The following is a 222435-nucleotide window of genomic DNA, read 5'->3' as shown; positions in this document are numbered from 1 at the left end:
TGCAGGTCATGGCGCGGACCTTCCGCTGGACGCTGGGCCAGTCCGTCACCTATTTCGACAACGACTTTGCCGGGCGGCTGGCGCAGAAGAAGAACCAGGTCGCCAATTCCATGACGGAAATCGTGGTGGAAACGGTGAACGCGGTGACCTTCGGGCTGTCGACCGTGATCTCCACCGGCTTCCTCGTCGGCGGCATCAGCCTGTGGATGGTGGCCGCGCTGGCGGGCTGGTTCGTGGCTTACGCGCTGTTCCTGAAGCTTATGCTGCCGGTCGTGCGCGGACGCGCCGCGGCGCGGGCCGAGGCGCGTTCGATGGTCACCGGGCAGGTGGTCGACTCGATCACCAACATCAAGACGGTGAAGCTGTTCGCCGGGGACAGCCACGAGGACGGCAAGGCGCTGCATTCGATGGAATCGCTGCGTCAGACCTGGCTGCGCTTCGGCGAGGCACAGACCTTCTTCCGCCTCGGGCTGATCTTCATCGCCGGTTTCCTGCCGGTGCTGCTGGTCGGCCTGTCGGTTGCGTTGATGGGCAACGGCGTGACCCCGGGCGACGTGGCCGCCGTCGGCGCGCTGTCGATCCGTCTCAGCCAGATGACCGGCTGGATCAGCTACACGCTCATGGTGATCTCCTCCCATATCGGCGAGGTCGAGGACGGCATGCGCACCCTCGCCCCCGCCCAGCGGATCGAAGACGCGCCCGCTGCCGTGCCGCTGCACGTCTCGCAGGGCGAGATCCACTTCGACCACGTCAGCTTTGCCTACGGGCGTCGCGAGGGCGGCGTGCAGGACGTCGACATCACCATCGCCCCGGGCGAGAAGGTCGGCATCGTCGGCGCTTCGGGCGCGGGGAAATCGACCCTGATGTCGCTGATCCTGCGCCTGTACGACACCGAGGGCGGCGCCGTCCTGATCGACGGCCAGAACGTGGCGACGGTCACACAGCAAAGCCTGCGTCGCCAGATCGGCATGGTCACGCAGGAAACCGCCATGTTCAACCGCACCGCGCTGGACAACATTCGCTACGGGCGCCCCGACGCGACGGAGGCCGAGGTCATCGCCGCCGCCGAGAAGGCCGAGGCGCACGAGTTCATCCTTGAGCTGCGCGACCACATGGGACGACAGGGCTACGGCGCCTTCTTGGGCGAACGCGGTGTGAAGCTCTCCGGCGGTCAGCGCCAGCGCATCGCGCTCGCCCGGGCCATCCTGAAGGACGCGCCGATCCTGATCCTGGACGAGGCGACCTCTGCCCTCGACTCCGAGGTCGAGGCCTCCATTCAGGAGGCACTCGACCGCGTGATGGAGGGCAAGACCGTCATGGCCATCGCCCACCGGCTGTCCACGATCAGCAGCATGGACCGCATCATTGTGCTGGATCAGGGTCGAATCGCCGAACAGGGCAGCCATGACGACCTGCTTGCCCAGAACGGCCTATACGCGCGGTTCTGGGAACGCCAGTCCGGCGGGTTCATCGGGAGCGGCTCGCAGGAGGCCGCCGAATGATGCGGCGCCTGCTGCCAGACATAGACACCTTCGCGGCGGCGGACGGCCCCCCGCCGCGCGGGATGTGGGCCTTTGCGCGATGGGCCCTGCGCGGCACCGAGCGCGCCATCGGCGTGACCTTCTTCGTCACCTTTCTTGCCGGGGCCTCCGAACTGGTGGCCGCGCGCTTCACCGGCTGGGTGATCGACAGCGCCGGATCGGCGGGCGCGGGCGCCTTCTGGGACACCTACTGGCCGCTCATTCTTTTCGGGATCGCGTTCTTCATGATCCTGCGTCCCATCCTGTTTGTCTTCGACGCCGCCGTGTCGGGCGTGCTGCTTGGTCCGAACCTCTTCCCGCTCGTGCTGTTCAGGTTGAATCGTTACACATTGGGCCACTCCATGGCCTTCTTCGAGAACGACTTTGCTGGGCGCATCAGTCAGAAGGCGCTGCAGGTCGCCCGCGCGCTGACCGACCTCGTGATCGAGGTCTCGGACGTCATCGTCTTCTCCCTCGCCATGTTCCTCGGTTCCTTCATCCTTCTGGGATCGGTCGACTGGCGGCTGCTGACCGTCTTCGCGGTCTGGGCCGTGCTTTATGCCGCGACGCTTCGGTACTTCATCCCCCGGGTGCAGCGCCGGTCCGCCAGCCGGGCCGGCGCCCGCACGCAGGTCACCGGGCAGATCGTCGACACGCTGTCCAACATCTCGACCGTCAAGCTGTTCGCCCGCGACCGGGACGAGGACCGTGCCACGCAGGACGCGCTCGAAACCCTGCGGCAGCGGTCGCTGGAGTTCGGCGAACTGTCCGCCGTCTTCCGCATGGTTCTGATGACGCTGGGCGGCATCCTGCCCGTCGCATCCATCCTCGGCGCGCTCTACCTCTACAGCGTTGGCACGGCCACGACAGGCGACATCGCCATGACGGCGCTTATCACCACGCGTCTTTCGATGCTGACCAACCGGCTGGGCCGCGTGGCGATCACCATCTTCACCCAGGTCGGAGAGATCGAGGACGGCATCGGCACGCTGACGCCGGCACATGGGATCACCGACCGCCCGGGCGCCGGGACCGTCGCGCCGCGCGGGCCGCTGCACTTCGACCGCGTGGGTTTTGCCTACGGCGGTGAAAGCGCCGCGCTCGACAGCTTCGACCTGACCATTGCCGAGGGCGAAAAGATCGCGCTGGTCGGTGCCTCCGGGGCCGGAAAATCCACCGCCGTCTCGTTGCTTCTGCGGCTTCATGACGTGGAACAGGGTCGAATCCTTCTGGGCGGCACCGACATTCGCGACCTGACCCAGATCGCCCTGCGCAACGCCATTGCCGTGGTCCGTCAGGACACCTCGATGTTTAACCGCTCCGCCATGGAGAACATCCGTTACGGCCGCCCCGACGCCACGGACGAGGAGGTCTTCGAAGCCGCCCGCCGCGCCTCCGCGCATGAGTTCATCCTCGGGCTGACGGACTTGAAAGGTCGGTCCGGCTACGAGGCCCGGCTGGGCGAGCGGGGCGTGAAACTGTCCGGCGGCCAGCGTCAGCGCATCGCTCTGGCCCGTGCCATCCTGAAAGACGCACCGGTGCTGGTTCTGGACGAGGCGACCTCCGCCCTCGATTCCGAGGTCGAGGCCGAGATCCAGCAGGCGCTGGACGAGGTCATGCGCGGCAAGACCGTGCTGGCCATCGCGCACCGCCTGTCGACCATCGCCCAGATGGACCGGATCGTGGTCATGGATCAGGGCCGCATCGTCGAGCAGGGCACCCACGATCAGCTGCTGGCGCAGGACGGTCTTTACGCGCGCTACTGGGCGCGGCAGTCCGGCGGATTCATCGGGGCCGAGGCGGCAGAGTAGGGCCCTTTACCCCGCCAGCGACCGTGGCGTAAGGAAGACGCCGTTTCGTAACAATCGTGCAAGACAGAAGCAGGGGGTGGTTCGCCATGACCGAAGACATGCGTGTGACGGTGGAGCGCCTCGGGCACCACGGCGACGGGATCGCAGCCGGTCCGGTCTACGTGCGCGGCGCGCTGCCCGGCGAGGTGGTCGAGGGCGCGGTGACCAGCGGTGTCATGCTGTCCCCCCGGATCGTGACTCCCGTGCCGGAGCGCGTCTCGCCGCCCTGCCGCCACGCGAAGGCCTGCGGCGGCTGCCAGTTGCAGCATGCCGCCGATCCCTTTGTCGAAGGCTGGAAGGTCGACGTGGTGGCACGCGCCTTGGCCGCGCAGGGGATCGAGACGGAGATGCGACCCATCGTGACGTCCCCGCCTCGGTCGCGGCGGCGCGCGGGGTTTTCGGCCCGGCGGACGAAGAAGGGCGCATTGGCCGGGTTCCATGCCAAGGGGTCGGATGTGGTGATCGCCGTCCCGGACTGCCAGCTTGTCCGCCCGGCGCTGGCGGCGGCCCTGCCGATGGTCGAGGAACTGGCGGTAGCCGGCACCTCCCGCAAGAGCGAGCTGTCGGTGCAGGTGACGGAAACGCTGGGCGGGCTGGACGTGGTTGTGACCGGCGGCAAGCCGGTGGACGATGCCTTCCGGGTGACGCTGGCCGGGCTTGCGCAAAAGCATGACGTGGCGCGGCTGGCTTGGGACGACGAGGTGCTGACCCTGCGTCCGCCCTCGCATCGCTTCGGCGATGCCGAGGTCGTGCCGCCGCCGGGGGCTTTCCTCCAGGCCACGGCAGAGGGCGAGGCTGCGCTGCTGGCCGGTGTGCAGGAAGCGCTTGAGGGCTGTTCCCACATGGCCGACCTCTTTGCGGGCTGCGGGACATTTGCGCTGCCTTTGGCCTCTCGCGGGAAGGTCCATGCGGCGGAGGGTGACGCCGCCATGGCGCGTGCGCTCGACAAGGGGTGGCGGCAGGGCAAGGGTCTGCGCCACGTCACGCACGAGACCCGCGACCTGTTCCGCAACCCGCTGTTGCCGGACGAGCTGTCGCGATTCGACGGTGTGGTGATCGACCCGCCCCGGGCCGGGGCAGAGGCGCAGGTGGCAGAGCTGGCAAGCGCCCGTGTGCCGCGAATCGCCTACGTGTCGTGCAACCCGGTCAGCTACGCCCGGGACGCCGCCCGGCTGATCGCGGCGGGCTACACGCTCGACTGGGTGCAGGTTGTGGACCAGTTCCGCTGGTCGACTCACGTGGAGCTTGTTTCGCAGGTCACGCTGGCGAAATCGTGAGATGTTCCGGCGTGGCGAATTGGTGTATGGTCGCAAAAAATGTTCAGGGGCAGTGAACAATGCGATTTCTGAAACTCGGCCTTCTGTTGCTGGCCGTTCTGGGCGTCTCGGCGTGTTCCAGCAAGTTCTACACGTACCGTGGTCCGGAAGTGACCCAGGTCGTGGTGAACAAGGGGGAGCGTCGCCTTCACCTGTTGCACCATGACAAGGTGCTGAAGTCCTACAACGTGGGGCTGGGATTTGCGCCTCAGGGGCACAAATTCATCGAGGGTGACGGCAAGACGCCGGAAGGCAACTACTTCATCGACCGCCGCAATCCGAACAGCAAATTCTACCTGTCCATCGGCATCAGTTATCCGAATCCGGTGGACCGGATGACCGCGCAGGAGCTTGGCAAAAGTCCGGGGGGCGACATCTTCATCCACGGGCAGGGGCCGAACTATCGCAAGGGCAGCCCGCGCGACTGGACCGCCGGGTGCATCGCCGTGACCGACAAGCAGATGCGCGACATCTATGCCATGGTGCAAGACGGCACACCGATCCAGATCAATCCCTGAACGTAAAAACGCCGGGCCATTGCGGTCCGGCGTTAACTGTTTGTAAAGATTGGAGGTTTCGCCGCGAAACCTCAGGTCTGCATACCGGGGGTCGCGCCCATGCCGGATGCGCCGGTCACGAGGCACCACCAGATCTTGCCGTTGCTCTCCTGATGCCAGGCAAAGCCCATCTCGGTCGCGGAGGAGTCGAGGATGACGTTGCGGGTCGGCGTCTCTTCCATCCAGGCGGACAGCGTTTCCAACTCGGTCTCGTAGGTTTCGGAGATCGCCTCGCCCACGAGGCGGCCGGTGTAGCCCACGCGCTGCACCCGGTCGATCGGCGACGAACCGTCGGAGCCGAAATGCCACGGACGATTCTGGACCGACATGTCGCGGGCGTGGGTGGCGGCAGCGGCCTGCAGCTTGCTGTCGAGTGTCAGGGTCGGGGCCCCGGACGCCTGACGCAACGAGTTGACCGCATCCAGCATCCGGTATTCGATCTGGCCGCGCTGTCCGGGGCCGATCCGGTAGACGCGCGGAAGCGGTCTGCCGTCCGGTCCGACCCCGCCGCCACCGCTCGGAGCGGGCGACGTGGTGCAGGCTGCAAGCGCTGCAAGGCTGGACAGGGTCAGGAAGGCGCGACGGTTCATAAGGACTGCTCTCGCATTTAAGGCGTTTCGACTGCCTTACCGCGCCGCGCGTTGCGGATCAAACGCACATCGGCGTGAAGCTGCGTGATGACAAGCCTTTGAATTGCGACTGAGGCATTCAAGCCATATTATGCGTGTCAGGCAGGACATCCCCTGATCAGGAGCTAGAAACATGGCTGATACGCCACGCTTTACCATTGGCCGCCGTGCATTTCTTGCCGCGACCGCCGCTACCCTCGCGACCCCGGCACTGGCACAGGTGAACGGAGCAGGCACGACCGAGATCGAGCGCGAGCTGAATTCCTCGGTACGCCGCAACATCTCCAGTTTCCGGACACTGAACTGGCAGCCCTATTTCTCGAACCTGACCAAGGGTGCGATTCTGGTCGATATCTCATCGCGCGCGCTGCACTACTGGGAGGAAAACGGGCAGTATCACCTGTACCCCTGCTCGGTCCCGCTGACCGAAGACCTGACACGCCGCGGCCGCACCTCCATCGTGCTGAAAGATCCCAATCCGGACTGGCGTCCGACCCCGTCGATGAAGGTCCGCAACCCGGAGTGGCCGGACTACGTCGGTCCCGGCCCGGACAACCCGCTTGGCACCCGCGCGATGCACCTGGGCTGGCAATATTACCGCATCCACGGGACGCACGACACGCGGAAGATCGGCCGCCGGTCCTCGAACGGCTGCATCGGCCTTTATAACGAGCATATCGAAGCCCTGTATGATATGGCGTCTGTGGGCACTCAGGTGTTGCTAATTTGACGACACTTGGGCGAGCGGCGAATTTCGCGCGTTAAGAAGCAATTGCAAAGCCTTCGAAATGCTGCTTAGAACGAGTCACGAGGTAAGTCTTGGGTGCCTGTCGTATGGACCGCTATGGTCGCGGCAGGCGAATATCTGGAGGATAACATGAAGAAACTCGCACTCGCCGCCGCATTTGCAGCTGCTGCAACTTCCGCAATGGCCGGTTCCTACGCAAAGGACGACGTGGTCATGGAAGTCGAGCCGGTTGTTGTTGTTGAAGAGACCCAGGCGTCTTCTTCTTCCGCAGCTCTGCTGATCCCGCTGCTGCTGATCGCAATCGTTGCGGCTGCTGCTGCTGACTAATCGTCAGTCGCACCCGCAACCGTGCGGGTCTTGAGAATAGAAAAGGCGGTGCGACGGCACCGCCTTTTTCATTTTCCGCTCAAGGTCTGGCAGGTCCCGAGCGCGTATCCCCAAGACCTGCCCCTTGACCTGATCGGCGATCAGTCGACCCAGCCGGACAGGTTTTCGCCGATCACCGTGCTGAGCGCGTCGATATGGGCGTCGTCGTCGTTGAGGCAGGGGATGTAGGTAAAGCTCTCGCCGCCGGCGTGTTCGAAGCTTTCCTTGATCTCCTCGTTGATCTCTTCCAGCGTCTCGATGCAGTCGGCCGAGAAGGCCGGTGCGCAGACGGCGATGCGTTTCACGCCGTCTTCCTTCGCCAGCCGGGCGACCTCTTCGACGGTGTAGGGACGCAGCCATTCCTCGGGGCCGAACTGGCTCTGGAAGGTGGTCTTGATCTGCGAATCGTCCCATCCGAGACGCTCTTTCAGCAGCCGCGTCGTCTTCTGGCACTGGCAGTGATAGGGGTCGCCTTCCACCAGGTAGCGTTGCGGCAGACCGTGATAGGAACAAATCAGAAGGTCCGGCTTCTGCTCTGCCGCGGCATAGGCGCGTTCGACAGATTGGGCCAGTGCCTCCACGTATTTCGGATGTGCGAAATAGGGATCGACGATGCGCGCGGTGGGCTGCCATTTCTCCGCCATGAGCGCGCGGAAGAACTGGTCGTTCGCGGTGCCGGAGGTCGCGCCGGCGTACTGCGGGTAGAGCGGGAAGAACAGGATCTTGTGGCAGCCCTTTTCCACCAGCTCGCGCACCTTCGACTGCGTCGATGGGTTGCCGTAGCGCATGCAGAAGGCGACCTCGACCTGATCTCCGTATTGCTCTGCCATGCGGGCGGCGATCTTGGCGGTCTTGGCCTTGGTGATGGTCATCAGCGGAGACTCGTTCGCCTCGTTGTTCCAGATCGACCGATAGGCGGCGCCGGATGTGAAAGGCCGTTTCGACAGGATGACCAGTTGCAGAAGCGGCTGCCATTTCCACGGCGCATAGTCGATCACGCGGCGGTCGGACAGGAATTCACTGAGATAGCGCCGCATGGACCAGTAATCGTGCCCGTCCGGCGTGCCCAGGTTGGCCAGCAGAACCCCGACCTTGCCGGTGGTCACCTTCGGGTGGTCAGAGGGGGCGTGCGTGGGTCGCGTCCCGGTCGTCGTGCCATCCAGCATCGGTCTTGTCCCCTTCTTGGAATGTGTCGCCAGCTAGGTATCGTGTCATGCTGACAGGTCAATCTTTCAACGGTGTTTCCTGCGTGCCCAGTGCGTCGGCCAGACGCTTTGCCGCACTGCCGGGGCGGAGGGGCTGCGGCTGGCTTGCGTCGGGCGCCCAGCCGGTCAGGGTCAGGATCTCGAAGGTGGCGCGGACGCGGCCGTCCTCGGCCGGGTAGCTTTCGGCGTAGATCTCGGCCGCGCGCAGAAGGACGCGGCGGCGGGTGAAGCGCCTGATCCGCGCGTCGAGTGCGTTGCCCTCGCCCATGGCCCGGAGCTCCTGCATCAGGTGCAGCGCGCTGCGGTAACTGACGTCGAGAGGCGCGCTGTCGGCCACCGGCAGGGCCAGGCCGGCACGCTGCATGAGCGCACCCAGGTCGCGGATCTCGGCCATGGGCAGGACGCGGGGCGAAAGACCGCCGGTGATCTCGGCCTCCGCCTGCCCGAGCGCGGCGCGCAGTTCGTGGAGCGTCTGGCCCCCGAACGCGAGCACCAGCGCAAGACCGTCGGGTTTCAGCGCGTGCCTGACCTGGATGAGCTGGCCCACCGGGTCGTCGGCCCAGTGCAGGCAAAGCGCGTGGATCACGAGGTCATGAGCGCCCGGCGTCAGATCGAGGAGTTCGGTGTCCCTGACGATGCGCGCTCCGGGGAAGGTCTGTTGCCAGATGGCGGGAAAGGGCGTCACCACGGCGGGGGCGGTAAACGCCCTTTTAACCATGGCCAGCCGATCCTCCGCCTCATCCCGCGCGATTTCGTGCAGGAACAGCGCCTTGGTGTCGGCGCGTCGGCGGTTGCGGGTCAGGGCGGCCCGGTCGGTCAGGCGGGGAGGGTTGTCCATATGAGAGCAGATAATTTCTGGGCCGCGCGGATGCAAACCCTCGTACAGCTTGTTTACCCGCCGCGATGCCTGTCGTGCGGCGGTCTGGTGGAGACCGACTTTGGCCTGTGCGGCGCCTGCTGGCGCGAAACGCGGTTCATCACCGGGCTGGCCTGCGACGTGTGCGGTGCGCCGCTGCCGGGGGAATCCGGGACAGTGGAGCATTGCGACGACTGCCTGACGCTGGCGCGGCCTTGGGTCGGCGGGCGCGCGGCGCTGGTCTATGCGGACGTGGGGCGGCGGCTTGTGCTGGCGCTGAAGCACGGCGACCGGCAGGACATCGCGGCGCCCGCGGCGGAGTGGATGGCGCGGGTCAGCCGCGACATGGTGACGCCCGGGACGCTGGCGGTGCCCGTGCCGCTGCACCTTAATCGCCATCTGGCGCGGCGGTACAACCAGTCGGCGCTGCTGGCCCGGTCGCTTGCGCGCACGTTGGGGATCGACTGGTGCCCCGACGCGCTGGAGCGGCGGCAGGCCACGCCGCTGCTGGACGGAAAGACACGCGCGCAGCGGTTCGAGGTATTGTCGGGACGAATCGCGGCACGCGCCGGGCGGGCGGGGCTGATGGCGGGCCGCAGGGTGCTGTTAGTGGACGACGTGATGACCACGGGGGCGACGCTTGCTGCCTGTGCCGAGGCCTGCTTGTCCGCTGGCGCACAGCAGGTCTGCGTCTCCGTTCTGGCGCGTGTCGTCAAAGACCCTTAAGTTTCCGCTAAAGGTCGATGGACCGAAAGGAAAAGCGCCATGCAAAACGTCGAGATCTACTCCTCCCCGCTGTGCGGCTACTGCCACGCGGCCAAGCGGCTTCTGACATCGAAGGGAGTCGCGTTCCACGAGATAAACGTGCTGGAAGAACCCGCGCGGCGGTCCGAGATGATGGACCGTGCCCACGGCCGCCATACCGTGCCGCAGATCTTTGTCGGTGACACCCATGTCGGCGGCTACGACGACCTCGCGGCGCTGGAGCGGGAGGGCAAGCTCGACCCGTTGCTGGCAGGCTGATGCGGGTTGCCCTGCTGCAGATGACCTCCTCCGACGATCCGGAGCAGAACCTCGCGACCATGCGCGCGATGCTGAAGGAGGCGAAGGCGGACGGCGCAGAGATCGCGCTGACCCCGGAGGTCTGCAATTGCGTGTCGATGGACCGGGCGCACCAGAAAGAGGTCCTGCGGCACGAGACCGGGGACCGGGTGCTGTCCGGGCTGTGCGCGCAGGCCGCGGCCAGCGGCCTGTGGGTGCTGGCCGGGTCGCTGGCGCTGAAGGCCGAGCCGCCGGAAGAGCGCTTCGTCAACCGGTCGATCCTGATCGACCCCTCGGGCGGCATCGTGGCGCGTTACGACAAGATGCACATGTTCGACGTGCAGGTGTCGGAGACGGAAACCTACGCCGAATCGTCGGGCTATGCGCCGGGCGCGTGCGCGGTGGTTGCGCAGACCGATGTCGGCGCCATCGGCATGACGGTGTGCTACGACGTCCGGTTTGCCTACCTGTACCGGGCGCTGGCACAGGCGGGCGCGGAGATCCTGACCGTCCCGGCGGCCTTTTCGCCGGGCACCGGGCCGGCGCACTGGAAACCGCTGTTGCAGGCCCGCGCGATCGAGACCGGCTGTTTCGTGCTTGCCCCGGCGCAGTGCGGCACGCATGCGGCGCGCAGCGGGCGGGCGCGGAAGACCTGGGGGCATTCGCTGGTGGTGTCGCCGTGGGGTGAGGTGATCCTCGACGCCGGTACGACGCCCGGCGTGTACGTGGTCGACATCGACCTGTCGGAGGTCGCGGAGGCGCGGCGCAAGGTCCCGGCGCTGACCCACGACAGGGTATTCTCGGGCCCGGAGACATGAGCGACGGCAGCGGGCTTGCGATTTCGCTGTTCAGCGAGCTGCTTGTCGCGGACCAGTTGTTGCGGGCGCGGCTGACCAAGGTGCTGCCGAACCGGATGGAGATCTCGCACTTTTCGGTGCTGAACCAGCTTGCGCGCGGCGGCGAGAAAAGCCCGGCGCAACTGGCCCGGTCGTTCCATGTGACGCGCGGCGCGATGACCAACACCCTGTCGAAGCTGGAAATCGCCGGGTATGTGCACATCCGTCCCGACTGGGACGACGCGCGGCGCAAGATGGTGTCGATCTCGCCCGCCGGACGGTCGGCCCGCGATGCGGCGCTGGCGGCGATCACGCCGCTGATCGACGAGGTGATGACCGACCTGGGCGACGACAAGGTGCGCGCCGCGATCCCCGTGTTGCGGGAACTGCGCGGCAAGCTCGAGGGCTAGGACCGGTGGCCAGCGCCGGATGGGGGCGCTGCCCCCGCCGCTCCTGCGGAGCCGCTCCCCCGAGGTATTTTCGCCAAGATGAAGGGCGGAGGCCGGGTCCGGTTCAGGAGGCGGGGGCGAGGGCCGCGGTCACGTAGTTGACCGAGAGGTCGCGATCGGAGATCGACCAGCGCCAGGACACCGGATTGAAGACGTAGCCCTTGCGGTCGACAGGGTCGAGGCCGGCGCGGCGCATGAGGTCGTAGAGTTCGTCGGGCGTGATGAACTTCGACCATTCGTGGGTGCCCTTCGGCAGCCAGCGCATGACGTATTCCGCGCCGACGATGGCCATGGCGAAGCTTTTCGGATTGCGGTTGATGGTCGAGCAGAGGTGCAGGCCACCGGGTTTCAGGAGCTGGCGGCAGGCGGTCAGGTAGACGAGGGGGTCGGCCACGTGTTCGACGACCTCCATGTTCAGCACGACGTCGAAGCGCTCTCCCGCTGCGGCGAGATCCTCGGCCGTGGTGTGGCGGTAGTCGATGGCGAGGCCGGACTGCGCCGCGTGCGCTTCGGCCACGGGGATGTTGCGGGCGGCGGCGTCGACGCCCACGACCTCGGCGCCCAGGCGGGCCATCGGTTCGCACAGGAGTCCGCCGCCGCAGCCGATGTCGAGGATGCGCAGGCCGGTGAAGGGCTTTTCGGTGCCGAGCCGGCGGTCGAACTCTCCGGCGATCTGGGTCGTGATGTAGTCGAGCCGGACGGGGTTCATCATGTGCAGAGGTTTGAACTTGCCGTTCGGATCCCACCATTCGGCGGCCATTGCCTCGAATTTTGCGATCTCCGATGCGTCGACGGTGGTCGTCATGACATTCCCCATGGTCTTTCCCTATGCTTGGCCAATATAGGTAGGACATGGACAAAATCCCGGGCCAAAAGCGCGCAGCGCAGTATCTTTACCCTCCGGTTGATCCGTTCGACCAGCGGACGCTCGATACGGGCGACGGACATCAGATCTATGTGGAGCAGTGCGGCAACCCCGAAGGCGTGCCGGTGGTGGTGTTGCACGGCGGGCCGGGGGGCGGATGCAGCCCGGCGATGCGGCGTTACTTCGATCCGCAGGTCTATCGTGTCGTTCTGTTCGACCAGCGCGGTTGCGGGCGGTCGAAGCCGCACGCCAGCGTGGTGAACAACACGACATGGCACCTTGTGTCCGACATCGAGATGATCCGCGACACGCTGGGCATCGACCGCTGGGCGGTGTTCGGCGGCAGCTGGGGCGCGACGCTGGCCCTGGTCTACGGCATCAGCCACCCCGACCGGGTCAGCCATCTTGTGCTGCGCGGCGTCTTCATGATGACCAAGGCGGAGCTGGAGTGGTTCTATGGCGGCGGCGCGGGCCAGTTCTGGCCGGAGCCCTGGGCGCGGTTCACGCACCTGATCCCCGAGGACGAGCGCGGCGACATGATCGGCGCTTACGCCAAGCGGCTGTTCTGTGGAGATCTGCCGACCGAGACCCGCCATGCGCAGGCCTGGTGCGCCTGGGAGAACGCCCTGGCCACGGTCTATTCCAATGGTAACGGAGGCGAGTCCCCCGGCCATTATGCCCGCGCCTTCGCCCGGTTGGAGAACCACTATTTCGCCAATGACGGCTTTCTTGAGCATGACGGCTGGATCCTGGCCAACATCGACCGGCTGAAGGGCACGCCGGGGGTGATCGTGCAGGGGCGTTACGACATGATCTGCCCGCCGCGCCGCGCTTGGGAACTGGCTCAGGCCTGGCCCGAAGCGGATCTGCGGATGGTTCGGAATGCCGGTCATGCCTTGTCGGAACCGGGTATCAGCGCGGAATTGGTCAGGGCGATGGATGAGATTTCCCGACAAGAGGGTTTACATACAATGAACCGCCGTTAATGTTGACTCATCAGTCAATAAAAAAAGAACCACAGGGAACGTGAATCCGGTCCTAAAAATCATCCTTCAGCGTCTGGCTCTTGGCATCCTGACCCTGTTCATCGTGTCCATCGTGATATTCGCGGCGGTCAACATGCTGCCGGGTGACTTTGCCCAGGCCATCCTTGGTCAGGGGGCCACGCCGGAAGCGGTTGAGTCGATCCGGAGGGATCTCGGGCTCGATCAGTCGCCGGTGGTGCGGTACTTCCAGTGGTTGTTCGATGCGCTGAGAGGGGACCTTGGCAATTCCTTCGCTCAGGCGAACTTCTCGTCCTTCGTGGGATCGGACAGCGGCGTCAGAACCACGGTCGCCGCGCAGATTGCGCCGCGCTTTGCCAACACCATGTTCCTTGCGGGCGTCACGGCGGCGATCGCGGTTCCCTTCGCGGTGACGCTGGGCGTGCTCGCGGCGCTTTACCGGAACTCCGTCTTCGACAAGACGGCGAACATCGCGTCGCTGACTTCCGTTTCGTCGCCGGAGTTCTTCCTGGCCTACCTGCTGATCCTCTTCCTTGCGGTGCTGAACCCGATCCTGCCGAGCCTGTCGAACATCTACGAAGGCATGAGCTTTGGCGAACGGCTGGAAAAGACGTTGCTGCCGGCGCTGACGCTGACGCTGGTGGTGACGGCTCAGATGATGCGGATGACCCGCGCGGCGATCATCAACCTGCTGGCGTCGCCCTATATCGAGATGGCCCGCCTGAAGGGGATCAAGCCGATGCGGGTGATCGTCCGCCACGCGCTGCCCAACGCGCTGGCGCCGATCATCAATGTCATTGCCCTGAACCTCGCCTACCTGATCACCGGCGTCGTGGTGGTCGAGGTGGTCTTTGTCTATCCGGGCATCGGGCAGCTGTTTGTCGACAGCGTCAAGATCCGTGACATACCTGTGGTGCAGGCCTGCTGCCTGATCTTCGCCGGCGCCTATATCCTGCTGAACCTGACGGCGGACATCATGTCGATCCTGACCAACCCGCGCCTGAGGCATCCCAAATGAGCATCTGGATCAAGGTCCTCATCGCGCTTGCCATCGTGGCGGCGGCTGGCTGGCTTTTCCGTTTTGCCGGGCAGAAGGCGACCGGCAACAAGCCCTACTTCCGCGACATGAACTACGCCGTGGCATTCGGTTACGCCCTTGGCGTTGCGGTGATCCTTGGCGGGGTTTGGCTGTATCTTCAGCCCGCGGCGAACGAGGCAGGGGCGCCGGTGGCGTCTGTCCTGTATTTCCGCTGGACGGTGCATGGCGTGGCCGTCGCTGCTGCGGCGGCCTTTGTCTTTCGCCTCTTCGGGCGGTACGTGGGGACGTCCGGCACGCGGAGGATGTTCCAGAACATGCCGCTGACCGCGGCCTTCGGCATCCTCGTGATCCTGATCTACGCCTTCCTCGCGATCTTTGCCGGTGTGCTTGCCCCGCATGGGCAGGAGCAGGTCTTTGGACAGGCCAACATCGTTCCGGGCGGCAACCCGGCGGTGGGCGGCAACCCCGATTTCCCGCTGGGCACCGACCAGATCGGCCGCGATATCCTGTCCCGTCTGATCTACGGCGCGCAAAACACGGTCGGTATCGCCTTTGCCACGACGGTCCTGGCTTTCCTGCTGGGCGGTACGCTGGGGTTCCTGGCGGCCACTCTGCAGGGCTGGATGGACCAGTTGCTGAGCCGGGGTGTCGACGTGCTGATGGCGATCCCGTCGCTGATCTTCTCGTTGCTGCTGATAACCGTGGCCAGCGCCTGGGTGTCCGGCACGGGTCTGACGATTGCCATGGTGCTGATCATCGCGGTCATCGATTCGACGCGGGTGTTTCGCCTGGCGCGGGCCGTGGGGATGAACATCGTCGTCATGGACTACATCGAGGCGGCCAAACTGCGGGGTGAGGGGCTGTTGTACCTCATCTTCCGCGAGATCCTGCCCAACGCCACCGCGCCGCTGCTGGCGGAGTTCGGGCTGCGGTTCTGTTTTGTCTTCCTGACGATTTCCGCCCTGTCGTTCCTTGGCCTCGGCATCCAGCCGCCGCTGGCCGACTGGGGAACGATGGTGAAGGACCTGTCGGCCTTCATCAACTACGCGGGCTTCGCGCCCCAGATCGCCGCCGCGCCGCTGCTGTCCGCGGGCGCCATCGCCCTGTTGACCGTCGCGGTGAACTTTGTCGTGGACTGGATGCTGCACCGAAGCTCGGGCCTGAAGGAGTAAGCAATGTCCGATCTGCTTGTCGAAATGCGCGATGTGCGGATCGAGGGGCGATCCGACGATACCTGGAACCCGATCATCAAGGGCGTGGATCTGACCCTGAAGAAGGGCGAGGTGCTGGGGTTGATCGGCGAGTCCGGGGCGGGCAAGTCGACGCTCGGCCTGGCTGCCATGGGCTTCTGCCGGGATGGCGTGCGGATTTCCGGCGGTTCGGTGACCTTCGACGGGATCGACCTGCTGGCGGCGAGCGCCGAGACCAAGCGCCAGTTGCTGGGGAAGCGTATCGCCTACGTTGCGCAGTCTGCGGCGGCCTCGTTCAACCCCGCTCACAAGCTGATCGACCAGCACACCGAGGCGCCGGTGCAGCATGGCGTGTCGTCCAAGGCCGAAAGCGCCGAAGACGGGGTGGAGCTGTACCGCCGGCTGCGCCTGCCCAACCCGGAGGAGATCGGCTTTCGCTATCCGCACCAGGTGTCCGGTGGGCAGTTGCAGCGGGCGATGACGGCGATGGCCATGGCCTGTCGGCCCGATCTCATCATTTTCGACGAGCCGACGACGGCGCTGGACGTGACGACGCAGATCGAGGTGCTCGCCTCCATCCGCGATATCGTCGAACAGTTCGACACGGCGGCGATCTACATCACGCACGATCTGGCGGTGGTGGCGCAGATGGCGGACCGGATCAAGGTGCTGCTCAAGGGCGACGAGGTCGAAGAGGCCGAAACGCGCGAGATGCTGTCCCATCCGCAGGAAGACTACACCAAGAGCCTCTGGGCCGTGCGGGAGTTCGTGCGTCCGGCCAAACCCGCGCCCGCGCTGGACGCCACGCCGGTGATTTCCGTGCAGGGGGTGACGGCGGCCTACGGAGAAATCGACGTGCTGCACGACGTCAGTTTCGATATCCACGCAGGCCGGACGGTGGCGGTTGTCGGCGAAAGCGGATCGGGCAAATCGACCACGGCGCGCTGCATCACCGGGCTGCTTCCGCCGCGCATCGGACGGATCGAGCTGGACGGAGAGGCGCTGCCCCTCGATTACCGCAAACGGTCGCGCCACCAGTTGCGGCAGATCCAGATGATCTATCAGATGGCGGACACGGCGCTGAACCCGCGCCAGACCATCGGCGAAATCATAGGCCGCCCGGTGGAATTCTACATGGGCCTGCGCGGGCGGGCAAAGCGCGACCGCGTGGCGGATTTGCTGGAGCAGATCGAACTGCCCGCTAAGCAATACCTCCACCGGCTGCCCTCGGAACTGTCCGGCGGCCAGAAACAGCGGATCGGCATCGCCCGCGCGCTGGCCGCCGAGCCGAAATTCATCATCTGCGACGAGGTCACGAGCGCGCTCGATCAGCTTGTGGCAGAGGGCATCCTGCGTCTGCTGGCGCGGTTGCAGGACGAGCTGGGCCTGTCCTACATGTTCATCACCCACGACCTTGCGACGGTGCGGTCGATCGCCGACGAGGTGGTCGTGATGAAGGATGGCCAGGTGGTCGAACAGGGCGCCAAGGCCGGGATGTTCAAGCCGCCTCATCACCCCTACACCGACCTGCTGCTTTCCTCGGTGCCGGAGATGGACCCCGACTGGCTGACGAACCTGCTGACGGAACGCGGGCTGGACAACATCGGCGACGCCGCCGTGAACAAGATGGACTGACGGAAGACGGGCATCGCTCGCGGTAATTTGCGTTTAAACTGCATCGAGAATCGTTAAGTTCCCAAAGGCCTCCGGGTCGTGGGCAAGATAAAAACAGGGAGACACGACAATGACACGTATCAGCCGACGCGGACTACTGACCACGGGTGCCGCCGCCGGTGTGCTGGCGGCCTCCGGCCTGCCGCTGCGCGCCCAGGCCAAGAAGGGTGGCCGACTGAAGGCCGGCCTGTCCGGGGCCAACACATCCGACAACTGGGACGGGCGGACACACTCCGACCTGTTCATGATCGCCTCCGCGCAGGGTGCGGTGTTCGACAGCCTGACCGAGATCGCGCCGGACGGCTCCTTGCGCGGCGAGCTGGCGACCGACTGGGAAGCGACCCCGGACGCGAAGACCTGGACGTTCAACCTGCGCCCGGGCGTGACCTTCCATAACGGCAAGTCCTTCGGCGCGGACGACGTGATCGAATCGCTGCAGATGCACATCGCGGAAGGTGCGAAATCCGCCGCGAAGCCCATCGTCGAACCGATCGTAGAAATGAAGAAGACCGGCGATTTGCAGGTGCAGTTGACGCTGGCCGAAGGCAACGCCGACCTGCCTTACCTGCTGTCCGACTACCACATCCTGATTTACCCGGCAGGCATGATCGAAGAGGCCATCGCCAAGGGCATCGGCACCGGCCTTTATCAGGTGCAGGCGTTCGAGCCGGGCGTGCGCTTTGTCGGCACACGTTATCCGGATCACTACAAGGGTGACGAGGCGGGCTTCTTCGACGAGATCGAGTATATCGCGATCAACGACAACACCGCCCGCATGAACGCCCTGATGACCGGTCAGGTGGACGCGATCAACCGGATCGACTTCAAGACGGAGGCGCTGCTGAAGGCGAACCCGATGATCCGCATCCAGGAAGTGACGGGCAACCAGCACTATATCTTCCCGATGCTGACCGATGTCGCGCCGTATGACAACGTCAACGTCCGCAAGGCGCTGAAGCACGGCATCAATCGTCAGGAAATGGTCGACAAGATCCTGCTGGGCCACGGCCAGGTCGGCAACGACAGCCCCATCGGTCCCGCCAACCAGTACTATCTGGAGATGGAGCAGCTTTCCTACGATCCCGACAAGGCGAAGTTCTACCTCAAGGAAGCCGGGATGGATTCCCTCGACATCAACCTGTCGGCGTCCTCTGCGGCGTTCGAAGGTGCGGTAGACGCGGCGCAGTTGTTCCAGGCTTCGGCCAAGCCGGGCGGGATCAACATCAACGTGGTGCAGGAGCCGGCGGATGGCTACTGGTCGAACGTCTGGCTGAAGAAGCCGTTCTGCGCCTCGTACTGGTCGGGCCGTGCGACGGAAGACTGGATGTTCTCGACCGCCTACGCGGAAGGTGCGCCCTGGAACGACAGCCAGTGGGGCTCGAACGACAGTGCCCGTTTCCAGGAACTACTGGTAGACGCGCGTGCCGAACTGGATTCGTCAAAACGCCGCGAGATGTACGGCGAGATGCAGATGATCCTTCGCGACGAGGGCGGCGTTCTGGTGCCGATGTTTGCCAACTACGTTCAGGCGATCTCCAACAAGGTTGCGAGCCCCGAGAAGGTCGGCAACCTTTGGCAGATGGACAACGCCCGCATGGCGGAGCGGTGGTGGATGGCCTGAGCCGCCGCCAGACCCGACTGCTTTTCGAAACGCCCCGCACATGCTGCGGGGCGTTTTCGTTTGGGGGCAGGTGGCGTTGAACGCCACCCTACGGCGTGTTTCGCGGGATGGAGACGGCTGGCACTGTCCGGTCGTCGGACGCCTCCGGCGGAGGTATTTCGGCCAAGATGAAGGACCGGGACGCGCTTGTCCCGCCGCTTCCTTCCTTTGGTGCCGGTTCAGTGCGGTTGCCCGCGCGGGCTGCCGTGGGCGCTGGTGAATTCGCCAAAGTGAACGGACGGGTTGGACAGCGTGCTGCGCGACGTGTCGGCGCGTACTGCCGTGTCGGTTACTGGTCGGCTGGCGGGTCTTCGGGCGTGGGCGCGCCGTCTTCGGTCCCGGCGGCATCGGGGGCCGGTGTGGTGGTGCTGTTCCGGGTAAGCGCGCCGCCGATCCATTCGCCGGTGGCCTGTTCGCCGGTGGCGTAGCGCATGGTGCCTTCGCCCTCGCGCTTGCCATTGCGGAAGGCGCCTTCGTACACGTCGCCGTTGGCGTAGGTGGCCACGCCCTCGCCGTTGATCTCGCCGTTGGCCCAGGCGCCGACGTAGCGGAAGCCGGTGGGCATGGTGATCGTGCCCTGGCCGTGGCGCAGACCGTCGCGGAACTGCCCTTCGTAGACCGTGCCGTCGGGATAGGTGGCGGTGCCCGCACCGTGACGTTCGCCATCCTGCCATTCGCCTTCGTAGCGGTAGCCGTCGGGGTAGGTCATGATGCCGAAGCCGTCGTTACGGGCGTTCACGAAATCGCCTTCGTAGCGCAGGCCGTTGGGATACGTGGCGATGCCTTTGCCGTCGATCACGCCATCGATCCAGGTGCCTTCGTAGGTGGCGCCGTCGGGATAGGTGATCTTTCCGGTGCCGTTCGCCAGATCGCCCGTGAATTCCCCTTCGTAGACGGAGCCGTCGGGGTAGGTGACCTTGCCCTGCCCCTCGATCTGGCCGGCGATCCAGTTGCCCTCGTAGCGGTAGCCGTCCTTGCCGACGAAAGTGCCGGTGCCATGGCGTTGGTCGTTGTTGAATTCGCCGTCGTAGACGTCGCCAGACACGTAGGTGACCTTGCCCTGACCTTCGCGGCGGCCGTCGACCAGCGCGCCTTCGTAGATGTCGCCGTTGGGCTGGGTCAGCTTGCCGTTGCCGTCGATCTGGCCGTCGCGCCACGTGCCTTCGTAGATCAGGCCGTCGGGCATCTCGAGCTTGCCCACGCCGTCGCGTTCGCCATTGGCGACGCGGCCTTCGTAGACCGAGCCGTCGGGGTACGTGATCTTGGCCGTGCCCTCCTTGACGCCGTTGACCCATTGGCCGTCGTAGACGTAGCCGTTGGGCGCGGTCATCACGCCCTTGCCGTGGTGCAGGGCATTGCGGAAGGCGCCTTCGTAGCGGACGCCGTTTGCATAGGTCGCCACGCCCTGGCCGGTGATCTTGCCGTCGAGCCACGAGCCTTCGTAGGTGCCGCCGTCCGCGAAGGTGATCTTGCCCATGCCTTCGGGTTTGCCCTTGGCGAACTGGCCTTCGTAGACCGACCCGTTGGGGAAGCGGGCCACGCCTTCGCCGCGGATCTCTCCCTCGACCCATTCGCCGGTGTATTCATAGCCGTTCGGCAGGCGGTAGGTGCCGCGCCCGTGTTGGAGACCGTCGAGAAAGGTGCCCTCGTACACGCCGCCGTCGTCGTATTCCTTCGTCACCACGTCCTGCTGCGACATGGCGGCGGAACCCAGTGCGAGCGCGCCCAGAACAGACAGAATGCGAACGGTTTTCATGGCTTTGCCGCCCCCTCGCAGCGGATGATTGAGGTCCTCCGAGTGGTAAAGGACGCAATGCCTCGGGGCAATGTCTTTTGCCATGGTGCGCTTTTCACCACCGCATCCTGCCGCTATGTGGAGGACGACGACGAAAGGACGCGCGATGACCGACCGGTTCCGCCTGACGATGGCTCAGCTCAATCCCACGGTGGGGGATCTTGCCGGAAATGCCGCCAAGGCGCGGGCCGCGTGGGAGGAGGGACGCGCGCAGGGCGCCGACCTCGTGGCGCTGCCCGAGATGTTCATCACCGGCTACCAGGCGCAGGACCTGATCGTGAAGCCGGCCTTCGTCAACGCCGCTGTGCGCGAGATCGAGGCGCTGGCAAAGGCCTGTGCGGACGGCCCTGCGCTGGCCATCGGCGGACCCTGCCCCGAGGGCGCGAAGCTGCACAATTCGTACTACGTCTTGCAGGGCGGCAAGGTTGCCGCGGTGACGCACAAGTATTTCCTGCCCAACTTCAACGTCTTCGACGAGGTGCGGCTGTTTTCGCGCGATCAGTTGCAGGGACCGGTCAGCATCAATGGCGTGCGCGTCGGCATGCCGGTCTGCGAAGATGCGTGGTATCCGGACGTCGTGGAGGCGATGGAAGAATCCGGGGCGGAGATCCTCGTCGTGCCGAACGGGTCGCCCTACTTCCGCAACAAGTATGAAACCCGGCTGAACAAGATGATCGCACGGGTGGTCGAATCCGGCCTGCCGCTGGCCTACCTGAACATGGTGGGCGGGCAGGATGACCAGGTGTTCGATGGCGGTTCCTTCGTGATGAACCCGCGCGCGCGGCTTGCCGTGCAGCTCCCGGTCTTCGAAGAGGTCACGACCACCGTCGATTTCGTCCGTGGCGACGAGGGCTGGACGGCCGAGGAAGGCACCTTTGTCACGCATCCCGATGCGTGGGAACAGGACTACAACGTCATGGTCCTGGCCCTGCGCGACTATTGCCGCAAGACGGGTTTCGGCAAGGTTCTTCTGGGCATGTCGGGCGGGGTGGATTCCGCGCTGGTTGCGACCATCGCAGTAGACGCACTTGGAGCGGAGAACGTGCGTTGCGTGATGCTGCCATCCGAATACACCTCCGAGCATTCGCTGGAAGACGCCAAGGCCTGTGCCAATGCGCTGGGGTGCCGATACGATTTCGTGCCGATCGGCAAGGGGCGCGATGCCATCACCGAAACGCTGGCGCCGCTGTTCGAGGGCACCCAGCCCGACCTGGCCGAAGAAAACATCCAGTCCCGCCTGCGCGGCCTCCTGCTGATGGCTCTGTCGAACAAGTTCGGGGAAATGCTGCTGACCACCGGCAACAAGTCCGAGGTCGCCGTGGGCTATGCCACGATCTACGGCGATATGGCGGGCGGCTATAACCCGATCAAGGATCTCTACAAGACCCGCGTGTTCGAGACCTGCCGCTGGCGGAACGCCAACCATCGCGGTTGGATGAAGGGGCCGGAGGGCGAGGTCATCCCGGAACGGATCATCACGAAGCCGCCGTCTGCAGAACTGCGCGCCGATCAGAAGGACAGCGACTCGCTTCCCGATTACCCGGTGCTGGACGCGATTCTGGATATTCTCGTGGATCAGGACGGCGCGGTGTCGGATTGCGTGGCGGCGGGCTACAGCCGAGAGGACGCCATGCGGGTCCAGCATCTGCTCTACATCAGCGAATACAAGCGCTTCCAGTCGGCGCCCGGCGCGCGTCTGACCAATCGGGCATTCTGGCTGGACCGGCGATATCCCATCGTGAATCGCTGGCGGGACGAAGGTTAAGACGGAGCTTCGGCAAGAGCGCGCGCCGCAGGCGGACCGCGCATGAAAAAGGGACCCACGATGGGGCCCCTTTCTCTTTCAATGGAACTGGATCAGTCCCAGAAACCTTCGTCGACGTCTTCACGTGCTTCGAGGTCTTCCTCGTTCAGGCGGGTGACGATGGCATAGCTCTTGTCGTCGACCGGCACCAGTTTCACTTCGGTCAGCTCAAGCAGGACGTGCTTGTCACCGATGTCGAGGAAGCCGCCGACTTCGGCCACGACGCCGATCATCTTGCCGCTGGAGTCCAGAACGATGTCTTCGATCTCGCCGATGTCGTTCCAGTCGGAGCCGACTTCGGTGTATTCCATGTCCCAGGCCGAGCCTTCGTCCATGGCTTCGTTCATGGTGTAGATGTCACCGCCGGTGATGTCGCGGCTGCGGATCAGCTTCGCGCCGGAGTCCATGGTGGACTCGGTGGCGTCGGTTGCATCGGTCGTCTGCGTCATGGTCGACTGATCGGTCATCTTCGCGGCGTCGCCTTCTGCATTGGCATGGCTTTCGGCGAAAGCGCCGGTGGCTGCCACGGTCAGGGCGAGTGCGGATGCGTAAAATGTCTTCATGGTGTTGCTCCCATTGTCTTGCTTCTGGGGGGACAACGGCTTCTATCGCGACTCGTTCCACATTGTTTTCAAAGATATTTTTTTGAAATTAAGGAACCATTCCCGAATAAAGTGCAAGAGACGCCGTGGTTTCCCTACTCCCACCAGGGATCGACGACAGCGATATCCTCGTCCGACCAGCCGAAGTGATGGGCGATCTCGTGGACGACGACATGGGTGATGAGATCGGTCAGATCGACCTGCCGTTCGCGCCACTCCTGAAGTATCGGTTTGCGAAAAAGCCAGACGGTGTCGGGATAGGGGGAGGGGAAGGTGACGGATTTCTCGGTCAGCGGGATGCCCTCGTACAGACCGGTCAGTTCGAGCGGATTGGCGATACCCATCTCGTCCAGGATACGACGCGGCGCCCAATCCTCGACCCGCAGCACCACGTCCGCCGTGCCGGCACGGAATGGCTCCGGCAGATCGTCGAGCGCGGCGCGGGCAATGTCGTAGAACGTGTCGGGGTCGGTGCGGGTCATGGCCTGCAGATAGGCATCCGCGCGTCAGAGCACCAGCGCATAGACCGAGAGCGCCTCGTAAATCGCGCCGTCGCGGTTCAGATGTGACCGGAACAGCCCGAACGAGGTTGCGACGACAGGACCGATAGAGGCACCCGCCAGCACCGACAGTGCGCCCGAGGCATCCGCGCCGCCCTTCAGCCGCGCGAGCGTCACGTGGGGGCGGAAGCGCCGCCGCTCGACCCGCACACCGGCGCTGCGCAGGCGGGAACGGACCCGGTCGAACATCTCGGTCAGCGCCTTGCCGCCGTCCGCCTCCAGCCCCACCGCCTGGCCGCTCTTGCCACCGAACAGCGCCGCACCGGAGAGGGTCAGGGGCACCGCCGGGGCGCGCAGGGTCGACAGCGCGTCATGCAGCGCCTCGACCGCTTCGTCGGGTTGATCGCCGAGGAAGGCGAGCGTCAGGTGCAGGTTCTCTTCGGGAACGGGGCGTCCGACCGGCAGGCGTTCCTGCAGCGCGGTCAGGGGACCGCGTGCATCCGGTGGCAGGGAAAGGGCGATGAACAGGCGCATGACGCCCTAACTGCCACGTCGAACTCCGTAAGGCCATATTGCCGAATGGAAACGCTGCGTCCGTCAAAACCGGGTCAGGCTCGTCCGGGGCAGGAGCAGTTCGTAGTCCCCGGGCAGGCACAACTGGGTTCCGGGGCTCATGACCGCCGCCGCGGCTGCCGCGGCCCCGCGACGAAGCGCCTCCGGTGCCGGGTGTCCCTGCGCGAGCGCCATGGTGAACCCGCCCACAAAGCTGTCCCCCGCGCCGATGGCCGAGACGACCACGTCGTTGGCGGCGGAGGTGTGCCATAGGCCATCCGGTCCGGCCATCACCGACCCGTCCTTGCCGCGCGCGATGATGACGATCTCAGCCACGCCCCGTTTGCGCAGGTCCTCGGCGAAGCCGACGCTCTCGGCGCGTGTCTCCAGCCCCTGACCGGAGAGGGCCTTGGCCTCTGCGCTGTCCATGCGCAGGACGTAAGGTGCGGGCTGCGGCGCGGTCGCCTGATGTTCGAGATGTTCGCCCGAAGTGTCGAGGATCACCCGGCGTGTGCCCAGATGGATGCAGGCCCGGGTGACAAAGCCGGGCGCGGCGCCGGGCGGCATGCTGCCGGACAGCACCACGAAGGCGTCCGGTTCGCACTGGGCGTCGATGGTGTCGAGCATGGCGTCCAGCTGCGCGGTGCTCCACGCCGGTCCCGGCAGAACGAAGCGGTACTGGTCGCTGCTGGTGGCGTCGGTTACGGCAAAGCTTTGCCGCGTTTCGCCCGGGCCTTCGATCCGCAATACATCGAGATGGCGGGCGTGCAGTTCACGCTCAAGCGCCGCGCCCGTCGGACCGCTCAGCGCCACCAAGGCACGTGCCTTGCCGCCAAGCTGGGTGATGGCGCGCGCCACGTTGACGCCTCCGCCGCCGGGTTCGACCGTGGGTTCGGTGCAGCGCAGCTTGAGCCCGGGTTTGACAGTGAGCGCCGAGGTGGCGAGGTCGAGTGCAGGATTGAGCGTAACGGTCAGGACTTGGGACATGGACAGCCTTTCATTTGCCGCCACCATGCCGCGCCACGTCCGGGGGCGCAAAGCGGAAATATCCCGGCTCAGACTGCCATATCTAGACAAAATGCCCTTTGTGTGAAAACACCGCGCCTCGTCAGGAGGCACCCATCATGACCGTTACCCGTTTCGCACCCTCGCCCACCGGTTACATCCACGTCGGCAACCTGCGCACCGCCCTGTTCAACTTTCTGATCGCCCGGAAGAGCGGCGGAACCTTCGTCCTGCGGATCGACGATACCGATCCGGAGCGGTCGAAGGAGGCCTATGTCGACGCGCTGAAACAGGATCTCGAATGGCTGGGGATCACCTGGGACCGGATCGAACGGCAGTCGCTGCGGCTGGACCGCTACGCCGAGGCCGCCGATAAACTACGCGAAATGGGCCGCTTCTACGAGGCATGGGAAACGCCGACCGAACTGGACCTGAAGCGCAAGAAGCAGCTCAACATGGGCAAGCCGCCGGTCTATGACCGGGCGGCCTTGGCGCTGTCCGACGACGAAAAGGCGAAGCTGCGGGCGGAGCGCGGTGACGGCGTCTGGCGCTTCAAGCTGAACCAGGAACGGATCGAATGGGAAGACGGCATCCTTGGCCCGATTTCCATCGACGCGGCATCGGTGTCCGACCCGGTGCTGATCCGCGCGGACGGGCAGGTGCTCTACACCATCGCGTCGGTTGTGGACGACATTGAGATGGGCATCACCCACGTCGTGCGTGGCAACGACCACGTCACCAACACCGCGACGCAGATCCAGATCATCGAGGCCCTGGGCGGCACGCCCCCGGCCTTTGCGCACCATTCGCTGCTGACCGGGCCGCAGGGCGAGGCGCTGTCAAAACGACTGGGCACGCTGGCGCTGCGCGACCTGCGCGAGGCGGGCGTGGAACCGGAGGCGCTGCTGTCCCTGATGGCGCGGCTCGGCTCGTCGCAGCCGGTGGAGCTGCGGATGTCGATGGACGAGATCGCGGAGGGGTTCGACCTGTCGCAGTTCGGCTCGGCGCCGACGAAATTCGACGTCGAGGACCTGTACCCGCTGACGGCGAAGAAGATGCACGCGCTGCCCTACGAGGCCGTCGCCGACGAAGTGCGTGCGCTGGGTGTGCCGGACGACAAGGCACAGTTGTTCTGGCAGGTCGTGCGCGAGAACATCACCACCCGCAAGGACATGCCGGGTTGGTGGGCGCTGTTCCGCGACGGCGCCACGCCGCTGGTTGCCGACGAGGACAAGGACTTTGTCGCCGAAGCCTTCGGCATTCTGGGCGAACCGCCCTACGGCCCCGACACCTGGAGCCAGTGGACCGGTGCCGTGAAGGAGGCCACCGGCCGCAAGGGCAAGGGCCTGTTCATGCCGCTGCGCAAGGCCGTGACGGGGCTGGAGCGGGGGCCGGAAATGGCCGACGTGATGCAACTTTTGCAGAAGCGCCCCGGCTAAGACTTTCGGATCACTTTCTCCGCCGCGGGGCCTGTAAGTCCCTGCGGCGGCTATGCTACGTTTCCTATCGGAAACGCCCGAGTCCCGCGGGACTCCGGCGTCGCGACATATGGGGCGGGCGCAGAAAGCGCGCTGTCCCGCAAGACGCGGATGGAGACAACGCATGACTTACGATCCGATCGACTACCTGCCTTACGACTTCGCCAACCGGCGCCACATCGGTCCTTCGCCGGACGAGATGGCGCAGATGTTCTCGGCCCTTGGCGTCGACGATCTCGACCAGCTCATCGCCGAGACGGTGCCCGAAGACATCCGCTGGGATGGCGAACTGGACTTTGGCAAGGCTCTGTCGGAACGCGAGTTGATCCATCGGATGCATTCGGTGGCCCAGAAGAACAAGGTGCTGACCTCGCTGATCGGTCAGGGCTACCACGGCACGATCACGCCCCCGGCGATCCAGCGCAACATCCTCGAAAACCCGGCGTGGTACACCGCCTACACGCCCTACCAGCCGGAGATTTCGCAAGGCCGGCTTGAGGCGCTTCTGAACTTCCAGACGATGATCTGCGATCTGACCGGGCTGGAGATCGCCAATGCCTCGCTTCTGGACGAGGCAACCGCCTGCGCCGAAGCGATGACCATGGCGCAGCGCGTGGCAAAGTCGAAGGTGCAAGCCTTCTTCGTCGACGAGAACTGCCACCCGCAGAACATTGCGGTGATGAAGACCCGGGCAGAGCCGCTGGGGATCGAGATCGTCGTCGGCGCGCCGGACGATCTGGAGGCGGAGAAGGTCTTTGGCGCGATCTTCCAGTACCCCGGCACCTTCGGCCACGTGCGCGACCTGAGCGACCAGATGGCCGCCCTGCACGCGGCGAAGGCCGTGGGCATCGTCAGCGCCGATCCGATGGCGCTGTGCCTGCTGAAGGAACCCGGGGCCATGGGCGCGGATATCGCGGTCGGCTCTACCCAGCGGTTCGGCGTGCCGGTGGGCTACGGTGGCCCGCACGCCGCCTACATGGCCTGCAAGGACGAGATGAAGCGCGCGATGCCCGGGCGGATCGTCGGGGTGTCGGTGGACAGCCACGGCAACCGCGCCTACCGCCTGTCGCTGCAAACCCGCGAACAGCACATCCGCCGCGAAAAGGCGACGTCGAACGTCTGCACCGCGCAGGCGCTTCTGGCGGTCATGGCCTCGTTCTATGCCGTCTTCCACGGGCCGAAGGGTCTGCGCGCCATCGCCCAGCGGATCCACCGAAAAACCGTGCGGATGGTCAAGGGGCTGGAGGCGGCAGGCTTCAAGGTGGAGCCGGACGTCTACTTCGACACGGTGACGGTGGACGTGGGCCTCTTGCAGCGCGGTGTCCTGCAGGCAGCGGTCCAGCAGGGCCTGAACCTGCGCCGCGTCGGCAAGACCAAGGTGGGCATCACGCTGGACGAACGCACCCGTCCGCAGACGATCGAGGCGGTCTGGCGCGCCTTCGGCCTTGTCCGCAAAGACGACCCCGCAGAGTCGGAATACCGGCTGCCCGAGAACCTGGTGCGCACCTCGTCCTACCTGCAGCACGACGTGTTCCACATGAACCGGGCAGAGACCGAGATGATGCGCTACATGCGCCGTCTTGCCGACCGTGACCTCGCGCTCGACCGGGCGATGATCCCGCTGGGGTCCTGCACCATGAAACTGAACGCCGCTGTCGAGATGATGCCGGTGTCGTGGCGCGAATTCTCGATGATCCATCCCTATGCGCCGAAGGATCAGGCGGCGGGGTATTCCGAACTGATCGGCGACCTCAGCGACAAGCTGTGCCAGATCACCGGCTACGACGCGATCTCGATGCAGCCGAACTCTGGCGCGCAGGGCGAATACGCGGGTCTTCTGACGATCCGTGACTGGCAACGCGCGCGCGGCGAGGGGCAGCGCAACGTCTGTCTGATCCCGGTCAACGCGCATGGGACAAACCCGGCCTCGGCCCAGATGGTCGGCTGGAAGGTCGTGGCAGTGAAGTGCGACGCCAAGGGCTCCATCGATCTCGACGATTTCCGCGCGAAGGCCGAAAAGCACTCGGACGCGCTGGCGGCCTGCATGATCACCTATCCCTCCACCCACGGCGTGTTCGAACGCACCGTAAAGGAGGTCTGCGCGATCACCCATGAGCACGGCGGGCAGGTCTACATCGACGGGGCCAACATGAACGCCATGGTCGGCCTGTCGCGGCCCGGCGATCTGGGCGGCGACGTGAGCCACCTGAACCTGCACAAGACCTTTTGCATTCCGCACGGCGGCGGCGGTCCCGGCATGGGTCCGATCGGCGTGAAGGCGCATCTTGCACCGCACCTGCCGGGCAATCCGAACGGTGGTGACGGCGCCGTCAGCGCGGCGGCTTTCGGATCGCCGTCGCTGTTGCCGATCTCCTGGGCGTATTGCCTGATGATGGGCGGCAAGGGGCTGACGCAGGCGACGCGCGTGGCGATCCTGAACGCCAACTACATCGCCAAGCGGCTGGATGGCGCCTTCGACGTGCTCTACCGCGGCGACAAGGGTTGGGTCGCGCACGAGTGCATCCTCGACGTGCGCCCGTTCGAAAAGAGCGCAGGCGTCACGGTGGAGGACATCGCCAAGCGCCTGGTCGACGCCGGGTTCCACGCCCCAACGATGAGCTGGCCGGTGGCCGGAACACTGATGGTCGAACCGACGGAGTCGGAGACCAAGGCCGAACTCGACCGCTTCTGCGATGCGATGCTGGCGATCCGCGACGAGATCCGCGCCATCGAGGAGGACGAGATCGACCGGGACACGAACCCGCTTAAGATGGCGCCGCACACGATGGAGGACCTCGTTCGCGAGTGGGACCGCCCTTACACGCGCGAACAGGGCTGTTTCCCGCCGGGGGCCTTCCGGGTCGACAAGTACTGGCCACCGGTCAATCGCGTCGACAACGTCTATGGCGACCGTCACCTGATCTGCACCTGCCCGCCGATGGACGAGATCGCCGAGGCGGCGGAGTAGGCCGCAGGAAAACGACCGCCCGGCGCAGGCGTGGCTTTACGCGCCGGGTCCGGTCGGATCACAGTGAGACATGGGAATCGGCCGGGTCGGGATCACATCCCGGCCCGGTTCTTCGATGGAGGGGTGTCAGCTTGAAAGTCGGGTTCATCGGTCTGGGCAACGTCGGCGGCAAGCTGGCGGGCAGCCTTCTGCGCAACGGCATCGACCTTATGGTGCACGATCTGGACGCGGCCCTTGTCGAGGGGTTCGTGGCACGCGGGGCGACCGCCAGCGAGGACCCCGGCGCGATGATGCGCGCCTGCCAAGTGGTCATCACCTGCCTGCCCTCGCCCGCTGCGTCCGACGCCGTTGTAACGCAAATGATCCCGCACATGGGGCCGGGCAAGACGTGGATGGAGATGTCGACCACCGACGCGGACGAGGTCATCCGCCTCGGCGCGCAGGTCGCGACCACCGGCGGGCTTGCGGTGGAATGCCCTGTCTCGGGCGGCTGCCACCGGGCCGACACGGGCAACATCTCGATCTTCGCGGGGGGAGAGCGGGCGGGGGTGGAGCATGTCCTGCCGCTGCTCAGGCACCTCGGGCGACGCATCCTGCACACCGGGCCGCTGGGATCGGCGTCGAAGCTGAAGGTGATGACCAACTATCTGGCGACTGTGAACCTCCTGTCGCTGTGCGAGGCGCTGACAACGATGAAGGCGGCTGGGATCGACCTTGCCACGACCTACGAGGCCATCCGCATCAGTTCCGGCACGTCCTTCGTGCACGAGACCGAAAGCCAGTTGATCCTGTCGGGATCGCGCGATGTGAACTTCACCATGGACCTTGTGCAGAAGGACATCGGCCTGTTCCAGAAGCTTGCCGACCAGGGCGGTGTACCGCTGGAGATCTCGCCGCTCATCATCGACATTATGTCCGACGGGCAGCGGCGCTATGGAATACGGGCGCAGTCCGACCGTATCATCGAACGGCTGGAAGAGGCGACGGGTCTCAGCATCCTTGCCGACGGTTTCCCGACCGAACTTGTGGACACGGAACCGGAGGAACCGGGCTACGAGGTCACGCGCGGCTAGGCGATGCGCCGGCGGTCCTGTCGGGCGCGTCGCCTGCCAGCCAGCGCGCCGCAAGCGCCAGATCGGCGAGAAACCGGGCCGTTTCTTCAGCGCGCAGCCTCTCGTCGGGCAGGCGCAGGATGTAGCTGGGATGCACGGTGACGAGGATCGGGGTGTCTTCCGGTGTATGCTCGAACCGGCCCCGGCGCTTCAGCAGCCCTTCGCGCGATCCGGTCAGGCTTTGCAGCGCGGTGCCGCCCATGACCACGATCAGCCGCGGCGCGACACGCTGGATTTCCAGGTCGAGCCACCACTTGCAGTGCGCGATCTCGTCCCTGTCCGGATTCTGGTGCAGCCGCCGCTTGCCGCGCGGCCTGAACTTGAAGTGTTTCACCGCATTGGTGACGAACGCCTCTTGGCGCCGGATGCCGTTCACCTGAAGCGCCTTGTCGAACATCTGCCCCGCAGGCCCAGTGAAAGGACGCCCTGTCAGGTCCTCCGTGTCGCCGGGCTGTTCGCCGACGAACATCAGTGCGGCATCCTCCGGCCCCTCGCCTGCGACCGGTTGCGTCGCACTTTCCCACAAGGGGCAGCGGCGGCAGCTCTTCAGCGCGGTCAGAAACGCATCCTGGGTGTCGAGCTTCGCCGCCTGTTCGGCGCGCAACCGGTCGAGGATCGGGGCAGCGCGCGCGGGGGCAAGGGTCGGTGCGTCGGCCGCCATCGCGGTCGCGCGCGCATCGGCCTGCGCCAGAAGCTCGGGGATCAGCTGCGCCTCCGGCATGTTCTTCCAGTACTTCTTTGGCATCTCGGCCTGCATCGCCTTCGGCTTTACCCTTGCCGGGTTGAAGATCGACCGGAAGTAGGTCCGCCAAAGCTCCTCCGTCGCGTCCTCGGGGAAGGGCGGCTTCGGCGCGCCTTCGGCAAAGGTCAGGTCGCCGTCGAAATGCGCGGTCAGATCCGGCGTGTAGATCGACCAGTCCATGTCACCGAACCGCTTCGCAAAAAACGGCGCCGTGGGTTCGAGGATGAAATGTGTCGGTTCGAACCAGGCGGCAAAGGCGCGGCGGTTGGCACGCGGATCACCGACCTCGCGGAAACGCACGAAAGCGGTCATCTTGTGCTTGTCGCGCGATACCTCTTTCGCCATGGCGTTCAGCCGCCCGACACGCGGATCGGCGCGATCCTCCAGCAGGCGCTTGTCGTTCTGAAGGGCGTGCAGCATGGCATAGAGCCGCGCGAACCGCTGGGGATCGCGGTGCCAGACGGCCAGCTTCGCCAGCGGCAGGAAAGCTGTCGGCACAGTGATCTGGCCTTTGGCTTCGGGCAAAGGGCTGTCGCCACCGAACAGGTCGTCCGCCTGCGCCCCATGCGACCACAGGATGTCCTCCGGCGGGAGACCGCCAGACAGCAACGCGCGGGCGGCTGCGCGCCATGCGTCGAAAGTCCCGATGCGGGGCAGGACGACACTGTGCATCTCAGAACAGCGAAAGCTGCGTGGGCGGCGGCATGAACCGGGCCCGCAGGTCTTCGGTGTCGGTCAGGGCGCGCGGCGTCCAGTCCAATGCATGGATGAACGGCCGGGCGTTCTTCAGGTTGGCGCCCATGCGCCTGAGGTCGTCGTAGCGCAGCGTCCGGTGGCGGCGCGTGTTCAGGATGCGGCCCACGGTCTTCGTTCCGAAACCGGGCACCCGCAGCAGCATTTCGCGCGGGGCACGGTTGACGTCCACCGGAAAGCTATCGCGGTTGGCCAGCGCCCAGGCCAGCTTCGGGTCGATCTGCAGGTCGAGGTTGCCGTCCACCCGGTTGGCGGTGATCTCGGCCACGTCGAAGCCATAGAACCGCATGAGCCAGTCGGCCTGGTACAGCCGATGCTCCCGGATCAGCGGCGGCTTGATGAGCGGCAGCTTCGCGGCGGCGTCGGGGATCGGCGAAAAGGCCGAATAATAGACACGTTTCAGCCGGTAGGAACTGTAAAGCCGGATGGAGCTTTGCAGGATCGTCGCATCGCTGGCGCCGTCCGCGCCGACGATCATCTGCGTCGATTGGCCGGCAGGCGCGAACTTCGGAGCGCGGCGCCCGGTGTGCGTCCGCTCCTTCGCGGCCTCCTTCAGCACGCGTACGTCGGCCATGGCGCGCCGGATCTGATCGGGGTCCTTCTCCGGCGCATAGTCCTTCACCGCGTTGTCCGTCGGCAGCTCGACGTTGATCGACAGGCGGTCCGCATGGCGCCCGGCCTCCTCGATCAGCTTCGGATCGGCGTCGGGGATTGTCTTGAGATGGATGTAGCCGCGGAAATGGTGGTCCATTCGCAGACCACGCGCGATGCGGATCATGTTGGCCATGGTGTCGTCAGGCGACCTTATGATGCCCGACGACAGGAACAGCCCCTCAATGTAATTGCGGCGGTAGAACTCGAGCGTCAGGTGGATGACCTCCTCGGGCGAAAAGCGCGCCCGTTCGACGTTGCTGCTGACCCGGTTCACGCAGTACGCGCAGTCGTAGACGCAGAAGTTGGTCATCAGAATCTTGAGCAGGCTGATGCAGCGTCCGTCGGGCGCATAGGCGTGGCAGATGCCGGACCCGGTTGTACTGCCGATCCCCTTGCCGTCGCGGGAATCGCGCTTCTGCCCCCCGCTGGACGCGCAGGAGGCATCGTATTTCGCGGCGTCCGACAGGATCGCCAGTTTCTGCTCAAGCGTTTTTCCAGCCATGATGTTCATCATATGTTTTCAAACAAATGAGAACAAGATGAGAGCATTCACGCCTGCGTCAGGCGAACCGGCGCTGACGCTTCATCAGCTACCGTCGACCGGATCCAGGAGGAAGTCGAAGAGGTCCCGCACCCGGCCCCATGTCGCCGCATCGCTGGCCGCAAGGAAATAGCCGGATGTCATGTCGGCGCGGTACTCGGACCCGTCCAGCATTGCAACATGCGCACCCGCCTGCTTCATGACGATGGCGCCCGGCGGCTGGTCCCACGCCGTCAGTTTCGAGAACAGGACGAAATCGGCGTATCCCTGAGCGACCATGCGCGCCTCATGGCATGCGCACCGCAGGGAGTTCACCCGGGCAAAGCGGGTCATCGCCGCCGCCATCTGACCGCGTTTCTCGGAAGGGATCAGAAACAATGGCACAAAACCGACAAGCTCCTCGATGGGCCCGCCGTCAGACGTCGTCACCTCGCGCCGCAAACCGCGCGGCATCTGCAAGATCGCGGGGTTCTCAGAATCGGCCAGGATGACATCGTTGACCACCGGATCGTACAGCAGACCGAAGACGGGCACCCCGAACCGCAGCGCCGACAACATCACCCCGAACAGCGGCAGCCCCTTGGCATAGTTCCATGTGCCGTCCACGGGATCGATGGTAAAGCACAGTTCCGCATCCCCGATCCGGTCGAGGATCTCCGGATGCGCCGACGCATGTTCCTCACCCACCACCAGCGCATGCGGAAACATGCCCTGCAACCCGCGCGCGATCATCTCTTCCGCAGCCTTGTCGGCCTCCGTCACAAGGTCCTGCGCCCCGGTTTTCTCGGCCACCTGATGCGCAGAAAGCCTGCGAAACCGTGGCATGATCTCTGTCCGCGCGGCACGGCGGATCAGGTTGATGATCTGGGAACGCTGCGCCGGCGTGAACGGCGCGGTGATGGGCATCGGAAGCGTGTCGGTCATTTCAACATCTCTTTCTGCGGTCGCAATCAGACCTGCCAGCCCCTGTCGCGGTGTTCAAGTGCACGAAGCGCTGCGGGCCTGCTTCATCTTGGCCAAAATACCTCGGGGGCGCTCCGGAGGAGCGGGGGCAGAGCCCCCATGCGCGGGCACGGCCCGTGCGGGCCGGCCCGGCGCAGCCGGGGCGATCCTCATTCGCTGGCCCGGAGCACTGCGGCCGGGCGCACCGACAACGGCCTCCAGGCAAAGATCAACCCGGCCACCAGCGTCGCCAAGACACCCCCTGCCACAACGGCCAGCGCGTTTGGCCAGACCACTGCGAAATCGGCCTCCATCACGAAGGTCATGATCGCCCAGCCGCCCAGGATGCCGGCCGCCAAGGCCACCAGCCCCGCGGCCCCGCCCAGCAGTGCCGAGCGCAGGGCAAAGCTCTGCAGGATCCGCCGACGCGAGGCACCCAACGTCTTCAGCACGGCGCTCTCGTAGGTCCGCGCCGTCTCACCCGCCGCTGCCGCGCCGATCAGCACGAGGAAACCGGTCAGCAGCGTCGCCGCCGCGCCCCAGCGGATCGCCGCGCCGATGCTCTCCAGCAGCTCCGTCACGCGTGCGATGGCGTCCCGGATCCGGATCGCGGTGATGTTGGGGTACGCGTCTGCCACGTCGCGCAGGATCGCCGCCTCGGCGTCTTCCTCGGCATAGACAGTGGAGATGAAGGTGTGCGGCGCGCCTTCCACCGCAGCCGGGTTCATCGTCAGGACAAAGCCGATCCCGGCAGTGGAAAAGTCGACCTCCCGGAACGAGGTGATCGTCGCGTCGATGTCGCGCCCGAGGATGTTGATGGTGATGGCGTCGCCAAGCTTCAGCCCGATTTCCTCGGCCTCCTCGGCGGCAAAGCTGACTTGCGGCGGCCCGCTGTAGTCCTCTGGCCACCAGGTCCCGGCGGTGACGGTGGTGCGGGAATCCGGTTGTGCGGCATAGGTGATGCCCCGGTCGCCGCGCACCACCCAATGACCTCCGGCGACTTCACGCGCGGGACGGCCGTTGATCCTGGTGATGACGCCGCGCATCATCGGCGCGCCGTCGACGCGGCTGACCGCCGGGTCGTTCTCCACACGCTCCAGGAAGCCGGGCATCTGGTCCTTCTGGATGTCGACGAAGAAGTAGGACGGCGCGCGGTCCGGCAGCTCGCGCTGGATCGCGGTGCGCAGATTGCCGTCGATCTGCCCGATGGCTGCCAGGACGGCCAGCCCCAGACCAAGTGACAGCACCACGGCGGATGCGCTTTCCCGTGGTCCGCCGATGCTGCCCAGTGCCCACCGCAGGGCCGGGCGGCCCCGTGCGGCGCGTGTGCTGCCCCGTGCCGCGGCACGGATCAGCAGCGCCGCACCGGACAGCAGGATCAGCGACCCGAGAATACCGCCCGCTGTCCAGAGCGTCAGCTCCGGACTGCCGGAAAACAGCGCCGCCGCCAGCACGAGCACCGCCAGCAGAAGGACGGTGGCGATCACGTAGCGGCGTGCGGGAAAGACGCGTGCGCTGCCCAGAGCGTCGCGGAACAGCGTCGCGGCGCGCACCTCCTCGGCTCGGGCCAGCGGCCAGAGCGTGAAGAGCGCGGCGGTCAGGACGCCGTACAGGGCGGCCTCCAGCAGCGGGGCAGGGTAGAGCGTGAACACCGTGGGGATCGGCAGCGCGTCCTGAATGATCGGGGCGAACAACAAAGGCACGGCGGCGCCGAGGACAAGTCCCATGGCGATACCCAGCAGGGCCAGTGCGCCGATCTGCAGGAAATAGGTCAAAAAGATCGTCTGCCGGGTCGCTCCCAGCGTCCTTAGTGTCGCGATGACCGAAGTCTTTTGCGCCAGGTAGGCCCGCACCGCCGCAGAGACCCCGATGCCGCCCACCGCCAGGCCCGACAGGCCGACCAGCACGAGGAACCGCCCCAGCCTGTCGATGAAACGGGCCACGCCGGGCGCCCCTCTGCGGGCATCCCGCCACCGCATGCCGTTCTCTTCGAACCGTCCCAGCGCGTCGGCGGCGACCACGTCGAGGTCGGCCTCGTCGGGCAGATCCAGCCTGTACTCGGTCTCGTAGAGCGAACCCGGCGCCAGCAATCCGCTGCCTTCGAGGTCACTGGTCGCGACGATGGTCCGGGGGCCGAGGCCAAAGCCGTCGCCCGCGTCGTCCGGTTCCGTCACGATGGTGGCGCGCAGAGTGAATACGCCGTCGCCCAGCCGGAAGGTGTCGCCAGGCGCCAGCCCCAGACGGTCGGCCAGCACGCGCGCCATGACGCCGCCCCGGTCGGCCAGCGCTTCGCTCACGGGCATTGCGGGGTCCAGCACCAGTTCGCCGAGCAGCGGATAGGCGTCGTCCACCGATTTCACCTGCGTCAGGGCGCGGTCAGTGCCGTCCTCGCGGGGCACGGTGGCCATGGAGCGGAAGTCGGTCACCTCCGACACGCGGTCGGCGACGCTGTCCATCCACGCCAGTTCCTCGTCGGTGGCGAAGCGGTAGGTCAGCTTCACCTGCGCATCGCCACCCAGAAGGATCGCCCCCTGGTCGGTCAGCCCGGCCTCGATAGCGGACCGGACAGAGCCGACACCCGAGATGGCCGCCACCCCCAGCGCGAGGCAGGCGAGGAAGATGCGGAAGCCCGACAACCCGCCGCGCAGTTCCCGACGGGCAAAGCGGGCGGCTGTGCGCAGGCTCATTCCGCGGCCCTCGCCGCCTGGTCGGGGTCGATGTGGCCATCGCGCAGGTGGATCGTCCGGTCGCAGAGCGCGGCAAGCTCGGGCGCGTGGGTGACAAGCACCAGCGTCGCTCCGTGTTCGCGCGACAGGCCGAACAGCAGGTCCGTGATCGCTTGCCCGTTCGCGCCGTCGAGGTTGCCGGTGGGTTCGTCTGCCAGAAGGATGCGCGGTTCCGGCGCCAACGCGCGGGCCAGCGCCACCCGCTGCTGTTCACCGCCGGACATCTGCGCGGGGTAGTGATCGGCCCGGTGGCCGAGGCCGACCTTGTCCAGCATCTCTGCCGCCTTCTCGAAAGCGGCCCGGTTGCCGGCCAGTTCCAGCGGCGTCGCGACGTTTTCAAGCGCGGTCATCGTGGGGATCAGGTGGAAGCGCTGAAAGACCACGCCAAGGTTGCCCTGACGAAAACGGGCAAGCTGATCCTCGTCCATTTGGGTCAGGTCTTGTCCCAGCGCCATCACGGTGCCGGAGGTCGCCTGCTCCAGCCCACCCATGATCATCAGCAAAGAGGACTTGCCGGACCCGGACGGCCCTACGAGGCCGAGTGTCTCACCCTCCGGTATGTCGAGCGTGATGCCATGCAGGATTTCGACCATCCCGGCATTGCCCCTGAGGCTCAGGGTGACATCTTGGAGGGAGAGAACGGGTGATGACATAAGGAGCGCTCCACGATGTTTCCGAAAGTGACATATGGTGTCTTGTGTGGGTGCAGCAAGGTTGCGGTCCTTGCCCTCTGGGCCGGCGGACAGCCTGTTTCGGCCGCCGCCGAGACGATTCACCTGCTGGCGTTGGGCGACAGCCTTACGCAGGGGTATGGGCTGATAGAAGAAGACGGCTTTGTCCCGCAACTGCGCGAATGGCTGACAGAGCACGGCCACGACGTGCGTGTGGTCAACGGGGGCGTGTCCGGCGACACCTCGGCCGGGGGGCTGTCCCGGGTCGAATGGTCCCTGACGCCGGAGATCGAGGGCATGATCGTGACCTTCGGCGGCAATGACCTTTTGCGCGGCATAGACCCTGCCGTGACTCGCGCGAATGTGAAGGGCATTCTGGACGTGGCAGAGGAAAACGACGTCGAAGTGCTGCTGATCGGCATGCAGGCGCCGGGCAATTACGGGGCGGCCTACAAGGAAGATTTCGACTCTCTCTACCCCGAGCTGGCGGAGGAATACGGGACGCTTTACCTCGACAGTTTCTTTGCCGGGCTGATGGAAGACGGAAATGTGCCGGAGGACCGGTCTGCCGTCATGCAGGCGGACGGCATTCACCCGAACGCGGATGGCGTCAAACGCATCGTCAGTGTGGTCGGCCCCAAGGTCGAGGAGTTGATCGCACGGATCGGGTCGTGACCCTGCGCCGGGTCGTCAGAAGAATGATGATTCGTGATCGTGGTTGTCGTCGCTCAGGATGACCGGAGAGAGCAGCACCATGGTTGCGATCAACGAAGACACGACATGAACCGACATTGCCGTCAGCAAAGACATGTCGGTCAGTGCAAACGCCATGGCGGCGAACACTACGCTGAACAGACTTCCTGTGATGAGAGCAATGACTGCCATGGTATCTCCGCTTTTGGCTCAAGTTAGACCTTGAGGCATTAATAAGTTCTTAAAAAATTTGGGCGTTTTGGTGGCGCGCACATGTTTTTTTCACCCACCGCGGAGGGCCCGCCATGCGAAACCCGGCATCCTTAAAGCCATGGCGCGCATGATCTCTCCGTACTCGGTTTCGCCCGCAAGCAGCCTCAGGTACTCTCGCCGCAGGCTGCGCGACCGGCGGAAACCGGAGATGAAGGCAGGCCTCAGCCTTTCCCGGAACATGAGCTGACGAAGGACCCGGGCCTGCCGCAGCCCGGTGTGGAGCGGTCGCAAGGACTGGCGATAGTGCGCCAGCGCCTTGTCCGGCTGCCCCGACGACAACGCGCGCACCACTGCCAGTCCGGCCAACTCTCCACTGTGCAGCGCGTGGCCGATGCCTTCTCCGGTGATCGGATCGACAAGTCCGGCGGCGTCGCCGGCCAGTAGGATGCGGCCTGCGCCCGGTGTCTTGCGGAAATCCCCGAACGGCAGGAACTGGCCCTTCACTGGCAGGCCGTCGGCGATCCCGAGCGATTCGAGATAGCCGCGCAGCGCCGCCTTCATGTCCGCGTTGCGCGCCATGATTCCGCCCACGCCGACCGTGGTGCCGCCGGTTTTCGGAAACTGCCAGCCATACCCCCAGTCTGCGGCCCCGAAGTCGATACGCAGCGGCACATCCGCCGCGTTTCCGGGCTGCTCGACTTCCAGCGCAAACCCGATGCGCTCCCGGTCGAAGGCCGCCCCGAAAAGCAGCCGGGCGATGGGGCTGTTGACGCCGTCCGCCGCGACGATCAACGGGGCGGTGAGCCTGACGCCGGGCAGGTCGACGGCCGGCCCCGCGGGGTCGAGTCTACCCGTCCGTCCCGTGAAGTCGCCCGCCCCGGCAGACAGGGCATCGGCGACGAGCGTGGCGTCAAAATCGCGGCGCATGATCAGGTGGATCGGGGGCGCCTTCTCCCCGCCGCCCAGATCCTCGCCGAAAGCGAAAAAGCGAAAGCGGTCGCGGCAGGTCAGGGGGATGTCCGGCAAAGCGCGGTCGAAAATGCGGGCGTAGTGCCGGACAGCGCGCCCAGTCAGACCTCCGCCGCACAGCTTGTCCCTCGGAAACCGTTGCTTGTCGACCAGCGCAACCGCGAGACCGGCCTTGGCGGCGGTCCTCGCACAAGCGGCGCCGGACGGGCCGGCGCCGATAACGATCAGGTCGACTGTTTGGGTGGTCAAAGAACGGTGACTTTGGTGCCGACATTCACGCGCGGATAAAGGTCCATCACGTGTTCGTTGATCATACGCACGCAGCCGTTGGAGACCGAACGCCCGATGGATTCCGGCGAGGTCGTGCCGTGGATCGCGTTGTACGTGTAGCGACCGTCGCGGTACAGGTAGAGTGCCCGTGCGCCCAGCGGATTGCCCGGACCGCCCGGCTGGACATAGTCGTTGCCCTTGAACTTGCCGTAGCTGCCCGGATCGCGTTCGATCATCGCGTCGGTCGGGCGCCAAGTCGGCCATTCCTTCTTCGACCCGACGTAGAACTCACCGGAAATCGCCTGACCCGCCTTGCCGAAACCCACGCCATAACGCATCGCCGCACCGGGCTGGTCGATGTAGTACAGGAAGTGCGCAGCCGGCAGGATCAGGATCTGCCCCGGAGCGAGGTCCTTTCGGATGCCGACGCGCTGCGGACGCAGAGTCGGATCGAGCTGGAACGCAAGCGCGGGGCTTGCAACGGTCGCAGCCACGGCGGCGACAAAGGAACGGCGGGTGATCATGGCGGTACTCACTTTTCGGGAGACCTGATTGATGTGGCCAAAAGGGTGAGGAAAATCAATCCCGGGCCAGCGAAGGCAGTGGTCACTTGGCTGTGCGTCACGCGGAAACCGTGGCTTTGCGGCCACAGCTTCGCTCACTCCCTGGGAACATCCGCGTTCCGCCCGGCCAGGATGACGCTGATCAGATAGGCGGTCTCAGGCTCCATCCCGGCCATGATCGCCGCCGCCGAATCGGGACGCATCCGGGACAGGAATCCGGCGGCGAACTGCGGATCCATCTGCTGGAAGAGCGCGGCCGCCTGCTTCGGCTTCATCTTGGCGTAGACATCCGTGAGTTGGGTCAGGTCGTCCTCTGCCGCGGTGCGGGCAAGGGTCAGCGTCTCCCTGAGCCGTTCTTCCGCGTCGACCAGCGCGGTCATCCTGCGCTCGATCTCCTGCTCGGCGACGGAGAGCGCCTGCATCCGAACATCTATCGCCTCTTCCCGCTTGCGGACCCGCGCCTCCCGCGCCTTCAGGGCATTGATCAGCGGCAGGATGTCGGATTCGGCCATGGGCGGGGCCTGGTCCGTTTCGTGACGTGTGTCAGCCGCGACCTGCGTGCCGTGCTCGGCTTCGGCTTCATGCTGGACCGGGGCGGCCTCTTCACGGGCCAGGGCCTGGCTCGCACCGGCGCCGACACGCACGACGGCCGAGGCGAGAAGCAGCGCGCCGATGGCCGCGAGCGCCCCTTTTTGCTTGCGGCGCGGACGCTTCGGTTTGGCGGGCGCGGTTTTTGCGTTGGTTTTCTGCTTGGACATGGTGGGCCCTCAGTTGCGCGGATGGCGGACAAAGACCGGCTCTGCCGATTCCTTCGTTGGCGCGCTGTTCTGCGGCAGGTCGTGCATCGAGGCGACCAGCAGTTCCAGCCGTCGGGCAACGTCCTCTGCCCGCTCTGTCAGTTCCTGAAGCGAGCGGGACGATTCCCCTGCACTTCCACGCGCCACATCCAGCGTCTTCGTGAGGTCGTCGACCTGTGCGGACAGCACGGCCACGGCCCCGCCCACGCCGTTTTCGAGATCGGTGAATTTCGTCAGCCGCCGGGCAAGGATGAAACAGTAGAAACCCGCGCCAAGTGCTCCGGCCACCAACAGGATGTCGGCAATCATATCCATATTCTCAATCCTTCAGTTCAGCACGAATTCGAGGACAAGCAGATCGCGGATCCTGTCCTCTCCGGCGACAAGCCGCACCCGGCGGAGCATCTGCCCCCGGAGCCGGACAAGCGCGCCGGGCGCTTCGATATCGCGCGCTTCCAACGCGCGAAGATAGCTGTTCAGGACGTCCTGCACCCGGGGCAGGATCACTTCCACATCGGCGGCATATTGCTCCGGCACCTCCAGAGATGCGCGGAACCGAAGGTGCTGTGAATGGCCGCCCGGGCCGAGGGACACCATGACCTGCGGCACCTCTATGAAAGAGACCTTCGGCAAAGCGGGGGTTTCGACGTGTTCCTGGTCTTCGGCATGGTCAGCGCCCGCAGCCGCGTCTTCGGCATGCGCATCCGAACCGCCGCCAAGAAGGCCCGACTGGACGGCAAAAAAACCCCCGCCAGCCCCCGCAAGGGCAAGCACGACCCCGATGATCATCGGCAGTTTCGACGGCTTCTTCTCTTCCTGGCCGTCCTCGTCGACGGTGGCGTCAGACATGCCAAACCTCTTTTTCGCTACACCGCGTTTATAGGCTGAAAGGGGCTAACTGATTGTTAAGTCGAATGGGTCAAAACTCGGCGCAACCGAACAGAAGGTTTGGATGGAGGCTAGGTTGAACCAGATTTTGAACAGTTGGGGTGCTCTCGGCGGGCGCCAGCGCATGGTGGTCCTCGGGGCGACGTTGGCGATGGTTCTTGCGGTGTGGGGGCTTGCCAGGCTGGCATCGGCGCCAAGCTATTCGCTGCTTTACGCGGGGCTCGAAAACGGTGCCGCGGGCGACGTCGTGAAGGCGCTCGAGGCCCGTGGCGTGCAGTACGACATTCGCGGTGGTGCCATCTTCGTCCCCGATTCGGATCGAGACGGGCTTCGCCTGACCTTGGCGAGCGAGGGGCTGCCGGCGAACGGGGGGCAGGGGTACGAACTGCTCGACGGGTTGTCGGGCTTCGGCACCACCAGCCAGATGTTCGACGCGGCCTATTGGCGCGCGAAGGAAGGGGAACTGGCGCGGACCATCGTCTCCAACCCCCAGATTGCGTCTGCGCGGGTGCATATCGCCAACAGTTCCGCCAACCCTTTCCAGCGCGACGTGACGCCGACGGCCTCGATTTCCGTCACCACGACGGGCGGAACGCTATCGGCTCAGCAAGCGCGGGCGCTGAAGTACCTCGTGGCCTCTGCCGTCCCGGGCCTTGAACCGGAGGGCGTTGCCGTCATCGACGGGAAAGGCGGCCTGATCGGGGCGGAGGCAGAGCATGGCGCGGGTCCCACGGCCGACGACAAGGCCGCCCTGCTGCGCGACCGCGTGCAACGTTTGATGGAGGCGCGCGTCGGCGTCGGCAATGCTGTGGTCGAGGTCAGTGTCGACACTGTCACCGAAAGCGAACTGATCCGCTCGCGCAGCTTCGATCCGGAGGGACGGGTCGTGATCTCCACCGATACGGAGGAAAGCACCGACCGTTCGGAAAATCAGGGCGGCGGCAACGTGACCGTGGCCTCCAACCTGCCGGATGGCAACGCGGGCGGTGGCGACACCTCTTCGTCGCAGAAGGCCGAAACACGGGAACGCGTGAACTTCGAGGTGTCGGAGACAACGCGCGAGATCACCCGCGTTCCAGGCGCGATCAAGCGGTTGACCGTCGCGGTGCTTGTCAACGGCACTTACACGGAGGACGGCAACGGCAACCAGACCTTCGAACCGCTGCCCGAAGACGAACTGCAGGCGCTGCGCGACCTCGTGGCCTCTGCCGTCGGATACGACGAGGAGCGCGGAGATCAGATCACGCTGAAGTCCCTGTCGTTCGAACGTCCCGAAGGGTTGGGCACTGGCCCGCTCGAACCCGGTCTCTTTACCGGCGTGATCGACACGATGCGGCTGATCCAGATGGGCGTGCTGGCGCTGGTCGCCCTTGTGCTCGGCCTGTTCGTCGTCCGTCCGGTGCTGGCACGCGGCGCTGGTGGCGAAGCCGGGATGGCCGGCGCTCTTCCTGCACCGGGTGAAGGCGATGCCGGGCCTGCGCTTGACGGCGAGATCGAGCCGCTCGGCGGTTTCGGCGATCTGCCGGTCATGGGCGACGGACCGGACTTCAGCGGCCTCGGCATGGTCGATTTCGACTCTCCGCCGGACGAGGACCCGGTCGACCGCCTCCGCAACCTCATCCAGGAGCGCAAGACCGAAACGGTCGAGATCCTGCGCAGCTGGCTTGAAGAGGACCGGGAGCGTGCAAGTTGACCGCCCTTCAGGAACTTCTGGAGGACTTCGGCACCCGCGCGTCGCACGTCGGGTTGCCGGGTCCGGTCGAACCGCAGGTCAGCGAAGCCGAGCTGGCGGGCCAGAAGCTCGAGTCCTTCGAGAAGGGATATCGGGCCGGCTGGGACGACGCGGTCAAGGCGCATACGGAAGATCGCGACCGGATCTCCAGCACGTTCGGGCAGCACCTTCAGGACCTGTCCTTCACCTACAACGAAGCCTACGGCCACATGATCGCCGAACTTACGCCGCTGCTGGAAGAGATGGTCACCGCCCTACTGCCGCAAATCGCGAAGGAAACCCTCGGGCGGCACATTTCCGAAACCCTCGGCCGCATGGCGTCGGAGATCGGGATGGCAGAAGTGGAGGTCGCCGTGGCCCCGGAAAAGGTCGCTTCGGTCGAGCCGATGCTGGCGCAGGACTTCAACTTCCCGGTGCGGATCGTGGCGGATGACACACTCGGTGAGGAACAGGCCGACATCCGTTTCGGCCAGCACGAACGGCAAATCGACCTGGGCGACCTGATCACCTCGGTTGCAGAGGCGGTACAGGGCTTCGCCCACGACAAGCAAAGGAAACTGAGCCATGGATAACGCCCAGACATCCGGACGGGAGGCGGGCGCAACGCCGTTCACCTCCGTTCCGATCGAAATCACAGTGTCGGTCGGCAAGGCACGCCCGCTGGTCCGGGAACTGTTGCAGCTGAACGAGGGCTCGGTTCTGGCGCTGGACAAGCAACTGGACGACCCGGTGGAATTGTATGTCGGCGAAAAGCTGATCGGTATCGGTGTGCTGGAGGTGGTCGAGGGGGACGGACAGGGCCAGCTTGCCGTCCGGCTGACCGAAGTGGTCGACCTGCAGACACCGGCCTGATCCATGTGGACCCGCACGGCCAGAACGGCCCTGATCGCGGTGGCGGCGCTGGTCGCGCTCAGCCTGCCCGCGGCGGCACAGGACATCTCGATCGACCTTGGCGGCGGATCGGTCACCGCGACCTCCGTGCAACTGATCCTGCTGATCACGCTGCTCAGCCTCGCGCCGGGGATCGCGATCATGGTGACCTGCTTTCCGTTCATGGTCACCGTGCTCGCAATCCTGCGGCAGGCCGTCGGATTGCAGCAATCCCCGCCCAACATGCTGATCGTCAGCCTCGCGCTGTTCCTGACCTATTTCGTGATGGAGCCGGTCTTCACCGAGGCGTGGGATACCGGCGTGCAGCCGCTGATCGAAGAGCAGATCGAGGTCGAAGAGGCGGCGATCCGGACGCTTGCGCCGTTCCGGGACTTCATGGCCGGGCGGACCGACCCCGACACCTACCGGGCGATGGCCGACCTGCGCCCCGACGCGCGGGAGACGGTGCTGGCACCGGAGGCGCCGCTCTCCGTGCTCGTGCCCAGCTTCATGCTGTCCGAAGTGGCCCGGGCCTTCCAGGTCGGTTTCCTCATCTTTCTGCCGTTCCTGATCATCGACCTCGTAGTCGCTGCCGTGCTCATGTCGATGGGCATGATGATGGTGCCGCCCGCAATCGTGTCCCTGCCGTTCAAGCTGGCCTTCTTCGTCGTTGCCGACGGGTGGAGCCTTTTGGCAGGCAGCCTCGTGCGCGGGTATTTCTGAAGGCCTGCGTCATCGCGTGACCGGTCTTGCCGGGCGGAACCGCTTGTAGGGTGGGGCTTCGCGCCACCCTCGTTGCGTATTCGTCTGCGCCATGGACATGACAACGCGCCGTCCGGCCACGGGGCCGCCAGGCAAAGCTGTCAGGACAAACCTTCCAACGGGTGGTCGTCCTCGTCGGCGTGCAGATGCCGCTCGCCCCGGGTCCGGGCCAGCGCGATTTGCTTCTGCCGTTCGCGGAACCGGGCCTTGTCCTCGCCGGAAGTCTCGTCCACGCACAAATGGCAAGAGACGCCATGCTCGTATTCGGGCCGCGCGCGGTCTTCGGGCAGGATCGGGCGGCGGCAGGCGTGGCATAGCACGTGCGGACCTTCCTTCAGCCCGTGTTCCACCGAAACCCGCCCATCGAAGACGAAGCAGGCGCCGTCCCACGTGCTTTGTGCCTCCGGGACGTCCTCAAGGTATTTCAGGATGCCGCCTTTCAGGTGGTAAACGTCTTCCACACCCTGCCCCAGCAGGAAGTTCGTCGATTTCTCGCAGCGGATGCCGCCGGTGCAGAACATGGCGATCCGCTTGTTGTGGAAGCGGTGCTTGTTCTTCTCCCACCATTCCGGGAACTCGCGAAAGGTCGCGGTTTCGGGATCGACCGCGCCCTCGAAGGTGCCGATGGCGATCTCGTAGTCGTTGCGGGTGTCGATCACCGCCACGTCCGGAGACCGGATCAGGTCATTCCAGTCCGCCGGTTCGACATAGTGGCCCACCCGCGCCTTCGGATCGACGTCCGGCTGGCCCATGGTGACGATCTCCTTCTTCAGCCGCACCTTCATGCGGGCGAAGGGCCGTTCCGCCGCGGTCGACAGCTTCCATTCCAGATCGGCGCAACCGGGCAGTTTGAGGATGTGCGCCAGCACGGCATCTATCCCGGAGCGCGGTCCGGCGACGGTGCCGTTGATCCCCTCGCGCGCCAGAAGCAGCGTGCCGGTGACGTGCTCGGCACGGCAGAGGTCCAGAAGCGGCCCGCGCAGGGCGGCGGGATCGTCGAAGCGGGTGAAGTGGTACAGGGCGCAAACGGTGAACATGGGTCTCAGGTACGTTCCGGGCGGGTTTCAGGCAATCGGCTAATCTGCCGCAATGGCAAGACCGTGAACCACGGCGGTAAAGACTTCGGTGTCCACGGGTTCGGCATCGGGCAGCGCACGCACCATCGCGCCGCGGACTGCGCCCAACAGACTGGAGCCACCGACAAACACCACTTTGTCGACGGAGGCAGGCGCCGCGCCTGCCTCTGACAGGGTCAGCAGGGCCTGGGCCGAGATCTGGTCCGCAAACTCCGCCAAGGTCCGGTTCATCGCGTCCTGCGCCAGCGCCACGCCAAGCCCGCGTTCCACCTCGCGCAGGTCGATGCGGCCTTCGGGCGCAGCGTTGGCCGCGATCTTCCCGGCCTCGACGGCATAGGCCACATCGTGGCCCAGGTGGCTTTCCAGCACCTCGGCCAATCGCTCGAAGGGCTCCGGATCGGGAGCGAGGCGGATCCAGCGTTGCACTTCCCGCAACAGAGCGGAGTCATAGACGAAGGGGATTTTCTCCCACGAGGCGAGATCGTGGAACAATGCCTTTGGCGCCGCATGCGTGCGGGAGCCGAGTTCCGCCCCGATCTCTGCCTCGTAGCCGAAAAGCGGCATCGCATAGGCAAGGCTTAGCGCCTTGTCGAAGTCGGTGCCGCCCAGCCGGATACCGGTGGACGCCAGCACCTGCATGGTGTCGCCCGTGCGGTCGCAAAGCGTGAAGTCCGATGTCCCGCCGCCGATGTCGACGATCAACAGGCGGCCTTCGGCATCCGCGGCCAGCGCCGCCGCCTCCGGTTCCGGCAGGAAATCCACGGCCTTGAACCCGGCCATCATGTAGGCCTCCGTCAGGTCTTCCAGGGCGGCTGCGTTGCGCTCTTCGGAGGCGGAGTGGAACCTTACAGGGCGACCCGACAGAGCGGTGTCGAAGGTCAGGCCGGTGTGCGCCTCGGCGCGGGTGCGGATTTCCGTCAGGAAGCGGGCGATGACCTCGATCAGGGTGATGCGCTCGTTCAAAAGACGGCGCGGTTCACGGGCCAACGGCGTGCCGAGGATCGACTTAAGCGCGCGCATGAAGCGGCCTTCCGCGCCTTCGCGCATCGCCCGCGCGGCGGCGGACCCATAGGTGTAGCGGCGTTCCGCGAAATCCACGAAGACCGCGGTTGGCAGCGTCTGTGCGCCCTGCTCCAGCGGGATCACATAGGGTTTGTCCCCGGCCATCGTGCCGGCGGCGGTGTTCGACGTACCGAAGTCCAGTCCGAGCCGGGCCATGAGAATCCTCCGCGTTGAAAGGCGTGCGGCATAGCGCCGTCAAGCGGGCATGGCAATTCCCATTGGGGCACCCTAGGGTAGAATCCGGTAGCCAGACGGAGAGACAGGCCATGCACGCGCTGATCGTGATAGACGTCCAGAACGATTTCTGCCCCGGCGGTGCGCTCGCAGTCGCGCAGGGTGACGAGATCGTCCAGCCGATCAACGCGCTCATGGCGGAATTCGACGCTGTCGTCCTGACGCAGGACTGGCATCCGGCAGGGCATTCCTCGTTTGCCTCGGCGCACGAGGGCAAAGCGCCGTTCGAGATGATCGACATGCCCTACGGGCCGCAGGTTCTTTGGCCCGACCACTGCATCCAGGCCTCGCCGGGCGCGAATTTCCACATGGAGCTTGAGACGGACCGCGCCGATCTGATCATCCGAAAGGGCTTCCGTTCCGCCATCGACAGCTATTCCGCCTTTTTCGAGAACGACCACACCACACCGACCGGACTGGAGGGCTACCTGCGTACCCGTGGGATCGACAGGCTGACGCTGGTCGGCCTCGCGACCGATTTCTGCGTGAACTACTCTGCCGTGGATGCCGCCAGACTGGGCTTCTCGGTTGCGGTGCGCGAAGATCTGTGTCGCGCCATCGACCTCGACGGTTCGTTGAAGGCGGCGCGGGAGAGTATGATGCAGGCAGGCGTGACGCTGGAGTGACGCTTCACGCAACAGCGTTTTGCCATGAAATCGAGGCTTTCTATGGTTGGCACATTGTTAAGTTCTTCGAAATAGTTTCGCCGCGAAAGTGAGATCACGAAATGCCAGAGGCCGAGAAAGTCGCCATAGCCGCCAGGGCCAAGTTCGAAGCGCGTTACGGTGAGGCATCGCTTCTGACGCGTTACGCCCGGGCGCGGGTCAGGCAGTTCTTGCTGCGGCAGGTGCCCACCGTGGTCGGGACTGTGGCGGTCTGGTACATCGTTTCGCCGCTCGCCGCGCTGTACTGTTTCTTCATCACCATCGCAGGCGAGACGCTGGACACACTGGTCCTGCGCCGGACGCCGTCCCGGTTGGAGGCCGGCAAACCCGTCTGGCGTGAAAAGCGCCTGACGGCCTTTTCGGCCGGGGTGCAGTCGGCCACCATCGCCTCCTGCGTGCTGGTGCTTCTGGCCTATGCGCCGACGGACGAGGCGGCTCTGATCGCGCTGTGCTTCCTCATGGCCGCCGCGGTGAACGCCGGGTACGTGATGACGCACCACCCGCTGGCAAGCTGGGCGAAGATGGGGGTGCTGTCGCTTTGCATCCCGATCTATTTGGTTACGGACACGCTGACCGCGGGCGCCTTTGGGCTGCGCCAGTTCATTCACCTGCTCGAGGTGATCATGCTGTTCTACCTGACCTTCGCCTTCGTGTCCTTCTCGGTGCGCAGTTGGCGCCGGCGGCTGAGCAACGAGTACATGCTGATGGAAAGCGCCGCGCGACAGGACGCGACCAACGCCGAGCTTTTGGCCGCACAGCGGCAGGCGGAACAGGCGGCACAGGCGAAAAGCGCCTTTCTGGCCACCATGAGCCACGAGATCCGCACGCCCCTGAACGCCGTGATCGGGATGAGCGACCTTCTGGCCGCCAATGACCTGGATGCGAAAAGCGCCGAGTACGTGCGCACCATTCGCGGTGCGTCCACGTCACTGCTCCAGGTGATCAACGACGTGCTCGATTTCTCGCGGCTCGACGCGGACCAGATGAGTTTCGAGTCGCTCCCCTTCGCGCCATCCGAGAGCATCGCAGCCGCGGCGCGCCTGCTTACGCCGCTCGCATCGGAAAAGGGGCTGCCCATCGTCCTGGCGGATGACGGCTCCTTGCCGCTGCGGGCCAGCGCCGACGAGGGTCGGTTGCGTCAGATCCTCGTGAACCTGATCGGCAATGCCATCAAGTTCACCGCCGCGGGCGAGATCCGGGTCACGGCGCGGGCGGAACCGGAAGGCGACGGCTGGCGGCTTGTCGTCCTGGTCAGCGATACCGGGATCGGGGTGCCGCCCAATCGGGCGGAAGCGATCTTTGAGGTCTTCCAGCAGGCGGACGCGGCGACCACGCGGCGGTATGGCGGCACGGGGCTTGGCCTGCCGATCAGCAGAGCGCTGGCGCAACGGCTGGGGGGCGACCTGCGGCTGGTGCCGGCTCAGCGTGGCGTCGGCGCCTCATTCGAACTGACGGTGCACCTTGACAGGGCCGCCGCGGAAACCCCCTCGGTCGCGGCCGGTCTGCAATCCGTCCCGCAGGGCATCACGCGTCCGCTGGTCGTGCTTCTGGCCGACGACAACGAAACCAACCGGATGCTGGTGGAACAGTTCCTCAAGAAGCAGCCGGTGACATTGCACGAGGCCAAGAACGGTCGAGAGGCTGTCGATATCGCGCGCCGCGTACATCCCGACGTGATCCTGATGGACATGGCCATGCCGGAACTCGACGGTCTGGAAGCCAGCCGTCAGATCCGCGGCCTCGACATGCCGCAACCGCAGATCTTTGCCCTGACCGCGAACGCCTTTGCCTCGGACAGGGCGGACTGCGAGGCGGCGGGCATGAACGACTTCCTGACGAAACCGATCCGCAAGTCGGTGCTGATCGCTGCACTGGCCGATGCGGCCCGCCAGGAGAAACCCCGTTCACAACCCGGCGACGATGCCATATCACGGCAGGGTGAACCGGGAGGGTCGGAAGCGTGGACATCGCCACAAGAGTCTGGAACCACAAGTGGAAAATCGATCCGATCGTCAGGTCGCTGATCGACACGGACTTCTACAAGCTTCTGATGTGCCAGTCGGTCTTTCGCAACCGGCCGGACACCAACGTCACCTTCAGCCTGATCAACCGGACGAAGGACGTACCGCTTGCCCGGCTGATCGACGAAGGGGAACTGCGCGAACAGCTCGACCATATCCGGTCGCTGTCGCTGACGCGCGGCGAAAGCACCTGGCTGCGTGGCAACACCTTTTACGGCAAGCGCCAGATGTTCCGCTCCGACTTCATGGAGTGGTTCGAAAACCTGAAACTGCCGCCCTACCATCTCGAACGGGTGGGCGATCAGTACGAGCTGACCTTCGAAGGCCGCTGGCCCGAGGTCATGCTGTGGGAGATCCCGGCGCTGGCCGTACTGATGGAACTGCGCGGTCGTGCGGTGCTGCACGACATGGGCCGGTTCGAGCTGCAGGTTCTCTATGCCCGGGCGATGACGAAGCTCTGGCAAAAGGTCGAACGTCTGCGCGAAGTGCCCGGCATCCGCATTGCCGATTTCGGCACGCGGCGGCGGCACAGCTTTTTGTGGCAGGACTGGTGCGTGCAGGCGATGCTTGAGGGCCTTGGTCCGAACTTCACCGGCACGTCCAACTGCCTGATCGCCAAGAACCGCGACCTGGAGGCGATCGGCACGAACGCCCATGAGCTGCCGATGGTCTACGCGGCGCTGGCGAAGAACGACGCGGAACTGGCACAGGCCCCCTACGATGTCCTCGCGGACTGGCACGAGGAGCACGACGGCAACCTGCGGATCATCCTGCCCGACACATACGGCACGGAGGGGTTCCTCAAGCGCGCGCCGGATTGGCTGGCGGGCTGGACCGGCATCCGCATCGACAGCGGCGATCCGGCGACAGGGGCCGAGGTGGCGATCCGCTGGTGGAAGGACCGGGGCGAGGACCCGCGGGACAAGCTGGTGATCTTCTCCGATGGGCTGGATGAGGACCGGATCATCGATCTGTACCGCCAGTTCAACGGCCGTGTGCGCGTGTCCTTCGGCTGGGGCACGCTGTTGACCAACGACTTCCGCGGGCTGGCGCCCGGAGATCGGCTGGCACCGTTCAGCCTTGTCTGCAAAGCGGTGTCGGCGGACGGCAATCCGACGGTGAAGCTGTCGGACAACCCGAAGAAGGCGATGGGCCCGGCGGAGGAGATCGCCCGCTACAAGCGCGTGTTCGACGTGGGCCGGCAGGAGGCCATGGACGTCGTGGTGTGACCGGACGGGGCCGGCGCTGTTTGCCTGTCGGCAAAGGCGCCCCGCCCACCGTCCCATCTGGCGGCGCGGAACCCGACGCTTGCGCACATGCCACGCCGGTCTGCCTTGCTGAACAAACACTTTTCTTGACCGGTCGACGCGGGTAAGGCTGCCGCGGCGAAGGAGAGCACCATGGCAACGATAGATCCGCAGCCCGGTATCATGGACATTGCGCTGTACGAAGGCGGCAAGGCGAAGGTGGACGGCATCACCAACGTCGTCAAACTGAGTTCCAACGAGAATCCCTTCGGCCCGAGCCCGGCGGTTCAGGACGCTGTGGTCCGATCCGTGCACGAGCTGCATCGCTACCCGTCGACCGACCATGCCTCGCTGCGGTCCGCGATCGGCGAAGTGCACGGCGTCGATCCGGAACGAGTCATTTGTGGCGTAGGCTCCGACGAGATCATCCACTTCCTGTGCCAGGCCTACGCCGGGCCGGGGACGGAGGTGCTGCACACCGTGCACGGCTTTGGCATGTACCGCATCAGCGCGCTGGCCGCAGGGGCGAGCCCGGTGGAGGTGCCCGAACGCGACCGCGTGACCGATGTGGACGCCATCCTCGACGGTTGCTCCGAACGCACACGTCTGGTGTTCATCGCCAATCCGAACAACCCGACCGGCACGATGATCGGCCTGGCCGAGATCGAACGGCTGGCCGAGGGCCTGCCCGATCAGTGTCTGCTGGTGCTCGACGGCGCCTATGCCGATTACGTCGAAGGCTATGACGGCGGCGCGCGTCTGGTGGAGCAGCGCGAGAACGTGGTGATGACGCGGACCTTCTCGAAGCTCTATGGATTGGGCGGAATGCGGGTCGGCTGGGGCTACGCGCCCAAGGCCGTGATCGACGTGCTGAACCGCGTGCGCGGGCCGTTCAACCTGTCGAACACCGCGCTGGCCGCCGCCGAGGCCGCCGTGCGCGACACGACCTGGGCCGAGAAGTGCCGCAATGACAACACCCGCCTGCGGATGATCCTGTCCGAGGCGCTGGCGGAACATGGCGTGCCGTCCGACACCTCGACCGCGAACTTCGTGCTGGCACGTTTCGCCGACAAGGAGGAGGCCGACGCCTGCGATCTTTACCTGCAGTCGCAGGGGCTGATCGTGCGCAAAGTGGGGGGCTACAAGCTGCCGAACTGCCTGCGGATCACTGTCGGTGACGAACCCTCTGTGCGGCGCGTGGCTTTCTGCATCGGTCAGTTCAAGGCTGGCGCGCGATGAGCGAGCACTACGGCAAGGTCGCCCTGATCGGCCTGGGGCTGATCGCAAGTTCGATGGCTTGGGCGATGAAACGCGCCGGGATGGCGACCGAGATCCGGGGCTATGCCAGGTCCGCCGAAACACGCGAAACGGCGCGGCGACTGGGGTTCTGCGATGTCATCTGCGACAGCGCAGAAGACGCCGTTGCCGATGCCGACCTTGTCGTGCTGGCGACGCCGGTGGGTGTGATGGGGCGTGTGGCAGAAACCATCGCACCCCATCTGAAACCCGGCGCGACCGTGACGGACGTGGGGTCTGTAAAACGGACCGTGATCGAGGAGGTCTCTCCTTATCTGCCTGAGACCGTTCACTTTGTTCCCGCTCACCCGATGGCCGGGACGGAGCATTCCGGTCCGGACGCGGGCTTTGCCAGCCTGTTTGACAATCGGTGGTGCCTGATCGTACCGGTGGAAAACGCGCCCGAAGACGCGGTCGCCCGGCTGGAACGGTACTGGCAGGCGCTTGGCGCAAACACCGAACGCATGGACCCCGAACATCACGATCTCGTCTGCGCGGTGGTCAGTCATATCCCGCACCTGATCGCCTACACGATGGTCGGTGTGGCCGACGATCTGAGCCGCGTCTCGGACCAGGAAGTCATCAAGTTCTCTGCCGCCGGTTTCCGGGATTTCACGCGGATCGCCGCCTCGGACCCGACCATGTGGCGCGATGTTTTCCTGACCAACAAGGGTGCGACGCTGGAGATCCTCGGGCGCTTTACCGAAGAGCTCTTTGCGTTGCAGCGAGCGATCCGGACCGGCGACGGTGAGCAGCTTCATGCCTATTTCACCCGCACCCGGGCCATACGGCGTGGCATTCTGCAGGCGGGTCAGGATACTGATAAGCCTGACTTTGGCCGGATCGAGGTTAAACGTTGAAGGGCATCTTAGTTCTGTTCGTTCTTCTCGGGCTCGCCGGATGCGGCGGTGGCCGGGTCGATCGCGGGCTGGACAAGGCGGCGACCGCGGCGCGGGCAGCCTTTGCCGCGATGGGGATCGAAGGCGACACTGTCTGTGGCGACCCGGCCCTGATTGGCGAGAAGATCGGCGCGGTCAAAGGCAATGGTGCCTGCGGGATCGACAACGCGATCCTGTTGCGCGGTGTCGACGGCGTTGCGCTGAGCACGCCCGCGACGATCCAATGCTCGACCGCCAAGGCCTTGAAGACATGGATGAACTCGGGCGCGCGCAAGGCCGTGGGCAAGCGCGGTGGCGGGGTCGCCGAACTGAAGGTCGCGGCGTCATACGCCTGCCGGACGCGCAATCACCAGCGTGGTGCGAAGCTGTCGGAGCATTCCAAGGGCAACGCCATCGACATCGCGGCGGTGCGTCTGCGGGACGGGACGGAGATTTCCGTGCTGCATCACTGGGGCCACGGCAAGGACGGCGCCATGCTGGAGCAGATGCACTCTGCGGCCTGCGGTCCGTTCGGTACGGTGCTGGGCCCGAGGTCGGACCGTTTCCACAAGGATCACTTCCATTTCGACGTCGCCGATTACCGCGGCGGACCTTATTGCAAGTAAACCGTTGCTGACCGGAATGCCGGGTTAACGCTCCGCACCTTGTGGTTGGCTGCGCGGACGCTGACCATATCGGGTCGCCGGCGGGGTGGTTCGACGGGAAGGTTAACCGATCTTCAGACCTCAGACGCAGGCGTTAATGTGCGAACCGGCCGGTTTGACCCCGATTCCCGGCCGGTTGTTAACACCTTTGCGGTTGTTGGTTGGCGAAAATGCATGACGTTGCGGCCATATCGGTTAACGCGGCGATGGGTCGGGGGAATGAGGCGGTCCTGCCACATTCTGCCTTATTTCACGGACGCGAATCGAACCCGGCCTGGACGCAACCCTTGTGCGCACAACCATAACAGGTTGTTCGCGCAACCAATCCGACTTCCCTGGGGTCATCTCGCCCCCTCAACGGGTTGATTGAAGTCACATGGGGGACGGTGATCCCAACGCATAGGGTATTGTTTCAAATATGTTTTCAAACGGTCAAATATGACATTTGACGGTTGCGGATTGCCCCGATTTCGCCCAGCTTTGGTTTTGTCGGTGGGGGCCGACTGACCACGGAGCTGCATCACATGCGCGCACTGACGATCGCCCTTGCCCTGTTTTTCATGGCAAACCCTGCGCATGCGGACATTGGCTGGAAGGTCGACCGGTTCGGTCCGGGATCGGTTATGGTGATGAAGGACCGTAGCGGCGCGACGACCCACGTCTCGCGCGGCACCGATGGCAACCTCCACGTCTTCGATGTCTATGACGGTCGCGGTGCTTCGGCGGAGTTTGTCGGCCGTTACAAGACGACAGCGCGCGGCGATGTGGTGGAGACCGTGGCCTTCGACGGGGCCGTGACCCGCTTTGTCCCGAACCGTTGCAACCGCACGGAAGGCACCTGCCGCTTTACCGTGATCCATCCCGATGGCTTTGCGGAACCGCGCACCCGTGTGACCCGCGCCACCCGAGGCGGGCTGCGCTACCAGGAGTTCGGGCTGGACGGGCTGATTGCGGAAGGTGTGCTGACCCTGGACGGCAACGGCGCCGCAAAGGGTGGCTGGACCGCCGACGCGCCCAACGAAGAGCGCAAGTTGCGTACCAAACGCGTGCTGGTCGCGCTGAAATAGACCGGCGTTTTCTCTCTCTCTCTCTCTCTCTCTTTTGCAAAACCTGCGCCCCGCCCGGATTGTCGGGCGGGGCTTTCCAGTCCCGGAGCCGAGTGGGCGTTTCGGGCGATCCCAAGGACGCGCTGGCGCGCGGCAGGATCAGCCCCTGCCCTGTCGGGCAGCGGCGGTTTTCAGGTATTTGGACCAAGATGAAGGCATGGCGCCGCGCCGGTCCCCCGGCGTGGATCACGCGGGGCGCGCACCGGCGGTTTCCTGGCCCCGCTCAGCCCTCGCCACCCATCAGGGCCGCGAGGAGCGCCTTAGCGTCCTGTCCGGACCAGTCGGCGTCGCCGGTCAGGCGGGCGACCTCCCGGCCTTCGGGATCGAGGACAACCGTGACCGGCAGCCCGAGCACGCCCATCTGGCGGGCCAGCATGGACTGCGGATCGCGGTGGAGGGGCAGGTTGGTGACGCCGATCTCTTCGAAGAAGCCTTCGATCTTGGCGGGGGGATTGCGCGAGGTGGCGATGGTCACGACCTCGAAATTCTCGCCGCCGAGGTCCGACTGGAGTTGGCTCAGCATCGGCATCTCGTGCCGGCAGGGGGCGCACCAGGTGGCCCAGAAGTTCACCAGAACCCATTTGCCCTGCCAGTCGGCGAGATTCAGCGGCGCTTCGTCGAAGGTCATGAAGTCGACGGTGCCGGCGTCCTTCGGGCTGTCGTGGAAGACCATCTTCTTCATGTCTCCGCTGGCGGCGGCCTTTGCGGCGTCGACGTCGGCCAGCGACGGATTTGCCAGCGCCGTGAGGGCGGTATAGAGAGCCGCGAGAGCGAAACGTTTCATAGATCCTCCGAAAGGCATGTCATGTCGGACAAGACCTCGAACCAGATGTGGGGCGGCCGCTTTGCCGCCGGGCCGGATGCCATCATGGAGGCGATCAACGCCTCCATCGGATTCGACCAGCGGCTTGCGGCGCAGGATGTCGCCGGTTCGAGGGCCCATGCCGCCATGTTGGCCGCGCAGGGCATCATAAGTGATAGCGATGCCGAGGCGATCCGGGAAGGATTGCTCACGGTTTTGTCAGAGATCGAGTCCGGGCGTTTCGTTTTTTCCACCGCGCTGGAGGACATCCACATGAACGTGGAAGCGCGGTTGAAGGAGATCGTCGGCGAACCCGCCGGACGGTTGCACACCGCGCGGTCGCGCAACGACCAGGTGGCGGTGGATTTCCGGTTGTGGGTGCGCGACCAGCTCGATGCGGCGGAGAGCGGTTTGCTGGCGTTGATGAAGGCGCTGCTGGGGCAGGCGGAGGCCGGGGCCGACTGGGTCATGCCGGGATTCACCCACCTGCAGACGGCGCAGCCGGTGACATGGGGCCATCACATGATGGCCTACGTGGAAATGTTCGGGCGGGATCTGAGCCGTGTCCGCGATGCGCGGGCGCGGATGAACGAGTCGCCCCTGGGCGCGGCGGCGCTGGCGGGAACCGGCTTCCCCATCGACCGGCACGCGACGGCGGAGGCGCTGGGCTTCGACCGTCCGATGGCCAATTCGCTGGATGCGGTGAGCGCGCGGGATTTTGCGCTGGAGTTTCTCTCGGTGGCGTCGATCTCGGCCATGCACCTGTCGCGCTTTGCCGAGGAGCTGGTGATCTGGTCGTCGGCGCAGTTCCGGTTCGTGACATTGTCGGACCGGTTCTCGACCGGGTCGTCGATCATGCCGCAGAAGAAGAACCCCGATGCCGCCGAGCTGATCCGTGCGAAGATCGGGCGGATCTTCGGGGCGAACGTGGCTTTGATGATGGTGATGAAGGGGCTGCCGCTGGCCTATTCCAAGGACATGCAGGAGGACAAGGAGCAGGTCTTCGACGCGGCCGACAACTGGATGCTGGCTTTGGCGGCGATGGAGGGGATGGTCCGCGACATGAGCGCGAACGTGCCGGCGCTTGAGGCGGCGGCGTCCTCGGGGTTTTCCACGGCGACGGATCTTGCCGACTGGCTGGTGCGCGAGACCGGGTTGCCGTTCCGCGAGGCGCATCACGTCACAGGCACGCTTGTGGCGCAGGCCGAGGCGCGGGGCTGCGATCTGCCGGACCTGTCGCTGGAGGAGATGCAGGCGGTGCATGGCAGGATCGACGCATCGGTGTACGATGTGCTGGGCGTGCACAATTCGGTCCGGTCGCGGATGAGCTTTGGCGGGACCGCGCCGGAGCAGGTGCGTGCACAGGTGGCGGCTTGGAAGGAGCGTCTGGCATGAAGGTTCGGGTGATGCTGGTGGTGGCGCTGGTGGCGCTTGCGGGATGTGGCGCCGATGGCGATCCGATTCCGCCGGAAAAGGATGAGCCGGCGGGTCCGGGGCTGCGGTTCCAGGTCAACGGCAAGGTCGAGATGGGGATCGCCGGCTGATGCTGCGTGTGCTCTGGCTTCTGCTGGCCGTCTGGGGTGCGGTGCATCCGATGTACTGGTTCGTCAGTTTCCTTTCCGCCAACGGCTGGGACGTGGGGCTGATGATCGACGCGTGGTTCGTGAACGCATCGACCACGGCCCTGACCTGGGACCTGACGATTTCGGCGGTGGTGCTGACGGTCTGGGTGCTGGCGGAAGTCTCGGTACGGCGCAACTGGGAGGCGCTGCTTGCCATCCCGGCGACCTTCCTGATCGGTGTGAGCTGCGGCTTTCCCCTGTACCTGTGGTTCCGGTCGCGGCCCGTGGTCTGAGGGGCAATGTGCGCGCTGGCGCGCGCGCCCGTTGTCTCGTCGGCGGCCTGCGGCCTTCTCCTCGGGTGGCCTCCGGCGGAGGTATTTGGGCCAAGATGAAGCGGGCGGGGTGCGCAGGCGGGCCGGGGCCGTGCGCCCGCGGCACGAGGGGGCTGGTTCCTTGTCGCGGGCTGCGCTAAAGCGGCCCCGTTTGCATGGAGGGCGGCGCCTTGGATCATTTCCTGTATCGTGACGGTCAGTTGTTTGCCGAGGACGTGTCCGTGGCGGAGATCGCGCGGGCGGTCGAGACGCCGTTCTACCTGTATTCGCATGCCACTTTGGTGCGGCACTTCCGGCTGTTCGACGAGGCGCTGGCCTGGGGTCCGCACATGGTGTGTTACGCCGTGAAGGCGGCGTCCAACCAGGCGATCCTGACGGCGCTGGCTGCCGAAGGGGCGGGCATGGACGTGGTGTCGGGCGGGGAATACGCGCGGGCGAAGGCCGCCGGTGTGCCGGGCGCGCGGATCGTGTTTTCCGGCGTGGGCAAGACGCGGTCGGAGATCCGCGCGGCGCTGGACGGCGGCATCCGTCAGTTCAACGTCGAGAGCGAGCCCGAGATGCAGGTGATTTCGGAGGTTGCGACGTCGATGGGCGTGGTCGCTCCGATCGCGGTGCGGGTGAACCCTGACGTCGATGCGAAAACCCATGCCAAGATCGCCACCGGCAAGAGCGAGAACAAGTTCGGCATTCCCATTGCCCGGGCGAGGGAGGTCTATGCCGAGGCGGCGGCGCTGCCGGGGCTGAAGGTGGTCGGCATCGACGTGCATATCGGGTCGCAGCTGACGCAGCTCGAACCCTTCGAGATGGCCTATCGCAAGGTTGCGGAACTGACGGAGGTGCTGCGCGCCGAGGGGCATGCCATCGAGCGGCTGGATCTTGGCGGCGGGCTGGGTATTCCCTACGCGCGGTCGAACGAGGCGCCGCCCCTGCCCACGGACTACGGTGCGATGGTTCAGCGCACGGTCGGGCATCTCGGGGTCGAGGTGGAGATCGAGCCGGGCCGGCTGATCGCCGGGAACGCGGGCATTCTCGTCAGCCGGGTGATCTATGTGAAGAACGGCGAGGGGCGGGATTTCCTGATCCTCGACGCGGCGATGAACGACCTGATCCGGCCTGCCATGTACGACGCGTATCACGATATCGTACCCGTTGCTGAGGCGGAGCCGGGGATCGAGCAGGTGGCCTACGACGTGGTCGGCCCGGTCTGCGAGACGGGCGACACTTTTGCCAAGGGGCGGGTGATGCCGCCGCTGGCCGCGGGAGACCTCGTGGCGTTCCGTTCTGCCGGGGCCTATGGGGCGGTGATGTCGAGCGAGTACAACACACGCCCGCTGGTGCCCGAAATCATGGCAAAGAACGATCAATTCGCTGTCATCCGCGCGCGGCCGAGCTTTGACGACATGATAAATCGCGATACTGTTCCTGAATGGTTGTGAGCTATCCTGCGCGCAGCCGACCCTTTGGAGGCGCGTTATGGCTCGACCTGAACCGCAACACACCCCCGTCACAGGACTGATCCGCTGGCCTTTGCGCCTGACCCGACTGGGGATGGTGGCGGAGGCGATCACCCGTGCGTTCTGGCCGCTGTGGTCCGTTGTCTTCGTTGCGCTGGCCCTGCTGATGCTGGGCCTGCAGGACGAGGTTGCGACGGAATGGGTCTGGGCCGCCGGGGCGGCGCTGGCGCTTGGCGGCATTGCGGCGCTGGTGTTCGGTATCCGCCGGATGCGCTGGCCGTCCGAGGGGGCCGCGCTGCTCAGGCTGGACCGGACGCTGAAGGGCAATCCGATTCAGGCCTCGCTCGACCGGCAGGCGGTGGGGGCGGGCGACGATGCCTCGCTGGCGGTCTGGCGTGCGCACCAGGCGCGGATGCGGGCGCGGCTGGCGGAGGCGCGGGCGGTGGAGCCCGACTTGCGCGTGTCGCGGGCCGACCCGTTTGCCCTGCGCTACGTGGCGCTGTTGTTCCTGTCGGTGGCCTTGCTGTTCGGCTCATTCGGCCGGGTGCAGTCGGTCACCAACATGGGGATCGGCAACGGCACGGCGATGCAGGGTCCGGCGTGGGAGGGCTGGATGCAGCCGCCCGCGTACACGCGCCTGCCCTCGGTCTATCTCAACGACATCACCGCCCCGGAGATCCAGGCACCTGAGGGGGCGATGATCACGCTGCGGATGTACGGCGAGGTCGGGTCCCTGACGGTCGAGGAGACGGTGTCCGGCCGCACCCTGACCGACGAGGAGGCGCAGGATACGGCGCAGGATTTCGAGGTCGCCATGTCCGGGCGCGTGGCGCTGGACGGGCCCGGAGGGCGCGAATGGCAGGTGGCGATGATCCCCGATGCCGGGCCAGCCGTGCGGCGCGACGGCGACATCGAGGTGAGTTACGAGGGTGAGGCGCAGATCCCCTTCACCGCCGAGGACGATCATGGCGTGATGATGGGGCGCGCGCGGATCGTGCTGGACCTGGCGGCAGTCGACCGGCGCTATGGCCGGGCGATCGAGCCGGAGGCGCGCGAACAGATCGAAGTGCCTCTGCCGATGCCGGTGGCGGGCGACCGGACGTCCTTTACCGAACCGCTGGTGGCGAACTTCTCGCTGCATCCGTGGGCGAACCTGCCGGTGAAACTGGAGCTGGAGGTCGAGGACGCGCGCGGTCAGACGGCCCTGTCGGAGCCCGAGGCGATCACCCTGCCGGGGCGGCGCTTCTTCGACCCGGTCGCGGCGGCGCTGATCGAGGAGCGGCAGGCGCTGCTTTGGAACCGCGAGAACGCAGGTTACACGGCGCAGATCCTGCGGGCGGTCCTGAACCGCCCCGACGATCTGTTCCGCAAGCAGGAGCAGGCCGAACAGCTGAAGCAGATCCTGAGCCGGATCGAGGCGCAGGCGAAGACCGGCATGACCGACGAGGCGCAGGAAGAGATCACGCAGGCGCTTTGGGATCTGGCGATCGAGCTGGAGGAAGGCGACCTGGAGGATGCGCGGCAGCGCATGCAGCGGGCGCAGGAGCGGCTGGAAGAGGCGATGAAGAACGGCGCCTCGGACCAGGAGATCGCGGAGCTGATGCAGGAGTTGCGGGAGGCGACCCGCGACTACATGCGGCAATTGGCGCAGCAGCAGGCGCGCGAAGGGAACCAGAACCAGCAGCCCATGGATCCGTCGCAGATGATGGAAATGACGCAGGACGACATCCAGCGCATGATGGACCGGATCCAGGAGTTGATGGAGGAAGGCCGGATGGCCGAGGCGCAGGAAGCCATGCGTCAGCTTCAGGAAATGCTGGAAAACATGCAGATGACCCAAGGCCAGGGGCAGGGTCAATCGCCGGGCGAGCAGGCCATGGAGGGCCTGTCGGAGACGCTGCGCGACCAGCAGGAACTGTCGGACGAGGCATTCCGCGAGCTGAACCAGGGCCAGCAGGGTCAGCAAGGCCAGCAGCAGGGTGAACAGGGCCAAGGCCAACAAGGTCAGGGTCAGCCCGGGCAGCAGCAAGGGCAGGGCCAGGGACAGCAGCAGGGTGAGAACGGTCAGGGAGGCCAATCGCTGGAAGAGGGCCTCGCGGAGCGGCAGCGCGCCCTGCGCGACGAGTTGAACCGCCAGCGGTCGAACCTGCCGGGGCAGGGCTCGGAAGCGGGAGAAGAGGCCGGGCGCGCGCTGGAGCGGGCCGAAGGTGCCATGGACGGAGCGGAACGCGCCCTGCGCGAGGGCGAGTTGGGCGAGGCCATCGACCAGCAGAGTCAGGCGATGGAAGCGCTGCGCGAAGGTTTGCGGAGCCTTGGCGAGGCCATGGCGGAACAGCAGAACCAGCGGTCCGGCGAACAGGGCTTTGCCGAGGGCGGCGACCCGCAGGAACAGCAGGACCCGCTTGGGCGGAACTCCGGCACGACGGGGCGGGTCGGCACCGACGAGGGACTGTTGCAGGGCGAGGACGTGTATCGCCGCGCCGAGGAACTGCTGGGCGAGTTGCGCAAGCGGTCGGGCGAGACAGAGCGTCCGCAGGTGGAGCGCGACTACCTCGAACGGCTGCTGGACCGCTTCTGACCCTTTGCGACCAAGCGGTGCGCGCTGCCTGTCTCGTCGGCGGCCTTCGGCCGTCTCCTCGGGGTGTCGCGGGCGAAAGGCCGCGCGCCGGTGCGATGCCGTCAGGTTTCGGGATCGACCTTGCCGCGCATGGCCTTCACGTCGCCGCGTTGCTTCTTGGCGGCGAGGCGGCGCTTCTTGCTGCCCAGCGTGGGTTTCGTCGGGATGCGGCGTTTCGGCTTGCGCGTCGCTTCGAGGATCAGCTCGGACAGGCGGTCGCGGGCGATTTCACGGTTGCGGGCCTGGCTGCGGGTTTCGTCCACCTGCAGCACGACGGCGCCTTCCTTTGTCCAGCGACGGCCGGCGATACGACGCAGGCGCGCCTTCACCGGGCCGGGGAGGTTGGGCGAGCGGTCGGCCTCGAACCGCAATTCGACGGCGGTCGAGACCTTGTTGACGTTCTGGCCGCCGGGGCCGGAGGAGCGGATGAACTGTTCGGTCAGTTCCCAGTCCTCGATGGTGATCTGTTCGGTGATGCGCAGCATGGCAGGGAGCATAGGGCAGAGGTGACAATCTAAAAGGGCCGCCTGCGTTAAGGCGACCCTTCGAGAATTACGGAGGCGGGGCCGGTTAGGCTTTGCCAACTCGGGGAAAAGTTACCCCAGGGATTGCCCTAGGTTGCCTTTCCTCGAACTGTTCCGACACCTCTCTCCAATGCTTCTCTAGACACTGGATCACCTCCTTTCAGCTGTTTCAAACGCTTGCTCAGGCGTGGTGCGGTTCAGGCTCTGCTCGTCCGCCTCACGCAAGATGATGGTGGCATGGGATATCCTCACCACAAAGTCTTTTTTGCAATCGCGGTGCATTTTTGGTGACCGTGCTGCATCACGCAGCACGGCGCCTTTATGCGCAGGGTCTTCCGGGGTGGGTGTCAGGCGGGTTGCATGACCCGGGTGACGATCATGCGGAAGGGGATCAGCGCGATCAGCGCGAGGGTCAGCTTGACCAGCCAGTCGGCCACGGCGAGCGACACCCAGAGCGGCACGATGGGACCTGCGCCCAGAAGCGGCAGCGTCTCGTTCGCCCAGGCCACGTCGTTGGCCGGATCGATGAAGGTGAGGGCGCCGGAGAAGGCGACGGTGAAGAAGATCGCCGTGTCGAGCGAAGAGCCGACAAGCGTGGACGCCAGCGGGGCGCGCCACCAGCGGCCTTCGCGCAGGCGGTCGAAGATCGCCACGTCCATGAGTTGCGCGGTCAGGAAGGCGAGGCCGGAGGCAATCGCGATCCGCAGCGTCACCGCCGGGTAGGTGTAGCCGTCGCCCTGCAGCATGACCTGCGTGCCGATCAGCGAGCAGATCACGCCGACGACGAAGCCTGCGAAGACGACCTTGCGGGCGGGTCCCGCGCCGTAGATGCGGTTCATCAGGTCGGTGACGAGAAAGGCCAGCGGATAGGTGAAGGCGCCCCAGGTCAGCCACTGGCCGAACAGGAACTGGACGAGGATGTTGGAGGCCAGCACGATGGCGGCCATGGCAAGGATGCCGGGAAGGTACGCGCGGTTCATTGTGATACCCGTTTTTGACAAGGTTGCGGGGACTTGTTCCGGTCAGCGCCGGACCGGGGGCGTATAGGCCCGCGCGCTGCGTCTGGCAAGGGAAAAGCCGGGGTTCAGTCGGTGACCCGGTACTCCACGAACTCGGTGCGCTGGAAGCTGTTGAAGTTGTTGTCGGAGACCATCGTCAGCCGGATTGCGCCGGTCTTGTCGCGCCAGGCGGAGATGCCTTCGAGATTGCCGTGCACCAGCGCGTGCGTGGCCAGGATGGTTTCGTCGTGGGTCACGCGGTCGCCCTGCAGGGTCAGCCGCCGCACGCGGGACCGGAAGGCGATGCCGGTGAATTCTCGTTCGAGGAGGTAAAGCGCGCCGTCCGGCCCAAAGTCCGCGCCCACCGGAAGGAAGTTGCCCCGGCGAAGGACGGAGAACGGCTGGCTCCATTTCCCGGTTTGCGGGTCGTAGCGGAAGACGGGAAAGGGACGGGTGAGTTGCCCGGAGCGTTCGGGCAGGGTGTAAAGCCGGCCCTTGTCGTCGATCGCCAGCGCCTCGAACCCGGAGTTGTTCTGCATTTTCGGGAATGTCGTAGGGTCCGAAAGGCTGTAGGTCGGCCCGTCGGGGGGAAAGGCCCAGACGCGATGCTTCCCCTCGAACGAAACGAAGGCGGTTCCGTCGGGCCCTTCTGCGAGCCCCTCGGAATCGGCCATCGCGTAGATCACGGCCTCTCCGTCCGGGTCGCGCAGCGCCTGTGCCGAACTGACCGAGGCCCCGACCAGACGTCCGTCCGCTTGCCGCCGGAAGGTGCCGTGCAGGATCATGCCTCGGTCGGTGATCGTTGTGAAGGCGGCGCCATCGTCGGACACTTCAAGACCGGAAAAGCCGCCCTGATGATGCTCTCGCTCATGCCAGAGCAGGCTTCCGATGTATTTCATGCGCGGCGTGGGGGTTGCCGCCATTGCCCAGCCGATGGCCAGCGCAAGGCCCGCCGCCACGGTCAGGCCGCGCAGGAATGTCATACGCATGGCAGGCCTTGTCAGTTGGAGGCGAGCACGGCGGCGCAGGCGTTGGGCAGGTCGCCCAGCGTCAGTTCACGCTTCGGCGGGGCGGGCTTTGCGTTCGGGTCCGGCGGCGGCGGGTTGAGGATGTTGTTCACCCACTGCTGCGCGTCGGCGCAGCCGTCGCCCGGCGGCGGCGCGGCCTGATCCACGCAGCCCACGGCGCCCTTCGGGCAGCTGAGCCGGACGTGGAAGTGGTAGTGATGTCCCCACCACGGACGGATCTTGCGCAGCCAGGCCCGGTCGCCCTTTTCATCGTTGCACATCTTCACCTTGGCGCCGGGGAAGACGAAGATCCGCGCCACGCGGGGATCGGAGGCCGCAGCCTTGATGATTTCGTGGTGCGCCCTGGTCCAGTTGTTGTTGGTGTAGGCGCCGGAGGAGCGGCGGAGCGATATCGAGGAGATGTTTTCCCGTGCGCGTTCGGAGAGGTTCAGGTCGTCGGCGGGCAGCATCCAGATGTCGGCGTCCAGTCCGATCTGGTGGCTGGCGTGGCCGGTCAGCATCGGGCCGCCGCGCGGCTGGCTCATGTCGCCGATGTAGAGGCCCTTCCAGCCGGGTTGCTGCGCCGCCTTCTTCGACAGGTCCTGAATGTAGTCGACCAGCTCGGGGTGGCCCCAGTTGCGATTGCGGCTGAGGCGCATCGCCTGCCATGTCGGCCCGGTTTCCGGAAGCTGCGCGCCACCGGCGAGGCAGCCCTTCGCGTAGGACCCATAGGGAGCGGACGACTGCTCCGAGGCGTCGCGCTTGGCGCCGAATAGCTGCTTTGCCTGCTTCGAGGACAGCACGGGATCGACCGCGACCTGCGGCAAAGGTTCGCCAGAGATATCGCGGGGTGTCGGGTTGCCACAGGCGGCCAGCGCCAGCAGACCGAGCATCAGGGTCTTGCGGATCATGTCACTGCTACTCCCTCCGGGGCTGGTTTCAGGGGGTGTCGCCTTCCGGTTTCACCCAGACTAACAGAGCCAGTCCCAGAAGAAAGAGGAAGATCACCGGCAGAAACCCGAGTTGATTGGATTGCGTCCAAAGTGTGCTGACCGTGATCAGCGCGGGGGCAAGGAAAGCGGTGGCCTTGCCGGTCAGCGCGAAGAGGCCGAACGCCTCGGCGGGGCGGGCGGGATCGGTATGGCGCACCATGAGCGAGCGCGAGGCGGAATAGAGCGCGCCGCCTGCCCCGCCGATCACCGCCCCGCAGATGAAGAAGACCACATCCGGCACGGCGCTGCCGGGGGGCAGCGGGATCATGAAGAGGTGGTCGCGCGACATGCCGACGATGATCGTGCAGACGACGATCAGCGACCAGATGCACCAGCGGATCACCGGCTTCGGGCCGACGCGCTCGTCGGCGATGCCGCCCAGCCAGCTGATGACGGCGGCGGCGATTGCGGCGATTATGCCGAAGACGCCGATCTGGATGATCGACCAGTCGAGCACGAGCGTCGCGTAGATCCCGCCATAACTGTATAGCGCGGTCAACGCGTCCCGGTAGAACATCGAACTGACGAGGAAACTGGCGCAGGAGCGTCGGCGGGAGATGTTGACGATGCTTCTTTTCAGGTCCTTCAGCATGAGGCCCACGGTGGCGTCCGGGTTCTTCGGCACGCGCGGTTCGCGGTTCCAGATGAAGTAGGGGATCATGAACAGGCCGAACCACAGCGCGATGAACGGGCCGGTGAAACGAGTGCCCTCGCGCCACTCGGGATCGAGGCCGAAGGCGGGGGCGAGTCCGATCAGGGTCTTGCCGCTGTCGTTTTCGGCAAAGAACAGCAGGACGATGAACAAGGACGCCACGCCGCCCCAGTAGCCGAAGGCGGTGGCCGTGCCGGAGATCCGCCCGATCTGCTGCGGTGTGCCGAGCGAAGGCAGCAGCGCGTTGTTGAGGTTGAAGGCGGATTCGGAGGCGATGAAGCCGATCCAGAAGGCGGTAAGCGCGAAGATAAGCCCGCCGCCGTCCGGCATCAGGATCCACAGCATGGAGGCCATGACCACGGCCAGCGTGGTGAAGCCGTAGATCCACGGCATCTTGCGCCCCGAGGTGTCGGCCCAGGCGCCGAGGACCGGGGCGGAGATGGCGATGACCAGCCCGGCCATGGTCTGGGCGGAGGACCAGAGCCCCTGCGCCGAGGCGCGCGCGGCCTGATCCTCGAATCCTTGCGCCATGTACCAGCCTGCGGCGACCGTCGCGAAATAGGGGGCGAAGACGAAGGTGAGGCCGAGCGTCGCGTAGGGTTGCTGCGCCCAGTCGAAGAACATCCAGCCCCAGATGCGTTTCCTGCTGATGGTGTCCTGCATCGCCGTCTCCCCGCTTTGGCGCGATAGAACCCGGGGGCGGGGGGCGTGGCAAGACCCGAGCGGGGGAGGCGGAGTGAAACTCCGCCCTACGCGGGCACGGTCCTGTGTGGCGGCCAGGGGCGCATGTCCTCGGCCTCGATCCACCGGGCGACCCAGTCGGGCAGGACGGGCGCTTCGGACATGTCGACACCGATGGCCGTCGCCACGCGATCGGTCGTGACGATGCCGTTGCGGTCGGTCAGGGCGGTGCGGACCACAAGCTGCGAGGTGCATTCGTCGCGCGCGTTCCACATGCTTTGTTCGATGTAGGTGAAGCGGCGGTCCCAGCCCAGAACGCGGGTCTGCATCTCGATCCGGTCGAAGCCGCGTACGCGCCGGCGATACCGCACGACCGATCCGGCGACCGTCAGGCCCCATCTTTCGCGCTTGAGCACGTCGAGCAGCCCCATGCGTTCGGCCATGGGTATGCGCCCGAGATCGTAGAGCGTCAGGGTGCGGCCGTTGTTCAGCTCGTTCCACATGTCGAGATCCCACGGCATGCAGAGGTGGTGCGAGATGTGGGTGTCGAAAAAGCCCATGCGCGGCGCCCTGCGCGCGCGGGCCATGTCCTTGAAGAGGCGGATGAAGGGATACATGGCGGTCCTGTCGTTTTCAGGACCGGGTTTGGGCGCAACGCGGCACCAGCGTCAACCAAGACCTCGCGGCACACTTGCCCTCTGCGGCCTGCGTGCTTAGGTGACCCGCAACCCGAGCGTTCGAGAGGCCCACAGATGACATCTCTTTTCCAGATCCTGCTGCTGATCATCGGCATCGTGAAGTTCATCATCATCGCCCATGTCATCATGAGCTGGCTGATCAACTTCCAGATCCTGAACCTGCGGCAGCCGCTGGTGGCGTCGATCTGGGACGGGCTTAACCGCCTGCTGGAGCCGGTCTACGGCCGCATCCGGTCGTTCCTGCCGCAGATGGGCGGGCTGGACCTTGCCCCGCTGATCGCCTTCGTGGCGGTGATCGCCATCGAGATCATCCTGCGCAACAACGCCGCCGCCTTCTTCTGAGGTCGGGTTGGAGGGGCGCTGCCCCTCGGCCTGCGGCCTCACCCCGAGGTATTTGCCGCCAAGCTGAAGGTCGGGGCGATCCGGGCTTGATTCATCGAATCTTAGTATGAGAGTGTCGGAACTAGAGCAGATATAGACAATTCCGACAGGCTGGCCCATGCCCCGCGACACCGACGGCCCCTCCGTTCAGGGGCTTTTGAAGGACATTTTCGGCTTTGACGCCTTTCGCCCCGGACAGGGCGAGATCGTGGAGGCCGTTGCGGCGGGCGAGAACGTGCTGGCCATCATGCCGACGGGTGGCGGCAAGTCGCTGTGTTTCCAGTTGCCTGCGCTGGTGCGGCCCGGGGTGACGGTGGTGATCTCTCCGCTGATTGCGCTGATGCGGGACCAGGTGCGCGGTTTGCGGGAGGCCGGTGTTGCCGCCGGAGCGCTGACCTCGGGCAACACGCAGGACGAGACCGATGCGGTCTGGGACATGCTGCATGCCGGCGAACTGAAGCTATTGTACCTGGCGCCGGAGCGGCTGGCGAGCGCGGGCACACAGCGCATGCTGGCTCAGGCGGGCGTGTCGCTGATCGCCGTGGACGAGGCGCATTGCGTCAGCCAGTGGGGCCACGATTTCCGTCCCGACTACCTGCGGATCGGCGAATTGCGGCGCGCCCTTGGCGTGCCGCTGGCGGCGTTCACCGCGACGGCGGATGTCGAGACGCAGGAGGAGATGGTGAGCCGCCTGTTCGACGGCGCCGCGCCCAGGACCTTCCTGCGCGGTTTCGACCGGCCGAACATTCATCTGGCCTTCCAGCCTAAGGACGGGCCGCGGGCGCAGGTTCTGGCGTTCGGGGGCGCGCGGCGCGGGCAGTCGGGCATCGTCTACTGCGGGACGCGGGCCAAGACCGAGGGCATCGCCCGGGCGCTGCGCGAGGACGGCCATTCGGCCTGTCACTACCACGGCGGCATGGAGGCGGACGACCGACGCCATGTGGAGGAGCGCTTTGCCCGGGAGGACGGGTTGATCGTCTGCGCGACGGTGGCTTTCGGGATGGGTGTCGACAAGCCGGATATCCGTTGGGTGGCGCATGCGGATCTGCCGAAATCGATAGAGTCCTATTATCAGGAGATCGGGCGTGCCGGACGGGATGGGGCGCCGGCGGAGACGATGACGCTGTACGGGCCGGAGGACATCCGGCTGCGGCGCACGCAGATCGACGAGGGCATGGCCCCGCCGGAGCGGCGCGCGGCGGACCACGGGAGGCTGAACGCGCTTCTGGGGCTGGCGGAGGCGCTGGGGTGCCGGCGGCAGGCGCTGCTGGCGTATTTCGGCGAAACGGCCGAGCCTTGCGGCAACTGCGATCTGTGCGACACGCCGCCCGAGGTCTTCGACGGGACGGAGGCGGTGCGCAAAGCGCTGTCCGCCGCGCTCAGGACGCAGGAGAGTTTCGGCGCGGGGCACCTGATCGACATCCTGACGGGCCGCGACACCGACAAGGTCACGCAGCGCGGTCATGACAAGCTGCCGACCTTCGGCGTCGGCAAGGACCTGTCCAAAGGTCAGTGGCAAGCGGTGTTCCGGCAGATGATGGGCCGCGACCTGATCCGCCCGGATGCGGAGCGGCACGGCGCGCTGGTGATGACCGACCGGGCCTTGCCGATCCTGCGCGGCGAGGAGCGGGTTTCCCTGCGCAAGGACGTGCTGAGCAAGGCGGCGGACCGGCGTCCGGCGGTGAAGGCGCTGGTGTCTGAGGAACACGCGCCGATGTTCTCGGCGCTGAAGGCGAAGCGGACGGCTCTGGCGCGCGAGGCACAGGTGCCGCCCTACATGATCTTCCCGGACCGGACCCTGATCGAGATGGCGGAGAACCGGCCCGCCACGCTGGACCAGATGGCGGCGATCAACGGGGTTGGCGCGAAGAAGCTGGAGAGCTATGGGCGCGCCTTTCTTGAGGTGCTGACCGGTGCCGCCGAGGAGGTGCACCCCGTGCGATTGCGGGTTGCGGCGCGCGGGGCGGGGTCGGTCTACGATGCGCTGCTGGAATGCCAGGCGCGGCTGGTGCGGGGAGAGGACGGAACGGAGAAACCGCTGTCCTGCACGGCGTCGTCGCTTGCGAAACTGGCGGAGGCGCGTCCCGACAGCGAGGCCGGGATCGAACGTCTTCTGGGCGACAAGCGAGCGGAACGGTTCGGCGCCGCGTTTCTGGACGTGTTGCGCGCCGTGGACTAAGTGGCGATCCGGACGGCGACCTGGGGGATTTGACATGCTTGTGACGATATCACCGGCCAAGCGGCTGGACTGGACGGAGCGCTCGGTCGCGATGACCGAACCGAAGTTCGAGGCGGACGCGCAGCGGCTGGCGAAGACCGCGCGCAACCTGACGCTGCGCGATCTCAAGGGGTTGATGGACCTGTCGGACGACCTTGCGAAGCTGAACCGGGACCGGTTCCGCGCGTTCACCGACACGCCCGGGCCGGAAGATCTGAGGCCCGCCGCCCTCGCCTTTGCCGGCGATACCTACATGGGGCTGGAGGCCGGATCGCTCGATCCAGAGGAACTGGACTGGGCGCAGGACCACTTGCGGATCCTGTCCGGCCTTTACGGGGTGTTGCGGCCGCTCGACGGGATACAGGCCTACCGGCTGGAAATGGGATCGCGACTGAAGACGCGGCGCGGATCGAACCTTTACGATTACTGGCGGGACCAGATTGCGAAGAACCTGCGCGCCGAAGCCGAGGCGCTGGGCACCGACACGCTGGTGAATTGTGCCAGCCAGGAGTATTTCGGCGCGGTGCCGGAGAAGGCGCTTGGGCTGCGGGTCGTCACGCCGCAGTTCATGGAGATGAAGCCCGGCGGCCCGAAGATCGTCAGCTTCTTCGCCAAGCGGGCGCGGGGCGCCATGGCGCGTTTCATCGTCCAGCGGCGGCTGACCGATCCGGCGGGAATCGTCGATTTCGACCTTGGCGGCTATCGCTTCAGGCCAGACATGTCGGAACAGGACCGCCCGGTGTTCGTGCGCAGCGAAGACGCGGCAGCGGCCTGAACTGCCTGCCTACTCCGCCGCGTCGCGTGTGGCGCGGCGCGGCGCATAGGTGTCGATCATCGCGGCCAGTTCGGACTTGCGGAGCGGTTTGGTGAGGTAGTCCGTCAGCCCGGCCTCCAGGATGCTTTCCCGGTCGCCGTCCATGGCGTGGGCGGTGACGGCGACGATGGGCACAGGGGGGGCGCCGTCCTCCAGCCTGCGGATTTCGCGGGTGGCCTGCTTGCCGTCCATCCGGGGCATGGAAATGTCCATGAAGATCAGGTCGGGTCGCTGGTCGCGGAAGGCATCGACGGCCTCCACCCCGTTGTTGGCGAAGCGGAGGGCGACCGGGAAGTCCTTTGTCATCTTGCGCATGACAAGCTGGTTGGTCTTGTTGTCCTCCGCGACCAGAATGTCGAGCAGCGGCGGGGCGACCGTTTCTTGCTCGACCCGGAGCGGCGAGGCCGGGCGCGCGGACCGGGGCGGCATCTGGTGCACCTTTTCCAGCGCGTCGAAAAGCGCGCGGCGTGGCACGGGTCTTTGCAGGACGGCGAGGACGCTGTCGGCGATGCCTTCGGGCAGGTGGCTGGGGTGGTCGGCAAACAGGATCACCGGCAGGCCCGGGTGTCCGCGCTGAAGCTGCCGGGCCAGTTCGGCGCCGGTCATGTCGGGCAGATCGTTTTCCGCCATCAACAGGTCATGTGCGTCCGAAAATGCGTCGATCGCCTCGGACCCTGTGGTGCAGTAGGTGATTTCGAGCCCCAGCATGGCCAGTTGCTTGGTCAGGATGGAGCGGTTGGGGCCGTGGTCGTCCACCACCAGGATGCGTTTCAGGTGGCGGGGCAGTTGCGCCGTCTCGTAGGCCGGGTGTTCGTCGGTCCTGAGCATGATGCGCAGGCCGAAGAAGCTGCCCCGGCCCGGCTCGGACTCCACCCAGACCTCTCCGCCCATCAGCTCGACCAGGCGGCGGGTGATGGCCAGCCCCAGCCCGGTGCCTTCGAATTTGCGGTTACGCTCGTCCTCGACCTGGTTGAATTCGCCAAAGACGTGCTCGACCTTGTCGGCGGGGATGCCGATGCCGGTGTCCTCCACCGTGATGTGGACCGCGGTGCTTCCCCCGTCCTCCATCACGCCGACGACGCGGACCAGAACGTAGCCCTGTACGGTGAACTTTACCGCGTTGCCCACGAGGTTGGTGAGGATTTGCCGGACGCGGCCCGGGTCGCCGACGAAATGTGTGGGCAGGAACATGTCGTAGTCGACGAGCAGCGTGATGTCCTTGTCGCGCGCCGTGGGCTGGAGCAGCATCACGACATCGTGGATCGCACGCTCCAGATCGAATGGTTCGGGGTTCAGCACCAGCTTTTCGGCCTCGATCTTCGAATAGTCGAGGATGTCGTTGATGATGACCAGCAGTGCCTCTCCGGAGGAGCGGATGGTATCGGCGTAAAGCTTCTGCTCGTCGTTGAGTTCGGTTTCACGCAGGAGGTCGGCCATGCCGACGACGCCGTTCATCGGGGTCCTGATCTCGTGGCTCATGTTGGCGAGAAAGGCGGACTTGGCGCGATTGGCGGCCTCTGCCCGGATCGTCGCCTCTTTCAGGCGCTGCTGGTCTTCCTTGATCTGGGTGATGTCGACGCGCAGGCCGACGCGCCCGCCATCGGTGGTTTCCCGTTCGTAGATGCGGAGCCAGCGCCCGTCGTCCAGTTGCTGCTCATGTTCCAGCTCGGCGAAGCGGTGTTTGGTCAACCGGTCTTCCAGCCACTCCTCCTCCCGTCCGACCGCTTCGGCGTACTGGCCGTTTTTCAGACCGTAGCGCAGGATATCCTCGAAGGTGGTGCCGGGGACCATCGCGGGGGCGCTGGCCTTGTAGTAGTCGCGGTAGGGCTGGTTGCACATCAGCAGCCGGTCCTCGGCATCGTAGATCACGAAACCGTCTGGCAGTTCCTCAACCGCGGACCACATGCGCATCAGGTCGGTGATGTCGACCGTCAGAGAGACGATGCCGCCGTCGGGAAGGTGCCGTTCCCGGACCTTCACGAAACGCCCGTTCCACAGCCTGAGCGTCGTGTTCGGGATCGGGTCCTGTTCCCACCGGGCCAGCATCCTCAACTGCCAGCCTTTCGGGTCCTCGCCCTGCAGGTCGATCAGCCCTTCTTCGGCGAAGGTGGCCAGAATATCGGGATAGGGCACGCCCGGCGCGATGTGGTCGAGACCTTCGAAAACGGAGAGGTAGGCCGGGTTTGCCAGCTCAAGCCGCCGCTCTTCGTCGAACATCGCAAAGCCGTCGCGAATCGTCTCCATCGCGGACCAGAGCTGTTCGGTGACGACCTCGATCTTTTCCGTGGCCTGACCCAGCTCCTGCACCACGCGCTTGTGCTGGCTGCGGACCTCTGCCACCTCGTGCCGGGTTTCGCGGATTTCGTGGCTGAGCTTGAGGGCATGATCGCCAAGGCGCTTGTTCGCTTCGAACAGCTCCTTCTGTTTCAGCTCGAGCAGGCGTTCCGCGGCCAGACGCGCGCGCCTTTCTTCGGCCAGACGATCCGCCAGATCCATCCGTTGCCCTCCAGGTCCGCGGGCACTCTTGCCCGGTGGTGGTGAAGATCGGCTTAAGGCCATTGTGCCACGCGAGGGTGCGGGAAACCGGACCTGCAGAATCCTTGCCCCGCCCCCTGCGGCATGGCAGTCTGAATCCATTGAGACGAAAGGAGCTTTTGATGCGTCGTTTTGCTCTTGCCCTGATTCTGGGCATCTTCGCGGCACCCATGGTCCATGCCCAGGACGCGGTGCCCGACCGGCGTTTCGTCGTTTCCCGCGATATGGATTTCGCCGGGTCCGACCTTCAATCGCTCTTCGATACGACGCTGGATGCCTGTCAGAGGGTCTGTCTCAATACCGAAGGCTGCCGGGCCTTTACCTTCAACACGCGCAACAATTCCTGTTTCCCGAAGTCGGGCGTGACGAACACGTCGCCCTACGACGGCGCCATCTCGGCCCGGCTGGTCGAGGCCGACCCGGCAGTGCTGGAGCGTGGGCGCGCACGTTTCGGCGACCTGACCTTCCTGAGGCCGGCCGATTTCGCGCAGGCCCGCAACGAGGCAGAGGCGCTGGCCGTCCGCCACGGCGGCGGCAAGTACACGGTCGAGCAGCTTCTGGACGCCGCGCAAAGCTCGCGCACGGCGGGCAACCTGCGGGACGCGGTCCACTGGACGGGCGCCGCGCTGGCGCAGACCGATACGGCGGAGCTTTGGCTGCAGTACGGGCGTCTGTCGAACGACCTGGCGGCCACGCTGAACGGGTCCGACGAACGGCGCTACCGCACACGTGCCTGGCTGGCGGCGATCAACGCCTATCTGCGGGCAGAGGACGCGCCGCAGCAGATCGATGCGGCGAAGGACCTTGCCGCCCGCCTGGAACAGCAGAACCGCGGGCGCGACATGATCCCGGCGCTGCGTCTTGCGGAGCGGCTGGGTGCCGGGCCCGAGGTGACGGAGCTGCTGGATGTGGCCATCGGCAAGTACGGCTTCCGCATTGTCGAACACACAGTGGATTCCGACAGCGCCCAGCCCCGCATCTGCGCAGAGTTCAACCGGCCGCTGAAGCGCGCGGGTGTCGACTATTCCAACTACGTCCGCCTCGCCGATCCGCGTCTGGCGGTGACCGCCGACGACAGCCGGGTCTGCGTGACGGGGGTGGAGCACGGGTCGCGCCACACGGTGACCTTCCGCGCCGGGCTGCCCTCCGACGATGGCGAAGAGCTGGTGCGCGACGTTCCGATCACCGCCTACGTGCGCGACCGCTCGCCTGCCGTGACGTTCCCGGGCCGGTCCTACGTGCTGCCGCGCACCGCCGACGCGGGCCTGCCGGTGGAGACTGTGAACACCTCGGAACTCAAGCTGACGCTGCGCCGCGTGTCCGACCGCAACCTGATCCGTGCGATCCAGAACGATTATTTCGGGCAACCGCTGGGCCAGTACGACGAGGATTACTTTGCCCGAGAACTGGCAGAGGAGATCTGGACCGGCACCGGCGAGGTCCAGAACGAACTGAACCGTGACATGGTCACCCGTCTGCCGATGGGCGACGCCGTGGGCGATCTGCCCGCCGGGATCTACGCGCTGACCGCGCAGGTCCCCAGCGACATCGACGGCGAGGCCCGGGCGACGCAGTGGTTCCTGCTGTCCGACATCGGCCTGACGACGATGCAGGGCAACGACGGGCTGACGGTCTTTGCCCGCGACCTTGCCAACGCGGAGCCCATCGAAGGGCTGGAGGTCACGCTTCTGGCCCGCGCCAACCGCCCGCTGGAGGTCGCCACCACCGATGCAGAGGGCGTCGCACGCTTTGCGCCGGGGCTGCTGCGCGGCACGGACGGCTCTGCCCCGGCGTTGGTCATGGCGCAGCGCGACGAGGAGGACCTTGCCTTCCTGTCGCTGACCGACCCGGCGTTCGACCTGTCCGACCGCGGTGTCGAGGGGCGTGCCCCCGCCGGGCCGATCGACGCTTTCCTTGCGACCGACCGTGGCGCCTATCGCGCGGGCGAGGTCATCCATGTCACCACGCTGGTCCGCGATCCGGAGGCGCAGGCGCTGCCGGATGTGCCGCTGACCGCCGTGCTGCTGCGGCCCGACGGGGTGGAATATTCGCGCCACGTTTCGGACGGCGTCGGCGCGGGCGGGCACGTCTTCCGTCTGCCGCTGGCCGATGCCGTGCCGCGCGGCACCTGGCGGATCGAGGTCTTTGCCGACCCCGAGGGTGAGGCTCTGACATCCGAGACCGTGCTGGTCGAGGACTTCGTGCCGGAACGCATCGACTTTGATCTGGCGCTGCCGGAGGGGCCGATCAATCCGCTGTCGCCGCCCACGCTGTCGGTGGACGCGCGCTACCTGTTCGGGGCGCCCGGCGCCGACCTGCCCATCGAGGGCGAGCTGCGGCTGGCCACGCGCACCACGCTCGACGCCTTCCCGGGCTACCGGTTCGGGCGTCACGACGACGAGGCCGAGTACCGGACTGACAGTTTCCCGGCGGACCTGACGACCGACGGCGCGGGCAAGGCCGAACTGGCGCTGCCGCTGCCGGACATGGACCCGATGGGTCGCCCCATGGAGGCGCGTGTCACCCTGCGCATGTCCGAGATGTCGGGCCGTCCGGTGGAACGCCGCATCACGCGCCCGGTGGCTCCACCGACCGCGATGATCGGCATCAAGCCTACTGCGGAGGACTTCCCCGAGAACGCAGAGGCGAGGTTCCAGGTGATCGCGCTTGGCCCCGACCTTGAGCGGATGGAGATGGCCGTGTCGTGGACCGTCAACCGCGTCCGCACCCGCTATCAATGGTATCAGCAGTACGGATCCTGGTACTGGGAGCCGATGACCACGCGCACCACGGTCGCGCGCGGCGAGGGCCGCCTTGGCGCCGACCCGCTGGAGATCGCGGCGGACGTGAAATGGGGCCAGTACGAGGTGGTGGTAGAGCGCACGGATGGCGCCTATCTTGCCGCCTCCATGGGCTTTTCGGCGGGCTGGTACGCGCCCGCCAGCGCCGACGACACGCCGGACATGCTGGAAATGTCGCTGGACAGCGAAGCCTACCGGGAGGGCGAGACGGCGCAGCTGCGCATGGTCCCGCGCTACGCGGGCAAGGCGGTTGTGACAGTACTGTCGGATCGCGTCATCTCGATGCAGGAGGTCGAGGTCACGGAGGGCGAGAACCTGCTCGACCTGCCGGTAACGGAGGAATGGGGCGCGGGCGTCTATGTCACGGCGCAGGTGATCCGGCCGATGGACGTGGCGGCGGGGCAGAATCCGGCGCGGGCGCTTGGGCTGACCCATGCAGCCGTCGATCCGGGCGATATGAAGCTGGCGGTTTCCGTCGATGCCCCCGACGAAATCGCGCCGCGCGGGCCGCTGTCGGCCACGGTGAACATCGCCAATGTCGCAGACGGGGAAACGGCCTATGTCACGGTCGCTGCCGTCGACGTGGGTATCCTGAACCTGACCGCCTTCGACACGCCGGACCCGGCGGGCTACTACTTTGGCCAGCGCCGTCTGGGCGTCGAGATCCGCGATATCTATGGTCGGCTGATCGACGGGCTGGACGGGGCCATGGGCACCGTGCGCTCCGGCGGTGACGGCGCGGCGGGCATGGACCTGCAATCGCCGCCGCCGACAGAGGAACTGGTGGCCTTCTTCTCTGGCCCCGTCACGGTTCAGGACGGCAAGGCCGAGGTGTCCTTCGACATTCCCGACTTCAACGGCACTGTGCGGCTCATGGCGGTCGCATGGTCGGCCAGCGGTGTCGGCAGCGCGGAAAAGGACGTGTTCGTGCGCGATCCGGTGGTTGTCTCTGCCGCGATGCCGCGCTTCCTGACCCCCGGCGACGAGACTCGGCTGGCGCTTGAGTTCACCCATACGCGCGGTGCTGCGGGCGAGATGCCGCTGGAGATCACGGCCGGCGACGGCCTGACACTCGGCCCGGTCGCCACGACGATCACTCTGGCGGAGGGCGGCAAGACGACCTTCGAGGCGGCGCTGGGGGCGGTCGACGTGGGCGACCAGAAGATCACCGTCGCGCTGACCACGCCGGAGGGCGCGGTGCTGACCAAGACTCTGACGCTGGGGGTGCGGGCGAACGACCCCGCCGTGGGCGCAACACGACGTTTCCAGCTTGCCGCCGGGCAGACCTTCACGCTGGATCGCGAGATCTTCGCCAACCTTCGGCCGGAGAAGGCCTCGGCCCTGGTGTCCGCCGGTCCGCTGGCACGGTTCGATGCGCCGGGGCTTCTGGCTTCGCTCGACCAGTATCCCTACGGCTGCACCGAGCAGGTGACCTCCAAGGCGCTGCCTCTGCTCTACATGTCGTCGATTGCAGAGCCGCTGGGTCTGGGCAGCAAGGACCGTATCGACCTGCGAATCCAGCAGTCGATCACGCGGGTCCTGACGCGGCAGGCGCCGAACGGGGCGTTCGGTCTGTGGGGCGCGTATTCCGGTGACGAATGGCTGAACGCCTATGTGACCGACTTCCTCAGCCGGGCGCGGGCGGCGGGCTACACCGTGCCGGACATTGCCTTCCGCAACGCGCTGGACAACCTGAAGAACGAGATCGCCTATGCGGCGGATTTCGACGACGGGGGCGAGGACATCGCCTATGCCCTGATGGTGCTGGCGCGTGAGGGCGAGGCGGCCATGGGCGACCTGCGTTACTACGCCGACGAACGCGCCGACAACTTCGCCACGCCGCTGGCACAGGCCCAGCTTGGCGCGGCGCTGGCGGCCTACGGCGACCAGCCTCGTGCGGATTCAATGTTCTCGAAGGCGGCGGCACGGATCGCCTCCCAGCCGCCGGTCGAGGGGCAGGTGTATCGTGCCGACTATGGTTCGCGGCTGCGGGACACGGCGGGCGTGCTGTCGCTGGCGGTGGAGGCGCGGTCCGACAGCATCGACACAGGCGCCCTGACGACACGCATCGCGTCCTACGATAGGCCCATGTCCACGCAGGAACAGGCCTGGGCGCTGCTCGCGGCGCATGCCATGGTGCAGGACCCGACGGTTTCCGGCCTTGAGCTCGACGGCGCGCCGCTGGCAGGGCCGTTTGTGCGCCGGATCGCCGCGCAGGGCATGCAGCCGACCACGCTGAGGAATACCTCTGACACCCCGACCGACGTGACGCTCACGACACTGGGCGTGCCCGAAGGTGCGACGGAGGCGTCGGGCTACGGTTATACCATCGAGCGGGCCTATTTCACCATGGACGGTGACCCGGTGGGCGACATCGCGGTCGGCGACCGCATGGTGGCCGTGGTCACGGTGCGCCCTGCCGAGGACACGCGCGCACGGCTCATCATCGACGATCCGCTGCCTGCCGGGCTTGAAATCGACAACCCGTCGCTGATCCGTTCCGGCGATGTGCGCGGGCTCGACTGGCTGGAGACCTCGGACACGGAGTTCAGCGAGTTCCGGGCCGACCGCTTCATCGCTGCTGTCGACCAGCGCGACGAATCGCCGATCCGGCTGGCGTACATCCTGCGGGCGGTGTCGCCGGGGACGTTCCATCAGCCCGCCGCGCTGGTGGAGGACATGTATCGCCCCGAATACCGGGCGACGACGTCCTCCGGCAGCGTGTCGGTGGCCGAATGACCGGCACGACGGTCGCCACCGCCCATTGGCGTGCACTCGACCGGGAGGGCGAGGACAAGTGCCGCCTCGCCCGGCTGGACAGCGGCTGGATGCTGGTGGGCCATGCCCGGTTCCGGGACGGCACCGGCTGGGCCGCGCTGGATTACGTCGTGCGCATGGGCGAGGACTGGCGCACCCGCTCCGCCGACATCACAGGTGCCTATGCCGGCGACACCGTGGCGTGGAAGCTGCTGCGCAAGGATGGCGTCTGGAGCTTCAACGGAGAGGTGCAGGCGGGGCTGGACGGGGCCGAGGACGTGGACCTCAGCTTTACCCCCGCGACAAACCTGATGCCGCTGCGCCGTCTGCCGGAGGTGGGGCGCATCGACGTGACCGCCGCCTGGCTTCGGCTGCCAGGGCCGAACCTTGGCCCGCTGACGCAAAGCTACACGCGGGAACGCGGACATCTTGTGCGCTATACGGCACAGGAGACGGAGTACGAGACGCAGTTGCAGGTCGATGAGTACGGCTTCGTGACGCTGTATCCCGGCCTCTGGGAGCGCGAGGAAAATGCCTGAACGGCGCGGTCTCAGACGCCTGTCCGCTCTGGTCGTGGCGCTCTGGTGTGTGGGTTTTGCGGGCGACCGGCTGTCGGACTGGATCAACGCGACCGAAATCCCGCTGCTGGTGCACGCCACCTCGCCCGAGGTGCGCGACAGGAACGGAGACCTGCTGCGCGCCTACACCATCGACGACGGACGGTGGCGGATGACCGTCACGCCGGACCAGGTCGATCCGCTGTTCTACCGGATGTTGATCGCCTACGAGGACAAACGGTTCTTCACGCACAACGGTGTCGATCTGCAAGCGGCGGCGCGGGCCGTGGCGCAGGGGCTGCGGCACGGGCGCGTGGTCTCCGGTGCCTCGACCCTGACAATGCAGGTGGCCCGCCTTTTGGAGGACGGCACCACCGGCCAGTGGCAAGGCAAGGTGCGGCAGATGCGTCTGGCGCTGGCTTTGGAGAAGCGGCTGACCAAGGACGAGATCCTTGCGCTTTATACCCTGCTCGCGCCCTATGGCGGCAACGTCGAAGGGCTGCGCGCGGCGTCTCTGATCTGGCTCGGCAAGGAGCCGCGCCGCCTGACGCCCGCAGAGGCTGCGCTGCTGGTCGCCCTGCCGCAGGCCCCCGAAAGCCGCAGGCCCGACCGCCATCCCGAAGCCGCCCGCGAAGCGCGCAACCGTGTCATGGTTCGCATGGCGGAAGCCGGTGTGATCCCGATGTCGGCGGCACGGTCCGATGCGCTGGACCCGTCGCCCAGGGGCCGTTTCCCGATGCCGCAGCTTGCGCCGCACATGGCCGACCGCGCCGTGGCAGAGGCGCCGGGGCGCCACGATCTGACGCTGGATGCCGACCTGCAGCGCAGCCTCGAAGACCTCGCGCGGCGTCACATGGCCCGGCTCGATCCACGCCTGTCCATGGCCATCGTGCTGGCGGATCACGAAAGCGGCGAGGTTCTGGCCTCTGTCGGGTCGCCCGACTACGCGGGCACGCTGAACCAGGGTTTCGTCGATATGACGACGGCGCAGCGTTCGCCCGGCTCGACGTTGAAGCCGCTGGTCTACGCGCTGGCGTTCGACCGCGGGCTGGCGCATCCGGAGACGCTGATCCTCGACACGCCGGTGCATTTCGGCACCTACGCGCCGCAGAACTTCGACGGAGAATACCGGGGCGAACTGACGGTACGGCGCGCGCTGCAACTGTCGCTGAACATCCCCGTGGTCCGGCTGACAGAGGCCCTGGGACCGGCCCACCTTATGGCGGCGCTGCAGGGCGCGGGGCTGAAACCGGCGTTGCAGGGCGGCACGCCGGGACTGGCTCTGTCCTTGGGCGGGGTCGGTCTGACGCTGGAGGAAATGGTCCAGCTGTACGCCGCGCTGGCCCACGGCGGAGAAGCGCGCCCGCTGCGCTGGAAAGCGTCGACAGCGGAAGAGGCCACGCCCCGCAGGCTGGTTTCGCGCGCGTCGGCCTGGCAGGTGGGACACATCCTTGCCGGGATCACGCCGCCCTCCGCCGCCGGGCCGAAGGGGCGGATCGCGTGGAAGACCGGCACGTCCTACGGGCACCGGGACGCCTGGGCACTGGGTTGGGACGGGCGCTATATCGCCGGTGTCTGGATCGGGCGGCCGGACGGTACGCCGGTGCCCGGCGCATTTGGTGCCGGACTGGCGGCCCCCGTACTGTTCGAGGCGCTGGGACGGGTCAGTGCGCGCCCTGTTCCGCTGCCCGCGCCGCCGCCCGAGACGCTGATGATCTCGAACGCACAACTGCCCGCGAACCTGCAGCGTTTCGGTCCGAGGGCGGAAACCGTCGCACTGCAGGTGACCTTCCCGCCCGACGGTGCGACGCTGGCGGTATCCCCATCCGGCGTGCCGCTCAAGCTGCGCGGCGGCACCCCACCCTACACGGTGCTGGCCGATGGTGCGGTGCTGGCGACGGGCCTTCGTCGGCCGGAACTGCTTGCACCGATCTCAGGCCCGGGCTTCACCACGCTGTCGGTGATCGATGCGCGCGGGCAGTCCGGGCGGACGACGATCGAACTTCGCTGAGGCGCTTTGCGCTTTGCGAGGGCATCAATCGCCCTTGTTCCCGGCCTTCACGCTGATGAACCACGTCAGCGCCGCGATCACGGCGGCGATGCCCACGCCCAGACCCATCAGGTCGCGCGCGCCGTCCCACGCCACGGCCTGACCGAGGAAAACCACCGCAAGCACCACGATCACCACCGACAGAAGCTTGTTCTTCAGGTCGTCCAGCGTGCGGATTTTCAGCCACTCCGGCAGGCGCACGTCGGTGTTGATGAACAGCGAATACAGCCCGACGGAGATGATGTAGAACACTGTCCCCATGAGAAAGAGGTCGATGATCTCGATGAATTCCAGCGCCATCTCCTTGGCGCCCTTGCGGGTGACCTCGGCCTTCTCGATCAGTGAGATCACCAGCTTGCCGCCTTCCAGAAAGCCGTAGACCAGCAGGCAGACGGCGGCGACAAGCGCGCCCACGACCGCGATCATCACGAGATACCGGGCATTTCCGAGCACTGGCTTCATGAATGCGCTCCTCGCCGATGTAGGGTGGAGTTTCACTCCACCCCCTTCTTGTTTCAGATCCGCTCGATGGCGAGGGCGATACCCTGTCCGCCGCCGATGCACATGGTGATCAGCGCCTTTGAGCCGCCGATGCGCTCCAGTTCATAAAGCGCCTTCACCGTGATGATCGCGCCCGTCGCGCCGACCGGGTGGCCAAGGGCGATGGCGCCGCCGTTGGGGTTCACTTTCGCCGGGTCGAGGCCGAGGCTCTTGTTCACCGCAAGCGCCTGCGCCGCGAAGGCCTCGTTCGACTCGATCACGTCGAAGTCGTCCGCCGTCTGGCCGGTGCGCTTCAGCAGCGCCTCGACTGCGGGGACGGGACCGATGCCCATGACCTCCGGACGGACACCGGCGTGGGCGTAGCCCAGCACGCGCGCCCTGGGCTTTAGCCCGGCCTTCTCGGCTGCGTCGGCACGGGCCACGACCAGCGCCGCCGCGCCGTCGTTGATGCCCGAGGCGTTGCCCGCCGTCACTGAACCGTCCTTCTTGAATGCCGGGCGCAGTCCTGCCAGCACCTCAAGGCTGGTGGCCTTCGGGTGTTCGTCGGTCGCGAAGCTGACCGTGTCGCGCTTGACCTTCACCTCGACCGGTACGATCTGGCTGTCGAAATACCCGGCCTCGATGGCGGCGGCGGCACGCTTCTGGCTTTCGAAGGCGAAGGCGTCCTGCTCCTCCCGGCTGACGGAATGCTCGGCCGAGACGTTTTCGGCCGTGACGCCCATGTGCCCGGTCCCGAAGGGGCAGTTCAGCGCGCCCAGCATCATGTCGAGCGTGCGGATGTCGCCCATCTTTGCGCCCCAGCGCTGGTCCGGCACGATGTAGGGCGACCGCGACATCGCCTCTGCACCGCCGACAAGGGCGAAGTCCGCGTCGTCCAGCGCCAGCGACTGTACTCCGGACACGATGGCCTGCGCGCCCGAGCCGCACAGGCGGTTCACGTTCATCGCCGGCACGGTGTCCGGGATGCCCGCCTGCATCGCCGCGACGCGGCTGAGGTACATGTCGCGGGGTTCGGTGTTGATGACGTGGCCGAACACGACGGTGCCGATCTGGCCACCTTCGACGCCGGCGCGGTCCAGCGCCGCCTTGGCGACCGCCGTGGCGGTGTCGATCGGGGCGACGCCCGACAGGCTGCCGCCGAAGGTGCCGATAGCGGTGCGCGCACCACCAAGGATAACGATGTCTTCCATGATAATCTCCCCTCTGCTTTTGCGACTATGCGCAGCCCGGGGGGAGGATGTCAGCCGCGACGTTTCGTCGTTCCGGATTTCCCTAGTGACGCCGATGGTTCACGGGCGGGGAGGGGGGCATGGCTGTCGTCTTTCCCCTGATCAGCCGCGCCAGTTCCTGCCAGATCGAGCGCCGTCCCGATGAGGAAAGGCCGCGGGGCGCCACACTCGGACCGTTGCCCGCCACGTCGCGGCGGGCTGGTCCGGACTGTGGCGCCGGGTGCCGGTTGTTTCTGAAATCGTCGAAGCGGGGCATGCCCCATAGATGGAGCAGTGCTTCTTAAAGTCACGTTAGTCCGCGCCGGCCATCAGGGTCTTGTCCGCCGCTTCCGGCCTGTCATTCAGCACGCGCACTTCCCGCTGTGGGAACGGGATCGAGATTCCGTTCTCCTGGAAGGCGTCCCAGAGAGCGAGATATACATTGCCCCGGATGTTGGTCAGGCCCCCCGTGGGGTCGGTGATCCAGAAGCGCAGGATGAAATCGACGGACGAATCGCCAAACCCCACGACATGGCAGACCGGCGGCTTGAATGTCAGCACGCGTTCCACGCCCTTGGCCGCCTCGATCGCGATCTTGCGGACCTTGTGCGGGTCGTCGTGGTAGGATGTGCCGAAGTAGATATCCAGTCGGACAAAGTCGTTGGAATGCGACCAGTTCACCACCTGACCGGTGATGAGGTCCTCGTTCGGGATCAGGTATTCCTTTCCGTCCCGCGTGACGACGCTGACATACCGCGCGCCCAGCGACTCGATCCAGCCGAACGTTTCGCCCAGGCTGATGACGTCGCCCGGCTTGATCGACTTGTCGAGCAGGATGATGATCCCCGACACGAGATTCGAGACCACCTTTTGCAGGCCGAAGCCCAGGCCCACGCCGATGGCGCCGGACAGCACCGCAAGACCGGTCAGATCGACGCCCACCGATTTCAGCGCGATGAAGAACGCGGACCCGAACAGAACCACCTGAAGGACCTTCACCGCCAGCACCTGCATGGAGGGGCTGATGTCCTTGTTGCGCTGGATCGAGGCCGCCGAGGCCCCGGTCATCATGCGCGCCAGCGCAAGCATGATGGCCATGACGACGATGGCTTTCAGGATCAGCCAGACCGACAGCCGGGTCTCGCCGATGGTCACAGCCAAGGATTCCAGCGTCGCTTGCGTCTCGTCCGTCCAGCCCAGGATCGACAGCGTTGCCCAGGTCCAGGCGCCATAGCGCACCACGACGCCCAGCGCGGGGTTGGCGATCATGCGCGTTGCGAAGGCGATGAAGAGCCATGCGGTCGACAGGTTCGCAACGACCCGCAGCAGCACCGTGCGCGAGTTCCACGTGAGCTCCTTCATCACGAGGTAGACGACCCATATCATCGCCACGAAGAGGATCATCCGCATCCGGCGCTGGACGATCAGGCCGATGCGCAAGCGCCACTTCGGCCAGTTGTCCCGGGCTCTGAGCCATTCCGCGTATCGTGGCTGAAGCGCTGCACGCAACGTCCAGGCCAGCAGGAAAAGGCCGACCACGATGGCGATCTGGTAGATGGTCCATGGACGCATCGCTTCTCGCATCAGCATCGCGCCTTCGGACGACAGGAACTCCCAGAACCCGCGAATGGCTTCGGGGTCGATGGGCAGTGTCTCTTGTGGGTCCATTCGGGCCTTCCGTCCTCTGCGTCCGAACCTGGGAGCTCAGTCTATTGCAACGGGGCCATCGCGCAAGCCTGCGGGTGATCGGCCGAAATGCGGTGAACCCTTGATAGACTCGGTCGCAGGCTGTATCTCCCGGCCATGGCAAGACTGCTCAACCTCGGAGACCGCGCCCGTCTGCGCGAACGTTTCTTCGGCGCGACCCACACGGTGCTCGCCCGCCTATCCGTGTGATCCTGCGCGTGGCACCGCCCGCGCATCTGCCATCCTGTTACACCCATGCATCATCACGGGAGAGGACCTATGTCCCCCAAGACACTCTATGACAAGATCTGGGATGCCCATGTCGTCAGCGAAGACGCCGATGGCACCTGCCTCCTTTATATCGACCGCCACCTCGTGCACGAGGTCACCTCGCCGCAGGCTTTCGAAGGCCTGCGCATGGCGAACCGCACTGTGCGGGCGCCCGACAAGACCATCGCCGTGCCGGACCACAACGTGCCGACGACCGCCGGACGCGAAGACCCGAAGAACATGACCGAGGACAGCGCCATCCAAGTGGCCGCGCTGGACAAGAACGCGAAGGACTTCGGCATCCACTACTATCCGGTAAGCGATATCCGTCAGGGCATCGTACACATCGTCGGCCCGGAAAACGGCTGGACGCTGCCGGGCATGACCGTGGTCTGCGGTGACAGCCACACCGCGACCCATGGTGCATTCGGCGCGCTGGCGCATGGCATCGGCACGTCCGAGGTGGAGCACGTGCTGGCCACCCAGACGCTGATCCAGAAGAAGTCCAAGAACATGAAGGTCGAGATCACCGGCAAGCTGCGCCCGGGTGTGACCGCGAAGGACATCACACTGTCCGTCATCGGCGCCACCGGCACAGCGGGCGGCACGGGCTACGTGATCGAGTACTGTGGCGAGGCGATCCGCGACCTGTCCATGGAAGGCCGCATGACCGTCTGCAACATGGCCATCGAGGGCGGCGCCCGCGCCGGACTGATCGCGCCGGACGAGAAGACCTTCGAATACGTGAAGGGCCGTGCCCACGCGCCAAAGGGCGCCCAGTACGAAGCCGCGCTGAACTGGTGGAAGACGCTTTATTCCGACGACGACGCCCATTGGGACAAGGTCGTGACGATCAAGGGCGAGGAAATCGAACCGGTCGTGACCTGGGGCACCTCGCCCGAGGACGTGCTGCCGATTTCCGCCGTCGTGCCCGCGCCCGAGGACTTCAAGGGCGGCAAGGTCGAGGCGGCCAAGCGCGCCATCGAGTACATGGGCCTGACACCGGGGCAGAAGCTGACCGACATTGAAATCGACACCGTCTTCATCGGCTCCTGCACCAATGGCCGTATCGAAGACCTGCGCGCCGCCGCGCAGATCGTCGATGGCAAGAAGATCAAGGTCGGCCGCGCAATGGTCGTTCCGGGGTCGGGCCTCGTGCGGGCGCAGGCCGAGGAAGAGGGGCTGGACAAGATCTTTACCGATGCCGGTTTCGAATGGCGCCTTGCGGGCTGCTCCATGTGCTTGGCGATGAACCCCGATCAGCTGTCCGAAGGGGAGCGTTGCGCGTCCACCTCGAACCGCAACTTCGAGGGCCGTCAGGGCTACAAGGGCCGCACCCACCTCGTGTCGCCCGCCATGGCCGCCGCCGCCGCGCTCACCGGTCGCCTGACCGACGTGCGCGAAATGATGACCGAAGACGCATAAGGACGCCGGATATGGAAAAGTTCGAAAAACTCACCGGGATCGCGGCGCCCATGCCGCTGGTCAATATCGACACTGACATGATCATCCCGAAGGTCTTCCTGAAGACGATCAAGCGGTCCGGCCTTGGCGTGAACCTCTTCGATGAGATGCGCTATGACCGGCAGGGCAACGAGATCCCCGATTTCGTGCTGAACCAGCCGCAGTACCGCGAGGCGGAGATCCTCGTCGCGGGCGACAACTTCGGCTGCGGGTCTTCGCGCGAACATGCGCCTTGGGCGCTGAAGGACTTCGGCATCAAGTCGGTCATCTCGACCTCCTTCGCCGACATCTTCTACAACAACTGCTTCAAGAACGGCATCCTGCCCATCGTGCTGCCGCAAGAAGCCGTCGATGTGCTGATGAAGGATGCCGAAAAGGGCTCCAACGCGCGGATGATTGTCGACCTGGAAAACCAGACCGTGTCGTCCTCGGAAGGAGAGACCTTCTCGTTCGAGATCGACTCCTTCAAGAAGCACTGCCTGCTGGAAGGTCTCGACGACATCGGCCTGTCGCTTGAGAAGGCCCCGGCCATCGACAGCTTCGAGTCGAAGATGGCGCAGGAACGTCCCTGGGTCTGACACCCATTTCCGAGGGCCCGCCCCACCGGCGGGCCCTTTTTGCCGCTTTCGGTCCCGGGGCCTTGCCACGGGACGTTGAAGGCCCCGTTGCCCCCAACATAATCCGCGCGCTTTCGGCGCTGTCCTCTCTCGTTCCGATCGTCGGAGGGGGGGCTTGTCACGCTTGCGGTATCGACCACCGTGCCGCAGGTCCGCTCGGGATTTGTGGTTGCGCGGAGTGGCGTTCATGAATCTGCGTCCTCGGCGTGACCGGAGTTTGGCACGTGAGATGAGATCACGGCGCTGAAAGGCGTGACGCGCGGCAATCAAGCACCTGAAATACAATGGAACTCAACTTTGATGCGGCGGGTGCCAAACGCCACATGCCTGAAGTTGTTTCGTCATGCGCGGACGGCGAACCGCAACATGTTGTGTCGCTCGCAGCGGTGCCGCCGGAATGCGCGAAAATTGATGCAATCCGGCACCAGTGGATCGGCGAAACAGACTGAAAATGCTCCAAAGTTTTCCACAGGTCTTGAGGCCTTTGGGCAAAAAGGGCAAAACTTGGGCAACAATGAGGCAGTCCGCCACAATCGGCGGAATCGGGATGGAACGAGGGCGCGGCCATGGATCGCACCCGTCCGGAACGAAAGGGCAGGTCTTTGATTTCACGACTGGCAACGGCCGCCGTGCGCGCAATTCTCGTGGCATTGCTCATTGTCTTGCCGGCGATGATGCTGCCGCAGATAAGCCCCGATACCACGCAGATCGTTGCTCTGCTGGCCCTTGTCGCGGCCATGCTGACCTTCGTCGAATACGTATCGGCCTACCCCTCGCTGATCGAGTTCCGCGATGCGCCGCCGTTCAACCGCACCCGATTCCTCGCGCTGTTCTTCCTGGTCGTTCTGATGACCCTGATCGTTCGCGGGGCCGAGGCGCCGACGCCCATGACCGGCCCGCTGCGCGGCATTGGCCACGACATCGGCGTCGCCATGGACTTTCCCTTCTCGCCGGTGCGCCTGATGGTGCTTGCCGCGCCCACCGAGGCGTCCGAACCGGCACGCGATCTGATCCGCAGTCTTGCCGGGCTGTCCTACCTGATCTCGATCGGCACGCTAGTGATCTTCGTGGCGCTTGTGCGTCTTCTGGACTGGCCGCTGCGCAAGGGCGCGTTCAATTTCTTCGTCAACCTGCCGCTGTTCGACCCGACCACCGGCGGCGACGTGTTGCTGCGCCTGAAGCGGGACAGCCATATTAACGTGGCCTTAGGGTTTCTGCTGCCATTCCTGTTCCCGGCGCTCATGAAACTGGCCTCGCTTTGGGGTTTCGCGCCGGACATCATGAAGTCGCAACACCTGATCTGGACGATGGTGGCATGGTCCTTTCTTCCGGCAAGCCTGATCATGCGCGGAGTCGCCTTGATGCGGATCGCCGACCTGATCGAAGAGAAGCGCCGCCGCGCCTATGCGCAGGCCGAACTGCAACTGGCCTGACGGCGCCCCTGACACGCGGTCCGAAGCTGGGTGCGCGGCTTGTCCCTGGCCTTGCCGCCTTTGTCGTTCCGTTCCTGCTGGTCTTGTCCTTCGCCATCGCGGCCCGGGCCGAAGGGCTTCGTGTCGCGACCTGGCACGGCGATTTCAGCCGGAAGGGGCCGGGGCTGCTGTTGCAGGACATCGTCGCGGGCGAGGTGGGCCTTGGTCCGATCCTCGATGCCGCGCCCGACATTCTTGTGCTGACGGACATGGACTACGACGGGGGTCTGTTGGCGCTGTCCGCCCTGCGCGATGCGTTGCGCGGTGGTGGGCTCGACCTGCCGCATGGGCTGGCCGTACGGCCGAACACCGGACGTCCCACCGGGCTGGACCTGGATGGCGACGGTCGGCTGGGCGGACCGCGCGATGCGCTGGGGTTCGGGTATTTCAACGGGCAGGGTGGCATGGCGGTGCTGTCCCGGTTTCCGCTGGAGATGGAACGCGACCTGTCGGATCTTCTGTGGAAGGACGCGCCGGAGAGCCTGATTGCCGACGACGATCCGGGGCGCGACATCCAGCGACTGTCGACCGCGGGGCATTGGCAGGTGGGTGTGGACACGCCTTGGGGCCGCATGAGCTTGCTGACGCTGGCCGCGACCCCGCCGGTGTTCGATGGCCCCGAGGACCGCAACGGTCGGCGCAACCTCGATGAGGCGGTGCTTTGGCTGCACGTCCTTGACGGCAGGCTGGGCGCCGTGCCGCAAGTGCCCGTGATCCTGATCGGCAACCTCAACGTCGATGCGGAGCGGGGCGACGGGCTTCGCGATGCGGCGCGGCGGGTGCTGGCCCACCCGCGCCTTCAGGACCCGATGCCCGGAACGGACACGGTGCGCTGGGACGCCACTGGGCCGATGCGCGTGTCCTATGTGCTGCCCGACACCCGCTTCATCGTCAGCGGCGCCGGGATCACTGGGCCTGTGCCCGAGGCGGGCCCGCATGGGCTGATCTGGGTCGATCTGGCAGGTCCGCGATGACCGGTGCAACGGCCCGTGCGATGGCGTCGTCGAGCGGCGTCTCCCGGAAGTCCGGCAGAACGGCGTCGAAGCTGTCGCGCGTCAGCCGGTGGGGCTTCGACCAGAGATAGCGCATCTCCAGCAGGTGCGCGGCCATACGCCATACGGGACGTGCCAGCATGAGCGGCAGCCAGGACATGCGGCGGACCTTCACCGGGCGGTCGAGGACACGGGCGCAGGCGCGGGCGAGGTCCCGGCCGGTCAGCGTGTAGCCGGGGAAGTTGACGTCGCACACGCGGGGCAGGTTCTTGCGGCGGTCGGCCAGCATCACCGAGGCACGGGCCACGTCGGGCAGGAAGGCCCAGGCGTGGTCGGCATCCGGATCGCCGGGCCATGTCAGCACGCCCCGCCGCAGGGGCGGAGCGATCTGTTTGTCGAACCAGTTGCCGGAGGCCTCGGTGTCAAGGAAGTCGCCCGCCCGCAGGATGATGACCCGAACGCCGGACGCTCGCAGGGCCTCCTCCATCTCGATACGCACCCGGCCAAGCGTGTTGGTGGCGGCATGGGGGACGTCCGGGCCGAAGTCTGACGGGGCGTCGGCGCCGAAGACGTAGACGTTGCCTGGCAGGAGGATCGTCGCGCCCGATGCCCTGGCCGCGGCGATCACCTGGGTTGTCTGGCCGGGGAGTTCGGCGATCCAGTCCGTGTAGGCGGGGTTCCAGCCGTGAACGATCACGTCCATGCCCCTTGCCGCTTGCATCAGGTCATCCGTCCTGCGGTCGAACAGGCTGACCCGCCAGCCTGCATTCCAGAAGGCTTCTGCCGCGTTGCGTCCGAAACGACCCGTGGCGCCAAGGATAAGGACGTTTCCCGTCATGTTCTCTCTCCTGCATCCGTTTGGCGGCATGATGAGCTATTCAATACCCTGCCGGAATTGCCGGTTTTCGCAGGATGTGTATTCATTGATGAATGGATGCATTTGACAAACTCGACTGGTCGCTTGTGCAGACCTTCCTTGCCGTCGGAGAAAGCGGTTCCCTTTCCGAAGCCGCGCGGCGGCTGAAGATCTCGCAGCCGACGGCGGGCCGGCAGGTGAAGCAGATGGAAGAGGCGCTGGACGTCACGCTTTTCCACCGGCAGGCGCGCGGGCTATGCCTGACCGAAGCCGGTACGGCACTTATGCCCCACGCCCGGACCATGGCGGAGTCGCTGAACGCGCTCAGCCTTGCCGCCGCCGGTCGGTCCGAGAAACTGTCGGGCCCGGTCAGGATCACCGCCAGCGTCTTTACCTCGCAGGTGCATTTGCCGCCGATCATCGCCCGGCTGCGTCAGGAAGAGCCGGAGATCAGCATCGACCTCGTGCCGACGGACCGGTCGGAGAACCTGCTGTATCGCGAGGCCGACATCGCCGTGCGCATGTTCCAGACGGAACAGCTCGACATCGTGACGAAGTACATCGGCGAGATCGAGCTGGGCCTCTACGCGTCGAAGGACTATATCGCGCGCCGCGGCCGGCTGACGGATATGGCAGGCTTTTTCGATCATGACGTGGTGGGTTACGACCGCTCGGACCTGATCCTGAAAGGCATGCGCAACTTCGGACTGGAGGTGCAAAGGGACTGGTTCGCCACGCGCACCGATCACCAGACCGTCTACTGGGAACTTGTACGCGCGGGCTGCGGGATCGGCTTTGCTCAGTGCCTGTTCGCCGACGCCGACCCGAAGGTCGAGCGGCTGCTGCCCGACATCCCCATGCCGACGCTTCCTGTCTGGCTTGCCGCGCATGAGGCGATGCGCAACACGCCCCGTATCAGGCGGGTCTGGGATGCGCTGGCCGAAGGTCTGAAGCCCTGCGTTTCTTGACGTTTCGTCGCCCAGCCGATAGGCGACAACGCAATCACGAACAAAGGACAGCCTTCCATGAGCAATCCCTCGCTTCTCATCCTGCCCGGTGACGGGATCGGCCCCGAAGTCATGGCCGAAGTGCGCAAGGTCATCGACTGGTACGGTGCCAAGCGCGACCTTGCTTTCGACGTGTCCGAGGACCTCGTGGGCGGTGCGGCCTACGATGCGCACGGCACGCCGCTGGCCGATGAGACCATGGCCAAGGCGCAAGAGGTCGACGCGGTCCTGCTGGGCGCCGTCGGTGGGCCGAAGTACGACGTTCTGGACTTCTCGGTGAAGCCCGAGCGCGGCCTTCTGCGCCTGCGCAAGGAGATGGACCTGTACGCCAACCTGCGCCCGGCCCAGTGCTTTGACGCGCTGGCGGATTTCTCTTCGCTGAAGACCGACGTGGTTGCCGGCCTCGACATCATGATCGTGCGCGAGCTGACCTCAGGCATCTATTTCGGTGAGCCGCGCGGCATCATCGAGGAAGGCAACGAGCGCGTGGGCATCAACACCCAGCGTTACACCGAGTCCGAGATCGACCGGGTAGCACGCTCGGCCTTCGAGCTGGCGATGCGCCGCGACAAGAAGCTGTGCTCGATGGAGAAGGCCAACGTCATGGAATCCGGCGTCCTGTGGCGCGAAGTCGTGACCGAGGTGGCGAAGGATTATCCGGAGGTCGAGCTGTCGCACATGTACGCCGATGCGGGCGCCATGCAGCTGACCCGCTGGCCCAAGCAGTTCGACGTGATCGTCACCGACAACCTGTTCGGCGACCTGCTGTCCGACCTTGCCGCGATGCTGACGGGATCGCTGGGCATGCTGCCCTCCGCGTCGCTCGGGGCGCCGATGTCGAACGGCCGTCCGAAGGCGCTGTACGAGCCCGTGCACGGCTCTGCGCCCGACATTGCCGGTCAGGGCAAGGCCAATCCGATCGCCTGCATCCTCAGCTTCGCCATGGCGCTGCGCTACTCGTTCGACCAGGGCGACGAGGCCACCCGTCTGGAGCAGGCCGTGGAAAAGGTTCTGGCCGACGGCCTGCGTACCGCCGACCTTCTTGGCGAAGAGGGCAAGGCGCCGGTCTCCACCTCCGAGATGGGCGACGCCATCGTGGCGGCGCTTGACGCCAGCCTCTGAACATACGTCTTGCTTCCAGCGAACGGGGCGGTGCCAAACGGCGCCGCCTTTTTCTTTTCTCCCGCAATTTTTCCCGGCACCGCTGGCGTCGATCTGCCCGCAAACGCGGGTTTCGCGGGTCAGGGACACCGTCTTGCGGGGTGCGAACGAAGGGCGCATCGGTGAAGTTGCGTGCAAAGAGTGAATTTAATGGATTTTGGCGGGCCGGGTGATCTTGCATCCGCGCAAAGGCTGCGCTTAGCGTTGATCCAAACCAAACACAGGCCTCCCGACATGTCACCCAATGCAAAAGGCGCGCTTTTTGCGCTGACCGCTTTCGGTATTTTCGCGACGCACGATGTGATCATCAAATACCTCGGCGCAAGCTATTCGCCGTTCCAGGTGATCTTCTTTTCGACGCTGATGTCGTTCCCGCTGGTCAGCTTCATGCTGATGCGCGATCCGCTGCCCGGCACGCTGCGTCCGGTCCACCCGTGGTGGACCGCGATCCGGACCGCCGCCGCCATGCTGAACGGGATGTGCGCGTTCTACGCCTTCTCTGTCCTGCCGCTGGCGCAGACCTACGCGATCCTCTTTGCCACGCCACTGCTGATCACGCTGCTTTCCATTCCGCTCTTGGGGGAAAGTGTCGGCTGGCGGCGGGGGCTTGCGGTTTGCGTCGGTCTTCTTGGCGTCCTCGTGGTGCTGCGCCCCGGATCGACACCGATGTCGATGGGCCACCTGGCCGGCATGGGATCGGCGATCTTCGGCGCGCTGGCGTCGATCATCGTGCGCAAGATCGGCAATGACGAACGGTCTGTCGTGCTGCTCCTCTACCCAATGGCGGCGAATTACATTGTTGTCGGTGCGCTGATGATCGCCGTCTACAAACCCATGCCGATTCTCGACGTGGGCGCGGCGGCGTTGATCTCGGCCATGGGATTCGTCGCGGGCCTCTTCCTGATCGCCGCCTACAAGGCCGGCGAGGCCACCATCGTCGCACCGATGCAGTACTCGCAGATCCTGTGGGCCACGGCCTATGGCTACCTCCTGTTCGACGAAGGGGTGGACCGCTACACGGTCATCGGTGCGGGCATCATCATCGCGTCGGGCATCTATATCGTGCTGAGGGAAAGCGCGAAGAGCGGTTCTCAGACACCTGTGCTGAGGACGAAGGCCCGCGGGTACGGGTCGTCGTTCCGCATCTCGCCCTTCCTGCGCAATGCGCGCAAACGGACAGACACGGTAATCCCGGGCGAGTGACGAGGGTCGTGCAAAAGACCGCAAATGGTCTCTTGCCAAAGGCGCGCGGGCGATATATCCCGCGCTCCACGGTCGGAGCGTAGCTCAGCCTGGTAGAGCACTGTCTTCGGGAGGCAGGGGCCGGAGGTTCGAATCCTCTCGCTCCGACCATTTATCAGGAATTCGGATAGTTTCAGGCAGCGCCCTTTCGGGGCGCTATCCTTCCTGTTCTGCCAAGACCTCCTTCTTCAGCAGGGTCCCGGTTTCCATAGCGCGCACGCGTGGAGTGTGTGGGCGAACGCCTTGCGCCAGCAGTTGAAGATGCCTCCCTCTCCATGACGTTTGAGCGGTGCCAACTTCTCCGACGTCGTCGGTTAGGGTAATGCGCGACGTCAGGTGCGCTTGACCTTTGGGCACCGGGTTTGTCGCAGGTGCCGGCGAGAGCCGCGCGGGATGGTGGAGACAGAAAAGCCGCCAGACGACGATGCGTCCGGCGGCTTTGTAGGATGCCGTGCCCGAGGTAAGTAAGCCCGGCGCCCGATTACAGGACGATCAGTCGGCGAGCATGTCGTCGACGATACGGCGGGCGTCGTCCTTCGACTTGCCGTACTTCTGCTGAAGCTGACCTTCGAGCTGTTCGCGGTCACCGCGTGCCTGCTCAAGCTCATCGTCGGTGATCTCGCCGTACTTCTCGCGCATCATGCCTTTGATTTCAGTCCATTTACCTTCGATACGATCGCGATCCATGTTCGCCTCCTGATCGTTAAAACAATTTGGGTGAAGACACCTGAGTTAGTCGTTCTTGGCGACTTCTTCTTCCGGCGGGGTCACCTCGACCTTCGGAACGGTGACGGTCACTTCTTCTTCGGTGACAGCGACGTCGCCGACCTCGGCGTCGAATTCGGGCATCTGGCCGCCTTCAACGTTCACTTCAGGTAGCTGGGCTTCCTGGGTCTGGTCGATGTCGATCATGTAGATGCCGAAGGCGATTGCGATGACAGCAACGACTGCGGCAAGAATTGCTCCGGTACGCATGACTTTTCTCCTTATAGATCAGGAAGATGCTCCTTCCCGTGTTCTGAGGAGAGAACTCGCCCGCGGCTACAATGGTTCCCACAAAGTCAATGCGTCGGAAGTTTTTCGCCACCTTGCAAACGTGGCCCTCGTGCGCCGAGGGAAGGGGTCAGCGAACGGTGAGGCGTTTCGGCTCTCCACGCGCCGGGCCGATAGTGTCCGCCTTGACCGCGCCGCGTTGGCCCATGGGGCGATCGGGCCCGACCGTTGTGTCGTGGCGCGTCTGCGCTTCCAGCTCTGCATCGACCGCGGCACCGAGGAGCACGATGTAAGCCGTAAGCCAGAGCCACGTCAGAAGCACGATGACACCGCCGAGCGCGCCGAAGGTTTCGTTGTACGTGCCGAAAGAGGCGACGTAGCGGCTGAACCCGATGCTGCCGATCACCCAAAGCGCGCAGGCCAGAAGGGCGCCGGGCGTCAACCAGCGCCAGCGGGCATAGCGGCGGGACGGACCGACGCGGAACACGAAAGCGATCCCGAAGGCGCCGACGATGAACAGGACGGGCCAGCGGAGATAAAGCACAAGGTCTGTGACCCAGGTCCGGTTGGATATGAAGGAGGCTGCGGCTGGCATGGCCGCGACGATGGCAATGGCGATCACCAGCCCGATGATCAGCCCCAGTGTAAGCGCGATGTTCAGCAGGCGCAGCTTGATGAATCCGCGACGTTCCTTTTCGCCGTAGATGACGTTCAGGCCGATGATGAAGTTCTGTGTCGCGCGCGACGCCGAGAAGAGCGCAAGCCCGATGGACAGGAGCACGGCCCACCCGAGGCTGCTGCTGCTGGTCGTGACCACTTCGCGCAACTGGCCGAGCATGATCTCTTCGGCGGCAGTGGGCACCACGTCCGCCAGGGCATCCGAGGTCTCTACCATGAAGCTGGGGTCGGTGAACAATCCGGCCAGAGCGACCGCTGCGGTGATGCCGGGAAAAAGCGACAGAAGCGCATAGAAGGCGATGCCTGCCGCAAGAAGGCCGAGGTTGTCGTCGTTCTGAACGCGCCAGACGCGGACACCGACGTCGAGAAGGCCCTTGAAGGGGATCTGTGTCGGTCGTCTTGCCGATCGGCCTCGGTTCATGTGGCTCTCCGCGCGGTGGTGTTGGCTGCAACGCCTTTAAGGATAGGGCAAACCGAACCGAACGCGAGTCGAACCGTCACACGATGTTCTCGGTGACACCCGGAAGCTGCCATTCCAGCTCTTTTTCATTGTCGGCATCGTAGGGCACAAGAAACCCTGAGCGGTGTTCCGGCATGCGAACCGCGTTGCGCGCAATCTCGGCCCGCCACCAGCCTTGCAGGGTTTCCGCTGCGCGCGCCTCATCGGGCAGGTCGCACCACCACCAGTGATCGATCAGCTTCCGGCGCAGCATGGCGACACGATCTGGCCGCGTGCTTTCCACCGCGACCTCGGTGTCCCAGCGCATGGAACGGCCGTTGAGGTTGGCGGAGCCGACGATGCCATAGTCGTCGTCGCGCACGAGGACCTTGTTGTGCACGTGGATCAACGGCGACCCGGCAAGCGTGTCGCGTTCGTCCCGGTCGGCCATGACCGGGCGCACGGGGACGGCAAAGGTGATGCGTTTGCCGAAGGCCTCGACAAGCTCTTTCACAGCGTGCCGCTGCAAGGCCATGCCGAAGCGCGCGTCGAGCCCGTCGTGATCGTCGAAGGCGACTTCCTCCGGCAGGCCGGGCAGGACCACGACGCAGGTCAGGTCCTTGTTGTTCACGGCGGCGGCGGCCAGCGCATCGGATATGACGCCGGACCGCAGGAACTGCGTTTCCAGATAAACGAGGTGGCGCGCGTTCCGAAAAGCGGCAAGGTGCGCTTCCTCGATCTCCGACAGGACGGTGCGCGGCGACAGGAAGGGAAGCTGGAATTTTCGGGGCGCCGACATGGTCCGCTTCAGAAGCGGCAGGTGCGAGGGCTCGGCCTTGCCCGCGCAGACGTCCTCGAACTCGAGCAGGTGCTGGCGGGCTTCGGCAGCTTCGGGGCCGCGCAGGACAAGTTGCACGTCCGACCAGGTCTCGGATGCGTCCCGTTCGTGTTCCTGGGAATCGTAGCGCCGTTCGTTCAGATCCAGCCCGCCGACGTAAAGAACCTCACCGTCGATCACCGCCAGCTTCTGGTGGTGCGAAACGGTGTGCATTTCAGGCAGGCTGCCGTTGTCGAGTCCCACGGCCTGACGCTGGCGCCGGATGCCCCGGATTTGCTTGAGCGCCCGCAGCCGGTGAGGCAGCACGGCGGGCAGCAACGCGAGCCACGGGAGCAGGCCCGGCTGGGCGGGATGCAGAGCGGCGCGGACCTTGACCCGTCCAAAAGGCGCACCCGCGATCTCCTCCAGCGCCTTGCCCTGACGGACGGTGCGCCAAGCCAGTTCGTGCAGCGGTGTCGCCATGTCCGCGTCGAAGTCGCTGATGACAAGCCGGAACGAGACGCCCCGGCGCACTGCATGCGCCAACAGGTCGAACCAGTCGTCACCGATCTCGCGCGCCTCCGGGCTGCGCAGCTTTGTGCACATGTCGAAGATCCTGAAGCCCGCGACGATGTCGGTCTTCGCAGCAAGCACGGCCCGTTCGAAAACGGGCCACGCCTCGTCCGCCGTGACGAGAACGTTGAAATCCGGGGTGGCTTCAGGCTGCATCGCCGGCTCGTTTTTGCGGTGTGAAGTCGCGCCGGATAAAGGTGATGTGCATGCCGAAACGACCGGGCTTCTGGAGCTTGTCGAGTTCGCCGTTCAGCTGGCGAATGAAGGCCGTCATCAAACGGTTGCCGAGGCCGTCGTTTTGATGCTCGGCGATCACCTCGGGGTCGGTATCCTCGGCGACAGAGTTTTCGATCTTCAGTTTGACCATGCCATCTTTGGTTTCGGCCAAGGAGATCAGGATTTCGTTCTGGCCGTCGGTGCTGGTTCCCACGTACTTGTAGGCGTTGGTCAGCGCCTCCGTCACCAGCATGGACAGCGGCACGGCCTGGTCAGGGAAAAGCGGAAAGCTCTCGATTTCGACGCGCAGGTCTATTTGTCCGTCTTTGGACAGCGACGAAACGTCTTCGACCACGGTCCGGACCAGATCGCCGGAATCGACGGTCGTCATGTTCGGAGTGGTGTACAACGTACGGTGCAACATCGCGAGCCCGCGCACCCGGCGCTGCAACCCGGCCAGCATGTGCCGTGCCTCGGCAGAGCGCGCACTGCGCGATTGCATGTTCATGATCGAGGCGATGAGCTGCAGGTTGTTCTTCACCCTGTGGTGAACCTCTTTCAACAGGACTTCCTTGTCCCGCAGATCGCGTTCCTGTCGCAGTTCTGCTTCCGAGATGATCAATGCCATACGGTTAAACGCGCGTTGGGCCTCTTCGAGTTCCTCCGGAGGGTTCGCCAATTCGAGATAACTGTCGCGCCGCTCGCCCAGTGCGAACTTGCGCATGGCGGACCGAAGCTGCCGCACGTGACGCACCACCATGCGCTGCAGACCGAAGAAGGCAACGATGATGCCCGTCACCCACATCAGGGCGGGGAACGTCACGGCTGTCAGCGCGCGCGGACCCGTGCCACCGGTATCGGCCACCGACATTGGCCAGCTGCCCACAAGAACAAGCGTGTCGTCGATCATCGGGGCCACTGCGAAGAATCTTTCTTCGCCACTTCCCGACGGAGCGCGGAATGCAAGGCCAATCCGGTCGTGCAGGCCGCTTAGGGGAATGTCGCGGGGCAGGAATCCGGGCGCGGCCTCTACACCGCTGGTCGATGACACGACGTCGCCGTCCAGGTTGATCGACGCAAGCTTCAGCTCCTGGTTGGGCAGGGTGCTTTCCAGCAGCGCGTTCGCGACCGAGTGCGGAATCGAAATGGTGAGCCAGCCCATGTGAAGCTGCCCTTCCATCACAGGATGCGATGCGATCACGACGGACTGTTTCGTCACGGCGCCGGAACGTCTCATGCGCACCGCCGGGCCGCCAAGCCGTTCGAGCGTATCGGTGCCCGCGAAATCGCGAACCTCGCCGTTGGAACTGCAGTCCATGCGTCCCGACGCCTGAATGTAACTGGCAAAGATGTAGAGCTGCTGCGACTCGATGAAATCGGACAGGATCTGCTGGCATTCCCCAGCATCGACCAGCGGAACAGCCGAAGCGAGACCCTGCGCGGCACCGAGTGCTTGCTGGATCAGTTCGCGCTCACCTGTGGCGGCGGCAACGGTTTCGGACAACAAGGCAGCGCGGGTAAGCGCCTGCGCCTCCTCCACCACGACATGCGTCTGATACACCGAGATGAGACCCAGTGGCAGCATGGCCAGGGACATCAGAAACGCTATGCGCGCGCCGAGGCTCCTCGACCATGCCTTGAACATGCCCAAAAGCAGCTCCTTGCGTTGCTTTTCAGACCGCGTGCGGCTGCGATGAAACGATCCCAGTCGTGACGCTGTCTGTCAGCTCCAGATTTTCCTCGTCACCAAGCCCCATGAGCTCGGCCAGTCTAGCGCGGGCCCTGTTGACGCGGCTCTTTACCGTACCTACAGCAACCCCGCACGTTTCTGCAGCCTCCTCGTAGGAAAAACCTTCAGCGCCGACAAGGACCAGGGCCTCTCTTTGTTCGTCGGACAGAAGGGCGAATGCAGTGTTGAAGTCGCGCATCTGCAATCGGCCGTCGTGGTCGGGCTTTTGTGACAGGCTGGCGGCGAAGACGCCGTCCGGGTCACCTACCTCACGTCGGGCCTTTCGGTGATGCGAATAGTATGTGTTCCTCAGAATGGTGAAGAGCCAGGCACGCAAGTTGGTGCCACGCTCGAAAGTCTCGATCTTGCTCCACGCCTTCACAAGAGAGTCCTGCACCATGTCATCGGCAAGCGCCGAGTTTCCGGTCAGACTCATCGCGAAGGCGCGCATCGCGCCGAGATGCTCGACAAGCTCGTCGCGGGGATCACGACTGGGCATTGTCACCTCTGTTGCTGGCGGGCTTGTCGGAAGATTCCGCTGCACGGAGCTTATCAAGAAGGTCGGTGAACCTATCGGGCACCTCCTCCTTGGTCATATCTCCATATGCCCGCTTCAGGTTTTCATCAATTTCTCGCTGCACTCTTGAAGATTTCCGTTCCTGATTCATGTCGGGATGCGTACACAGTTTTTTTGTCGATGGCAGGAACGTAACCCGGTTTGCGGCGTTTGGTTCCCAGGATGACGAAAAAAAATGGATGGAATTTCGGACGATGACCACTTCGCAACCTTCGGACCTGACAAGTGTGATCGGCAGCAACCTTCCTTTCCTGCGCCGTTACGCGCGGGCGCTGACGGGCTCTCAGGAAAAGGGGGACAACTACGCGGCCGCAACTCTGGAGGCTATCCTCAGCGATTTCGACGGCTTCGACCGGTCGATTTCGCCGAAAGTGGCGCTGTTCAAAGTGTTCCAGACGATCTGGAACAGCACGGGTGGTGCACTGTCGGACGGGGACTCCGGTCTTGCCGCAAAGGCGCAGAAGCACCTTTCGCGGCTGACGCGTGACACGCGCGAGGCGCTGCTGCTGCACACCATCGAGGAAATGGATTTCGTCGAGGTGGGTGAGGTTCTCAACACGACGCCGGAAGAAGCCAAGGAACTGGTGGATATCGCCTACAGCGAGATGGCGAAGTCGGTTTCCGGCAAGATCATGATCATCGAGGACGAGGCGATCATCGCCATGGACCTCGAAAGCATCGTGGGCGACATGGGCCACATGGTGACCGGCATCGCCAAGACCGAGACGGAGGCCCTGAAACTCTTCGGAGAAGAGCAGCCGGACCTGATCCTGTCGGATATCCAACTGGCAGACCTGTCCAGCGGCATCGACGCGGTCAACAAGATCCTGGGCGAGAACGCATCGATCCCGGTGATCTTCATCACGGCCTTCCCTGAACGTCTGCTGACCGGCGAAAGCCCGGAACCGGCGTTCCTGATCGCAAAGCCCTACACGGAGGAACAGGTGCGCTCAGCCGTAAGCCAGGCAATGTTCTTCTCGTCGACGGAAACACTGCAGGTCTGAGATGGCCTGCGCGAACAGGCACGGCGGGTAGCCGTGCCTGTTCGCCGCTCAAATCACTCAGAACTCCAGACGTTCGAGCGGCAGGGTCAGCCTGTGCGCGAACTGATCTTCCGACACTTCGGTCGTGAGCGCGCCGTTCAGTTGACCCTCTATCGAAATCTTCAAGAGCTGCGATCCGAAACCGCCGCCACCGATGGCAGTGTCGGTCCAGACGTGGCCGGTTTCCAGCCAGTCCAGAACCAGATTGTCCTCGTCCGCCAGCCAGCGCAGGTCCAGACGCCCGTCGTCCACCGAAAGGGCGCCGTATTTGGCCGAATTGGTCGCAAGTTCATGCACCGCAAGCGTTACATAGGTGACGGCCTTCGGACCGATGGTCGTCGCATCGCCCGTCAGCGTAATCTTCGCGTCCGACGTGTGAGGCGCCAGGACCTTTGAAAGCAGTTCGCCGACGTGCGCGCGTTCGCCGTCCCCGGTCTTCGTTGCCTCGACCACCGGAACGATCATTTCGTGGGCGACGCTCAGGGCGTCGACACGGGCAATGACGCTGTCGGCCAGTTCGCGGGCCGTATCCCATCGCCGCCGCTCCAGCCTCACCATGCTGGATACCAGCGAGAAGAGGTTCTTGATGCGGTGGCTCATTTCCTGAAGGAGGATCTCACGCTCGTTCCCGGTCTGGCGCAGTGTCAGCTCCGATTCGAGCATGGCGACCAGGTCTTCGAGCGCGGCGAGGTCCTCGGCCGTCCATTCGCGCGGACTGCTGTCAATGACACAGAACGAGCCCAGGACTTCACCTGATGGCGAATGGACTGGCACGCCGAGGTAGGCCACAACATTCAGATCTTCGACCGCGGCATTCTGCGACAGGATCGGATCCTCCCGGCTGTCACGCACCACGAGCGGTTTGTCGGATGTCACGACGTACTGGCAGAACGAATGCGTCAAAGGTGTTCCGCGCTCTTCGGCGTGTTTGCCGCTGAGGCCGCATTGCGCCTTGAAGAACTGACGTTCTGTGTCGACGTAGGACACGAGGCTTACGGGGGCTTTCAGGATGCGGCTGGCCAGGCGCACGCAACGTTCATGGGCCTCATCGCTGTCGGGGGTCATGACGTCGGTCATCACAAGCGCATCCAGCCGACGGGAATCGGCCAGCTTCTCGGCGTGGGCCGCCTCTGTCGTGGTGACTGCGCTGGTGAAGTCGGAAGTCAGTTTCTTGTCCATGCGGTAGCGCGGCCCTCGGGGAGAAATTTCATCGGACCCATCTAGCAAATTTCCGACCATGCACAAATCGATTTGATGAGCCTCGCGAGGGGCGCCGGGAGAAAAGCGAAGTTTGCTGGCCATGCAAGCTTCGGTAACCACTGAAATGCAGGCAGGGAGTGGCTGAAACGTAATCAGCCCGGGGCGTGCCCGGGCTGATTACTGTCGTTGATGAATTTTGCGTCGAGTTACGGCGTGCGACCGCGAAGTGCACGGGCGACCATTGCCACCACGAACAGGATCAGGAAGATCACGAAGAGGACCTGTGCGATCCCGGCAGACGCCGATGCGATGCCACCGAAACCAAAGACGCCGGCGATGATCGCAACAACAAAAAAGAGCAGAGCCCAGTACAGCATTTTGATACTCCTTTGATGTGCTTGGTTCTGTGTTGGAAACTCGGGTGGATGAAAAAGGTTCCGCAAAAGCACTCAGGAACCTTTACACGTGCAACGCGTTTGTCTGCCGAAAGGAGCTTCAACCATGGCTAACACAGCACCGCATACTGCTTCGACCGATCTCCCGAACGGCTCGGCCAAGGAGAAGGAATTCGATAAGGCACAGAAACACGCGAAGGACGCAGCGCGTCACGCTCGGGCTTCTGTGGAAGAGGCCTATGCAGAGGCGCGCGACACCGCGTCCGACGCATATGAACGTGCCCGCGCCGAGGGCCGTCACGCCTACGAGACCGCGCAGCTGCGCGGGCGAGAGGCTGTCGAAGAAGGCCGTCTGGCACTTGCAGAGCGTCACGGGCAGATCGAGGCCTACGTCCGCAGCAACCCCACTACCGCACTTCTTGGTGCGGCAGGTGTTGGGCTTGTGTTGGGCATGATCCTCAAGTCGCGTCGCTGACGCATTCGCTGCGGCGGGTACGCGGATGCGCGCCCGCCGCTGTGTCGAAAATAATACCATTTATAGAATTTCAGGGGCCGCAATGTCATCACAGCCAAAACAGCTTCGATCACGTACATCGCCCGGCCCATCTGTGGCCGGCGCGCGCGTGTCCGGACGCATGTATGAACATGGGCTGTCGGACTTTCGGAACCGGGTTTCCAACCATCCGGCGTTGAACGCCGCACAGGGTGCAAGCCAGATCACCCCCAACGCGTCGACCCGCATGACCGGAGCTGTTCAATGAGCGAACGGGAAACCGGAATTGGCCAGATTCCCTCCTACATTTCAGCGGCGCTTCAGGAAATACGCGCCTTGATCCATGTGGAGGCGGAGCTCGCCAAGGCGGAAATCAGTCACAATGTCAGCAAGATGGGGGGAGGGATCGGCTTTCTCGTGGGGGCCGCGATCCTCGCCCTTGTAGCCCTCATGACGCTGGCGGCTGCGGCGACCATCGCGCTTTATGAAGCAGGCGTGCCCTTGCTCGGGTCCGTTCTGTCCGTTGGCCTCGTGCTGCTTGTTCTGGCTATCATCGTCGGCCTCGTCGGCAAGCGGCGGGTCAACCCCGGGTCCATCGTGCCCACGCGCACACTCAACAACATCCGCGCCGATCTGGACGCGGCAGGGGAGTACCGCAATGCGCCGTCGGATTGAGGAACTGGAAAGGGAGGCCGCACAGCATCGCGCCAACCTCGCCGAGGCGATGAACGGTCTTCGTGAATCCGCCAAACTGCCGAGCCTGACAGGTCCCGAAGGCATTTTGACGTCGGACGAAGGTGCGGGTGTCGCGGCCAGTGCTCTGGAGACGGCAAAACGTTACCCTTGGGCCGCCGCGCTGATTGGCGCCGGCCTTGCGTACAAGCTGATGCCAAGTGGCAAGGACGATGACGACGAGGAGATCCCCGGCGGCATCAGCGCGGAATACCTGCGCTTGTCCCTGTATGACGGTCTTGACCACCTCGATCCTCAGGCGCGCCGTCGCGTTGTCGCGAAACGGCTTGATGCCATCGCGCTCCAGGAAGAGATCGAGGCGTCCCGCCCGCAGAAGAGTTCCGCCCGCAAGCTGGCGGGCTTCCCGAAACACCACCCGCTGGTTTCCGCCGTGGCTGTCGCCGGTCTAAGTGCCGCTTTGAGCTATTTCATGTCCGAACAGGCGGGTGAAAGCGACCCGGAAGCGCAAGAAGATGCGCCGACACCTGCGGATGAAGCAAACGTGGCCGCTGCGTCTGAACCTGAGAACACTTTCCATCAGGAACCGGCACCACAACACCCCTCGTATCCGGAGCGAATCTGAAAATGGACTTCAGCTGGTCCCGCGGGCAAGCCAAGGTGATCGTCACCTCTCTGGCGATCATCGCGACTGTCGCGCTTGTCGCCGGACTCAAGTCCGCCAGCGACTTCGCTGCGCCCGTGGCCCTTGGCCTGGTGGTCGGGGTCGTGCTGGCGCCGGTCGTCAACCGGCTCAGCCGCTTCGGTGTGCCGCGCTCGCTGAGCGCCTCTCTGGCGCTTGTGATTGCGGTGGCTTTGCTGATCCTTCTGGTCTCGGCCCTCGGTCCGGTGCTGTCCGGGCTGGCAGAGCAGATGCCGAAGATCCAGCGGGAGGTCCGCGAGTGGCTGGACGAGGCGGTGCGCGTCGTACGCGGCGTCGACAGCATCGGTCGCGAAATAGAGGAAACCCTGTCCGAAGGCGGCGAGGAAGCGGTCAAGCAGGCCATGCCAAGCCTTGTCGATGCGCTGTGGATGGCGCCGAACTTTGCCGCGCAGTCGCTGGTCTTTCTGGGGACTTTGTTTTTCTTCGTGCTGACCGGAGAGGACATCTACAATGCCCTTCCGCACAGGGCAGGCTCGCTGAAGCTGGCCGACAAGGCTGTTTCGCATTACTTCATCACGGTTACGGCGATCAACGCCTGTTTAGGGCTGGCGGTGTTCGGTGCGATGGCTTTGCTTGGCCTGCCCAACGCGATGCTCTGGGGCGGGGCGGCGTTCCTGCTGAACTTCGTGCTCTATCTCGGACCGATCGTGATGCTGATCTCGCTTCTGATCGCGGGAGTCATGAACTTCTCCGGCGCCTCGATCCTTCTGCCCATGCTGGCCTACCTGGGACTGAACATGACAGAGGCGCAGTTCGTGACGCCCTCTCTGGTCGGACAACAGCTGCGTCTGAATCCTTTGGTGGTGTTCCTGTCCATCCTCTTCGGTCTGTGGCTTTGGGGGCCGATCGGGGGGGTGGTTTCGCTGCCGGTCTTGGTCTGGGCGATGACCCTGATGGGCAAAATGTCCGCCACGTCGGACAAGGCGAAGGTGTTTAACAGCGCGTGACGTCGGTTGCCGCTGGAACCTTATCGCTGCGAAGCGCGTTGCCCTTACGAAAACAAGCGACGACGCAGAAAACCCGAGGGACGATGACCGACAGCTTTGCCAGCCTGCCGCACCGCACGACGCGTGACGGTGTCGAACGCAAGACTGGCGTCGAAGTCGAGTTTTCCGGGCTTGGCGAGATACGGGTCGGCGCAATCGTTGCAGATTTCCTGGGCGGCACCGCAACCGAGCCGCACTTTCACGAATTGACGGTCGAAGATACCGAACTGGGCGACATTCGCGTGGAGCTGGATATTTCCCTGCGCAAGAAGGACATACCGCTTCTTGAGCAGGGACTGAGCATGGCAAAGGCCGTCGTTCCGGTCGAAATCATCACCGAACCGCTGACTCACGAAGAGGTCATCCGCCTGGGATCTCTTCTGGACGAGTTGCGGCTCAATGGGGCGAAAGGGTCCCGCGCGGGTGTATTTCTTGGCTTCGGCGTTCACCTCAACCCCGAGGTGGTGGCTGCCGACGATCCGCATACCCTGAACACCATCGTCGCCTTCGGCCTGCTGGAGCCCTGGCTGCGCAGGGCTGAAGACCTCGACATGACGCGGCGTCTTATGCCGTTCATCGAAACCTGGCCGCATGGTTTCGTCACGCAACTGGTAAACGGCCAGTTCTCCACGCTGACGGACCTGATGACAATCGCGTCTCGGCACATCTCGTCTCGTAACCACGGTCTCGATCTGATGCCACTGTTTGCGCACCACGACCGCGCGCTTTTCGACCGGATCTTCCCGGCGCAAAGCAAGCTGTCGGCGCGCCCGACATTCCATTTCCGTCTGCCCGATTGCCGGATCGACGAAGAAGAGTGGTCGCTGGCGCGGCCGTGGAACCTGTGGGCGCGGGTAGAACGTGTCGCCGATGACGCCCATATGCTCGAAACCCTTCGGCGGGCGTGGCTTGAGCACAACCATTATCTTCCCGGTGCGGAGGGTCGCTGGGCAGAGCGCGTGGCGAAACTGTTTCAAAGCAAAGACATCTCGGAACCGGAGGCCGTGCAATGACCCCTCCCCTGATCGGTGTGACCACGTCTTCGCGCTCGGGCTGGCGGATCTATCCGCTTGTGAACCTCAACCTGTGGTTGGCGGGCGCCCGCGGTGTGCGCTGGGGGGCTGGCCGTCCTTCCGACCTCGCCGCGGTCGATGGTGTGATCATCGGCGGGGGGGACGACATCGCGCCGGAGCTCTACGGTGGCAAGATCGGAGTTTCCGCCCGTCTGGACCGTGAACGCGACCGCTTCGAAGCCGAGATCGCCGCGCGCGCGATGGAGGACAACATCCCTGTCCTCGGCATCTGCCGCGGGGCGCAAATGCTGAACGTCGCGCTTGGCGGCACGCTGGATCAGCACGCGTGGGAGACCTTCAGCGAAGCCCCCATGATCAAGACGATCCTGCCCAAGCGCGAAGTCTGCGTCGTGCCCGATACGCAGCTTGCGTGTTACGTGGGTGAGCCGCCGATGAAGGTAAATGCCCTTCACACGCAGGCCGTGGACAAGCTGGGGCGCGGGTTGCGCGTCAGTGCCCGCGACACCGCCGGAATGGTGCAGGCCATCGAGCGGGAAAGCGATCCTTTTGCGCTCGGCGTCCAGTGGCACCCCGAGCACCTTTTCTATGCACACAGACAACGCGCGATCTTTCGCGCACTCGTTTCCGCCGCACGGGCCTATTCCGAGCGGCGCAGCCAGACCCACGCCGTCCTGAACGAAGCCGCCTGACATTTGGCGTGATGGGGTCAAGAAGGGTCGGGACAGGACGCCCGGCCCTTTTCCTTTTCCGGCAGGGAGCCCGAGGCCGGATGTCGGCGGTGGGTTGACATCCGCGAAGCGCGACACGACCTCAGCAGGGACCGGTCGCATCCTGGGTCTGTCATGCCGGCAGCGCGCCCTGTGGCGCCGAAGGGCATGGAAATTCCACCCGAATCCTGTATACAGGCCGCTTGTTATCCGAAGGACGCCTCTCATGTCTGACGCACCCATCACCCAGGATCTCGTGACGATCCCGCGCAAGCTGCCGGAAGGCGGCAAGATCAATCTGGTCGGTCTGACCCGGGCCGGGCTGCGCGATGCGCTTCTGGCCATGGGCACGCCGGAAAAGCAGGTCAAGATGCGGGTCAATCAGGTCTGGCAATGGGTCTATTTCTGGGGCGTCCGCGACTTCGACTCGATGACCAACCTTGCGAAGGACTATCGCGCGAAACTGGATGCAACCTTCGAGATCGCATTGCCGGAAATCGTGTCCAAGCAGGTCTCGGCCGACGGGACGCGCAAGTACCTTGTCCGGATCGCGGGCGGCCATGAGGTCGAGACGGTCTACATCCCGGAGGAAGACCGCGGCACCCTGTGCGTTTCCTCGCAGGTGGGCTGCACCCTGACCTGTTCGTTCTGCCACACCGGCACGCAGAAACTGGTCCGCAACCTGACCGCAGGGGAGATTGTCGGCCAGATCATGCTGGCGCGCGACGATCTTGGCGAATGGCCGGAACCGGGCACCGGCACAGGCGAGCAGGGGCCGCGCCTTCTGTCCAACATTGTTCTGATGGGCATGGGCGAGCCTCTGTACAACTTCGACAACGTGCGCGACGCGATGAAGATCGCGATGGACCACGAGGGTCTGTCCATGTCGCGCCGCCGGATCACGTTGTCGACCTCGGGCGTCGTGCCGGAGATCGCGAAATGCGCCGAGGAAATCGGCTGCCTGATGGCGGTCTCCTTCCACGCCACGACCGACGAGGTCCGCAACAAGCTGGTGCCGATCAACAAGCGTTGGAACATCGCGACGTTGCTGGACGCGCTGCGGGAATACCCGCGGCTGTCGAACTCGGAACGCATCACCTTCGAATACGTGATGCTGAAAGACGTGAACGACAGTGACGAGGACGCGCGGCGGCTGGTCCGGCTGATCGCGGGCATCCCGGCGAAGATCAACTTGATCCCGTTCAACGAATGGCCCGGGTCGCCCTACGAACGGTCGGACTGGTCCCGGATCGAACGCTTTGCCGACATCGTGTACAAGGCCGGGTACGCCTCACCGATCCGCACACCGCGCGGAGAGGACATCATGGCCGCCTGCGGGCAGCTCAAGTCCGCCACCGAACGCTCCCGAAAGTCCCGAAAAGAGATCGAGGCTGAGGTCCGCTCCGGCTGAGGTTCGTCGTCTTGGCGAAAGCGGAAAGCGGGTCTTGACCCTCCCCTTACTGGAACCCCTATGTGACCGGTCAGGAGGCGCAACCCATGACCGATTTGCGATTCGAAGTCACGAAACTCAACTGTGGTGGGTGCGCCGGGCGCGCCGAACGCGCACTCGCGGGCGCGGACGGTGTAGACAGCGCCTCCGTCAACCTTGCGAACAAGACAGCACAGGTCAGCGGCAGCGCAGGGGCGGCCACGCTGCAGGCGGCATTGAAGGCAGCAGGCTATCCGGCCGCCGAAAGCCACACGCGCCTCGCCATCGAGGGCATGTCCTGTGCTTCCTGTGCCGCGCGTGTCGAAAAGGCGTTGGCCGGTCAGCCGGGTGTGCTGCGCGCATCCGTGAACCTCGCCAGCGAAACCGCCGAGGTCGTCAGCCTGACCGGTTCGACCGATGCCTCTGCGCTGGCGCAACTTGTCACACACGCCGGATATCCGGCCAAGCCGTTGCAGGACGCGGAAGCGACCGAAGATCGCCAGCAGGTCGAGCAGGCCCGGCTTAAGCGTGACCTGACCGTTGCCGCCGCTTTGACCCTGCCGGTCTTCATCGGCGAGATGGGGGGCCACCTGTTCCCTCCGTTTCACCACTGGCTGACCATGACGCTCGGCCAGTCGACGTGGTGGACGATCCAGTTCCTCCTGACGACTGCCGTCCTGATCGGGCCCGGCCGCCGATTCTATCGCATCGGTCTGCCGCTGCTGGTCAAGGGCGCACCGGACATGAACACGCTCGTCGCTCTCGGGACGCTGGCGGCGTGGGTGTATTCGACTGTCGCGCTCATGGCGCCGGGGCTGCTGCCGGACACCGCGCGCGCCGTCTATTTCGAGGCCGCCGCCGTCATCGTCACGCTGATCCTGCTGGGGCGCTTCCTCGAAGCGCGGGCGAAAGGGCGGGCCGGCGCTGCGATCCGTCATCTCGTCGGCCTGCGGCCCGCGATGGCCATGGTAGACCGTGACGGCACGGTGACTGAAACCGCCATCGAGGACATTGAGAAAGGCGATTTGCTGCTTGCCCGCCCGGGAGAGCGCATCGCCGTGGACGGGATCGTCCTGACCGGGCGGTCCTTCGTCGATGAAGCCATGCTGACCGGCGAACCTGCTCCGGTGGAAAAGGCCGAAGGCGCGGGCGTGACCGGCGGCACGGTGAATGGCAACGGCACGCTGCGTTACCGGGCGGAGGCTGTCGGCAAGGACACCGTCCTGTCCCGCATCGTCGCGCTGGTCGAAGAGGCGCAGGGCGCCAAGCTCCCGATCCAGGCACTCGCCGACAAGGTGGTGTTGTGGTTCGTGCCCGCCGTTCTGGCGCTGGCCGCTCTGACCACGCTGGTCTGGCTGATCTTCGGTCCGGGCCTGACCTTCGCGCTGGTGGCGGGCGTGTCCGTGCTCATCATCGCCTGCCCCTGTGCCATGGGATTGGCGACGCCCGTGTCGATCATGGTCGGGACGGGGCGCGCCGCCGAACTGGGCGTGCTGTTCCGCAAGGGCGATGCGCTGCAACGGCTCGACACCGTGAAGTTGGTGGCCTTCGACAAGACCGGCACCCTGACGGAGGGACGTCCCGAGCTGAGCCACGCCATGGCCGCGCCGGGTTTCGACGTGGATGAGGTGCTGCGTCTTGCGGCCTCGGCAGAGCAGGGGTCCGAGCATCCCATCGCCCAGGCCCTGATGCGCGCCGCCCCCGATGCGCCGCAGCCCGAGGAGGTGACCGCGCTGCCGGGCCTTGGGCTGGAGGCCACTGTGGAAAGCCGTGCCATCCTCGTCGGTGCCCCGCGCCTGATGACGGCGCGCGGGATCGACACGGCGCCGGTTGCCGATGCGCTGGATCGGACCGCGCAGGCGGCAGAGACGCCGGTGCTCGTTGCGGTCGACGGGCAGATCGCTGCCGTTTTCGGTGTGGCCGACCGCCTTAAACCCGACGCCCGCGCTGCTGTTGCCGCGCTTAAGGCGGAAGGGCTGGAGGTCGCGCTGATTTCCGGCGATGCGCGCCCGGTGGCAGAGGCCATCGCCCGTGACCTCGGCATCGCGCACGTCACGGCAGAGGTCCTGCCGGAGGGCAAGCTGGACGCGCTGCGCGACCTGCAGCAAAGCTTCGGCGCGGTGGCCTTCGTCGGTGACGGCATCAACGACGCCCCCGCGCTGGCTGCGGCAGAGGTTGGGCTGGCCATTGGCACGGGCACGGATGTGGCCATCGAAAGTGCCGACGTTGTCATGGCGTCGGGCCGGGTGTCCGGGGTTGTGACCGCGCACCACGTCAGCCGCCATGTCATGCGCAACATCCGCCAGAACCTGTTCTGGGCCTTCGGATACAACGTCGTGCTGATCCCGGTCGCTGCCGGAGTGTTCTACCCGCTGACCGGTTTGATGCTTTCGCCGATGCTCGCGGCGGGGGCCATGGCGCTGTCGTCGGTGTTCGTCCTGACGAACGCCCTCCGGCTGCGCGGATTGGGGGCGGGGCTTTCCGGCACGGATCGGCCAGACGTGCCCCGTCAGCCGGATAGGCCGGCGGCGCTGAACGCGGGAGAGTAGCTCGGATCGTCAGGCCATCGCTTCGGCGGTCTCCACCGAGATCGGCAGCGCCTCGGGGGTCATCAGCTTGCCGATCCGCTCCCGGAACAGGTCCCAATTCTGGAGCATGTTCGAAACGGCGGCCTCGGGGTCCTGCGCCTCGATCGCGGCTGTCAGGGCGGCGTGGTATTGCGACACCTTTCTGACCTGCTTCTTCTCCTTTTTCTTGACCGGCTGGAAAAAGCCTTGGGTCAGGCGTGTGTGGTCGATCAGCAGGCGCCGTAGCGCGGGCATCAGGTAAGGGTTCGCGGCCATGCAGGCGATCTGTGTGTGGAAGCTGTGATTGGACAGCGCGGCTGCCGCTGCATCGCCTTCGTCCGTCGCGGCGGCAAAGGCGGCCTGCGCGTCGCGCAGCGCGGGAAGCGCGGCGTCTTCGCGGTTCTCGGCGGCCTGACGGGCCATCGTCGCCAGAAGCAGCGGACCGGTCTGCAGAAGGCAACGCAGCGCCGCAAGGTCCATGGCGGCCACCCGGGCGCCCCGATTGTGTTCCAATCGCAGGTAGCCCTCTCCTGCCAGCACCTGAAAGACCTCGCGCAGGGGCGTTCGCGACAACCCGTAACCGGCGGCCACCTGCGTTTCGTCGAGCTCGGCACCGGGCGGGAGGTCCAGCTTCAGAATTCGCATCCTGAGGTCGTCGAGACATGCGGTCTTTTTATTGACGGTCATCACTGTCCTCCCCGGATGTGTACTACATGTGTACGCGCGCGGCGCGCTTTCCGTCAAACACGCCCGTATCCCCGGGTCAGTGACGGTGACCGGCGTGGCTGTGTTTGCGCGCATTGGCGGCTTCGATTTCAAGCTCTCCGGTGTATGGCGGAGTGGCTGGCAGGGCCGGGGCGACGAACAGTTTCATCATGCGCGCAGGGACTCCACGATCGGACGGGCTAGAACGATCACAGCCGGGATGAGCGACAGGATCGACGTGGCCGACAGGAAGGCCAACGCCAGCGTGATCTCGGGCCAGCCGATTGCGGCGGTCACGAGAATGTCGGTGCGTGCGGTCACGATTTGGGACAGGACCGACGCGGCTCCCAGACCAAAGACCAGTCCCAGGACGGTGCCCGCCATCAACAACGCCACACCGTAGCCCCAGACGACGGCCATGACGAACCGGCGCGGCGCGCCAAGCGCGCGCAGCATCGCGAGTTGTCGTTGGAACAGGCGCGACAGGATGAAGAGGCCCAGCAGAACGGAAGCAGCGACAAGGACCTGAGTCACCACGGATATGACGGACATGGCCTGCCGGATGTCGCCCATGACGCGGTAGAGCGTCGACAGAACGGTGCCTGGGAAGAAGGCCATCATCTCACCCTTGCGCGTAAACTCGGAACGCAGCACGTAGTTGGCCCATAGTTCCTTGGCGCGGACGATCACGGCGGGCGTGCCGGGGAAAAGGGCCGGGTCGAAGGGGGGGCCGATGCGGTCGCCATCGTCGAAGGCGTGCCCGTTGGCGAGGCCGTGCACCTCCCAGACGGTTTCGACCGGGATAAGCACGGCGCGGTCCCAGGGGGAGCCCGTTCGCGGCAGAAGGCCGACCACCTCGATCTCGAATCCCTCGTGCGCTTCTTCGTCGGCCGAGGGGCCATGTCCGTGTTGCGGCGTAAAGCGGTCGCCGACCTTCAGTCCGGCAGCGGCGCCTGCCACGGCCTCTCCGCTTTGCTGGAACAGGCGGCCCTGGACCCGGTCGTCGGACAGGTAGGTGACGAAATCGGCGATGGTCCCGACCACCGGTGCGCCTTTGTAGCTGTCTCCGAAGGCGATGGGAGCGGCGATTTCCACCTGCGGGTTGTTGGCGATCAGGTCATAGGCGGCCCCGTCCAGAAGCGGCACGTCGCTGGCCTGCAGGTAGACGGCGGCCATCATCATCGTCAGTTCGGACCCGGGCGCGCTGACGACCATGTCGAACTTCGACGCCGCCCGTGCGGTGCCGATCCGCAGCCCGCGTTCCTGTGCAATGAGGCCGATGCCCATACCGACAGACGTGGCGATCAGCAGCACGAACAGCAGGTTCGCCCAGCGGAATCGCCAGAGCAGGGCGCGGATCAGCGGGTACGGACGGAAGCCACGCAGCAGCAGACCCCCGATCACCACAAGCGGCAGAAGCAGGGCGACAGCCACGGCAATGTCCTGCACCGTCACTGGCAGGGTGTCCCATAGGTCCTTCATCCGGTCACCTGTCCGTCTTCCACGTTCACGACGCGGTCCATCGCGTCCAGCAGGTGCAGGTCGTGACTGACCACCACCAGCGTCTTGCCTCCGTCGCGGCACAGGCCGACCAGGTCGGCCACCAGACGGTCGGCGGCGGTCCGGTCCAGCGCGGCGGTCGGTTCGTCGGCAAGGATCACCTGCGGATCGGAGGCCAACGCCCGTGCCACCGCGACCCGCTGCCGTTCCCCGCCTGAGAAGCTCTCGACCGTGCGCGCACCCTCAGCCACGGCCAGCCGGGACAGCCGGTCCTTGGCGCGGGACAGGATACCCGCACGGCTGGCGGCGGGCGCGAATTGCGCGGTCAGTGCGGCATTGGCCTCTGCCGAAAGCTCCTCGAACAGCAGGAAGTCCTGGAAGATCATGCCCATCTGCGCGGCGCGGAATGCGGCCCGAAGGTCGGGCGACAGGCTGGCGATGTCGGTCTCGCCCCACTGGACGCGGCCCCTGGCATCCAGAAGCCCGCTCAGCGCGTTCAGCAGTGTCGATTTCCCGGCACCCGACGGTCCGCGCACGCCCAGAAGGCCGCCGGCGGGCAGGTCTAGCGCGGGCAGAGACAACAGTATGCGCCCCCTCCGCGAAACGACGGTCAGGTCCCGGACGTGCAAAGCGAGACCCATGTCAGGCGCGCTCGTAAGTGGCGTTCAGCAGGCGGGCCATGCTCAGGAAGCCGGTGTCGGGGTCCTTGTAGGCCCCGAGGGTCAGGTCGCCGCTCACGGCAAGCTTCACGTTGAAGGGCTCTACGTCGACGATCCGCTTCGAGTAGATCGCAAGGATATCGTCGGGCCACTCGGCCTCTGTCTCGCAGAAGGGGCAGACGGCCATGGGGCGTTTCGTCAGCACGAAGAAGCGCGATTCGGCCTTCAGTGGCGGGGCCATGAACCCCTCGAACAGGATGCGCTGGCCGGTGGCGTTCCGGGCAAACGGTGAGAAATCGCCGTTCTTTTCGTAGAGTTCCCGGATCTTGGCAGGCCCGTCGGCGGCCCGGGCGAGCGTCGGTAAAAGGAACGGCGCGGCGAGAACGGTGGTCAGGGCGGTGCGGCGGTCCATGGTCCGTCTCCTTGGTCTGATCTGTCTTTGGTGTCCCACATGTCATGTCGGACGAACAGGGCCGCCCCGGCATGGGGCGGCCCGAACTCAGCCTTTACGGCCGATTATTGCGCGTCCACCGCGTGCTTCATCACGTGGAAGATTACGTTCTGCTCGATTGTGGAGTCGAACAGATGCGACCACGGACCTTTGGCATAGACCGACACGTCCTCGCCGGAGTGGGTTTCGGACGACATCGGGATCAGCGCCTGCTGGACGTAGTCGATATCGGTGGCTTCTTCCTGAGTCAGGTCGTTGCGCGAACCGGTCCAGTCGTTGCTGCCGTCGGTCGGCTCCTTCAGCACGGAACCGGCACCGTTGAGGTAGCCGATTACGGTGTAGGGCTTGCCATCGGCGGCGGTCAGCGGAGTACCGTCGTTGGCTTCGCCGTCCTTGGAAACGCCCATGCACAGGCCAAGGATGTCGGAGCCGCGCCCACAATAGCCGTTGAACGCGATGGCGTGTTCGTGGTCGGCGGTGACGATGATCAGCGTGTCGGCGTCATCGGTCATCTCGTCGGCCAGAGCCACGGCCTCGGCAAAGGCCACACCGTCCGACAGGGTGCGGTAGGCGTTGCCGTCGTGGTTGGCGTGGTCGACGCGGCCTGCCTCGACCTCCATGTAAAAACCGTTCTCGTTCTGCGACAGGAACTCGATGGTCTTGCGGGTCATGTCGGCCAGCGAGGGTTCATCCTCGTCGGCGCGGTCGGCCTCGTATTCCATGTGGCTGTCGTTGAACAGGGCGAGGATCGGCGCGTCCATCGTCAGCGACTCGAAACCGGCGGTGTCCTCGGCGAACTGGGCGCCCAGGCCAGTGGCACGTTCGATCAGGTTCACGCCGTCGGTGCGGCGGCCCTTGGACTGGCCGTTGCTTTCGCCTTCCGGCAGGAAGAAGCGGCCGCCGCCGCCCATGGCTGCGTCGATGACGCCCGCTTCCATCTGGTCGATAAGCTGTGTCGCGATGTCCTTCGAACCCTCGCAGTCACCCTCTATCGCGCCTTCCCAGTTGCGGTTGGCGGTCTTGGCATAGACGGCCGCCGGGGTGGCATGGGTGATGCGCGCGGTCGAGACGATGCCCACGGACTTGTCCATGCCCGAGACGATCTCGGCGAAGGTGGTCAGGCGGTTGCCTTCCTCGGTGGCGCAATCGCCATGGACCCCGTTCTCACCGAGGTTGATGAGGTTGAAGCGCTGCTTGACGCCGGTGTTCATCGCACCGGCAGTGGGCGCGGAGTCCGGCGTCTGGGCGTTGATGTTGTACGTCTTGACCAGCGCCGAGGACCAGTCCGTCGTCTCGTAGGGCAGGACGTTCTCTTCGCCCAGCAAGCCTTTCTGCTGCCCGTCGAACAGGCGCACGGCGTAGTTTGTGCCGACACCGTTGCCATCCGCGACGAAGACGATGACGTTCTTGGCCCGGCCGGTGTTCGGCTGACGGGCGAGCATTGCTTCGATGTGCGACTGACCGGCGGCGTACCAGTCGGAACCGGCTTGCGGCAGGTCCATGCCATGGCTTTCGGCAAAGGCAGAGGTGGCGGCCAGAATGGCTGCCATCGACACGAGGGTCTTTTTCATCGGGGTGCTCCCAGTTGGCGAATTACAGCCTGCCGATAGAGCCGCTAGGTCTCGGCAGTGTGACACCCTCGTAACGAGTTCATGAAACACGAACATTTCACAGTCCTGCCCGATACTTGACGTATTGGACTGCGAAAAAACGATCAGAGCCGTTCCAACCAATGTGCGCATGTTATCTTATCGCACGATTGGTATGTTATTCAGTAACGTCGCGCTGTCAACCGAAAATTCTTGCCGGAAATGCGCGAGTTAGCGGAAAACTGCGTCGAAGGCGGTGACGATCTCTGCCCCGCGCTTGCCGATGTCGTCAGAGGTCCGTCCGGGTTTGAAAAGCTGGGACCCGATGCCGAAGCCGGACACACCGGCCGCATGCCAGTCCGCGAAGTCTTCCGGCCCGACGCCGCCCACGGCAAACGTCGCGGTTCCCGCAGGCAACACCGCCTTCAACGCGGACAGTCCGTCCGGACCCAGTTTGGACGCAGGAAAGAACTTCAGCCCGTCGGCGCCGTTGCGCAGGGCGGTGAAGGCCTCCGTCGCGGTGAAGACGCCGGGGTAGGACGCCATCCCCGCCTGTTTGGTCGCAACGATCACGCGCGGGTTGCAGTCGGGAGAGACGACCATGCGCGCGCCGATGTCTTTCAGACGTAGAACGTCGGCGGGGTCCAATACGGTGCCCGCGCCGATCACCGCCCGATCCCCTGCACAGCGCACCATCCGCGCGATGCTGTCGAACGGCTCCGGCGAATTGAGGGGCACCTCGATGCGGGTGATCCCGGCGGCAATCAGAGCTTCGGTCACGGGTTCCGCTTCGGACGGCGTGAGGCCCCGGAGAATGGCGATGATGTTCCGCATCAGGCGGTCCTTCTGCTGTAAGCGGCGGTCAGACCGGTCAGCGTCACGCCCTCGACCGATACGGTCCGGACCATGGCAGACTGCGCGGCAAGCGCGGTACGATAGATTTCTGCCAGCGCGCTTTCGCCCAGTATGACGACTTCCTGCCCCAGCCAGTAGGGGCGGGCGCCAGCCAGTTCGAGACCGATCAACAGGCCGGACAGGCGCGCGCGCGCGGCTCCGGGCGCATCGCCCGACAGAAGGCTTCCGGCGCGGATGGCAAAGAGGTCCGCGGCGACTGTGGCAGGCCGGCCCATCGCATCGTTGACGGCTTCGAGGAAGGTGCCCTGCTCCCATCCGTCACTGACGGAGAAGCGCAGCACCGATTGCGTCGACAGCAGATCGAAGAGTTCGCCGGACATGAAAGTCCGGAACGAAACGACCTCTGCCGCGCTGACATGCACCCATTTGGTATGTGTGCCGGGCAGGCAGAGGACGCCGTCGAATCCGGGTTCTGCGGCCAGGAAGCCACCGATCTGGGTCTCTTCTCCGCGCATGACGTCGGGAGGGCTGGATTGGCTAAGCCCCGGCAGGATGCGCACGCGCAGGCGGGGATCGGAGGTGGGGACAGGGATGCCTTCGGATGGGATCGCGCAGGGCACTGCCGCATAGGGCGCTTCCTTCCAGCCCTGACGTGCGCCAGCCATCCCGCAGATGACGACATCGGTCGGACCCGTCAGCTCGTCGCCCAGAAGCTCCAGCAGAACGGCCTCGTAGCCGTCCGGAGTAAGCTTCGACATGCCGCGCGGATCGTCGATCCGGCGCAAGGGAGTGTCGCCCCGCATGATCCAGAGGCGCAGGTGCGACGTGCCCCAGTCGGCGGCAATCCAGTCCGGAACGCTCATGTCAGGCGTGTCAGGACTTGCAGCGTGTTTCGGCGTCCTCGACTGCGGCGGTGAAGCCCAGCAGGGAGAAGGTGTCCTTTGTCGTGGTCCCGCGCGAGGACACGGCGGTCAGCACGGCGTTGGAGCCGCGCTTCATCGCTGTCACAATCTTGGCGTCGTCCTGCGGCGTGGCCGGCCATGCCCATTCGCCCTCGGTGTACATTTCGAGTTCGGTGCCATCGACGGTGACGTTCACGGTGGAGCCCTGCGCAAACGGATAACCGCCGGTAAAGGCCACCTGGCCGTTGACGCCTGCTTCGGGACGGAAAAACACCATCAGCAGGATTTCGCCTCGGGTCACGGCAACCACGCGGCCGTCCTTCGTGTTCACGCTTTCCTTGTAGGTGGTCACGGCCCAGCATTCGCGCGGGTTTTGACCCTCGAACACCGACCAGTCGGTCATAGCGTCGACCCGGTTCGTGCTGCTTTCCTGCGCCTGTGCAAAGGTCGCACCCAACATCATCGCCACGGCGCCAACCATGCGACCAAGAGTAGAATTCATTCCTGCAGCCTCCAGCTGTCCATGCCTCTGACCGTCCGCGTGCCCGGCCCTGTCCCGACCTTTGCGGTCCGCGGAGGTGTTTTCTCTCGACGGCGGGACTTTAGCCTGAAAGAAGCGAAATGCGAAAGCCCCGTTGGCAGAAAGTCGCTCAGGCGGAAGGAGGTCGGTATGGCATCTCGGATCATGGTGGAAGTCTGGCGCGGTCCGCTGGCCGAAAGCCTGCACGCAGGCCACGCAGTGATCTGCGACGGAAATGGCGAGATCGTGGAGGCCTGGGGCGATCCCGAGGCCGTGATCCTGCCGCGCAGCTCGGCGAAGATGATCCAGGCCCTGCCGCTTGTCGCCTCGGGCGCGGCGGATGCATTTTCCTTGTCTACCGAACGGCTTGCGCTGTCCTGTGCGTCCCACGAAGGGGCGCCCGTTCACAATGCCGCGGTGCGCGAATGGCTGGCGGATATCGGCCGGTCGGAAAGTGACCTGATCTGCGGGCCGCAGCCGTCCCGCGACAAGGCGCTGAAGCTCGGCATGATCCGCGATCACGAAGAGCCGGGCCGGGTTCTCAACAACTGTTCGGGGAAGCACACGGGTTTCTTGACGCTGACCCGTCATCTTGGCGCCGGGGCGGATTATTGCGACCCCGACCACCCGGTGCAGCGGGCGTGCCGCTCGGCCTTTGAGGAGGTCACCGGTCTCGAGTCTCCCGGCTTCGGAATCGACGGCTGTTCCGCGCCGAACTTCGCGACCACCATGTCGGGCATGGCGCGGGCGATGGCGTTCTACGCGACAGCCGGCCAGCGGGGCGACCTGCTGTCACGATCCGCGGTGCGGTTGGTGGAGGCGATGATTGCCCACCCGCTGCTTGTTGCGGGCGAAGGGCGGGCCTGCACGCTGCTGATGCAGGCCGCCAATGAGCCGGTGGCGATCAAGACCGGTGCCGAGGGCTACTTCATCGCCATCCTGCCGGAACGCGGCCTCGGCATCTCGCTCAAGATCGCGGACGGGGCCACGCGGGCATCCGAATGCGCCATGGCCGCGATATTGGTCCGCTTGGGCGTCCTGGAGGCAGAGCATCCGGACGTGAAACACTTCCTCAACCCCGAGATCCGTAACTGGGACGGGCGTGTTACCGGTTCGGTCCGCCCCGCGCCCGGGGTCTTCTAGCGATCAGGCAAAGTCGGATCGGGCATACCCCTGCAGGAACAGCAGCGCCGTCAGGTCGCCGTGATTGACCCGCAAGTCGCACTGCGCCTGCACGCTGGGTTTGGCGTGCAGGGCGACGCCCATACCCGCGCGGTTGAGCATCCCGAGGTCGTTGGCGCCGTCACCTACCGCAATGACATCGGCCTCCGTGATGCCAAGCCGTGCGGTGATCTGCTCCAACGCCTCGATCTTGGCCTCCCGCCCGAGGATCGGGCGCCCGACCTCGCCGGTCAGCTCTCCGTCTGCGATCAACAGGCTGTTGGCCCGGTTCTCGTCGAAGCCCAGCAGTGCGGAGACACGCGCGGTGAAGGCAGTGAATCCGCCCGACACCAGCGACGCATGTGCGCCCGCGGCGTGCATCGTGTCGATCAGGGACTTGCCGCCAGGCATCAGCGTGATGCGTTCGGCGACGACCTTGTCGATGACGCTTTCCGGCAGCCCCTTCAGCAGAGCGACACGTTCGATCAGCGCGCCTTCGAAATCCAGTTCGCCGTTCATCGCCCGCGCGGTGATGTCCTTTACATGCGCACCGACGCCGGCCTCTTCGGCCAGCTCGTCGATGCACTCCTGCTGGATCATCGTGCTGTCCATGTCGGCCAGCAGCATCTTTTTCCGCCGGTTGGCTTCGGGAACAAGGTTCAGGTCCGCTTGTGCCGCGATGCTGTCGCGCACCTCGTCGAAGTTGCCGGGTTTCACACCCAGCGGGAATTCGGCGGCTTCGTCCGGCGCAAGCCACGTCGCGGTGCCGCCCCCGAAGGCGTTGCGCAGGCTGTCCACAAGGGCCGCGTCCAGCGCACCCGGTTTCGCGATGAGCGAGGCGATAAGCATGATGGTCCCCCGACAAGGAATGTCGCGCGCTTTAAGCACGCCGGGGCGGGAAGGACCAGACGCCCGGACGGTGTCAGCCTTTGGACTTCACCGCCTGCAAGAGCATTTCCATTGCCATGCGGGCACCCCGCGAGTCGTGAAAGGCGATGCCCGCGCCGCTGTTCTCCCACAGGGCACGTGCGTCCTCGCTGCTTGCGAGCATGTCTTCCAGAAGGCCGCGAAGGGCGGGACGATCCTCAGGCGCCACGCCGGAGACCGCTTCGTCCACCGCGTCCTCGAAACGCTCGAACCGGTCGAAGATCTGGTGTGACAGCGCCTTTCCGACCTGAGACCAGATCGCGGACCGTGCCGGGGTCATCTCCATCGGAGGGCTCCGGCGACCGATCTGCTGTCGCCTGCAAAAGGCGCGACATACGGTAGGGCGGGGCTATCCGCCGCCGCCTTTCCCATATGCACGGCCTCAGGAAATGAATTTCTTGTAGGCCGCTTCATCCATCATGTCCTCCAGCTCGGAGAGGTCCTCGACCTTGAGCTTGAAGAACCAGGCGTCCCCCTCGGGGTCCTCGTTCACCTTGCCCGGATCCTCGACGATCGCCTCGTTGACCTCGACGATCTCTCCGTCCAGCGGCGCCAGGATGTCCGACGCGGCTTTTACGGATTCGATGACTACCACCTCGTCGTCCTTCGAAACCTCGCGTCCGACTTCGGGCAGTTCGACAAAGACCACGTCGCCCAGTTGTTCGGCGGCGTGTGCCGTGATGCCGACGACAACGAGGTCGCCTTCGACTTCGAGCCATTCATGCTCTTCGGTGAATTTCATATATCGTCTCCTGTCCGTTCACCGTTTGAATCCTGCCGGAACGAAAGGCAGCGCCGTGACGTCCACCGCCATCCGCTTGCCCCGTACCTCGCCCCACAGCCGCGTTCCTTCGCCTGCAAAGTCCGCCGCGACGTAGCCCATTGCCACCGGCCCGCCAACCGTCGGACCGAACCCGCCGGAGGTCACGTCGCCGACCTGCGCGCCGCCATTTTCCGAGTCGAAAAGCGGCACGCCCGCCCGCATCGGCGCCCGGCCTTCCGGCCGCAGACCGACACGCTTGCGCTTCGCACCGTCGGCAAGCTGGCCAAGCACATAGTCCGCCCCCTCGAATCCGCCTTCGGTCTTGCGGCGCTTGCCCATGGCCCATGTCAGCCCGGCCTCGACGGGCGTTGTCGTCTCGTCGATGTCCTGACCATAAAGGCACAGACCGGCCTCCAGCCGCAACGAATCCCGCGCGCCAAGCCCGATGGGTTCCACCCGCGCGTCCTGCAGCAGCGTCTTCACGAAGGCCTCTGCCGATTGATTGGGCAGGGAAATCTCGAAGCCGTCCTCGCCGGTGTAGCCAGAGCGGGAGATCCAGCACTCTGCACCGCCCAAGGGCAGCGTTACCACGTCCATGAATTTCATGTCGCGCACGGCGGGGTGGTGTTCGGCCAGAACGTCCTCTGCCTGCGGCCCCTGCAGCGCGATCAGCGCACGGTTCTCCAGCAACTTCACGCGGACGCCTTCCGGTTCCAGCGCGGCCCGCATCAGGGTGAGGTCGGTGTCCTTGCAGGCGGCGTTGACCACCACGAACAGGTGGTCCTCGCGTCGCGCGATCATCAGGTCATCGACGATGCCGCCGTCGGCATTGGTGAAATAGCCGTACTTCTGCCGGCCCTCGGGCAGGCCCGCGATGTCGACCGGCACGATCTTTTCCAGCGCCTCGTCCAGCCCGGGTCCGCGCAGAACGACCTGGCCCATGTGCGACACGTCGAACAGGCCGGCGGCGGCGCGGGTATGCAGGTGTTCCTTCATCACGCCAAGGCCGTATTGCACCGGCATCTCGTAGCCGGCGAAAGGCACCATCTTGGCGCCGAGCGAACGGTGCAGCCCGTTCAGCGCGGTTTCCTTCAGGCCGTCCTCGTCGTCTTCGTGTTCGTGGCTATGGTCGTGATCGTGGGCCATGCGCGCTCCTCTAGGTCATTCCCGGGGCCGCATCGCGCCGGGACAGGTCTGGCGCGCCCCTCGGCACGCCGCGTCTGCCCCCTCTGTCCCGTCGCCTGAGATCGTTATCCCTTCGGCGGACGCGTGGCGCGTCACTCTCCAGAGTCTTCGTTCTCCCGACGGTCCTTGGGCCTGAGCGTTTCCGGGGCGGTTGCGCCTTCGGCACCGGCGGTTGCCGGTTCTCCCGTCTGGATTTTTCGGACGCTAGTGGATGCCTTCGTTGATGACAAGCGCGCTGTCCGTCCCTTTCGCCCGCGCTGCAACAGACACCCGGCCGGAACATTTGGCTTGCGGCGCGATGATGTCCAGAAGCGGGACGTTGTCGCACACCAGCGCGTCCAGCGTGATGGGATCGAGCGTCTCGTAGAAGGAGTTCGCGGCCTTGGTCAGCAGGTCGCGCAGGCGACAGGCCTCCGTCAACGGGCAGGTGTTGTCCACGTCGGCGAAACACTCGGCCAGAGGGACGGGCTGTTCCAGATGGCGAAAGACGTCGCCGATGACGATCTCGCTGGCGGGACGGGCCAGTTCCAGCCCGCCGTTGCGACCGCGCTGGGTGTGGAGGAAGCCAAGCTGGGCAAGCTGGTTGATGACTTGCGCCAGGTGATTTTCCGAGGCGTTGCACACCTGCGCGATCTCGTGTTTGGTCACCAGCCGTTCGGTGTGCGCCGCGCAATACATCAGCACGCGCATGGCGATGTTGGTTCTCTTGGTGACTCGCACGGACAGCCCTCCGATCCCATTTAACGCGGCAGGTATGGCATCTCGCGCCGGACAAGCGTTTGACTTGCATCAATTCAGACAAATAAATGCCGTCTATGAGAAACATGTTTTTTTTCGGCTATGGCTCCCTCGTGAATGCGGCCACGCACGCGCATGCGCCTTGTCTGCCCGCGACCGTGCGCGGTTGGCGGCGGACCTGGGTCGCGACGCCCCAACGGCCCTTGTGCTACCTGAGCGTGGTGCGAGATCCCGCCGGGCAGGTCGAGGGTGCGATTGCCCCGGTGCCCGATGGCGACTGGGCCGCGCTCGACCTGCGGGAGGCGGCCTATACCCGCCACGACGCCACGGCGGAGGTGATCCACGACAGCGAGGCCGAGCAGATCGCGATCTACGCCGTCCCGCCGGAACACAGCGGCGTTCCCGGTCAGGACAACCCGATCCTGCTCAGTTACCTCGATACGGTGATCGGCGGGTTTCTCCATCTGCACGGGCGCGCCGGGGCTGAGGCGTTCTTTGCGACCACGTCCGGCTGGGAGGCATCGGTGCTGAACGATCGCGCGGCGCCGCGCTATCCGCGCAGCATCGCCCCCACGCAAGAGGTTCTGGACCTGATCGACGAGTCGCTCTCTTCACTGGGCAGTCGCATCGTGATGGCCGAGTGACGGGAGCGCGCCGCCCGCCCATAGGCTCTCAGGCAAAGCTGCCGTGGCAAAACCAGCCCGACGACAGCGTCCCGCCGTGGGCGTAGAACAGCCATAGACGGTCGCCCCGGTCGGTTTCCACCTGCCAGTAGTCGCGGTGGCCGGAGCGCCATGCCGGATCGTCGAACCACCATTCCGGAGCGATGCGTTCCGGGCCGCGGTGGCCCGTCGCCTGCCAGTCCCGACCGCGCCAGCGGAACCGGTTGGGCAGGCGGGGCGTGTCGGGCGCGTGGACCGGCTCCGGTGGCCAGAGCATCAGCGGACGCGGGCGCGGCGGGGGCTGCCAGTGACGGGACGGGTCCGTCCAGGCGGCGGGTACCACCTTCGAACCCTTCTCGGGGATGTGGCTGTCGGCAGGATGGCGGCGGGTGATGGCTTCCATCCCCAGCCGTGCGCCGAGGCGGCCGATCAGATCCTCCAGCGCGGCGCCCTTGTCGTGGCGGGGGGCGCCGAGGGCGGCCGCTTCCGCATGGCCGGCCGTGGTGCGGGCGTGCAGCGGTTCGGTCACCAGAGCCTCCAGCCGCAGCATGTCGATGCCGGGTCCTGCGTCCATCCGGGGGATCTTCAGGTTCATCAGCGGCACCAGCCGGTGCGGCTGATCGGCGGCGCGGGCCGCGGTCACCGTCTGCCAGGCCATCTCGTGATCGCAGCGGTGGATTTCCATCCGCAGGGTGCGGACCCCGCGCCCGGTCTTCTTCAGCCGGGCGCAGAGGCGGTCGGCCATGCGGGCAAAGGCTTCTGACACGTCGTCCTCCAGCCCGATGGGGTCGGGGAAGGACATGCGTACGGCAAACCGCTCTGGCGCGGCCTTCGGAGAGACCGGCTCCGGCGCGCTGCCCATGGCCTGATCCAGACGCTCGACCAGTCCGCGCCCGAAGCGCCGCGCCAGGCCAGCGCGTGGCTGACCGAGGATGTCACCCACCTGCCGCAAGCCCAGCCGTGTGAGCTGTTCGACTGTGTGTGGCGGCAGGCGCAGGGCGTTGATCGGCAGGGTGGACAGCGCGCCCCATGCGGCACCGGGGGCGGCGATGCGCGCCACGGCCATGCCGCCAACCGGGTCGCCGACCGGCCTATCAACCGGCCCGTCAACCGGAGTGTTGGAGAGCCTGCGGCGCTTGCCGGCGCGGGCGCGGGTCGCGGGGGCTTCCTGGTCGATGGCGTCGCCGGACCGGGCGATGCTCCGCCCCCCTTCGGAGTACCGCGCGAGTGCCCATGCGGCGCCCAGCGTGTCGGCCAGCCCGAGGCGCACTGTCAGGCCGAGGTCGGCGCAGTCGCGGGCGACCCGTTCGCACAGCTCTCGCTCTCCCCCGAAGAGGTGCGCACAGCCGGTCAGGTCGATCACCAGCGAGTCGGGGGGCTCTGCCGCGACCCAGGGCGAGAACTTGCCCGCCCAGCGGTGCAGCGCGTCGAGAAAGCCCTGTTCGCGGTGCACCAGCGCGGGGCGGGTCAGCAGCGCGGCGCAGAGCGCATGGGCATCGCGCAGGGGCTGCCCGCGGGACAGTCCCGCCGCCGTGGCCTCGACAGAAAGTGCGGCCAGCGTCTGGCTGTTGCCGTCGGAGGCGACGGTGGCAAAGGGTTGCCCGGCAAGATGCGGCTCCGCCCGCAGCCAGCGTTCGGCGCCGAGGCGAGGAAACCAGAGCGAGAGGATACGACGGTTGGACATGGAGTAGCACGATTGTTCACTTTTTGTTCTAGATCGAGCGGAGCGGGGAGTCGAGTCCGGCGCGTGCGCAGGGACTTGGGCGAGAAATGGCGCAAGGCGGCCCGCAACAGACTGTAGTCGTTGAAAAAACGATCGTACGGACCAATGTTTGAGGGGGTGGCGGAGTATAACTCCGCCCTACGGAATGAAGTGCGTACGGTGACGGAAACTCGACGTCCCGTCCGCCCGAAGGAGCAAGATCATGCGACAGGCATGGATACTGACATTGGTGATTCCCGCGCTGGCGGCCTGCCAGCCCGTTCCGGATGCACGCGACCCCGCACCGGTCTGTGCCGCAGGGCAATTCGCCGGCCTGGTGGGGCAACCCGTGGCAGAAGCCGCAGTCGTGCCGGAACCGAAACGGATCATCCGTCCAGGCGACATGATCACGGAGGACTACAGGCTAGACCGCACAAACGTCTACCTCGACGCGCAGGACGTCATCACCACGCTCAAATGCGGCTGACCTGATGCGTCAGCCCCGGCTGGCGGCGAAACGCGGCGGCTCCTTTTCCGGGGATTCGGTCAGGCGGCGCAGGGCCGTGCGCAGTGCATCGGTGTCCTCGCCGGACCGGGTGAGGGCGTCCAGTTCCTTCTGAAGCCGCAGGTCACAGCTTCGCACAGAATGGCGGAGCGCGTCGACAAGCTGACGCTCGGGCGTGGTGTCCGCGGCCTCGGTGCGTGCCCTGAGAGAGGTGTCGAGTGCCTTCAGCGCGGTCAGCGCCTCCCGACGCCGGGCGATACGACGTGCGCGGACGGCCGCGGGATCGCCGCCGTCGGACAGGAGAAGCGACAGATACCCGCCCTCCACCGCGCCGTCGCAATGCGTGGCAATCGCCTCTCGCAGAAGGTCGGGGCGTTCGATTGCCCGCAGCCGCGCCACGAGTTGTGCGGTTTCCGGGGACAGGAAGGCGTCGGGCAGGGTCAGGGCGTTCATGGAAACCTCTCTCCGCTTGGTCCTGCCCGAGACTGGTGGCGACCTCCGAAGATTCGGTTAACTTCCTGTAGACCGGGCCCCCTGCCGGGGTGCCTGTGCCGGCACATGGACACGATGGCGCAGCACTGCCGGGTTGCGGCACAAGGTGGTTTGGAGCAGTGTCCCTGCGAATTCAGGATTTCCCAAGGAGATATGACGATGCGGACAAGGGCGGCGGTGGCGCTTGAGGCGGGCAAGCCTCTGGAGGTCATGGAAGTGAACCTCGAAGGACCGAAGGCGGGCGAGGTCCTGGTTGAAATCAAGGCGACGGGCATCTGTCACACGGACGAGTTCACTCTGTCCGGCGCGGACCCTGAGGGGCTGTTCCCCGCCATCCTCGGCCACGAAGGCGCGGGCGTGGTGCTTGAGGTCGGCCCGGGTGTGACCTCGCTGAAGCCGGGCGATCACGTGATCCCGCTCTATACGGCGGAGTGCCGGCAGTGCGAATACTGCCTCAACCCCAAGACCAACCTGTGCCAGGCGGTCCGGGCCACGCAGGGGCAGGGTCTGATGCCGGACGGGACCTCGCGTTTCTCGATGCTCGATGGCACGCCGATCCTGCATTACATGGGCTGCTCGACCTTCGCCAATCACACAGTGCTGCCCGAGGTGTCGCTGGCCAAGATCGATCCCGACGCGCCGTTCGACAAGGTTTGCTACATCGGCTGTGGGGTCACGACCGGCATCGGCGCGGTGATCTACACCGCCAAGGTTGAGATCGGGTCGCGGGCCATCGTCTTCGGCCTGGGCGGGATCGGCCTGAACGTGATCCAGGGCCTGCGCCTTGCCGGTGCTGACCAGATCGTCGGCGTGGACCTGAACCCCGACAAGGTCGAGATGGCCACGCGTTTCGGCATGACGGACTTCGTGAACCCCAAGGACGTGGAAGGCGACCTGGTCTCCTACCTCGTAGACCTGACCAAGGGCGGCGCGGACTATACCTTCGACGCCACGGGCAACGTGGGCGTGATGCGCACGGCACTGGAATCGGCGCACAAGGGCTGGGGTGAATCGATCATCATCGGCGTCGCGCCTGCCGGGGCCGAGATCAGCACCCGTCCGTTCCAGCTTGTCACCGGCCGGACCTGGAAAGGGACGGCATTCGGTGGCGCGCGCGGGCGCACGGACGTCCCGAAGATCGTCGACTGGTACATGCAGGGCAAGATCGAGATCGACCCGATGATCACCCACAAGCTGACCCTCGACGAGATCAACAAGGGCTTCGACCTGATGCACGCGGGCGAGTCGATCCGTTCGGTCGTGGTTTACTGACCAGGCCGGGCCCGCGCCGTCTTGGGGCGGGCCCGATCAACAGGCGGACGCCGCGTGCGCGATCTTTGCCGCCTACGTTCCAGCCCCAGAAAACGGAGCCAATCCGATGAAAGCGGTCCTCTTCGAGAAATTCCGCGAAGCGCCGAAGGTCGTGACCGTCAGCGATCCGACGCCCGATCGGCATGGCATCGTCGTCAAGGTCGAGGCAACCGGGGTCTGTCGCTCTGACTGGCATGGATGGATGGGGCACGACAGCGACGTCCATCTGCCGCATGTGCCGGGGCACGAACTGGCCGGCATCGTCGAAGCGGTCGGCAAGGACGTGATGAACTGGAAGCGCGGCGACCGCGTGACTGTTCCGTTCATCTCTGGCTGTGGGTCCTGTCCGGAGTGCCATGCCGGGCATCAGCAGGTCTGCCTTGCGCAGGAGCAGCCCGGTTTCACCTACTGGGGATCGTTTGCCGAGTACGTGATGATCCACAAGGCGGACCTGAACCTTGTCGCCTTGCCGGAAAGCATGGATTTCGCGACCGCCGCCAGCCTCGGCTGCCGGTTTGCCACGTCCTTTCGTGCGGTCGTGGACCAAGGGAAGGCGTCGGCGGGCCAATGGGTTGCGGTCCACGGCTGTGGCGGCGTCGGGCTGTCGGCGGTGATGATCGCCAACGCTGTGGGCGCGAACGTGATCGCCATCGACATCGACGACCGGAAGCTGGCGTTGGCGCGCGAACTCGGCGCGGTGGCAGCGATCAACGGCACGGCAGGCGACGTGGCCGAGGCGGTGATCGAACTGACCAGGGGCGGCGCGCATGTCTCGCTGGACGCACTGGGACACCCGGTGACGTGCTTCAACTCGATCCAGAACCTGCGGCCGCGCGGCAAACACGTGCAGGTTGGCCTCATGCTGGGAGAGCACGCGGCACCGCAGATCCCGATGGCGAAGGTCATCGGGAAGGAGCTGGAGGTCCTCGGCTCGCACGGCATGCAGGCACACCGCTATGGCGCGATGCTGGAAATGATCACCTCTGGCAAGCTGGACCCTTCGCGCCTCGTCGGAGACCGGATCAGCCTGGAGGACGCGCCCGTCGCCTTGATGAACATGGACAGGTTCCAGTCCGTCGGCGCGACGGTCATCACCTCGTTCTGAAGTCCGTGCCTGCCCGGCGCGGCGCGGTTTACTTGTCCTTGCCGCGGATCGTCTTCATCAGGTTGATCATTGCGCGGTTGGCATCCGGTCCCATGTCCTTTGGCAGAGGCAGGGCCGGGATGAACCGGATCGGGTCGCCGCGCTGCGGGGCCTGACCGACGTGCTGGATGCCCGGCTTGCCCGCACCGGCGTAACCTTTCGGCGCCTCCGTCCGGTTTTTCATCCCGTCACGCACGTCCTTGATGTTGGACAAGAGCCCCACGATGTCGGAGGCGAACTTGCCGTGCGCGGTCGCGGCGTCGTGCGTATGGCCCATCTGCTTCGAGCTGTAGAACACGAGCCCGCCGACAAGGCCGCCAATATCGCCGTAAAGGTATTTCCCGTCGTCCAGTTGCCGAAGTATGCGCTGCCCGGGGCTTTCGGTGATGTAAACCGGTCTGCCCTTCTTGGTGTAGTGGGAAGGCGTCGGGTTCTTCAGTTGCTGTTCGTCCGGCGGGTTCGCCGCCGAGGCGAACATCCGGTTTTTCCGGGCCAATGCGCCGAAGCCCATGTAATAATCGTAGACGTTGGGATTGAGTGTCGTTCCGGGGGGATGTGCCATCCCGATCCGGATGATCGCCGACATCGGCTTTCCTTCGACGATTTCGACCGGTGTCCAGTCCGAGAATACGGTGAGCAGGATCTCTATCTCCTGCGCGGAAAAGCTCTGGGCCAGCTCCTTGAAGAACACGGCAAGCGGATCCTTGAAGAAGCCCGGCGCATGTTTGGCACGGTGGCGGAAGTTCGCGACCCGGACGGCATACGCCTCCGGAGAAAAGGACGGCTGAGGGGCGTTTTCCAAAGTCTTGAGCGGCTGGTTCATGGCATGCTCCGTCTGTCGGAGCGCGTCTCGGCCCGTCAGGCCGTCCGAGTCTCCGGGATGAACAGGGACGTGATGAAATCGGCTTTGGGAGCAAAGACCCGCCCGACCCGAAATCGGTCGCCGGTGCGGTCACCTGTTACGCTACGTCAGTGTGCGGCGCGCGCATTTCCCGGTCAAGGTCGGGTTCTGCCTACCCCCGGCAGAGCGAGGCAGCGACGGCATGGCTGGACCTTCCCGCAGACCCGGCGCATGGTACGCGGTGATCCGGCGCACGTCCTGGCGGACGCCCCGGTCGCAGAGGTTCGGAGGCACTGGGGCATATGACGCTGGTCATGCTGGCGAATGGCCTGCTCATGATGGGCATGGCGGCGCTGATGGCGTTGATCGGGCTGGCATATCCCGATACGCGCGGCGTTTTCCTGGAGGCGGCGACGCTGGTGGGCTTCGCGGGCGGGCTGTCCACGCTCGCCGTGGCGAACCGGCCGCGTGGCTTCCGCCGCATGCACTCCTTCCTCGTCACCGGTACGATCTGGATCACCGGCGCGACCATGGGCGCGATCCCGCTGTGGTTCTGGCAGATGGCTCCGGTGGACGCCTTCTTTGAATCGATGTCGGGCATCACGACGACAGGCTCGACCGTGATGAGCGGCCTGGATTCCACGCCACGCGGTATCCTGCTGTGGCGGGCCATCCTGCAATGGTTGGGCGGGATCGGGTTCATCGTGGCCGGCATCGCGCTGTTGCCGATCCTGCGGGTCGGAGGGATGCAGCTTTTCAAAACCGAAAGCTCGGAAAAGGGCGACAAGGAAATGGCGACCGCAGCCCGCTTTGCCGGGACGACGCTGTGGGTCTATGCCGGGCTGACCGTCACTTGCCTCGCGGTCTACCACGCGGGCGGCATGACGGCTTTCGAGGCATTGGTGCACGCGCTGACAACGCTCTCGACGGGGGGCTATTCGACCTCGGACGCGTCGTTCGGTCAGTTCGAGCAGCCGTTTCTGGAATGGGCCGGGACAGTCTTCATGGCGGCGGGCGCCTTGCCTTTCGCCTGGTACATGAAGGGTGTCGGAAGGGGCGATTTTCGCAGCGAACAGGTGCGCGCGCTCGCGGTGCTGTTCTTCGTCTCGATATCGCTCATCACGGCGTGGCGGGTCTGGACCTCGGGCGACCCGGTCTTTGAGGTGTTGCGGCACGTTGCATTCAGCGTTGTCTCGGTGGTGACGACGACGGGATTTGCCACGGTCGACTACACCACCTGGGGGCCTTTCGCGGCCACTGCCTTCCTCGTGCTGACAGCGATGGGCGGATGCAGCGGCTCCACCTCGGGCGGCGCCAAGATGATGCGGTGGCTGATCGTGCTGCGGGTGCTGCGGATCCGGTTCCAGCGGGTGCGCCTGCCGCATTCGATGGATGTACCGCGCTACCAGGGCCGGGCGATCGGTGACGACGTGGTGACCGGGGTCATGACCTTCTTCGTGCTCTACGCGATCACGGTCTTTGGGCTGGCCGTCGTGCTCGATCTCTATGAACTCGACATGATGACCTCGTTCAGCGCGGCATTGACGGCGGTGGCGAACGTCGGGCCGGGCATCGGCAGCCAGATCGGCCCGTCCGGCAACTTCGCTGGCCTGCCCGAGGGCGCCAAGTGGTGGCTGTCCTTCGGCATGTATGCGGGACGTCTGGAAATGATGACGGTCTACGTCCTGTTCACCCGGGTCTTCTGGCGCGAACTGGCCTGATCTTCCGCGTCTGTGTTAAGGGGTGGAAATGAGGAACAGGATACGCGAACTCTATGTCGGCGAAAGTGCGCGGGCGCACCGGTTCCGCTATGCGCTGCTGGCTTTCGACATCGGGACGATCCTGTTCGTAATCGCCACGTCCTTCACGCAGCACGGGCCTTTTGTCGAAGCGGTGGATGCGTTCTTCGGCGTGATCATCCTGATCGAGTTCGGGATGCGATTCTGGATCTCGACCAACCGCTGGCGGTTGATTACCCGACTGACGACGTTGGCGGATCTCGTGGCCATCGTGTCCTTCCTTGCACCGCTGGCGGGAGAGGGGCTTGGCTTCCTTCGGGTGATGCGCACGCTCAGGCTTCTGCACACCTACCACCTGTCGGAGCAGCTGAAGCGCGACTTCCCCTACTTCCGCCGCAACGGCGACATCGTGCTGGCGGTGCTGAACCTCGGGGTCTTCATCTTCGTGATGACCGGGCTGGTCTACGCCACGCAGTACAATGTGAACCCGCAGATCCGGAACTATGCCGACGCGCTGTATTTCACCGTGACGGCGCTGACGACCACCGGTTTCGGCGATATCGTTCTGCAAGGCTCGGTCGGGCGGCTGATCTCGGTCGTGGTCATGCTGTTCGGGATCACCCTGTTCCTGCGACTGGTGCAGGTGCTGTTCCGGCCCAACAAGGTGCGGTGCGAGTGCGAGGAGTGCGGGCTGGTGCTGCACGATGCCGACGCGGTCCACTGCAAGCATTGCGGGGCCGTGATGCACATCCGGACGGAAGGGCTGTCCTGAGACGACATCCGACGGCGGCCCTCCAAGCCGATCCGGTCGCCTTGGTTGAGCGCTTGACGCCACCTGCGCGTTCGGCCAGCAGACGGGCGTAAATGGTTCGGTCAAAGGGGGCACGGCGTGCAGATACGAGAAGCGGTTGAGGGTGATCGGGACGCGATCTGGTCGATGCTGGAGCCGGTGTTTCGTTCGGGCGACACCTATGCCATTGACGCCGATATCCCGAAGGACGCGGCGCTCGACTACTGGTTCGGGCTGGAGCGCACTGTCTTTGTCTGCGAAGACGCGGGCGTCCTGCTGGGCACCTACTACATCGTGCGCAACCAGAAAGGCGGCGGCAGCCATGTCTGCAACTGCGGCTATGTCACGGCAGAGGCGTCGCGCGGGCGCGGAGTGGCGCGCGCCATGCTGGCCCATTCGCTGGAGGTGGGGCCGGGCATGGGCTTCCGTGCGATGCAGTACAATTTCGTCGTGTCGACCAACACCCGTGCCGTCGAGACATGGCAGCGCGCAGGGTTTGAGGTGGCCGGCCGCCTTCCCGGGGCCTTCCGCATGCCCTCGGGGGCGGAGGTGGATGCGCTGGTGATGTACCGCCGGCTCTGAGCGCACCGGCACAGTAGACCGTCTGGGGGTGCAAGGTCATGAGCCGCGGCGCCCGCGTAAGACCGGGCAGCCTGATGACACCCGGATCGCAGAGATCCCGGTCCTGCTAAGTCCATCGCGGCAGCTTGAGTTCAGACCGGCGGGACAGTCAGTTTCTGGGCCCGGAGGAAGGCCAGCCGCGCTTCCGGCGCGTTTTCGCGGTCGCGCAGGATCGCTGTCGCGGCGGCCCGGGCCTCTGCCGCGAGCGGATCGTCACGCTGCCCGATCTGCACCAGCGTCCGGGAGGTCTCGAACAGGTGTTCGCGGGTCTCGAACCCGTCGTCGAAAAGCTCATCGAGCCAAGCCAGTACCGTGTCCCTGTCGGCGACGAGGTCGGGGAAGGCGTGTTCCAGCCGGGCGTGGACCTCCCGCTTGATCCGGGCGGCCTCGATGGCGCGGAAATCCGAAAGTTGCGCGTCAGATATCCTCAGCATGCGGCACCTTCAGCCAAAGGGGTTCGAGCGGACCGGGCATCCAAACGCCATAGTCCTCGACGATGGCGGAGGCCTCTTTCAGAAGCATGGCCTGCGCCGGTTGCGGGAAGTGTTCGCCCGCATGGATCAGCGCCAGCCGCGCGCGCCAGAGGCTTGCCACGATGTCCAGCGTGTCGACCGGCGGGAAGCCTTCCGCGCTCTCCGGGTTCCAGCCGTGACGCGCGCACATCTGGAGATCCCAGGGTGTCAGCTTTTCGGGCACGGTGACGGTTTCCTGCGGCGGAGACAGCCACGCCTCGAACCCTGCGCGGGCCTCGTCGGCGTCGATCATCGAGACGGTCGCGGGAAACCCGTGGGGAAACCGTGTGAGCGCAATCTGCCAGGCGGAAAGTTGCGGCGCATCGGCGTGATCGGCGATGAAGTTCAACCCGAGGTGACAGAGGCGTTGCAGGTCTTCTTCGGGCCAGCCGAGCATACCCTTACGGAACACCCATTCGCGGATGTCCGGCATCGGCTCTGGCTGGCGGGCGTAGGCTTCGCGCAACTCAAGGATCATCTGGCGGATGTCCTGCCGGGCCTGCGCCGGCGGAAGGGAGAAGCCGACGCCGATCCGTGGCCACGTGTCCGCCGTCATGTCCATCGACAGGAAGGCGAGCAGTTGGCCCCAGTGCGCAGGCGGGAGGTCGAAGGCTTCGGGACAGGTCATGGAATCGCCAAGTTTGCAGGAATGGAGGGCCAGAGCGGCGGGAAGAGCGACGGCAGCATCCGCACGCCGCGATACAACAGGTAACCCACGCCGACAGCGGCGACACCCCCTGCGGCGTATTGCGCGGCGGAAGGACCGGGGTTGGGGTTCACCCATTCGCTGGGCTGCGGTGCGGGGCGCGTCGCCCATCGCCATGCGCCCGGCGGTGGCGGGCCGCAGCGGTTGGCCTCCCACTCCTCAAGTCGCCGGCGCAGCCCGCGCTGCTGATTGCGGATTGCCCTGTCGTGCGTGTCCCAGGAAGACGTGCCGGGACCGTTCTGCCCGTTGATCTGCTCTCGGAATCGGTGTTCCAATCCATGGGTGCCGCCGCCGCCATGCAGGCGTTTGTCACGGCTCACCAGCTCTTCGATGACCCGGCGCAGCATGGCGCAAATGTTCGAGGGCGGAGGGCAGTTTCCGACGCAAGCCAACCTGTGTCACCTTTAACCTGTCTGGTGCCGATGAGAATCACCTATGGAGTGATCGGTCAAGCCCTGCCTCAGCGCCGTGGTGCCCAAGCGCATGCCTGACGCCGGGCCGTGGCCGCCGCCGGGAAATCGGCAGCGGGATGCTTCGCTTCCGTTGCGTGCCATGCTACCTGTTTCCGCGAAGACCCAATGGAGGCACCATGCCCAATGACACCCGCCTGCTGGCGATCCTGATCGACGGGGACAACACGTCTCCCAAGTACGCCAGGGCGCTCTTTGACGAAATCGCTTCGCTGGGCGAGGCCTCCGTCCGGCGGGTCTATGGCGATTTTGCCAGCCAGCAGATGAACGGCTGGAGCCGGGTCACCGCGGAATACGGACTCGTACCACTGCATTCGCCCGCGAACACCGTGGGCAAGAATGCCTCCGACATTTCTCTGGTGATCGACGCCATGGACCTGATGCATACGGAGCGGTTCGACGGTTTCGTTCTGGTCAGCTCAGATTCGGACTTTACCCGACTGGCGAGCCGCATCCGGGAGCAGGGGCTGGATGTCTACGGCATGGGAATGCAGAAAACGCCCGACGCATTCCGGAAGGCCTGCAAGCGTTTCATTTATCTTGAAAATATTGACAGCGCGCCCGAGGAATCCAAGGACCGCAAGACGGACAAGCGGCCTTTGACGGAGGCGCGCGACCTGATCTTCAAGGCGATGGATTCGATCGATGGCGACGACGATTGGTACAAGCTTGGCGATATCGGGCAGGTCATCACCGCGGCCAACCCGGACTTCGACACGCGGACTTACGGCAAGCGCAAGCTGTCCGACCTCGTGAAGGCTCTGAAGGTGTTCGAGACACGGAACTCTGCCAGCCAGCTTCTGTTGCGGCGCGTCGACTGAGGGGCGGGCGGCGCACAGCCCCGCCCTACGAAGTGTCAGAGCGGCGTGGTCGCCACCAGGGCGATGATCGCAGAGACGGTCAGGATGGATGCCGCCGTGGAGATCAGGATCGAGGCGGACACCCGCTGCGGCGCGATGCCGTAATGCTGCGCTAGGATAAAGACGTTGCCCGCGACAGGCAGCGCCGCCGCCGACACGGCGACCGAGGCCCGGTAGGCGTCGACGGGGAAGAAAAGATAGACGCCCATGCCGACGAACAGCGGATGCAGGATCAGCTTGGCGAACGACAGCCAGGCGGCGATCTGCAGCCGCTCGGCCGACTTCGATGCGAGCGACGCGCCGATGGCGAACAAAGCGCCCGGTGTCGCCGCCGCCCCGAGGGTCGACAAGAAGCTGTCCAGCACGTCGTGCAGCCCGAGCCCGGTGGCCGAGACCATAAGACCGGCTGCGATGGAGACGATCATCGGGTTCTTCAGAAGCCCGACGGCCAGTTTCTGAACGATGCGCAGGGACATGGAGCCTTCGCGCGCGGCGGTGACGATCAGGGTCAGCGCCGAGGAGAAGACGATCAGGTCGATGGACAGGATCAGGATGATCGGACCGACGGCCTCCTGCCCCAGGAGCAGCGCAAGCATGGGCACGCCAAGGAAGCCGGTGTTGCCGATGGCCGCGCACTGCGCCTCGATCGCGGCGGTCTGGGTGTCCAGCCCGCGTGCGAAGGCGATCAGCATCCCGATGGCATAGGTGACACCGGTGCCCCAGAGATATGCGGTCGCCAGACGGGGTTCGAAGATCTCGTCGAACGACAGGTTGGCTGAAAACCGGAACAGCATCGCCGACAGGGCAAAGTAGAAGACGAACTTCGTCAGGTGCGCGCTGGCTTCTTCGGAGAAGAAGCGGATGCGCGCGGCCCCGTAGCCGAGGCCGATCAGGCCGAAGAACGGTAACGTCTTGAAGAAGATCGCCAGCATGAAAGTTCGATAGCACGGGGGGCGGTGGCGTCAATCCACGCCGTCCCTGCCGACGGCCCGGATGTGGCGCACGACTTGGCGGTTGGTTTGCGGCGGATCGTTTGCAGGCGTTACGGGCGACGGAGACCGCGCGGTCAGCCCTGTTTGCGGAAATGTGGCAATCGCGGGCAGCCGCGCGGCGAGGTGACTGGCCAAAGCAAGTGGCCAAAATGACGGGGCGAAATCGTTGACAGGACGAGGTCCGGCGCGGGATCATCGCGGGATGACACCGGGAAAAGCCTACCTGACGAGCGAGGAAATCCGGACACTGTCGCAGCGGTCCGACGCCTGGGGCATGGCCCTTGTGGTGCACGCCTGGGCGCTGATCCTCGGCAGCGTGTGGCTGTTCACGCTGTGGCCCAACCTCCTGACCTTCGCGCTTGCGGTGGTCGTGATCGGTTCGCGGCAACTGGGGCTGGCGATCCTGATGCACGAGGGGGCGCATAACGCCCTGTTCAGAACCCGCACGTGGAACGAATGGGCGGGCGCGTGGCTGTGCGGGCGGCCCATCCTCGCCGATCTTGCGAGTTACCGGCATTACCATCTGATGCACCACCGGCACACGCAGACCGACAAGGACCCCGACCTGAAGTTGTCGGCGCCGTTTCCGACGACGCGCGCCTCGCTCCGCCGCAAGCTGATCCGCGACCTGACCGGCCAGACCGGCATCCGGCAGCGCGCCGCCCAGATCGCCTTTGCCTTCCGCCTTGCCGGAGAGACGGAGGGCGTGTCGAGCCAGGACCTCGCCCAGGCGTTCAGCGGTCCGGTTCTGGGCAAGGCCCTGATCGTCAACGCGGTCCTGTTTGGGCTGTTCTGGGTGCTGTTCGGCTGGTGGACGTGGTTCGCCTTCTGGCTTCTGCCGCTGCTGACGTGGTTCCAGCTTGTGCTGAGGGTGCGCAACATCGCCGAACATGGCGCGGTCGAGAAATCCGAGGACCCTTTGCGCAACACCCGGACCACACTTGCCGGACCTCTGGAACGGCTGCTGGTCGCGCCCTACTGGGTCAACTATCATCTGGAGCATCACCTGGTGATGCACGTACCGGCCTACAGGCTGCCGAAGCTTCACCGCATGTTGCGCGACAAGGGGCTTGGCGAACGGATGACACAGGCAAACGGCTATCTCGACGTGCTCCGGCAAGCGAGCGCGCGAGGTTGATGAAGCGCGACCGCTACGCGCCCCACGCGGTTCTGACCCTGCCCACTTTTCCCCGTTGCGAACTGTGGCGGCTGGTGCTGGGCTTGGTTCTGGCGACCGTTATTATGTTCGGGCTCACGCGCGGTGTCATTGCGCTGATCAGCGGCATCGTCGGGCCGGATCGTTTTCCGTCTGTGCTGAACGCCATCACGTCGGGCCAGGATCCCTGGGGGCTTCTGGCGCAGCTTTCGCTGATGGGGGCCATGGGCATCGGTGCCATCGTCGTGGCCGAAACCCTGCACGGGCGAAGCGCCGGCAGCCTGTTCGGTCCGGCGCGGATGTTCTGGCCGCAGTTTCTGCGCGTCGCGGCCGTGCTGGTGGCGTTGAACGTCGTGATCGCGCTCTTGCCGCCATGGCCGTTGCGCGTGGCGTCCGAGCCCGGCCTGCCGCCTGCGCAATGGCTGGCTCTGTTGCCGCTGACGCTGGTGGCGCTGCTGGTACAGACCGCATCGGAAGAAGTCCTGTTCCGCGGTTACTTCCAAAGTACACTTGCCGCGCGGGTGAAGTGGCCCGCGGTGTGGTTGACGCTGCCTTCGCTGGCTTTCGGTCTTGGCCATTATGCGCCGGATGTCTGGGGCAGCAACGCAGTGTCGATCGCGCTATGGGCCGTGGCGTTCGGTCTTGCCGCCGCAGACCTGACGGCGCGCTCGGGCAGCCTTGGCGCTGCCATCGCGTTCCACATGGTCAACAACTTCGTGGCCATCGGCGTCATGTCCCTGCAAGGCGACCTGTCCGGGCTGGCTCTGACAAAGCTGCCTTTTGGGCCAGAGGACGAAGCGGCACTTGCCGCGATCCTGCCGGTGGACCTTGCAACCCTGTTCGTCAGTTGGCTCGCCGCGCGTCTCGCTTTGCGCGTATAGTCCTCCTGTTCTCGCGATGGTGGGGCATTCGGTTCAGCGCGTGGACGTTTGGCTTGAACGTCGGTGTTTTTTGTCGCGATTTATTACAAGGGTTTGGATCATGCGGATGCATGCTTTTCATGTGCTCCGGCCCTGGCTGCTCATGCGCCGGCGTGGCGCGCTGTTGTCCCCTTTTTTCTGCCGGCAGCTCCGATTTTCCGCCCGTGCCGCCAAGTTACGGGACGGGCTGCAACCATTCCGAAAGGGGGCGGCGCACAGCCCCGCCCTACAAGCCGTCGCGCGCGTCGGCTGAGGCCGCGTGCCGTTCCGCGATCCATCGTGCGGACAAGGCTCCACCGGAGGCTAAGATTGCAATTCGACGCAGCGGGGCATAAGTGACGCGCAAACGCTGAACTCGGGGCTTCCATGAACTGGATCACCAACTACGTCCGTCCGCGCATCAATTCGATCTTCTCCCGCCGGGAAGTCCCGGAGAACCTGTGGTCGAAATGCGAAAGCTGCGGGACGATGCTGTTTCACCGGGAGATCAGCGACAACCTCAACGTCTGCACCAACTGCGGCCACCACATGAACATCACGCCGCGTGACCGTTTCCATGCGCTGTTCGACGGCGGCATATATTCCGAGGTCGCCGTGCCGGAGCCGATGGCCGACCCGTTGCACTTCCGCGACTCCAAGCGTTACCCCGACCGTATCCGTGCGGCGCAGAAGGGCACCGGCGAGAAAGAGGCCATGCTGGTCGGCGCGGGCGAGATCGGGCGCACGCCCGTCGTCTGTGCCGCGCAGGACTTCAGCTTCATGGCCGGGTCGATGGGCATCTATGTCGGCAACGCCATCGTCGCCGCCGCCGAAGAGGCGGTGAAGCTCGGCCGGCCGCTGATCCTGTTTTCCGCCGCAGGCGGCGCACGTATGCAGGAAGGCATCCTGAGCCTCATGCAGATGCCGCGCACCACCGTGGCCGTGCAGATGCTGAAAGAGGCGGGCCTGCCGTACATCGTCGTGCTGACCCATCCGACCACCGGTGGGGTGACGGCCTCTTACGCGATGCTGGGCGATGTGCAGATCGCCGAACCCGGCGCGCTCATCTGTTTTGCGGGGCCGCGCGTGATCGAACAGACCATCCGCGAGAAGCTGCCCGAAGGGTTCCAGCGTGCCGAGTACCTGCTTGAGCACGGTATGCTCGACCGTGTGACAGACCGGCGTGACATGCGCGAGGAGCTGATCGTGCTGTGCCGCATCCTGATGAAGATGCCGCCGCCGACATGGGGCGATCTTCCGCCTCCGGGACCGGAGGACATGGTGCGCGAGCCGAACGCGGCCGTGGACGACTCCAAGGCATAAGACCGGGCTAAGTGCCCCTTTCGAGGATGTGCAAGAGATGGGTCAGGGCTCTGACGTGATACTGGAGCGCCTGATGGCGCTGCATCCAAAGGTCATCGACCTTGTTCTGGACAGGGTCTGGCGTTTGCTCGAAGCGCTGGGGCATCCGGAGCGCAACCTGCCGCCCGTGATCCACCTTGCCGGGACCAACGGCAAGGGCTCGACGCAGGCGATGATCCGCGCCGGGCTGGAGGCAGAGGGCAAGTCCGTCCACGCATATACCTCCCCGCATCTCGTCCGGTTTCACGAACGCATCCGCCTTGCCGGGACGCTGATTGCAGAGGATGCGCTGGCCGAGGTGCTGGATGAATGCGAGGACGCGAACGGCGGCGCGCCGATCACATATTTCGAGATCACAACCTGTGCTGCGCTGTTGGCCATGGCCCGGACACCCGCCGATTTCACCCTGCTGGAAACGGGTCTTGGCGGGCGTCTGGACGCGACGAACGTCGTCAAAAGGCCTGAGCTTACGATCATCACGCCGATCTCCATGGATCATGAGAACTTCCTTGGCGACACGCTGGCGAAGATCGCGGGCGAGAAAGCCGGCATCCTCAAAGGCGGTGTCCCCTGTGTCGTCGGCCCGCAGTCCGATGAGGCGATGGAGGTGATTGAGGCCCGCGCGCAGGCCCTCGGCGCACCGCTTCTGGCGTATGGCCAGCACTGGCACGCGTGGGAAGAGCGGGGCCGCTTGGTCTTCCAGGACGAGACCGGTCTGCTGGACCTGCCCCTGCCGAACCTGCCCGGCGCGCACCAGATCCAGAATGCCGGCGCGGCGCTGGCGGCTTTGCGGCACCTCGGTTCGGGAGAGGGCGCGTTCGATGCGGCTGTGTCGCAGGCATTCTGGCCCGCGCGGATGCAACGATTGCGCAAAGGTCCTGATCTGGATGGCTTGCCGGGTATCGAGCTGTGGCTTGACGGTGGCCATAACCCCGCCGCCGGAGAGGCCATCGCCGCGCATCTCGCGCGCCTGCCCGAACGGCCGACGTGGCTGGTTTGCGGCATGCTGAACACAAAGGATGCGCGGGGCTTTCTGCGCCCCCTGGCGACCTGTGCGAAAGGCCTTCTGGCTGTATCCATCCCGGGGGAGGCAATTACCCTCCCCGCCGAGGAAACGGCCCGCATGGCGGCGGAGGTCGGTCATGACGTGCGGGTCTGCGCGGGTTTCACTGACGCCATCCGCCAGATCGGCGAGATAGACCCTGCTGCCCGCGTGGTGATCTGTGGCTCGCTTTACCTGGCAGGAAGAGTGCTCGCCTCATATAGTTGATGGATCAAACATGCTTTTTTGTGATATCTTTCCCGAAGCACCGGCCATACCGTGCGAGGGAGGGATGTCATTGCCGTTTCAACAGGATATTATTGCGGAACACAGGCTTCTTCATGTGCGGTTCCGCGGGCACCGGCGCATCACGCTGGGCGACATGTCACGCGGATACGAAGAGTTCCTCTCTCTTCCAGGGGCGCAGGCGGTGCGGTTTTCCCTGCACGACATGCGTGGTGTCGCTGATTTCTCCCTTCAGATGAGCGGCACCGAGTTGATAACGGACATGGTCAAATCCGATGCGGACCAGCGGCGGGTGCACCGCCGGATCGCTTTCGTAGCCCAGGACCCAGGCGTGTTTTCGAGCATCATGTTCTATGTCGCCATGCTGAACGACAGCGCCTACCTGTCTGCGCACCTGTTGGCATCGATCGAGGAAGCGCTGGACTGGCTGGGTCTGGACCGGTCCATCGCCGCGCTTCTCAAGGACGACGAGGACTGACGTCTTGAGCAATCAAGTATCCCGCCATGATCGGCCCCCCGATGTTGACTGATTCGACGCCTGCGGACTATATTTGGTCAAAATGACAAGATCGGGTGCCCACAAGAGGCGCCTCAGAGGACGAGCAGCATGGCCAAAGGTCTTTTTCCGACCCTTTGCGTCGCCTTGATGGGCGCTGCCGTTCCTGCGTCTGCGCAATCCAGTCGTATCACTGAGGATCTGACCGCGTTCCAGACAACGCTGAACGGGCAGACGTTGCGCGTCGCCCGCAGCGGCCCGGTTTGCCCGCCGGCCTGCGTGACACCGATGCAGGCGGCCACCGGGGTTGCGACAATCGGTGAACTGGAAGTCCTGGATTTCCTCGATCTCTTTGTGTCGAAGGGGCGCGGTCTACTGGTGGACGCACGTCTTCCGGAGGCATTCTCGACCGGTACCGTGCCGGGCGCGGTGAATGTCCCCGCTTCCACCCTCTCGCCAGACAACCCTTACCGCGACGATCTGCTGGATGCGCTCGGGGTGCGGAACGGGGATTTTTCCGGAGCGTTCGATCTTGTTCTCTTTGCCGGTGGGGCAGATGACGGTCTGGCGGCGATAGCGGTGCGAAACCTGCTGGACGCAGGCTACCCCTCGACGAAGCTCAAGTTTTACCGCGGTGGTCTGAAGGCGTGGGACGGACTCGGTCTCAGCCTTGCCGTCGGGCAGTAAGTGGGGGCGTCGGTATGATCCGTATGGTTCTTTTTGCAATCGGGTTCATCGCGATCAGCGTTGCGTTGATCGTCGTGCAGCCAACGGCCCGACGCGCCGCGCCCGATGGCGCCAGATCAGAGCCGGTCACCCGCACGGAATTCGAGTTGCCCGCACCGCCGGCGGAGACCGCGGCCGTTCCGGAGTTGCCCCAAGTGCGTCCGGCGCCCGTGCCGCAACAACACGCCAGCGTGCCGCAGGTCCAAAGCGCAGCCCCGTCCGGAAACAGTGAAGCCAACGCTCCGGACGACCGCACGATGCGCCGTATGACGTGGAACACATTGTCCAGTCTCAACCAGGCAACGGGACGGGAAACCGCGCCCGGTCAGCCCGGAAGCCTGCTGCACGCCATCGTGCGCCGGTCGCTGGACGGGACGCCTTCGACGGCGGGCGGCACGTCCGGGTCCACGACTACGGCGGACCGCCTGCCGGTCTACGTCGTGGTGTCCGGTGACAGCCTCGTATCGATCGCAGAGAAGGTCTATGGCGATGTGAACATGACCGGGCCGCTTTTTGCCGCCAACCGGTCGATCATGAACCGTCCCGACGACCTCCGGCCTGGTCAGACGCTCGTGCTGCCGAACAAGTGACCTACCACTTTTAGCCTCGATTGTGTTGACCCGCGGAATAACTAGGCGGACCACCTAGATATTGACGCAACGCAAGTGATTCGCCTATGTTGCTTCGCAACCGCGCGGACTGCCAAGATCACGGCGCGGATTGTCGGGGGATTTCACACATGACTTCGCTGTCAGCGAACGGTCGCGGTATGGCTGCGACGGCCCGCCAGGAAGGCTCGGACCAATGATCCGCTCCGTCCTGATGGCCGCCGGTTTCGTGATGAGCACGGTTGCGCTGGTCTGGGTGCTAGGCGGTGACCTGGCGGAAGATGCAGGGTCCTCCGATCAGGTCAGCCGTACGACCCGGGACGCAATGGGTCTTCAGCCCGCAATGGACCCTTTGGTAACTCCGCGGGCCACTGAAACCTTCAATACGACCGACCTCTCCGCAGGCGTGCGGCCCGTCGCGCGACCGACCGAAAATGCGGTTCCGACACCGGAGCCTGCGGCGCGCGCCGCCCGCGCCATGCCCGCGACCTCCGAACAGCGCGTCAACGATGCCATGCAGGCCATGGGCTACGGCATCCTGCGCGAACTGCAGAAGCCCGTGACCGCCGCACCACAGCCGGAAATAGCAGCAACCGCGCGGGTCGATGCGCCCGACCCGTCGATCCCGGTCGCCGTGGCGGCAAGGACCTATACGGTGCAGGCCGGCGACAGCCTGCCCGGCATCGCGTTCCGGCACTTCGGCACCACCGTCGCCTACCTTCAGATTCTGGAAGCGAACAAGGACGTGCTCCGCACGCCGGGCGAACTGCGGCCGGGGATGGTGCTGACCATCCCGGATTGATCCATTTCAAGGCAGAGACCAAAAAACGAGCAGGCAGTACCAAGGCAGGGCCCCCCGGGGGCCCTGCCTTGGCGTGTCAGTCCTTTTCGCCGGGCCAGTCGGCGGCCTGCATCTCGCGCAGGCGCGATGCCGTGCGCTCGAATTCGAAGCTGCCTGCACCTTCGACGTACAGGCTTTCCGGTTCGGCGGCAGCGGTGGCGATCAGCCGGACACGTGCTTCGTAGAGGGCATCGATCAGCGTGACGAAACGCTTCGCCTCGTTGAAGTTGTGGCGCGAGAGGCGGGGGATGTCCTCCATGACCAGCACACGCACCGCGTCGGCCAGGGCAAGATAATCCGCAGGACCCAGTGCGCGGCCGCAGAGATCGAAGAAGCTGGCCCGGGCCATCGCATTGCGATAGCGCGGCAGCTCCACTTCGCGACCCTTCACATGCAGTGTCAGTGTTTCTTCGATGCCGTGGGTCAGCTCTTCCCAGATTTCGTCGATCTTTTCCCGTGACTGGGCATTTGCCGGCGTGAAATAGACCTGCGCCCCGGCCAGCCTGTGCTGCCGGTGATCGGTCTTCGACGCCAGTTCGCGGACCTCCAGCTTGTCCTTGATGAGGTCGATGAACGGCAGAAAAAGCTGCCGGTTCAGCCCGTCCTTGTACAGGTCGTCCGGAAGGCGGTTCGATGTGGTGACGACCACGGTACCCGCGTTGAACAACTGCTCGAACAGCCGCCCGACGATCATCGCGTCGGTGATGTCGGTGATCTGCATCTCGTCGAAGGCCAGAACCTTGGCCGAGTCGGCCACCGCCTTCGCGATCGGCTTGATCGGGTCCTCGACACCCTCCTTGCGGAGACGGTGCATCTCCGACTGGATTTCCTGCATGAAGCTGTGAAAATGAGTGCGTCGGGCCGGGACATTCAGCGTCTCGACGAAGAGGTCCATGAGCATCGACTTGCCACGCCCGACGCCACCCCAAAGGTACAGGCCCTTCGGCGGCTCGGGCGCCTTGCGGAACAGGCCGCGCTTCGGAGGGTCCGCCAGTTCGGCGCGGATGCGTTCAAAAGCGGGAAGGGCCACACGCTGGGCCTCGTCGGGCTGCAGGCGGCCCGCTTCGACGCGTTTCGCATAAAGATCGGGGACAGTTGTCATGCATCGGCTTTAGCGCGGGCTGCGACGGATGTGTAGAGGGTCCCGGGTGCCCGCAGGCCGTGCAATGTATGCTTGATTTCCCGGAATGGATTGCTCTAGGCATGTCGACGCGTTCACATTTTGGCCTCGGCCATCACACATGCTGATGATGCGTATCACGTAAGAGAAATTGACCTATTTCGGGATCTGCGTTTCTCATCGTGCTGCGCTGCAGGAGTAACGATTATGGACAGACCCGCCCCCATCGTCACGCCCGTACTGGTTGTCGGGTGCGTCATCATCATGGTCAGCTTCGCGATCCGGGCCAGCTTTGGTGTGTTTCAGATCCCCATCGCGGAGGAATTCGGCTGGGCGCGGGCGGAGTTCTCGCTCGCCATCGCCATTCAGAACCTCGCCTGGGGAATCGGGCAGCCGCTGTTCGGGGCCGTGGCCGAGAAGATCGGCGACCGGAAGGCCATCGTCATCGGCGCGCTGGTCTATGCGGCTGGCCTTGTCATGTCGTCCTTTGCCGAAACGCCGTTTGCGATGCAGGCGTGGGAGGTGCTGGTCGGATTCGGCGTTGCGGGCACCGGCTTTGGCGTGATCCTGGCCGTGGTGGGCCGCGCGTCCAGCGCCGAGAACCGTTCGATGTCGCTCGCCATCGCCACTGCGGCGGGCAGCGCCGGTCAGGTCTTCGGTGCGCCGGTGGCAGAAGCGTTGCTGGGTGTGATGTCCTGGCAGATGGTCTTCGTCGTTTTCGCAGGCGCGGTTCTTGCCGTGCTGCTGACGCTGCCGATGATGCGCGCCCCGGCTGCGGCCTCCAAGGCGGAGCTTGAGGAAACCATGGGTGAGATCCTTGGCCGGGCCTTCCGCGACCCGTCCTTCACCATGATCTTCCTCGGCTTCTTTTCCTGCGGCTACCAACTGGCTTTCGTCACGGCGCACTTTCCCGCCCTCGTGACCGAGCTGTGCTCGCCAATCATGGCGGGGGGCATCCTGTCGGGCATGGGGATCACCACCACCTCCGCGCTGGGGGCCATTTCGATTTCGCTGATCGGGCTGTTCAACATCGCAGGTACGCTGACGGCGGGCTGGTTGGGCAATCGTTTCCAGCGCAAGTACCTGTTGGCGTTCATCTACCTGGCGCGGACCGTCGCGGCGGCGGCGTTCATCATGCTGCCGATCACCCCGGCATCGGTGCTGGTGTTCTCGGCCGTGATGGGCGCGTTGTGGCTGGCGACGGTGCCGCTGACCTCCGGCCTGATCGCGCACCTCTACGGGCTCCGTTACATGGGCACGCTCTATGGCATCGTGTTTTTCAGCCACCAGCTTGGCGGGTTCCTCGGCGTGTGGCTGGGCGGGCGGATGTACGACGTCTTCGGCGACTACACCATGGTCTGGTGGATCGGCGTCGGTGTCGGTGCGTTCAGCGCGTTGGTGCACTTGCCGGTGAAAGAGAACCGCACCACCCCGTCCGCAGGCGCATTGACCGCCTGAACGTCTGCCGAGACTGTCAGGCAGTCTCGGCTTCCAACGTCTCGCGGATCGCCTCGGCCACTTTGTCGGTATGCGTCCAGGGCAGGCCATGACCCGCCCCGTCGATCACCACCTGACGGGCTTGGCGGTTCCACTGGGCAAGCTGTCCCATGGCGCGAAGCGGGATCACCGTGTCGTCGCGTCCCCAGATCACGGTTACGGGCACCTGTGCCGCGTGGAGGGCGCGGTGCGCCTCTTCCGCGGTTCCCCGCAGTGTGCCGCGCAGCGAGGACAAGACCGACCTTACGAATCCGCGCCGCCGCAGTTCCGCGACCTGAAGTCCGGCAATATCGTCGATGCTGCTTTCGGCATCGTCAGCTGACCGGGCGATGCGGGCGAATTGAGTCGGATAGGCCATATGGAACAGCCAGTCGCCCGCCAGCGGCCATTCGGTGCAAAAACGTGCCGTGGCCCCAGACCGGTGCCCCATGCCCGCAGGTGCCAGCAGGATCACCCGGCGCAAGCGGTCGGGGTTTGCGGCCCCCCAATGCGCCGCTATGGCCCCGCCCATGGAGTAGCCCGCAAGAGTAAAATCACCGGTCAGCGCCTCGTGCTCCAGCAGGTCCGACAGTTGTCGCGTGAAGAAGCCGGGTGTCTGTGGGCCCCTCGGGGCATCGGAATAGCCGCGCCCGTAGAGATCGTAGACCAGCACCCGGAATCCCATGGCCACGAGATGCCGTGCCAGCCCGAGCCAGACGTAGGACGGTGTGGTCAGACCGTGCACGCAAACCACAGTCGCGCCGCGCTCGGGGCCGAGCCAATCGTAATGCGTGCGCCCCTGAGACAGTTCGGCGAAGCGGCCCGGCGCCTGCTGGCGGAAGTGAGCGTTGCGCGGTGTCCGGCGAAGTTCGCGCACGGTGGGCAGCCCGGCGAGGGCAAGTGCGGCGAGGGTCGCCGCCGTGCTCACCGCGCTTCGTCGGGCGTCAGAAGCCTATGGGACACCAGCGTATCCGCCCAGCCTTGCGGTCCCTCGAACAGATGTGTGTGCCAGCCGCGCGCAGCGGCAGCCGCGATGTTCTCGGCCCGGTCGTCGGTGAACAGAAGCTTTCCGGGCGCGATGCCGGAGTGCTCTTCGACCATCTCGTAAATACGCGCGTCGGGTTTCGTCACGCCCATGTGGCCCGAGACGTACGCATGGCTGAAGCTGTTCAGGAAACCGTAGACCGGGGTCGCGATGGCCCAGGTCCCGATGCCGAAGTTGGTCAGGGCGAAGGTCGTCACGCCCTTGGCGTTCAACGCGTCCAGCAGGCGGACGGAATGCGGAATCTCGGGTTTGGCCATTTCCAGCCAGTCGTCATGCCACAGGCGGATCTCTTCCTGCCAGCGGGGATACTTCTTTGCCCAGGCATAGATCGTGTCGCGAAAATCGGCGCCCCTGTCGACGACGTCGTTCATCCCGTGCAAGTCGACCTCCGCGAACATCGCGGCGCGGCGGTCGGCCCCGATCTTCGGGTCGTAGTAGCGTTCGGGCTGCCATTCGATCAGCACGTTGCCGACGTCGAAGATCACGGCTTCAATGGTCATCGCTGTTCCTTCACAGCCACGCGCAACGCCCTGTCGAGCGCGTCCAGAAAACGGCTCCTGTCGGCCTTCGTGAATGCCTTGCCACCGCCCTGCCTGAAAGGATCGGCCGCGCGCAGATCGGCAGCCAGGTCCCGCATCGCCAGTTGCGCGCCGATGTTGGCGCCGGTCAGCGCAGAGCCGTCGGGCCGCAGCACCTGTGCCCCGGCCTCCACGCATTTCGCCGCCAGTGGGATGTCGTTGGTCACCACCACGTCGCCACGCCCGGCCTGATCGGCGATCCACATGTCCGCCTCGTCGGCACCGGCGGACACCACGACGATGTCCACCAGGGGGTTGCGCGAGGGGCGGATACCGCCGTTCGACACCAGCTTCATCGGCACCTTGTGCCTGGTGGTCACGCGCTCGGCCTCGTCCTTTACAGGGCAGGCGTCGGCGTCGATGTAAAGGGTGGTCACGGTACTCAGCCCAGCATCGCCTCGGCGTGGAAGGCGACGTGGTCCTCCATGAACGACGACACGAAGAAATAGCTGTGATCGTAGCCTTTCTGCATCCGGAAAACACCGTCCTGCCGTTTGGCGGTCATCGCTTCTGCCAGCGCCTCCGGCTTGAGCAGGTCGAGGAACTGGTCATTCGATCCCTGGTCGATCAGCACCGGGCCGTCGAACCCCTTCTCGCGCATCAGCAACGCGCTGTCGTGCTTTTCCCAGGCTGCCTTGTCATCGCCAAGGTAGGCGCCAAGCTGCTTGGTCCCCCAGTCGGATTGTGTCGGGTTGGCGATCGGCGCGAACGCCGAGACGGAGGCAAAGCGGCCAGGCAGGGACATGGCAAGCGTCAGCGCACCGTGCCCGCCCATCGAATGCCCGGTGATCGCCTGCCGCTCAGGATCGATGGCGAAGTTGGCGCCGATCAGCGCGGGCAGCTCCTCGGCCACGTAGTCCCACATGCGGAAGTGCGGCGCCCAGGGCGCCTGTGTGGCATTTACGTAGAAACCCGCGCCCTGGCCGAGGTCATAGGCATCGTCGTTGGCGACACCTTCGCCACGCGGCGACGTGTCGGGGAACACCAGCGCGATACCGTACTCGGCGGCCCATGCCTGCGCCCCGGCCTTTGTCATCGCGTTCTCATGCGTGCAGGTCAGGCCGGACAGATACCACAGCACGGGCACGGGAACGTGCGCCGCCTGTTCGGGCAGGAATAGGCCGAAGGTCATCTCGCAGGACGTGGCGTCGGACTCGTGGCTGTAGACACCCTGAACGCCGCCAAAGCAGCGGTTCTCGGATACGGTTTTGATGGCCTTTGTCATGGCGGCGGCTCCTTTCGAAGGGGTCACTTTGCGCCGTAACGTGCCATGAAGGTGGCGACAGCACCATCCACAATCCGGTCGCGTTCGGATTGGGAAAACTCCGTCTGGAGACCGAACACCGCCTTGGGCCAGAGATCGGCCTTGCACATTTCGGCGAACTGGTCCGAAGCCAGCGCCACGTCGTCGGTGACGATCTCGCCGCGCGTACGGGCCACATCCAGATATCCCGAAAGCGCGCGCTTGGCGATCATCGGCCCGGACTGGTAGAACTGGCGGCCAAGTTCGGGGAAGCGGTCGGCTTCGGCCACGCAGATGCGGAATATCTGTTGTCCGAGGTCCGACAGTATGAAGGTCAGGATGCGGTGCCCGGCCTGGCGCAGAACGTGTTCCGGCGTGTGGGTCATATCGATGGCCAAGAGCGCCTCGTCCGCCTGCTTGCAGCACTGGGCCGAGGTCACCTCCAGAAAAAGCAGGCGCTTGTCGGGGAAGTAGCTGTAGAGCGTCGCCTTGGAGACCCCGGCCTCGCGGGCGATGTCGTCGACGGAGGCACCTTCGAAACCGTCGCGCATGAAGACTTCCTGCGCTCCGGCCAGAACCTGATCGTATTTGCGGCCCTTCCGGATGTCTTGTGCACGATCCCGGGCCGTTTCGTCAGCCCGGGCTTCTGCAGTTCGTCCCGCGGTCATGTGGCCCCTCCTGTGGTAGAAGGCATGTATAAACCGCGCGGTTCAGTTCCGGCAAGTCGCCGCAACTGAACAATGATTACTTGCATTCGGCGGGCTGGCTCAGGATGCAGACCTCGCCCTGGGTCGAGGTTGTGGGTTTCGGACCATTGTCCGGGAAGGTCAGGTTCGGCAGGAACGAGGGGCCCACATCGGCGAACGCGGGTGCAGCGAGTACAGAAGCGGCAAGCAGGGCGGCAGTGACAAGGCGTGTCATGGAGAATCTCCGGCGTTATTTATGAACTGAACGGTTCGGTTTAGATTTGTTGCATTGATCTGCCGAAGTCAAGGGTATGATGCTGCAATGCGGCGAATTGGCCACGCATAGAATTCGTTCTTGCGGCGGGCGCGCCGGCGTATAGTTTAGAACCGATCTAAAGAGAGGTGTGACATGCGGTTTTCGATGCAGCGTCGGCGTTTCAGCGATCTTTCCGAACAGGAAGTGCTGGCCTTGGCGATTTCGTCCGAAGAGGACGACGCCCGAATTTATCGCAGTTACGGCGAAAGGCTGCGCGCCGAGTACCCAGATACCGCCGCGATTTTCGACGGCATGGCACAGGAAGAAGACCAGCATCGCGCCTCCCTGATCGAACTGCACCGTAAGCGGTTCGGCGAAGTCATTCCACTCATCCGCCGCGAACATGTCGCCGGTTTCTATGCCCGAAAGCCCGTTTGGCTGGTGGAGAACCTCTCCCTCGAACGGATCCGCACGGAAGCCGAAGCCATGGAGCGGGATGCCGAACGGTTCTATATCGCTGCCGCGCAGCGCACCACGGACGCCGGAACTCGCAAACTGCTGGGATATCTGGCTGCGGCAGAGGCCGGGCACCAGAAGGCCGCCGAGGCGTTGGAGGACACGCACCTCGATGCCGACTCCCGCAAATCGGAGGACGATCTGGAAAAACGCCAGTTCCTCCTGACCTGGGTGCAGCCGGGACTCGCCGGGTTGATGGACGGCTCCGTCTCGACCCTCGCCCCGATCTTTGCCACGGCCTTTGCGACGCATAACACCTGGACGACCTTTCTCGTGGGTCTGGCGGCTTCGGTGGGCGCGGGGATTTCGATGGGCTTCACAGAGGCGGCCTCCGACGACGGCGCGCTGTCGGGGCGTGGGTCTCCGGTCAAGCGCGGCATCGCTTCGGGTGTGATGACGACGCTGGGCGGTCTGGGCCACGCGCTGCCCTACCTCATCCCGCATTTCTGGACCGCGACCATCGTCGCCAGCATCGTCGTCTTCGTCGAGCTTTGGGCCATCGCTTGGATCCAGAACCGCTTCATGGAGACGCCTTTCCTGCGTGCGGCCTTCCAGGTGGTGCTTGGCGGGGCGCTGGTGTTCGGTGCTGGCGCCCTGATCGGCGCGGGCTAGAGGCGCGCCTCCCGGCCTTTCACATTTGGTATACCATGACTCGCTTGCCCCGTTGGGGGACTGAGGATATGCCGGATGTGACAATTACCGGGAGGAAATAGCCGTGCTCAAGCGTCCGTTTGACAAGACCAAACTGCCCAGCCGTCACGTCACTGAGGGTCCCGCCCGCGCGCCGCATCGCTCCTTCATGTACGCCATGGGGTTGAGCGAAGAAGAGATCCATCAGCCTCTTATCGGTGTCGCGACCTGCTGGAACGAGGCCGCGCCCTGCAACATCTCGCTGAGCCGGCAGGCGCAGGCGGTGAAGCTGGGTGTCAAGGAAGCCTCCGGCACGCCGCGCGAATTCACCACCATCACCGTGACCGACGGCATCGCGATGGGCCACGAGGGGATGCGTGCTTCGCTGGCCTCTCGCGAAGCCATCGCCGATACGGTCGAGCTGACGATGCGCGGCCACTGCTACGACGCGCTTGTGGGGCTTGCGGGCTGCGACAAGTCACTGCCCGGGATGATGATGGCAATGGTGCGGCTCAATGTGCCGTCGGTCTTCATCTATGGCGGGTCGATCATGCCGGGCAAGTTCCAGGGCCGCGACATCACCGTTCAGGACGTGTTCGAGGCCGTGGGCAAGCACCAGGCGGGCGCCAACTCCGACGAGGAACTGCGCGCCATCGAGAAGGCGGCCTGTCCCTCGGCCGGGGCCTGCGGCGGCCAGTTCACCGCCAACACCATGGCCTGCGTGTCCGAGGCCATCGGCCTTGCGTTGTTGAATTCTTCCGGCGCGCCAGCGCCTTACGAAAGCCGCGACCAGTACGGCACCGCGTCCGGCATCGCCGTGATGAACCTGCTGGAGCGCAACATCCGCGCCCGCGACATCGTCACGATGAAGTCTCTGGAAAACGCGGCGCGGGTGGTCGCCTGCACCGGCGGTTCGACCAACGCCGGTCTGCACCTGCCCGCCATCGCACATGAGGCAGGGCTGGAATTCTTCCTAGACGACGTGTGCGAGATCTTCCGCGACACACCCTATTTCGTCGACCTGAAGCCCGGCGGCAACTATGTGGCCAAGGACCTTTACGAGGTCGGTGGCGTTCCGGTTGTGATGAAGGAGCTGCGCGAGGCGGGCCTGATCCACGAGGACTGCATCACCGCATCGGGGCGATCAATGGGAGAGGAACTCGACCTGATCGAGCGCGAGGCCGATGGCAAAGTCATCTATCCCATAGAAACGCCGATCACCAAGACCGGCGGCGTCGTGGGCCTGAAGGGCAACCTCGCCCCGCAGGGCGCCATCGTGAAGGTCGCGGGAATCGCGGCGGAGGACCAGGTGTTCACCGGTCCCGCGCGTGTCTTCGAATGCGAGGAAGACTGCTTTGAAGCGGTCAAGATGCGCGCCTACAAGGAGGGCGAGGTGCTGGTCATCCGCAACGAGGGCCCCGCAGGCGGCCCCGGCATGCGCGAGATGCTGGCTACCACCGCCGCCCTGTCCGGGCAGGGTATGGGCAAGAAGGTTGCACTGATCACCGACGGCCGCTTTTCCGGTGCGACGCGCGGTTTCTGCGTGGGCCACGTCGGCCCAGAGGCGGCGCACGGCGGGCCGATCGCGCTGGTGGAAACCGGCGATGTCATCACCATCAACGCACAGACCGGAGAGCTGTCCGTGGACCTGACGGACGAGCAACTGGCGGCCCGCAAGGACGCTTGGAGCGGGCCGCGGGACACGATCTATGCCTCCGGGTCGCTGTGGAAATATGCGCAACTCGTTGGGGAGACATACAAAGGCGCCGTCACCCATCCAGGTGGCAAGGCGGAGAAACACGTCTACGCCGATCTCTGACGACGATGCGGGGAACGTTCCTCTCGGTCCTTGCGGCGACGCTTTGGCTGGCCGCCTGCGACATGCCGGACGGGGGCCTGACGGCGGCGTCGTCGGGCAGCACACCACCGCCGGAAAAGATCGCCCTCGCGGGGGGCGCCGTCGTGGTGAGGGGGCCGGAAGGTTATTGCATAGATCCGGAAACCTCACGGTCTCGCAACGGACAGGGCGTCGCCGTGATCGCGTCGTGCTTTATACTGTCGGGGGGGCAGACCGGCTACAACGTGCCGCCGGCGATCGTGACGGTAACCGTGGGACCGAAGGACCCGGAGGGCGTCGTGCCGGACCCGGCTGCCTTGGCGAAGGCCGCCGGCGCGCCGTTGCTGGGGGCCTATGAGCAGGACGGGCTTGCGCTGGCCCACCTTGGAGGCGGCGGCGACAAGATGCTGAGCGAGGGCGACAAGCGGTACTGGCGCGGTGCCTTCCTTCAAGGCGGTCACATGATCGGTCTTGCGCTTTACGCGCCGGAGGGCGATGCCCTGGCCGGTCGCGACGGGGCGCGGATGCTGAGGCAGGTGCGTGACCTTATCGTACGCGCCAGTCCGTGAAGGAAGGGTGAAGCCGCCGCGCGGGTGAGTACAAGGAAAAGCATAGGAATATTGTGGTTTTTCGCGTTTATCCGAACGTACGTCTAAGCCATACTGGTTTCCGAACCCGAAACGAACGGTCGTATTCGGAAGATGCAAAAGACGCTCGGGGACACGGCACGGAATGAAAACAGGGCAGCGGCAGGGATTGCTGGACAAGTTGGTCTTTGCCGCGGGTCTGAGGCGCTGGTCGCAGGCGGCGCATGCGGCCCCGGACATGGATATTGCCGCTCTGCGGGAAAGCCGCAACCGGGCCCGGCGCCTCCGCGCCCAGCTCGACCGGCTGATCCACGTCGCGGAAGAGCGGCTGGCCCTGCCGATGATCGGCAATCAGGCCTTTCCGCGCCCGGTCGATGCCGATTGGTCCTGGCGGCCGGAACTGTGGTGCGGGCCGCTGCGGACGCCGGGCATCTCGTCGGTCGAGACGCAAAGCATGTTGGGCGGGGAAGCCACGCTCTTTCACGACTGCGTCCACTCGGAGCTGACTCTGCGCCAGATCCGCAACATGCGGGAGGCGGATCTCGCGGCCTATGGTCTGCGGATGGATGTCTTCCGCTTCGACGGGTCCTACCTGTCGCTGGCCATCGACCTGCCGCAGGAGGCGTCGCAGGGGTTGAAACGCAGCCACCTGATCCGGATCGAGACCATCGTGGAGATGGAGAAACCCCTTGAAATCTTTGCAAGACTGAACATCAAACATGGTCCGAACACGGAACAGATCGTTCGCGAACTGCCGCTAAACGAAGAAGAGATCCACGTCGAATTCGACCTTGCCTACACCAAGCTGAACGAGAAGCGGGTGGAAAAGATCTGGCTCGACCTGATCTTCGAAGGGCCGGAGATGAACCAGGTGATCCTTCGCGATCTGACGTTCAGCCGCCGCAAGCGCGCGGCGCTGTGACCCGCCGGAAGGAGGCCGAAGCATGAGCGCATTCACCCTGACGAAGACACGGTTCCGGGAAGGGCTCTGGGAAGGGGTTCTGAGCACGGAAGGCGCTGCGGCCCCGGACGTCGAAGTGACGCTGAACGATGAGCCGGTGGCCGGTGTGATGGTGACCGAAGTCGCGGGCAAGGCGCGGGAAACGGGCGCGCATTGGTTGTTGCAGGTGCCGGTTCCACCCGAAGCGATCGGCGACGGCGTGCAGACCTTTCTGATCACCGATGCGTCCACGAACGCGGTGTTGCAGAGCTTCTCTCTGATCTCGGGTGAGGCGCTGGGCGACGACATCCGGGCCGAGGTCGATCTGCTGCGCGCGGAACTGGACATGCTGAAGAGAGCGTTCCGGCGGCATTGCCTGGAAACGTCCTGAGGGCCTGATCGTTTCCAATGCGGCTACAATGGCGCCCGGACGGCCATCTGGCCGAACTGGTGAACGCGCGGTAACACCCGGTCTTCTTGCATGGTGCGCCCGGTAGAGTAACGGGGCGCGCGCAGGCCAGATGTGGCGGCGCGGGCGCGTCCGTCCACAAGGGTGCATGAAGATCTTCACTTTGGTTGCCTGGCCGTTACCGGTGAACCGGCCGGTTGAGGCGGTCGAACCGGCCGGTTGGTAACCTTTTGCCTGCGTTGATGCAGCGCGACCGTTGCATCGACAATTTCCGCGTTAACCTTTTTGGGTTTTCCCATGCCGAGGGCATGTAAAACGGGGCAGGCAGATTGACCTTTCCCCGTCCGGGGTTCACGGTGGCGTCAATTCGAAAGGACCCCCCACATGTCACCGATGCGCGGCATTGCGCTGAAGCTGGCCTCCGTTTTCCTGTTTACGATCATGGCCTCCCTCATCAAGGCCAGTTCGAGCGAAGTGCCCGCCGGGCAGGCGGTGTTCTTCCGGTCGTTCTTTGCCATGCCGGTGATCGTCCTGTGGCTGACCCTGCGCGGCGACCTGAGCACCGGTTTCAAGGCGAAACGGCCCCTGATGCACGTCTGGCGCGGACTGGTGGGGGTGACCGCCATGGGCTGCAACTTCGCGGCCCTGGGGCTCTTGCCGCTGCCGGAAGTCACGGTGCTGGGCTACGCGGCACCGATGCTGACAGTGATCCTGGCCGCGCTGATGCTGGGAGAACGCCTGCGCCTTTTCCGGATGTCGGCGGTCCTGCTGGGCCTTGCGGGCGTGACCATCGCGCTGTGGCCGCGCCTGTCGCCAGACGCCTGGAACCATGCTGCCATGATGGGACTGATCTTTATCGGGGTGTCGACGGTCATGCGGGCCCTGGCGCAGATCCAGATCCGCCGCATGGTGTCGAGCGAGGAGACCTCGGCCATCGTGTTCTACTTCTCGCTGACGGCGACGCTGTTTTCGCTGTTGACCGTGCCGTTCGGCTGGACCTGGCCGGGCTGGGCGGTGGTCTGGATGCTGGTGGCTGCGGGGGTTATCGGTGGCGTGGCGCAGATCTTCCTGACGTCTTCCTACAGGTTCGCGGGCGCGGCGGTGCTGGCGCCGTTCGAATACGCGTCGATCCTGTTCGCGGTTTTCTTTGGCTACGCAGTGTTCGACGAGGTGCCGACGGCCAGCGTGCTGATCGGCGCGGCGATCATCGTGCTGGCCGGGGTGCTCATCATCTGGCGCGAACGCCAACTGGGCCTGAAACGAGGGCAGGCGCGTTCGAACATGACGCCGCAGGGGTAAAATCTTCGTTCGAAGATTTTGGCCGCGGGAAGATTTTTCTTCGAAAAATCCTGGGGTTCAGAGATCGAGGGTTTCCGCGATCCGGTAGGCGGGGCGCAGAAGGGCGCGCCTGTGGCGACCCAAGGGGAACCGCTTCGGTGGCTTCGAGAGGAAGCCGGGAAGGTCGATTGGCTGGCCAAGGAGGGCACTGGCCAGTGCGTGGCCCGCAAAGCTGCCCATGGCGACGCCGTTGCCGTGGAATCCCAGTGCCGCGTGAAGGCCCGGGTGATCTGGCACGGCGCCGATGAAGGGGTGGCCGCTGGCCATCAGGCAGACCAAACCGGACCACTCGTGCGTGATCTCCACATCCGCCCAGGCCGGGAAGGCCGTGGCGAAGTCCGTCCGGATGCGTTTCGCGATGGCCGCCTGCTCGGACGGGCGGGCGGTCAGGCCGCCACGCATCCCGAACATCATCCGGCCGTCGGGCAGGCGGCGGAAATAATGCAGCAGGCGGCGGGAGTCGTAGGCCATCTGTGCGGTGGTCCAGCCGGCGTCTTCGGCCTCGGCGTCGCTGAGGGGGCGGGTCAGCAGGATGGAGCTTTGCACCGGCAGGGTGCGCGCGCGGAGCCAGGGGGGCAGATCCTCGGAGGAATACCCGTTGGTGGCCAGGATGACGCGGTCGGCGGTGACGGTCCGGCCATTGACGGTCAGCTGCCATCTGCCATTGCGCTTCAGCGCGGAGACGGGGCTGTCGGCGAAAAGACTTGCCCCCGCGTCGGCGGCGGCCCGGGCGAGGCCCGCGTGGTATTTCGCCGGGTTGAGGGCAAAGCCCGTGGCGCGGGTGAGGGCGCCATGCCACGGCCCGGCCATGCCCTCGGCGGCGAGGTCGCGGCGTTCGGTGAGGCGGGCGGTCGGGTCGGCCTCCGCTTCCTTCCGGAGGGCCGACATTGCGCGCGCGGTGTGGGCCAGTTCCGTCTCGCCATCGGAGTGTGTGTCGGCGTCGATGCCGTGGCTGTCGAGGAAGCCGCGAACATGGGTCACGGCGGCGGTCTGGGTGTCGTGCCAGAGGGCGGCCTGGGCTGCGCCATGGCGGCGGGTCAGGGCCTTTTCGCCCACCAGCGCGCCGCCGATGCAGCAGAAGCCGCCGTTTCGGGTGGAGGCGCCCCAGCCGGGGCTCTCGGCCTCGAACAGCGCGGTGCGGGTGCCGGCCTGCGTCAAGGTCAGAGCGGCGTTCAGCCCGGTGAAGCCGCCGCCGATGATGGCGACATCGGTCTGCAAGGCTGCGTCGAGGCGCGGCCACGCCGGGGGCGTGACCGTGCCGGTCCAGTAGCTGCCGGGATCACGCGTGTAGGCCGCCGGTTCGTAGAGCCGGATCACGAGGTGGTTTCGGCGGCGCGCTCTTCGCGCGCGCGCTGTACGGCGGCCCGTTTGGTCACCAGAGAAGCGGTGATGACGCCGATGGCGACGAAGACGATCAGCAGGGTCGAGAGCGCATTGATCTGCGGGCTTACACCGAGGCGGACGGCCGAGAAGATCTTGATCGGCAGGGTCGTGGCGCCGGGGCCCGTGGTGAAGCTGGCGATCACCAGGTCGTCGAGCGACAGGGTGAATGCGAGCAGCCAGCCGGAGATCACCGCAGGTGCGATGATCGGCAGGGTCACCAAGCGGAAGGCCTCGAACGGGGTGGCGCCGAGATCGAGGGCTGCTTCCTCCAGTGCGGTGTCGAAGGTGGCAAGGCGGGACGAGACCACCACCGATACGTAGCACATGGCGAAGGTGGTGTGCGCCAGCACCACGGTCAGCACGCCACGGTCGAGCCCGATGCCGATGAACAGCAGCAGCAGCGAGAGGCCGGTGATGACTTCGGGCATGACGAGGGGCGCGTAGATCATGCCGGAGAAAAGCGTCCGGCCCCGGAAACGGCCGGTCCGGATCAGCACATGCGCCGCCATGGTGCCGAGGACCGTCGCGATGGTCGAGGAGAAGAAGGCGACCCGCAGCGTGACCCATGCGGCGTCGAGGAATTCCTGGTCGCGGAAGAGTTCGGCGTACCATTGCGTCGAGAAGCCGGCCCAGACGGTCACGAGGCGGCTGGCGTTGAACGAGTAGATGACCAGCACGACCATCGGCAGGTAGAGGAAGGCGAAGCCCAGCGTCAGGGCGGTGGCGTTGAACCAGGAGAAGCGTTTCATGCGGCGGCTCCCGAGCGGTTGGGCCTTGTGTTGCGCGGCTGTGCGGGCGGTCCGTACCGGTGGCGGTCGGAGAGGGGGGCGCTGCCCCCCGCCTTCGGCTCCCCCCAAGGTATTTGTGCCAAGATGAAGCTGCGGGCCGGGAGGCGATTGCCGGGCAGAGCGGCACGGGTGCCTGTCGTGCGCGTGGCGTGGCCGGTGTCGGTTCGGTGCAAGAGACGGGTCATTTCCCGGCCTGCCTTGCGCGTTCCTCGGAGCGCTGGAAGAGGACGATCGGAATGATCAGGATCAGCAGAAGGATGACCGCCACCGCGGAGGCCACGGGCCAGTCGCGGTTGTTGAAGAACTCCTCCCACAGCACCTTGCCGATCATCAGCGTGCCGGAGCCGCCGAGCAGCGAGGGGATGACGAATTCGCCGATGGTGGGGATGAAGACGAGGAAGCAGCCGGCCACGATGCCGCCGCGCGAGAGCGGGAAGGTGACGAGCCAGAAGGCTTCGAGCCGCGAGCAGCCGAGGTCTTCGGCGGCTTCGAGCAGGCTTTCGTCCATCTTCTCCAGCGCCGCGTAGATCGGCAGGATCATGAACGGCAGGTAGGTGTAGACGATGCCGATGTAGACCGCGATCTTGGTGTTCAGGATCTGCAGCGGCGTCGAGATGAGGCCGGTCCAGAGCAGGAACTGGTTCAGCAGCCCCTCGTTCCCGAGGATGCCCATCAGCGAGTAGACGCGGATCAGGAAGGACGTCCAGAACGGCAGGATGACCAGCATCAGCAGCGTGGCCTGCCATTCCTTCGGGGCGCGCGCCATGCCGTAGGCCATCGGGTAGCCGACCAGCAGGGTGGCGAAGGTGGCGATCAGGGCGATCTGGAGCGAGCTGAGGTAGGCTTTCCAGTAGAGGTCGTCGCTGGTCAGGAAGACGAAGTTCTCGAAGTCGAGCTGCGACAGGAAGTCCATGAGTGCCGTCCAGCCGCCGGAAAGGTCCAGCTGCGGCATGTAGGGCGGGCGGGCCAGCGCCACGTCCGAGAGCGAGATCTTCAGGACGATCAGGAAGGGCACGAGGAACAGGGCGAGCAGCCAGAAGTACGGCAGCCCGATGATGGCATTTCCGAGGAAGGCGCGGCGCTGGTCCGGATCGCTCTTGTTCAGGAGCGCGAGGAAACCGCCCAGCGTGGCGACGAGCCCGGCGACATGCACCGGCAGGGCGGGCGTTTCGAGCCCTGTTTGGGCCAGCATCAGCGCGGTGCGTATGGCGAAGTAGACCGCGGCGACGAGGAGCGCGATCATCAGCGCGGCATTGCGCCGGTTGGCGGCCTCGTCGATCACGTGTCATCCTCCAGCACGACGCCCGCGGTGGGGGTGAAGGAGAGGTAGACCTCGTCCTCCCAGGTGATGTCGCGGTTGGCGACACGGCGGTTGTTGGTGGCCTGCGCCTTGACCATCAGCCCGCCCGCTAGCTGGACGTGGTAGGTGGAGATGTTGCCGAGGTAGGCGATGTCGATCACCTTGCCCTTCAGCACGTTCACAGCGTCGGGGCGGGTCTTGGAGATCGAGATCTTTTCGGGGCGGAGCGAGAGGACGACCTTCTGGCCGGCCTTGTCCTCGGGTCCATTGACGGCGATCAGCTTGGGTTGGCCTTCCGCCCAGGTGATGGCGAGGCCGCCGGGCGGCACGTCGGTCGCCGGCGCGGCCGGGACTGTCGCCTGAGCGGTCGCCTGTGCGGTTGCCTGTGCCGCCGGGGCGGACGCGGGTTCGGCGGTGGTGCCCGTCGGGGCCGGGGCGTCGGGCAGGGGAAGGGCCTTCTGCGGTTCTTCCAGCCACTTGCCGACGATGGGGGCCAGCACCTTGTCGTGCAGTTTCTGGCCCAGTTCGTTGGGCTGCGGGCGGCGGGCGTGATCTTCTGCCGCTTCCTGCAGGGCGGCCTCGGCCTCCGGCGTGTCGGGTTCCGGCATGGGCAGCTTCGTTTCGGGCACCGGTGCCGGTTCGTGTGCGGGGACCGGCGCGGCGGCGGGGCGCGCTTCGGCGGTGCCGCGGAACAGGTTCACGTCGCCGATGAAGTCCGCCACGTAGACCGAGACGGGTGCCTCGTAGATGCGGTCGGGGGTGTCGACCTGGATGATCTTGCCGTGGTCCATGACCGCCACGCGGGACGCGACGGTCATCGCCTCTTCCTGGTCGTGGGTCACAATGATGAAGGTGGTCCCGGTCTTCTCCTGGATGTCCATCAGCTCGAACTGGGTTTCCTCGCGCAGCTTGCGGTCGAGCGCGCCGAGCGGTTCGTCGAGGAGCAGGAGTTTCGGCGCGCGGGCGAGCGAGCGGGCGAGGGCCACGCGCTGGCGCTGGCCGCCGGAAATCTGGTGTGGTTTTCGCTGGGCGAACTTTTCGAGGTGCGTGAGGCGGAGCATCTCGCCGACCCGGGACTCGATCTCGGCCTTTGGCTTCTTCGCGCGCTTCAGCCCGAAGGCGATGTTTTCCCAGACGGAGAGATGCGGGAACAGCGCGTAGCTCTGGAACATCATGTTCACCGAGCGCTTGTTGGCCGGGATCTTCGCGATGTCCTGACCGTCGAGCAGGATCTGCCCTTCGGTCGGGGCTTCGAAACCGGCGAGCATCCGCATGAGCGTGGTCTTGCCGCAGCCCGAAGGGCCGAGCAGCGCGAAGAATTCCCGCGCGTAGATGTCCTGCGTCAGGTCGTCGATGGCGGTGAAATCGCCGAATCGCTTGGTGACGTTCCGGAACCGGATAAGCGGTTTCTCCTCGGGGTTCTCCCAAGGGGCAAAGACGGTCTGGGCCATGAGGTTCTTTCCGCAGGTGAGGTGACCCGCGCCGGGGTCGTCAGGCGCGGGCCGGTCGTGGGAATCGTCGTATCAGGTGCCGGACTTGATCGAGGTCCACAGGCGCGTGACCACGCGCTGCACCTTCGGATCGTAGGGCGTGGTCGTGTAGGTGTTGTTCAGCGTTTCCTCGTCCGGATAGATCGCGGTGTCGTCGATCACGTCCTCGTTCAGGAACTCCTGCGAAGCCTTGTTGCCGTTGGCGTAGTAGACGTAGTTCGACGCCGCGGCCATGTTCTCGGGGTCCATGATGAAGTTCAGGAACTTCATCGCGCCGTCCGGGTTCGGGGCGTCGACCGGAACCGCCATCATGTCGAACCACATCTGCGCGCCTTCCTTCGGGATGATGTAGGCCACTTCGACACCGTTGTCGGCCTCCGCGGCGCGATCGCGGGCCTGAAGCACGTCGCCGGACCAGCCGACGGCCACGCAGATCTCGCCGTTGGCCAGCGCGTTGATGTACTCGGACGAGTGGAACTTCTGGATGTAGGGGCGGATCGGGGCGTAGACATCTCCGGCCTTGGCGATCACGTCCGGATCATGGCTGTCCGGGTCCTCGCCGATGTAGTTCAGCGCGGCGGGCAGCATCTCGGCCGGGGCGTCGAGGAAATGTACGCCGCATTCGGCGAGCTTTTCCATGTTCTCCGGCTTGAACACCAGGTCCCAGCTGTCGAGCGGGGCGTCCTCGCCCAGCAGTTCCTTGACCTTGGGGACGTTCACGCCGATGCCGGTGGTGCCCCACATGTAGTTGATGGCGTATTCGTTGCCGGGGTCGTATTTCGCCGTGCGCTCCTCGATGGTGCCCCACATGTTGTCGAGGTTGGGGAGCTGCTCCTTGTCGAGCTTCTGGAAGGCGCCGGCAGCGATCTGGCGCTGCAGGAAGGTGCCGGTGGGCACCACCACGTCATAGCCGGAGTTGCCGGCCAGCATCTTGGTCTCCAAGAGTTCGTTGGAGTCGAAAACGTCGTAGATCAGGTCGATGCCGGTTTCCTGTTCGAATTTCTCGAGCAGGCTCTCGTCGATGTAGTCCGACCAGTTGTAGACACGCACCTCTTCGGCGGCAGCCATGGTGGCCAGCAGCGCCGCGGAGGCGGTCAGGCTCGCCAGGGTCGTCATAGGGGTCTTGGTCATCTCTTTCTCCCGTTGGTCGGGGGGTCTTCGGCGCCCCCGTGCCAGGATTTTGATCATAAGTTGCGTTGTGAGGCAACTTCGGCGATGTTTCCACGGCCTGATGACGTGTGCAAGCGGCTCCGGGCACCCGGTGCATAAAGGGGAGGCAGGTGGTGACGAAAGCGGCAGACATACGCGACGGCGCGGGCCTTCCGGCGCATGAACAGGTCTACCGCGCCCTGCGCGAGATGGTGCTGTTCGGGGCCTTGGCCCCCGGCGAGCCGGTGACCATTCAGGGGCTGGTGGAGCGGATGGACGCGGGCATGACGCCGGTGCGCGAAGCCCTGCGCCGCCTGACCGCGGAGGGCGCGCTGGCCGCGCTCGGCAACCGGCGAATCATGGTTCCGGTGCTGGATGCGGCGGCGGTGGCCGACCTGACGGAAGCGCGGCTGACCATAGAGACGCGGCTGGCCCGGCGCGCGGCGGAACGGATCGCGCCGGAGGCGGTGACGGCGCTGGCCGGGATCGACGCCCTTCTGGATCAGGCCATCGCGCGTGGCGATGTGGAGGCCTACCTGCGCGGCAATTTCGCCTTCCACGCGGCGCTGAACGCCGAGGCCTGCGCGCCGATCCTGTCGGCGCTGACGGAAGGGCTGTGGCTGCGATTCGGCCCGTCGCTGCGGGTGGTCTGCGGCCAGACCGGCACCCGCAACCTGCCGGATCGGCACAAGGATCTACTGAAGGCGCTTCTGGCGCGCGACGCGGGCGCGGCCGCCGACGCGATGGCGGGCGATGTGCGGCAGGGCATGGAGCTGATCGCGCAGAGCCTTTGACGCCGGTCTTGCGGGGCGGGGCAGACCTCTTCCTGCGGAAATCGGCCCGCCCGCCCCGGCCATCCCTTTTCGGGCGAGTTTCTGGCGAGGTGCGCCGGGTTCGGCGCCTGCGGCGGTGTCGATTCAGGTATTTTTGCCAAGATGAAGGGATCGGGGCTTTACCGCCCTTGCCTGCGGAGGCGAGCCAGGCCTTGCGCGGCGGTTGCGGTCGGGGCTGGCCGGCTGGGCGGAGAGCGGCGTTCGGCTGAGTCGATTGACTCCGCAGAATTTGATCATATTCTGGCGGCAACTCTGACCGGAGGCGTTTCATGACCATCCTGACCATCAATTCCCCCACCGCCGAGCTTCAGGCGCTGGACGCGGCGCACCACATCCATCCGTTCACCCATGCGAGCGGGCTGAAGGAAAAGGGCGCGCGGATCATCACCCGGGCCGAGGGCTGCTGGCTGCAGGACAGCGAGGGCAATCGTATCCTCGACGCCATGGCGGGCCTCTGGTGCGTGAACGTCGGCTACGGGCGCGACGAACTGGCCGGGGTTGCGGCGCGGCAGATGCGCGACCTGCCGTTCTACAACACGTTCTTCCAGACCAGCCACGTTCCGGCGATCAACCTGGCGGCGCGGCTGGCGGAGCTGGCGCCGGGCGACCTGAACCATGTGTTCTTCGCGAACTCAGGGTCCGAGGCGAACGATACCAACCTGCGTATGGTGCGGACCTACTGGGCGGAGAAGGGTGAGCCGCAGCGCGACCAGATCATCGCGCGGTGGAACGGCTACCACGGGTCGTCGGTGGGGTCCGGCAGCCTTGGCGGGATGAAGGGCATTCACGCGCAGGGCGGCATGCCGATCCCCGGCATCCATCACATCGACCAGCCCTATTGGTATCTCGAAGGCGGCGACATGACGCCGGAGGAGTTCGGGCTGGCGCGGGCGCGTCTGCTGGAGGAGAAGATCCTGGAGCTCGGGCAGGACAAGGTGGCGGCCTTCATCGCGGAGCCGATCCAGGGCGCCGGTGGGGTGATCGTGCCGCCCTCGACCTACTGGCCGGAAATCCAGCGCATCGTCGACAAGTACGGCATCCTGCTGATCGCCGACGAGGTGATCTGCGGCTTTGGCCGGACCGGCGAGTGGTTCGGGTCGCAGACCATGGACATCCGTCCCGACATCATGACGGTCGCGAAGGGGTTGTCCTCGGGCTACCAGCCGATCGGCGCGTCGATCGTGTCGGACGCGGTGGAAGCGGTGATCGGCGGCGTGGAGTTCAACCACGGCTACACCTATTCCGGCCATCCGGTGGCTTGCGCCGTGGCGCTGGAGAACCTGCGGCTGCTGGACGAGGAAGGCATCGTGGCACGGGCGCGGGACCACGTGGCGCCCTATCTCAAGGAGCGGTTCGAATCGCTGACCGACCATCCGCTGGTGGGCGAGGCGACGATTGTCGGGTTGATGGGGTCGATTGCTCTGACGCCGGACAAGGCATCGCGCGCGCAGTTCGCGGGCGAGGCGGGGCAGGCGGGCTACATCTGCCGGGAGCGGTGCTTTGCCAACAACCTGATCATGCGGCACGTGAACGACCGGATGATCATTTCGCCGCCGCTGGTGATCTCTCACGAAGAGATCGACACGCTGATCGCGCGCGCGTGGAAGAGCCTCGACGAGGCGCATGCCACGTTGCAGGAACAGGGGCTGATGGTGGCGGTGCCCACGGTCTGAGGCAGAGGGCGCGGCGTGCGGTGCACGCCGCGCCTTTTCCGTTTGTCGCCGGGATCGCCATGTGTTCGGGCGGGCGTGCCCCGGGGCGGGCCGGGGATCAGGTATTTACCGCCAAGATGAAGGGATCGGGGTTCGCTTCCTTGGGGCTGGGATCGCGTGGTTGCCCGGCGAGGCTGCCCCGATTCCGGGCGGGGCCGGTTCTTCGCGAGGGTGACGGGATCAGGACTTGATCCAGGTCTTGGCCGCGTCGAGATCGTCCGGGTCGAAGTGTTTGACCTCTGCCCCCGAGAGGCGGCCGAGGCCGCGCGCCGCCAGTTTCTGCCAGGAGGCCTTGCCCACGACAGCGGCCTTGTCGATCAGGTCGTAGTGATTGCGGGCGATCCGGAAGTGCTGGTTCAGCGCGGCGAGTCCCTGCCAGCCGTCGAATTCCGTCAGGTCGAGCAGCAGCCGGAAACGGGGGTTGGCCCGGACGAAGGCGTCCATGTCGCGCTCTTCCTCCTCCATCACCGCCGGGTCGAGCTTGCCGACGAGCTGGACGTGCAGCACGCCGTCTCCGAGGTCGGTCTGGTGCATGGCGCCGAGCGATTCCTGCAGCCAGCGGCGCGCGTCGTCCTCCTGTCCGGGGGCGAAGGTGCGGACCGGGCAGGGCATGACGGGGGAGAAGCCGCGCACAAGGCGCATCATCCAGCCGGGCTTGCCCACGACCGCGACGCGGTCGAAACCTTTCCAGTGGCGCATCCCGAGTTCCGCGTCGTCGAGCATGGCGCCGATGGAGAACTCGGCGTCGTCCTCGATGATCGTCAGGACGCGGATGCGGTCGTGTTCCTCGATCGCCTTGTCGAGCGCGGGAATGAGCCGGTCCTCGTAGTCGTCCTCGCGGATGCGGCCGGACATGCGGACTTCGTAGTGGCCTTTGGGGGGCAGGGGGGTAACGGTGATCATGGCGCCTCTCCTAATGGGGACCCCCGGACAACGCCCGGGGGGCCGTTGCGGTTCAGAATGCCACGGCCGGGCGCGGGGGGCGTTGCGCTGGATCATGTGGCGCGCCGCCCAACGCCCCAGCACGTGTCAGCCGGCGGGGACGCTCTTGGGGGCGCCGGAGCCCATGTCGGTGCCGGTGTAGGCCTTCTTCGCCTGCTTCCAGGCGCCGAAGCCGCCTTCCATGTGGGCGATGGTCTTCACGCCGGTCGCGATGGCGGCGCGGCTGACCTTCTCGGACCGCACGCCGGAGCCGCAGTGGAACACGATGCGCTTTTCGGACTGGCCGGGCAGTGCGTCGGCCCGGAAGAAGGCCATCGGCATCAGCAGCGCCCCTTCGATGTGTTCGAACATGTATTCCTGCGGGGTGCGGACGTCGATCAGGACGATTTCGCCGTTCTTCATCGCGGTCTCGACCTCGTCCGGGGTCCATGTCTCGAAGGTGGCGCCGTCTGTCGTTTCGGTTTTCATGATCGGTCTCCTCAGAACCTGTTCGCGGGGATCTTGAAATAGCGGTTGCCGTCGGCCTCGGCGGCGGGCAGGCGCCCACCGCGCAGGTTGACCTGAAGCGCGTGCAGCATCCGGTCTGGCAGCGACAGCGTGGCGTCGCGTTCGTCGCGGAGCTTGCGGTATTCGGCCTCTGTCACGTTGCCGCCGATGTGCTTGTTGTGGGCGCGGTGTTCGGCCACGGTCGCCTCCCATGCCGGGTCTTCGCGTCCGTCCACCGGTGGATAGTCGTGGCCGACGTTCAGGCGGGTGTCGTCCGGCAGCGACAGGATCGCCTGGAGCGAATTCCACAGATCCTTCGACGAACCGCCGGGGAAATCGGCGCGCGAGGTGCCGGAATCGACGTGCATGAAGGTGTCGTGCACGAAGGCCGCATCCCCCATGACATAGGTGACCGAGCCCAGCGTGTGGCCGGGGGACAGCATGACCCGCACCTCGATGTCGCCCAGCCTGAAGGTGTCGCCGTCGGCGAAGAGGCGGTCGAAGTCGCGGTCCGGGTCGAAGGCGTCGGGCAGGTTGTAAAGTTCGCGCCACAGCACGGCGATCTCGCGCACCTTCTCGCCTATGGCGGTGGGCGCGCCGGTCTGTTCCTTCAGCCAGGCGGAGGCCATGAGGTGATCGGCGTGCGGGTGGGTGTCGAGGATCCATGCGACCGTGAGGCCCTTCTCCTTCACGAAGTCCAGAACCTGCTGTGCGCTGTCCGTTCGTGTGCGGGCCGCGGGCGCATCGAAATCGAGCACCACGTCGATCAGCGCGGCCTGCCGCGTCGCCGGATCGGCGGCCACGTACATGACAGAGCCGGTGTCGGCATCGTAGAAGCCTGTGACCTCGGGCGAACCGCTGCCGTTCGATGGGCTGGTCCGGGTGAACATGGATGTCTCCTTGTGTCGTCTTGTGTCGTTGCGCTGCTTGATATTCATTTAGCGGAATGTAATCCGAGAACAAGGGAGCGGGGCCAAGGCAATTCGCTGCCCGTTTTCTGCGCAGGCCAAAAGACCTGTCGTCGCAAGCCAGTTAACGAGGCTTTGCAGCGGGCGCGGCGGCGCGCTAGCGTGGCGCAAAAGACAAGAACAGAGGGACACGGCATGTACGATATCGCCACCATCGGCGCCTGGATGGAGTTCGCCGTCCGATGGCTGCATGTCATCACCGCCATCGCCTGGATCGGATCGTCGTTCTATTTCATCGCGCTGGACCTCGGGCTGCACCGCGACCGGAATCTCGCATCGGGCGCGGACGGCGAGGAATGGCAGGTGCACGGCGGCGGTTTCTACCACATCCAGAAGTACCTGGTGGCGCCGGATCAGATGCCGGGCGACCTCGTCTGGTTCAAATGGGAAAGCTACTGGACGTGGATCTCGGGCTTCGCGCTCCTGACCATCGTCTATTATTTCGGGGCGGAATTCTACCTTGTCGACCCGCGTGTCGCGGACCTGGCGGGGTGGCAGGCGATCTGCATTTCCATTCTGTCGCTGGTGCTGGGCTGGGTGGCCTACGACCAGATCTGCAAGTCGCCCATCGGGAAGAACATGAACCTGCTGATGGGGGTGCTGTTCGTCATCATCGTGCTGATGGCGTTGTTCTACACGTCGGTCTTCAGCGGGCGGGCGGCGATGCTGCACCTCGGCGCCTTCACCGCGACGATCATGACCGGCAACGTGGCGATGATCATCATCCCGAACCAGAAGGTCGTGGTGGCGGACCTGCTGGCGGGGCGGAAGCCCGATCCGAAGTACGGCTACATCGCAAAGCAGCGGTCCACGCACAACAACTACCTGACGCTGCCAGTGCTGTTCCTGATGCTGTCGAACCATTACCCGCTGGCGTTTGCGAGCGAATACAACTGGCTGATCGCATCTCTGGTGTTCCTGATGGGGGTCACGATCCGCCATTTCTTCAACACGGTGCATGCGCGAAAGGGCAATCCGCACTGGACGTGGCTGGCCACGGCCATCCTGTTCATCATCGTGATGTGGCTGTCGACGGCGCCGCTCTACCGCGAAGATGAAGATCCGGTGGAAGAGGCGCAGGGCGCGGCGCTGCGCTTTGCGGAGGCCGAGGGCTTTGACGAGGTGCACGATATCGTGCTGGGCCGCTGTTCGATGTGCCACGCGGCGGAACCGGGGTATGGTCCGTTCCTGTGGGCGCCGAAGAACGTGCGGCTGGAAACGGCGGACCAGATCGCGCGTCAGGCGCGGGCGATTTACCTGCAGGCGGGCGTGACGCATGCCATGCCACCGGCCAACCTGTCCTACATGGAAGAGGATGAGCGCGCCGCCATCCGTCGCTGGTTCCGGGCGGCGGAAAAGGGCTGAGTCGCAAGCTTTCTTTCTGGGGCCCGGCGTCGTCGCCTTGCCCCGGTTCTGGTCGGACGGCCCGCGCCGCTGCGCGGGTCGTTCTTATTTGCGCGTGACGGAAATCGGCTGGAACCAGGTCCGGGCAAATGCCTCTCCGTAAAAAGACGAAATCGTTTCGAACGCGATCAGGGGTACGAGCATCTTCGTTTCCTTTCCTTTGAGAACGCTAGCATATCTTTAAACTTTATTAACGCAAGAAAGTTTCGCCGTAGCTAATACGAAGGTACACATGTTGCCCAAGTGTAACTCGAACCCTTTAAGATTTCCTCACGCGGCGCTCGGCGCATGGTTCCAGAATCGCAACCGCCCTGCTAGGTCTGGTGGGATGAACACCCATGACCCCAATATGCGCCCGGTTATCCGACAACTCGACGACGCGGCTGTCAACCGTATCGCGGCGGGCGAGGTGGTCGAACGCCCGGCGTCCGCGGTCAAGGAACTGGTGGAAAACGCCATAGACGCGGGTGCGCGCCGGGTGGGAATCGAGATCGCGGATGGCGGCAAGACCCTGATCCGGGTCACCGACGACGGCTGCGGGATGACCGGTGCGGAGCTGCCCCTTGCCCTGTCGCGCCACGCCACGTCGAAGATCGACGGCACCGACCTGCTGGACATCCACTCCTTCGGTTTCCGGGGCGAGGCGCTGCCCTCGCTCGGCGCGGTCGGGCGGCTGTCTCTGCAAAGCCGGGTGCGCGGAGAGTCGGGCGTCGAGCTCTCGGTCGAGGGGGGCGTGATGAGCGCGGTGAAACCCTGCGCGCTGAACGGCGGCACGGTGGTCACGCTGCGCGACCTGTTCTACGCCACCCCCGCGCGCCTGAAGTTCCTGCGCACCGACCGGGCGGAGACGCAGGCGATCTCCGACACCGTCAAGCGTCTGGCGATGGCGGAACCGGCGGTGGGCTTCACCCTGCGCGACGTGTCCGGCGGGGGCGATCGCGTCACCTTCCGGGTAGAGCCGGAGACCGGCGACCTTTTCGATGCGCTGCGCGGGCGGCTGACGCGGATCATGGGGGCGGAGTTCACCGACAACGCGCTGGCCGTCGAAGCGGAACGCGAAGGCTTCCGCCTGACGGGCTATGCCGCACTGCCCACCTATTCGCGCGGTACGGCGGTGGCGCAGTACCTGTTCGTCAACGGGCGGCCCGTCCGCGACAAGATGCTGATCGGCGCCCTGCGCGGTGCGTACCACGACTTCCTGTCGCGCGAACGGCACCCGGCGGTGGCGCTTTTCGTCGATTGCGACCCGCACAAGGTGGACGTGAACGTGCACCCGGCGAAGTCCGAAGTCCGGTTCCGCGATCCCGGCGTGGTGCGCGGGTTGATCGTGTCCACCCTTCGGCACGCGTTGGCAGAGGCGGGGCACCGGGCGTCGTCCACCGTTGCGGCGGCGACGCTGGGGGCGATGCGGCCCGAGGCCGGACCGGCCTACGCGCCGAACGCCCCGCTTGGCGCCGGACCGGAGCCGGTGAGCGGTCCGCGCGTCTACCAGATGGACCGCCCTTCGCTGGGCGCGCGCGCGGCGGCCTACAGGGCGCAGGCGCCCGCACCGGGGTTTGCCGATCTGGGCGAAAGCTACTCGGGCCGCGTGGTCGAGACGGCGCCGGTCGCCGAGGCCCCCGCAGAAGACGTGACCCGCCGTCCACTGGGCGCGGCGCGCGGGCAGGTGCACGAGAACTACATCATCGCCCAGACCGAGGACGGCGTGGTGATCGTCGACCAGCACGCGGCGCACGAACGGCTGGTCTACGAAAAGCTCAAACGCCAGATGGCGGAGAACGGCGTGCCCGCGCAGGCGTTGCTGATCCCCGACGTGGTCGACCTGTCGGCGGATGACGCGGCGCGGCTGCTTGCGGTGGCCGACGACCTGTCGCGCATGGGTCTGACGGTGGAACCCTTCGGTGCGGGCGCCATCGCGGTGCGCGAAACGCCCGCGATCCTTGGCGAAGTGGACAGCCAGGGCCTGATCCGCGACATCCTCGACGAACTCGATGACATGGGTGAGACCTCTCTCGTGCAGGAGAAGATCGAGGCGATCCTGAGCCGGGTGGCCTGCCACGGCTCCATCCGGTCCGGCCGCGTCATGCGCGCCGAAGAGATGAACGCGCTCCTGCGCGAGATGGAGGCGACGCCGCACTCCGGCCAGTGCAACCATGGCCGCCCGACCTATGTCGAACTGAAGCTGTCCGATATCGAACGGTTGTTCGGGCGCACATGATCGCGTTGGGCGGGGTCACGCTGGACCTGAACGATCCTCTTGTGCTGGCCGGGCTGGGTGGCGTCGCGGTGGTTCTGCTGATCCTGCTTCTGCTGGTGATGACGGTGCGCGCGGCGGGCCGGTCGGCGCGGGCGGTGGAGCCGTTGGGGCAGTTGGCGCGCCGCGTGCAGGCCCTGTCGGACGGGCAGGAGCGTCTGGCGGGCGGCCTGCATCATGTCAGCGAGGCGCAGGCGGCCAGCCAGTCCGCGATGATCCAGCTTATGGAGCAGCGGCTGGCCGAGGTGCAGGAGCGCATGGCCGAGAACCTGCATGGCTCCGCACGGCGCACGGCCCGGTCGCTGGGCGAGTTGCAGGAGCGGCTGCAGGTCATCGACAAGGCGCAGGCCAACATCACCCGTCTGTCGGGCGACGTGCTGTCGTTGCAGGACATCCTGTCGAACAAGCAGACCCGCGGCGCCTTCGGCGAGATCCAGTTGAACGACATCGTATCGAAGGCACTGCCCTCGGACAGTTATACGCTGCAGGCGACCCTTTCGAACGGGCGGCGGGCGGACTGCCTGATCCACCTGCCGAACCCGCCGGGACCGATCGTGGTGGACGCGAAGTTCCCGCTGGAGGGCTATGAGGCGCTGCGCCGGGCAGAGGGGCCGGAACAGACGGCCCGCGCGTCGCAGGCTTTCCGGCTGTCGGTGCGCAAACACATACGCGACATTTCGGATCGCTACCTGATCGAGGGCGAGACGGCAGACGGCGCACTGATGTTCCTGCCCTCTGAGGCGATCTACGCCGAGTTGCACGCCAACTTTCCGGAGCTTGTGCGCGAGGGATTCACCGCCCGGGTCTGGATCGTATCGCCCACTACCTGCATGGCGACGCTGAACACGATGCGGGCGATTCTCAAGGATGCCCGCATGCGGGCGCAGGCGGGGGCGATCCGCAAGGAACTGCACGCGTTGTCCGGCGATGTGGAGCGTCTGAGCATCCGGGTCGGGAACCTCGACCGCCACTTCGGTATGGCCGCGAAGGACATCGAAGAGATCCGCATCAGCGCCGACAAAGCCGGTAAGCGTGCAAGACGGCTGGATAATTTCGATTTCGAGGAACTCGCCGAAGAGCCTCTGGCGCTTGCCGAAGGCGACGGCCGGGGCGCAAATCGAGAGTAGTTTAACACTGAACTATTAGCTATGCATTTTGCGCTATCAGTTATGCGCTGAGCGCATGGATGTTATGCGGCGGTCAACCTGCCGCTTCGTTATCGACCCTGATAGACCCACTTTATCCCCGAGAAGATTGTGCTAACCTTCTTCTCGACGGGCGACCCGCTTCGGCGGATCTGCGAAATTGTTTAAGGCTAAACCAATGCCGCACTGCGGCATGGGCTGCAGGAGGAGAATACATGAAAGACGCTCCCCGGGATCTAGATCCGGTCGAATCCCAGGAATGGCAGGAAGCCATCGAGGACGTGATCGAGCGCGACGGTGCGGACCGCGCGCATTTCCTGCTGGACAAGGCGGTGCAACGCGCAAGGGCAGCCGGGACACGGTTGCCCTTTTCTGCGACCACCCCCTACCAGAACACCATTTCTCCGGACGACGAGGTCGACATGCCCGGCGATCTGGAGATGGAATGGCGCATCCGCACCATCAACCGCTGGAATGCCATGGCGACGGTGGTGAAGCGGAACAAGGAATCGTCCGAGTACGGCGGCCACATTGCATCTTTCGCGTCGTCCGCGGCGCTTTATGACGTCGGCCTGAACCACTTCTGGCGTTCCAAGAGCGCGATCCACGGCGGTGATCTGGTGTTCTTCCAGGGCCACGTGATCCCCGGCATCTACGCGCGGTCCTTCATGGAGGGCCGGATCAGCGAAGAGCAGCTCAAGCAGTTCCGTTCCGAAGTCGGCGGCGAGGGGCTGTCGTCCTACCCGCACCCCTGGCTCATGCCGGACTACTGGCAGTTCCCGACGGTCAGCATGGGCCTTGGCCCGCTGATGGCGATCTACCAGGCACGTTTCATGAAATACATGGAGAACCGTGGCCTGATCGAGAAGCAGGACCGCAAGGTCTGGGCCTTCCTCGGCGACGGCGAGATGGACGAGCCGGAATCGCTGGGCGCGATCCACCTTGCCGCCCGCGAAGGGTTGGACAACCTGATCTTCGTCGTGAACTGCAACCTGCAGCGGCTCGACGGTCCGGTGCGCGGCAACTCCAAGATCGTTCAGGAACTTGAGGGCAACTTCCGCGGTTCCGGCTGGGACGTGATCAAGCTGCTCTGGGGCCGTGGCTGGGACGAATTGCTCGAACAGGACACCTCCGGCAAGCTGCGCCAGCTGATGGACGAGACCATCGACGGCGACTACCAGACCTTCAAGTCGAAGGACGGCGCCTACATCCGCGAGCATTTCTTCGGCAAGTATCCGGAGACCGCCGAACTGGTGAAGGACTGGACCGACGATCAGATCTGGGCGCTGCGCCGCGGCGGTCACGATCCGAAGAAGGTCTACAACGCCTTCCTGCGCGCCACCAAGGCCGAGGGCCAGCCGACCGTTCTGCTGGTCAAGACCGTCAAGGGCTACGGCATGGGCACTGCCGGCGAGGGCCAGAACACCACCCACCAGCAGAAGAAGATGCAGGTGGACCAGCTCAAGGCGATGCGGGACCGCTTCCGCATTCCGGTGACTGACGAGGAACTGGCGAAGGGCGACGCGCCGTTCGTGACGCTCAACAACGCTCAGAAGGCCTACCTGGCCGAGAGGCGCGAGGAACTGGGCGGGGCCTTCCCCAAGCGGTTCACCGACGCGCCGAAGCTGGAGGTCCCGAAACTCGACGCCTTCAAGAAGGAGTTGCAGGACTCGGGCGACCGAGAGTTCTCCACCACCATGGCCTTTGTCCGCATCCTCACCACGCTGCTGCGCGACAAGAAGGTGGGCAAGCAAGTCGTGCCGATCGTGCCGGACGAAAGCCGCACCTTCGGCATGGAAGGGCTGTTCCGGTCGGTGGGCATCTACAATCCGAAGGGGCAGCTTTATACCCCCGAAGACCGTGAACAGATGTCCTACTACAAGGAATCCGAGAGCGGTCAGGTGCTTCAGGAAGGCATCAACGAGGCCGGGGCCATGGCCGACTGGATCGCGGCGGCAACGTCGTATTCCAACCACGGCGTGCCGATGATCCCGTTCTACATCTACTACTCGATGTTCGGGTTCCAGCGGATCGGCGACCTGGCCTGGGCGGCGGGCGACAGCCGCGCACGCGGCTTCATGCTGGGCGGCACCGCCGGGCGGACTACGCTGAACGGCGAAGGTTTGCAGCACGAGGACGGCCACAGCCACATCCTTGCCAGCACCATCCCGAACTGCATCAGCTACGACCCGACGTTCTCTTACGAAGTCGCGGTGATCGTGCAGAACGGCCTGCAGCGGATGTTCGTGGATCAGGAGGACGTCTACTTCTACCTGACCCTGATGAACGAGAACTATCATCACCCGGAAATGCCGATGGGCTCCGAAGAGGGCATCATCAAGGGCCTCTACCGGATGAAGAAGGCCGACAAGCCCGCCAAGAAGCACGTCAACCTGATGGGCTCCGGCACGATCCTCGTGCAGGCGATCAAGGCGGCGAAGATGCTGGAAGAGGACTTTGCCGTCACCTCCGACATCTGGTCGGCGACCTCGTTCAACGAACTGGCCCGCGACTACCAGGACTGCGAGCGGCACAACCGTCTCAACCCCTTCGCGGAAGAGCGCGTGCCCTACATCACCCAGACCCTGACCAACGTGCAGGGGCCGATCGTGGTGGCGACGGACTACATGAAGAACTACGCCGAACAGGTGCGCGGCGCGGTCAAGCAGCGCTTCACCGTTCTGGGCACCGACGGCTTCGGCCGCTCGGACAGCCGGGTGAACCTGCGCAAGTTCTTCGAGGTGGACGCGAACCACATCGCCGCCGCTGCAATGGTGGACCTGTGGCGCGAAGGCGTCGTCTCGGAGAAGGATCTCGAGGCGGCCATGAAGAAATACGATATCGACGGCGGCAAGCCGAACCCGCGTTTGGTTTGACGGCACGAGGAGGGAATACAAATGGCAACCGAAATTAAAGTGCCGGACATCGGCGATTTCACCGATGTCCCGGTGGTCAGCATCCTTGTGAGCGTCGGCGACACCGTCGCGGAAGAGGACGCGCTGATCGAACTGGAGTCCGACAAGGCGACGATGGAAGTGCCGTCTTCCGCGGCCGGCACGGTCAAGGAGATCTTGGTCTCCGAAGGCGACAAGGTGTCCGAAGGCACGGTGATCATCCTGCTCGAAGGCGACGGCGCGGGCGCCGCCAAGGAAGAGAAATCCGAGGCACCCAAGGAAGAGCCGAAAGAGGCGCCGAAGGAGTCCTCCGCACCGAAATCCGCCCCGGCCGCCCCCGCGGCGTCGGCGGTGACGGACAAGGGCTTCAACAAGGTCCATGCCTCGCCATCGGTCCGGGCCTTTGCCCGCCGGGTCGAGGTCGACCTCGCCCATGTGAACGGGTCGGGCCGCAAGGGCCGTATCCTGCGCGAGGACGTGGAAAAAGCGCTGAAGGGCCAGTCCGCCCCCGCTGCGGGCGCGCCTGCCGCGTCCGGCGGCATGGGCATCCCGCCGATCCCGAAGGTCGACTTCTCGAAGTTCGGCCCCGTCGAGGACGTGGAGATGTCGCGGATCAAGAAGATCTCCGGCCCCGCGCTGCACCGGTCCTGGCTGAACATCCCGCACGTCACCCACAACGACGAAGCCGACATCACCGAGCTGGACAAGTACCGCAAGGAGATGGACACGATGGCCAAGGAAGACGGCTATCGCGTCACGCTTCTGTCCTTCGTCATCAAGGCGTCGGTCTCGGCGCTGAAACAGCACTGGGAAGTGAATTCGTCGATCCACCCGGACGGCGACAAGCTGATCAAGAAGGACTTCTACAACATCGGCTTCGCGGCGGACACGCCGAACGGGCTGGTGGTTCCGGTCATCAAGGACGCCGACCGCAAGGGTCTGGTGGACATCTCCAAGGACCTGATGGAGCTGAGCTCAAAGGCCCGCAAAGGGGAGCTGAAGTCCGGCGACATGCAGGGCGCGACCTTCACCATCTCGTCCCTGGGCGGGATCGGCGGCACGTCCTTCACCCCCATCGTGAATGCGCCGGAAGTGGCGATCCTCGGCCTCACCCGGTCGAAGATGGCCCCGGTCTGGGACGGAGAGCAGTTCGTTCCGCGCCTCATGCAGCCGCTGTCGCTGTCTTATGACCACCGTGCCATCGACGGCGCGCTTGCCGCACGCTTCTGCGTGACGCTCAAGACGCTGCTTGGCGACATGCGCAAGCTGATGTGGTGAGCGATATGGACATCAAAGTACCCGATATCGGCGATTTCAAGGACGTTCCCGTGGTCACGGTCCTCGTCTCGGTGGGCGACACCGTGGCGGAAGAGGACGCCCTGATCGAACTGGAGTCCGACAAGGCGACCATGGAGGTGCCCTCGTCGGGCGCCGGCAAGGTCAAGGAAATCAAGGTCAAGGAAGGCGACCGCGTGTCCGAGGGCGACGTGATCGTCGTGCTCGAAGGTGCGTCGGGCGAGGCGTCCGGCGGCGGCTCCGACTCTGGCAAGTCGCCGGAAAAGGCCCCCGCCAAGGAGGCACCGAAAGCTGTCGAAGCCAGCGGCACCGCGTCCGGTCCGGGCGACGTGCATGCCGAAGTGGTTGTCCTGGGTTCCGGCCCCGGCGGCTATACGGCGGCGTTCCGTGCGGCGGACCTCGGCAAGTCGGTGGTGCTGATCGAGAAGGACAAGACCCTCGGCGGCGTCTGCCTGAACGTGGGCTGCATCCCCTCGAAGGCGCTTCTGCACATGGCCAAGGTCATCACCGAGGCAGAGGAAACCGCGCACCACGGGCTGACGTTCGGAAAGCCGGAGATCGACCTCGACGGCCTGCGCGGCTTCAAGAACGATGTGGTCGGCAAGCTGACCGGCGGCCTCGACGGGTTGGCCAAGCAGCGCAAGGTCAAGGTGGTGAAGGGCTACGGCAAGTTCACCGGGCCGAACATGATCGACGTCGAGGGCACCACGGTCAGCTTCGACCAGTGCATCATCGCCGCCGGCTCCGAACCCGTGGCACTGCCCTTCATCCCGCATGACGATCCGCGGGTAATCGACTCGACCGGCGCGCTGGAACTGGCCGACATCCCGAAGCGGATGCTGGTGCTGGGCGGCGGGATCATCGGGCTGGAGATGGCCTGTGTCTACGATGCCCTGGGATCGAAGGTCACGGTCGTCGAGCTGATGGACCAGATCATCCCTGGCGCAGACAAGGACGTGGTCAAGCCGCTGATGCAGCGCATCAAGGGCCGCTACGAGAACATCTTTCTCAAGACCAAGGTCACGGCGGTCGAGGCGAAGGACGACGGGCTGCATGTCACCTTCGAGGACGACAAGGGCGAGTCCTTCACGGACACCTTCGACAAGGTGCTCGTGGCGGTGGGCCGCCGTCCGAACGGCAAGAAGGTCGATGCCGACAAGGCGGGCGTTGCGGTGGACGACCGCGGTTTCATCGCCGTGGACAGCCAGCAGCGCACCGGCGTGTCGCACATCTTTGCCATCGGCGACGTGGTGGGCCAGCCTATGCTGGCACACAAGGCGGTGCACGAAGGCAAGGTCGCGGCCGAGGTCTGCGCCGGTGAGAAGCGCCACTTCGATGCCAAGGTGATCCCGTCGGTGGCCTACACCGATCCGGAAGTCGCCTGGGTCGGCTTGACGGAGACGCAGGCCAAGGAGCAGGGCGTGAAGGTCGAAAAGGGCGTGTTCCCCTGGGCGGCATCGGGGCGGTCCCTGTCGCTGGGCCGCAGCGAGGGCATGACCAAGCTTATCTTCGACCCCGAGGACCAGCGCGTGATCGGCGGCTGCATGGTCGGCCCGAATGCGGGCGATCTGATCGCCGAAGTGGCCCTGGCCATCGAGATGGGGGCCGATGCGGTCGATCTGGGCCACACGATCCACCCGCACCCGACCCTGTCGGAGACTGTGAACTTCGCGGCGGAGATGTTCGAGGGCACCATCACGGACCTCATGCCGCCCCGCAAGAAGAAGCACTGAGACCTTGTAGGGTGGGGCTTTGCGCCACCCTGCCTCCGTCAGAAAGACATGGGGCGCGCCGTCGACCGGCGCGCCCCTTCTTCGTGCTTCATGCCGTCACGCCACTAGATACGGAACAACGGTTGCAACAGACGCGGCAGGACGCCGTGGAACTTCAGCGGCGCATCGGTGACGGCAAGACATATGCAGTCCGCCGAGATGTCGGCCACCGGCATGTGCTCCGTGTCGCCGTCGGCAACCTCGACGTCGCCACGCGCATAGCGGCCGCCCTCGTCCGAGAACGCACCCTGCAGAACCAGCGTCAGCTCCAGCCCGTTGTGGCCGTGGTCCGGCACGGCGGTGCCCGCGGGGATAAACAACAGCCGCGCTGTGGCTCCGGGGGCGGTGGGCAGGATCGCCTGCTTGACACCCATGCCCAACGGACGCCAGCGCACGTCGTCCAGCCCGCCCCCGATGTAGTCGGCCAGCGGTGCGGGGACGATCGGGTCGGGTTCGGCCACACGGATCGGGCGCGGCTCCGGATCGGCACCGCGCACGGCGTCCAGCGCCCGCTGCAGCGCGCCGTCGTCCATCGCCACGGCGTCGGTGTCGTCCAGCAGCGCGCCGCCAAGCGCCTCGTGCGCCTCCACGGCGGCGCGGCAGGTGTCGCACATCGACACATGCGCGGCGACGATCAGGTTCACGGCCTCGGGCAGGGTGCCGGCGGCATAGCCCATCACAAGGCTTTCGGTCAGGTGGTGATTGATCTCCGTCATCTCTCGTTCTTTCCGTCCATGGCGTGGCGCAGGCGGTCCAGCGCAAGCCTTATGCGTGACTTTATGGTGCCCAGCGGCAGCCCCGTTTCGGCGGCGATCTCGCTGTGGGTCATCTCGCCGAAATAGGCCTTGTGGATCAGGTCGCGCTGTTTCGGCGGCAGCGCGGCCACGGCGGAGCCAAGCGCCTCCGTCTCCTGTTGAAGTCCCAGCATCTCTGCCTGGTCCGGGTCGGGCTCCGGTCCCCAGGGCAGGTCTTCCGGCTCCGGACGCCGGGCGCGGCGCAGCAGGTCGATCCGCTTGTTCCGCGCGATGGTGAACAACCACGTCGCGGCCGAGGCGCGCTCGGGATCGAACAGCGCGGCTTTCTGCCAGAGCGTCGTCATCACCTCCTGCACGCATTCCTCGGCCTGTGCGGCGTCGGCGCCGCTACGGATCAGAAAACCCTTAAGACGCGGCGCGAAATGCGAGAACAGCGCGGCAAAGGCGGCTTCGTCCCGATGGTCGCGAATGCGGATCAGGAGCGCGGCCCAGGTGGCCTGCTCTCGTTCGCGGTCGCTGTCGGACTGTCTGTTCACGGCGGTCCTCTTTTGTCGTCTCAGGCTTGATCGCCCGCCGCCCGCCGTCATGGCAGGGGGCAAGGAGTCGCAAGGGTCGGTCTGCTGCGGTGCGGTGAACATGCCCATCCTACGATGCGGCGCGCCACCCGGATCACATTTTTTTCATGTTCTTTCATTCTGTGCGGGGCTCGGGTCGGAGCCGGACAGGGCCCTGCCGGGTTTTCCTTGAAAATCATCGCCTAAAGTCATCCGACTGCGGCGCTGTTGCGTAGACAGCAGGAAAGACACCGAAAAGGACCAGCCCATGCCGTTCGAAAACAGCCCGCACGCGCCACGCCGCATCGCCGTCATCGGAGGCGGTATCTCCGGTCTCGGCGCGGCGTACATGCTGGCGGAGAACGCGCATGTCACCCTGTTCGAGGCCGAGCCGCGCCTTGGCGGCCATGCCCGCACCCGTATGGCCGGTCGCAACGGCGATCAACCGGTCGACACCGGCTTCATCGTGTTCAACTACGCGAACTATCCCCTGCTGACGCGCCTCTTCGAGGAGCTGGACGTGCCGGTGACCCCTTCGGACATGAGCTTTTCCGCCTCGCTCGGCGGCGGGCGCATGGAGTACGGGTTGCGCGACCTGAAGGCGATCTTCGCGCAGAAGCGCAACCTCGGGAACCCGAAGTTCTGGGGGATGCTGCGCGACGTCATGCGGTTCAACGCCCGTGCGGTGGACGTGGCCCGCGACCGCAGCCTGTCGCTGCGCCAGTTCCTTGACGTGCTGGGCACCGGGGCGTGGTTCCGCGACTACTACCTGCTGCCCCTTTCGGGCGCGATCTGGTCGACGCCGACCGAGAAGATCATGGATTTCCCCGCCCACGCGCTGGTCACCTTCTTCCAGAACCACGCGCTGCTCAGCGCCACCGGACAGCACCAGTGGTGGACGGTTCAGGGCGGTTCGGTGGAATACGTGCGGCGGCTTACCGCCGCGCTTGTGGGGCGCGGCGCGACACTCAGGCCGGACACACCGGTGCAGGCGGTGCGGCGTGCGGGCGGCGAAGTCCGGATCAAGGTGGCGGGCGCCGACTGGGAAACGTTCGACGAGGTGGTGATGGCCACCCATGGCGACACCTCCCTGCGGTTGCTGGACGATCCGAGTGTCGAGGAGCGCGCGGCGCTGTCGAAGGTCGCCTACCAGCCGAACCGCGTGGTCCTGCACGCCGACGTGTCCCTGATGCCGAAGCGCCGCGCCGCGTGGTCTTCGTGGAACTACACGGAGGCCGCCGACAAGACCGTCGAGACCATCGACCTGACCTACTGGATGAATTGCCTGCAGCCGATCCCGAAGGACGACCCGATGTTCGTCACGCTCAACAGCACGCGGCCCATCCGCGACGAGCTGATCTACGACGAGGTCATCCTGCGGCACCCGGTCTACGACGAAGGCATGCTTGAGGCGCAGGCCCAGGTGGCCCGCTTCAACGGCGCGCAGAACACATGGTTCTGCGGGGCCTGGATGCGCAACGGCTTCCATGAGGACGGGCTGGCCAGCGCCGCCGACGTGGTCGAGGCGATCCACGCGGGCAACAGGCTCGGGGCCGTGGCATGACAGTCGATCTGGTTCAGGCGCATACATGGCATGGCCGGAAGGGCGCGGTCGAAAACGCTTTCCGCTACTCCGTCGATTACGTGCTGTTCGACGCAGAGGCCGAGCTGAAGGGCCCCGCGCTCTTTTCCCGCAACCGGGTCAATCTGGCGTCCGTGCAGGACAAGGACCATGGCGGCCCGCCGAAGGACGGGCGCGGTGCGCCCTGGGCGCGCGAAGTGCTGGACCGCTACGGCATCGCCGCGCAGGGGCCGCTGATGCTGCTGACCCAGCCGCGCATCCTGGGGCATGTGTTCAACCCGGTGTCCTTCTGGCTTGCCTATGACGGCGCGGCGCTGAAGGCGGTGATCGCAGAGGTCAGCAACACCTTCGGCGACCGGCATTCCTACCTGTGCCACAAGCCCGACGGCGCCCCCATCGGGCCGGGCGACGAACTGGTGGCAGAGAAGGTCTTTCACGTCTCGCCCTTCCAGCCGATTGCCGGAGGATACACCTTCCGCTTCGACATCACGGCAGAGCGGGTGGGCATCTGGATCGACCTCGACCATGAACGCGGCGGTCTGATCGCCACGCTCGTCGGTCCGCGCAGGCCGCTCACCAGCGGGCATCTCCTGTGGACCCTGCTGCGCCGTCCGTTCGGGTCGCGCCGGGTTCTGGCGCTGATCTTCTGGCAGGCACTGAAGCTGCGGCTCAAAGGTGCCCGCTACCGCAATCGCCCCGAACCGCCGGAGGCCGAGGTCACCGGGCGGCACAACGACAGGGAGGCCGCGTGATGGCTGCCGTCTGGCTCCTTACCGGCGCGGGTGTCGCGCTGGCGCTTGTCTGGCTGCGTGACCGGCTGGCGGGTTTTCCGGCGCAGCGCCCCGCCGACTACGCCGATGCTCCGGGCGAATCGATCGACATCCGCCGCCACCTGAACGGCGCACTGGAGGCGGAGGGCGTGATCTACGGACCGACGGGCCGGGTCACGTCACGCTTCAAGGGCGATTTCGTCGCCACGTGGGAGGGCAACACCTGTGTTCTGCACGAACGCTACCTCTATGCCTCCGGCGTCGAGGAAGAACGCGCCTGGCACCTGACACTCGGCAACGACGGGCGTATCCGTGCCACGGCAGCGGACGTGGTGGGAGAGGGCAGCGGTCAGCAGAGCGGCCCGTCCGTCCAGATGCGCTACCGGCTTCGGCTGCCCGAGGACAAGGGCGGCATCGTGCTGAACGCCACCGACTGGATGTACCTCACGCCCGACGGCACCATCGTGAACCGTTCGCAGTTTCGGAAGTTGGGCCTGAAGGTTGCGGAACTCGTGGCGGTCATGCGCCGCAAGGAGGTTGTGTGAGAGACTGGAACGGCAAACGCTACTGGATCGTGGGCGCAAGCGAAGGGCTGGGCGCCGCGCTGGCCCGCAAGCTGAGCGAGGCCGGCGCCGAGCTGATCCTCTCGGCCCGCTCGGAGGACAAGCTGCGCGCGCTGGCCGACAAGCTGCCCGGCAAGGCCGAGGTGGTGCCGGTGGATGTCACCGACGCCGCCGCGCTGGAAGAGGCCGCGCAGAAGATCGGCACGTTCGACGGGGTTGTGCAGCTTGCGGCGGTCTACTGGCCCTTCGGCGGCAAGGAATGGGAGGCAGAGCACGCCAACCTCATGGCCGACGTCAACTTCGGCGGCGCCATGCGTCTTGTGGGCGTGGTGGTGCCGCGCTTCGTGGCGCGCGGGTCGGGGCATATCGTCCTGACCGGGTCGCTCTCGGGGTATCGTGGCCTGCCGGGGGCCGCGGCCTATGTCTCCACCAAGTCGGGCGTCATGGCGCTGGCGGAATCGCTCTATGCCGACCTCAAGGGCACCGGCGTCGACGTGCAGCTTGTGAACCCGGGCTACATCCGCACGCAGCTCACCGACAAGAACGACTTCAAGATGCCCTTCATCATGGAGCCGGAAGAGGCGGCGGACATCGTTTTCAGGCACATGAGCGGCAACAGCTTCCAGCGCGCGTTTCCCCGCATGTTCAGCCTGTTGTTCCGCGGCAGCCAGCTATTGCCGGATTGGCTGTACTTCCGCCTGTTTGCTTAAGATCAAGGTGGCGTACTCCTTTTCGGTGCACGGTCCACCCGGACAAGACAATGAAGGAAGACCGCCTTGGACCAGATCAGCACAAGACAGGTGGCGGCCGTGATTCTCATGGCGCGCGAAATCGAACGGGGCGAGGGCGAGCTGCGCGGCCTGATCGACCGGATGGACGAAGAGGAAGCCGCCGCGCTGACCGCGATCATGTGGATCGGGCGCGGGTCCTTCGATGCGGAGGAATACGACGAGGCCTACCGCACCGCGCTGGCAGAGGCGACGGCCCCCACGTCGGACTACCTGATAGGCACGCCGCACTTGGCCGACAACCTTGAGGCGGGGCTGGACGCGCTGGGATACAGCGTCACCGAGGAAGAGGACGACCTGCTGCGGCGCGGGTCCTGACCCGGCAACCCGCCTTCATCTGAGCGCCCGCCCCTTGAGGATCGCCTCGTTGCCGAAACGGGCGCGGATCTCGTCGGCGGCCCGCTCGGCCTTCGCCCGCACCCCGGCCTGCGGGTCGAGCAGATCGCCCGCACGATCCGCCTGCGCCTCGGGGACGAGGTCCGACAGGCCCACGCCGATCAGCCGCCACGGCCCCGGCTCCTTCACCTGGTCGAACAGGGCGCGCGACGCCCGGTAGAGCCGGTCAGCCATCTGCGTCGCATCCGGCAAGGTCATCCGCCGGGTCAGGATGCTGAAATTCGTGCGCCTCAGCTTCAGCGTGACCGTCCGGCCCGCCATGCCCTTCGCCTTTGCCCGGTCGGTGGTCTTTTCCGACAGCCGCCACAGATGCCCGTCGAGGATGTCCGCATCGGCGGTGTCCTCGTTGAAGGTCGTCTCGTTCGAGATCGACTTCACCGGGGAATTGCGGTTGACCCGCCGGTGATCCTCCCCTCGCGCCAGATGCCACAGCCGGGTGCCCATCGACCCGAACCGCGCCTCAAGGTCGCGGCGCTCCCAGCGAAGCAGGTCTTCGAACGTGCGGATGCCCGCCCGGTCGAGGCTCTCCTGCCCGGCCTGACCCACACCCCACAACATGCGCACCGGTTTCGGCCTGAGGAACGCCTGAGTCTCCGCCTTGCCGATCACCGCGAAGCCGCGCGGCTTGTCGAGGTCGGAGGCGATCTTGGCCAGGAACTTGTTGTGCGACAGCCCGATGGAGCCGGTCACCCCCAGTTCCGCCTGCATCCGCTTGACCAGCCGGGCCAGCATGACGGCGGGCGGCGCGCCGTGCAGCCGGCTGGTGCCGGACAGGTCCATGAAGGCCTCGTCCAGCGACAGCGGCTCGATGGCGGGGGTCAGCTCCTCCATCATGGCGCGGATCTGGCGCGACACGCCAACATAGACCTCCATCCGGGGCTTGATGATGACGGCGTCGGGGCACAGTTGCAGCGCCTTGAACATCGGCATGGCCGACCGCACCCCACGGATGCGCGCCACGTAACAGGCGGTCGACACCACCCCGCGCCGCCCGCCGCCGATGATCACCGGCTTGTCGGCCAGCTCCGGGTTGTCGCGCTTTTCGACCGAGGCATAGAAGGCGTCGCAGTCCATGTGGGCGATGCTCAGGTCGGCCAGCTCCGGATGCGCGATCACGCGCGGCCGCTCGCAGGCGGGGCAGCGCGGTCCGCTGTCAAAGAGGGTCAGGCAGTCGCGGCACAGCGCGGGCATGGTCGGGTTATCCTTGCCGGGTCACCGGATAATCTGGCGCAAATCTCCGGTCATGCTTACATAAGTCCAAGATTATTTCCGAGAAAGGTCCTTCGATGCCCATTGAGTCGCTGATCGCCGAATTCCTCGGCGGGAACATCGTTTTCCTGCTTCTGGCGGTCTTCATCCTGCTTTGCATCTTCCTTGGTGTGCGGATCGTGCCGCAGTCCGAAAAGCACGTGGTCGAACGCTTTGGCCGGCTGCGCGCGGTTCTGGGGCCGGGGATCAACTTCATCATCCCGTTCCTCGACAAGGTCCGGCACAAGATCTCGATCCTCGAACGCCAGTTGCCCACCGCGTCGCAGGACGCGATCACCATGGACAACGTGCTGGTCGAGGTGGAAACCTCCGTCTTCTACCGCATTCTTGAGCCGGAAAAGACAGTCTACCGGATCCGTGACGTGGACGCGGCCATAGCCACCACCGTGGCGGGCATCGTCCGCGCCGAGATCGGCAAGATGGAACTGGACGAAGTGCAGTCGAACCGCTCGCGCCTGATTTCCGAGATCAAGATGCTGGTCGAGGACGCGGTCGACAACTGGGGGATCGAGGTGACGCGCGCTGAAATCCTCGACGTGAACCTCGACCAGGCGACTCGCGATGCGATGCTCCAGCAGCTCAACGCGGAACGCGCCCGTCGCGCACAGGTGACAGAGGCGGAGGGCAAGCGCCGCGCGGTCGAACTGGCCGCCGACGCCCAGCTTTACGCCGCCAAGCAGGAGGCCGAGGCACGCCGGATCACCGCCGATGCGGAGGCCTACGCCAACGAGGTCGTCGCCAAGGTCATCCGCGAAAACGGCGTCGAGGCCGCGCAATACGAGGTCGCGCTGAAACAGGTCGACGCCCTGCGCCGCATCGCCGAGAAGGGCGGCACGCAGACCGTCGTCCTGCCGTCGAGCGCGATCGAGGCCTTCGGAGATGCATTCAAGCTATTCAAGGGAGGCAAGTCGTGAGCTGGGACACCTGGTGGCTCTGGATCGCGGGCGGGATCGTCCTTTTGATCGTCGAGGTGCTGGCGCCCGGCTTCATCGCCCTCGGGCTGGCGGTCGGGGCCTTCGTGGTCGGGCTGCTGCTTCTGGTGACGGGGCTAGGCTCCCTGCCGGTGACGCTGCTGATCTGGGCCGTCGCCTCACTGGTGGCGTGGCTGGTGATCCGCAAACTCGTCGGCGAGCGGAAGGGCCAGGTGAAGATCTGGACAACGGACATCAATGAATAGCCGCCGCTTCGTCGGCGCCAAGGTGATGCTGTTCGCCGGCGACGAATTGCTGGTCCTGCGCCGCGACTTCGCGCCGGGCCTGTCGTGGCCGGGGATGCTGGATTTCCCCGGCGGTCTGGCGGAAGGCGGCGAAGACCCCATAGCCTGCGTCCTGCGAGAGACGCGTGAGGAGCTGGGGCTGGCGCTGGACCCCGGCCTGCTCCGCTGGGTGCACCTGCGCGAGGTCGACGGGCGGCAAAGCTGGTTCTTCGCGGCGCATGGCCCGGCAAGTCTGGTGGATGAGGTCCGCTTTGGCGGCGAAGGGCTGGAGTGGGCGGCCATCGCACCGATGGATTTCGTCAATGCTCCGGATGCTGTCTGGCCCTTCCGCGGCATCCTCGCCAACTATCTGCACTCGGGTCAAAAAAAACCGGGACGTGTCTGAAACTGACACGTCCCGGAAGTTTGTCCGGGTCTCAGGGGACAGTAGAGATCCCGGAAGGCAGGCCCATACAGGCGCATGGGCTTCAGGCAGATCGTGCCACGCAGTGCCATGACGGGAAGGCCATGACGGGCAGGCGCGGCGAAAATGGGTCTCCCGCTTGGGGAGAAAAAGCCGGGGGCCGCGAAAGGCAGCGTGCGGCGCCCCGGCAGTCAGACCGCGCCCCGAGGGACAGAAGGGGGTCGGTCAGGCAGGCTCATACAGGCGTATGAGCGGCAGGCAGAAGGTGTCGTGCCGGATACCATCGACAGCACGACGAAAACTCTCAGGCGGCGTGTGGCATGTGCGACGCCACGGCGGTGCGCGGCGGAACGATCGGCGTGCGCAGTTCGCGCGATTTCAGCGCGGCGCGGTCGCCCAACGCCATCAGCGCGGTGTTCAGCAACCCACGCGAGGCGGCCTCGAAATCGGTGGTCATCGGCGCGGAGAACGTGCTGGCCACGCGCACCCGTCCACCGGGCGTGTGAAGGGTCACAAGAGCCTCGAAGCACTGTTCGGCGGCGTTGTAACGGACGTCGTGAATTCGGGGTGTCATATCGCTCATAACCTCAACCCTTTTTTGTGACGGACCTCATTTTTGGCCCCGGTATACACATAACGTAAGAACTTGTGGATAAGTTTCATCACAGAGTCAGGTAAGGAATTTCCCTGTGACTCCAATGTGCAAGCGGAATACAGCGCAGCTCTAGGCGCCTTTTCGCCCATAGTTGTCCTTGCGGCAAGCGTTGCATCACGACCACGTGTCAAATTATTTCGAACGTTGCCCACGTTTGCCTCCGCCAGATCGGCATTTCTGCACTTCCAACAGGTAAAAAACGCAAAGCCCGCCGACACGGTTCCAAAATCGACCAGATATAGCGATAGAGCCGCCTGAATCCTGCTGGATTTAGACGGCTCACATGTTTCAGGGCGTGATTGAAACGTTCAGGTGTTCGCGCGCTGCGCCTGAGGGGAGCGCAGCTCTGCCACGATGTCCTCTGCCGCCTGTCTGGGCGATGCGGCGCGATGCACGGGGCGTCCGACGACGATGTGGTCCGCGCCATCGCGAATCGCCTGCGCCGGCGTGGCGATGCGTTTCTGGTCGCCGACGTCGGCACCGAAGGGGCGCACACCGGGGGTCACGATCAGGCGCCCGTCGGCCTCCGGCAGGGCGCGGATCTGCGCCGCCTCGTTCGGCGAACAGATCACCCCGTCCGCTCCGGCCTCGAAGGCGCGTCCCGCCCGCTCGGTCACGAGGTCGGGGATCATGCCATCCTTGATGAGCGCCGAGTCGAGGTCGTCGCGGTCCAGCGATGTCAGAACGGTCACGGCGAGGATCTTCAGGTCGGACCCGGCAGCGCCCTGCTTTGCGGCGCGGACCACGTAGGGGTCGCCGTGCACGGTGAGGAAGTCGAGGTCGAACTGCGCGATGCCCCGCACCGCCGCTTCGATGGTGGCGCCGATGTCGAACAGCTTCATGTCGAGGAAGATGCGCTTGCCGTGTTCGGCCTTCAGTTCGTTCGCCAGCGCCAGCCCGCCGCCGGTCAGCATACCCAGCCCGATCTTGTAGAAGGACACCGTGTCCCCCAGCTTTTGCACGAGGTCGATGCCCTCCAGCACGTTCGGGACGTCCAGCGCCACGATCAGCCGGTCATCGGCGGCATTTGAGGCATTCTGTTCGGTGGCGCGGGCAAGGGTCATGGCTGGGCTCCTGATGTTTTTCTCATGTGACCGCCCGGACGTGTCGCGTCAAGCGCGGGGGACCTGTCACGCAGTGGTCGGGCCGTGGCGCGCGCACCATCTGTCCCGGTTGCCGGAACCTGTCCGGGCGGGTGGAGGACCTGACTGAGCCGGGCCCGCCAGTCGCGTTGCATTTTTGCAACGAATGTCTTGAAGGGGAGCGCAAACAGGCCCATTTATCATGCGAGGCCCAAGAGGCCGGGCGCTGCCTTGTGCAGGCGCGGTCGCATAGGGGTGCTTGTGCAAAGGAGAGTAAGATGAACTTGGACAAGTTCACGGAACGTGCGCGCGGTTTCGTTCAGGCCGCGCAGACCATCGCGATGCGGGAGAGCCACCAGAAGCTGGCCCCGGAGCACCTGCTCAAGGCGCTGATGGACGATGAGCAGGGACTGGCAACCAACCTGATCGCAGCCTCCGGCGGAGAGCCGAAGCGCGTGGTGCAGGTGCTGGACACCAAGCTGGCGAAGATCCCGAAAGTGTCCGGCGACGCCGGGCAGGTGTACCTCGATTCCGCCACCGGCAAGGTGCTGGACGAGGCCGAGAAGATCGCCAAGAAGGCCGGCGACAGCTTTGTCCCGGTAGAGCGGATGCTCATGGCGCTGGCCATGGTGAAATCCCCCGCGAAAGAGGCGCTGGAAGCCGGCAAGGTCTCGCCGCAGGGTCTGAACGAGGCCATCAACGACGTGCGCAAGGGGCGCACGGCGGACAGCGCCAATGCCGAAGACAGCTATGAGGCGCTGAAGAAGTACACGCTGGACCTGACCGACCGCGCCCGCGAGGGCAAGATCGACCCGATCATCGGCCGTGACGAGGAAATCCGCCGTACCATGCAGGTGCTGTCCCGCCGGACCAAGAACAACCCGGTGCTCATCGGTGAGCCGGGCGTCGGCAAGACCGCGATCGCGGAGGGCCTCGCCCTGCGGATCGTCAACGGCGACGTGCCCGAAAGCCTGAAGAACAAGCGTCTTCTGGCGCTCGACATGGGCGCGCTGATTGCCGGTGCGAAGTACCGGGGCGAGTTCGAGGAGCGTCTGAAGTCGATCCTGTCGGAGGTCACCTCGGCCGCCGGTGAGATCGTGCTGTTCATCGACGAGATGCACACGCTGGTCGGCGCAGGCAAGGCGGATGGCGCGATGGATGCGTCCAACCTGCTGAAACCGGCGCTCGCCCGCGGTGAGCTGCACTGCGTCGGCGCAACCACGCTGGACGAATACCGCAAGCACGTCGAGAAGGACGCGGCACTGGCACGGCGCTTCCAGCCGGTCATGGTCGAGGAGCCGACGGTGGACGACACCATCTCGATCCTGCGCGGTATCAAGGAGAAGTACGAACTGCACCACGGCGTGCGGATCGCCGACTCCGCGCTGGTGGCGGCGGCGCAGTTGTCGCATCGCTACATCACCGACCGTTTCCTGCCGGACAAGGCCATCGACCTGATGGACGAGGCCGCCAGCCGTCTCCGGATGGAGGTGGATTCGAAGCCGGAGGAACTCGACGCGCTCGACCGCGACATCCTGCAGAAGCAGATCGAGGTCGAAGCCCTGCGGTCCGAGGACGATCAGGCCTCCAAGGACCGGCTGGAGAAGCTGGAGAAGGACCTCGCCGACCTGCAGGAGCAGAGCGCGGAGATGACCGCGCGCTGGCAGGCGGAGCGTGACAAGCTGGCCTCGGCCAACGACGTGAAGGAGCAACTGGACCGCGCCCGTGCCGAGCTGGAGCAGGTGAAACGGCAGGGCAACCTCGCCCGCGCCGGGGAACTGTCCTACGGCATCATCCCGGGGCTGGAGAAGCAGCTGGCCGAGGCCGAGGCGTCCGACGACGTCATGGTCGAGGAAGCGGTGCGCCCGGATCAGATCGCCTCTGTCGTGGAGCGCTGGACCGGTATTCCCGCCGGCAAGATGCTGGAAGGCGAACGCGAAAAGCTGCTGGGCATGGAAGAGAACCTGCATCGTCGGGTTGTCGGCCAGAACCAGGCGGTGACGGCGGTGGCGAATGCCGTGCGCCGGGCCCGTGCGGGCCTCAACGACGAGAACCGCCCGCTGGGCAGCTTCCTGTTCCTCGGCCCCACCGGCGTCGGTAAGACCGAGCTGACGAAAGCCGTGGCGGAATTCCTGTTCGACGACGACTCCGCGATGGTCCGCATCGACATGTCGGAGTTCATGGAGAAGCATGCGGTCGCGCGCCTGATCGGCGCGCCTCCGGGCTACGTGGGCTACGACGAGGGCGGTGTCCTGACCGAAGCCGTGCGGCGGCGTCCGTATCAGGTCGTGCTGTTCGACGAGGTCGAGAAGGCGCACCCGGACGTGTTCAACGTGCTGTTGCAGGTCCTCGATGACGGTATGCTGACCGACGGTCAGGGCCGCACCGTGGACTTCAAGCAGACGCTGATCGTGCTGACGTCGAACCTTGGGTCCCAGGCGCTCAGCCAGTTGCCGGAAGGCGCTGACGGCGGTCAGGCCAAGCGCGACGTGATGGACGCGGTCCGCGCCCACTTCCGGCCGGAGTTCCTGAACCGTCTCGACGAGACGATCATCTTCGACCGGCTGAAGCGCGAGGACATGGGCGGCATCGTGGAGATCCAGCTCCGCCGTCTGCTGAAGCGGCTCGCGGCCCGCAAGATCCGGCTGGAGCTGGACGACGCGGCGAAGGCGTGGCTGGCGGACGAGGGCTACGACCCGGTGTTCGGTGCGCGTCCGCTGAAGCGGGTGATCCAGCGCGCGCTGCAGGACCCGCTGGCCGAGATGCTGCTGTCCGGCGACGTGAACGACGGCGACGTGGTTCCGGTCTCTGCCGGGGCAGAAGGCCTCCTGATCGGCGACCGCGTCGGCGCCACCAACCGGCCCAAGCCGGACGATGCCGTGGTGCACTGATCCTGACGCCGGAAGGCAAAGAGAAAGGCGGGGGAAGCCCCGCCTTTTTTCATGCCACGTACACCCGCAAGCCGGGAAACCGCGCGAAGCCAATGACCGCTTCAGAGCCCTTCCACGACATGCGTGCGCACCGCTCCCCGGTTGATCTTGCTACGCAACCGCACTGCCGGTCACGCTTCTTGCCCGAAAGGCCCCCGCAAGCAGTGCGATGCCAGCGAAACATGTCACAGCCGGTCCTGCGCCCGGACCTGCCATCAGAAACCCGAAGAGAGGCGCACCGGCGGTCTGGCCCACGGCGATGGTCAGGAACCCGATCATGAGCCCGGTCGCGGGACGGTCCGGCAGGGCGTGGGTTCCCCAGACGAGGTAGACCCCCGTCAGCATCACATACGCCGCACCGAAGAGAGCGCCTCCGATCAAAACGAGTGAGGGTGTGGCGACGCCCGATCCGACTGCAAAGATGCTCGCGGCCATCAGCCCCAGGAAAGACCAGTGAACGGGGTCGAGACCGAACCGGTCGACAAGCTTGCCGGCCCAGGCGCCAGCAATGCCGCCAGCGCCGATACAGGTCCAGAGAAGCCCGGTTCCCGTCGGCCCCCATCCGAGTTGCTGCGACACGAGCTGGCCTCCGAAGGACCACAGGGCGGTGCTCGCCGCGCCCATCAGGAACGATGCGGAGATCAGGCGCAGAACCGGGCCAGTCATCGGAGGAAGACCGCCAGCGCCCTCGCCACCCCGAGAGGCCGGAAGGGAGGCCGCGGCCGCAACCGTCAGCACAACCGCGACGGCGGCGAACGCGCCAAAGGCCAGCCGCCATTGCCCGGCGATGGCCAGGGCGATCGGCCCCGACAGGGCCACCCCCGCGCTCACGCCCGCATTGATCACCGTGTTCGTGAGGTTCTGGCGGCTCTTCTGCACCGTGGCCGCCACGGCTGCGGCCATGGGCGGAGAGGCGAGGCCCGTGCTCGATCCCGCCACCACCACGGCGATGGCAAGGATCAGTGGCGATGGCGCAAGCGCGATCCCGGCCATACCGACGGCGGCGACGATGGCAGCGCCGACAGCGACCGCGCGCGCGCCGATCCGTTCGGTCAGCACGGCAGAAGCGACAATGGCGATGCAATAGCCAGCGAAGGAGCCACCGGAAATGATCCCGCTGAGCGAGGGGCCGAGGCTCAGATCGCCGTCGATCTGCGGCAGGAACAGGCCAAAGGCGAAGCGGGCGAAGCCATAGCAGACCGCGATCAGGCCGAAGCCTGTCGCACCGATGCGAAGCGCGGGACTCATGATCGGGCCCTCTCGATCAGGATGGCGGCCGCCGCCCGCGCGGCGGACACGGCATCTGCGCCCCGGTAGACCGCTGCGTGGGTCGCCCCTTCGAGGAGAACCAGCACCTGCTCGGCGAGCACCGGATCTTCGCGTCCGAGGTCTGTCGCGACAACCTCTTCGATCCGTCGATGAAACGCCGTCTTGTGCAGCGCGACTACCTCCGCGATCTCGGGCGTGTCGCCGCCGGTTTCGGCACGCGACCGCAGGAACAGGCACCCTCGCGTGCCCTCGACCCGCACCCAGTCCTCAAGCGCCGCGAACAGCGCATCGACGGTCCGCACATCGAGCCGGGCCATGAACCGCCGGTCCCGCTCGGTCAGCACCCGTGCCATGAGCTGCGCCTTGCTGCCCGCATGCTTGTAGAGCGTCCGGCTCGACATTCCCGCAGCCTCAGTCAGCCGGTCCATGCCGGTGGCCATGTAGCCGTGCCGGTCAAAGAGACGCTCGGCGGCGGCGGTGAGCTTGGTCGTCATATCCATGGCTAGCCTCCTTCAGGGTCCATGGGTCCCAATGTAAAACGAACGTTTTACATTGCAAGACGAAAGGCACCAAGGTTGGCTTCGTCCGGCCAAGCTGGCATCCGCGATCAGCAGTCGTAGCGTTCATTTCGGGCAATGCTGTCGGCACGGCGTTGTGGCCAGAGGCCAGCCATCCGTGCGGGACGCCAGTTGCCGAAAAAGGTTGGGGACCTCCGCTGTATGCGCTCTCCGCCGTTTGGGGGGCAGAGTTCAGCGCAGGGGCAGGCCGATGCCGGCGCAGGCCGCCGGATCGCCGCCGCAGCAGTCCTCCAGCAGGAAGGTGACCAGCCCGTTCACCGCCGAGAAGTTCGGGGCATAAAGCACCTCGCGGTGCTGACGTGTCGCCGTCACCAGACCGGCGCGCTTGAGCACCGACAGATGGCCCGACAGGGTCGAGGGCTTGAGGTCCAGCAGGCGCCCGACTTCCATCGCGGGGGTGCCGTCCGGCCCGCGTTTCACCAGCAGACGGAACACCGACAGCCGCACGTCGTGCGCCAGCGCGGTGAAAGCGTCCGTTGCCTTGGCCTGATCCATGTTTCGTGAATACGCGAAATGACGAATCTTGACAAGATCGGCGGGCGGGGGCTACACCGCCCTCAATTCGGGATTCCGCGAAATGACACCATCATGACAGCCCGCAGACGGGGCCGGAGGGAACGATGAGCGACGCAGCCGCCCCGCAACCCATGGGCCCATTCGAACGCCTGCTGACCCTCTGGGTGGCGCTCGCCATGTTCGGCGGCATCGCCGTCGGCGTGGTGGCGCCGGGCTTGGTTCAGGCCATCGCCGGGGCCGAGGTCGCCTCGATCAATCTGGTGGTCGCGGTGCTGATCTGGGCCATGGTCTACCCGATGATGGTCGGCGTCGACTTCGGCGCCGTGGCGGGCGTGGCAAGGCAGCCAAGGGGCCTGATGGTAACGCTCACCGTCAACTGGCTAATCAAGCCCTTCACCATGGCGTTTCTGGCCGTGCTGTTCTTCGACCACATCTTCGCGCCGTGGATCGCGCCCGAAGATGCCTCCCAGTACATCGCTGGGCTGATCCTGCTGTGCGCGGCGCCCTGCACGGCCATGGTTTTCGTCTGGTCGCAGCTCACACGCGGGGATGCGACCTACACGCTGGTGCAGGTGTCGGTGAACGACCTGATCATGGTGGTGGCCTTCGCGCCCATCGTGGCGTTGCTTTTGGGCGTGACGGAGATCGCCGTGCCCTGGAACACGCTGGTTCTGGCGACGGTGCTTTACGTCGTGCTGCCCCTGATCGCCGGGCTGATCACCCGCCGGATGCTGGGATCCGATGCCGCGATCGACGCCTTCTCTGCTCGGGTCAAGCCGCTCTCGATGATCGGTCTCGTGGCCACGGTCGCGATCCTCTTCGGCCTGCAGGGCGAGGTCATCCTGAACCGTCCCGTTGTCATCGCACTGATCGCCGTACCCATCCTGATCCAGAGCTACGGCATCTTCGCGCTGGCCTACGGCGCGGCCTTCCTGCTGAAGGTGCCGCACCGCATCGCCGCACCCTGCGCGATGATCGGCACGTCGAACTTCTTCGAACTGGCGGTGGCCGTGGCGATCTCGCTCTTCGGGCTGAACTCCGGTGCGGCGCTGGCCACTGTGGTCGGCGTGCTGGTCGAGGTGCCGGTGATGCTGTCGCTTGTCGCCTTCGCGAACCGTACGAGGGCGCGCTTTCCCGGCATGGCGTGACGGCGCAGGCTCACAGCACCCGGAACACCTTGTCGCGTGAGGTCTCTCCCCGGACCAGCTCCAGCCGCGACTTCGGCACGCCAAGGGCTTTTGCCAGCAGCTTGACGACCGCCGCCGTCGCCTTGCCACCCTCCGGCACGGTGGTCACATAGACCCGGAGCGCGTCGTCGGTCCGCTCCACCGCGTTGCGCGAGGCCTTGGGCGTGACACGTACCGCGAGGGTCGCGCCGGGCACGGCGAGGTCGGAGAGATCGGGCGGTTTCATGGGGTGGCGCTAGCATCCTGACGACAATCCCGCAACTTTCCCGGTTGAATCCCGGGCGCTCAGGGCTTTCATACCACCCGACAAGACAAGGAGAGGCCGCATGCCCACCCCGAACCCGGAAGCGATGGACTTCCTTCTCACCCGCCGTTCTCGTCCCTCCAAGACGCTGACCGCCCCCGTCCCGGACCGCGCGACGCTGGAAACGCTGCTGACCGCCGCCGCCCGCTCGCCGGATCACGGCAAGCTGGAGCCGTGGCGCTTCATCGTGCTGTCGGGCGACGCGCTGCACCGGATGGCGGGCGAGGTGGCGGCCACGGGCGCGCGCCTCGGCAAGGACGAACCCACCATCGCCAAGGCGCGCGCGGCCTTCGACGACAGCCCGCTCTGCGTCGCGGTGATCGAGGTGCAGAAACCGTCCGAGAAGATCCCGGCCATCGAACAGACCTATTCCGCCGGGGCCGTCTGCCTCGCGCTGCTGAACGCGGCGCTGGCCAGCGGCTGGGGCGCGAACTGGCTGTCGGGCTGGGCGAGCCACGACGCGGACTTCCGCCGCGATGCCCTGGGACTGGCAGAGAACGAGACCATCGCGGGCTTTGTCCACATCGGCACGGAAACCGCGACGCCGCCGGACCGGCCGCGCCCCGACCTCGGCGCCATCACCACCTGGGTGGACGCATGATCTTCGACGCCTTCTTCAAGGCGTTGGGCCAGATGGGCGATCCGCGCTTCCGCTCCGTGCTGCTGCGCGGGGTGGGGATCACCGTCGCGGTGCTGTTCGCCTTCGCCGCGCTGATGGTCTGGGGCGCGGGCTGGCTGGTGGGCGACAGCCTGACCCTGCCGTGGATCGGCACGATCACCTGGATCGACAACGTGCTGAGCTGGGCCATGGTGCCGGTGACGATGGTGGCCTCGGTCTTCCTGATGGTGCCGGTGGCCTCGGCCGTCACCGGCCTTTTTCTCGAAGAGGTCGCGCAGGCGGTGGAGGACGTGCACTACCCCGACGCCGGCCGCGCCACGTCTGTGCCGTTCTCCGAAGCGGCGCTGGACGGGCTGGGTTTCCTGGGCACCATGGTGCTGGCGAACGGGGTGGCGCTGGTGCTCTACCTGCTGTTCGCCCCCCTCGCGCCGTTCATCTTCTGGGGGCTCAACGGCTTCCTGCTGGGGCGGGAATACTTCATCCTCGCCGCCATGCGCCGCGTCGGCCGGGTGGAGGCGAAGCGGCTCTGGCGGAGGCACCTGGTGACGATCTGGGCCGGGGGCGTGCTGATGGCCATGCCGCTGTCCGTGCCGTTGGTGAACCTGCTGATCCCGGTGCTGGGCGCGGCGACGTTCACCCACATCTTCCACGGCCTGAACCGGACCTGAACCGGGTCTCAACCGGGCCTAGGGCGGCGCATAGCCCCGCCCTACTGCTGCCGGTCCTGAAACGGCACGGCGGTGCATGATTCGATGCGGGCACGGGGCGGCGCCTCCCCTGTCGGACGTGGCGCGGCGCAATCCTTCCCGCGCGGCGCCCTGTAGGGCGGGGCTATGCGCCGCCTTACTGTTGCGCGTCCAGCGGCGCCATGCGGTTGAACATCCAGCCGTCGATATCCCGCACGGTGATCGCGCCAGAGAGGATCACCGTCGCGATCGCCGCCCAAAGCACCAGCGAAATCACCGTGGTGATCAGCGCCTTCTTCTTCAGGTTATGGACTTCGGGGCTGCCCGCGTGGGTGCCCTCCACCACGTGCCCCACATCGCCCTGCGTCTTCAGCCGCACCGGGATCACGCAGAGGAACGTCATGAACCAGATGACGGCGAACAGCACCAGTCCGGAAGTGATACCCATCAGACCTGCTCCAGTTCCACGAGGCAGCCGTTGAAGTCCTTCGGATGCAGGAACAGCACCGGCTTGCCATGGGCGCCGATCTTCGGCTCGCCCGACCCCAGCACCCGCGCGCCTGTCGCCTTAAGGTGGTCGCGCGCGGCAAGGATGTCGTCGACCTCGTAGCAGACGTGGTGAATGCCGCCGGAGGGGTTCTTGTCGAGGAACCCCTTGATCGGGCTGTCCTCGCCCAGCGGGTACAGAAGTTCGATCTTGGTGTTCGGCAGTTCGATGAACACCACCGTGACCCCGTGGTCGGGTTCGTCCTGCGGCGCGCCGACCTTGGCGCCAAGCGCGCTGCGGTATTGTTCAGAGGCCGCCTCCAGATCGGGGACGGCAATGGCGACATGGTTGAGACGACCGATCATTCCTGAACTCCTGTCTTGGGTTGCCGTCTTATGCCTGCGCGGACCCACGCAAGACAAGCGGCGGCACGCGGACCGCGACAACAGGCGCCACCCCGCAGGCGCCGGTAGGGGCGCAGGCCCGCACAGCCCGCGAAACCTTGCTTAACCGCTTATTCACCAGCCGGACGGCATCATGATCGGCGACTCGGAACCCGGAGGGACAAATGGACCGCAACGATCACCTCGCCGCGCACATGCGGCCCACAGCCGCCCGGCCCCTGCTGGGGCTCACCATCCTCGTGGTCGAGGACAGCCGCTTTGCCTGCGATGCCATGCGGCTCCTGTGCCTGCGCTCCGGCGCCCGCATCCGCCGCGCCGACTGCCTGAAGTCCGCGCGCCGGCACCTGCAGGTCTACCGTCCCAGCGTGGTCATCATCGACCTCGGCCTGCCCGACGGATCGGGGGCCGAGCTGATCTCGGAACTTTCCATCGCCTGCCCGCGGGTGGATGTGCTGCTCGGGACCTCCGGCGACAGCTTTGCGGAGGAGGTGGCGCTTGCTGCCGGGGCCGACGGCTTCCTGTCGAAACCCATCGCCTCCGTCACGGCGTTCCAGACCGCCGTCCTGTCCGCCCTGCCGCCCGAACGGCAGCCGACCGGGCCGCGCCCGGTGATCGACGACCCGATCCTGCCCGACCCGCTGGCCTACCGCGACGACATGGCCCATGCCGCCGACGTGCTGGACGACCGCGACGACGAACGCTCCCTGCGCTATGTCACGCAGTTCCTGACCGGCGTGGCGCGCAGTGCCGGGGATCGCGCGCTGCAAAGCGCGGCAGAGGATCTGGCCGATGCCCGCCGATCCGGGCGGCCGATGCAATCCAGCCTCGCCCGCGTGACCGCGCTTGTGCAGGACCGGCTGACCGACCGGCTGGCGATGTAGGCCCACAGGCGTTCCCCCGACGACCTGACAAGCTGAAAAGCCCCCGGGGCGGTGCGCATGCCGCGCCCGGGGAAACCCGTTTGCCCCACGTCCGAACCGGACCTGCCGTCACGACCGCGCATCCGCTTGCGCGGACGGGCGGTCCGCCGTGCTTCCTGCCCAGCGCGCGAATTCGCCTGCGTGTCCGGAACCCGGCGCGGGGTTGTGCGTTCTCAACGCGAAAACGCGCGAATGAGCCGCGGCACAAAAGAGTGACAACAGTTAGGGGAGCGAAATGACCGACATCTACACCGCCATCAAGTCCGACCACGACAGGCACCGGGCGTTGCTGGAGACGATCTCCGACACGTCAGGCGCGTCGGACACGCGCAAGGCGGCATGGGACGAATTCTACCACGACGTGAAAGCGCACGCGGCGGCGGAAGAAGAGACGTTCTACTCCAAGCTGATCTCCAAGACCTGGGGTCAGGACGCGGCACGGCACTCCGTCCACGAGCACCAGCAGCTTGACGACCTGATGGAAGAGCTCAACGAGACGGACATGTCCTCCTCTGGCTGGCTGACCAGGTTCAAGACCCTCCGGCACGACTACGAACACCACGTCGATGAGGAAGAAGACGAAGTTTTCTCGCGTGCAAAAGAGGTTATCGACGATTCGGAGATCAAGGGATACGGCGAGCGCTTCCTTCGTCGGAAGCAGGAAGAGGCCGGTCTGATCGACGAGAAACGGGAAGATTCCCTCGAAGACTGAGCGAAACCTATACGTTTGGGGTGCGGGATATACAAAAGTTAATAAACCGTAGATTCTGCACCCTTTTGCCGCAATCGCGCCACATTTGCCTTACAATCTCTAATTGTAAATACAACCGCAGACGGAGTTAGAGGATGGCAACTCAAGTCGCGCTTTTGGTTTCTGGGGCAATTCTGGCGCTGATGCTGCCGCTCTTCACCCTGAAGTGCTTTATCAAGAGAACCCTTGCGCAGAAGCATGGCATGGAAGCCGCGGAATGCTGCAACGACAAGATGCGCTTCGCACTCGTGACCACCGCGACTCTGGCCATTGTTCTGGCCGTCCTGATGCTCGACCCGCAAATGCTGGCGCCGGGCAGCGGCCTGCGCTGACGAACTGACGGGACGTGCAACGGGGGTTGGCACGGATCGGACGCAAGGCCGTCACGGAAGACCACACAGACTATACAGACATCCCGGCGACTGGCGGAAGGTCAGTCCCGGGGCACCACTCACGAACGACACGCGGCCTCACGCTTGGTGTGACGCCGCAGGTGCCACAGGTCCGGGGGCGGACCAAGGGCACCTGAAAAACGACATGCAGCGGAGTTCGGATCGGACGCGTCTGTGGCATCTGCCGCGAACGCCGTCGGACCGACAAGCCACGGGGACTGCGGCCAGATGTGCTTCAACTGGGTGGGCAGGTCGCAGTCCCCAATTATACAGCCGGGGCCCTCAGCGTTTTGCTGGCGGCCGGGTCTGGGGAACCACCGGCACTACTCTCTCACTCTCTCTCCATAAAAGACGAAAGGGTGCCCTTGCGGGGGCACCCTTTCTTCGTTCTCGAACCCGATTGCCGGAGGCCGGGATTACTCGCGCGGCATGATCCGCAGGCCCAACTCCATAAGCTGGTCGCTGGAGGGATCGGACGGCGCGTTCATCATCAGGTCCTCGGCACGCTGGTTCATCGGGAACATGATGACCTCGCGGATGTTCGACGTGCCGGCCAGCAGCATCACGATCCGGTCGATGCCCGCCGCGCAGCCACCGTGCGGCGGTGCGCCGTAGTGGAAGGCGTTGAACAGGGCGCCGAAGCGCGCCTTGACCTCGTCTGCGCCGTAGCCCGCCAGTTCGAACGCCTTCAGCATCACCTCCGGCTTGTGGTTCCGGATCGCACCGGACACCAGCTCGTAACCGTTGCAGGCAAGGTCGTACTGATAGCCCTTCACCGCCATGGGATCGCCTTGCAGCGCCTCCATCCCGCCCTGCGGCATGGAGAACGGGTTGTGCTCGAAGTCGATCTCGCCGGTTTCCTCGTCCTTCTCGTAGATCGGGAAGTCCACGATCCACGCAAAGGCAAAGCGGTTCTCGTCGATCAGCTTCAGGTCCTGACCCAGCACATCCCGCGCGCGGCCTGCAACCTTCTGGAAAGACGCCGGTTTGCCGCCCAGGAAGAACGCCGCGTCGCCGACGCCAAGGCCCAGTTGCTGGCGGATCGCCTCGGTCCGCTCGGGCCCGATGTTCTTGGCCAGCGGACCGGCGGCTTCCATGCCGTCGCCCTGATCACGCCAGAAGATGTAGCCCATCCCCGGCAGGCCCTCTTTCTGGGCCCAGGCGTTCATCCGGTCGCAGAACTTGCGCGAGCCGCCCGTGGGGGCGGGGATGGCGCGGATCTCGGTGCCGTCCTGCTCCAGCAGCTTGGCGAAGATCGCGAAGCCCGAGCCGCGGAAATGCTCGGACACGTCCTGCATCTCGATCGGGTTGCGCAGGTCGGGCTTGTCGGTGCCGTACTTCAGCGCCGCTTCCTTGTAGGGGATCTGCGGCCAGGTCTCGGGCGCGTCCACCGACTTGCCGCCGCCGAACTCCTCGAAGACGCCTGCGATCACCGGCGAAATCGTGTCGAAGACGTCCTGCTGCTCCACAAAGGACATCTCCAGGTCGAGCTGGTAGAAGTCGGTGGGCGAGCGGTCGGCGCGCGGGTCTTCGTCGCGGAAACAGGGCGCGATCTGGAAATACTTGTCGAAGCCCGACACCATGATGAGCTGCTTGAACTGCTGCGGCGCCTGCGGCAGCGCGTAGAACTTGCCCGGGTGCAGGCGCGACGGCACGAGGAAGTCGCGCGCGCCCTCGGGCGAGGACGCGGTGATGATCGGTGTCTGGTACTCGCGGAAACCCTTGTCCCACATGCGGCGGCGCATCGACGCCACAACGTCCGAGCGCAGCGTCATGTTGCGCTGCATGTTCTCGCGGCGCAGGTCGAGGTAGCGGTACTTCAGGCGCGTCTCTTCGGGGTATTCCTGTTCGCCGAAGACCATCAGCGGCAGTTCCTGCGCCTGGCCCAGCACTTCGAGCTCGCGGACGAAAACCTCGATCTCGCCGGTGGGCAGCTTCGGGTTCACCAGTTCCGGGTCGCGCGCCTTCACGTTGCCGTCGATGCGGATGCACCATTCGGAACGCACCTTCTCCACGTCCTTGAAGGCCGGGCTGTCCGGGTCGCACAGCACCTGCGTGGTGCCGAAGTGGTCGCGCAGGTCGATGAACAGGATACCGCCGTGGTCGCGGATGCGATGCACCCAGCCCGACAGGCGCACGGTCTCGCCCACGTTATCCTTGGTCAGATCGGCGCAGGTGTGGCTGCGGTAGGCGTGCATGACGGCTCCCCTCAAAAAGCGGCTAGATCAGGCGCCGATACACCGTTCCAGCCCCGGGAAGTCAAGAGCGGCGCAAAAAACGCTGGACCGAAGGGAACCATTAACGAAGGTGAACGTTTGGGAAAGCAGTCTTCTGGCAAACGTATGGGGGTATACGATGTGGTGGACCGTACTCGACCGAATGCTGAAACGGATGATCCTCAGGGGCAGGCTTCGCGTCACCGGACCGGATGACCAGACCGGCACCTACGGACAGGGCAGCCCCGAGATCCTCGTCCACATTACGTCAGACGAGTCGATCAGGCGGCTTGTCGCGCAACCGGCGCTGGCGCTGGGAGAGTGCTACATGGACGGCACGCTCCGCATCGACGGGGACGACCTGACCGGCTTCATGACGCTTCTGCTGGAAAACGAAAGCTACAACCGGATGCCGGGGTGGTACATGGGCGCGCTGAAGGCCCGGACCGCGCTGCGCGGCGTCATCCAGCGCAACAACCCGCTCAAGTCGAAGCGGAACGTGGCGCATCACTACGACATCTCCGACGATCTCTACGCGCTCTTCCTCGACCGAGACATGCAGTATTCCTGCGCCTACTGGCCGCGGCCCGACATGACCCTGGACGAGGCGCAGGACGCCAAGAAGGCGCATATCGCCGCGAAGCTGAGGATCGAGCCGGGGATGCGCGTGCTGGACATCGGCTGCGGCTGGGGTGGGCTGGGGCTGACGCTGGCGCGCGACCACGGCGCCCGGGTGACCGGTGTGACCCTGTCGGAGAACCAGCTTGCCACCGCGCAGGCCCGCGCCCGTGCCGAAGGGCTGGAGGACGTGACCGATTTCCGCCTGCTGGACTACCGCAAGCTGGACGAGACCTTCGACCGGGTGGTGTCGGTGGGGATGCTGGAACACGTGGGCGCGCCGCATTTCGACGAGTATTTCGCCAAGGTCGCGGACCTGATGGGCGCGGACGGCATCGCGCTGATCCATTCCATCGTGAAATCCGGGCCGCCGCGCGCCAACAACCCCTGGATCGACCGCTATATCTTCCCGGGCAGCTATGCGCCCTCCGCCTCCGAAGTTTATGGCGCGATCGAGAAGGCCTGGCTCTTCCAGTCCGACGACGAGGCGCTGCGCCTGCATTACGCGAAGACGCTTCACGCCTGGCGCGAGCGGCTCGATGCGCAGGCCGACCGGATCGAGGCGATGTTCGATACGCGGTTCGTGCGCATGTTCCGTTTCTACCTGACCTCGATGGAGGTGTCCTTCCGCATCGGCACGCTGCACGTCCAGCAATGGCAATTGGCAAAGCGCATGGACGCGGTGCCGATCACCCGCGACTATCTTTATGTGCCCGAGGCGGAGGAGCACCGCCTGGCCGCGGAGTGAGCCCGACGCGGCGGTGCGCGGGCGGCGGGTGCGGGACGCCTCCGGCGGGGAGGTATTTATCGCCAAGATGAAGGAGGGGGCGCGTCGTGTGCCCCGTGCCCCTTTCGGGCTGTTTGGCGGCTTGGCTCTCATTGCGTCAGCTTGGGGGTTGAACCCGCGCGGCGCCTGTCTATAACCCGCCACAATTTGCGGGCCGGACAGGCGAGTCCATGCCCCGCTGAAACACGCCGCCAGACGAGGTCTTCCATGCCCAGACGTACCGATATCAAATCCATCATGATCATCGGCGCCGGACCCATCGTCATCGGACAGGCCTGCGAGTTCGACTACTCCGGCGCACAGGCCTGCAAGGCGTTGCGCGAAGAGGGATACCGGGTGATCCTGGTGAACTCCAACCCGGCGACGATCATGACCGACCCGGGGCTGGCGGACGCCACCTACATCGAGCCGATCACGCCGGAGGTGGTGGCCAAGATCATCGAGAAGGAGCGGCCCGACGCGCTTCTGCCGACAATGGGCGGGCAGACCGGCCTGAACACCTCGCTCGCGCTCGAAGAGATGGGTGTGCTGAAGAAATACGGCGTCGAGATGATCGGTGCCAAGCGCGAGGCCATCGAGATGGCCGAGGACCGCAAGCTGTTCCGCGAGGCGATGGACCGCATCGGCCTGGAAAACCCCAAGGCCACCATCGTCACCGCGCCCAAGACCGCATCGGGCAAGTTCGATCTGGACGCGGGCGTCTCCAAGGCGCTGGAAACGCTGGATTACGTCGGTCTGCCGGCGATTATCCGTCCCGCCTATACGCTGGGCGGCACCGGCGGCGGCGTGGCCTACAACCGCGAGGATTACATCCACTACTGCCGTTCGGGCATGGATGCCTCTCCGGTGGGGCAGATCCTGGTGGACGAGTCGCTGCTGGGCTGGAAGGAGTTCGAGATGGAGGTCGTCCGCGACAAGGCGGACAACTGCATCATCGTCTGCTCCATCGAGAACGTCGACCCGATGGGGGTGCACACCGGCGACAGCATCACCGTGGCGCCGGCGCTGACGCTGACCGACAAGGAATACCAGATCATGCGCAACGGCTCCATCGCCGTGCTGCGCGAGATCGGGGTGGAGACCGGCGGGTCCAACGTGCAGTGGGCGATCAACCCCGAGAATGGCCGCATGGTGGTGATCGAGATGAACCCGCGCGTCTCGCGGTCCTCGGCGCTGGCGTCGAAGGCCACCGGTTTCCCCATCGCCAAGATCGCCGCAAAGCTGGCCGTGGGCTACACGCTGGACGAGCTGGACAACGACATCACCAAGGTCACGCCCGCCAGCTTCGAGCCGACCATCGACTATGTCGTCACCAAGATCCCGAAGTTCGCCTTCGAGAAGTTCCCCGGGTCCGAGCCGAAGCTGACCACCGCGATGAAGTCGGTGGGCGAGGCGATGGCCATCGGCCGCACGATCCACGAATCCATGCAGAAAGCGCTCGCTTCGATGGAAGCCGGGCTGACCGGCTTCAACGAGGTCGACATTCCAGGCCTGAAGGAAGGCCATTGGGAATCGGTCGGCAGCGAAGGCAAGGCGGCCGTCGTCAAGGCGCTGTCCGAGGCCACCCCTGACCGTCTGCGGACCATCGCGCAGGCCATGCGCCACGGCCTTTCGGATATCGAGATCCAGGGCGTCACCGCGTACGACCCGTGGTTCCTCGACCGTATCCGCGAGATCGTCGAGGCCGAGGAAGAGGTGCGCCGCGACGGTCTGCCGGTCACCGAGGACGGGCTGCGCCAGCTCAAGATGCTCGGCTTCACCGACGCCCGTCTGGCGGAGCTGACCGGCCGGACCGAGGGGCAGGTGCGCCGCGCCCGCCAGAACCTCGGCGTCAATGCCGTTTTCAAGCGCATCGACACCTGCGCCGCCGAATTCGAGGCGCAGACCCCCTACATGTATTCGACCTACGAAGAGCCGATGATGGGCGAGGTCGAATGCGAGGCGCGCCCCTCGGACCGCAAGAAGGTGGTCGTGCTGGGCGGCGGTCCGAACCGGATCGGGCAGGGGATCGAGTTCGACTACTGCTGCTGCCACGCCTGCTTTGCGCTGGCCGATGCGGGCTACGAGACGATCATGATCAACTGCAACCCGGAAACCGTGTCGACCGACTACGACACCTCCGACCGGTTGTACTTCGAACCGCTGACATTCGAGCACGTGATGGAAATCATGCGGGTCGAGCAGGAACGCGGCACGCTGCACGGCGTGATCGTCCAGTTCGGCGGTCAGACGCCCCTGAAGCTCGCCAACGCGCTGGAAGAGGCGGGCATCCCGATCCTCGGCACCACGCCCGACAGCATCGACCTGGCGGAAGACCGCGACCGGTTCCTGAACCTCGTCAACGAGCTGGGCCTGAAGCAGCCGAACAACGGCATCGCCTCCACCGACGAAGAGGCCTTTGCCATAGCAGCCAAGATCGGCTTCCCGCTGGTGATCCGCCCCTCCTACGTGCTGGGCGGCCGCGCGATGGAGATCGTCCGCGACATGGACGGGCTCAAGCGCTACATCCGCGACGCCGTGGTCGTTTCCGGCGACAGCCCCGTCCTGCTGGACAGCTACCTCTCCGGCGCGACCGAACTGGACGTCGACGCGCTGTGCGACGGGGAGAACGTGCACGTCGCGGGCATCATGCAGCACATCGAAGAGGCCGGCGTGCACTCCGGCGACAGTGCCTGCTCGCTGCCGCCCTACTCCCTGTCGAAGGACCTGATCGAAGAGGTCAAGCGCCAGACGGAGGCGCTGGCCCGCGCGCTCAACGTCGTCGGCCTGATGAACGTGCAGTTCGCGATCAAGAACGGCGAAATCTACCTGATCGAGGTGAACCCGCGCGCCTCCCGCACCGTGCCCTTCGTGGCCAAGGCGACGGACAGCGCGATTGCCTCCATCGCCGCGCGCCTGATGGCCGGAGAAAAGCTCTCGGCCTTCCCGCTGCGGCCGTCCTATGCCGCCGACATAGACTACGACACCGACGTGCCGATGGCCGATCCGATGACGCTGGCCGATCCGGACATGCCGTGGTTCTCGGTCAAGGAGGCGGTGCTGCCCTTCGCCCGCTTCCCCGGCGTGGACACCATCCTCGGGCCCGAGATGCGCTCGACCGGCGAGGTCATGGGCTGGGACAAGTCCTTCCCGCGCGCCTTCCTGAAGGCCCAGCTTGGCGCGGGCACGCACCTGCCGACCGAAGGCGCGGTCTTCCTGTCGATCAAGAACGACGACAAGACCCCGGAGATGGTCGAGGCGGCGCAGATCGTGTCCGACCTCGGCTTCCGCCTGATCGCCACCAGCGGCACGGCGGCCTTCCTGTCGGAGCACGGGCTGACCTGCGACACGGTGAAGAAGGTCTACGAGGGCCGGCCGAACATCGTCGACCTGATGAAGGACGGCGGCGTGCAATTGGTGCTGAACACCACCGAAGGCTCCGCCGCGGTCGAGGATTCCCGCGAAATCCGCTCCGTCGCCCTCTACGACAAGATCCCCTACTTCACCACCGCCGCCGGCGCCCACGCCGCAACGCTGGCCATGAAGGCCCGGGAAGAGGGCGAGTTGGTGGTGAAGTCGCTGCAGGGGTGACGGTGCAAACGCTTGGGGGCACCCGTCACCGGTGCCGCTGAGCATGCGGACGAGGGCGGTTTCACGTCGGTGATGGCGCGGAATTGGCCGGACGATTTGGGACTTTGGCCAACGCCTGTCGAAAGGCATGGCATCCGTCCGAAGGTTTGCGGCAAGTCTTTCCTTACATGCAAGCGGGGCCTCCATGGAGGTGGCCCCGCAGCACCGGCGACACCTTCATGGCGATTGCTTCGGCTTGCTCAAGGCGATCAGCTTGCTATCTAGGCGGCTTTCAGACCGCGCCCGGAAGAGCCGTGTTTACCGGTCGCGTTCGCCGGGACGACTGCGCCCCTCACCACCGCCAGTCGAACGTCCGGATAACCTTCACGCTGACCGATCCGCTGTCTCGGTCCTGCACCACCGGGGAATCGGCCGCGTCGCCCACCAGCCGGTTCCAGCCGAGCGCGCCCTCGACCGCCCAGGCTTCGGAGAAGTCGTGCCGCACGGTGAACTCCAGCCCCGCCGTGTACAGACCGCCGTCCGCCGAATAGGCTGGCAGCGCCGCGCCGGTGGGGACGGCGAAATAGGTGTCCATGTATTCGTCGTTGGCAAACGACAGGCGCGGGCCGAAGCGGACCTCCGTGCCCTGACCGTAGTCGTGGATCACGTCCGAGCCGAGGTCGCCGACCACGCCGTCGTGCCCGGTGACACCTTTGCGGACCGCGCCCCAGACCTCCACCGTGGGCCAGCGGTAGGACACCCGGCCACCCAGTTCAAAGGCCGCGTCCACGTCGTCGATGCCGGTCAGGCGGGAATAATCGGAGGCCTTGCGTTCCGCGAGGTAGCGGAAGGACGGGCCGAAGCCAAAGCCCATGCCGTCGCCCCTGTCGACGTTCAGACCCAGCAGGCGGAACGTGGATACCGACGCGCCCAGTGCCGGACCGACAACGTATTCGTCCGACCCCTCGTAGGCCGGGCCGGACTGCACGCCAAGGCCCAGTTCGAAGGTCAGCGCGCGCTCCTGCGCGGCGGCGGGCAGGGCCGAGGCGGCCAGCGCCAGAACGGAAAGCCGGTAGGTCAGCGTCATCGGATCGGTCTCCAGGGTAAATCACTTGGACGCAGCCTAGCACGCGGACACCCGGGGGCCAGCCGTCCCGGTACGAAAGCACGGTGACCGCGTCCCTATCACGCAGTCGTGATGACCCCTTTGCGACCGCCGGGCAGGAATATGCCCGAAACCGGCAAGAGGCGCCGAAATCCCGATTCGCGGGTGGCAGGTATGGTTAACAACCGGCCGGTTCGACCCCCTGAACCGGCCGGGACTCACCATAACGAAGCGTTAACCGGGCTGGGTTAAGCCTCCGCACGCTGCATTGACCTGCGCGCTCTCCACATCGCGCTCCGGCTCTGCTACAGGACAGCGCAGCACAGTCCGGAGGCGCAGATCATGAAACCCGTCATCCTCACCATTCTCGACGGCTGGGGCCTGCGCGAAGAGACGGCGAACAACGCCCCCGCGCTGGCGAAAACCCCGACAATCGACAGGCTTATGGCGACTTGTCCGCATGCCACGCTGATCACCCACGGTCCGGACGTGGGCCTGCCGACCGGGCAGATGGGGAACTCCGAAGTGGGGCACACCAACATCGGCGCGGGCCGGGTGGTGGCCATGGACCTCGGCCAGATCGACCTCGCCATCGAGGACAAAAGTTTCTTCGAAAACAAGGCGATCCTCGATTTCTGCGGTGCCGTTAACGAAGCGGGCGGCAAGGTGCACCTGGCGGGCCTGACGTCCGACGGTGGGGTGCACGCCCATGTCAGCCACATGATTGCCGCCGCGAAAATGATGCGGGATCAGGGGCTTGAGGTCTGGCTGCACATCCTGACGGACGGTCGCGACACCGATCCGAAATGCGCGCTCAAATATATCGCTAACCTTCGTAAAGAGCTGGACATCCCCGAGGAGAACACCGGGCCGGTGCGCTTTGCCTCGGTCATCGGGCGATACTACGCCATGGACCGCGACAACCGCTGGGAACGGGTGGAGGCGGCCTACCGCGCCATGACCGCCTACGCAGACAGCGACGCCGACGCCTTCCCGAACGGCGGCACGCACCCCACGCCAGAGGCCGCGATCAAGGCCGGTTATGACCAGCGGGGCGAGGGCGACGAGTTCATCAAGCCTTCTGTCATTGAGGGATATCAAGGGTTTGGAGAGGGCGACGGCCTGTTCTTCCTGAACTTCCGGGCGGACCGAGCGCGGGAAATCCTCGCCGCCATCGCCGCGCCGGACTTCGACGGTTTCGCGCGTGAGAAGCCCGCGCTGTCTGCCTGCCTCGGGATGGTCCAATACTCCGAGGCGCATGAAAAATACATGACCACCGCCTTTCCGAAGCGCGAGATCGTTAACACTTTGGGCGAATGGGTGGCGAAGCACGACAAGACGCAGTTCCGGCTCGCCGAGACGGAAAAGTACCCGCATGTGACCTTTTTCCTGAACGGCGGCAAGGAAACTCCGGAGCCGCACGAAGACCGCTTCATGCCGAAGTCGCCCAAGGTCGCGACCTACGACTTGCAGCCGGAAATGAGCGCGGGCGAGGTCACGGAGAAGTTCCTTGATGCCATCGGCAAAGGGTATGACCTGATCGTCGTGAATTACGCGAACCCCGATATGGTCGGCCACACAGGCGATCTGGACGCGGCCATCAAGGCCTGCGAGGCGGTGGACCATGGCCTTGGTCAAGTGGTTGAGAAGCTGGAACAAACCGGCGGCGCGCTGCTGGTGATCGCCGATCACGGCAATTGCGAGACGATGGTCGATCCGGAAACCGGCGGTCCGCACACGGCGCATACGACGAACCTGGTGCCGGTTATCCTGTTCGGTGGACCGGACGGCGCGTCCCTGGCGGACGGGCGGCTTGCCGATGTGGCGCCGACGTTGCTGGCTTTGATGGACCTTCCGCAACCCGATGAAATGACAGGAAAAAGTCTGATCCGTTGAAACGCCTCGCGCTCCTTCTGACACTGGCCGCCACGCCGCTTGCCGCGCAGGACGCGGGCGAAGATGCGCGCCGCGCGGCAGAAGCGCTCGAAGCTGCCTCGGTGCAGCTCGACGGGGCCGAGGACGCGCAGGACCGGGTCTCTGCCCTGACCGATACGATCCGCGCCTACGAGGACGGGCTGGCCGCTATGCGCGAGGGACTGCGCGCCGCCGCCATCCGCCAGACCGAGCTGGAGCGCAAGCTTGAGGCCCAGAACCAGGAAATTTCCCAGCTTCTGGGTGTACTTACCGCAATGGGAGGGCGGGCGTCGCCGGGCGCGCTCTTGCATCCGATGGGGCCTTTGGGAACCGCCCGGTCGGGTATGCTGGTCGCCGCCGTGACGCCGGGTCTGGCGGCGCAGGCCGCCGACCTGCGCGCCGATCTCGAAGAAGTCACCGCCCTGCGCGACTTGCAGCAGAACGCGGCGCACACACTCGCCGAGGGGCTGAAAGGTGTGCAGGAGGCGCGTACCGACCTCAGTCAGGCCATTGCCGACCGCACCGACCTGCCCAAGCGGTTCACGGAGGACCCGGTGCGGACGGCCATTCTGATCTCCGCCACCGAGACGCTGCAGGGCTTCGCCTCCGGCCTTAGCCAGATCGCGGAAGGCGAAGAAGAGGCCACGCCGCTGCCCGATATCGAAGACCTGCGCGGCACCCTTCCGCTGCCTGTGCGGGGGGTCCTGCTGCGCGCCGCGGGCGATCCCGACGCTGCTGGAGTGACCCGTCCGGGCATCGTGATCGCCACCCGACCCGGCGCGCTGGTGACCACGCCGACCGCCGCAACGATCCGCTACAATGGACCGTTACTGGACTACGGGTTGGTGACGATCCTCGAACCGTCACCCGATATTCTCTTTGTTTTCGCCGGGTTGGACCTCGTCTACGGCGAGATAGGAGAGGTGCTGCCAGCGGGCAGTCCGATCGGTCTCATGGGTGGGGCCACAAATGCGTCAACTCCGGGTGAAGGGGCTGGCGCCGGGCGTTCGGAAACGCTCTATATAGAGGTCAGAGAGGGCGACGCGCCCAATGATCCACAGCAGTGGTTCGCAATCGACAAGGGATGAGATATGCAGAAATTCGTGATGGCCGCAGTGGCGGGCACCTTGGCCTCCGTGGTCGCGACGACGCAATTCGTCGGCCCGCTGGTGGCGCAGGAACAAGGCAAATCCGCCACCGTCTATGAGCAGCTCGACCTCTTTGGAGACATCTTCGAACGCATCCGCGCGCAGTATGTGGAGGAGGTCGAACCCTCCGAGCTGATCGAGGCGGCGATCAACGGGATGCTGACCTCGCTCGACCCGCACTCCTCCTACCTGCCACCCGACGACGCCGCCGACATGCGCGTCCAGACCCGCGGCGAATTCGGCGGCCTCGGCATCGAGGTGACGCAGGAAGAGGGCTTCGTGAAGGTCGTGTCTCCCATCGACGGCACCCCTGCAATGGAGGCAGGCGTCGAGGCCGGGGACTTCATCACCCACGTGGATGGCGAAAGCGTGCTGGGCCTGACGCTTGATCAGGCGGTGGACCTGATGCGCGGCCCGGTCGGGTCCGAGATCGTCATCACCGTGGTCCGCGAGGGCGAGGAAGAGCCTTTCGACGTCTCGATCATCCGCGACACCATCAAGCTCACAGCCGTCCGCGCCCGCACCGAAAGCGATGCCGTGGTGCTGCGGGTGACGACCTTCAACGACCAGACTTACCCCAACCTCGCCGAAGGTCTGGCGGAGCAGGTGGAAGAGCTGGGGGGCATGGACAACGTCAACGGTGTCGTCCTCGACCTGCGCAACAACCCCGGCGGTCTGCTGACACAGGCGATCCGCGTCTCTGATGCCTTCCTCGAAAAGGGCGAGATCGTTTCGACCCGTGGCCGCGATCCGGCTGACGGCGACCGTTACAACGCCACTCCGGGTGATCTGGCCGAGGGCAAGCCGCTGGTGGTTCTCATCAACGGCGGTTCAGCCTCCGCGTCGGAGATCGTCGCCGGCGCCCTGCAGGACCACCACCGCGCCATCGTCGTGGGCACGAAGTCCTTCGGCAAGGGCTCTGTCCAGACGGTCATGCCGCTTCGTGGCGACGGTGCAATGCGCCTGACCACAGCGCGCTACTACACGCCGTCCGGCCGCTCGATCCAGGCACTGGGCGTGTCGCCGGACATCGTGGTGGAACAGCCCCGCCGTGAGCCCGACGCAACGGAGGAGGAAGAGGCAACCAACGTCTTCTCCCGCTCCGAAGCCGACCTGCGTGGCCGTCTCGACAACGACTCCCTGACGGAGGAAGAGATCCAGCAGATCGAGGATGACCGCGCCAAGGCAGAGGCAGCCGCCAAGCTCCGCGAGGAGGATTACCAGCTGGCCTACGCCATCGACATCCTGAAGGGCCTGTCGAAACTGGCCCCGACCGACCAGTGAGGATGAACAAGGGCGGGCATGGTCCCGCCCTTTTCACATGAAGGCCATGACTATGATCCAGACCGAAATGACGCCCGAAGACATCGCCAAGCTGCCTTATCGCCGCAACGTCGGCGTGATGCTTGTGAACGCGGACGGCCATGCCTTTGTCGGCCAGCGTGCCGACCGGCAGCCGCACGAGCCGCCCGCATGGCAGATGCCGCAGGGGGGTATCGACAAGGGCGAGGACCCGCGCGCCGCCGCCCTGCGCGAGTTGACCGAGGAGACCGGCGTGACGCCCGACCTTGTCACCGTCGAGGCCGAGACCGAGGGCTGGATCGCCTACGATCTGCCGCACGACATCGTCCCGCGCATCTGGAAAGGCCGCTACAAGGGGCAGGAGCAGAAGTGGTTCCTGCTGCGGTTCCACGGCACCGACGACCAGATCCGGCTGGATGCGGACGAACATCAGGAATTTACCGAATGGCGCTGGCTGCCCGCCGATGAGGTCGTGGCCCAGATTGTGCCGTTCAAGCGGCCCGTGTACGAACAGGTCATTGCCGCGTTCAGGGGCCGCCTGTGATGCGCTGGCTGGTGGCGGCACTTGTGCTGTGCACCACCCAGGCGCAGGCCCTGTCCTGCCTGAAACCGGATGTGGTGCGCACCTACAAGGAGGTGGATGCCTCCCCGGACCGCTGGGGCGCAGCCGTGGGGCGGTTGGACTTCGACGAAAGCCGTTTGCCAGAGCCGCCACAGAACGATCCCAACGCCGCTCCGCCGGAAACGCCTCTGCGGGCGCAGCTGGTGGGCAAGACGCTCGACCGCGACGGGTTCACCAAGCCGTTCCAGGGCAATGTCACGCTGATCGTCCAGTGCTACGGACCATGGTGCGCGCAGCCGAAAAGCGGTCGGAAGTACCTCGTTTTCCTGAAGCGTGAACCGAACCGGCATGTCGCTTTTGCCGATCCCTGCGGCACCCGGCTGTTCGCCGATCCGTCGCGTGAGGACCTCGACAGGGTCAATTCGTGCTTCCGAAACGGCCCTTGTACGGAGCAGGGCCTGCCCTGATCCACGTGCAAAGGGGGGCGGGGGCCGAAGCCCCTTCCGTCAGCGCAGTTTCTTCAGCAGCTCCATGGAGGCGTAGCCGTCCGGCACCAGCCCGGCACGGCGCTGATACCCCCGGATCGCCTGCAGCGTCATCGGGCCGATGCGTCCGTCCACGCCCTTTGTGTCATACCCTGCCTGTGTCAGCCGGGTCTGAAGCTCCTTGCGTTCGGAGCTGGTCAGCGGTCGGTTGTCACGGGGCCATGAGCCCTGAAACTTGGGCCCGCCCATGATCCGGTCGGCCAGGTGGCCCACACCCATCGCGTAGGCGTCAGCCGCGTTGTAGCGCTTGATGACGCGGAAGTTCTTGAAAACGAGGAAGGCCGCGCCCTCGTGCCCGGCGGGCAGCAGGACAGTCGCCGCGCCGTAGTCGGGGACGGGCTTGCCATCGGTGCCCAGAACACCCAGTCGCGCCCAGGAGGAGGGCATGCGCTCCACGTTCGTCTGGTCATAGTCGAACCCGCGCGGCAGGACGACTTCGACGCCCCACGGCTGCCCGGCTATCCAGCCGTTCTTTTTCAGGTAATTGGCGGTCGAAGCCAGCGCGTCGGACGGATCGTCGCCCCAGATGTCGCGGCGTCCGTCGCCGGTGAAATCCACGGCGAGCGACTGGAAGGACGTGGGCATGAACTGCGTGTGACCCATCGCTCCGGCCCATGACCCGGTCATCCTGTCGGGTGTCGTGTCGCCCTGTTCGAGGATCTGCAAGGCGGCCACGAGCTGCCTTTCGAAGAACGAGCGCCGCCGCCCGTCGAAGGCGAGGCTGGCCATGGACTGGATGATATGGTTGGAGCCACGATAGCTGCCGTAGGCGGTTTCCATGCCCCAGACGGCCAGCACGACTTCCTTGTCGACACCGTAGTGCGCCTCGATCCGGTCGAGCAGCGCACGGTGCTGGGCCAGTGCGGACCGACCGTTGTTCACGCGCGTGTCCGATGCGGCGCTGTCGAGGTAGTCCCAGATGCCCTTGGCGAATTCTGCCTGGGAGGAGTCCCGCTCCACCACCTTCGGATCGAATGTGACCCCTCGGAAGGCTGCGTCGAAGGTCCTTGCGCTGACGCCCTGAGACAGGGCGCGCGGGCGGAAACCGTCGACCCAGCGGGCAAAGGCGGCTGCCTTGGCGGGGCTGACGCTGACAGCGGTGACGGGGGCTGCGGCCACGGCCGCGGTGCGCGGTTTCAGGGCCGCCGGGCGGATGGCCGGGCGCGTGGATCGTCTGGGCGCCAGCAAGTCGTCGCGCAGGCTGTCACCCAGGCCGCTGGCCCGGCTGACCACCTCTTCGACGTGGCGCACGACAAGGGGGCCGCGCGCCTTGGGGCGCAGCGACGTCTGCAGAGTCTCCGCGTACACGGGACCCGTGCCGAGGATTGCAATCCCCAGCCCGATACAGGCCATCCTGAACATCTGATTGTCTACCGCTCGTTTCTTTTGCCGCAACCATAACCCGTATCGGGCGATTTGCGAAGGTCCCATCCCGACGATGCGCGAATCCTCGCGTCAGACGTGTCGTTGTAGTCGCGCAGCAGGGGCACCCGTTCAGGCCGGAAAGACTGGCCCGTCCTTTGCAGATCCAGCATCCGGTCCAGCCGGAAGGCACGAAAATCCCTGCGAAGACAACACCATGCCAGAAGGCAATGGCTGTTGTCGAACAACATGACGGTCAGGGGTTTCACCTCGCGCCGGGTCGCGGCTCCGTTCTTGTCTGTGTAGTCGAAGGACACCTGCTCTTCGTCCCAGCAAGCGCGGCGCAACGCGCGTGCGTCGATGGTTGGCCGGGGCGGCGGGGCGAATCTGTGGGCGTTCAGGACCGCATGGCGCAGCCGGTGGGCCTGCCGTTCGGGCAGGCGTGCGCGCAGCTTGGCCAAAGCCGATTCCGCCGCCTCCGCCAGCGCCGGGTCGGCGACGGCGGCCACCTCCCGCAAGCCGAGGATCAACGCCTCCAACTCCTCGTCGTCGAAGCCCAAGGGCGGCAGGTGCGCGTCTTCGATCAGCCGGTAGCCGAATCCCGCTTCGCCGTCGATCACGGCACCCAGTTCGCGCAGCGTGTCGATGTCGCGATAGAGCGTGCGTGGCGAGACGCCGGTTTCCTCGGCCAGACGCGCGGCAGTCACCGGCGACGGCAGGCGGCGCAGGGCGGACATCAGCTGGAACAGGCGGTGGGTGCGGGACATGTCGGAACAATGCTATGGGCAGTTGTCAGAAACTGACATGAGGCCTCCCTAGTGTCTAGCAGACATGCAACCGACACGGGTGACCCGATGCTGAAACTGATGACCTTCCCCGCCGGCTTTGGTGAGCCAAGCCTGAGCCCCTTCTGCGTCAAGGCCATGATCCTGCTGGATCTTTCCGGGCAGGCGTGGGAGCCGGAGTGGCTGATGATGCCCCCTTCCATCGGCTACGGCAAACTGCCGATCCTGCGCACGCCGGACGGCCCGGTGCCCGACAGCAACTTCATCCTCGCATGGCTCGAAACACAGGGCGCGGACCTGTTTCCCGGCCTGGATGCGGGGCAGCGCGCGCAGGCCCATGCGATCATCCGCATGGTGGAGGAGCATCTCCGCCTGTTTCTGGTCAACGACAGATGGGTGCGCGACGACGGATGGGCCGTGCTGGAGCCTGCCGTCTTCGGGGCCATGCCCAGACCGCTGCGTCTCGTGGTGCCGGGACTGGCGCGCAAGGGCATTCGGAAGACGTTGCAAAGCCAAGGAATCGGCAAGTTCTCGGACGCGCATGCGGCGCAGGCTGCAGCAGCCGACCTCGACGTGCTGCAGCAGCGTTTGGGCGAGGGGCCATGGTTGTTCGGCAGCCGTCCCTCGGCGGTGGACGCCGCCGCCCTGCCGGTCCTTTCGGCGCTGGACAAGCTGCCCGGCGACACGCCCGCGCGACATGCCCTGCGTGAACGCGGCAGCCTGATGGCCTACGTGACCCGTGGACGTGCGCAGCTATACCCGGAGCGGTTCAGGACGCCTACCGCCGCTGCCGCGTGACCTTGCGCTTGACCTTCTTGTCGCGGGCCTTGGCCTTGGCGAGCTTGCGGCGCGGCGACGGCCCGGAACGGCCCCGCCGCGCACCGCCACGTCCGAACCGCCCGCCCGCCCGGCTCTCGTAGGCGTCGTCGTCCAGCTCCAGCAGTTCGAAGGCGATGCCGCCGGTGACGGGCGCGGCCTCCACCAGCTTGACTTTGGCGCGCATCCCAAGCGCGATGATCCGCCCACTGTCGGCACCCATCAGGGTCCCGGCGTCGCGGTCGAAGTGGAAATACTCGTTGCCAAGGGTCGAGATCGGCACCAGCCCGTCGGCGCCGGTCTCGTCCAGCTTCACGAATATCCCGAACTTTGCGATGCCGGACAAGCGCCCGGTGAACTCGGCCCCCAGACGGTCGCTGAGGTAGGCGGCGAGGTAGCGGTCGTTGGTATCCCGCTCGGCCATCATCGAGCGCCGCTCCGTGTCCGAGATGTGCTGCGCGGTCTGTTCCAGCCGCTCGATTTCCTGCGCGGTCAGGCCGTCGTCGCCCCATTTGTGCGCGGCGATCAGGGCACGGTGCACGATCAGGTCGGAGTAGCGCCGGATGGGCGACGTGAAATGCGCGTAGTTTTGTAGCGCGAGGCCGAAGTGCCCGAAGTTCTTGGGGCTGTAGTACGCCTGCGTCATGCTTCGCAGCGTCGCCATGTTGATCAGCTCCGCCTCGTCCTTGCCTGCGGCCTGGTGCAGAAGCTGGTTCAGGTGGCGGGTCTTCAGCACCTGCCCCTTGGCCAGAGTCAGCCCGGCGGATTCGGCGGTGTCGCGCAGCGACTCCAACTTGTCCTGAGACGGCTCCTCGTGCACCCGGAACAGGAGCGGCATGTCCTTGGCGTTCAGCGTCTCAGCGGCGGCGACGTTGGCAAGGACCATCATCTCCTCGATCAGCTTGTGCGCGTCCAGCCGGTCGGTGAAGGCGACTGATGTGACCTTGCCCTCTTCGCTCAGCATCACCTTGCGTTCCGGGAGGTCGAGGTCGAGCGGCTGGCGTCGTTCCCGCGCGGATTTCAGCGCGGCGTAGGCGGCGTACAGCGGTTTCAGAACCTCATCCAGAAGCGGGCCGGTTTTCTCGTTCGGCTCTCCGTCTATGGCCGCCTGCACCTCTTGGTAGGTCAGCGACGCGGGCGAGCGCATCAGGCCGCGCACGAACGTCTGGCCCAGCTTGTTGCCCTCGGCGTCGATTTTCATGCGCACCGCGATACAGGCGCGCGGAACCCCTTCGTGCAGCGAACATAGATCCCCCGACAGCCGGTCGGGCAGCATCGGCACCACGCGGTCCGGAAAGTAGGAGGAGTTGCCGCGCTTCTTCGCCTCCCGGTCCAGTTCAGAGCCGGGGCGCACGTAATAGGCCACGTCGGCGATGGCCACCCAGATCAGGAATCCGCCTGCGTTTTTCGGATCGTCATCGGCCACGGCATAGACCGCGTCGTCGTGATCGCGCGCGTCGGAGGGGTCGATCGTGACAAGCGGCAGGTCGCGCAGGTCCTCGCGCCCGGACAGACCGGCGGGCTTCATCGCGTCGGCTTCGTCCAGCACCTCCTGCGGGAAGTCGTCGGGGATGCCGTGTTGATGGATGGCGATGAGAGAGACCGCTTTGGGCTCTGACGGATCGCCGAGCCGCAGCGTGATGCGCGCCTTCGGCAGACCCATGCGCCCCTTGGGCCCGGCCTGTTCCGCCTCTACCAGTTCGCCGTCCTTCGCGCCGCCCGTTGCGTCGGGCGCGACCATCCACTCCTTGTCGCTGCCCTTGTCGATGGGCAAGATGCGACCGCCCTCGGCGGTCTTGCGGAACAGGCCCACGACCTTGCGGGGCGACGCACCGATGCGCCGGATCAGCCGGGCTTCGTAATTGTGGTCGGCCTCGTGCACCACCTGCAACCGGGCGAGGATACGGTCGCCTTCCCCCAGCGCAGGATCGCCCGGGCGGGTCACCAGCAGCACGGTCGGCTCCACACCTTCTCCATGCCATTCCAGCGGCTGCGCGAACAGGTCGCCGTTGGCGTCGGGCGCCTTGGCCTGAAGGACGGTCACGGGCGGCAGGCGGTCCGGGTCGCGATAGGTCTTCTTCCGCTTTTCGAGCTGGCCTTCGGACTCCAGCTCTTTCAGCAGGCGCTTGAGGTCGATGCGTGCGGCACCCTTGATGCCGAAGGCCTTCGCGATGTCGCGCTTGGCGGTGAGGGCCGGGTTTTCGGAAATCCAGTCGAGGATTTCCTGCTTGGTGGGCAAGGTTGTCATGGCACGGAGGTAGCACGCACCCATGACGCCGTCATGCCGGAAACGGAGAAATGCCGGCGAGTCCCGCCTGTTTTGGGCGAAAATTGATCCGGGGGACTAGGCGCGGCGGGCCTGTGCCTTGAGGTCCGCCGCGCAATCCACGTCCGACAGCAGGTCGCCATGGGCGATCCGCCAGCCGGGCAGTGTGTCGGAGGCGTCTGCAAGGGCATGTTCCGACGACCAGCGCACATTGCAGAAGAACCCTTTGGGTAGACGCGCGGGACGGTGCACCCCGATCAACCAGAAGCCGCCGTCCTGCGCCGGGCCGAAGACCGCGTCGTGGTGTCCCAGCAGCGCAAAGCACCGCGCCACGGCGGCGCGGTCCACTGCGGGTATGTCCGCCCCGATCAGACACGCTGGCCCGGCACAGGACCGCAGCGCGCGGGCCATGCGCACCCCGAGGTCACCCGTTCCCTGCGGCATGCGCGCAAGATGCCCCGGCCAGACGCGACTGAGCATTCCCTCGCGGTCAGGAGATACGGACAGTACAATCCGCCACCTCGGATCCTGAACACGCCGCAGCAGCCGCCGCGCCTGATGCCGGAACCACCAGGCCGCAGCGACATGGCCGATCTCGCGTCCGAGGCGTGTCTTGACCCGTCCGGGCCGCGGCTCCTTCACCATGATGACGAGGGTGGGGCGCGGGTATCCCGGGCGTGTCCGGCGCCGCGTCAAAACCGCAGTTCCATGTCCCGATGCGGGACGGTCCCGTCCAGGTACACCTCGCCGTAGGCGGCAAAGCCGAGCCGTTCATAGAACGGGATCGCGTGATCCTGCGCGCTCAGGTAGACCCGCGCGACGCCTTGGGCGTTCCGACAATACGCGACGCCATGTTTGACCAGCGCCGCGCCAAGGCCACGGCCCCGGTGGTTGACCAATACGCAGATCCGCCCGATCTTGCCCGTGTCGCCGTCATGCATCAGCCGCGCGGAAGCGACCGGTGCGCCGCCGTCGCGCACCACCAGATGCACCGAGATTGGGTCAAGCTCGTCCCATTCTTCCGCCTCGGCAAAGCCCTGTTCTTCGATGAAGACGCGCCGCCGGACCGAGTGCGGCTCGGACAGGTCGGTGGTCTCTTCGACTGTCAGGGTCACGCGAAATAGTCCTGCAGGATGCGTGTGTAGATCGCCTTCAACTGGCCGATCTGCTCGACCGAGACGCGCTCGTCCACGGCGTGCATGGTCTGGCCCACCAACCCGAATTCCACCACAGGGCAGTGGTTCTTGACGAACCGCGCGTCGGAGGTGCCGCCGGTGGTCGAATACTCCGGCTTCACGCCTGTCTCGGCCTCCACGGCATTCGCCACAAGGTCCGACAGGTATCCCGGTGGGGTCAGGAAACTCTCTCCGGAAATCTTGATCTTCAGGTCCGTCGTCGTGCCGAAGGCGGCGTCGACCTCTGCCGCTTGGGCGCGCAACCACTCGGACAGGGAGGCGCCGCTGTGCGCGTCGTTGAACCGGATGTTCACGCAGGCCGAACACTTGGCCGGGATCACGTTGGTCGCCGGGTTGCCGGTGTCGATGGTCACGACCGCCAGCGTCGAGGGATCGAAGTGGTCGGTGCCGCTGTCCAGCTCGTGCGAGGCCAGCCGGTCCATCAGCCGCGCCATGGCCGGAAGCGGGTTCAGCGCGCGGTGCGGATAGGCGGAATGGCCCTGCTTGCCCTCCACGGTGAACCACGCCGACATCGACCCGCGCCGGCCGATCTTGATCATCTGGCCCATGTGATCCGGGCAGGTGGGTTCGCCGACGAGACAGACCGACATCTTCTCGCCCTCCGCCTCCATCCAGTCGAGAAGGGCGGTCGTCCCATCGACGGAGTCGCCTTCCTCATCGCCGGTGATCGCCAGCACCACGGCGCCGTCCGGCGGTGTCGCGGTGACGAAATCCATGGCGGCCGCCGCAAAGGCCGCAACACCGGACTTCATGTCCGTCGTGCCGCGCCCGTACATCATGCCGCCGTCGATCTCGGCGCCAAAGGGATCGTGTTGCCAGTCCTCCCTCCGCCCGATCGGGACCACGTCGGTGTGTCCGTTGAAGCCGAAGGTCTTCGCGGCGCCCTTCGCGCCCCACCGTGCAAAAAGGTTGGAGATCCCGCCGCGGTCCACGCGTGTGCACTCAAAGCCCGCGTCCGAGAGCATGTCCTGCAACAGGACCAGAGCGCCGCCCTCCTCGGGTGTGACCGATGGACAGCGGACAAGGCGGGCGGTCAGGTCGACGGGATCGGTCATGGCTGGGGTCCTCGTTTCGGTATCGGCACTTGGCTAGCGTGCCGTTCGCAGCTTGGCAAATGTGGCGCGTTTGCATCAGCCTGCGCCGCCCCCGCTGAACCTGACAGCAAGAATAGGTTCTCGCCATCGCACTCGCCGTGATAAGTTTCCAAAAAAGAGACAAAAAGCTATGGCAGGCGCGCTGTTTCCCGTTTCCTCCGGGCCCCGGTCCGAGCGGTTCCCACGACAGGCCCGTCCGCCAGAGATCGAGGCAGGCATGGCAGTTCACTCAGGGGGACCGGTCATCAGTGATGTCCACGCGCGGTGTCGCAGGCGGGCGCCGGGTGTTTTTGCCTGCACGCGTTGCACTGCAAGGCGGGGCGGGGCTGCATGAGCTGGATCGCCGTTTCCGGACAGGGGCGGGCGTGGGTCTGTCCCGAGCGCTTTGGACACACCGCCGCGAGCCGCAACATCCTCATGCCGCGCGGGTCCATCCTGATCGAGACGCGCATATCGCCGGAGGATCGTCCTCAGACCCTGCTGTCCTATGAACGCGCGCACCCGTGGCATGGATCGTTCTCGGTGCGCGCGGTGCCCGGCGGGGGGATCGTGCTGGTGATGAGCCAGGGCGAAGAGGTATTCCACACAGTCCTTCAGCACAGTTCCGACGCCCGCCACGATGTGCTGCGCGTGACTTTCTGTTGGGACAGTGAGGCGCGGACCGGGCGCATCAGCCTTGAACAGCCCGAGACCGACATCGTGGTCCAGCGCGCAACCCCGCCGCCACCGCCGATGCTGCTGGAGGACGTTTACACGCTGGTCCGTCGCCCGCAGCTGGTCGAGATGGATGAGGACGTCCTGTTCTTCGCCGTGTCGGACAAGATCGAGCCGGTGGGGCCGATGCCATCGCTTGTGGGCCAGACGCCGGTCCTGACGCCCACCGGTTACCGGCCGGTCAGCGCGCTGGAGTGTGGCGATACCGTGGTGACCCGCGACAAAGGCATCGTCCCGGTGCTGGCCCGCCTGTCGCGCAGAGTCCCCGCGCTCGGGATGTTCCAGCCGGTCCGGCTGCGCGCGCCGTATTTCGGTCTGCAACGGGATCTGGTGGTCGCGCCCTACCAGCGCCTGGTGATCGGCGGGTCGGAGGTGGAATACCTCTTCGGCC

213 protein-coding genes, 1 tRNA gene, 1 pseudogene and 1 riboswitch (2 of these 216 running past the window's edge) are annotated in these 222435 nt (G+C 65.5%); of the genes and pseudogenes, 117 read left to right on the top strand and 98 right to left on the bottom strand.

The features are described 5' to 3' along the window. The 4 genes from ABFK29_RS01390 to ABFK29_RS01375 form a co-directional block, all read left to right on the top strand. Positions 1–1502: the 3' portion of an ABC transporter ATP-binding protein gene (locus ABFK29_RS01390; protein ID WP_005858431.1), read on the top strand. Its footprint begins 361 nt before the window's first position; 1502 of the gene's 1863 nt are visible here — the last part of the coding sequence; its start codon lies beyond the left edge, outside the window; it ends in the stop codon at positions 1500–1502. After that, the gene (locus tag ABFK29_RS01385; RefSeq protein WP_005858429.1) at positions 1499–3331 is read left to right on the top strand and encodes an ABC transporter ATP-binding protein; all 1833 of its coding nucleotides are present in this window, start codon (positions 1499–1501) and stop codon (positions 3329–3331) included. The genes ABFK29_RS01390 and ABFK29_RS01385 overlap by 4 nt, the downstream gene beginning before the upstream one ends. An 86-nt stretch (positions 3332–3417) precedes the next feature. After that, a complete protein-coding gene (locus ABFK29_RS01380; RefSeq protein WP_005858427.1) occupies positions 3418–4647 on the top strand; it encodes a class I SAM-dependent RNA methyltransferase in 1230 nt (409 codons plus the stop codon). A gap of 59 nt (positions 4648–4706) precedes the next feature. Continuing rightward, positions 4707–5204, top strand: a complete 498-nt coding sequence (locus ABFK29_RS01375) for a L,D-transpeptidase family protein (RefSeq protein ID WP_005858425.1) — start codon at positions 4707–4709, stop codon at positions 5202–5204. Positions 5205–5275: 71 nt separating this feature from the next. Here the strand turns inward: ABFK29_RS01375 and ABFK29_RS01370 are convergent, their stop codons facing one another. Beyond that, a complete protein-coding gene (locus ABFK29_RS01370) occupies positions 5276–5833 on the bottom strand; it encodes a CAP domain-containing protein (RefSeq protein WP_005858423.1) in 558 nt (185 codons plus the stop codon). Positions 5834–6005: 172 nt separating this feature from the next. Between ABFK29_RS01370 and ABFK29_RS01365 the strand changes: the two genes are divergently transcribed. After that, the gene (locus ABFK29_RS01365; protein WP_040604475.1) at positions 6006–6602 is read left to right on the top strand and encodes a L,D-transpeptidase; all 597 of its coding nucleotides are present in this window, start codon (positions 6006–6008) and stop codon (positions 6600–6602) included. Positions 6603–6749: 147 nt separating this feature from the next. After that, the gene (locus ABFK29_RS01360) at positions 6750–6947 is read left to right on the top strand and encodes a hypothetical protein (protein WP_040604523.1); all 198 of its coding nucleotides are present in this window, start codon (positions 6750–6752) and stop codon (positions 6945–6947) included. 140 nt (positions 6948–7087) lie between these two features. Here the strand turns inward: ABFK29_RS01360 and hemH are convergent, their stop codons facing one another. Further along, positions 7088–8152, bottom strand: a complete 1065-nt coding sequence (gene hemH / locus ABFK29_RS01355; RefSeq protein WP_005858418.1) for a ferrochelatase — start codon at positions 8150–8152, stop codon at positions 7088–7090. Positions 8153–8210: 58 nt separating this feature from the next. Beyond that, positions 8211–9029 carry a hypothetical protein gene (locus ABFK29_RS01350; protein ID WP_005858416.1) on the bottom strand — a complete coding sequence of 273 codons (819 nt, stop codon included), beginning with the start codon at positions 9027–9029 and terminating at the stop codon, positions 8211–8213. On the opposite strand from ABFK29_RS01350, the gene ABFK29_RS01345 reads away from it, so the two are divergent. From ABFK29_RS01345 to ABFK29_RS01330, 4 genes are read left to right on the top strand one after another with little or no spacing between them, the layout of a single operon-like run. Further along, positions 9030–9773 (top strand): double zinc ribbon domain-containing protein, encoded by a 744-nt coding sequence (locus tag ABFK29_RS01345; RefSeq protein ID WP_040604474.1) that lies wholly within the window; start codon positions 9030–9032, stop codon positions 9771–9773. A 39-nt stretch (positions 9774–9812) separates the two neighbouring features. Continuing rightward, complete coding sequence (grxC, locus tag ABFK29_RS01340; RefSeq protein ID WP_005858413.1) at positions 9813–10070, top strand: glutaredoxin 3; 258 nt, start codon at positions 9813–9815, stop codon at positions 10068–10070. Then, on the top strand, positions 10070–10906 hold the full coding sequence (locus tag ABFK29_RS01335; RefSeq protein ID WP_005858411.1) for a carbon-nitrogen hydrolase family protein: 837 nt from the start codon (positions 10070–10072) through the stop codon (positions 10904–10906). Before grxC ends, ABFK29_RS01335 begins: the two co-directional genes overlap by 1 nt. After that, the gene (locus ABFK29_RS01330) at positions 10903–11334 is read left to right on the top strand and encodes a MarR family winged helix-turn-helix transcriptional regulator (RefSeq protein WP_005858409.1); all 432 of its coding nucleotides are present in this window, start codon (positions 10903–10905) and stop codon (positions 11332–11334) included. Before ABFK29_RS01335 ends, ABFK29_RS01330 begins: the two co-directional genes overlap by 4 nt. Before the next feature lie 103 nt (positions 11335–11437). Here ABFK29_RS01330 and ubiG read toward each other — a convergent pair whose 3' ends face one another. Next, positions 11438–12178, bottom strand: coding sequence for a bifunctional 2-polyprenyl-6-hydroxyphenol methylase/3-demethylubiquinol 3-O-methyltransferase UbiG (ubiG, locus tag ABFK29_RS01325; RefSeq protein WP_040604473.1), 741 nt, complete (start codon positions 12176–12178; stop codon positions 11438–11440). A gap of 47 nt (positions 12179–12225) precedes the next feature. Here ubiG and pip point away from each other — a divergent pair, with 47 nt between their 5' ends. The 5 genes from pip to ABFK29_RS01300 all read left to right on the top strand — a co-directional run bounded on the left by pip (position 12226) and on the right by ABFK29_RS01300 (position 18766). Then, positions 12226–13224 (top strand): prolyl aminopeptidase, encoded by a 999-nt coding sequence (gene pip, locus ABFK29_RS01320; protein WP_005858405.1) that lies wholly within the window; start codon positions 12226–12228, stop codon positions 13222–13224. Positions 13225–13264: 40 nt separating this feature from the next. Then, positions 13265–14260, top strand: a complete 996-nt coding sequence (locus tag ABFK29_RS01315; RefSeq protein ID WP_005858403.1) for an ABC transporter permease — start codon at positions 13265–13267, stop codon at positions 14258–14260. Then, on the top strand, positions 14257–15453 hold the full coding sequence (locus ABFK29_RS01310) for an ABC transporter permease (protein WP_005858402.1): 1197 nt from the start codon (positions 14257–14259) through the stop codon (positions 15451–15453). Before ABFK29_RS01315 ends, ABFK29_RS01310 begins: the two co-directional genes overlap by 4 nt. A 3-nt stretch (positions 15454–15456) precedes the next feature. Next, entirely contained in the window at positions 15457–17106 is a 1650-nt protein-coding gene (locus ABFK29_RS01305; protein ID WP_005858401.1) for an ABC transporter ATP-binding protein, read from the top strand. 109 nt (positions 17107–17215) lie between these two features. Then, a complete protein-coding gene (locus ABFK29_RS01300; protein ID WP_005858400.1) occupies positions 17216–18766 on the top strand; it encodes an ABC transporter substrate-binding protein in 1551 nt (516 codons plus the stop codon). 328 nt (positions 18767–19094) lie between these two features. Here ABFK29_RS01300 and ABFK29_RS01295 read toward each other — a convergent pair whose 3' ends face one another. Then, complete coding sequence (locus ABFK29_RS01295; RefSeq protein WP_005858399.1) at positions 19095–20561, bottom strand: MORN repeat-containing protein; 1467 nt, start codon at positions 20559–20561, stop codon at positions 19095–19097. Positions 20562–20706: 145 nt separating this feature from the next. On the opposite strand from ABFK29_RS01295, the gene ABFK29_RS01290 reads away from it, so the two are divergent. Next, positions 20707–22365, top strand: coding sequence for an NAD+ synthase (locus tag ABFK29_RS01290; protein WP_040604472.1), 1659 nt, complete (start codon positions 20707–20709; stop codon positions 22363–22365). A gap of 92 nt (positions 22366–22457) precedes the next feature. Here the strand turns inward: ABFK29_RS01290 and ABFK29_RS01285 are convergent, their stop codons facing one another. The 4 genes from ABFK29_RS01285 to ABFK29_RS01270 form a co-directional block, all read right to left on the bottom strand. Continuing rightward, on the bottom strand, positions 22458–22967 hold the full coding sequence (locus tag ABFK29_RS01285; protein ID WP_005858397.1) for a PRC-barrel domain-containing protein: 510 nt from the start codon (positions 22965–22967) through the stop codon (positions 22458–22460). Positions 22968–23101: 134 nt separating this feature from the next. Continuing rightward, a complete protein-coding gene (locus ABFK29_RS01280) occupies positions 23102–23488 on the bottom strand; it encodes a metallopeptidase family protein (RefSeq protein ID WP_005858396.1) in 387 nt (128 codons plus the stop codon). Positions 23489–23512: 24 nt separating this feature from the next. Next, positions 23513–24040, bottom strand: a complete 528-nt coding sequence (thpR, locus tag ABFK29_RS01275; RefSeq protein ID WP_005858395.1) for an RNA 2',3'-cyclic phosphodiesterase — start codon at positions 24038–24040, stop codon at positions 23513–23515. Positions 24041–24103: 63 nt separating this feature from the next. Further along, positions 24104–25045 carry a 1-phosphofructokinase family hexose kinase gene (locus ABFK29_RS01270; protein ID WP_040604521.1) on the bottom strand — a complete coding sequence of 314 codons (942 nt, stop codon included), beginning with the start codon at positions 25043–25045 and terminating at the stop codon, positions 24104–24106. A 137-nt stretch (positions 25046–25182) separates the two neighbouring features. On the opposite strand from ABFK29_RS01270, the gene gltX reads away from it, so the two are divergent. From gltX to ABFK29_RS01255, 3 genes are all read left to right on the top strand, one after another. Beyond that, a complete protein-coding gene (gene gltX, locus ABFK29_RS01265) occupies positions 25183–26502 on the top strand; it encodes a glutamate--tRNA ligase (RefSeq protein WP_005858393.1) in 1320 nt (439 codons plus the stop codon). Between the two features lie 163 nt (positions 26503–26665). Then, positions 26666–29509 carry an aminomethyl-transferring glycine dehydrogenase gene (gene gcvP / locus ABFK29_RS01260; RefSeq protein ID WP_005858392.1) on the top strand — a complete coding sequence of 948 codons (2844 nt, stop codon included), beginning with the start codon at positions 26666–26668 and terminating at the stop codon, positions 29507–29509. A 131-nt stretch (positions 29510–29640) separates the two neighbouring features. After that, on the top strand, positions 29641–30582 hold the full coding sequence (locus ABFK29_RS01255; RefSeq protein WP_005858391.1) for an NAD(P)-dependent oxidoreductase: 942 nt from the start codon (positions 29641–29643) through the stop codon (positions 30580–30582). Here ABFK29_RS01255 and ABFK29_RS01250 read toward each other — a convergent pair. The 5 genes from ABFK29_RS01250 to ABFK29_RS01230 all read right to left on the bottom strand — a co-directional run bounded on the left by ABFK29_RS01250 (position 30569) and on the right by ABFK29_RS01230 (position 37632). Then, on the bottom strand, positions 30569–32035 hold the full coding sequence (locus tag ABFK29_RS01250; protein ID WP_005858390.1) for a UdgX family uracil-DNA binding protein: 1467 nt from the start codon (positions 32033–32035) through the stop codon (positions 30569–30571). The genes ABFK29_RS01255 and ABFK29_RS01250 overlap by 14 nt on opposite strands. A gap of 1 nt (position 32036) precedes the next feature. Then, positions 32037–33272 carry a putative DNA modification/repair radical SAM protein gene (locus ABFK29_RS01245; RefSeq protein WP_040604520.1) on the bottom strand — a complete coding sequence of 412 codons (1236 nt, stop codon included), beginning with the start codon at positions 33270–33272 and terminating at the stop codon, positions 32037–32039. Between the two features lie 84 nt (positions 33273–33356). Beyond that, positions 33357–34235 (bottom strand): inositol monophosphatase family protein, encoded by an 879-nt coding sequence (locus ABFK29_RS01240; protein ID WP_005858388.1) that lies wholly within the window; start codon positions 34233–34235, stop codon positions 33357–33359. A gap of 188 nt (positions 34236–34423) precedes the next feature. Continuing rightward, positions 34424–36940, bottom strand: coding sequence for an ABC transporter permease (locus ABFK29_RS01235; protein WP_005858387.1), 2517 nt, complete (start codon positions 36938–36940; stop codon positions 34424–34426). Beyond that, positions 36937–37632: an ABC transporter ATP-binding protein gene (locus tag ABFK29_RS01230; protein ID WP_040604471.1), complete on the bottom strand. Its 696-nt coding sequence runs from the start codon at positions 37630–37632 to the stop codon at positions 36937–36939. Before ABFK29_RS01230 ends, ABFK29_RS01235 begins: the two co-directional genes overlap by 4 nt. Positions 37633–37647: 15 nt before the next feature. Here ABFK29_RS01230 and ABFK29_RS01225 point away from each other — a divergent pair, with 15 nt between their 5' ends. Next, positions 37648–38325, top strand: a complete 678-nt coding sequence (locus ABFK29_RS01225) for an arylesterase (protein WP_005858385.1) — start codon at positions 37648–37650, stop codon at positions 38323–38325. A gap of 15 nt (positions 38326–38340) precedes the next feature. On the opposite strand, the gene ABFK29_RS01220 is transcribed toward ABFK29_RS01225, so the two are convergent. The 6 genes from ABFK29_RS01220 to ABFK29_RS01195 all read right to left on the bottom strand — a co-directional run bounded on the left by ABFK29_RS01220 (position 38341) and on the right by ABFK29_RS01195 (position 42004). Continuing rightward, on the bottom strand, positions 38341–38535 hold the full coding sequence (locus ABFK29_RS01220) for a hypothetical protein (protein WP_157136457.1): 195 nt from the start codon (positions 38533–38535) through the stop codon (positions 38341–38343). 90 nt (positions 38536–38625) lie between these two features. Continuing rightward, positions 38626–39774 (bottom strand): geranylgeranyl reductase family protein, encoded by a 1149-nt coding sequence (locus tag ABFK29_RS01215; RefSeq protein WP_005858383.1) that lies wholly within the window; start codon positions 39772–39774, stop codon positions 38626–38628. Then, positions 39771–40319, bottom strand: a complete 549-nt coding sequence (locus tag ABFK29_RS01210) for a L,D-transpeptidase (protein WP_005858382.1) — start codon at positions 40317–40319, stop codon at positions 39771–39773. Before ABFK29_RS01210 ends, ABFK29_RS01215 begins: the two co-directional genes overlap by 4 nt. A gap of 134 nt (positions 40320–40453) precedes the next feature. Next, positions 40454–41116 carry a MotE family protein gene (locus ABFK29_RS01205; RefSeq protein ID WP_005858381.1) on the bottom strand — a complete coding sequence of 221 codons (663 nt, stop codon included), beginning with the start codon at positions 41114–41116 and terminating at the stop codon, positions 40454–40456. 9 nt (positions 41117–41125) lie between these two features. After that, positions 41126–41470 (bottom strand): hypothetical protein, encoded by a 345-nt coding sequence (locus ABFK29_RS01200; RefSeq protein ID WP_005858380.1) that lies wholly within the window; start codon positions 41468–41470, stop codon positions 41126–41128. 12 nt (positions 41471–41482) lie between these two features. Then, entirely contained in the window at positions 41483–42004 is a 522-nt protein-coding gene (locus ABFK29_RS01195) for a flagellar basal body-associated FliL family protein (protein WP_005858379.1), read from the bottom strand. 115 nt (positions 42005–42119) lie between these two features. Between ABFK29_RS01195 and fliF the strand changes: the two genes are divergently transcribed. From fliF to fliP, 4 genes are read left to right on the top strand one after another with little or no spacing between them, the layout of a single operon-like run. Continuing rightward, positions 42120–43736, top strand: a complete 1617-nt coding sequence (gene fliF / locus ABFK29_RS01190) for a flagellar basal-body MS-ring/collar protein FliF (RefSeq protein WP_040604519.1) — start codon at positions 42120–42122, stop codon at positions 43734–43736. Continuing rightward, the gene (locus tag ABFK29_RS01185) at positions 43733–44347 is read left to right on the top strand and encodes a hypothetical protein (protein WP_005858377.1); all 615 of its coding nucleotides are present in this window, start codon (positions 43733–43735) and stop codon (positions 44345–44347) included. The genes fliF and ABFK29_RS01185 overlap by 4 nt, the downstream gene beginning before the upstream one ends. Next, positions 44340–44627 carry a FliM/FliN family flagellar motor switch protein gene (locus ABFK29_RS01180; RefSeq protein ID WP_005858376.1) on the top strand — a complete coding sequence of 96 codons (288 nt, stop codon included), beginning with the start codon at positions 44340–44342 and terminating at the stop codon, positions 44625–44627. The genes ABFK29_RS01185 and ABFK29_RS01180 overlap by 8 nt, the downstream gene beginning before the upstream one ends. Positions 44628–44630: 3 nt before the next feature. Next, entirely contained in the window at positions 44631–45368 is a 738-nt protein-coding gene (fliP, locus tag ABFK29_RS01175) for a flagellar type III secretion system pore protein FliP (protein WP_005858375.1), read from the top strand. Positions 45369–45508: 140 nt separating this feature from the next. Here fliP and ABFK29_RS01170 read toward each other — a convergent pair whose 3' ends face one another. Both ABFK29_RS01170 and ABFK29_RS01165 read right to left on the bottom strand, forming a co-directional pair. Then, entirely contained in the window at positions 45509–46444 is a 936-nt protein-coding gene (locus ABFK29_RS01170) for a rhodanese-related sulfurtransferase (RefSeq protein ID WP_005858374.1), read from the bottom strand. A 39-nt stretch (positions 46445–46483) separates the two neighbouring features. Next, positions 46484–47701, bottom strand: a complete 1218-nt coding sequence (locus tag ABFK29_RS01165; RefSeq protein ID WP_005858373.1) for an Hsp70 family protein — start codon at positions 47699–47701, stop codon at positions 46484–46486. Positions 47702–47811: 110 nt separating this feature from the next. Here ABFK29_RS01165 and pncA point away from each other — a divergent pair, with 110 nt between their 5' ends. From pncA to ABFK29_RS01130, 7 genes are all read left to right on the top strand, one after another. Continuing rightward, complete coding sequence (gene pncA / locus ABFK29_RS01160) at positions 47812–48405, top strand: bifunctional nicotinamidase/pyrazinamidase (RefSeq protein WP_005858372.1); 594 nt, start codon at positions 47812–47814, stop codon at positions 48403–48405. Positions 48406–48506: 101 nt separating this feature from the next. Beyond that, positions 48507–50468 carry a hybrid sensor histidine kinase/response regulator gene (locus ABFK29_RS01155; RefSeq protein WP_005858371.1) on the top strand — a complete coding sequence of 654 codons (1962 nt, stop codon included), beginning with the start codon at positions 48507–48509 and terminating at the stop codon, positions 50466–50468. Further along, positions 50405–51694, top strand: a complete 1290-nt coding sequence (gene pncB, locus ABFK29_RS01150; protein ID WP_005858370.1) for a nicotinate phosphoribosyltransferase — start codon at positions 50405–50407, stop codon at positions 51692–51694. Before ABFK29_RS01155 ends, pncB begins: the two co-directional genes overlap by 64 nt. Before the next feature lie 171 nt (positions 51695–51865). Further along, positions 51866–52951 (top strand): histidinol-phosphate transaminase, encoded by a 1086-nt coding sequence (gene hisC / locus ABFK29_RS01145; protein WP_005858369.1) that lies wholly within the window; start codon positions 51866–51868, stop codon positions 52949–52951. Beyond that, positions 52948–53868: a prephenate/arogenate dehydrogenase family protein gene (locus tag ABFK29_RS01140; RefSeq protein WP_005858368.1), complete on the top strand. Its 921-nt coding sequence runs from the start codon at positions 52948–52950 to the stop codon at positions 53866–53868. Before hisC ends, ABFK29_RS01140 begins: the two co-directional genes overlap by 4 nt. Beyond that, the gene (locus ABFK29_RS01135) at positions 53865–54512 is read left to right on the top strand and encodes an extensin family protein (protein ID WP_005858367.1); all 648 of its coding nucleotides are present in this window, start codon (positions 53865–53867) and stop codon (positions 54510–54512) included. Before ABFK29_RS01140 ends, ABFK29_RS01135 begins: the two co-directional genes overlap by 4 nt. Before the next feature lie 563 nt (positions 54513–55075). Then, the gene (locus tag ABFK29_RS01130; RefSeq protein WP_005858366.1) at positions 55076–55618 is read left to right on the top strand and encodes a hypothetical protein; all 543 of its coding nucleotides are present in this window, start codon (positions 55076–55078) and stop codon (positions 55616–55618) included. Between the two features lie 262 nt (positions 55619–55880). Here the strand turns inward: ABFK29_RS01130 and ABFK29_RS01125 are convergent, their stop codons facing one another. Further along, positions 55881–56441 carry a TlpA family protein disulfide reductase gene (locus ABFK29_RS01125; RefSeq protein WP_005858365.1) on the bottom strand — a complete coding sequence of 187 codons (561 nt, stop codon included), beginning with the start codon at positions 56439–56441 and terminating at the stop codon, positions 55881–55883. A gap of 21 nt (positions 56442–56462) precedes the next feature. Between ABFK29_RS01125 and argH the strand changes: the two genes are divergently transcribed. The 5 genes from argH to ABFK29_RS01100 all read left to right on the top strand — a co-directional run bounded on the left by argH (position 56463) and on the right by ABFK29_RS01100 (position 62385). Next, a complete protein-coding gene (argH, locus tag ABFK29_RS01120; protein ID WP_005858364.1) occupies positions 56463–57854 on the top strand; it encodes an argininosuccinate lyase in 1392 nt (463 codons plus the stop codon). Next, a complete protein-coding gene (locus ABFK29_RS01115) occupies positions 57851–58003 on the top strand; it encodes a hypothetical protein (protein ID WP_005858363.1) in 153 nt (50 codons plus the stop codon). The genes argH and ABFK29_RS01115 overlap by 4 nt, the downstream gene beginning before the upstream one ends. Continuing rightward, positions 58003–58314 carry a DUF2834 domain-containing protein gene (locus tag ABFK29_RS01110; RefSeq protein WP_005858362.1) on the top strand — a complete coding sequence of 104 codons (312 nt, stop codon included), beginning with the start codon at positions 58003–58005 and terminating at the stop codon, positions 58312–58314. The genes ABFK29_RS01115 and ABFK29_RS01110 overlap by 1 nt, the downstream gene beginning before the upstream one ends. Positions 58315–58523: 209 nt before the next feature. Beyond that, positions 58524–59789, top strand: coding sequence for a diaminopimelate decarboxylase (gene lysA / locus ABFK29_RS01105; protein ID WP_040604517.1), 1266 nt, complete (start codon positions 58524–58526; stop codon positions 59787–59789). Positions 59790–59826: 37 nt separating this feature from the next. Then, positions 59827–62385 (top strand): TIGR02302 family protein, encoded by a 2559-nt coding sequence (locus ABFK29_RS01100; RefSeq protein ID WP_040604470.1) that lies wholly within the window; start codon positions 59827–59829, stop codon positions 62383–62385. 101 nt (positions 62386–62486) lie between these two features. Here ABFK29_RS01100 and arfB read toward each other — a convergent pair whose 3' ends face one another. The 6 genes from arfB to ABFK29_RS01070 all read right to left on the bottom strand — a co-directional run bounded on the left by arfB (position 62487) and on the right by ABFK29_RS01070 (position 67895). After that, complete coding sequence (arfB, locus tag ABFK29_RS01095) at positions 62487–62909, bottom strand: alternative ribosome rescue aminoacyl-tRNA hydrolase ArfB (protein ID WP_040604516.1); 423 nt, start codon at positions 62907–62909, stop codon at positions 62487–62489. Between the two features lie 386 nt (positions 62910–63295). Then, entirely contained in the window at positions 63296–63928 is a 633-nt protein-coding gene (locus tag ABFK29_RS01090; protein WP_005858358.1) for a queuosine precursor transporter, read from the bottom strand. A 104-nt stretch (positions 63929–64032) separates the two neighbouring features. Beyond that, positions 64033–64935, bottom strand: coding sequence for an esterase-like activity of phytase family protein (locus ABFK29_RS01085; protein WP_005858357.1), 903 nt, complete (start codon positions 64933–64935; stop codon positions 64033–64035). Positions 64936–64946: 11 nt separating this feature from the next. Beyond that, positions 64947–65864: a penicillin-insensitive murein endopeptidase gene (gene mepA, locus ABFK29_RS01080; RefSeq protein ID WP_005858356.1), complete on the bottom strand. Its 918-nt coding sequence runs from the start codon at positions 65862–65864 to the stop codon at positions 64947–64949. 28 nt (positions 65865–65892) lie between these two features. Then, positions 65893–67260: an MFS transporter gene (locus ABFK29_RS01075; protein WP_005858355.1), complete on the bottom strand. Its 1368-nt coding sequence runs from the start codon at positions 67258–67260 to the stop codon at positions 65893–65895. Between the two features lie 86 nt (positions 67261–67346). Then, positions 67347–67895, bottom strand: a complete 549-nt coding sequence (locus tag ABFK29_RS01070; RefSeq protein WP_005858354.1) for an acyl-CoA thioesterase — start codon at positions 67893–67895, stop codon at positions 67347–67349. A gap of 135 nt (positions 67896–68030) precedes the next feature. On the opposite strand from ABFK29_RS01070, the gene ABFK29_RS01065 reads away from it, so the two are divergent. The 3 genes from ABFK29_RS01065 (at position 68031) to yaaA (ending at position 71350) form a co-directional block, all read left to right on the top strand. After that, a complete protein-coding gene (locus ABFK29_RS01065) occupies positions 68031–68318 on the top strand; it encodes a YggT family protein (RefSeq protein WP_005858353.1) in 288 nt (95 codons plus the stop codon). A gap of 157 nt (positions 68319–68475) precedes the next feature. Then, positions 68476–70536 (top strand): DNA helicase RecQ, encoded by a 2061-nt coding sequence (recQ, locus tag ABFK29_RS01060; RefSeq protein WP_005858352.1) that lies wholly within the window; start codon positions 68476–68478, stop codon positions 70534–70536. 34 nt (positions 70537–70570) lie between these two features. Continuing rightward, positions 70571–71350: a peroxide stress protein YaaA gene (yaaA, locus tag ABFK29_RS01055; RefSeq protein WP_005858351.1), complete on the top strand. Its 780-nt coding sequence runs from the start codon at positions 70571–70573 to the stop codon at positions 71348–71350. A 9-nt stretch (positions 71351–71359) separates the two neighbouring features. Here yaaA and ABFK29_RS01050 read toward each other — a convergent pair whose 3' ends face one another. Continuing rightward, entirely contained in the window at positions 71360–73885 is a 2526-nt protein-coding gene (locus ABFK29_RS01050) for a hybrid sensor histidine kinase/response regulator (protein WP_005858350.1), read from the bottom strand. Positions 73886–74046: 161 nt separating this feature from the next. Between ABFK29_RS01050 and ABFK29_RS01045 the strand changes: the two genes are divergently transcribed. Genes ABFK29_RS01045 through pbpC form a run of 3 tightly spaced genes read left to right on the top strand, consistent with a single transcriptional unit; the run spans position 74047 to position 82050 of the window. Further along, the gene (locus tag ABFK29_RS01045) at positions 74047–79464 is read left to right on the top strand and encodes an alpha-2-macroglobulin family protein (RefSeq protein WP_005858349.1); all 5418 of its coding nucleotides are present in this window, start codon (positions 74047–74049) and stop codon (positions 79462–79464) included. Continuing rightward, positions 79461–80021, top strand: a complete 561-nt coding sequence (locus ABFK29_RS01040) for a putative glycolipid-binding domain-containing protein (RefSeq protein WP_005858348.1) — start codon at positions 79461–79463, stop codon at positions 80019–80021. Before ABFK29_RS01045 ends, ABFK29_RS01040 begins: the two co-directional genes overlap by 4 nt. Beyond that, a complete protein-coding gene (gene pbpC / locus ABFK29_RS01035; protein WP_005858347.1) occupies positions 80014–82050 on the top strand; it encodes a penicillin-binding protein 1C in 2037 nt (678 codons plus the stop codon). The genes ABFK29_RS01040 and pbpC overlap by 8 nt, the downstream gene beginning before the upstream one ends. Before the next feature lie 24 nt (positions 82051–82074). Here the strand turns inward: pbpC and ABFK29_RS01030 are convergent, their stop codons facing one another. The 3 genes from ABFK29_RS01030 to ABFK29_RS01020 form a co-directional block, all read right to left on the bottom strand. Beyond that, complete coding sequence (locus ABFK29_RS01030; protein ID WP_040604469.1) at positions 82075–82551, bottom strand: YqhA family protein; 477 nt, start codon at positions 82549–82551, stop codon at positions 82075–82077. A gap of 53 nt (positions 82552–82604) precedes the next feature. Beyond that, complete coding sequence (locus ABFK29_RS01025) at positions 82605–83780, bottom strand: acetyl-CoA C-acyltransferase family protein (RefSeq protein ID WP_005858345.1); 1176 nt, start codon at positions 83778–83780, stop codon at positions 82605–82607. A 330-nt stretch (positions 83781–84110) separates the two neighbouring features. Further along, on the bottom strand, positions 84111–85466 hold the full coding sequence (locus tag ABFK29_RS01020; protein ID WP_005858344.1) for a mechanosensitive ion channel family protein: 1356 nt from the start codon (positions 85464–85466) through the stop codon (positions 84111–84113). A gap of 135 nt (positions 85467–85601) precedes the next feature. Here ABFK29_RS01020 and ABFK29_RS01015 point away from each other — a divergent pair, with 135 nt between their 5' ends. The 6 genes from ABFK29_RS01015 to ABFK29_RS00990 all read left to right on the top strand — a co-directional run bounded on the left by ABFK29_RS01015 (position 85602) and on the right by ABFK29_RS00990 (position 90281). Continuing rightward, positions 85602–85694, top strand: coding sequence for an isopropylmalate isomerase (locus ABFK29_RS01015; RefSeq protein ID WP_100928592.1), 93 nt, complete (start codon positions 85602–85604; stop codon positions 85692–85694). 69 nt (positions 85695–85763) lie between these two features. Next, positions 85764–87179 carry a 3-isopropylmalate dehydratase large subunit gene (gene leuC / locus ABFK29_RS01010; RefSeq protein ID WP_005858343.1) on the top strand — a complete coding sequence of 472 codons (1416 nt, stop codon included), beginning with the start codon at positions 85764–85766 and terminating at the stop codon, positions 87177–87179. Between the two features lie 11 nt (positions 87180–87190). Beyond that, on the top strand, positions 87191–87796 hold the full coding sequence (gene leuD, locus ABFK29_RS01005; protein WP_005858342.1) for a 3-isopropylmalate dehydratase small subunit: 606 nt from the start codon (positions 87191–87193) through the stop codon (positions 87794–87796). Positions 87797–88119: 323 nt separating this feature from the next. Continuing rightward, positions 88120–88284 carry a hypothetical protein gene (locus ABFK29_RS01000; RefSeq protein WP_157136456.1) on the top strand — a complete coding sequence of 55 codons (165 nt, stop codon included), beginning with the start codon at positions 88120–88122 and terminating at the stop codon, positions 88282–88284. A gap of 117 nt (positions 88285–88401) precedes the next feature. Continuing rightward, entirely contained in the window at positions 88402–89268 is an 867-nt protein-coding gene (locus ABFK29_RS00995; protein ID WP_347099917.1) for a hypothetical protein, read from the top strand. 83 nt (positions 89269–89351) lie between these two features. Continuing rightward, positions 89352–90281, top strand: coding sequence for an endonuclease/exonuclease/phosphatase family protein (locus ABFK29_RS00990; protein ID WP_005858340.1), 930 nt, complete (start codon positions 89352–89354; stop codon positions 90279–90281). Here the strand turns inward: ABFK29_RS00990 and ABFK29_RS00985 are convergent. Further along, positions 90214–91137, bottom strand: coding sequence for a sugar nucleotide-binding protein (locus ABFK29_RS00985; RefSeq protein ID WP_050772402.1), 924 nt, complete (start codon positions 91135–91137; stop codon positions 90214–90216). The two genes, ABFK29_RS00990 and ABFK29_RS00985, sit on opposite strands and share 68 nt — an antisense overlap. Positions 91138–91229: 92 nt before the next feature. On the opposite strand from ABFK29_RS00985, the gene ABFK29_RS00980 reads away from it, so the two are divergent. From ABFK29_RS00980 to ABFK29_RS00965, 4 genes are all read left to right on the top strand, one after another. Continuing rightward, a complete protein-coding gene (locus ABFK29_RS00980) occupies positions 91230–92123 on the top strand; it encodes a LysR family transcriptional regulator (RefSeq protein ID WP_005858338.1) in 894 nt (297 codons plus the stop codon). 57 nt (positions 92124–92180) lie between these two features. Beyond that, positions 92181–93284 carry a 3-isopropylmalate dehydrogenase gene (gene leuB / locus ABFK29_RS00975; RefSeq protein WP_005858337.1) on the top strand — a complete coding sequence of 368 codons (1104 nt, stop codon included), beginning with the start codon at positions 92181–92183 and terminating at the stop codon, positions 93282–93284. Between the two features lie 273 nt (positions 93285–93557). Beyond that, positions 93558–94526 (top strand): DMT family transporter, encoded by a 969-nt coding sequence (locus ABFK29_RS00970; protein ID WP_005858336.1) that lies wholly within the window; start codon positions 93558–93560, stop codon positions 94524–94526. 73 nt (positions 94527–94599) lie between these two features. After that, positions 94600–94676 (top strand) — tRNA-Pro (locus ABFK29_RS00965). Positions 94677–95057: 381 nt separating this feature from the next. Here ABFK29_RS00965 and ABFK29_RS00960 read toward each other — a convergent pair. The 7 genes from ABFK29_RS00960 to ABFK29_RS00930 all read right to left on the bottom strand — a co-directional run bounded on the left by ABFK29_RS00960 (position 95058) and on the right by ABFK29_RS00930 (position 100606). Beyond that, positions 95058–95252, bottom strand: coding sequence for a CsbD family protein (locus ABFK29_RS00960; protein WP_005858335.1), 195 nt, complete (start codon positions 95250–95252; stop codon positions 95058–95060). A 45-nt stretch (positions 95253–95297) separates the two neighbouring features. Continuing rightward, on the bottom strand, positions 95298–95540 hold the full coding sequence (locus ABFK29_RS00955; RefSeq protein WP_005858334.1) for a hypothetical protein: 243 nt from the start codon (positions 95538–95540) through the stop codon (positions 95298–95300). Positions 95541–95688: 148 nt separating this feature from the next. Further along, positions 95689–96657: a YihY/virulence factor BrkB family protein gene (locus ABFK29_RS00950; RefSeq protein WP_005858333.1), complete on the bottom strand. Its 969-nt coding sequence runs from the start codon at positions 96655–96657 to the stop codon at positions 95689–95691. Between the two features lie 76 nt (positions 96658–96733). Next, positions 96734–98221 carry a phospholipase D family protein gene (locus ABFK29_RS00945; protein ID WP_005858332.1) on the bottom strand — a complete coding sequence of 496 codons (1488 nt, stop codon included), beginning with the start codon at positions 98219–98221 and terminating at the stop codon, positions 96734–96736. Next, positions 98211–99926 carry a sensor histidine kinase gene (locus ABFK29_RS00940; RefSeq protein WP_005858331.1) on the bottom strand — a complete coding sequence of 572 codons (1716 nt, stop codon included), beginning with the start codon at positions 99924–99926 and terminating at the stop codon, positions 98211–98213. Before ABFK29_RS00940 ends, ABFK29_RS00945 begins: the two co-directional genes overlap by 11 nt. Positions 99927–99954: 28 nt before the next feature. Further along, a complete protein-coding gene (locus ABFK29_RS00935) occupies positions 99955–100509 on the bottom strand; it encodes an RNA polymerase sigma factor (protein ID WP_005858330.1) in 555 nt (184 codons plus the stop codon). Continuing rightward, positions 100496–100606 (bottom strand): NepR family anti-sigma factor, encoded by a 111-nt coding sequence (locus ABFK29_RS00930; protein WP_347100483.1) that lies wholly within the window; start codon positions 100604–100606, stop codon positions 100496–100498. The genes ABFK29_RS00935 and ABFK29_RS00930 overlap by 14 nt, the downstream gene beginning before the upstream one ends. A 175-nt stretch (positions 100607–100781) precedes the next feature. Between ABFK29_RS00930 and ABFK29_RS00925 the strand changes: the two genes are divergently transcribed. Next, on the top strand, positions 100782–101591 hold the full coding sequence (locus ABFK29_RS00925) for a response regulator (protein WP_040604511.1): 810 nt from the start codon (positions 100782–100784) through the stop codon (positions 101589–101591). Positions 101592–101648: 57 nt separating this feature from the next. Here the strand turns inward: ABFK29_RS00925 and ABFK29_RS00920 are convergent, their stop codons facing one another. Then, positions 101649–102809 carry a GAF domain-containing protein gene (locus ABFK29_RS00920; RefSeq protein WP_005858328.1) on the bottom strand — a complete coding sequence of 387 codons (1161 nt, stop codon included), beginning with the start codon at positions 102807–102809 and terminating at the stop codon, positions 101649–101651. Positions 102810–103036: 227 nt separating this feature from the next. After that, on the bottom strand, positions 103037–103207 hold the full coding sequence (locus ABFK29_RS00915; RefSeq protein WP_005858327.1) for a DUF1328 domain-containing protein: 171 nt from the start codon (positions 103205–103207) through the stop codon (positions 103037–103039). Positions 103208–103331: 124 nt separating this feature from the next. Here ABFK29_RS00915 and ABFK29_RS00910 point away from each other — a divergent pair, with 124 nt between their 5' ends. The 8 genes from ABFK29_RS00910 (at position 103332) to ABFK29_RS00875 (ending at position 111816) form a co-directional block, all read left to right on the top strand. Continuing rightward, on the top strand, positions 103332–103700 hold the full coding sequence (locus ABFK29_RS00910; RefSeq protein WP_005858326.1) for a DUF883 family protein: 369 nt from the start codon (positions 103332–103334) through the stop codon (positions 103698–103700). Between the two features lie 282 nt (positions 103701–103982). Further along, a complete protein-coding gene (locus ABFK29_RS00905; protein ID WP_005858325.1) occupies positions 103983–104393 on the top strand; it encodes a phage holin family protein in 411 nt (136 codons plus the stop codon). Beyond that, entirely contained in the window at positions 104377–105033 is a 657-nt protein-coding gene (locus ABFK29_RS00900; RefSeq protein ID WP_005858324.1) for a hypothetical protein, read from the top strand. Before ABFK29_RS00905 ends, ABFK29_RS00900 begins: the two co-directional genes overlap by 17 nt. Before the next feature lie 2 nt (positions 105034–105035). Further along, complete coding sequence (locus tag ABFK29_RS00895; protein WP_005858323.1) at positions 105036–106058, top strand: AI-2E family transporter; 1023 nt, start codon at positions 105036–105038, stop codon at positions 106056–106058. A gap of 83 nt (positions 106059–106141) precedes the next feature. Continuing rightward, positions 106142–107110, top strand: a complete 969-nt coding sequence (locus ABFK29_RS00890) for an amidoligase family protein (protein WP_005858322.1) — start codon at positions 106142–106144, stop codon at positions 107108–107110. Beyond that, complete coding sequence (locus ABFK29_RS00885) at positions 107107–107820, top strand: gamma-glutamyl-gamma-aminobutyrate hydrolase family protein (RefSeq protein ID WP_005858321.1); 714 nt, start codon at positions 107107–107109, stop codon at positions 107818–107820. Before ABFK29_RS00890 ends, ABFK29_RS00885 begins: the two co-directional genes overlap by 4 nt. A 244-nt stretch (positions 107821–108064) precedes the next feature. Beyond that, complete coding sequence (rlmN, locus tag ABFK29_RS00880; protein WP_005858320.1) at positions 108065–109249, top strand: 23S rRNA (adenine(2503)-C(2))-methyltransferase RlmN; 1185 nt, start codon at positions 108065–108067, stop codon at positions 109247–109249. 86 nt (positions 109250–109335) lie between these two features. Continuing rightward, a complete protein-coding gene (locus ABFK29_RS00875; RefSeq protein ID WP_040604467.1) occupies positions 109336–111816 on the top strand; it encodes a heavy metal translocating P-type ATPase in 2481 nt (826 codons plus the stop codon). Between the two features lie 9 nt (positions 111817–111825). Here the strand turns inward: ABFK29_RS00875 and ABFK29_RS00870 are convergent, their stop codons facing one another. From ABFK29_RS00870 to ABFK29_RS00835, 8 genes are all read right to left on the bottom strand, one after another. After that, complete coding sequence (locus tag ABFK29_RS00870; protein ID WP_005858318.1) at positions 111826–112521, bottom strand: GntR family transcriptional regulator; 696 nt, start codon at positions 112519–112521, stop codon at positions 111826–111828. A 186-nt stretch (positions 112522–112707) separates the two neighbouring features. Then, positions 112708–114021, bottom strand: coding sequence for an ABC transporter permease (locus tag ABFK29_RS00865; RefSeq protein ID WP_005858312.1), 1314 nt, complete (start codon positions 114019–114021; stop codon positions 112708–112710). Beyond that, entirely contained in the window at positions 114018–114680 is a 663-nt protein-coding gene (locus ABFK29_RS00860) for an ABC transporter ATP-binding protein (RefSeq protein WP_040604466.1), read from the bottom strand. Before ABFK29_RS00860 ends, ABFK29_RS00865 begins: the two co-directional genes overlap by 4 nt. A 1-nt stretch (position 114681) precedes the next feature. Continuing rightward, a complete protein-coding gene (locus ABFK29_RS00855; protein WP_005858309.1) occupies positions 114682–115110 on the bottom strand; it encodes a hypothetical protein in 429 nt (142 codons plus the stop codon). Between the two features lie 104 nt (positions 115111–115214). Then, positions 115215–116720, bottom strand: coding sequence for an alkaline phosphatase (locus tag ABFK29_RS00850; RefSeq protein WP_005858307.1), 1506 nt, complete (start codon positions 116718–116720; stop codon positions 115215–115217). A gap of 249 nt (positions 116721–116969) precedes the next feature. Then, on the bottom strand, positions 116970–117575 hold the full coding sequence (locus ABFK29_RS00845) for a 2-dehydro-3-deoxy-6-phosphogalactonate aldolase (RefSeq protein WP_040604508.1): 606 nt from the start codon (positions 117573–117575) through the stop codon (positions 116970–116972). After that, the gene (locus ABFK29_RS00840; protein ID WP_005858303.1) at positions 117572–118456 is read right to left on the bottom strand and encodes a 2-dehydro-3-deoxygalactonokinase; all 885 of its coding nucleotides are present in this window, start codon (positions 118454–118456) and stop codon (positions 117572–117574) included. Before ABFK29_RS00840 ends, ABFK29_RS00845 begins: the two co-directional genes overlap by 4 nt. A 10-nt stretch (positions 118457–118466) precedes the next feature. After that, the gene (locus ABFK29_RS00835; protein ID WP_198135703.1) at positions 118467–118997 is read right to left on the bottom strand and encodes an invasion associated locus B family protein; all 531 of its coding nucleotides are present in this window, start codon (positions 118995–118997) and stop codon (positions 118467–118469) included. Positions 118998–119180: 183 nt separating this feature from the next. Here ABFK29_RS00835 and ABFK29_RS00830 point away from each other — a divergent pair, with 183 nt between their 5' ends. Further along, positions 119181–120158, top strand: a complete 978-nt coding sequence (locus ABFK29_RS00830) for an asparaginase (protein ID WP_005858300.1) — start codon at positions 119181–119183, stop codon at positions 120156–120158. A gap of 3 nt (positions 120159–120161) precedes the next feature. On the opposite strand, the gene serB is transcribed toward ABFK29_RS00830, so the two are convergent. From serB to ABFK29_RS00805, 5 genes are all read right to left on the bottom strand, one after another. After that, on the bottom strand, positions 120162–121025 hold the full coding sequence (gene serB / locus ABFK29_RS00825) for a phosphoserine phosphatase SerB (protein WP_005858298.1): 864 nt from the start codon (positions 121023–121025) through the stop codon (positions 120162–120164). A 73-nt stretch (positions 121026–121098) separates the two neighbouring features. Further along, positions 121099–121389 (bottom strand): hypothetical protein, encoded by a 291-nt coding sequence (locus ABFK29_RS00820; protein ID WP_005858296.1) that lies wholly within the window; start codon positions 121387–121389, stop codon positions 121099–121101. A gap of 96 nt (positions 121390–121485) precedes the next feature. Further along, a complete protein-coding gene (gene gcvH, locus ABFK29_RS00815; RefSeq protein WP_005858294.1) occupies positions 121486–121845 on the bottom strand; it encodes a glycine cleavage system protein GcvH in 360 nt (119 codons plus the stop codon). An 18-nt stretch (positions 121846–121863) separates the two neighbouring features. Further along, on the bottom strand, positions 121864–123012 hold the full coding sequence (gene gcvT / locus ABFK29_RS00810) for a glycine cleavage system aminomethyltransferase GcvT (protein ID WP_005858292.1): 1149 nt from the start codon (positions 123010–123012) through the stop codon (positions 121864–121866). 149 nt (positions 123013–123161) lie between these two features. Next, positions 123162–123248: riboswitch (glycine riboswitch) on the bottom strand. 7 nt (positions 123249–123255) lie between these two features. Next, positions 123256–123771 carry an RrF2 family transcriptional regulator gene (locus ABFK29_RS00805; RefSeq protein ID WP_050772401.1) on the bottom strand — a complete coding sequence of 172 codons (516 nt, stop codon included), beginning with the start codon at positions 123769–123771 and terminating at the stop codon, positions 123256–123258. 104 nt (positions 123772–123875) lie between these two features. Between ABFK29_RS00805 and ABFK29_RS00800 the strand changes: the two genes are divergently transcribed. Beyond that, a complete protein-coding gene (locus ABFK29_RS00800; RefSeq protein WP_005858288.1) occupies positions 123876–124433 on the top strand; it encodes a gamma-glutamylcyclotransferase family protein in 558 nt (185 codons plus the stop codon). 28 nt (positions 124434–124461) lie between these two features. On the opposite strand, the gene ABFK29_RS00795 is transcribed toward ABFK29_RS00800, so the two are convergent. Then, entirely contained in the window at positions 124462–126135 is a 1674-nt protein-coding gene (locus ABFK29_RS00795) for a Y-family DNA polymerase (protein WP_005858285.1), read from the bottom strand. 241 nt (positions 126136–126376) lie between these two features. Here ABFK29_RS00795 and ABFK29_RS00790 point away from each other — a divergent pair, with 241 nt between their 5' ends. Further along, the gene (locus ABFK29_RS00790; protein ID WP_005858284.1) at positions 126377–126640 is read left to right on the top strand and encodes an I78 family peptidase inhibitor; all 264 of its coding nucleotides are present in this window, start codon (positions 126377–126379) and stop codon (positions 126638–126640) included. Positions 126641–126649: 9 nt separating this feature from the next. Here the strand turns inward: ABFK29_RS00790 and ABFK29_RS00785 are convergent, their stop codons facing one another. Beyond that, a complete protein-coding gene (locus ABFK29_RS00785) occupies positions 126650–127111 on the bottom strand; it encodes a hypothetical protein (RefSeq protein WP_005858282.1) in 462 nt (153 codons plus the stop codon). Positions 127112–127309: 198 nt separating this feature from the next. Here ABFK29_RS00785 and ABFK29_RS00780 point away from each other — a divergent pair, with 198 nt between their 5' ends. Both ABFK29_RS00780 and ABFK29_RS00775 read left to right on the top strand, forming a co-directional pair. Further along, the gene (locus ABFK29_RS00780) at positions 127310–128422 is read left to right on the top strand and encodes an S-(hydroxymethyl)glutathione dehydrogenase/class III alcohol dehydrogenase (protein WP_005858280.1); all 1113 of its coding nucleotides are present in this window, start codon (positions 127310–127312) and stop codon (positions 128420–128422) included. A gap of 106 nt (positions 128423–128528) precedes the next feature. After that, positions 128529–129566, top strand: coding sequence for a zinc-dependent alcohol dehydrogenase family protein (locus ABFK29_RS00775; RefSeq protein WP_005858278.1), 1038 nt, complete (start codon positions 128529–128531; stop codon positions 129564–129566). A 28-nt stretch (positions 129567–129594) separates the two neighbouring features. Here ABFK29_RS00775 and ABFK29_RS00770 read toward each other — a convergent pair whose 3' ends face one another. Then, positions 129595–130428, bottom strand: coding sequence for a hypothetical protein (locus ABFK29_RS00770; RefSeq protein WP_005858276.1), 834 nt, complete (start codon positions 130426–130428; stop codon positions 129595–129597). Between the two features lie 320 nt (positions 130429–130748). Here ABFK29_RS00770 and ABFK29_RS00765 point away from each other — a divergent pair, with 320 nt between their 5' ends. From ABFK29_RS00765 to ABFK29_RS00755, 3 genes are all read left to right on the top strand, one after another. Further along, positions 130749–132167 carry a TrkH family potassium uptake protein gene (locus ABFK29_RS00765; RefSeq protein ID WP_005858274.1) on the top strand — a complete coding sequence of 473 codons (1419 nt, stop codon included), beginning with the start codon at positions 130749–130751 and terminating at the stop codon, positions 132165–132167. A 28-nt stretch (positions 132168–132195) separates the two neighbouring features. Then, positions 132196–132957, top strand: coding sequence for a potassium channel family protein (locus ABFK29_RS00760; RefSeq protein WP_005858272.1), 762 nt, complete (start codon positions 132196–132198; stop codon positions 132955–132957). 165 nt (positions 132958–133122) lie between these two features. Continuing rightward, on the top strand, positions 133123–133557 hold the full coding sequence (locus ABFK29_RS00755; protein ID WP_005858270.1) for a GNAT family N-acetyltransferase: 435 nt from the start codon (positions 133123–133125) through the stop codon (positions 133555–133557). Positions 133558–133688: 131 nt separating this feature from the next. Here the strand turns inward: ABFK29_RS00755 and ABFK29_RS00750 are convergent, their stop codons facing one another. Genes ABFK29_RS00750 through ABFK29_RS00740 form a run of 3 tightly spaced genes read right to left on the bottom strand, consistent with a single transcriptional unit; the run spans position 133689 to position 135161 of the window. Further along, positions 133689–134030 (bottom strand): hypothetical protein, encoded by a 342-nt coding sequence (locus ABFK29_RS00750; protein ID WP_157136455.1) that lies wholly within the window; start codon positions 134028–134030, stop codon positions 133689–133691. Continuing rightward, positions 134014–134736, bottom strand: coding sequence for a hypothetical protein (locus tag ABFK29_RS00745; RefSeq protein WP_005858266.1), 723 nt, complete (start codon positions 134734–134736; stop codon positions 134014–134016). The genes ABFK29_RS00750 and ABFK29_RS00745 overlap by 17 nt, the downstream gene beginning before the upstream one ends. Continuing rightward, entirely contained in the window at positions 134733–135161 is a 429-nt protein-coding gene (locus tag ABFK29_RS00740; protein ID WP_005858264.1) for a hypothetical protein, read from the bottom strand. Before ABFK29_RS00740 ends, ABFK29_RS00745 begins: the two co-directional genes overlap by 4 nt. 242 nt (positions 135162–135403) lie before the next feature. On the opposite strand from ABFK29_RS00740, the gene ABFK29_RS00735 reads away from it, so the two are divergent. After that, positions 135404–136105: an NYN domain-containing protein gene (locus ABFK29_RS00735; RefSeq protein WP_005858262.1), complete on the top strand. Its 702-nt coding sequence runs from the start codon at positions 135404–135406 to the stop codon at positions 136103–136105. Between the two features lie 35 nt (positions 136106–136140). On the opposite strand, the gene ABFK29_RS00730 is transcribed toward ABFK29_RS00735, so the two are convergent. Then, positions 136141–137076 (bottom strand): AEC family transporter, encoded by a 936-nt coding sequence (locus ABFK29_RS00730; RefSeq protein ID WP_005858260.1) that lies wholly within the window; start codon positions 137074–137076, stop codon positions 136141–136143. Positions 137077–137338: 262 nt separating this feature from the next. On the opposite strand from ABFK29_RS00730, the gene ABFK29_RS00725 reads away from it, so the two are divergent. The 8 genes from ABFK29_RS00725 (at position 137339) to ABFK29_RS00690 (ending at position 144473) form a co-directional block, all read left to right on the top strand. Beyond that, the gene (locus ABFK29_RS00725; RefSeq protein WP_005858258.1) at positions 137339–138274 is read left to right on the top strand and encodes a fatty acid desaturase family protein; all 936 of its coding nucleotides are present in this window, start codon (positions 137339–137341) and stop codon (positions 138272–138274) included. Next, positions 138274–139173, top strand: coding sequence for a CPBP family intramembrane glutamic endopeptidase (locus tag ABFK29_RS00720; protein ID WP_005858257.1), 900 nt, complete (start codon positions 138274–138276; stop codon positions 139171–139173). Before ABFK29_RS00725 ends, ABFK29_RS00720 begins: the two co-directional genes overlap by 1 nt. A 405-nt stretch (positions 139174–139578) precedes the next feature. After that, on the top strand, positions 139579–140514 hold the full coding sequence (gene accD, locus ABFK29_RS00715) for an acetyl-CoA carboxylase, carboxyltransferase subunit beta (RefSeq protein ID WP_005858255.1): 936 nt from the start codon (positions 139579–139581) through the stop codon (positions 140512–140514). A 37-nt stretch (positions 140515–140551) separates the two neighbouring features. Continuing rightward, positions 140552–141823 (top strand): bifunctional folylpolyglutamate synthase/dihydrofolate synthase, encoded by a 1272-nt coding sequence (locus tag ABFK29_RS00710; protein ID WP_005858253.1) that lies wholly within the window; start codon positions 140552–140554, stop codon positions 141821–141823. Between the two features lie 70 nt (positions 141824–141893). After that, positions 141894–142319 (top strand): hypothetical protein, encoded by a 426-nt coding sequence (locus ABFK29_RS00705; RefSeq protein WP_157136454.1) that lies wholly within the window; start codon positions 141894–141896, stop codon positions 142317–142319. Between the two features lie 129 nt (positions 142320–142448). Next, positions 142449–143024, top strand: a complete 576-nt coding sequence (locus ABFK29_RS00700) for a rhodanese-like domain-containing protein (RefSeq protein WP_050772400.1) — start codon at positions 142449–142451, stop codon at positions 143022–143024. A gap of 14 nt (positions 143025–143038) precedes the next feature. Beyond that, positions 143039–143653 (top strand): LysM peptidoglycan-binding domain-containing protein, encoded by a 615-nt coding sequence (locus ABFK29_RS00695; RefSeq protein ID WP_005858246.1) that lies wholly within the window; start codon positions 143039–143041, stop codon positions 143651–143653. A gap of 214 nt (positions 143654–143867) precedes the next feature. Further along, the gene (locus ABFK29_RS00690; protein WP_005858244.1) at positions 143868–144473 is read left to right on the top strand and encodes a LysM peptidoglycan-binding domain-containing protein; all 606 of its coding nucleotides are present in this window, start codon (positions 143868–143870) and stop codon (positions 144471–144473) included. Between the two features lie 76 nt (positions 144474–144549). On the opposite strand, the gene zapE is transcribed toward ABFK29_RS00690, so the two are convergent. Further along, positions 144550–145614 (bottom strand): cell division protein ZapE, encoded by a 1065-nt coding sequence (gene zapE, locus ABFK29_RS00685; protein ID WP_005858242.1) that lies wholly within the window; start codon positions 145612–145614, stop codon positions 144550–144552. A gap of 225 nt (positions 145615–145839) precedes the next feature. Here zapE and ABFK29_RS00680 point away from each other — a divergent pair, with 225 nt between their 5' ends. Further along, the gene (locus tag ABFK29_RS00680) at positions 145840–147090 is read left to right on the top strand and encodes an MFS transporter (protein ID WP_005858240.1); all 1251 of its coding nucleotides are present in this window, start codon (positions 145840–145842) and stop codon (positions 147088–147090) included. A 16-nt stretch (positions 147091–147106) separates the two neighbouring features. On the opposite strand, the gene ABFK29_RS00675 is transcribed toward ABFK29_RS00680, so the two are convergent. From ABFK29_RS00675 to ABFK29_RS00650, 6 genes are all read right to left on the bottom strand, one after another. Continuing rightward, positions 147107–148036, bottom strand: coding sequence for an alpha/beta fold hydrolase (locus tag ABFK29_RS00675; protein WP_005858238.1), 930 nt, complete (start codon positions 148034–148036; stop codon positions 147107–147109). Further along, on the bottom strand, positions 148033–148653 hold the full coding sequence (locus tag ABFK29_RS00670; RefSeq protein WP_005858236.1) for an HAD family hydrolase: 621 nt from the start codon (positions 148651–148653) through the stop codon (positions 148033–148035). Before ABFK29_RS00670 ends, ABFK29_RS00675 begins: the two co-directional genes overlap by 4 nt. Continuing rightward, entirely contained in the window at positions 148650–149108 is a 459-nt protein-coding gene (locus tag ABFK29_RS00665; protein ID WP_005858234.1) for a YaiI/YqxD family protein, read from the bottom strand. Before ABFK29_RS00665 ends, ABFK29_RS00670 begins: the two co-directional genes overlap by 4 nt. A 5-nt stretch (positions 149109–149113) precedes the next feature. Next, complete coding sequence (gene fghA, locus ABFK29_RS00660; RefSeq protein WP_040604502.1) at positions 149114–149944, bottom strand: S-formylglutathione hydrolase; 831 nt, start codon at positions 149942–149944, stop codon at positions 149114–149116. A gap of 35 nt (positions 149945–149979) precedes the next feature. Then, the gene (locus tag ABFK29_RS00655; RefSeq protein ID WP_005858230.1) at positions 149980–150642 is read right to left on the bottom strand and encodes a TetR/AcrR family transcriptional regulator; all 663 of its coding nucleotides are present in this window, start codon (positions 150640–150642) and stop codon (positions 149980–149982) included. Positions 150643–150718: 76 nt separating this feature from the next. Then, complete coding sequence (locus ABFK29_RS00650; RefSeq protein WP_005858228.1) at positions 150719–150895, bottom strand: hypothetical protein; 177 nt, start codon at positions 150893–150895, stop codon at positions 150719–150721. A 174-nt stretch (positions 150896–151069) separates the two neighbouring features. Between ABFK29_RS00650 and mbfA the strand changes: the two genes are divergently transcribed. From mbfA to ABFK29_RS00620, 6 genes are all read left to right on the top strand, one after another. Further along, complete coding sequence (mbfA, locus tag ABFK29_RS00645) at positions 151070–152044, top strand: iron exporter MbfA (protein ID WP_040604462.1); 975 nt, start codon at positions 151070–151072, stop codon at positions 152042–152044. 103 nt (positions 152045–152147) lie between these two features. Continuing rightward, positions 152148–153881 carry a dihydroxy-acid dehydratase gene (ilvD, locus tag ABFK29_RS00640; protein WP_005858224.1) on the top strand — a complete coding sequence of 578 codons (1734 nt, stop codon included), beginning with the start codon at positions 152148–152150 and terminating at the stop codon, positions 153879–153881. 5 nt (positions 153882–153886) lie between these two features. Further along, positions 153887–154468: a hypothetical protein gene (locus ABFK29_RS00635; RefSeq protein ID WP_005858222.1), complete on the top strand. Its 582-nt coding sequence runs from the start codon at positions 153887–153889 to the stop codon at positions 154466–154468. 163 nt (positions 154469–154631) lie between these two features. Further along, complete coding sequence (locus ABFK29_RS00630) at positions 154632–155408, top strand: DUF6478 family protein (RefSeq protein ID WP_005858221.1); 777 nt, start codon at positions 154632–154634, stop codon at positions 155406–155408. Positions 155409–155430: 22 nt separating this feature from the next. Continuing rightward, positions 155431–155817, top strand: coding sequence for a hypothetical protein (locus tag ABFK29_RS00625; RefSeq protein ID WP_005858219.1), 387 nt, complete (start codon positions 155431–155433; stop codon positions 155815–155817). A gap of 402 nt (positions 155818–156219) precedes the next feature. Then, positions 156220–157134 carry a DMT family transporter gene (locus ABFK29_RS00620; RefSeq protein WP_005858217.1) on the top strand — a complete coding sequence of 305 codons (915 nt, stop codon included), beginning with the start codon at positions 156220–156222 and terminating at the stop codon, positions 157132–157134. A 57-nt stretch (positions 157135–157191) separates the two neighbouring features. On the opposite strand, the gene ABFK29_RS00615 is transcribed toward ABFK29_RS00620, so the two are convergent. The 6 genes and pseudogenes from ABFK29_RS00615 to ABFK29_RS00590 all read right to left on the bottom strand — a co-directional run bounded on the left by ABFK29_RS00615 (position 157192) and on the right by ABFK29_RS00590 (position 163265). Further along, a complete protein-coding gene (locus ABFK29_RS00615) occupies positions 157192–158490 on the bottom strand; it encodes an NAD(P)/FAD-dependent oxidoreductase (RefSeq protein ID WP_005858215.1) in 1299 nt (432 codons plus the stop codon). Further along, a complete protein-coding gene (locus tag ABFK29_RS00610; RefSeq protein ID WP_005858213.1) occupies positions 158487–159305 on the bottom strand; it encodes an ABC transporter permease in 819 nt (272 codons plus the stop codon). The genes ABFK29_RS00615 and ABFK29_RS00610 overlap by 4 nt, the downstream gene beginning before the upstream one ends. Before the next feature lie 220 nt (positions 159306–159525). Then, positions 159526–160626 (bottom strand): ABC transporter permease subunit, encoded by a 1101-nt coding sequence (locus tag ABFK29_RS00605; protein WP_005858211.1) that lies wholly within the window; start codon positions 160624–160626, stop codon positions 159526–159528. Continuing rightward, the gene (locus ABFK29_RS00600) at positions 160623–161252 is read right to left on the bottom strand and encodes a TOBE domain-containing protein (RefSeq protein ID WP_232281550.1); all 630 of its coding nucleotides are present in this window, start codon (positions 161250–161252) and stop codon (positions 160623–160625) included. Before ABFK29_RS00600 ends, ABFK29_RS00605 begins: the two co-directional genes overlap by 4 nt. A gap of 66 nt (positions 161253–161318) precedes the next feature. Further along, positions 161319–162095 (bottom strand): annotated as a pseudogene (locus ABFK29_RS00595) (ABC transporter ATP-binding protein); the annotation flags it as partial. Positions 162096–162167: 72 nt separating this feature from the next. After that, positions 162168–163265, bottom strand: coding sequence for a polyamine ABC transporter substrate-binding protein (locus tag ABFK29_RS00590; protein ID WP_005858207.1), 1098 nt, complete (start codon positions 163263–163265; stop codon positions 162168–162170). 149 nt (positions 163266–163414) lie between these two features. On the opposite strand from ABFK29_RS00590, the gene ABFK29_RS00585 reads away from it, so the two are divergent. Together ABFK29_RS00585 and ABFK29_RS00580 are read left to right on the top strand one after the other, a co-directional pair. Then, positions 163415–164077: a GntR family transcriptional regulator gene (locus ABFK29_RS00585; RefSeq protein WP_005858205.1), complete on the top strand. Its 663-nt coding sequence runs from the start codon at positions 163415–163417 to the stop codon at positions 164075–164077. 308 nt (positions 164078–164385) lie between these two features. Continuing rightward, positions 164386–165789 (top strand): aspartate aminotransferase family protein, encoded by a 1404-nt coding sequence (locus tag ABFK29_RS00580; protein WP_005858203.1) that lies wholly within the window; start codon positions 164386–164388, stop codon positions 165787–165789. A 219-nt stretch (positions 165790–166008) separates the two neighbouring features. Here the strand turns inward: ABFK29_RS00580 and ABFK29_RS00575 are convergent, their stop codons facing one another. The 3 genes from ABFK29_RS00575 to ABFK29_RS00565 all read right to left on the bottom strand — a co-directional run bounded on the left by ABFK29_RS00575 (position 166009) and on the right by ABFK29_RS00565 (position 168146). Then, the gene (locus tag ABFK29_RS00575; protein ID WP_005858201.1) at positions 166009–166731 is read right to left on the bottom strand and encodes an STAS/SEC14 domain-containing protein; all 723 of its coding nucleotides are present in this window, start codon (positions 166729–166731) and stop codon (positions 166009–166011) included. A 126-nt stretch (positions 166732–166857) separates the two neighbouring features. After that, positions 166858–167238, bottom strand: a complete 381-nt coding sequence (locus ABFK29_RS00570; protein WP_005858199.1) for a rhodanese-like domain-containing protein — start codon at positions 167236–167238, stop codon at positions 166858–166860. Between the two features lie 11 nt (positions 167239–167249). Beyond that, positions 167250–168146, bottom strand: a complete 897-nt coding sequence (locus tag ABFK29_RS00565) for an MBL fold metallo-hydrolase (protein WP_040604460.1) — start codon at positions 168144–168146, stop codon at positions 167250–167252. A 213-nt stretch (positions 168147–168359) separates the two neighbouring features. On the opposite strand from ABFK29_RS00565, the gene ABFK29_RS00560 reads away from it, so the two are divergent. The 6 genes from ABFK29_RS00560 to lpdA all read left to right on the top strand — a co-directional run bounded on the left by ABFK29_RS00560 (position 168360) and on the right by lpdA (position 178950). Beyond that, a complete protein-coding gene (locus tag ABFK29_RS00560) occupies positions 168360–169589 on the top strand; it encodes a urate hydroxylase PuuD (RefSeq protein WP_005858195.1) in 1230 nt (409 codons plus the stop codon). Positions 169590–169956: 367 nt separating this feature from the next. Beyond that, on the top strand, positions 169957–171846 hold the full coding sequence (mutL, locus tag ABFK29_RS00555; protein WP_005858193.1) for a DNA mismatch repair endonuclease MutL: 1890 nt from the start codon (positions 169957–169959) through the stop codon (positions 171844–171846). After that, the gene (locus ABFK29_RS00550) at positions 171843–173009 is read left to right on the top strand and encodes a DNA recombination protein RmuC (protein ID WP_005858191.1); all 1167 of its coding nucleotides are present in this window, start codon (positions 171843–171845) and stop codon (positions 173007–173009) included. The genes mutL and ABFK29_RS00550 overlap by 4 nt, the downstream gene beginning before the upstream one ends. 233 nt (positions 173010–173242) lie before the next feature. Continuing rightward, complete coding sequence (aceE, locus tag ABFK29_RS00545; protein WP_005858190.1) at positions 173243–175903, top strand: pyruvate dehydrogenase (acetyl-transferring), homodimeric type; 2661 nt, start codon at positions 173243–173245, stop codon at positions 175901–175903. A 21-nt stretch (positions 175904–175924) separates the two neighbouring features. Further along, the gene (gene aceF / locus ABFK29_RS00540; protein ID WP_005858186.1) at positions 175925–177199 is read left to right on the top strand and encodes a dihydrolipoyllysine-residue acetyltransferase; all 1275 of its coding nucleotides are present in this window, start codon (positions 175925–175927) and stop codon (positions 177197–177199) included. Between the two features lie 5 nt (positions 177200–177204). Beyond that, a complete protein-coding gene (gene lpdA / locus ABFK29_RS00535) occupies positions 177205–178950 on the top strand; it encodes a dihydrolipoyl dehydrogenase (protein WP_005858184.1) in 1746 nt (581 codons plus the stop codon). Positions 178951–179054: 104 nt separating this feature from the next. Here the strand turns inward: lpdA and ABFK29_RS00530 are convergent, their stop codons facing one another. Both ABFK29_RS00530 and ABFK29_RS00525 read right to left on the bottom strand, forming a co-directional pair. After that, entirely contained in the window at positions 179055–179705 is a 651-nt protein-coding gene (locus ABFK29_RS00530; protein WP_005864180.1) for a ChrR family anti-sigma-E factor, read from the bottom strand. Continuing rightward, on the bottom strand, positions 179702–180388 hold the full coding sequence (locus ABFK29_RS00525; protein ID WP_005864178.1) for a sigma-70 family RNA polymerase sigma factor: 687 nt from the start codon (positions 180386–180388) through the stop codon (positions 179702–179704). Before ABFK29_RS00525 ends, ABFK29_RS00530 begins: the two co-directional genes overlap by 4 nt. Before the next feature lie 178 nt (positions 180389–180566). On the opposite strand from ABFK29_RS00525, the gene ABFK29_RS00520 reads away from it, so the two are divergent. The 5 genes from ABFK29_RS00520 to ABFK29_RS00500 all read left to right on the top strand — a co-directional run bounded on the left by ABFK29_RS00520 (position 180567) and on the right by ABFK29_RS00500 (position 184319). Then, positions 180567–181862, top strand: coding sequence for an NAD(P)/FAD-dependent oxidoreductase (locus ABFK29_RS00520; protein ID WP_005864176.1), 1296 nt, complete (start codon positions 180567–180569; stop codon positions 181860–181862). After that, positions 181859–182632 carry a DUF1365 domain-containing protein gene (locus ABFK29_RS00515; RefSeq protein WP_005864174.1) on the top strand — a complete coding sequence of 258 codons (774 nt, stop codon included), beginning with the start codon at positions 181859–181861 and terminating at the stop codon, positions 182630–182632. The genes ABFK29_RS00520 and ABFK29_RS00515 overlap by 4 nt, the downstream gene beginning before the upstream one ends. Further along, positions 182632–183195, top strand: a complete 564-nt coding sequence (locus tag ABFK29_RS00510) for a DUF3833 family protein (RefSeq protein WP_005864172.1) — start codon at positions 182632–182634, stop codon at positions 183193–183195. The genes ABFK29_RS00515 and ABFK29_RS00510 overlap by 1 nt, the downstream gene beginning before the upstream one ends. Continuing rightward, positions 183192–183923 carry an SDR family NAD(P)-dependent oxidoreductase gene (locus ABFK29_RS00505; RefSeq protein WP_005864170.1) on the top strand — a complete coding sequence of 244 codons (732 nt, stop codon included), beginning with the start codon at positions 183192–183194 and terminating at the stop codon, positions 183921–183923. The genes ABFK29_RS00510 and ABFK29_RS00505 overlap by 4 nt, the downstream gene beginning before the upstream one ends. A gap of 66 nt (positions 183924–183989) precedes the next feature. After that, entirely contained in the window at positions 183990–184319 is a 330-nt protein-coding gene (locus ABFK29_RS00500; RefSeq protein WP_005864168.1) for a DUF3775 domain-containing protein, read from the top strand. Positions 184320–184334: 15 nt separating this feature from the next. On the opposite strand, the gene ABFK29_RS00495 is transcribed toward ABFK29_RS00500, so the two are convergent. Beyond that, a complete protein-coding gene (locus ABFK29_RS00495) occupies positions 184335–185588 on the bottom strand; it encodes a DNA polymerase IV (RefSeq protein WP_005864166.1) in 1254 nt (417 codons plus the stop codon). A gap of 95 nt (positions 185589–185683) precedes the next feature. On the opposite strand from ABFK29_RS00495, the gene ABFK29_RS00490 reads away from it, so the two are divergent. From ABFK29_RS00490 to ABFK29_RS00480, 3 genes are read left to right on the top strand one after another with little or no spacing between them, the layout of a single operon-like run. After that, complete coding sequence (locus ABFK29_RS00490; RefSeq protein WP_005864164.1) at positions 185684–186580, top strand: SPFH domain-containing protein; 897 nt, start codon at positions 185684–185686, stop codon at positions 186578–186580. Further along, positions 186577–186843, top strand: a complete 267-nt coding sequence (locus ABFK29_RS00485) for an NfeD family protein (RefSeq protein WP_005864162.1) — start codon at positions 186577–186579, stop codon at positions 186841–186843. Before ABFK29_RS00490 ends, ABFK29_RS00485 begins: the two co-directional genes overlap by 4 nt. Next, the gene (locus ABFK29_RS00480) at positions 186836–187267 is read left to right on the top strand and encodes an NUDIX hydrolase (protein ID WP_005864160.1); all 432 of its coding nucleotides are present in this window, start codon (positions 186836–186838) and stop codon (positions 187265–187267) included. The genes ABFK29_RS00485 and ABFK29_RS00480 overlap by 8 nt, the downstream gene beginning before the upstream one ends. Positions 187268–187589: 322 nt before the next feature. Here ABFK29_RS00480 and ABFK29_RS00475 read toward each other — a convergent pair whose 3' ends face one another. Both ABFK29_RS00475 and pyrF read right to left on the bottom strand, forming a co-directional pair. Then, positions 187590–187868: a hypothetical protein gene (locus ABFK29_RS00475; protein WP_005864158.1), complete on the bottom strand. Its 279-nt coding sequence runs from the start codon at positions 187866–187868 to the stop codon at positions 187590–187592. A gap of 380 nt (positions 187869–188248) precedes the next feature. Then, positions 188249–189004 (bottom strand): orotidine-5'-phosphate decarboxylase, encoded by a 756-nt coding sequence (pyrF, locus tag ABFK29_RS00470; RefSeq protein WP_005864156.1) that lies wholly within the window; start codon positions 189002–189004, stop codon positions 188249–188251. Between the two features lie 296 nt (positions 189005–189300). On the opposite strand from pyrF, the gene clpB reads away from it, so the two are divergent. Continuing rightward, entirely contained in the window at positions 189301–191913 is a 2613-nt protein-coding gene (clpB, locus tag ABFK29_RS00465; protein WP_005864154.1) for an ATP-dependent chaperone ClpB, read from the top strand. A 150-nt stretch (positions 191914–192063) separates the two neighbouring features. Here clpB and ABFK29_RS00460 read toward each other — a convergent pair whose 3' ends face one another. The 3 genes from ABFK29_RS00460 to ABFK29_RS00450 form a co-directional block, all read right to left on the bottom strand. Next, a complete protein-coding gene (locus ABFK29_RS00460) occupies positions 192064–193200 on the bottom strand; it encodes an MFS transporter (protein ID WP_005864152.1) in 1137 nt (378 codons plus the stop codon). Then, positions 193197–193721, bottom strand: coding sequence for a TetR/AcrR family transcriptional regulator (locus ABFK29_RS00455; protein WP_005864150.1), 525 nt, complete (start codon positions 193719–193721; stop codon positions 193197–193199). The genes ABFK29_RS00460 and ABFK29_RS00455 overlap by 4 nt, the downstream gene beginning before the upstream one ends. Before the next feature lie 249 nt (positions 193722–193970). Next, the gene (locus ABFK29_RS00450; RefSeq protein ID WP_005864148.1) at positions 193971–194294 is read right to left on the bottom strand and encodes an ArsR/SmtB family transcription factor; all 324 of its coding nucleotides are present in this window, start codon (positions 194292–194294) and stop codon (positions 193971–193973) included. Positions 194295–194419: 125 nt separating this feature from the next. Here ABFK29_RS00450 and arsB point away from each other — a divergent pair, with 125 nt between their 5' ends. Then, entirely contained in the window at positions 194420–195463 is a 1044-nt protein-coding gene (arsB, locus tag ABFK29_RS00445; protein WP_005864146.1) for an ACR3 family arsenite efflux transporter, read from the top strand. A gap of 10 nt (positions 195464–195473) precedes the next feature. Here the strand turns inward: arsB and ABFK29_RS00440 are convergent, their stop codons facing one another. Further along, complete coding sequence (locus tag ABFK29_RS00440) at positions 195474–195728, bottom strand: DUF167 domain-containing protein (protein WP_005864145.1); 255 nt, start codon at positions 195726–195728, stop codon at positions 195474–195476. Positions 195729–195828: 100 nt separating this feature from the next. On the opposite strand from ABFK29_RS00440, the gene ABFK29_RS00435 reads away from it, so the two are divergent. Beyond that, positions 195829–196407: a nitroreductase family protein gene (locus tag ABFK29_RS00435; RefSeq protein ID WP_005864143.1), complete on the top strand. Its 579-nt coding sequence runs from the start codon at positions 195829–195831 to the stop codon at positions 196405–196407. Next, positions 196404–197093: an EI24 domain-containing protein gene (locus ABFK29_RS00430; protein ID WP_005864141.1), complete on the top strand. Its 690-nt coding sequence runs from the start codon at positions 196404–196406 to the stop codon at positions 197091–197093. Before ABFK29_RS00435 ends, ABFK29_RS00430 begins: the two co-directional genes overlap by 4 nt. 175 nt (positions 197094–197268) lie before the next feature. On the opposite strand, the gene ABFK29_RS00425 is transcribed toward ABFK29_RS00430, so the two are convergent. Continuing rightward, entirely contained in the window at positions 197269–197559 is a 291-nt protein-coding gene (locus ABFK29_RS00425; RefSeq protein WP_347099883.1) for a DUF1467 family protein, read from the bottom strand. Then, complete coding sequence (gene mce, locus ABFK29_RS00420) at positions 197559–197963, bottom strand: methylmalonyl-CoA epimerase (protein ID WP_005863629.1); 405 nt, start codon at positions 197961–197963, stop codon at positions 197559–197561. The genes ABFK29_RS00425 and mce overlap by 1 nt, the downstream gene beginning before the upstream one ends. Before the next feature lie 203 nt (positions 197964–198166). Here mce and ABFK29_RS00415 point away from each other — a divergent pair, with 203 nt between their 5' ends. From ABFK29_RS00415 to ABFK29_RS00405, 3 genes are all read left to right on the top strand, one after another. Then, positions 198167–198883, top strand: coding sequence for a response regulator (locus ABFK29_RS00415; RefSeq protein ID WP_005863627.1), 717 nt, complete (start codon positions 198167–198169; stop codon positions 198881–198883). 274 nt (positions 198884–199157) lie between these two features. Next, on the top strand, positions 199158–199634 hold the full coding sequence (locus ABFK29_RS00410) for a hemerythrin domain-containing protein (protein WP_005863625.1): 477 nt from the start codon (positions 199158–199160) through the stop codon (positions 199632–199634). Positions 199635–199768: 134 nt separating this feature from the next. Next, positions 199769–200005 carry a hypothetical protein gene (locus tag ABFK29_RS00405; RefSeq protein ID WP_005863623.1) on the top strand — a complete coding sequence of 79 codons (237 nt, stop codon included), beginning with the start codon at positions 199769–199771 and terminating at the stop codon, positions 200003–200005. A gap of 476 nt (positions 200006–200481) precedes the next feature. Here the strand turns inward: ABFK29_RS00405 and aspS are convergent, their stop codons facing one another. Next, entirely contained in the window at positions 200482–202263 is a 1782-nt protein-coding gene (gene aspS, locus ABFK29_RS00400; protein ID WP_005863621.1) for an aspartate--tRNA ligase, read from the bottom strand. Between the two features lie 157 nt (positions 202264–202420). Here aspS and ABFK29_RS00395 point away from each other — a divergent pair, with 157 nt between their 5' ends. Together ABFK29_RS00395 and carB are read left to right on the top strand one after the other, a co-directional pair. Continuing rightward, positions 202421–203647 carry an SAM-dependent methyltransferase gene (locus ABFK29_RS00395; protein WP_040605168.1) on the top strand — a complete coding sequence of 409 codons (1227 nt, stop codon included), beginning with the start codon at positions 202421–202423 and terminating at the stop codon, positions 203645–203647. Positions 203648–203893: 246 nt separating this feature from the next. Next, positions 203894–207256 (top strand): carbamoyl-phosphate synthase large subunit, encoded by a 3363-nt coding sequence (gene carB / locus ABFK29_RS00390; protein WP_040605167.1) that lies wholly within the window; start codon positions 203894–203896, stop codon positions 207254–207256. Between the two features lie 331 nt (positions 207257–207587). Here the strand turns inward: carB and ABFK29_RS00385 are convergent, their stop codons facing one another. Further along, positions 207588–208322 (bottom strand): MipA/OmpV family protein, encoded by a 735-nt coding sequence (locus ABFK29_RS00385; protein ID WP_005863615.1) that lies wholly within the window; start codon positions 208320–208322, stop codon positions 207588–207590. 360 nt (positions 208323–208682) lie between these two features. Between ABFK29_RS00385 and gpmI the strand changes: the two genes are divergently transcribed. The 5 genes from gpmI to ABFK29_RS00360 all read left to right on the top strand — a co-directional run bounded on the left by gpmI (position 208683) and on the right by ABFK29_RS00360 (position 213733). Beyond that, a complete protein-coding gene (gpmI, locus tag ABFK29_RS00380) occupies positions 208683–210236 on the top strand; it encodes a 2,3-bisphosphoglycerate-independent phosphoglycerate mutase (protein WP_005863613.1) in 1554 nt (517 codons plus the stop codon). Beyond that, on the top strand, positions 210233–211342 hold the full coding sequence (locus ABFK29_RS00375) for a murein hydrolase activator EnvC family protein (protein ID WP_005863611.1): 1110 nt from the start codon (positions 210233–210235) through the stop codon (positions 211340–211342). The genes gpmI and ABFK29_RS00375 overlap by 4 nt, the downstream gene beginning before the upstream one ends. 3 nt (positions 211343–211345) lie before the next feature. Then, the gene (locus ABFK29_RS00370; RefSeq protein ID WP_005863608.1) at positions 211346–212686 is read left to right on the top strand and encodes a S41 family peptidase; all 1341 of its coding nucleotides are present in this window, start codon (positions 211346–211348) and stop codon (positions 212684–212686) included. A 67-nt stretch (positions 212687–212753) separates the two neighbouring features. Next, on the top strand, positions 212754–213248 hold the full coding sequence (locus ABFK29_RS00365) for an RNA pyrophosphohydrolase (RefSeq protein ID WP_040605176.1): 495 nt from the start codon (positions 212754–212756) through the stop codon (positions 213246–213248). After that, positions 213248–213733 carry a hypothetical protein gene (locus ABFK29_RS00360; protein ID WP_005863605.1) on the top strand — a complete coding sequence of 162 codons (486 nt, stop codon included), beginning with the start codon at positions 213248–213250 and terminating at the stop codon, positions 213731–213733. Before ABFK29_RS00365 ends, ABFK29_RS00360 begins: the two co-directional genes overlap by 1 nt. 39 nt (positions 213734–213772) lie before the next feature. On the opposite strand, the gene ABFK29_RS00355 is transcribed toward ABFK29_RS00360, so the two are convergent. Together ABFK29_RS00355 and ABFK29_RS00350 are read right to left on the bottom strand one after the other, a co-directional pair. Next, positions 213773–215173, bottom strand: coding sequence for a lytic murein transglycosylase (locus tag ABFK29_RS00355; RefSeq protein ID WP_005863603.1), 1401 nt, complete (start codon positions 215171–215173; stop codon positions 213773–213775). 8 nt (positions 215174–215181) lie between these two features. Continuing rightward, positions 215182–215940, bottom strand: coding sequence for a helix-turn-helix transcriptional regulator (locus tag ABFK29_RS00350; RefSeq protein WP_005863600.1), 759 nt, complete (start codon positions 215938–215940; stop codon positions 215182–215184). 87 nt (positions 215941–216027) lie between these two features. On the opposite strand from ABFK29_RS00350, the gene ABFK29_RS00345 reads away from it, so the two are divergent. Then, on the top strand, positions 216028–216756 hold the full coding sequence (locus ABFK29_RS00345) for a glutathione S-transferase family protein (RefSeq protein ID WP_005863598.1): 729 nt from the start codon (positions 216028–216030) through the stop codon (positions 216754–216756). Here ABFK29_RS00345 and rnr read toward each other — a convergent pair. The 4 genes from rnr to dapE all read right to left on the bottom strand — a co-directional run bounded on the left by rnr (position 216737) and on the right by dapE (position 221291). Beyond that, entirely contained in the window at positions 216737–219022 is a 2286-nt protein-coding gene (gene rnr, locus ABFK29_RS00340; RefSeq protein WP_005863596.1) for a ribonuclease R, read from the bottom strand. The genes ABFK29_RS00345 and rnr overlap by 20 nt on opposite strands. A 96-nt stretch (positions 219023–219118) precedes the next feature. Then, a complete protein-coding gene (locus ABFK29_RS00335; protein WP_005863594.1) occupies positions 219119–219685 on the bottom strand; it encodes a TIGR04282 family arsenosugar biosynthesis glycosyltransferase in 567 nt (188 codons plus the stop codon). A 47-nt stretch (positions 219686–219732) separates the two neighbouring features. Then, complete coding sequence (locus tag ABFK29_RS00330; protein ID WP_005863592.1) at positions 219733–220155, bottom strand: GNAT family N-acetyltransferase; 423 nt, start codon at positions 220153–220155, stop codon at positions 219733–219735. Beyond that, a complete protein-coding gene (gene dapE / locus ABFK29_RS00325; protein WP_005863590.1) occupies positions 220152–221291 on the bottom strand; it encodes a succinyl-diaminopimelate desuccinylase in 1140 nt (379 codons plus the stop codon). Before dapE ends, ABFK29_RS00330 begins: the two co-directional genes overlap by 4 nt. Positions 221292–221660: 369 nt before the next feature. On the opposite strand from dapE, the gene ABFK29_RS00320 reads away from it, so the two are divergent. Next, positions 221661–222435, top strand: partial view of a Hint domain-containing protein gene (locus ABFK29_RS00320; RefSeq protein WP_005863588.1) — the 5' portion only. It continues 299 nt past the right edge of the window; only the first 775 of its 1074 coding nucleotides appear in the window; the start codon lies at positions 221661–221663; the stop codon falls past the right edge of the window.

It is taken from the genome of Sagittula stellata E-37 (assembly GCF_039724765.1).
Classification (GTDB): Bacteria; Pseudomonadota; Alphaproteobacteria; order Rhodobacterales; family Rhodobacteraceae; genus Sagittula; species Sagittula stellata.
The sequence above is the reverse complement of the archived record's forward strand: the minus strand, read 5'-3'. Positions and strand labels throughout refer to the sequence as shown.

What these genes read in the sequence shown, in the direction of transcription:
- ABFK29_RS00655 (WP_005858230.1), bottom strand. Translation starts at nt 150,642, where the DNA reads ATGACCGCGGGACGAACTGCAGAAGCCCGGGCTGACGAAACGGCCCGG.
- ABFK29_RS01300 (WP_005858400.1), top strand. Translation starts at nt 17,216, where the DNA reads ATGACACGTATCAGCCGACGCGGACTACTGACCACGGGTGCCGCCGCC.
- ABFK29_RS00980 (WP_005858338.1), top strand. Translation starts at nt 91,230, where the DNA reads ATGGATGCATTTGACAAACTCGACTGGTCGCTTGTGCAGACCTTCCTT.
- pbpC (WP_005858347.1), top strand. Translation starts at nt 80,014, where the DNA reads ATGCCTGAACGGCGCGGTCTCAGACGCCTGTCCGCTCTGGTCGTGGCG.
- ABFK29_RS01270 (WP_040604521.1), bottom strand. Translation starts at nt 25,045, where the DNA reads ATGTCCCAAGTCCTGACCGTTACGCTCAATCCTGCACTCGACCTCGCC.
- ABFK29_RS01235 (WP_005858387.1), bottom strand. Translation starts at nt 36,940, where the DNA reads ATGAGCCTGCGCACAGCCGCCCGCTTTGCCCGTCGGGAACTGCGCGGC.
- ABFK29_RS00860 (WP_040604466.1), bottom strand. Translation starts at nt 114,680, where the DNA reads ATGGGTCTCGCTTTGCACGTCCGGGACCTGACCGTCGTTTCGCGGAGG.
- ABFK29_RS00830 (WP_005858300.1), top strand. Translation starts at nt 119,181, where the DNA reads ATGGTGGAAGTCTGGCGCGGTCCGCTGGCCGAAAGCCTGCACGCAGGC.
- mbfA (WP_040604462.1), top strand. Translation starts at nt 151,070, where the DNA reads ATGCGGTTTTCGATGCAGCGTCGGCGTTTCAGCGATCTTTCCGAACAG.
- ABFK29_RS00740 (WP_005858264.1), bottom strand. Translation starts at nt 135,161, where the DNA reads ATGCTGCGCCGGGTCATCGAAGAGCTGGTGAGCCGTGACAAACGCCTG.
- serB (WP_005858298.1), bottom strand. Translation starts at nt 121,025, where the DNA reads ATGCTTATCGCCTCGCTCATCGCGAAACCGGGTGCGCTGGACGCGGCC.
- fliP (WP_005858375.1), top strand. Translation starts at nt 44,631, where the DNA reads ATGTGGACCCGCACGGCCAGAACGGCCCTGATCGCGGTGGCGGCGCTG.
- ABFK29_RS00820 (WP_005858296.1), bottom strand. Translation starts at nt 121,389, where the DNA reads ATGGAGATGACCCCGGCACGGTCCGCGATCTGGTCTCAGGTCGGAAAG.
- ABFK29_RS00395 (WP_040605168.1), top strand. Translation starts at nt 202,421, where the DNA reads ATGTGGTGGACCGTACTCGACCGAATGCTGAAACGGATGATCCTCAGG.
- ABFK29_RS01305 (WP_005858401.1), top strand. Translation starts at nt 15,457, where the DNA reads ATGTCCGATCTGCTTGTCGAAATGCGCGATGTGCGGATCGAGGGGCGA.
- ABFK29_RS01370 (WP_005858423.1), bottom strand. Translation starts at nt 5,833, where the DNA reads ATGAACCGTCGCGCCTTCCTGACCCTGTCCAGCCTTGCAGCGCTTGCA.
- mce (WP_005863629.1), bottom strand. Translation starts at nt 197,963, where the DNA reads ATGATCGGTCGTCTCAACCATGTCGCCATTGCCGTCCCCGATCTGGAG.
- aceF (WP_005858186.1), top strand. Translation starts at nt 175,925, where the DNA reads ATGGCAACCGAAATTAAAGTGCCGGACATCGGCGATTTCACCGATGTC.
- pyrF (WP_005864156.1), bottom strand. Translation starts at nt 189,004, where the DNA reads ATGACCCTTGCCCGCGCCACCGAACAGAATGCCTCAAATGCCGCCGAT.
- grxC (WP_005858413.1), top strand. Translation starts at nt 9,813, where the DNA reads ATGCAAAACGTCGAGATCTACTCCTCCCCGCTGTGCGGCTACTGCCAC.
- yaaA (WP_005858351.1), top strand. Translation starts at nt 70,571, where the DNA reads ATGCTTGTGACGATATCACCGGCCAAGCGGCTGGACTGGACGGAGCGC.
- lpdA (WP_005858184.1), top strand. Translation starts at nt 177,205, where the DNA reads ATGGACATCAAAGTACCCGATATCGGCGATTTCAAGGACGTTCCCGTG.
- ABFK29_RS01295 (WP_005858399.1), bottom strand. Translation starts at nt 20,561, where the DNA reads ATGAAAACCGTTCGCATTCTGTCTGTTCTGGGCGCGCTCGCACTGGGT.
- ABFK29_RS01200 (WP_005858380.1), bottom strand. Translation starts at nt 41,470, where the DNA reads ATGGATATGATTGCCGACATCCTGTTGGTGGCCGGAGCACTTGGCGCG.
- ABFK29_RS01210 (WP_005858382.1), bottom strand. Translation starts at nt 40,319, where the DNA reads ATGATCACCCGCCGTTCCTTTGTCGCCGCCGTGGCTGCGACCGTTGCA.
- recQ (WP_005858352.1), top strand. Translation starts at nt 68,476, where the DNA reads ATGCCCCGCGACACCGACGGCCCCTCCGTTCAGGGGCTTTTGAAGGAC.
- ABFK29_RS00770 (WP_005858276.1), bottom strand. Translation starts at nt 130,428, where the DNA reads ATGAACCAGCCGCTCAAGACTTTGGAAAACGCCCCTCAGCCGTCCTTT.
- pip (WP_005858405.1), top strand. Translation starts at nt 12,226, where the DNA reads ATGGACAAAATCCCGGGCCAAAAGCGCGCAGCGCAGTATCTTTACCCT.
- ABFK29_RS00940 (WP_005858331.1), bottom strand. Translation starts at nt 99,926, where the DNA reads ATGTTCAAGGCATGGTCGAGGAGCCTCGGCGCGCGCATAGCGTTTCTG.
- ABFK29_RS00435 (WP_005864143.1), top strand. Translation starts at nt 195,829, where the DNA reads ATGCCCACCCCGAACCCGGAAGCGATGGACTTCCTTCTCACCCGCCGT.
- ABFK29_RS01015 (WP_100928592.1), top strand. Translation starts at nt 85,602, where the DNA reads ATGGCAAGACTGCTCAACCTCGGAGACCGCGCCCGTCTGCGCGAACGT.
- ABFK29_RS00960 (WP_005858335.1), bottom strand. Translation starts at nt 95,252, where the DNA reads ATGGATCGCGATCGTATCGAAGGTAAATGGACTGAAATCAAAGGCATG.
- ABFK29_RS00590 (WP_005858207.1), bottom strand. Translation starts at nt 163,265, where the DNA reads ATGACCAAGACCCCTATGACGACCCTGGCGAGCCTGACCGCCTCCGCG.
- ABFK29_RS00760 (WP_005858272.1), top strand. Translation starts at nt 132,196, where the DNA reads ATGAGGAACAGGATACGCGAACTCTATGTCGGCGAAAGTGCGCGGGCG.
- aceE (WP_005858190.1), top strand. Translation starts at nt 173,243, where the DNA reads ATGAAAGACGCTCCCCGGGATCTAGATCCGGTCGAATCCCAGGAATGG.
- ABFK29_RS00530 (WP_005864180.1), bottom strand. Translation starts at nt 179,705, where the DNA reads ATGACGGAGATCAATCACCACCTGACCGAAAGCCTTGTGATGGGCTAT.
- ABFK29_RS00650 (WP_005858228.1), bottom strand. Translation starts at nt 150,895, where the DNA reads ATGACACGCCTTGTCACTGCCGCCCTGCTTGCCGCTTCTGTACTCGCT.
- rnr (WP_005863596.1), bottom strand. Translation starts at nt 219,022, where the DNA reads ATGACAACCTTGCCCACCAAGCAGGAAATCCTCGACTGGATTTCCGAA.
- ABFK29_RS01230 (WP_040604471.1), bottom strand. Translation starts at nt 37,632, where the DNA reads ATGTCATCACCCGTTCTCTCCCTCCAAGATGTCACCCTGAGCCTCAGG.
- ABFK29_RS00795 (WP_005858285.1), bottom strand. Translation starts at nt 126,135, where the DNA reads ATGTCCAACCGTCGTATCCTCTCGCTCTGGTTTCCTCGCCTCGGCGCC.
- ABFK29_RS00905 (WP_005858325.1), top strand. Translation starts at nt 103,983, where the DNA reads ATGAGCGAACGGGAAACCGGAATTGGCCAGATTCCCTCCTACATTTCA.
- ABFK29_RS01000 (WP_157136456.1), top strand. Translation starts at nt 88,120, where the DNA reads ATGGAACTCAACTTTGATGCGGCGGGTGCCAAACGCCACATGCCTGAA.
- ABFK29_RS01045 (WP_005858349.1), top strand. Translation starts at nt 74,047, where the DNA reads ATGCGTCGTTTTGCTCTTGCCCTGATTCTGGGCATCTTCGCGGCACCC.
- ABFK29_RS00345 (WP_005863598.1), top strand. Translation starts at nt 216,028, where the DNA reads ATGCTGAAACTGATGACCTTCCCCGCCGGCTTTGGTGAGCCAAGCCTG.
- ABFK29_RS00835 (WP_198135703.1), bottom strand. Translation starts at nt 118,997, where the DNA reads ATGAATTCTACTCTTGGTCGCATGGTTGGCGCCGTGGCGATGATGTTG.
- ABFK29_RS01225 (WP_005858385.1), top strand. Translation starts at nt 37,648, where the DNA reads ATGTTTCCGAAAGTGACATATGGTGTCTTGTGTGGGTGCAGCAAGGTT.
- ABFK29_RS01075 (WP_005858355.1), bottom strand. Translation starts at nt 67,260, where the DNA reads ATGCAGGACACCATCAGCAGGAAACGCATCTGGGGCTGGATGTTCTTC.
- ABFK29_RS01345 (WP_040604474.1), top strand. Translation starts at nt 9,030, where the DNA reads ATGAGAGCAGATAATTTCTGGGCCGCGCGGATGCAAACCCTCGTACAG.
- ABFK29_RS01245 (WP_040604520.1), bottom strand. Translation starts at nt 33,272, where the DNA reads ATGGCTGGAAAAACGCTTGAGCAGAAACTGGCGATCCTGTCGGACGCC.
- ABFK29_RS00580 (WP_005858203.1), top strand. Translation starts at nt 164,386, where the DNA reads ATGACCATCCTGACCATCAATTCCCCCACCGCCGAGCTTCAGGCGCTG.
- ABFK29_RS01285 (WP_005858397.1), bottom strand. Translation starts at nt 22,967, where the DNA reads ATGAAGACATTTTACGCATCCGCACTCGCCCTGACCGTGGCAGCCACC.
- leuC (WP_005858343.1), top strand. Translation starts at nt 85,764, where the DNA reads ATGTCCCCCAAGACACTCTATGACAAGATCTGGGATGCCCATGTCGTC.
- ABFK29_RS01170 (WP_005858374.1), bottom strand. Translation starts at nt 46,444, where the DNA reads ATGTTCACCGTTTGCGCCCTGTACCACTTCACCCGCTTCGACGATCCC.
- hisC (WP_005858369.1), top strand. Translation starts at nt 51,866, where the DNA reads ATGGCAACGATAGATCCGCAGCCCGGTATCATGGACATTGCGCTGTAC.
- dapE (WP_005863590.1), bottom strand. Translation starts at nt 221,291, where the DNA reads ATGACCGATCCCGTCGACCTGACCGCCCGCCTTGTCCGCTGTCCATCG.
- ABFK29_RS01130 (WP_005858366.1), top strand. Translation starts at nt 55,076, where the DNA reads ATGCGCGCACTGACGATCGCCCTTGCCCTGTTTTTCATGGCAAACCCT.
- ABFK29_RS00525 (WP_005864178.1), bottom strand. Translation starts at nt 180,388, where the DNA reads ATGGGCATGTTCACCGCACCGCAGCAGACCGACCCTTGCGACTCCTTG.
- ABFK29_RS00925 (WP_040604511.1), top strand. Translation starts at nt 100,782, where the DNA reads ATGACCACTTCGCAACCTTCGGACCTGACAAGTGTGATCGGCAGCAAC.
- ABFK29_RS01100 (WP_040604470.1), top strand. Translation starts at nt 59,827, where the DNA reads ATGGCTCGACCTGAACCGCAACACACCCCCGTCACAGGACTGATCCGC.
- ABFK29_RS01180 (WP_005858376.1), top strand. Translation starts at nt 44,340, where the DNA reads ATGGATAACGCCCAGACATCCGGACGGGAGGCGGGCGCAACGCCGTTC.
- ABFK29_RS00865 (WP_005858312.1), bottom strand. Translation starts at nt 114,021, where the DNA reads ATGAAGGACCTATGGGACACCCTGCCAGTGACGGTGCAGGACATTGCC.
- ABFK29_RS00895 (WP_005858323.1), top strand. Translation starts at nt 105,036, where the DNA reads ATGGACTTCAGCTGGTCCCGCGGGCAAGCCAAGGTGATCGTCACCTCT.
- aspS (WP_005863621.1), bottom strand. Translation starts at nt 202,263, where the DNA reads ATGCACGCCTACCGCAGCCACACCTGCGCCGATCTGACCAAGGATAAC.
- ABFK29_RS00915 (WP_005858327.1), bottom strand. Translation starts at nt 103,207, where the DNA reads ATGCTGTACTGGGCTCTGCTCTTTTTTGTTGTTGCGATCATCGCCGGC.
- ABFK29_RS00560 (WP_005858195.1), top strand. Translation starts at nt 168,360, where the DNA reads ATGTACGATATCGCCACCATCGGCGCCTGGATGGAGTTCGCCGTCCGA.
- ABFK29_RS01070 (WP_005858354.1), bottom strand. Translation starts at nt 67,895, where the DNA reads ATGTATCCCTTCATCCGCCTCTTCAAGGACATGGCCCGCGCGCGCAGG.
- ABFK29_RS00335 (WP_005863594.1), bottom strand. Translation starts at nt 219,685, where the DNA reads ATGGTGAAGGAGCCGCGGCCCGGACGGGTCAAGACACGCCTCGGACGC.
- ABFK29_RS01155 (WP_005858371.1), top strand. Translation starts at nt 48,507, where the DNA reads ATGCCAGAGGCCGAGAAAGTCGCCATAGCCGCCAGGGCCAAGTTCGAA.
- ABFK29_RS00480 (WP_005864160.1), top strand. Translation starts at nt 186,836, where the DNA reads ATGAATAGCCGCCGCTTCGTCGGCGCCAAGGTGATGCTGTTCGCCGGC.
- ABFK29_RS00410 (WP_005863625.1), top strand. Translation starts at nt 199,158, where the DNA reads ATGACCGACATCTACACCGCCATCAAGTCCGACCACGACAGGCACCGG.
- rlmN (WP_005858320.1), top strand. Translation starts at nt 108,065, where the DNA reads ATGTCTGACGCACCCATCACCCAGGATCTCGTGACGATCCCGCGCAAG.
- ABFK29_RS00955 (WP_005858334.1), bottom strand. Translation starts at nt 95,540, where the DNA reads ATGCGTACCGGAGCAATTCTTGCCGCAGTCGTTGCTGTCATCGCAATC.
- ABFK29_RS01310 (WP_005858402.1), top strand. Translation starts at nt 14,257, where the DNA reads ATGAGCATCTGGATCAAGGTCCTCATCGCGCTTGCCATCGTGGCGGCG.
- arfB (WP_040604516.1), bottom strand. Translation starts at nt 62,909, where the DNA reads ATGCTGCGCATCACCGAACAGATCACCATCGAGGACTGGGAACTGACC.
- ABFK29_RS00575 (WP_005858201.1), bottom strand. Translation starts at nt 166,731, where the DNA reads ATGATCACCGTTACCCCCCTGCCCCCCAAAGGCCACTACGAAGTCCGC.
- thpR (WP_005858395.1), bottom strand. Translation starts at nt 24,040, where the DNA reads ATGCGCCTGTTCATCGCCCTTTCCCTGCCACCGGATGCACGCGGTCCC.
- ABFK29_RS00565 (WP_040604460.1), bottom strand. Translation starts at nt 168,146, where the DNA reads ATGTTCACCCGGACCAGCCCATCGAACGGCAGCGGTTCGCCCGAGGTC.
- ABFK29_RS00890 (WP_005858322.1), top strand. Translation starts at nt 106,142, where the DNA reads ATGACCGACAGCTTTGCCAGCCTGCCGCACCGCACGACGCGTGACGGT.
- zapE (WP_005858242.1), bottom strand. Translation starts at nt 145,614, where the DNA reads ATGACAACTGTCCCCGATCTTTATGCGAAACGCGTCGAAGCGGGCCGC.
- ABFK29_RS00695 (WP_005858246.1), top strand. Translation starts at nt 143,039, where the DNA reads ATGATCCGTATGGTTCTTTTTGCAATCGGGTTCATCGCGATCAGCGTT.
- ABFK29_RS01090 (WP_005858358.1), bottom strand. Translation starts at nt 63,928, where the DNA reads ATGAACCGCGCGTACCTTCCCGGCATCCTTGCCATGGCCGCCATCGTG.
- ABFK29_RS01280 (WP_005858396.1), bottom strand. Translation starts at nt 23,488, where the DNA reads ATGACCCGCACCGACCCCGACACGTTCTACGACATTGCCCGCGCCGCG.
- ABFK29_RS00945 (WP_005858332.1), bottom strand. Translation starts at nt 98,221, where the DNA reads ATGCAGCCTGAAGCCACCCCGGATTTCAACGTTCTCGTCACGGCGGAC.
- ABFK29_RS00910 (WP_005858326.1), top strand. Translation starts at nt 103,332, where the DNA reads ATGGCTAACACAGCACCGCATACTGCTTCGACCGATCTCCCGAACGGC.
- ABFK29_RS00780 (WP_005858280.1), top strand. Translation starts at nt 127,310, where the DNA reads ATGCGGACAAGGGCGGCGGTGGCGCTTGAGGCGGGCAAGCCTCTGGAG.
- ABFK29_RS00870 (WP_005858318.1), bottom strand. Translation starts at nt 112,521, where the DNA reads ATGACCGTCAATAAAAAGACCGCATGTCTCGACGACCTCAGGATGCGA.
- ABFK29_RS01335 (WP_005858411.1), top strand. Translation starts at nt 10,070, where the DNA reads ATGCGGGTTGCCCTGCTGCAGATGACCTCCTCCGACGATCCGGAGCAG.
- ABFK29_RS01025 (WP_005858345.1), bottom strand. Translation starts at nt 83,780, where the DNA reads ATGGAAGACATCGTTATCCTTGGTGGTGCGCGCACCGCTATCGGCACC.
- ABFK29_RS01030 (WP_040604469.1), bottom strand. Translation starts at nt 82,551, where the DNA reads ATGAAGCCAGTGCTCGGAAATGCCCGGTATCTCGTGATGATCGCGGTC.
- ABFK29_RS01385 (WP_005858429.1), top strand. Translation starts at nt 1,499, where the DNA reads ATGATGCGGCGCCTGCTGCCAGACATAGACACCTTCGCGGCGGCGGAC.
- ABFK29_RS00690 (WP_005858244.1), top strand. Translation starts at nt 143,868, where the DNA reads ATGATCCGCTCCGTCCTGATGGCCGCCGGTTTCGTGATGAGCACGGTT.
- ABFK29_RS00785 (WP_005858282.1), bottom strand. Translation starts at nt 127,111, where the DNA reads ATGAACGCCCTGACCCTGCCCGACGCCTTCCTGTCCCCGGAAACCGCA.
- ABFK29_RS01350 (WP_005858416.1), bottom strand. Translation starts at nt 9,029, where the DNA reads ATGGACAACCCTCCCCGCCTGACCGACCGGGCCGCCCTGACCCGCAAC.
- ABFK29_RS00790 (WP_005858284.1), top strand. Translation starts at nt 126,377, where the DNA reads ATGCGACAGGCATGGATACTGACATTGGTGATTCCCGCGCTGGCGGCC.
- ABFK29_RS00670 (WP_005858236.1), bottom strand. Translation starts at nt 148,653, where the DNA reads ATGACCATTGAAGCCGTGATCTTCGACGTCGGCAACGTGCTGATCGAA.
- ABFK29_RS00850 (WP_005858307.1), bottom strand. Translation starts at nt 116,720, where the DNA reads ATGAAAAAGACCCTCGTGTCGATGGCAGCCATTCTGGCCGCCACCTCT.
- ABFK29_RS00450 (WP_005864148.1), bottom strand. Translation starts at nt 194,294, where the DNA reads ATGGATCAGGCCAAGGCAACGGACGCTTTCACCGCGCTGGCGCACGAC.
- ubiG (WP_040604473.1), bottom strand. Translation starts at nt 12,178, where the DNA reads ATGACGACCACCGTCGACGCATCGGAGATCGCAAAATTCGAGGCAATG.
- ABFK29_RS00370 (WP_005863608.1), top strand. Translation starts at nt 211,346, where the DNA reads ATGCAGAAATTCGTGATGGCCGCAGTGGCGGGCACCTTGGCCTCCGTG.
- ABFK29_RS00800 (WP_005858288.1), top strand. Translation starts at nt 123,876, where the DNA reads ATGTTTTTTTTCGGCTATGGCTCCCTCGTGAATGCGGCCACGCACGCG.
- ABFK29_RS01115 (WP_005858363.1), top strand. Translation starts at nt 57,851, where the DNA reads ATGAAGGTTCGGGTGATGCTGGTGGTGGCGCTGGTGGCGCTTGCGGGA.
- arsB (WP_005864146.1), top strand. Translation starts at nt 194,420, where the DNA reads ATGAGCGACGCAGCCGCCCCGCAACCCATGGGCCCATTCGAACGCCTG.
- ABFK29_RS01365 (WP_040604475.1), top strand. Translation starts at nt 6,006, where the DNA reads ATGGCTGATACGCCACGCTTTACCATTGGCCGCCGTGCATTTCTTGCC.
- ABFK29_RS01125 (WP_005858365.1), bottom strand. Translation starts at nt 56,441, where the DNA reads ATGAAACGTTTCGCTCTCGCGGCTCTCTATACCGCCCTCACGGCGCTG.
- ABFK29_RS00950 (WP_005858333.1), bottom strand. Translation starts at nt 96,657, where the DNA reads ATGAACCGAGGCCGATCGGCAAGACGACCGACACAGATCCCCTTCAAG.
- ABFK29_RS00750 (WP_157136455.1), bottom strand. Translation starts at nt 134,030, where the DNA reads ATGCTGAGGATATCTGACGCGCAACTTTCGGATTTCCGCGCCATCGAG.
- gcvT (WP_005858292.1), bottom strand. Translation starts at nt 123,012, where the DNA reads ATGGCCCACGATCACGACCATAGCCACGAACACGAAGACGACGAGGAC.
- ABFK29_RS00460 (WP_005864152.1), bottom strand. Translation starts at nt 193,200, where the DNA reads ATGAGTCCCGCGCTTCGCATCGGTGCGACAGGCTTCGGCCTGATCGCG.
- ABFK29_RS00735 (WP_005858262.1), top strand. Translation starts at nt 135,404, where the DNA reads ATGCCCAATGACACCCGCCTGCTGGCGATCCTGATCGACGGGGACAAC.
- ABFK29_RS00515 (WP_005864174.1), top strand. Translation starts at nt 181,859, where the DNA reads ATGACAGTCGATCTGGTTCAGGCGCATACATGGCATGGCCGGAAGGGC.
- ABFK29_RS00350 (WP_005863600.1), bottom strand. Translation starts at nt 215,940, where the DNA reads ATGTCCCGCACCCACCGCCTGTTCCAGCTGATGTCCGCCCTGCGCCGC.
- ABFK29_RS00900 (WP_005858324.1), top strand. Translation starts at nt 104,377, where the DNA reads ATGCGCCGTCGGATTGAGGAACTGGAAAGGGAGGCCGCACAGCATCGC.
- ABFK29_RS00985 (WP_050772402.1), bottom strand. Translation starts at nt 91,137, where the DNA reads ATGACGGGAAACGTCCTTATCCTTGGCGCCACGGGTCGTTTCGGACGC.
- ABFK29_RS00635 (WP_005858222.1), top strand. Translation starts at nt 153,887, where the DNA reads ATGCGGGGAACGTTCCTCTCGGTCCTTGCGGCGACGCTTTGGCTGGCC.
- ABFK29_RS00425 (WP_347099883.1), bottom strand. Translation starts at nt 197,559, where the DNA reads ATGGGTATCACTTCCGGACTGGTGCTGTTCGCCGTCATCTGGTTCATG.
- ABFK29_RS00730 (WP_005858260.1), bottom strand. Translation starts at nt 137,076, where the DNA reads ATGCTGGCGATCTTCTTCAAGACGTTACCGTTCTTCGGCCTGATCGGC.
- ABFK29_RS00700 (WP_050772400.1), top strand. Translation starts at nt 142,449, where the DNA reads ATGGCCAAAGGTCTTTTTCCGACCCTTTGCGTCGCCTTGATGGGCGCT.
- ABFK29_RS01330 (WP_005858409.1), top strand. Translation starts at nt 10,903, where the DNA reads ATGAGCGACGGCAGCGGGCTTGCGATTTCGCTGTTCAGCGAGCTGCTT.
- carB (WP_040605167.1), top strand. Translation starts at nt 203,894, where the DNA reads ATGCCCAGACGTACCGATATCAAATCCATCATGATCATCGGCGCCGGA.
- ABFK29_RS01110 (WP_005858362.1), top strand. Translation starts at nt 58,003, where the DNA reads ATGCTGCGTGTGCTCTGGCTTCTGCTGGCCGTCTGGGGTGCGGTGCAT.
- ABFK29_RS00385 (WP_005863615.1), bottom strand. Translation starts at nt 208,322, where the DNA reads ATGACGCTGACCTACCGGCTTTCCGTTCTGGCGCTGGCCGCCTCGGCC.
- mepA (WP_005858356.1), bottom strand. Translation starts at nt 65,864, where the DNA reads ATGATCCGCAAGACCCTGATGCTCGGTCTGCTGGCGCTGGCCGCCTGT.
- ABFK29_RS00840 (WP_005858303.1), bottom strand. Translation starts at nt 118,456, where the DNA reads ATGAGCGTTCCGGACTGGATTGCCGCCGACTGGGGCACGTCGCACCTG.
- ABFK29_RS00490 (WP_005864164.1), top strand. Translation starts at nt 185,684, where the DNA reads ATGCCCATTGAGTCGCTGATCGCCGAATTCCTCGGCGGGAACATCGTT.
- ABFK29_RS00885 (WP_005858321.1), top strand. Translation starts at nt 107,107, where the DNA reads ATGACCCCTCCCCTGATCGGTGTGACCACGTCTTCGCGCTCGGGCTGG.
- ABFK29_RS00855 (WP_005858309.1), bottom strand. Translation starts at nt 115,110, where the DNA reads ATGGACCGCCGCACCGCCCTGACCACCGTTCTCGCCGCGCCGTTCCTT.
- ABFK29_RS01195 (WP_005858379.1), bottom strand. Translation starts at nt 42,004, where the DNA reads ATGTCTGACGCCACCGTCGACGAGGACGGCCAGGAAGAGAAGAAGCCG.
- ABFK29_RS00625 (WP_005858219.1), top strand. Translation starts at nt 155,431, where the DNA reads ATGAGCGCATTCACCCTGACGAAGACACGGTTCCGGGAAGGGCTCTGG.
- mutL (WP_005858193.1), top strand. Translation starts at nt 169,957, where the DNA reads ATGAACACCCATGACCCCAATATGCGCCCGGTTATCCGACAACTCGAC.
- ABFK29_RS01085 (WP_005858357.1), bottom strand. Translation starts at nt 64,935, where the DNA reads ATGCGTATGACATTCCTGCGCGGCCTGACCGTGGCGGCGGGCCTTGCG.
- accD (WP_005858255.1), top strand. Translation starts at nt 139,579, where the DNA reads ATGAACTGGATCACCAACTACGTCCGTCCGCGCATCAATTCGATCTTC.
- leuD (WP_005858342.1), top strand. Translation starts at nt 87,191, where the DNA reads ATGGAAAAGTTCGAAAAACTCACCGGGATCGCGGCGCCCATGCCGCTG.
- ABFK29_RS01050 (WP_005858350.1), bottom strand. Translation starts at nt 73,885, where the DNA reads ATGGATCTGGCGGATCGTCTGGCCGAAGAAAGGCGCGCGCGTCTGGCC.
- ABFK29_RS00475 (WP_005864158.1), bottom strand. Translation starts at nt 187,868, where the DNA reads ATGAGCGATATGACACCCCGAATTCACGACGTCCGTTACAACGCCGCC.
- ABFK29_RS00355 (WP_005863603.1), bottom strand. Translation starts at nt 215,173, where the DNA reads ATGTTCAGGATGGCCTGTATCGGGCTGGGGATTGCAATCCTCGGCACG.
- ABFK29_RS00405 (WP_005863623.1), top strand. Translation starts at nt 199,769, where the DNA reads ATGGCAACTCAAGTCGCGCTTTTGGTTTCTGGGGCAATTCTGGCGCTG.
- ABFK29_RS00360 (WP_005863605.1), top strand. Translation starts at nt 213,248, where the DNA reads ATGCGCTGGCTGGTGGCGGCACTTGTGCTGTGCACCACCCAGGCGCAG.
- ABFK29_RS01165 (WP_005858373.1), bottom strand. Translation starts at nt 47,701, where the DNA reads ATGGCCCGGCTCGGACTGGACTTCGGTACGTCGAACACCGCCGCCGGC.
- ABFK29_RS00930 (WP_347100483.1), bottom strand. Translation starts at nt 100,606, where the DNA reads ATGACCAAGGAGGAGGTGCCCGATAGGTTCACCGACCTTCTTGATAAG.
- ABFK29_RS00920 (WP_005858328.1), bottom strand. Translation starts at nt 102,809, where the DNA reads ATGGACAAGAAACTGACTTCCGACTTCACCAGCGCAGTCACCACGACA.
- ABFK29_RS00745 (WP_005858266.1), bottom strand. Translation starts at nt 134,736, where the DNA reads ATGACCTGTCCCGAAGCCTTCGACCTCCCGCCTGCGCACTGGGGCCAA.
- ABFK29_RS01360 (WP_040604523.1), top strand. Translation starts at nt 6,750, where the DNA reads ATGAAGAAACTCGCACTCGCCGCCGCATTTGCAGCTGCTGCAACTTCC.
- ABFK29_RS01375 (WP_005858425.1), top strand. Translation starts at nt 4,707, where the DNA reads ATGCGATTTCTGAAACTCGGCCTTCTGTTGCTGGCCGTTCTGGGCGTC.
- ABFK29_RS00720 (WP_005858257.1), top strand. Translation starts at nt 138,274, where the DNA reads ATGAAGCGCGACCGCTACGCGCCCCACGCGGTTCTGACCCTGCCCACT.
- ABFK29_RS01140 (WP_005858368.1), top strand. Translation starts at nt 52,948, where the DNA reads ATGAGCGAGCACTACGGCAAGGTCGCCCTGATCGGCCTGGGGCTGATC.
- ABFK29_RS00610 (WP_005858213.1), bottom strand. Translation starts at nt 159,305, where the DNA reads ATGAAACGCTTCTCCTGGTTCAACGCCACCGCCCTGACGCTGGGCTTC.
- ABFK29_RS00765 (WP_005858274.1), top strand. Translation starts at nt 130,749, where the DNA reads ATGACGCTGGTCATGCTGGCGAATGGCCTGCTCATGATGGGCATGGCG.
- ABFK29_RS01205 (WP_005858381.1), bottom strand. Translation starts at nt 41,116, where the DNA reads ATGTCCAAGCAGAAAACCAACGCAAAAACCGCGCCCGCCAAACCGAAG.
- ABFK29_RS00440 (WP_005864145.1), bottom strand. Translation starts at nt 195,728, where the DNA reads ATGAAACCGCCCGATCTCTCCGACCTCGCCGTGCCCGGCGCGACCCTC.
- ABFK29_RS01250 (WP_005858390.1), bottom strand. Translation starts at nt 32,035, where the DNA reads ATGCACAGTGTCGTCCTGCCCCGCATCGGGACTTTCGACGCATGGCGC.
- ABFK29_RS01240 (WP_005858388.1), bottom strand. Translation starts at nt 34,235, where the DNA reads ATGACCGACACGCTTCCGATGCCCATCACCGCGCCGTTCACGCCGGCG.
- ABFK29_RS00520 (WP_005864176.1), top strand. Translation starts at nt 180,567, where the DNA reads ATGCCGTTCGAAAACAGCCCGCACGCGCCACGCCGCATCGCCGTCATC.
- ABFK29_RS01220 (WP_157136457.1), bottom strand. Translation starts at nt 38,535, where the DNA reads ATGGCAGTCATTGCTCTCATCACAGGAAGTCTGTTCAGCGTAGTGTTC.
- ABFK29_RS00755 (WP_005858270.1), top strand. Translation starts at nt 133,123, where the DNA reads ATGCTGGAGCCGGTGTTTCGTTCGGGCGACACCTATGCCATTGACGCC.
- gcvH (WP_005858294.1), bottom strand. Translation starts at nt 121,845, where the DNA reads ATGAAATTCACCGAAGAGCATGAATGGCTCGAAGTCGAAGGCGACCTC.
- ABFK29_RS00775 (WP_005858278.1), top strand. Translation starts at nt 128,529, where the DNA reads ATGAAAGCGGTCCTCTTCGAGAAATTCCGCGAAGCGCCGAAGGTCGTG.
- ABFK29_RS01290 (WP_040604472.1), top strand. Translation starts at nt 20,707, where the DNA reads ATGACCGACCGGTTCCGCCTGACGATGGCTCAGCTCAATCCCACGGTG.
- ABFK29_RS00995 (WP_347099917.1), top strand. Translation starts at nt 88,402, where the DNA reads ATGGATCGCACCCGTCCGGAACGAAAGGGCAGGTCTTTGATTTCACGA.
- ABFK29_RS00510 (WP_005864172.1), top strand. Translation starts at nt 182,632, where the DNA reads ATGGCTGCCGTCTGGCTCCTTACCGGCGCGGGTGTCGCGCTGGCGCTT.
- argH (WP_005858364.1), top strand. Translation starts at nt 56,463, where the DNA reads ATGTCGGACAAGACCTCGAACCAGATGTGGGGCGGCCGCTTTGCCGCC.
- ABFK29_RS00365 (WP_040605176.1), top strand. Translation starts at nt 212,754, where the DNA reads ATGACGCCCGAAGACATCGCCAAGCTGCCTTATCGCCGCAACGTCGGC.
- pncA (WP_005858372.1), top strand. Translation starts at nt 47,812, where the DNA reads ATGCACGCGCTGATCGTGATAGACGTCCAGAACGATTTCTGCCCCGGC.
- gltX (WP_005858393.1), top strand. Translation starts at nt 25,183, where the DNA reads ATGACCGTTACCCGTTTCGCACCCTCGCCCACCGGTTACATCCACGTC.
- ABFK29_RS01380 (WP_005858427.1), top strand. Translation starts at nt 3,418, where the DNA reads ATGACCGAAGACATGCGTGTGACGGTGGAGCGCCTCGGGCACCACGGC.
- ABFK29_RS00680 (WP_005858240.1), top strand. Translation starts at nt 145,840, where the DNA reads ATGGACAGACCCGCCCCCATCGTCACGCCCGTACTGGTTGTCGGGTGC.
- gpmI (WP_005863613.1), top strand. Translation starts at nt 208,683, where the DNA reads ATGAAACCCGTCATCCTCACCATTCTCGACGGCTGGGGCCTGCGCGAA.
- ABFK29_RS00570 (WP_005858199.1), bottom strand. Translation starts at nt 167,238, where the DNA reads ATGAAAACCGAAACGACAGACGGCGCCACCTTCGAGACATGGACCCCG.
- ABFK29_RS00495 (WP_005864166.1), bottom strand. Translation starts at nt 185,588, where the DNA reads ATGCCCGCGCTGTGCCGCGACTGCCTGACCCTCTTTGACAGCGGACCG.
- ABFK29_RS00970 (WP_005858336.1), top strand. Translation starts at nt 93,558, where the DNA reads ATGTCACCCAATGCAAAAGGCGCGCTTTTTGCGCTGACCGCTTTCGGT.
- ABFK29_RS00415 (WP_005863627.1), top strand. Translation starts at nt 198,167, where the DNA reads ATGGACCGCAACGATCACCTCGCCGCGCACATGCGGCCCACAGCCGCC.
- ABFK29_RS00600 (WP_232281550.1), bottom strand. Translation starts at nt 161,252, where the DNA reads ATGCCGGAACCCGACACGCCGGAGGCCGAGGCCGCCCTGCAGGAAGCG.
- ABFK29_RS00630 (WP_005858221.1), top strand. Translation starts at nt 154,632, where the DNA reads ATGAAAACAGGGCAGCGGCAGGGATTGCTGGACAAGTTGGTCTTTGCC.
- ABFK29_RS00725 (WP_005858258.1), top strand. Translation starts at nt 137,339, where the DNA reads ATGACACCGGGAAAAGCCTACCTGACGAGCGAGGAAATCCGGACACTG.
- ABFK29_RS00875 (WP_040604467.1), top strand. Translation starts at nt 109,336, where the DNA reads ATGACCGATTTGCGATTCGAAGTCACGAAACTCAACTGTGGTGGGTGC.
- ABFK29_RS00455 (WP_005864150.1), bottom strand. Translation starts at nt 193,721, where the DNA reads ATGGATATGACGACCAAGCTCACCGCCGCCGCCGAGCGTCTCTTTGAC.
- hemH (WP_005858418.1), bottom strand. Translation starts at nt 8,152, where the DNA reads ATGCTGGATGGCACGACGACCGGGACGCGACCCACGCACGCCCCCTCT.
- ABFK29_RS01020 (WP_005858344.1), bottom strand. Translation starts at nt 85,466, where the DNA reads ATGGACCCACAAGAGACACTGCCCATCGACCCCGAAGCCATTCGCGGG.
- ABFK29_RS00710 (WP_005858253.1), top strand. Translation starts at nt 140,552, where the DNA reads ATGGGTCAGGGCTCTGACGTGATACTGGAGCGCCTGATGGCGCTGCAT.
- clpB (WP_005864154.1), top strand. Translation starts at nt 189,301, where the DNA reads ATGAACTTGGACAAGTTCACGGAACGTGCGCGCGGTTTCGTTCAGGCC.
- ABFK29_RS00430 (WP_005864141.1), top strand. Translation starts at nt 196,404, where the DNA reads ATGATCTTCGACGCCTTCTTCAAGGCGTTGGGCCAGATGGGCGATCCG.
- ABFK29_RS00935 (WP_005858330.1), bottom strand. Translation starts at nt 100,509, where the DNA reads ATGCCCAGTCGTGATCCCCGCGACGAGCTTGTCGAGCATCTCGGCGCG.
- ABFK29_RS01065 (WP_005858353.1), top strand. Translation starts at nt 68,031, where the DNA reads ATGACATCTCTTTTCCAGATCCTGCTGCTGATCATCGGCATCGTGAAG.
- gcvP (WP_005858392.1), top strand. Translation starts at nt 26,666, where the DNA reads ATGACTTACGATCCGATCGACTACCTGCCTTACGACTTCGCCAACCGG.
- ABFK29_RS00550 (WP_005858191.1), top strand. Translation starts at nt 171,843, where the DNA reads ATGATCGCGTTGGGCGGGGTCACGCTGGACCTGAACGATCCTCTTGTG.
- ABFK29_RS00620 (WP_005858217.1), top strand. Translation starts at nt 156,220, where the DNA reads ATGTCACCGATGCGCGGCATTGCGCTGAAGCTGGCCTCCGTTTTCCTG.
- ABFK29_RS01040 (WP_005858348.1), top strand. Translation starts at nt 79,461, where the DNA reads ATGACCGGCACGACGGTCGCCACCGCCCATTGGCGTGCACTCGACCGG.
- leuB (WP_005858337.1), top strand. Translation starts at nt 92,181, where the DNA reads ATGAGCAATCCCTCGCTTCTCATCCTGCCCGGTGACGGGATCGGCCCC.